Genomic DNA, 222588 nt, shown 5'->3' with positions numbered 1-222588 from the left:
GGCGCCTCCAGCAGCCAGTCTTCCCCAAGGGGGAGCTGGGCCAGGCCCCCATCACCCCGCCGTTTCCAGAGCTCACGGCAGGGGGTGAGCAGGTAGATCTCCACATCCAGAACCCCCGAGAGGGCCTGCAGCAGCTCCACCTGAACGGGCGCCATGCTGCTCAGCCCGAACAGCCGCAGGGGCCTGTCGGGTCTCAGGGTCGTTGGCAGAGCTCCATCGGGCCACGGCTCGCCAGGCAACCGGTCGGCAGACCACTCCCGTAACCGTTCGATCGCCTGGCCCACCCGCAGACCGAACGGCGGCACCGACAGATGCTCGGCCAGCTCCGCCAGCAAGAGGGGCTGCCACCGCTGTGCCGCACTCAGTTCCCGGCCGCGGCCGTCCACCGCCCGGCCCTCGATCCAGGCCCCCACCATCGCCGGCCGGTAGAGGGTGTAGTCGTCGAAGGCGTCGGCGATGCTGCGGCCCAGCTGCCAGAGCGACCGGTCGAGGGTCTCTGGCCGGCCGCTGCCATGACCTCGTTCGTCCAGCCAGCGGCGCAGGGGCAGGGCCTCCGGCCGCTCGATCAGGGCCGGAAGCCGCTCCAGCAGCGGCCAGACCAGCTGGCTGGCACGCCAGGGATCGGCTGCGACCGGCGCTGGGGCGGCCTGGTCAGAAGGGGTGTAGACGCTGGTGTGGTCATCGGCGTTCAACAGGCTCTCCACCAGCTGGCGCAGATGGCTGCCGGGAAAGGGAAAGCGCAGGTTGGCGGCGATGCCCCCCAGCCCAATCGCGAGCTGTTCCCCCAGCCAGCGGCTGGTGGGCCAGGTGTTCACCAGGATCTCGACACGCTCGAACGGTCCGGGCGGATGCGCCAGCAGCTGGGCGGCCAGCAGCTGGGCCAGTACCTCGGCCCGGTTGCTGCGATAGAGCGTCAGCACGGTGGTCTGCCCTTAGAAGCGGCCGCCCGCCAGTGCTTCCGGGTAGGGCATGCCGGGCGGCAGTGGGCAGAGATCCAGACCGCTTCTGAGACCCGGCACCGCCCTGTGGCGACCGGTTTCGGGGCAGTAGGCGGTGAGTTCGCCGCCGTAGCAGGCGGCCGTGTCGATCATCACGATGCCGTTGAGGCGCCGCAGCTCTGGCCCTGGGGTGTGGCCCACCACCACCTCGCCGAAGCGGCCGTCGTAGGCCTGCCAGAAGGGCAGGCGGATGCGCAGGTCGGGCGTCCAGTCCACCGGATCGAAGCCGGCGTGGGTGGCGGCCCAGCCCTGCCCCCAATACACCAGCGGCAGGCTGGCCAGGCGATCACGCCAGATGCGGCAGAGGCCATCGCCCAGCTGGCGGTAGGTGTCGCAACCGGCCAGGGCCTGCTGGCCGAACCAGTGGCCCTGGTCGAGGGCCTCGAGCAGCGCCTGCTCGTGGTTGCCACGCAGCCAGACGGCCCGGCCGCTCAGCACCAGCTGCCACACCATCCGCATGGTGCGCTCGATCTGGGGGCCGCGGTTGATCACGTCGCCACAGAACACCAGCCGATCGTCAGGCGGCAGCGCTCCGATCAGCCTCTGCAGGGCATCAGCACAGCCATGGACGTCCCCGATGACCCAATGGCGTGGGGGACGTGAAAAGGGCGTCATCAATCGGATGCGTTAGTCAGAGTCTTGCCCCGGGCCGGTCGGATTGTCATCTTTTCTCTCCTGGCCATGCAGCGCAGAGGGCGCCATCGTTCGCTGAGATCGCTGATACGGTGCGGCCTGGAGCTGCGATGGGATGGATCCAAAAACTCTGCCACCGAGTCAGCGGGTGAAGCTTCTCGTCTCGGCCCTGAATGGTGCCAAGCGCACCAACGAGGCCCTGGCCCGCTGCAGCGATGGCGAGGCCATGCTCGATGTGCTGCTGGATGCCTCCGCGAAGCTCGGCCTTGGCCTCAGCCGCGACGACCTGATGAACACCCCGCCGATCCGCGACTGGATCTGGTGGAAGAACAAGGAAGCGCCGCTCACGATCGGCGACAGCAAGCCCCGCTACCAGCAGGATGGTGGCCAGGGGCGACTCGCCTCCGGATCGGAGGGGGAACCGGAACGCAAGCGCTTCCTGGGGTTGTTCTGAAGCCCCTCAGGCCAGGCTGGCCAGGGCATCGGGGATGGACGCGCTCGGGGCCTCGAACGATCCCTGGGCGACGAATTCCAGGCGCAGTTTCATGAAGGTGATGAACTTCTCATCGGTGGAGACCACCGCCGCGGCCGGGCGAGGCACGGTGGCGGCGATGGCCGCCAGTTCGGGCGCCTCGAGGAAGGCCGGCCGCTTCACCAGCCAGAAATCGATGGCGCGTCCCTTCTCGCCGTAGTTGCTCACCCGCTCGCGCAGCACTTCCTCAAGCGGCTCCTCGACGGTGAGGAAGGCTTCACTGGCGGCGACGAAGTGGTACGTGCTCATGGGTGGTGGCTGCCGAACAGGGGGTCGCGGCGGGGATTCTGAATCAGCGCCTTCATCTGCCGCACCGCCGTCTCCAGGCCCACCGCCAGGGCGCGGGCCACGATCGTGTGGCCGATGTTGAGTTCCTCCATGCCCTCGATCGCTGCCACCGGTTCGACGTTGCGGTAAGTGAGGCCGTGGCCGGCATTGACCCGCAGCCCCAGCTGGCGGGCGTGGGTGGTGGCCTCGATCAGGCGGGCCAGCTCCAGCGGTTGCTGCTCCCAGGGGGCTTCGGCGTAGGCGCCGGTGTGGAGCTCCACCCAGCGGGCGCCGCTGGCGACGCAGGCCTGCAGCTGGGCCCCGTCCGGATCAACGAACAGGCTCACGCCGATGCCGTTGTCCTGCAGATGGCCCACCAGGGCGCGCAGCGGATCGATCTGGCCGGCCACGTCCAGCCCCCCTTCGGTGGTCACCTCCTGGCGCCGTTCCGGCACAAGGGTGACCATGTCCGGCCGCAGGCGCAGGGCGATCGCCTCCATCTCGGCGGTGGCCGCCATCTCCAGGTTGAGGCGGCTGCGCACGGTGGCGCGCAGCAGTTCCACGTCCCGGTCCTGGATGTGGCGCCGGTCTTCCCTCAGGTGCACGGTGATGCCATCGGCCCCGCCCAGCTCCGCCAGCAGGGCGTGGGTGACCGGATCGGGCTCGACCGTGCGACGGGCCTGGCGCACCTGGGCGATGTGATCGATGTTGACGCCGAGGCTGGCCATGAACAGGGAATGGGGGCGGGGGGCCGAGTTTATGAAGGGCCGCAGGCGTAACTGCCCGTGGCGCTGCCCGTGGCCGCGGCGGGCTTCTTAAGTTGAGTGCAGGCGACGTTTCGCGGTGATCGGCGGTTCGGTGTTGGCGCAGACCGAGAAGCCGTGCAGCGGCCATCCCTTCCATGCAGTGGAGTCCCACGGCTCGGACTGTTCATCAGAGCCGGCACCCTCTTCAAGCCTGGCTCTGCGCGGCGAGGGTGGCTCCCTGCGCGAGCGCGGCCTCTGCAACGGCATCAATCCCTGGCTGGCCCCGCTGGCCATGGTTCTTACCCAGGACGTGGCCCTGAAGGGTTTCTTCTCCCGACTGATCGTGCAGGGGGCCGAGCATTTGCCCCATCTGGGGCCGGTTTTGCTGGCTCCCACCCACCGGGCCCGCTGGGATGCGCTGATGCTGCCCTTTGCCGCCGGTCGACGCGTCACAGGCCGCGATTGCCGCTTCATGGTGACCATCGATGAAATGCGCGGGCTGCAGGGCTGGTTTCTGCACAGGCTCGGCTGCTTCCCGGTGAACCAGAGCCACCCCACCCTGGCCAGCTTGCGCTACCCCCTCGATCTGCTGGCCAACGGGGAGCAGCTGGTGGTGTTCCCCGAGGGGCGGATCCGTCGGGAGGACGGCCCGATCCGCCTGCACCAGGGGCTGGCCCGCCTGGCGCTGATGGCTGCCGGTCAGGGAGTGGATCCGGCGGTGGTACCGGTGGGCATCGCCTATGGGCACGCCGCGCCGCAACTCGGCGATCCGGCTGCCCTCCAGTTCGGCGAGCCGCTTCGGGTGGAGGGGCAGGGCCGCGCCGCTGCCCTCTCGCTCACCCACCGCCTGGCCGACGCGATGCAAACAGCTGAGGAAGCGGCTCGTGCAGCGGTGGGGCGACCACTGCGGGTCTCATAAAGTCCCACCCAGTCATTGGCCGTCCCGTGCGCAGGCTCTTCGCTGCCCAACGCCTCATCCGAGCTGGGCGCCATGCCGGTGCTCTGGCCGGTTCCGTTGCCCTGGCCGCTGTGCTCGGTGCCCCTGTGCTGGTGGCTCCGGCCCAGGCCCAGCAGGAGGAGCCCCAGAAGGCCCTCGAAGCCTCCGGCAGCGCCTTCAATCTCGAGTCGGTGCGGGCGGTGATCGCCCGCGGTGATGCGGCCGCCGCTGCCGGCAACCTCACCCAGGCCCGCAAGGATTACGACCAGGCCCGGGATGCCACCCGCCGCCTGCTTGGTTTCTACCGCGATCTGAGCGGTTCCTTCCGCGGCCTCGATGCCCGGATCCCGCGCGAGATGGATCGGAAGGGCCGCGAAGCCCTCGAAACCCTCGCCCAGGTGAACCTGCGCCTGGCGGCCCTGTTCCGGCGCCAGAACCAGCCCGAGGTGGCCGTGCCCCTGCTGGTTGAAGTGGTGAAGGTGATGACCCCTACCAACGAGGAGGGCCGCAAGGCCTATCAGAGCCTGGTGGAACTGGGCTTCGTGACCACCCCCTACGGGGCTCCCTCCACCCCGGCCCCCTGAGGCCCGCCTCGCCTGATCCAACCCGGAGGGGGGACTTTCTCGTCGGCTGAGAGAGCGAGTCCCTAGATTCCGCTCCGCACAGTGCTCGTTCACCGCCCCCATGGTTCATCCGGATCAGGTCAAGGAGGCGATCAGCCGGGTTCTGCCCGATGCCAGCGTGTCGGTGGAGGATCTGACCGGCGGTGGTGATCATCTGCAGGTGTCGGTGGTCTCGGCTGCCTTCGCCGGACTGCCGCGGGTGCGCCAGCACCAACTCGTCTACGGAGCCCTCAAGCAGGAACTGGCCAGCGAGGCCATCCACGCCTTGGCCCTGCAGACCTCGGTTCCCGCCTGAGATCGGATTTTCCGCTCTTTGTGAGCATGCCTGTGTCTGACCGGCTGTCTGGTCAGGTCGGGCCTTTGATTCCGGCGACCCGTTTCGCCATGTCCTTCACCGTTCCCCCCTCACCCCATGGACGCCAGTCTTCAGCAGCGCATCGAGACCCTGGTCGGCAGCAGCCCGGTCTTCGTGTTCATGAAGGGCAGCAAGCTGATGCCCCAGTGCGGCTTCTCCAACAATGTGGTGCAGATCCTCAACGCAATGGCGGTGCCGTTCGAAACCTTTGATGTCCTCTCGGACATGGAGATCCGCCAGGGCATCAAGGAATTCTCCGACTGGCCCACGATCCCGCAGATCTATGTGAACGGAACCTTTCTGGGGGGTTCCGACATCCTGATCGAGATGTACAACTCCGGCGAGTTGCGCGAAACCCTGGCGGTGGCCCTGGCCTCCTGAAGGCCTCGAATCCCGGCGCGACGATCCCGAAGCCCAGAAGCGATGACCCCGAATTGACTCAGTGCCGCTCCATCTCGTAGAGGGAGCGGGGGTCACCATCGGGGCCGATGAAGCTGGAGGGATCAAGGATCCAGCGATCGATCAGTTCCTCGAGGCGGCGCTGGGCCAGGGGGTCGAGCACGGCCGTGCGCCGCAGGGCGTGCAGGTAGCCATCGGCATACAGACGCAGCTCCGCCGGCCCGTGGTAACGGCTGGCCAGCTCCTGGCAGGCATCGCAGAGCGACTGGAAATGGCGGATGGCGTCGGGGTGCTGGAGGGCGGTCATGGGGGGCAAGAAACCCGGGGCCGGGACACCGGCGCACAGACGGGCTGAGGCGTTCGCTGCGGAGGGAGAGGCAGGGGACAGAACGAAAGGCATCAGGCGATACCCGTTTTCCCCTTACCCTGCCAGTAGCGTATCGGCAACAGGGGGGCAGGGGTGGACCTGAAGACCCAACAGAATCAGGCTCCAGCCATCAGCCAACCGAAACGGGTCTTGGTGGTGGACCCCCATGCCACCTTGCGCACGGTTCTGGCCCAGCGGCTCCGGCAGGATGGTCATCTGGCTGCCGCCGTGTCCACGGCGCGCGAGGCTCTGGATGTCTGTCAGGAGCAGGCTCCTGACCTACTGGTGAGTGCGGAGCTGCTGGAGGAAAGTTCAGCTCTGCGATTGGGGGCCATGCTGCGTTGCCCAGTGATGGTGCTCACCGCCCGTTCGGGCTCTGAGCCAGTGGTGGCCCTGCTCGATGGTGGCGCCGACGACGTGTTGCGTAAACCGTTCGGTCTGGAGGAACTGGCGGCCCGCTGCCGCACCCTGCTGCGCCGCAGTGGCAGTGGCCTGCAGGAGCGGGTCTGTGTGGGGCCTCTGGAAGTGCATCTGCTGCTGCGGCAGGTGACCCTGCGGGATCAGCCCGTGGAACTCAGTCCTCGGGAATTTGCCCTGCTCTGTGCCCTGTTGATGCCCCCCGGGGTGGTGCGCAGCCGCCAGGAACTGCTTCGCATGGCCTGGCCGCCGTTCAGTGGCGGTCCCCGCTCGGTGGATACCCAGGTGCTCACCCTGCGCCGCAAGCTCGAGCAGGCCGGTCTTGGCGAGGGCGGCGGCATCGAAACGATGCGGCAGCAGGGCTATCGCTTCAGCCTCGACACCCTTCCCGATCCTGTACCGGACGCTGCATCCGACCAGCTTCAGCTTCACCAGCCCCACCAGCTCGGTCGGCTGAACTGACCCTCAGGATGGAATGCTCAGGCAATCGGCCTGACAGCCAAGGCCATGATTTCGCCGATCAACAGTGCAACGACCAGCGCCGCCAGGAGCTGGTAGGTCCAGGGTGGGCTGATCCGGCCGATGGAGCTGGTGTCGAGCCCTGTTTGTTGGCTGAAGCGGCCCAGAAAGTCTTCGAAGGCGGCAACCCGCTGTGGCAGCAGGGTGGCCGCTCCTTTCGTATTTCGCACGTAGTAGACGCGCCCCCCCTGGCTGGTGGCCACGGGCGTGAGGCCGCGCACCTGGCTCCACTGCAAACTCCAGCCGCGGCGCAGCAACCAGCGGCACCAGGCGGGATGGCCCACCCGCAGCCCCTGCGCGTCCAGCTCGACCCGCTCGCTGGTGACCGCCAGCACCAGCAGCAGACCCAGCGCCACGAGCACGGCCATGGCCAGACGCAGCCCCTCAGGGGCGAGGGGCGGCAGGGGCAGCACCAGAGCCAGGTAAAGCCCCAGCAGGGTCAGCCGGATCAGCGGCGCCATCGGATGGATGGCCGGATCCTGGGCCTGCTCCGGGGTCATCGGTCGTCGGCGGAGCCGGGCAGCGGTTCGATCACGGCGCTCGGTTGGTAGCGGCCGCCGAACACCTCCGCTTCACGGCCCTTCCAGAAGGCACCCAGGCGCATCAGGTCGGCATGGGCGTCCTGGAGGCTGGTCAGGTAGGCCTCCGGCTCCATCTCGTCCTTGGCCTCCTTGAGCTTGGTGAGGCGCAGCAGGTGCCACATCCAGGGTTTGCCCATCTCGCCGCGGGCTTCGAGGTAGCGGGCCAGGTCTTCGGAGCTGGGGGTGGGGACGGAACTCATCGGCTGGAAGCCGTCGCCCGAGGGCGCGCGACGGCAGGAACGATGGTCACGCTATGGAGACATCCCCGCAGCTGCGAGAGCAGCACGGGCGGTTTTCCGCTGGTTCTGAGCTGACCAGTTCTGTGCGGATCAGCTGGACAGCCAGCTCCCTTCAGGCGGGCAGCGCCCAGGGGTTGAGGCCCAGATCGGCGCCGATGCGGTGGGCACAGGCGAAGCCGCTGAAAGCCACGGCATTCAGCCCCTGGCCGGGGAAGCAGGAATCCCCCACGCAGTAGAGGCCGCCGATGCCGGTGCGGTTGAAGGGCATCGGCAGGAGGCCCGGCAGGGGCAGGGCTGGAATCGGCCCGTAGCTGCCGCCCATGCGCCCGAGAAAACGGCGGTGGGTGCGGGGCGTGCCGATCTCCTGCAGGCGGATGGCTCCGGCCAGGCCGGGCAGGATCGCCTCCAGGCGCTGCACCAGCCGCGCCGCGTCCGCCTCCTTCTTGGCGCGATAGGCGGCGGGGCTGAGCTGGCGCCAGTGCTCGATGGCGCTGGGGGTGAAGGTGTGCACGATGTGGCGGCCCTCCGGCGCCAGGGAGGGATCCAGCAGGGTGGGGATCGACACGAAGATCACCCCCTGTTCCTCCTCCATCTGCGACCAGTCTTCGAGCAGCAGGTGGTGGCAGTGCAGGCCCGCGGGGATCAGCGAGGCCTCCACGCCCAGGTGCAGCGACAGGAAGGAGGCGGAGGGTCTGTAGCGGCGACGCCAGGTGGCTTCGGCCCTGGGGGTATGGGCGGCATCCACCAGCGGCTGGTTGACGGATCCTTCAGCGTCGGGCGCGCCGGCGAAGGTGTCCCAGCGGGTGGCATTGCTCACCACCCGCCGCGCCTGGATCGTTTCGCCGCTGGCCAGCTTCACGCCCACCGCCCGGGCGTTGGGCCGATCGCCTTCGAGCAGCACCTCGGTGACGCGGGCCTTGTAGCGGATCGCGCCGCCGTGCCGCTCCAGCCCAGCCACCAGCTTCTCGGCGATCATCCCCACGCCGCCCCTGGGGTAGTTGATGCCGCCGGCGTGGCGGTCGGAGAACACCATGCCGGCGTTGATCATTGGCGTGCGATCCGCCGGCATCACGCTCCAGCAGAAGCACTCCATGTCGATGAACTTCAGCAGGGCCGGATCCTGGATGTGCCGGCGGGCCACGTCGCCCACGTTCACCGGCAGCCAGCGGGCCAGGCCGAGGCAGGCCAGCGGTGCACGGAAGAACACCTTGGCCAGGTAGGCCGGATCCTCGAGCGAGAGCAGCGGCATCGCATCGAGGCAGCGGAACACCTGCCAGCAGGTGTCGTAGAAGGCGCGGATGCCGCGGGCTTCGTGGGGGAAGAGGGCGGTGAGATCGGCGAGGAAGGTATCGTAGTTGCGGTCGACCGCCACCTCCAGGCCGTCGGGCAGGTGGTAAGCGAGCTGGGCTGGATCCGGCACCGTGGCGCAGCGTTCGCCCACATCCGCCAGGGCGCGGGTGAGCAGGTTGGTGTGGCCCTTCTCGCCGAAGCCGAAGATCATTGAGGCGCCCACGTCGAAGGTGAAGCCCTGCCGCCGGAAACTGCCCCCCGAGCCTCCCGGGATCAGGTAGCGCTCCAGCACCAGCACCCGGGCGCCCTTGGCGGCCAGCTGGGAGGCGGTGACCAGCCCGCCGATGCCCGAGCCGATCACGATCACGTCCCAGTCAGGCCTGTCCACCGGTGCTGCGAGGGAATCGCTCACGTCTTGCCAGCATCGCCGCCGCAGACCCTAGGTGCCGGCCTGGCTAGAACCGGGCGGTAGCCGCAGCCCCCCTCGATGCAGATCACCGTGTGGCAGGCCGACAGCGTCGGGGCTGCGCTGCAGCGCAGCTCGGCGCAGCTGCTGGAGCCAGGCCCCGATGAAGCGCTGCTGGAGGTGCTGCACGGCGGCCTCTGCCACAGCGATCTGTCGATGATCGACAACAGCTGGGGCATCAGTTCCTATCCCCTGGTGCCTGGCCACGAGGTGGTGGGCCGGGTGGTGCAGGTGGGCGAGGGGGTGGATCCCTCCCTGGTGGGCCAGCTGCGGGGTCTGGGCTGGATCGCCGGCTCCTGCCGCCATTGCAGCTGGTGCCTGGGGGGCGAGGCGAACCTCTGCGCCGATCTTGAGGCCACCGTGGTGGGCCGCAGCGGTGGCTTCGCCAGCCATGTGAAGGGCCATCAGGACTGGCTGATTCCGATTCCTGAGGGGCTCTCGCCGGCCGATGCCGGTCCACTGTTCTGCGGTGGCATCACCGTGTTCGCCCCCCTGCTTGATGAGGCCGTGTCGCCCACGGCCCGCGTGGCCGTGATCGGCATCGGTGGGTTGGGCCACATGGCCCTGCAGTTCGCCAAGGCCTGGGGTTGTGAGGTCACCGCCATCACCACCCATCCGCAGGGCAAGGCCGCTGAGGCCGCGGCTTTCGGAGCCCATGGTGTGCTGGCGCTCTCGGCCCTGACAGACCATCGCGGCCGCTTCGATCTGATCGTCAACACCAGCAATCACAGCCTCGACTGGGATGCCGTGGTGGGGGCCCTGGCACCGCGGGGGCGGCTGCATCAGCTCGGGGTGGTGACCGAGCCGATCCCCCTGCAGGCGTTTCCCTTCATCGCCGGCCGCCTCCAGTTCACCGGCAGTCCCACCTCCTCCCCCGCCAGCCTGCGGCGGATGGTCGACTTCTGCGCCCGCCATGGCATCAAGCCCCAGGTGGAGCACCTGCCGATGGCCGAGATCAACACCGCGATCGAGCGGCTGCGCCAAGGGGATGTGCGCTACCGCTTTGTTTTGGACGGTCCTGTTTAAGCGGTGGTTGCCTGAAGGGCAGTGGCCTGAAGACCGGCTGCCTCAAGGCTGGCTGGCTGGAGACCGGCCATCTGAAGACTGCCCGCCTGATAGGGCTCCAGATCAGACAGGGCCCGGTCGCGGTAGGCGCCGTAGCGGCGGCGCTTGTCGCGGATGCGTTCGGCCAGCTCGGGCAGCAGGCCGAAGGTTGGCGGCATCGGCTGGAAGCCGCCGCGCTTGCCTGAGCCGCCGCAGGGAGCCTCGGCGATGAAGTGGGTGAGGGCGCCGATCATGGTGGTGGCGGGCAGCTGGATCGGCTGCTCACCCCGGGCCAGCCGGGCGGCGTTGGTGCCGGCCAGCCAGCCGCCGGCCACGGCCGCCGCATAGCCCTCGGTGCCGGTGATCTGGCCGGCGGCCAGCAGGGTGGACCGGCTGCGGAACTGCAGGGTGGGATCGAGCAGCTGGGGCGACTCCAGGAAGGTGTTGCGATGCATCACGCCGAAGCGCACGAATTCAGCGTTCTCCAGCCCCGGGATCAGGCGCAGCACCCGCTTCTGCTCGCCCCATTTGAGGTTGGTCTGGAAGCCCACCAGATTCCAGAGGCGGCCGTCTTTGTCTTCCTGGCGGAGCTGCACCACGGCATAGGCACGGTTGGCGCGGCGCACGTCGCGGTCGTTGACATCGCCCCAGCGGGGATCCCAGAGACCGATCGGCTTGAGCGGCCCATAGCGCATGGTGTCTTCACCGCGGCGGGCCAGCTCCTCGATCGGCAGGCAGCCCTCGAAGAAGCTGGCGCTCTCCTGCTCGAAATCCTTGAGCTCGGCCTGCTCAGCGGCCAGCAGCGCCTCTCGGAAAGCGAGGAACTGCTCCTTGTTCATCGGGCAATTGATGTAGTCGGCATCGCCCTTGTCGTAGCGGGAGGCGCGGAAGGCGCGGCCCAGATCGATGCTCTCGCCCTCCACGATCGGACTGGCGGCATCGAAGAAGTGGCAATCGGCCCGGCCGGTGAAGGCGCGCAACTGCTCCGCAAGCGATTCGCTGGTGAGCGGTCCGGTGGCCAGCACGGTGATCTGATCGGCCGGCGGCAGGTCCACCTGCTCGCGCCGCTCGATCGTGACCAACGGATGGGCTTCCAGGGCGGCGGTGAGGGCAGCGCTGTAGCGGCCGCGATCCACAGCCAGGGCACCTCCGGCGGGCACCGCGTGGGCATCGGCGGTGCGGATCACCAGGGAACCCAGCCGACGCAATTCCTCCTGAAGCAGGCCAGCAGCCCGATCACTGGAGAGCGCACCAAAGCTGTTGCTGCACACCAGCTCAGCGAAGTCAGCGCTGTGGTGAGCCGGGGAGCGCCGCAGCGGCCGCATTTCCACCAGCACAACAGAAAGTCCGGCCTGGGCGATCTGCCAGGCCGCTTCAGTGCCGGCGAGTCCGGCACCGATCACCAGAACCATGAAGGGATCAGGCGCGGGCGCGCTTGATCATCAGCTGCAGCTGACCCACGGCGGCGCGGCCGATATGGAACACGGCCCAGGCCGCAGCCAGAACGATCGGAGTGGCAACCAGCAGCAGCCGCAGGTCCATGGCTTGAAAAGGGGAATTTGGAGGGATCTTAAGGCCAGGCTGGCATTCAGAAGCCCCGCTCGCTGCTGCGGCCGGCATGGGCCTGCGCCAGCTGGCGATAGCGGTGGGCATGCTCTCTCTGCTCAGCGATCGCCTCCGGGCTGAGCTGGCGTTTCACCTGGGCCGGTGCCCCCATCACCAGGGCGCCGGCCGGCACGTCGCGCGTCACCACCGAGCCGGCCGCCACCAGGGCGCCAGCCCCCACGGTGACGCCATTGAGCACGATGGCGCCGATGCCGATCAGGCAGCCGTCTTCGAGGGTGGCGCCATGCACCACGGCCCGGTGGCCGATGGTCACGTCGGCGCCGATGGTCACGGGCTGGCCGGGATCGCCATGCAGCACGGCGCCATCCTGCACGTTGCTGTTGGCGCCGATCACGATCGGGCAGACATCACCGCGGGCCACCGCCGTGGGCCAGAGGCTCGCCCCGGTGGCGAGATCCACCTCACCGATCACCACCGCCGAATCGGCCACCCAGGCCTCCGGGTGGATCCGCGGCTCGGGCCAGGGGAAGGGGGCCATGGAGCGCGGCTGGCAAGGAAATTCCATTCTCGGTCGGCTCGCGATCGGCCTGCGATCGGCTGACGATTCTCCGCCCGCTTGGACGGGACCCCCGCCGGGTGATACGTTCGCTTGGAGCCCGAAAGGGCTGCCATGGGTTTCGCCCACTGGCGGGTCGCTAGCTCAGCGGTAGAGCACTCGGCTTTTAACCGATTGGTCCTGAGTTCGAATCTCAGGCGACCCATGATTCATGTCCCGCCATACTGTTGGACTGCAGTGCAGTTGATCTCGACCAAGTTCACGGCTTGCGCTCGTCTCGCCTGAAGGCCATAAGGGCACCTCGATAAATCAACAAGCCAATGCAATATGCCTAATCTGAGCTAATATTAGATTGATGACATTCTAATTCTGCAGTGGGTCAGAGAGGCTTCTGGGACGTATCCGTTCAGGGGGCGTGACAGCTCGCGGCGAACATCGGCCCTGCTGAACCCTTGACGACAGCTTGATTTCCGGTTGCATCTCAGGTAGAGACCCGCCTGTGATGACCGCACATCCGGCTGGAATTCCAGAAGCCGACTGGCTGGAAACTCCCGCCAGCGTCAGAGCGCTGATCAACGCCCAGCAGCAGGAGATCGAGCTGTTGCGCGGCCAACTCACCTCCTTGGCCACCGAGTTGGCAAACCTGCGTGAGCGGATCGGACGCAGCTCTCGCAACTCATCCAAACCTCCCTCCAGTGATGGTCTGGGTTTTAAGCCGCCAGAACGGCGCAAGGGCAGTGGCCGCAAGCGGGGCGGCCAGCAGGGCCATCCCGGATCCGGACCAGAGCTGCTGTCGATCGAGCGGGTGGATCAGGTGGTGGATCACCACCCTGATGCCTGCCGCCGCTGTGGCACCTTGCTCCAGGGAGAGGATCTCGATCCCCTGCGCCATCAGGTGATCGAGATCCCGCCGATTACCCCGCTGGTGATCGAGCACCGGCTGCATCGCCTGGTCTGCCCCTGCTGTTCCACCAGCACCTGCGCCTCGTTGCCGGCGGATGTGGAGGCCAGTCACTACGGCCCAAGGCTCAGTGCACTGGTGGGCCTGCTGGGCAGTGCCTTTCCGTTGAGTTTCAGCAAGACCCAGGCCCTGCTCCAGCAGCTGGTAGGAGTGGAGATGAGCCGCGGCGCGATTGCACGGGTCCGCCAGCGCTTGAGTGCAGCACTGGAGCAGCCCATGCAGGAGGCCCTTGCTTTTGCCCGCGTGCAGCCGGTGGCCTACGTAGATGAAACTGGCGCCCCCACCGGCAATGCCGACGGCAACAATCCCACTGGAAAGCGGGGCTGGCAGTGGGTCATGGTCACCGCCGTGGTGACGGTATTTGTGCAAGGGCTGAGTCGATCGACGACCGCTGCCATCGAGCTGCTGGGGAACGCCTTTGGCGGGATTGTGGTGAGCGATCGCTTCTCGGCCTACAACCACCTGCCCACCAAGCAGCGCCAGCTGTGCTGGGCGCACCTGATCCGCGACCTGACGGCCATCGCCGAACGCCCGGGCGCCAGCGCTGAATTCGGAGCCCAGCTGCTGGGCCTGCAGCAGCAGCTGTTTGGCCACTGGCACCGCTACAAGGAGGGAAAGATTGACTGGCCCGCCTTGCAGCAAAGCTGCCGGCCGATCCGCCAGACCTTTGAGACCACGCTGCAGCGGGTAGTAGAGCTCGGCTACCAGCGCGGCGAGCGAACGCCTTGGGCCAGCACAGTGCGCACGTGCCAGCAGCTCCAGAAGGTGACAGGTGGGTTGTGGACCTTCCTGGAGAACGAGGGAATAGAGCCCACCAACAACGCCGCAGAACGTGCCCTGCGCCAATCGGTGATTCAGCGCAAGATCAGTCAAGGAGTCCAATCCCGCCAAGGTGCGATCTGCCGGAGCCGCCTGCTCACGGTCACCACTACCCTCAGGCAACAGGGGCGGGATGTCTGGGAGTTCCTGGAGCAGGCCTGGATCGCCCATCACCGCGATGGGGTGATGCCGTCACTGCTGAGCGATCCCTGAAGGCAGAAGAAAGGACAAGGAAGAGTCTCTGATCGCTCAGCGGTGAGCGATCAGGCTTGCATTCGTGCGGTGGGGCGTCCCGACCCCTGAACGCATACTCTGGGACGAACAGCAAAGAGTCGCAAAGCTCAAGGAGAAGAAGCCGGTTCTTCAGCGACTTTCTGAATCGATCCCTTGGGATTCATTCCGCCCACTGCTTGACAAGGGCTATGTCCATGAGCGCAAGACTAATGCAGGGCGCAAGAGGATTGATCCGCTGATCCTTTTCAAGATGCTCGTTCTCCAGCAGCTTTTCAACCTCAGCGATGAAGAGCTTGAATTTCAGGTGAATGACAGGCGCTCCTTTGAGGAGTTTGTCGGGCTTGGTGTGATGAACAGCATTCCTGATGCCACCACAGTCGCCTTCTTCAGAGAGCGACTGCGCAAGGCGGAAGTTATCGAGGAGCTCTTCGAGATGTTTGAGGCATACCTCCGCTCCCAGGGCCTCCAAGCCCGCGGTGGCCAGATCATCGATGCAACTCTTGTTCCGGTTCCCAAGCAACGCAATACCCGCGAGGAGAACAAAGAAATCAAAGCCGGGAGGCTGCCGGAGGGCTGGGATGAAAACCCAGATCGCTTGCAGCAGAAGGATTTAGATGCTCGCTGGACAAAAAAGAACGGCATCAGTTACTACGGTTACAAGAACAGCATCTGTATCGATGTTGACCATGGATTCATCCGCCGATATGCTGTCACTCCTGCCAACATTCACGACAGCCAGTTGCTCCCACGCTTGCTGGATCCAGAAAACGAACATGACTTTGTTTGGGCAGACTCAGCGTATTCAGGTGAATGCTTTGAGGATCTTCTGAGTCTAGGTGGCTTCGAAAGCCTGATCCATGAAAAAGGTGCTCGCAATCATCCTCTCAGCGACAAAGCCAAGGAACTGAATCGTGTCAAGTCGTCAATCAGAGCTTGTGTGGAGCATGTCTTCGGCTGCATGACTATGTCCATGGGTGGAAAACTGACAAGAAAAATTGGGCTAGAAAGGAATGATGCTTGGTGGGTCCTCAAGAACCTGACCTTCAACTTCCTTCGTTATCTCCAGCGCTCTTCCCATATAGCAACTGTTGCATGAATCTCCCAGAGAAGCTCCCATGGTTCAGGAGATCTCGTCAATAGACGATATAAGGCTCTCATGCTCTGCCGCCTCTTCGGCGGCTTTTTCGTGTCCACAGAGACCTTGCGAATAGCTGATTATTCGAGGTGGCCATAAAAGATCGCCGGCCGCAATGAAGCGCATTCACAACCCGGGCTTTGACACTGTCCCACTTTGGGTGCTGACCCAACCATGAACGTCGTGTCGTACCAGTGCACGCCCGGCCTTGCCAATCACCCCAGACCTACAGTCATGCCGATCTGAATACCTTGCTGCTGGTCCATCAGATCAGCCTGCCGGTGGTGAGGGAGGACCCCCTTTCTACGGATGTTTGTTGCCGAACCCTGCACCGCGATGCCCGTGTCGATCCGCTCGATGGGTGGGGTACTGGACTGTACTGCCAGAGGCTGAGTACAGACCAGTACCCCTGCGAACGAGGCTTGGTGGCGGCGGTGGAATCGACCACGGCGCTCCCGATCAGCTGAAGCAGTTCGGATAGATCATCCAGGCCGACAATCTGGATTTTGCCTGTCCTGTCCAAGCTCTGAATGGCGCGACCGACGCCGATGCCGCCGCCGGCATCGGACACAACCCAACCCCAGAGCGCCAAGGCTCGGATCGGCGGTGAAGTTCAGCGTTGAAGTTCAGCGGTGAAATCTGACTGTGTTCAGCACCCGCCCTGCGAATCGAGGCACTGGGAAAAGAGGATGTGCGTCTTGCAGAGGTGCAGACGGCTTCATCTCTGGGCATCGGATCGACGGGCGGTGGCCGACCCGTCCTTCAAAGGAGCTTCAGCGATGTTATGCAGGGCATTCGTGCTCGAGAATCGCGCCGGCCTGAATGGATTCCTGCACGGGCGTGCTCAAGGGAATGAAGCAGGGCCTCCTGAGAAAGGAAGAACCAGCCCCAGGTCAGCAAGGTGGGGAGGCCCTGCTTTCAGAGTCTGATCTTGGCCTCTGGCCCCTGGGCCAGTTCGGGTCGGTTGCCGAAGTCAACGCTGCCATCGCCCCACAGCCCGTGAAGCTCGAGCCCTCGCGCTGCTGGGAGGTGTGGTGTCTCCCTTCGATGACGTGGTGAACGACGACAACAGCGCTTCCATTGTCATCGAGTTTCACAGGGGCAAGTTGTCGCTCTACGACAATCCAGTGATGGTGATGACCAATGCACCACGGTTTGATTGGCATTTAACCAATCTCGATAACTCTACGGTCCTGAGCAAGATCGATTGACCGACAGTTCACTTCGGCGACTCCATGGCGGTTCAACCGGATTCCGGAGTTGCGACCCCGGGCCTGCCTGCATCCAACACCTCGGTGGGGCACTTCGTACGCGCGGCGTTCTACGCCCAGTACACGGAGAAAGCCAGCACGCCGGACAGGGCTATGACGACGCTGGCCCATGGAATGAACAATGTCGATCGGCCATGCGGAGGCACAATCGATCGTCCTGAGAGATTGCCATGATTTGGATCATACTAGGTTTGAACTTTCAGCCCTTGCCGGTGCAAGCAGTCCGCTGATCGTGCCCTTGCAGCAGACTGGCAGCAAGGCGGTAGATGGCACAGCGGCTCTGATGACGGCTTGAACGCCATGACAGCCGGCTTCATGGGCTCGGGACACGGAGCCAGCACTGTTGGAGCCACCAGTGGGCGGAAGGATCGCAGTCGAGACGAGGCAGCCCCATGCGGGCCTGCTTGCGGCTCTGAGACAGCGGTGGCACTCATTCAGTGCAGCCGCTCGCTTCCCTTGGCCACCCGCGCCGTTTATACCTTCGCCCGCTTCCCGGATGCTCCAGTGCGCCATCTCACCCTTCATCACGACGGCTATCCCACCGGCGCCGCCTGGAGGTTTGCCGCGGCCCTGCGCCAGGGCGGCAACGCCTCGACGTTCCTCGCCGCTTTCGTGAGCTCCCAGCCAGGGGCGGCCCCTCTGGCTGGAGCCGACCAGGCCGCCGATGCCGACTACCGCTATCTGTTGACGCTGGTGGGCCGCCACGTTCCCCGTCTGCAGGTGGAATGCTGGCGCCGGCTGCCGGGGGCGACCAGCTGGCAGCGCCGCTGCGGCCCGATGCTCCTGGCCACCTTCATCCAGCGCTTCCTGCCCGGTGATCCGCTCCCCATGGGCAGTCAGCCCTTGCCGGCAGCGTGCATAATGCGTACAGAGACATAACCCTTCCGCCGTGGGTGTTGCCGGGTCCATGCCCAGTCCTCAGCTCCTTGAGGAGTACAGCCAGTTCTTCCGGCTCCTGAGTGAGCCGGCCCGGTTGCAGCTGCTCTGTCACCTGCAGAAGGGGCCGATGGATGTGGCCTCCTTGATCGAGGCCACCGGTTTCTCCCAGTCGCACATCAGCCGTCAGCTGGGCCAGCTGCAGCGTGCCGGGCTGGTGAGCTGTGAGCGCGATGGGGTGCGGATGATCTACCTCGCTGATGATCCCTTGGTGCAAGACCTCTGCACCCTGGTCCAGACCCGGCTGAAGCAGCGGCTCGAACAGCAGCTGCAGCAGCTCAGGGCTGCCTGAGCTCTCGGCTCAGCAGGTTCCGGCCGGGCCGGCTCCCGATTCGGCCTCGCTGCTGTCCGGTTCGCGATAGTCCAGCCGCAACAGGTGCACCAGCGGTGCAAAGGGTTTGAGGTAGCGGCTTTCGTGGGGCTTCCCGGGCAGCATCCGGTTCCAGTAAAGCCACGGCAGCAGGCGGGTCTTCATCAGCCACATGCTCCAGCGCGGCTTGGTGGGGTCCACCAGGAAGGAGCTCACCGGCTTCTGGCTGTAGTCGAACTCCGCCATCACCACGTTGCCGTAGCCGGTGATCAGGGGGCACACGGTGTAGCCGTCGTACTGAGCGTCCAGGGGCTTGCCATCCAGGAAAGCCAGCAGATTGGCCGACACCACCGGGGCTTCTCCTCGAACGGCACCGGCTGTCTTGGAGGTGGGCAGGCCGGCCACATCGCCCAGGCAGAACACATTCGGCCAGCTGGGATGCTGCAGGGTGAACGGATCTGCCGCCGCCCAACCGCCAGGTCCATCGCCCGCCAGCGGGCTGCCAGATACCACCTCCGGTGCTGTCATCGGTGGCACGGCGTGGAGCATCGCGAAGGACAGTTCCTCGATGCGGCTGCCGCCGCCGGCCTCCTGCACTTCAAACACCGCCACCTGCTCCTCGGCCCGCACCTGCTTGAGGTTCCAGCCGAAATGCACTTCGATGCCGCGGTTCCGTACCACCTTCTCCAAGGTGCGTGCATAGGCCGGCACGGAAAACAGAGACGTGAGGGCAGAGCAGAAGATCACCCGTGTGTTCACCCCCACGCCGCTTCTGGCCTTGAAGTGATCGTCGGCCAGATACATCACCTTCTGCGGTGCTCCTCCGCATTTGATCGGTGTTTCGGGCACGGTGAAGATCGCGGTGCCGCCCTGGAACTGTTTGATCGTTTCCCAGGTGTAGGGGGCATAGCGGTGTGAGTAGTTGCTGCACACCCCATGGCTTCCCAGGGCCTCCGGAAGACCCGCGATGCGCTCCCAGCGCGATTGCAGACCCAGGGCCATCACCAGGGTGTCGTAGGTGAGGATCTCACCGCTGCTGGTGGACACGGTGTTGGCCCCAGGATCGAAGCCCGTCGCGGCAGCCTGGATCCAGGTCACCTCGGTGGGGATCAGCGAGGCTTCGTTGCGGCGGGTCTGCTTGAGAGCCATGATCCCTCCCCCTACCAGGGTCCAGCCCGGTTGGTAGTCATGAACAGTCGATGGCTCAAGGATCGCGATCTCAATTCCGAGACGCTGCTGCAGAAGCAGGTTGGCCACCGTGATGCCGGCGCAGCCCCCTCCGACGATCAGGATCTGATGATGACGGGAAGAGGACGCCATCAGAGCCAACACCGATCAACAGGTTCCAGGTATCAAAACTAACAAGCCATCACCAGCGGCAAGGGGCTGGGCTGGGGCAGCAGCTCAAGCCCACCAGGGTTTGCTGCCATCTCAGAAGTCGGTTTCTGTCCAGGTCACTGGAGCGAAGGTGAGCAGGTTGAGAGCTCTGGGTGTCGCTCGTGGATCTGTTCATGGCAGGCACGCCTGAACGAACCACGGGCCTGGAGTGATCCCGGCCCGTGCGAGGGAGCGTCTTAGGAGTTTGCTGAAAAACCCCGCCGCCTCTGCGAAAATAGGGCAACTGCCCCAGGTTTGATGCGAGGTCAGCAGGAGCGCAGCGGCTCCTTGTTCTCCTACGTCTCGATCGAGGAGCGGATCCCGACCAGCCATCCACTCAGGCGGATTCGCAAGCTGGCGGATCAGGCCCTCGATCGACTCAATCCCACCTTCTGCAGGTTGTATGCCTCAGAAGGGAGACCATCGGTGCCGCCAGAGCAGCTGCTGCTGGCCTCGTTGTTGCAGGCGTTCTACGGCATCCGCTCCGAGAGGCTGCTGCTGGAGCAGGTCCACTACAACCTGCTGTTCCGCTGGTTTGTGGGCTTGAGCCCTGACGATGCGATCTGGCATCCGACCACATTCACCAAGAATCGTGATCGGCTCCTCACTGACGACGTCATGGGGCTGTTCCTGGAGAAGCTGATGGGAGCACCCGAGGTCAAACCGCTGCTCAGTGACGAGCACTTTTCGGTGGACGGCACGTTGCTCCAGGCCTGGGCGTCACACGCTTCCTTGGAGCGGATCGATGGCCAGGAGGATCCTCCGCCTCCGCCCACAGGTCCTGGCGAAGGATTCGGTGCTCCCAAAGAGGGAAAGAAGCGCGCCAAAGGGGACTTTCGCGGCATCAAGCTCAGCAACGAGACCCACCGCTCCAGCACCGATCCTGAGGCACGGCTGGCCCGGAAATCGAATGCCCATCCAGCGCAGCTGAGCTATCGGGGCCATGTCCTCATGGACAACCGCCACGACCTGATCGTCGATTGCCGCGTCACCCAGGCCACGGGCACCGGTGAGCGGGATGCCGCCAAAGAGATGGCAGCAGACCTCACCGGTGCCCACCAGAAGACCGTCGGCGCCGACAAGAACTACGACACCAAAGGGTTTGTCGCTGAGATGCGGCGGATCGGTGTCACGCCCCACGTGGCCCAGAACACGGCCCGCAGCGGTGGCTCAGCCATTGATGGCCGCACCACCCGTCACGTGGGCTACTCCAAATCGATCAACGCCCGCCGGGGGATCGAAAAGGTGTTTGGTTGGATCAAGGCGTTCGGAGGGCTGCGCCAGTTCAAACTGCGCGGTACCGAGAAGGTCGGCGCCGTGTTTGGCCTGCATGTGATCGCCTACAACCTGATCCGCCTGGGCAACCTGCTCAAGCCCGCGATGGAGGCGGCATGAACAGCCCGTTGTCCAGAGGTGTGCCCAATAGGCCTCAACCAATGCCTTGCAGAGAGGCCAACGATGCCGAAATCGGGCTGTTTGCGGCTCTGATAGCCGCCGATCCGTCTTTTTGAGCCGGAAATCCACTGATGCCTGTGGAAAACTGGCTCGTGGGTTGGTTTTTCAGCAAACTCTTAGTGACGCAGCTGGCTCCACGGAGCAGCCAGCGGCACCGGCTCAGTGATGGATCGACTGGGCGAGATTCAAAGTCTCACTAACCGATCGCTGGTGCACTCAGGGCAACGGGCTGGCTTTCCACTGCGGCAAGATCGAGCGGGAAGTTATGGGTATTGCGTTCGTGGATGGCCTCGATACCAAGACCGCCGCGGTTGAGGATATCGGCCCAGGTGTTGATCACATGGCCTTGATGGTCGAGCACTGAATGGTTGAAGTTGAAGCCGTTGACATTGAACGAGAAGCTGATCACGGCCAGGGTGGCAAACCAGATCCCCACCACAGGCCAGGCTGCCAGGAAGAAGTGGAGGCTGCGGCTGTTATTGAAGGAGGCGTACTGGAAGATCAGGCGGCCGAAGTAGCCATGGGCGGCCACGATGTTATAGGTCTCTTCTTCCTGACCGAACTTGTAGCCACGGTTCTGAGACTCGCTCTCGGTGGTTTCCCGCACCAGGGAACTGGTCACCAGGGAGCCATGCATGGCAGAGAACAGGCTGCCACCAAAGATGCCGGCCACGCCCAGCATGTGAAACGGATGCATGAGCACATTGTGCTCGGCTTGCAGCACCATCATGAAGTTGAAGGTGCCACTGATCCCCAGGGGCATGGGGTCTGAGAAGGAGCCTTGCCCGATGGCATACACCAGCAGCACGGCGGTGGCGGCACCCACGGGGGCGCTGTAGGCCACGGCAATCCAGGGGCGCATGCCCAGGCGGTAGCTCAGTTCCCACTCGCGGCCGAGATAGGCATAGATGCCGATCAGGAAGTGGAAAATGATCAATTGATAGGGGCCGCCGTTGTACAGCCACTCATCGAGGCTGCTGGCTTCCCAGATGGGGTAAAAGTGCAGACCGATCGCATTGGAGCTGGGCACCACCGCGGCCGTGATGATGTTGTTGCCGTAAAGCAGGCTGCCGGTCACGGGTTCGCGGATGCCGTCGATGTCGACGGGCGGAGCGGCGATGAAGGCAACGATGAAGCAGATGGCTGCCGCCAGCAGGGTGGGGATCATCAGCACACCGAACCAGCCGATATAGAGGCGGTTGCTGGTGCTGGTGATCCAGTCCTTGAAGGACTCCCACGGGCGGCTCCGGGATGGAGCGACTGAGGCAGACGTCATCGACACAGGAGCAAAGGGAGAATGGAAAGCGGAGGGGCCGGCCCTGCCGGGAGGGCGAGCCAGCCAGCATCCGTCTCTTCCTCATACAACACTAACGTTGAAAGCGCTTTAACGGAGCAAAGGAGAATAAGTAGTTGTGCCTGAGTTTTTGGCGTGCTGCTGCGGCCCCGCTCTCCCCTTTGGGCTCTGTCTTTCTCAGCTGTCCACGCTCCATCCGAGTGGGGCCATGTCCCTCGACCAGGGGGCTGCCTTGTCGAGCAGACTGGACAATGGCGGTGACTTCCGTCGGGTTCACGTCCCGCCTGGGGCTGGCTGGTCTCAACTCCTTCGACCCGGTGCGTGCCAGGCATGAAACATTCCGAAGCTGCAGAGGCCTCTGCCCAGGGCGGGGCCCAACGTCGGCGCTTTGGTTCGGCTGGCGGATGCCATGGGCCGTCAACCAAGCCTCCAGGCTCCGCCTCCGTCACGGTGGCGTTGCTGGGCCTGCCCAACACCGGCAAGTCGACGCTCTACAGCCGGCTGACTGGTCGCCATGCCCATATCGCCAACTGGCCCGGGCTCACCGTTGATCTGCTCTGTGGCGATCTGCCGCCGGCCGCCGATGGTCGTCGGTTCGAGCTGGTCGACCTACCAGGTATCCACGACCTCAGTGGCTCCAGTGAAGACGAAGCAATCGTCCAGAGTTACCTGCAAACAACCCCGCCGGATCTGGCGCTGGTGGTGATCAACGCCAGTCAGATCAGCACCCAGATCGCCCTGGCCCTGCAGGTGCGAAGCCTGGGCGTTGCCACCGTGCTGGCGCTCAACATGAGTGATGAAGCCAGACGTTATGGCATCCGCATTGACCACGCTGCCCTGAGTCGGCGGCTGGAGATGCCGGTGCTGGCGATCAACGCCAAGAGTCGTGAGGGCCTGGAGGCGCTGCTCCACACTCTCCATACCGTCCAGGCAGACCCTTGCCCCACCATTGCGGCCGCTTCACCTGTCGATGAGGCGCTGGATCGGCAGGTGGCGGAGCTGCTTGCAGGTGTCGTGGTGATGCCGCCGGACAGGCGTGTGACGAGAAGCCGCGGCCTCGATCGGATTCTGCTCAATCCCGTGGTGGGCCCGCTGGTGTTCCTGGCGATTGTGCTGATCATGTTCCAGGGGCTCTACATCGTTGGTGGCAGCCTTCAGGAGGTTCTGGGGGTGATCTTCGATGCGATTGAGAGCCACCTGATTGTTCCTCCCCTTGCGAACCTCGGCACCCCGGAGTTGCTGCAGGGCTTTCTGGTGGACGGCGTCTGGATGGGTGTCACCACCGTCGTCAGTTTCACGCCGCTGATCTTTGTCTTCTATCTGGTGATGGCTGTGGTGGAAGACTCGGGCTATCTTCCACGGGCCGCCTTTCTGATGGATGGCTTCATGCACTGGCTCGGCCTGGATGGTCGCGCCTTCGTGCTGCAGGTGATGGGTTGCGGCTGCAATGTGCCGGCAATTCTAGGCACCCGCGTGATCCGCGATCGCGCCATGCGGTTGCTCACCATGCTGGTGATTCCGTTTGCCCTCTGCCAGGCGAGGCTCACCGTCTTCATCTTTCTGGCTGGAATCTTTTTCCCTAAACCCTGGTGGGCTCCTGGGCTTGTGGTCTTCGCCTTTTATCTGCTCAGTTTCCTGGCGGCGATCATCACAGGACTCCTGTTCAAGCGAGCTTACCGCAGTGATGAGGCTTTCGTGCTGGAACTGCCGCCTTATCGCCAGCCGAGCCTGGGCACGATTCTGCAACGGGCCTGGATGGAGATGCTCAACTTCGTCACCAGCACGCGCCTGTTCATCGTGATCGGTGCTGCGGCGGTGTGGTTGCTGACCAACCTTCCCCCGGCGGCGGCCTTCGGCAGTGGCGCCAGTCTGGCGAGTGCCATCGGTGGGCTCTTTCAACCGTTGCTGGGCCCGATCGGTATGACCCCGGATCTCACGGTGTCGTTGTTCTTCGGTTTCATCGCCAAGGAAATCCTGCTGGGGGCCATGGCTGTGATCTACCGCACCAGCGAGAGCGGCCTGGGAACAGCGATCCAGAGCGCGATCACACCCTTGCAAGCGCTCAGTTTCATGACCTTCACCCTGCTCTACACCCCCTGCCTGTCAACAGTGGCGATTCAGCTGAAGGAATCGAAAAGCAGGATGTTTGCGCTCATGTCCGTGGGTTGGTCGCTGTCGCTGGCCTGGTTGATGGCTCTGCTGGTGTATCAGGCCGGCGGCTGGCTGCTGGCCTGAGCGGCTTCATCGGCGCAGACCTCCATCTGCCTGGCATGCTCCTGGCGCAGCATGAACTCGAACATGCCATGGGCGAGATGGAGAATCCCGCCAGGTCTGCCACGCCGGATCACTTCGAGGCGAACACCCGGTTTGATGCCCATCGCCTTCAACCGCTGGCAAAGCGCTGGATGGCCTGGCAGGGTCTGCAGGGTGACGTGGTCGCCGGCAGAGGCCTGGCTGAGGATCATGGCTGCGCGACTGCTCCGGGCGCTGAACAACTCTAGGTCCCGCATGGTGGATTCCTGGGCGAGCCTGCTCGGTTCAGCTGACTGGATGGTCGGCTGCCTCTGCAGGAGCCCGGGGCAGTGTGCTGATGGCGGCGATCATGTCGGGGATCAGCACCAGCTCCCGATCGGCCCCACCCTGCATCGGCACCAACAGCCTCAGGGGCAGGGCGGAACTGGGCCGTGGCATCAGCTCCGCCAGATCGAACTGAGCCGATCCATCGGGAATGGCCGTCTCCCCGGCGGGCACCATTTCCTGGCTTCGGTTGGGCAGCTCCCAGTGATTGCCCATGGTGTCCTCGATGGCGACAGAGCGGCCATGATCCGGATGCTGATCCGGGCCCAGGTCATTGAGCCGCAGTCGCCAGCCGGCCTCGAAATCCGGATCAGGCTGCTCGAACAGGCTGACCAGCCAGCGATCGCCGCTGGTGTCGCCCTGCGACCAGCGCTGAATATCGGCTGCAGCCTGAGCCGGTGGGGCAATCCCCAGCCCCAGGATCAGAAGGAAGGCAACAAGGCGGACCATCAGCAGGGCCTGCCAGCACCGGCGCCAGGATCGCCGCACTCCCAGATCTGGCCCGCAGGCGACCAGGACAGAGATTCTCATGACGGCAATTCCGCATCACGACTTCATCACGCTAGCGTTTTGAATGAATCCGGAGCTGATCGTGCGTCGCACCTGATCTTCGGAGTCGTGGTGGTCACAGCCCATCCCAGCTTCGTTCTGGCGGCTGAGCCAGGTTCTGCGCCTGTGGATTCAATCGCCCCTTTCAAAAGGGGAACGGCGGGCAGGTTCGCCAGACCTCCTGAGATTTCAGGGCTCGGCGATCTGCACGACCTCGACAATCTTTGCGGCATGGTCGCTGCCCATTGACCGGAGGGGAGTGCCGTTCTTCATTCATCTGGAGCATCAGAGGAAGGTGACAGCAATGCAGGACCACGTCGGTCCATTCCGTCTCCATAATTCTGTAGATCGGCTTGGTCTGGACGGTATTGCGGAGTGTGATGGGCTGTCGCCATCGGGATGATCCTGAGGGAACGATCGATTTCAGGGTCGATGTCGGCCAAGGGGATGATCAGGTTCGTTTCGCTGATGGCCTGACCGTGCCGGTGCAGACCTCCCGCGATCAGATCACGTTTGAGGAGAAGGAAACCAACAGTTTCCATCTCTCCGACAACGATACTGATGATGTTGCTGTTGGAGTTCCCAGTCCAGATGCTCGGGCCCTAGGAATCCCCTTTCGGGTTGCTCCCGTGGTGATTCATCTCGACCATCGCCACGACCTGAAGCACCGCACCACGATCGCCCGCCGTACCCTCAGTTTCGAGGACCATGAGCTGGTCAAGCCAGACGTCCTGGGAGCCCGATGGATGGATGGGCGTTGTCATGAAGTCCCGCCCCGCTGATCCGCAGCCGCAGCCGCAGCCGCAGCCGCAGCCGCAGCAGGCATTGTTGAGCAGCGTGGCGGAACTGGAGGATGTTCCTAGGTTGAGGCGGTGACTGATCCCGCTCCCGACCCTGCGTCTCAGACCCGGGCTCTGTCGCTGCTGGCGGAGATGAGCCTGGCGGAGAAGCTGCATCTGCTCGATGGCGACACCCCGTTCTGGGCCGGCATGGTCGACATCGCCACCCGGGATGCCTCCCATCGCCATCCCTGGCCCACCGGTTGCCTGCCGAGGCTGGGCCTCAAGGGGCTGCAGTTTGTCGATGGTCCCCGCGGTGTGGTGCTCGAAGGGGGTGCCACCACCTTTCCGGTACCGATCGCCCGCGGTGCCACCTGGGATCCCGAGCTGGAGGAGAGGATCGGCGAGGCGATCGCCCGCGAGGCCCGCAGCTTCGGGGCCGACTGGGTGGCCGGCGTGTGCGTCAACCTGCTGCGCCATCCCGGTTGGGGCCGGGCCCAGGAGACCTATGGCGAAGACCCGGTGCATCTGGGTGCCATGGGAGCAGCGATGACCCGCGGTCTGCAGCGCCACACCATCGCCTGCGTCAAGCACTTTGCGCTCAACTCGATCGACAGCTCCCGCTTCCTGGTGGACGTTCGTGCCTCGCAGCGGGTGCTGCATGAGCTCTACCTCCCCCACTTCCGCGACTGCGTCAAGGCCGGCGCCGGCTCGGTGATGAGTGCCTACAACCGGGTCAACGGCGAATGGTGCGGACAGCATCCCCAGCTGCTGAAGGACATCCTCAAGACCCGGTGGGACTTTGGGGGATTTGTCGTCACCGATTTCATCTTCGGTGTGCGGGAGGGGGTGCGGGCTCTGCTGGCGGGCCAGGACCTGGAGATGCCGTTCCGGATGATCTTCGAGGGCAGCCTCAGCGAGGCGGTGGCGGATGGGCGCCTGCCGATCCAGCGCATTGACGAGGCAGTGCTGCGGCTTTTGCAGGCCCAGCTCACGGTTCCTCCAGGCTCCTATCCGATGTCCCTGCGCCACTGCGCCGACCATCGGCAACTGACCCGGGAGGCGGCCACCAAGTCGATCGTGCTGCTGAAGAACGAAGGATCGGTGCTGCCCCTGCGGGGTCTGCGCTCCCTGGCCGTGATCGGTCCCTATCTGGCGGTGGTGAACCTGGGCGATCGGGGTTCCTCGGATACTCGGCCTGAGCCGGGATCGGTGGTCACACCCCTGGCGGGCCTGGAGGCCGCCGCCCCGGAGCTGCGGTTGGAGGTTGCCGATGGCGCCGACCCCGAGGCGGCCGCGGCCCTGGCTGCCGAGTGCGACGCGGCCCTCCTGGTGCTGGGGCTGGACTGGCGCCTGGAGGGAGAGCACATCCATCCCGGTGACATTGCCCCGATCCTGCAGCAGATCCCCCCGCCGGATGGCCTGCTGCGCCTGGGGCGGAGCCGGGTGTTGCCGCTCTGGCGACCCGTGGCCCGCCTGATCGCCTGGATCACCAGCTACGGCTCGGCCAGGCGGGGCGGCGACTTCGCTGCGGGAGATCGCACCGGGCTGGATCTGCCGCCTGAGCAGGTGGCGCTGATCGAGGCGGTGGCCGCCGCCAATCCCCGCACCGTGGTGGTGCTGATGGGTGGTGGCGCCATCCTCACCGAGGGGTGGCACGATCGGGTACCCGGCCTGCTGCTGCTCTGGTACCCGGGGCAGCAGGGCGGCGAGGCTCTGGCTGACGTGCTGCTGGGCCGGGTCTCCCCATCCGGGCGCCTCCCCTTCACCGTGCCCACCGATGCGGCGCATCTGCCGCCCTTCGAGCCCCGCGCCCAGCAGGTCACCTACGACCTGTGGCATGGCTACCGCCGCCTGCGGCGCGAGGGCCATCGCGCCGCCTATCCCTTTGGCTACGGACTCTCCTACAGCCGTTTCGAGCTGGCAGACCTCACAGCTGCGATCGAGCCGCAGGCCGGGGAGGAGGGCGAGCTGGTGGTGGAGGTCACGGTGCGCAATGGGGGCGCGATGGAGGCCGATGAGGTGGTTCAGGTCTACCTGGAGCCGCCCGGCCGGCAGGTGGAACGCCCCGCTCGGGTGCTGGTGGGCTTCCAGCGGGCCAGCCTGGCGATGGCAGAGCAGAGGCGCCTCGTGCTGCGGATCCCGCTGCGGCGGCTCGCCTACTTCGAGGAATCCAGCGATGGCTTCGTGCTCGAACCGGGGCTGCACCGGCTGGTGGTGGCGCGCCATGTCGAAGACGCTGGACTTGCCCTGGAGTTGCAGGTCGAAGGTCGCTTCCTGGGCCGCTGACGCCAGCAGCCTCAGGCTGTTCTGGCTCGGTCGCGGGTGCTGAAGGTGCGGCCCTTCCAGCTGACGCGACCGCGCTCGAGGTTGAGAATCGCCAGCACGAAGACGCCGATGAAGAACAGAACGGGGATCGGGAACACGAGGTTGATCCAGCCGAAACGACCCACCCGGCGGGTGATCAGCAGCAGCTGCAGCGCGTAGGCCCCGTACACAACGGCATTGGGCAGCAGGGCCGGATCGCCCACCATCGGCCAGCCCAGCAGGGAGGCCGGCAGGCACCAGGCGGCCCAGAACAGCCCCGACAGCCACAACAGCACCGCCAGCATCCAGGGCCAGCGCACCTCGCCAGCGGCGGTGGCGAAGTTCTTGCCGAAGCCCGTCACTATGTCGCGCAGACCACCGGGATACATGCGGTAGTCGATCGCGCCGAGGCCGAGGAAGGCGCTCACCGGCAGGCCCGCCTGTTCATAGCAGTGGCCTAGAAACCAGTCTTCCACCACCTTCCCCGCCACGGCGGCATGGCCGCCGCTGCGGTCGTAGTCGATGCGGCTGGTCACCAGCGCCGGACCGAAGGCGACGCCACTGCCCTGGCCCAGGGGCACGGCCATCAGCCCCACCAGATTGAACAGCACCGAGAGCTGTTCATAGGGCTTCTCCGTGCGGTGGTAGGGCTGCACGGACACCAGCCCACCCAGTGTCTGGTGCTTCGCCAGCAGCCGTTCGAGGAAGCTCGGCAGGGGCTCGGTGTCGGCATCCAGGAACACGAGCACCTCGCCGTGGCTGGCTCGTACGCCGTTGTGCAAGGCCCAGGTCTTGCCGCACCAACCCTGCGGCAGCGGCGGCGGTTGCATGACGGTGATCGGCAGCTCCTGGGCACACTCCATGGCGATCGAGGCGGTGCGATCGGTGGAGTGGTCGTCGATCACGATCACCTCCAGCGGCCGTACGCTCTGCCGGTTCAGGGCGGCCAGCAGGTTGGGCAGGGTGGTCTCCTCATTGCGGGCCGGGATCAGCACCGAGACCCGCGGCACCTGACTGAGGGAGGCCTCCGGCAGCAGGGGCATGCGCAGGGAGAGGAACCAGCCCAGCAGCCAGCGCACCAACAACGAGATACCGAGCAAGTCGATCAAAGGCCTGCCTGCCGGATCACCCCAACGCTATGCGGCTTCCCCTGGGGGGCCAGTAGGGATCCCCGTTCAGGGCCGCAGCAGCTCCTGGGCCAGGGGCCGGATCGAGGCGGGGTCACGCAGGATCTGGGGATGGGTCCAGACCGGCAGCATGGTGCGCTCTCCCACCGGCAGCACGGCACGCCATCCCGGCAGCACGGCCAGATCGATGGCGGAGTAGAAGCTGTGGCAATCGATCCCGCGCAGGGCGTCCTGATCGCTGTTGAGCTGCTGTAACAGGGGGCTGCCCATCTTCAGATCGGCGATGCCGGCCACCAGCTGGCGGGGCCACAGTTCGGCCGTGAGCGTGCCCTGCTGCGGACTGCCGACGCTGATGAACCGCCGGGTGCGCCGATAGCCCCCCAGCAGCTGGATCCAGGTGCGTGCGATCACACCACCGATCGAGAACCCCAGCAGATCGATGGGCTGATCCAACCCGAAGGCCGCCTCAATGTGGCTGCCGAGCAGAACGGCTGCCTCTTCGATCGGTGTGCGGCCCAAGCGCAACGGCAGATCGGGGATCAGCAGCGGATGGCGGCGGTCCCCCAGCTCCCGTTTCAACCGATCAAAGACCTGCGGGCTGTCCAGCAGCCCATGCACCAGCACCAGGGGAGGGGCCGACGGCGCCGGAGCATCGGACGCGAGCGGTGTGGCGGCGACGGCGGGTGCAGGAGAGGGAGGAGAAATCGTGGGTGCCCCGCAGGCGTCTGGAAAAAATTCAACGGCATTCCTCCGATTTGCAGAAGAGCCGACCGGGAGTGGAAACCGGCACGGCGTCGCGTGATCCCCGCTCGATCCAGGGCCTTGAGCAAGGACTGCTCCTGCAGAGGCAGCTAGAGCAGTGCCCGTCCCAGCCGCCATGCTTGTGGTACCCGGGTCTGGCTTGTGATGCCAGCGTTTGCCAGTGAAGGACTGGCGGGTGCAGGTTGCGTGCGAAAAACTGGGGAGAATCCGGTCGTCTGCCCCATGGCGCCACTGCGTTGCCACCTGCTGATCGGTCCACCCGCCAGTGGCAAGACCACCCTGGCGCGAGCCCTGGCTCCCCTGCTCAGTGGCCCCGGCCAGCCACCTGCGGTAGTGCTTTCCACGGATGCGATCCGCGCCGAGGTGTTCGGCGATGCGGCCGTTCAGGGGCCCTGGGGCGACATCCAGCAACGCCTGCACCAGCGCCTGCAGGAGGCGGTGGCCAACGGCAGCCCGGTGATCGTGGATGCCACCCATGCCAGGCGGGCCTGGCGGCTGGCGATCACCCAGGCCCTGTCGCTGCCGGTGGCCGTGGAGTGGATCGGCTGGTGGCTCCATACGCCCCTGCCCACCTGCCTGGAGTGGAACCAGCGACGCGAGCGCCCCGTGCCGGTGCCGGTGATTCAGGAGATGGCCGCCGCCCTGGCCGATTCCCATGCCGGCCCAGAGCGCAGCGAGGGCTTTGCGGCGATCTGCGCCCTGGTGCCCTGCCACCATGACGATCTGGTGCCGGTGCTGCAGAGCGAACTGGCCGGTCTCGACAAGCGGATTCGATCGTCCCGCAATCGCGAGAATCGGCTGCAGCGACACGGGTACTCGCGCCTGCTCGATCTGGAGCGGCTGCTTCACCTGATTCGCCTGCTGGTCTCCTTCCCCGATCTCGATGCCTCCGATCCAGGGACGCGGGAGGAACTGGAAGCCTGGGTGTCACCACCGCCGCAAGGGGACCTGGCCGATCGGGCCGCAGCCTATCTGCGCCGTCTGCATGGCGACTGCTACGCCGATGCCGCAGCCCTCCGCCGTGACCTGCTCTGGCTCGAGCAGAACGGCTTCACCAGTGCTGTGGCGGTCGATGCACCGATCCAGCTGCTGGAGCCGGGACCGGCGGATCAGCCGCTGCGGCGCCCGGCTGTGCCGGCCAGTGGGGGTGTGCACGGTGGCTCGCCGCCCATGGCCGATGGCCCGGTGTTCCTGCGGGTGATGACCCTGCTGCGCCACATGTTGCAAGCCCCCTTCGATCGGGCGGGGGAGAAGGGGAGCAATCTGCACCAGCACCTGATCGCCCAGATCGAAGCGATTCCCGGCGCCTATCTCCGCGGCGAAAGCGCCACCCTGCGCAAGGACATCGAAAAGATCCTCACCCCCTACGGCTTCCGCTCCCGCAACGACAACGTCCGCCATGGCTACTGCCTCGGCACCGCCATCCTCTCGGCGGCGCGGCTGCGGGAGGTGCACGACGTGGTGCGCCAGGCCGCCGGGCGACTCGCTGATCCCTCGGCCCAGGAGCTGCTGACCGAACTGGATGAACGGCTGGGCTGGGCGGGACTCGACATCAGCGAAGCCCTGCCGGTGCGCAGCTATGCCCGCCACTCCATCCTCGAAGCCGCCCTTGTTCGCAGGGAGTCGCTCGCTGCGCCCCGGCAGGCCGAGCGGATCGAGACGGCGATCGTGGAACACCGGCGGGTGTGCCTGGAGCGGTTCGCCTCCGCCGGCAGTTTTTCAGAAAGCCCTCAAGGGATTCTGAGGGTGTGGCCGCTCCAGTTGATCTTCCACAACATCGGTTGGTATCTCCTCTACGAGGACGACCAGGTGGGGCAGGCGGAGGGATTGATCCGCAGCGAGCGGCTCGATCGACTGGCTCTGACCCGCAGCGAGGGGCGGTTGCGCCGCAGTCCTGAGGAGCATCGCCGCTCCCTGCAACGGGTCGAGCGCCTGCTGCACCATTGCGGCGGCATCGACTTCGGCGAGGAGCTGGCGCCGCAGCTCGCCATCGCCAGCAGCTCAGCGCGGCTGCGCGACACGGCCCTGGAGACCCTGCGCTTCTCCTGTACCGCTTCGGCTTTCGCCTTCATTCGCGAGGGGGTGGCGCGCTACCCGATCGAGCACACCCGCTTCTCCCTCCCCCAGGCGGGTGATCGCTGGTGGCGCCACCCCAAGGCGCCCCATGTGCTGAGGCCGAATGCAAAAGACGACAGCCATCCCTATCCGGTGGAGCTGGACCTGCCCAGCTGGACGGTGGCCCGTGATGTGGACCTGCGCAACTGGCTGTTCGGCTTCGGACGCGAGCTTCGCATCGAGGCACCCGATGGGATGCGTCAGGAGTTGCTGCGGCATGTTCGAGCTGCCCTTGCGGTCTATGGGGAGACGGACGCCGCGCCGCCGCGCAGGGCCGCTGGGGCCGCCGAGCCCAGCAGGCGGCAACCGGAAGCACCGCAGTTTTTCTTCTCCAATCGATGCCTCAGGGACTGAAGCCAGGTGCGGATCGTGAGTCTCTGCCCTGGCCCCACGACAGACCGATCGTCGCGCGCCACGTCAGCGTTGCGTCGATCGCGTGGTTCTGCATGGCGCGCGGTTCAGGCCTGCTGCGCTGCAGTCGGTGCCATCAGCTGTCGCCTCCGTGCAGGCGATCAACATGAACGCTCTGCGTTTCTGGGTGTACAGCAGGCCCAAACTGATTGTAAATCGCCACATCGGCGGCATCGCGGCCATAGCCGATCACCACATAGCCACCACGAAGCTCGGTCTGCGTGGCATCAAAGGTATACCAACGCCCTGCAATGTAGGCTTCAAACCAGGCGTGCAGGTCCATGGGCCTGAGCCCATAAAGATATCCAGCCACCAATCGTGCTGGGATGCTCAGGCTGCGGCAAAGAGCAATGCCAAGGTGAGCTAGATCGCGACAGACTCCCGATCCTTTTGCATGGACTTCCGTGGCTGATAGGGGAATGTAATTGATGCCTGGTTCATAACGAATCGTGCTGCGCAACCAGCATTCAATTGCCTTGACCTGGTCGTAGCCGAGTCGTTGTCCGGCTACAATATCTGCGGCCATGAGGCCGAATCGGTCGGATTCGCAATAGCGACTTGGCAACAGGTAGCTGAGCACGTTTTCGGGAAGATTCTCGATGGTGACAATGGGCGCCCCCGGCGCCTGGTCAACGTGGTCAGCGGTCAGTACTTCGGATGTGGTGTGAATGGCAAGCGGGCCCGGGAGGGCAACCAGTCGCTGGCAGAGATTGCCGTAACCATCCGTGTACTCGAATACGGGGATATAGGGATTTAATCTGTATTCTTCCCGAGCGATCCATTGCTGAGCGCCACTGCGCAATCGCAGCATCAGAATGAAGGGGGTTGGCGCTGTGATAGTGAAGGTTAAACTACAGCCTGTGCGCAGCCACATGTGGCAGGCTAACCAGCGAAATCCTCTCTCAATCTAGCGGCTCAGATCCTGCTGCAAAGCCGTGCAGCTCTGTCTGCAGGCCTGTGTGCGCGTCTGCTGTCGATGCGGTACGGCATTTGATTCAGATCGGCAGCCTGTGTCAGAAATGTGCCGGCAGCGTCAGTATCCCCAGCGCGGCGGAACCTGAAATCCGCCATCAGTCTTGCAATCATCAGCCCTTCAGCCGCAATCCCTTCACCAGGGGTGCCGCCAGCATCAGCATCAGGCTGCGGCTTTCCAGCGGAGCCCCGGACGGGCTCCACCGCTCCGGACGGGCAGGCAGATCCAGGCCCGCAGGCAGGGCCGTATCGATCACCCGCATCCAGCCGGCGGGGCAGGGGGGCAGGTCGAAATGCATGGCCTTGCCATAGGCATTCATGCCGCACCACAGCAGCGGTCCGTGGTGGGGATCGTGCAGGCTCCAGGCCAGGGTGTGGGACCAGCTGGCCCAGTCGGGCTTGCGCAGCTCAACCCCGTGCCACTCCCGCCACAGATGGGAGGGTTCCGAACCGGGCGCTTCTTCCACCAGGCCATCGAGAAAGGGCGCTTCCGGGTTGAGCAGGGCCGCCAGATGGCGACGCAGGGTGAGCAGTCGTATCACATAGGTGCGCAGGGCCAGGTCTTCGGCATCGGGCTGCCAGTGCATCCATCCGAGCGGATTGTCCTGGCACCAGGTGTTGTTATTGCCCCCCTGGCTGCGGCGCACCTCGTCGCCCATCAGCAGCATCGGCACCCCTGGCGCCAATAACAGCGAGGCCAGCAGATTCCTGATCTGGCGATCCCGCAGGACGCTGATGGCGTTGTCGGTGCTGGGCCCCTCCACCCCGTGATTCCAGCTGTTGTTGTGGTTATCGCCGTCGCGGTTGTCCTCGCCGTTGGCGAGGTTGTGCTTGCCGTTGAAACTGACCAGATCAGCCAGGGTGAAGCCGTCGTGGGCGGTGAGGAAGGTGATGCACTGGCCCGGATGCACCGGCACAGCGGTGAACAGATCGGGGCTGCCGCTGAGCCGCTGCCCCACCGGCCAGCAGGTGCGATCGTCTCCCTTCCAGAAGCGGCGCAGGTCATCGCGAAAGCGGCCGTTCCAGGTGGCCACTCGCCGGGCGGGGAAGTCGGCCAGGCGATAGAGGCCGCCACAATCCCAGGGTTCGCTGATCATCTTCAGATCACTCAGCTCCGGATCGGCCTCCATGGCCTCGAACAGGGGCGGATCATTGAGGGGGGCCAGCTGCTCGCCGCGGCTCAGGGCGATGCCCAGATCGAAGCGGAAGCCGTCGATGCCCAGCTCCACCGCCCAGCAACGCAGGGATTCGAGGATCAGGCGCCGAACCAGGGGCCGGTTGGCAGCGATCGTGTTGCCGCAGCCACTGACGTCGAGATAGTCGCCGCGCTCGTTCTGCTGGTAATACAGGCGATCGCCAAAGCCCCGCCAGCTGAGGGTGGGGCCGGCCTGGTTCCCCTCGGTGGTGTGGTTGTACACCACATCCAGGAGCACCTCCAGACCCGCCTGATGACAGGCCATCACCAGCTGCCGCATCTGCTCACGGGCCTGCAGCGGGTCGTCCCCCTGCAGGTAGGCGGGATGGGGCGCCATCCAGCTCAGGGGGCTGTAGCCCCAGTGGTTCAGGCGACCGGGTGGCGCATCCTGGGGATCGAAGGCCATCACGGGCAGCAGTTCGATCGTGGTCACCCCCAGCTCCCGCAGATAGGGGATGGTGTCGATCAGCCCCAGCAGGGTGCCCTGGCGTTCGGCCGCCACCGGAACGCCGCCCCCCTGGGTGAAGCCGCCCACATGCAGCTCGTAGATCACAGTGGACTGCCAGCTGTGGCGAGGACGCGGAGCGGCGACGAAATCGAAGCGATCCCGCTCCGTCACCACGCCCTTGAGACAGCAGGCGGTGTTGGGCACGCTGCCCACGGCCGTACCGCGCCGATAGCTCTGCCAGCCGGCGATCGCCCGCGCGCAGGGATCGAGCAGCACCTTGGAGGGGTTGAAGCCGTGGCCGCCCGGCTGGATCGGTCCGAAGACCCGGTAGGCGTAACAGCAGCCGATCCCGACACCCTCCACCTCCACATGCCAGTGGTCGCCGGAGCGATGGCGGTGGTCGAGCTCAATCACCCGATCCGGCTCGCTGGCCTCTCCATGGGGGAACAGGAGCAGCTCAAGCCGCGTGGCCGCGGGGGCGGCCACAGAAAAATTCACGCCATGGCTGGTGGTCGCGGCTCCCAGGGGCCAGGGATGACCGATCCGGATTGAAGACAACGACCCGGCCTTGGGCGTGATCAGGCTAAGGCAGACCCTGCCACACGCCACGGGCACCGCCACTGCAGCACCGGCGGCAGGACCGGATTCAATGGAGAGCCCATTGCCATGGCCATCCTGTCCGCACCTCCGATCGATCCGGGCCGTCCTCCCCTGGCTGTGCTCCCCGGACTCTGGTGCTTTGCGCCCAATCGCGACTGCCAGGGAGGCACCGCCTGGCTGCTCGCCCTGGCGGATGGCGATCTGCTGGTGGACTGCCCCGCCCTCAGCGAGGCCAATCTCACCTTTCTGGAGGCACGGCCGGCCCAGGGCCGGATCGTGCTCACCAGCCGCGAGGGCCATGGCCGGGTGCGGCGGCTGAAGGAACGGCTGGGCTGGCCCGTGCTGGTGCAGGAGCAGGAGTCTTACCTCCTGCCCAACCTGCAGGACCGGGTCGACTGGGGGGAGGAGGCCGAGCCGGCCCCGGGGCTGCGACTGCTCTGGACCCCCGGCCCCACCCCAGGCTCCTGCGTGATTCACGTCCAGGCGCCAGCGGCGGCGGGGCTCGACATCCTGTTCTGCGGCAGGCTGCTGGGGCCCACGGCACCGGGGCGACTGGTACCGCTGCGCACTCCCCGCACCTTCCACTGGCCGCGGCAGCAGCGCAGTCTGGTGCGGCTTCGCCAGTGGCTGCCGCCGGCCTCACCCCAGTGGATCGCCTGCGGCGGCGGGCTTGGTGCCCTGCGGGGCGACAAGCTGTTGGCCGGCGGCAGTTCCCTGATCAGCGAACTTGCCGAACAGGTCGCTACAGCGGCTTGACGGGGGTATCCCCACTCTCCAGACTGGCCGAGATCCCTTGCGGCAAGCCGTCTGTCGAGTTGCCGACCGGGATCAGTGCCCATACCATTGGCGCGCCCCACCCAAAAACGGCGGTCGGAACCCGCGCCGATCAGCCAGCCCTCCACCGCCGACCTGAGATTTTTCACCGTCCGATGAACAAAGCAGACCTCGTCAACCTCGTGGCAGCCCGCACGGAGCAGACCAAGACCGATGTGGCCCAGGTGGTCGACGCCCTGATCGACACCATCATCGATTCGGTGGTGGAAGACAAGAAGGTGTCGATCCTTGGATTCGGCTCCTTCGAAGCCCGCAAGCGCTCGGAACGGCAGGGACTCAACCCCAAGACCGGCGAGAAGATCAAGATCCCGGCCAAGAAGGTTCCTGCCTTCACGGCCGGCAAGATGTTCAAGGACCGCGTTCAGGGCTGAGTCCCCGATTCATCCCCCTGGATCAGGTGCGGTCCTGCAGGGCCGCTTTTTTTCTCGCTGAAGCCCACGTTTCTCCGTGCCCTCCCTTGCGTTGCCCCGCCATCTGCAGGCGCAGCTCGAGCAGGGGATGGAGCTGCGTTCGCGCAGCCGCTACCGCGGTCGTTACGCCCCCTCGCCCACCGGCCCACTGCACCGGGGCAATCTGCGCACGGCTCTGCTGAGCTGGCTCGATGCCCGCCTGGCCGGCGGGGAATGGTTGCTGCGACTCGACGATCTCGACACGCCGCGCAACCGAGCCGGAGCTGAAGACGGGATCCTGGCTGATCTTCGCTGGCTGGAGCTGGACTGGGACGGGCCGGTGATTCGCCAGAGCGAACGCCGCGGCCTCTACGCCAGCGTGCTCTCAGCCCTGCGCCGGGCCGGGCGTCTCTACCCCTGCCGCTGCAGCCGCCGTCTGCTGGCGGACATCTCCGCGCCCCATGGCCAGCCGGCGGTGTATCCGGGGTACTGCAGGGAGCGGCTGCCCCAATGGGGCTTCCTCCAGGAGCGGCTGCCCAGCTGGCGGTTGCGGCTGGCGGAGGGGGCGCTGCTGTGGCCGGAGCGCCGTGGGGCTCCCGGCCGGCTGGATGCTGCCACCGAGGTGGGGGATGTGGTGCTGCGGCGCTCCGATGGTTTCGTGGCCTATCACCTCGCCACGGCCGTGGATGAGCTGCTGTTCGGCGTCACCGATGTGGTGCGGGGCGAGGACCTTCGCTGGGCCAGTGGTGCCCAGGTGGCGGTGATGGCTGAACTGGGGGCCACGCCACCCCGCTACTGCCATCTGCCGCTCTGGCGCGACGGGCAGGGCCGGCGGCTGAGCAAACGGGAGGGAGCCGAGGGAGCGGCGGGCCTGCGTCAGCAGGGTCTTGATGGGCCGGCGGCGATCGGGCTCCTGGCCGCGAGCCTGGGGCTGGTACCGGATGGCAGCCGGATCAGCAGCGCCGAGTTGCTCAGTGAGCTGTTGCGTCAGCTGAGCAGGCAGGAGCCGCGTGCCGATGACCTGGCCTCAGACCTTAAGAGTTTGCTGAAAAACCCCGCCGCCTCTGCGAAAATAGGGCAACTGCCCCAGGTTTGATGCGAGGTCAGCAGGAGCGCAGCGGCTCCTTGTTCTCCTACGTCTCGATCGAGGAGCGGATCCCGACCAGCCATCCACTCAGGCGGATTCGCAAGCTGGCGGATCAGGCCCTCGATCGACTCAATCCCACCTTCTGCAGGTTGTATGCCTCAGAAGGGAGACCATCGGTGCCGCCAGAGCAGCTGCTGCTGGCCTCGTTGTTGCAGGCGTTCTACGGCATCCGCTCCGAGAGGCTGCTGCTGGAGCAGGTCCACTACAACCTGCTGTTCCGCTGGTTTGTGGGCTTGAGCCCTGACGATGCGATCTGGCATCCGACCACATTCACCAAGAATCGTGATCGGCTCCTCACTGACGACGTCATGGGGCTGTTCCTGGAGAAGCTGATGGGAGCACCCGAGGTCAAACCGCTGCTCAGTGACGAGCACTTTTCGGTGGACGGCACGTTGCTCCAGGCCTGGGCGTCACACGCTTCCTTGGAGCGGATCGATGGCCAGGAGGATCCTCCGCCTCCGCCCACAGGTCCTGGCGAAGGATTCGGTGCTCCCAAAGAGGGAAAGAAGCGCGCCAAAGGGGACTTTCGCGGCATCAAGCTCAGCAACGAGACCCACCGCTCCAGCACCGATCCTGAGGCACGGCTGGCCCGGAAATCGAATGCCCATCCAGCGCAGCTGAGCTATCGGGGCCATGTCCTCATGGACAACCGCCACGACCTGATCGTCGATTGCCGCGTCACCCAGGCCACGGGCACCGGTGAGCGGGATGCCGCCAAAGAGATGGCAGCAGACCTCACCGGTGCCCACCAGAAGACCGTCGGCGCCGACAAGAACTACGACACCAAAGGGTTTGTCGCTGAGATGCGGCGGATCGGTGTCACGCCCCACGTGGCCCAGAACACGGCCCGCAGCGGTGGCTCAGCCATTGATGGCCGCACCACCCGTCACGTGGGCTACTCCAAATCGATCAACGCCCGCCGGGGGATCGAAAAGGTGTTTGGTTGGATCAAGGCGTTCGGAGGGCTGCGCCAGTTCAAACTGCGCGGTACCGAGAAGGTCGGCGCCGTGTTTGGCCTGCATGTGATCGCCTACAACCTGATCCGCCTGGGCAACCTGCTCAAGCCCGCGATGGAGGCGGCATGAACAGCCCGTTGTCCAGAGGTGTGCCCAATAGGCCTCAACCAATGCCTTGCAGAGAGGCCAACGATGCCGAAATCGGGCTGTTTGCGGCTCTGATAGCCGCCGATCCGTCTTTTTGAGCCGGAAATCCACTGATGCCTGTGGAAAACTGGCTCGTGGGTTGGTTTTTCAGCAAACTCTTAAGGAAGGTTTCGGGATCAGAACAACCAAAATCGCCCACAGTTGAAGCATCTCGGCGGCTGGCTCTGCAGCTCTGCTCCGCCGCCACCGAATCGACGAGGACCGGAGATGCAAAGCCCAAGACCCCATGCAGCCATCGGAGCCGATGCCGAAGCCAGCACGGCTGTGATGGCCAGTGGCAAGGGCTACAGCAGCATGTCAACCCAATGCCGCCAATGCGGCGGCAGCGGCATCCTGCGCCACGGCGATCAACAGTTCCGCACCTGTCTCGACTGCCTCGGGCAGGGCCAGCTCAGGACCACAGAACAGGGCAACACGCTGCGGAGGCTGATCGAAGGGTCCTGGAGCGGCCCGCTGTCACGGGGGCTTTCGGACCACATCACCGTTGTGACGAACGCTTCTGCTTCCAGATGAAGAAGCCGGCCGTGCCCACCACGATCGCCAGAGGAGCTGCGGTGAGCAGCAGCAGGGCCACGGCTGTCCAGTCGGTGTACATGTCCGGTGGGATCAACGCCTGGCCATCATCCCAGCCGGTCTGCGCCATTCCACACTGATGACATCCGTCCCGTTCGAGCTTCCGATGGACAGGCTGTCCCTGCGCGTTCTCTCTTTGGGTGAACAGCCTCTGCGAGCTCTGTCTCTGCGGGTACTGATCCGGGGGCTTGCCCCTGCCGCCGCCCTCGCCCTGATCGGCGCGGGTGCGGGCCAGGCCGGCGTGGTGTTCCAGAACTGTGTGCAGGATGCCGATGGCGGCATCACCTGCGACACCCGGCCCACCGGCAACACCCTGATGGACGACGAAGCCGCTCGCTTCGGCCTGTTCGACGAAGCCAGCCCGGGATGGAACGAGTTCGATCCCTACCAGGGGTACGACGACATGTTCGGCGGCAACGAAACCTGAGAGCGGCTCGCTGACAGCGGCGGCTGACCTGGCTAAAGCAGACGCAGGGATCAGCCGCCTGCCCGTCGTGCCCGAACGTTCCAGCGGCGATGCCCAGCGGGGGGAACGCCATGAGCCGTGAGCCCGTCGTGCTGCGCTGCTGCAGTGCCAGCAGCTGCCGCAGCGCCGGCAGTGAACGGCTGCGCAGGGCCTTGCTTGCGGCCCGCGCCAACGGCGAAGCCGGTGAGGCCGCCGTGCTGATCCGAGCGGTGGGCTGCCTGAGACTCTGCGGCCGCGGGCCGCTGGTGGCCCGCGACGGGCCTCGCGGAACGGAGCTCTTCGGCGGCCTCGGCACCGAGCAGGCCGCCGATCTGCTCGCGGGTTGTCAGGCCCGCCTGGAGCCCCATCGCATCGATCTGGATCAACTCACTTTCCAGCTGCAGGAGCCCGATGTTGACGGGCAGAATTCGGCTGTGATGGACGGCGGGGAACCTGCTGTCGGCTGGATGACAGAGCCGCACCATCGCGAGCGCCTGCCATGACCGACCCAGTGGGCCGCCCCCCCGGCCATGGCCAGGGCAGAAGCACCGACCCCACCTACGACATCCTGCGCAGCGAGAGGCAGCCGCTCGGGGCCCTGTTCAGGCCCGGCTGCGTGGCGGTGATCGGTGCCAGCGAGCGGCCCGGCAGCGTGGGCCGCACCCTGCTCTGGAACCTGATCCGCTCGCCCTTCGGCGGCACGGTCTATCCGGTCAATCCGCGGCGCCACAGCGTGCTGGGAGTGCGCTGCAGCGCCAGCGTGGCGGAGATCCCCGAGCCGGTGGATCTGGCCCTGATCGCCACGCCGGCCGCCACCGTGCCCCAGCGGCTGGCGGAGTGCGCCGCCGCCGGGGTGAAGGCGGTGATTGTGATCTCCGCGGGCTTCCGGGAGGTGGGGCCCGCAGGGCTGGCGCTGGAGAACCAGCTGCGCGAGACGCTGCGCGGCTCCGGGTTGCGGCTGCTCGGCCCCAACTGCCTGGGGCTGATGAACCCCCGCCTGGGGCTCAATGCCACCTTCGCCTCCGGCATGGCGGCGCCAGGCCATGTGGGCTTCCTGAGCCAGTCCGGGGCGATCTGCACCGCGGTGCTCGACTGGAGCCATCAGCAGGGGGTGGGCTTCAGCGCCTTCGTGTCGATGGGCTCGATGCTGGATGTGGGCTGGGGCGATCTGATCACCTATCTGGGTGACGATCCCGCCACGCGCAGCATCGTGATCTACATGGAGGCGATCGGCGATGCCCGCGCCTTCCTCTCGGCTGCGCGCGAGGTGGCGCTGACCAAACCGATCGTGCTGATCAAGGGCGGGCGCAGTGCCGAGGCGGCGCGGGCGGCGGCCTCCCACACCGGGGCCCTGGCGGGCAGCGACGTGGTGCTGGAGGCAGCGCTGCGGCGCTGCGGCGTGCTGCGGGTGGATCGCCTCTCGGACCTGTTCGACCTGGCCGGTGTGCTGGCCAAACAGCCCCGACGCCCCAGCGGCCGGCGCCTGGCGATCGTCACCAATGCCGGCGGCCCGGGGGTGCTCGCCACCGATGCCCTGGTGCTCAGCGGCGGCCAGCTGGCCCAGCTCTCGAACGAGAGCCTCACTGCCCTCGATGCGGTGTTGCCGGCCCAATGGAGCCATGGCAACCCCATTGACATCCTCGGCGATGCCGATCCGGAGCGCTACGCCCGCACCATCGAGATCGCCCTGGCCGATCCCGGCAGCGATGGCCTGCTGGTGATCCTCACACCCCAGGCGATGACCGATCCCACCACCACGGCCCAGCGCCTGCGGCAGCTGGCCGAGGCCAGCAGCAAGCCCCTGCTGGCCAGCTGGATGGGGGGCGACGAGGTGGCCCGTGGGGTGGCGATTCTCAATGCCGCCGGGATCGCCACCAACTCCTACCCCGACGCCGCGGCCCGTCTGTTCATCGCCCTCTGGACCTTCAGCTACAACCTGCGCGGTCTGTACGAGACCCCCGCCCTGCTGCCTGAGGCCGATGAGGGTGCCGGCGCAAGAGCGCCGGACGACCATGCCGCCGGTCGCCGCGTGCTGGAGCGAGCCCTGGATGAGGGCCGTGAGCTGCTGAGCGAGACGGAGGCCAAGCAGGTGCTGGCGGGCTACGGCATTCCGGTGCTGGACACCCGCCTGGCCCGCAGCGCCAGCGAGGCCCGCGCCGCCGCCGAGGCCATCGGCTTCCCCGTGGTGCTGAAGCTCAACAGCCGCACCATCACCCACAAGAGCGATGTGGGTGGTGTGTGGCTGGATCTCGCCAGCGGCGAGGCGGTGGAGGCGGCCTTCACCGCCATGGCCAGCCGGATCCCGGAACAGTGCGGGCCGGAAGCTTTCGATGGGGTGTCGGTGCAGCCGATGCTGCAGCGGCAGGGGGGCCTGGAGCTGATCGTGGGCAGCAGTCTCGATCCCCAGTTCGGGCCGGTGATCCTGTTCGGCAGCGGCGGAACCCTGGTGGAGGTGTACCGCGACAGCGCCGTGGCTCTGCCGCCTTTGAACACCACCCTGGCGCGGCGGTTGATGGAGCAGACCCGCGTCTACCGCGCCCTGCAGGGGGTGCGCGGCGGCCCGCAAGCCGATCTGGAGGAGCTGGAGCGGCTGTTGGTGCGGCTCAGCCAACTGGTACTGGAGCAGCCCGCCATCCGCGAGATCGACATCAATCCGCTGCTGGTGCGGCCCGGCGACCCGGTGCGGCCCCTGGTGGCTGTTGATGCGCGCATTCTGATCCAGCCAGTGGCGGGCGCCACCTGTCCCCTGCCCCGACCGGCCATTCGCCCGTACCCCAGCCAGTACGTGCACCACTGGCGTCTGCAGGACGGCAGTCCGGTGACCATCCGCCCGATCCGGCCCGAGGACGAACCCCTGCTGGTGGCCTTCCACCGCACCCTTTCGGAAGAGAGCGTCTACTACCGCTACTTCCACATGATGTCGCTGAGCCACCGCATCACCCACGAGCGGCTGCTGCGCATCTGCTTCACCGACTACGACCGGGAGCTGGCCCTGGTGGTGGACCGGCGCGACCCCGATTCCGGCGAGCACCGGGTTCTGGCGGTGGGGCGGCTCAGCCGGATGCATGGCTCCAATGACGCCGAGTTCTCGATGCTGATCAGCGACCCGTATCAGAGGCAGGGTCTGGGAACCGAGCTGCTGGCCCAGCTGCTGCGCAGCGGCCGCGATGAAGGTGTCGACCGGGTGACGGCCGAGATCCTGCACGAGAACGGCGCCATGCAACGGGTGTGCAGCAAGCTCGGGTTCAGCCTGCGCTCCACCCCCGAGGTGATGGAGGCCTGGATCGATCTGGCCACTGCATCGCTTCCCGGTGATGCGGTGCCGGTTGATCTGGTCGACGCTGATCAGGCTGGCCCTGATCCGGTCGGCGCTGATCCGCTCGCCAGCAGGGTCTCAACGTGAGCGGCGGCGCCGCCCGCCAGGCCCTGCAGCGCGTAGCCCCCCTCCAGCACGGACACCAGCCGGCCATCGGCGTGTTCGCTGGCGATGTCCAGGCAGAGCTGGGTGAGGGCGCCATAGTCGCTGTCCTCGAGCCGGAAGCTGCCCAGGGGATCGTCCCGGTGGCTGTCGAAGCCGGCCGACACCAGCACCAACTGGGGCCGGAACCGCTCGGCGGCGGGCCGCAGCACGGCGGTCAGGGCCGTGAGCACCGCCGGGCCGTCACTGCCGCCGGGCAGGGGGCAGTTGAGGGTGAAGCCCAGGCCCGGACCCTCCCCCCGTTCCGTGGCGGCGCCGCTGCCGGGGTAGTTGCCCCATTCATGCACGCTGGCGAAGAGCACGCTGGAATCGCGCCAGAAGATCGCCTGGGTGCCGTTGCCGTGGTGCAGGTCCCAGTCGATGATCAGCACCCGCTCCAGGCCATGCACCACCTGGGCATGGCGGGCGCCCAGGGCCACGTTGTTGAAGATGCAGAACCCCATGCCCCGATCGGCCTCGGCATGGTGACCAGGGGGGCGCACCAGGGCGAAGGCGTGGTTCACCTGGCCGCTGAGCACCGCCTCCACCGCTGCCAGGGTGCCGCCGGCCGCCAGCCTGGCCACATCTTCCGACGCGTCACAGATGGTGGTGTCGCCGGTGGAGAGTTGCCTGGCGTCGTAAGCCACATCGCGGCGCACCGTCTCCAGATAGCGGACCGTGTGGCAACGCTGAAGCTCCAGGTCCGTGGCGGGCCGGGCCCGGATCAGCTGGCAGCGCTGCCGCAGGCCGCGGCGCTGCAGTTCGGTTTCGATCGCCTCCAGCCGCCGCGGGCTCTCGGGGTGGCCGCTGCCCGTCTCGTGCAGCCGGAAGGCCGGATCGATCACCAGTCCCGTGGCGCCCATCGCTGACGGCCTCCAGGCCAGACTTCCACCACATTCGCTGACAGCCGTGCCGGCGCTGGCTAGGCCGGTGGCAAGACCGCGCCTGTCGCGTCAGCCCATGACCGCGCCGCTCTCCGCGCCACCATCAGCGCTCCGCCGGGCGGATCTGCTCCCCAAGGCGGTTCTCCCTGCCGAGGCGGTGGAGCGCACCTCGCGGCTGATTCGTCAGCACCGTGGCCGCTCCGATGCCCTGATCGAGGTGCTGCACCAGGTGCAGGAGCTCTACGGCTATCTGCCGCCGGGGGCCCTGGCCCAGGTGGCGCGGGAGCTGAAGCTGCCCCTGGCCCGGGTGTTCGGGGTGGCGAGCTTCTACCACCTGTTCCGGCTCGAGGCCCCCACCGCACACCGCTGCGCCGTGTGCCTGGGCACCGCCTGCTTCGTCAAGGGAGGTGGGGAGCTGGCGGCACGGCTGGAGCGGCGGCTGGGGCTTCGGCTCGATGATGCTGCCGGCAACGGCACCTGGGCCCTGGAACACGTCAGCTGCCTGGGGGCTTGCGGCCAGGCGCCCGTGCTGGTGGTGGATGGCCACCTGGAGGCCCGCCTGCCGGTGGACGATCCGGCGGCCCTGGATGCACGCCTGGGCGCCCTGGGGCTCTCGGCAGACGACGTTTCCGGCGCCGATGCCAGGGCAGACGGCAGGGCAGACGGCAGTGGAACCGGGGCACGCTGATGGCTTCCTCTCCCCGGATGCAACTGCGCTGCTGCGGCGCCAGCGGCTGCCGGTCCGCCGGTGCCGAGGCCGTGCGGGCGGCCCTGCTTTCCGCCCGCGACCAGCTCGGCGGCGCCGCCGAGGCGGTGTCGATCAAGCCGGTGGGCTGCCTGCGGCTCTGCGGCCGCGGCCCCCTGGTGGCCCTGGACCGTCCCGAGCCGAGCGGCGCGGAACCGGCCTGCCGCACCGAGCTCTATGCCGAGCTCAGGCCCGAGCAGGCCTTCGACCTGCTGGCCCGGGCCACCGGCAGGGGTGATGCCCTGGCAGCCCAGCGCCTCGACTCCGACCATCCCTTCTTCGCCCTGCAGAAGTCGGTGGTGCTGGAGGGCTGCGGTGTGGTCGATCCCGAATCGATCGACGATGCCCTCAACCACGGCACCTACGCCCAGCTGCGACGGGTGCTGCTGGACTTCAGCCCCGAGCAGGTGCGCGAGCAGGTGAAGCGCAGCGGTCTGCGCGGCCGCGGCGGTGCCGGCTATCCCACCGGCCTGAAGTGGGACACCGTGGCCCTGCAGCCGCCTGGCCCCCGCTATGTGGTGTGCAACGCCGATGAGGGCGACCCCGGCGCCTTCATGGATCGCAGCGTGCTGGAGAGCGATCCCCATCGGCTGATCGAGGGGCTGGCGATCGCCGCCTACGCCGTGGGCGCCGAGCAGGGCTATGTGTATGTGCGAGCTGAATATCCGCTGGCGGTCGAGCGCCTGCGCCTGGCCCTCAGGCAGGCCCGCGCCAAGGGGCTGCTGGGGGCTGGCATCGCTGGCAGCGGCTTCCATCTGCGGCTGGAGGTACGGGTCGGTGCCGGCGCCTACGTGTGCGGGGAGGAAACGGCACTGCTGGCCTCGATCCAGGGTCAGCGCGGCACGCCCCGGCCGCGCCCCCCCTTCCCCGCCCAGTCGGGCCTGTGGGGTGCCCCGACCCTGATCAACAACGTGGAGACCCTGGCCTCGATTCCGGTGATCCTGCGGGAGGGGGGCGACTGGTACGCGGCCATCGGCACCGAGGGGAGCAAGGGCACGAAGGTGTTCGCCCTCTCCGGTGCCGTGCAGCGCACAGGCCTGGTGGAAGTGCCGATGGGCACCACGCTGCGCACGGTGGTGCAGACCATCGGCGGCGGCGTGCCCGGTGGGGAAGGTCCAGACAAGGGGGTCAAAGCGGTGCAGACCGGCGGTCCTTCCGGTGGCTGCATTCCTGCCCACCTCCTCGACACGCCGGTGGATTACGAGAGCCTGCGGGCCCTCGGCTCGATGATGGGCTCGGGCGGCCTGGTGGTGATGGGCGAAAGCACCTCGATGCCGGAGGTGGCCCGCCACTTCATGCGCTTCAGCGTCAACGAGAGCTGCGGCAAGTGCGTGCCCTGCCGTGCCGGCACCGTGCAGCTGGCCCAGATGCTGGATCTCTTCGTGGAGCGGCGGGCGTCCCTGGTCGACCTGGAGCGCCTCGAGGAGCTCTGCAGGATGGTGGGCGCCACCAGCCTCTGCGGTCTCGGCCAGGCGGCGCCCAACCCGGTGCTCAGCACCCTGCGCTACTTCCGCCAGGAGTATCAGGCGGCCTGCCGGGATCCGGACCAGTGCGAACCCTTCGATGCCTGCCTGCTCAAGGAGGGGACCCGATGAGCGTGCACACCCTCACGGTGGATGGCGAAGAGGTGGCCGTACCCGATGGGGCCACGCTGCTCGATGCGGTGCGCGCCGCTGGCGCCGAGCTCCCAACCCTCTGCCATCTCGATGGCCTCACCCCGGTGGGCGCCTGCCGCCTCTGCCTGGTGGAGCTTGAGGGCAGCGGCAAGCTGCAGCCGGCCTGTGCCACCGCCGCCGGCGAAGGCATGGCGGTGCTCACCCAGACGCCCCAGCTGCAGGCCTACCGGCGCATGGCGGTGGAGCTGTTCTTCGCCGAGGGCAACCACGTTTGCGCCTTCTGCGTGGCCAACGGCAACTGCGAGCTGCAGGACGTGGCGGTGGCCGTGGGCATGGATCACTCCCGCTTCCCGTATCAATACCCCCAGCGCCGGGTGGACGCCTCCCACCCCCACTTCGCGATCGACCACCACCGCTGCATCCTCTGCACCCGCTGCATGCGGGTGTGCGATGAGATCGAGGGCGCCCACGTGTGGGACGTGGCCAACCGGGGCCGCGAGTGCACGATCATCGCCGGCCTGGATGAGCCCTGGGGTGAGGTGCAGGCCTGCACCTCCTGCGGCAAGTGCGTGGATGCCTGTCCCACCGGCGCCATCTTCCGGAAGGACGACACCACCGCCGAGAAGCAGACGCACCGGGAGCGGCCCCAGCTGCTGCGCGATGCCAGGGAGAAGCGCCAGTGGCAGAACCAGTGACCGCCCCCAAGTTGCGATTCGCCACCGTGTGGCTGGCCGGCTGCAGCGGCTGCCACATGTCGTTTCTCGATCTTGACGAGTGGCTGTTCGAACTCGCCAGGCACGTGGACATCGTGTTCTCGCCGGTGGCCAGCGACATCAAGACCTATCCCGAGCAGGTGGATGTCTGTCTGGTGGAGGGGGCCGTGGCCAATGCCGACAATCTCGAGCTGGCCCTGCAGCTGCGCCAGCGCACCCGCCTGGTGATCTCCTTCGGCGACTGCGCGGTGACCGGCAACGTGCCGGCGTTGCGCAACCTCTGGGCCGAGGTGGATGGCGGCAGCCGCCAGAGCGTGCTGGATCGCGGCTACCTGGAGCTGGCCGACCGGGGAGCCCAGCATCCCCATGCCCCCGGCATCGTGCCGGAGCTGCTGGAGCGGGTGTTGCCGCTGCACGAGGTGATCCCGGTGGATGTCTTTCTGCCCGGCTGCCCGCCCTCCGCCGAGCGGATCCGCGCCTGTCTCGAGCCGCTGCTGCGGGGGGAACGCCCAGAGCTGGCGGGGCCCGACCTGCTGCGGTTCGGTTAGGGACAGGCCCTGATCAGCCTGCCTCAGAGGCCGGTCTCCAGTTCCAGGGCAGCCCGGCTCAGATTCCGCCGGTAGATGGCGGTCGCCTCGGCGGAGCGGGCCAGCTGCAGGTTCCGCTGCGCGATCAACACCTCCGTGATCGGGGCCAGACCGGCCCGGTAGCGCAGCAGTGCATCATCCACGGACCGCTGGCCAGCGGTGATCGCTGCTCGGGCCGCAACGGACTGGGCACCTGCGGCCTGGTGGGTGGCGTACCAGGTTTCCACGCTCTGGATGATCGCCTGCTGGGCCTGCTCGATGGCGATCTCGGCCTGGGCGAGCTGGCGGCGGGCCAGGGAGATCGTGTCGCGGCTCTGGCCGCCGTCGTAGAGGGGCTGGCGCACGGTGATGGCGGCGCCCCAGTCGGTGAAGCTGCCCGAGGCGCTGCCGCTGGTGGTGGCGGTCGGCAGGTTGACCCCAAGGCCACGGCCATTGCTACGGCTACTGCCACGGCCACTGTTGAGGCTGGAGGTGGCGCTCGCGCCGGGGATGTCCAGCCAATCTCCGCTGATGCCTCCACCCAGAAGCAGTCCCACGGTCGGTAATCGGCCGGCCCGGGCCAGCTCCACCTTGGCCTCCTGCGCCTGACGCCGGTGTTGCAGGCTTTCCAGGGCCGGCCGCTGGGCCAGGGCTTGCCGCAGGCTCTCGTCCAGGGTGGGTTGCCAGGCTGGGTCGGGCTGCAGCGGGTCGCTGGGCTGAATCCGGGTTGCGGCCGGCAGATTCAGAAGCCGGGCCAGGGCGCTCAGGGCAATCGTGTGCTGGGCCTGGGCTTCCGCAAGCCCCTGCAGGTCGGACTGGATCAGGGCTTCGGCCTGAAACGTGTCGATGCGGGGCGCCAGACCTTCGCGCCGGATCGCGTTCACGTCGCGCAGCAACCTCTGGGACACGGTCAGGGAGCTTTCCCACACGGGAATCTGGGCAGCGGTTACCTGGGCCGAGAGGTAGCGGCTGAGGATCTCGAAGCGAGCGACACGTTGCTGTTCCGCCTGCTCGGACCGGGCGGCCTCCAGATCGGCCCTGGCGGCCTGCTGGATCGGGCTGCGGCTGAAATCGAGCAGGGGCACCCGCAGGATCAGCCCCAGATTCACAAATGTGTTGTTGATCAGCGCTGAACTGTCGGTGCCGAGGTTGAGATTCAGATCACCGATGGTGGGCAGGTTGGAAATGAAGCCGATGTTGGTGTTGACCTGGGCAAAGGTCCCGAGGGCGACCAGGTCGAGCTTGGGCAGAAAACGGGAGCGGGCCAGCCCAACCAGGGCCTGATTTTCCTCCACCGTGATCACCTGACTGCGCAGGCTCAACGACCGTCCCAGCCCCAGCTCCAGGGCCTGCTGCCGGCTGAGGGTCAGGAGGGAATCCGTTGCAGACGTGTCGATCGGGGCGGCAGCCCAGCAGGGAAGAAGACCGGAGGCAAGGCCCTGGGTCAGGATCGCGAACGTGCCCAACCAACCGAACCGGTGACCCAAACCCTGAACCAAGGAAATTTGGCAGAGCCTAAAGTAGATAAGGTTGATCGATTGCAGTAACGCCAGGCGTGATGGCCAGCTTGGATTGGGCCCCACGTCTGTTGCCGATGGCCCTGGTAACCGGAATGGCGGGTGCTTGGGCGCTGTCACCGGCTGTAGCGGTGAAGGTCGAGGGCAGTGCCGTGCTGCTCCAACCCGAAAGCCGATCGGGATTTTATGCACGGTCACCGGGCCAGGTGCAGCAACTGCATCGGCGCATCGGTGATGTGGTGCAGCGGGGTGATCTGCTGGCCAGTCTGAGTCGGTTGGACCAGGCGGCGGCGGGTGCGGGTGCGGTAGGACCCAATCCCAATGCCCTGGTCCGCCAGGGAGAGGCGCTCACCCGCCAGCAGGAGGCGATTCGTGCTCAGATCGCGGCCCTTCGCACGTCGAATCAGCCGGTGCTGAAGCAACTGCAGGCCCTGGAGAACCTGCGCCGCGAGGAGGTCATCCCCCGCTACAGCCCCCTGTGGGTGGGAGCGCAGGACCTCTATCTCCGCAACCAGAGCCAGATCAAGGCCCTGGAGGCACAACTGGCCCAGATCGATGCCAGTCGCGCCGAACTGGAGGCCCAGCGGGAGGGCCAGGATGTGCTGGCACCCCGCTCCGGCCGGCTGCTGAGTCTGGCGGTGAGTCCGGGCCAGGCGGTTCTGCCGGGACAGCGGCTGGGCACCCTCGGGCCCGGCCCCCGGGAGGAAAGCCGGCCTCGCCTGGCCACAGCCCTGTTCAGTGATGCCGATGCCGTGAGGCTGCGCCCGGGAGCGGCAATTCAGCTCGATCCCCTCCTGCAGACGCGGGATCGTTACGGGGGAACCTCCCAGCGCTTCGGCTCACTGGAGGGGCGCATCCTGGCCATTTCACCCGCCACGGCCGACCTGGCGGAGGTGAGCCGGGCCGTGGGTGATCCCGAGCTGGCCGAGAGCCTGATCGCCCGCAGCCGTCAGGCCGCCGTCGGCGAAGGTGGCGATCCCCTGGCCACCGCAACCGACAAGATCACCGCTCCGGTGCAACTGGTCACCGTGGCGCTGGAAGCCGCCGCCACCCCCAGTGGCCTGCGCTGGAGCAGCGGTCAGGGCCCCGATCTGCCCCTGGAGAACGGCACGCCCGCCAAGGCCAAGGTGGAGGTGGAGCGCCGTTCTCTGGTGAGTTTCGTGTTGCCGTTCCTCCGCTGGCTGGGGGGTGCGGAGCGATGAGAGGGGTCTACCGATGAAGCGTGCCAACCGATGAACCACCGTGATCGATGGTTGGCGCCCTGGCGCCAACCCGCCCCCTGGATTGCCCTGGTGCTGCTGGTGATTGCCATCATCAGCTCGCCACCGCGGTTGTGGTTCTGGGTGGCCCTGCTGCTGGTGGTGCTGCTGGTGGGCTGGGCGCAGGCCCTGCGTCCACCCCCCTCCTGAATGACCCAGCTGCGCGCAGCCCTGGTGATCGGCCTGGCGGCCGCCTTTGCCGGTGCCGTCTGCGGCGGGATCGGCCTGAGCGGCGATGCCATCGCCTATGGCTCGGTGATCGCGGCCCTGGTGGTGCGACCTGATTTCAGCCGCTGGCCCCTGGCGATCTATCCGGTGCTGCTGGTGTTGGTCGGGGTCTGCATGGCGATCGGGGTGAGCGTGGGTCTGGCCCTGGCCTCCGTGCCGCAGGTGTTCGTGTTCGGACTGGTGGCGGCGTTGATGCAGGTCCTCACCTTGATGCTGCCGGCAAAACTGCGGCTGCTGTCCGGGGTGATAGCCGTGGCGGGGGTGCTGCCCCTGCTGAGCAGCTCGCCCAGCTGGAGTGCCTGGGGTCAGGAGTTGATCGCCATCACCCTCGGCCTGGTCACCGGCACCGTGATACAGGTCGCCTTTGCACCGGCAGTGACGCCCCAACCCGTCGCGGCGGCCCCGGAGAAACAGATGGATCCTCCCCTGGCCCAGAGCATGCGCCAGGGTCTGGCATCGCCGTTCTTCTGGCGAAAGCTGGTGTTCGCCAGCCTCGCCCTGGCCATCGGCGAGGGTGTGGGCGCGGTGACGCCGAAATACCTCTACTTCGGGGTGGTGCTGCTGCTGAACGACAGCATCGGCGACACTCTCGCCCGGGTTCGGGACCGCATGGTGGGGGTCAGCCTCGGCATCCTCATGCCCCTGCTGGTGTTCAACACCCTGGGGATGGGGAGCCTGCAGACGGGACTGGTGATGGGCGGGACGGCGGCCTTGCTGATCGCGCTCAACGGCACCGCTTACCTGCGCACCGCGCTGATCTCCAGCGGTGTGGCCTTCATCGGCTATGGCCCCCTGGTGGCCTGGTACATCCCGAATCGATGGATCGATTACCTGATGGGTTGCGGCCTGGCCCTGGCTGTTGGCCTGTTGCTCTTCCCAAACTCCGCCCTGCGCCGTTACAACCAGCTCAGGGGCGACCCGAGTGCCTGTCCCCAGGAGCTGGAGCGTTGCTTGCCCGCTGCTCGAGAGGAGGCCAGCTGGCTCGGGTTGCCGATGCCGGAGCTGCCCAGTCCGGCGCCCACCCGATGACGCTCATGTCCCCCTGTCTCGGTCAGACCAGGCTCAGGCCTGCCGTGGTCCTTGGTTTCTTCGCAGCAGCGCTCCCAGCCGTTGCCCAGGCCCGCCCCCTTGAGACATCCAACCGCTGCATGGGCCTGGCGGGTCAGTTGGGCCTTGGCTTGGGGATGCTGATCGTCACCGCCATGGTTCACGCCCTGGTCACCGTGATTCAGGCAGAACTCACCCACCGGCCACGACTGAACGCCTGGTGCGCCCGCCGCAGCTGGCGCCGGCTGCTGGTGATTCTGGTGATGGCCTTGCTCACGGCCCTGGCCCTGTTGGTGGAAATCCTGCTTTGGGCCCTGGTGTATCGGGGTCTGGGGTTATTCCCTGGCCTGGGAGGAAGCCTCTATTTCTCGGGGATCACCTACACCACGTTGGGTTATGGCGATGTGACCCTGCCGGCCTGCTGGCGTCTGCTCAGCGTGGCGGAAGCCGTCAACGGTGTGCTGATGGCCGGCTGGAGCACTGCCCAGCTGGTGTACGTGGTGCAGCGCACCATGTCGTTGCGCCTCGAGGCCGAAGGCCGACTCACAAGCCACCCCATCGCCCGGAACGGCGATCCCGGCTGAGGCCAGCCAGGCAGCTGGATTCGGGCCATGCTGAAGGTGGTGGCTGGGCTTCGGCTGAGGAGATCGCATGACCCGCACGATCACGATCGATCCCGTCACCCGCATCGAGGGTCACGCCAAGATCACCCTCCACCTCGACGACGACGGGCGCATCGCCGATGCCCGCTTCCACGTGGTGGAATACCGCGGCTTCGAGACCTTCTGCGAGGGACGGCCCTTCACCGAGATGGCCGGCATCACGGCGCGGATCTGCGGCATCTGCCCGGTGAGCCACCTGCTGGCCGCTGCGAAGACCGGCGACAAGCTGCTGGCGGTGCAGCCACCGCCGGCGGCGCGCAAGCTGCGGCGGATGCTCAACCTCGCCCAGATCTGTCAGAGCCACGCCCTCTCCTTCTTCCACCTCAGCAGTCCTGATTTCCTGCTGGGCTGGGAGAGCGATCCGGCCCACCGCAATGTGTTCGGCCTGATGGCGGCCGATCCCGACCTGGCGCGTGCCGGGATCCGCCTGCGTCAGTTCGGCCAGCAGGTGCTGGAGCTGCTGGGCGGCCGCAAGATTCACTCGGCCTGGGCTGTGCCCGGCGGCGTGCGCACCCCCCTGAGCGCCGAGGCGCGGCAGTGGATCCTGGAGCGGCTGCCGGAGGCCAGGGCCACGGTGGCCCTGGCCCTGGAGATGTACAAAACGCTGCTGGATGGGCCGTTGCAGCACGAGCAGCGCTGCTTCGGCGACTTTCCCTCCCTGTTCATGGGCCTGGTGGGGCCAGGCGGCCGTTGGGAGTGCATCGACGGCCTGATCCGCTTCATCGACAGCGACGGCCGGATCGTGGCCGACGACCTCTCGGAAGACGACTACGTCTCGTTTCTGGGCGAGGCGGTGGAGAGCTGGAGCTACCTGAAATTCCCCTACTACAAGCCGCGGGGCTACCCCGATGGCCTCTACCGGGTGGGTCCCCTGGCACGGCTGAACGTGTGTGAGGCGATCGGTACCCCCTGGGCCGATGCCGAGCTGATCGAGTTCCGCCAGCGCAGCGGCACGGCGGCCAGCGGCGGTCGCGTTGTCACCTCCTCCTTCGCGTATCACCACGCCCGGCTGGTGGAGATCGTCGCCTGCCTGGAGGGGATCGAGCAGCTGGTGGCCGATGACAGCCTCATGGAGGGCCGCATCCGCGCCCGTGCCTCCCTGAACGCCCAGGAGGCGGTGGGGGTGAGCGAGGCCCCGCGCGGCACCCTGTTTCACCACTACCGGGTCAACGATGACGGCCTGATCACCCGGGTGAATCTGATCATCGCCACCGGCCAGAACAACCTGGCCATGAACCGCACCGTGGTCCAGATCGCCCGGGAGTTCATCGCCGAGCCGGTGGCAGCCGAGGCCGAGATCCCCGAGCCCCTGCTCAACCGGGTCGAAGCCGGCATTCGCTGTTTTGATCCCTGCCTGTCCTGCTCCACCCACGCGGCAGGCCAGATGCCCCTGCGGATCGAGCTGCGCGCTGCCGATGGAGCGCTGCTGGCGGCGCGGCAACGGCAGTGATGGCGGCTCGCCGGCGGTACTGATGGCAGCGGAGCCGACGGTTCTGGTGATCGGCATCGGCAACCCCCTCCGCCAGGACGACGGGGTGGGCCGGTGGCTGGTGGAGGACCTGGAGCAGGACAGCCGGGCGCAGGAGTTCCTTGTGCAGCTTGAGCTGCGTCCTTGCCACCAGTTGTTGCCGGAACTGGCCGCGGATCTGGCCCGCAGCGAGCGGGTGCTGTTCGTGGATGCCTGGCTCGCTGACGCCGGCGATCGAGGAGCTAATCAGCCGCGTCTGGAGCGGTTGGCATCCGTGTCTTGCCAAGGGGAGCGCTGCCCTGAGGGCGACGCGGATGACAGCGTGGAGGGCGGTCTGGGTGCGCATCGCTGCGGGGCCGAGCAGTTGCTCCAGCTCTGTGCCCGGGTCTACGGCCATAGACCGGCGGCCTGGGTGCTGCTGGTGCCGGGCGAGTCTTTCGGCCATGGCACCCACTGGTCGCCACGCCTGCAACGCCAGGTGCCCGAGGCCCGTGCCCTGCTATGGCGCTGGCTGGCCGGGCCGGAGGACGCATGCACGAACTGAGCCTGCTGGAGCAGCTGCGGGATCTGGCGGTGGAGCAGGCCCTGGCCCACGGCGGCGGTCGGATCGTGGCGATCACCCTGCGGATCGGCAGCCTGGCCGGCGTGGAGGCCGAGGCCCTCCACTTCGCCCATGCCGTGGTGATGGAAGGCAGCCTGGCGGAGGGCTCCACCCTGCGGATCGAGCCCGTGGCCGCCAGCTGGTTCTGTCAGGTCTGCGCCTTGGAGTTCAGCGGCGCCGGTGGCGACCCCACCTGCCCCGGTTGCGGCGCCATCAGCCGGCAGCTGCGGCATGGACGGGAGCTGGAGCTGATCTCTCTGGAACTGGAGGTTCCAGAGCAAGCTGTTTCAGACATTGAGTCTCTGGATTCGGCGGCGGATTCCTTTCGGGATCCGTGACGCCGCTCACAGTTGGACCTCAGAGCCACTGCATGCCGGGAGTCTCCAGCAGCTCCTGCGACGGCCAGGCCCCCAGCCACTCAAAGCGGCTCGCCAGGATGCCCCGCAGGCCGGAGTGCTGACGCAGCTCCTGCTCCGCCGCCCACTCGCATTCCTGCACCTTGGCTTCGCCCAGCCCCAGGGCCTCCACCAGCCGCCGGTACGCCACCCGCTCCATCGGATTGATGCTGGAGGCGTCGCCAGGGCTGGTGCTGACACGAATCATCATGAACGCCAGTTTCAGGGCCAGCTGGCGATCCGCTTCGGTCTGCAGGCGTTGCACCAGCTCCTCGATCCCCTCCATCTGCATGGCCTCATCGGCCAGGGCCTCGGCAGTATCAGCAGCGCTGAGCGGATCCACCTCGGGCAGGAAGTAGGTCGCCACCAGCCGCTGCAGCAGTTGCTTCTCCTCGGCAGCGAAATCCCCATCCGACCAGGCCACGCAGCAGAGGATCCGCAGCAGATCGCGGTCGGCTTCCGGCAGGAGTTGCGAGGGAGTCGGCATGACCGTCGCGGCAGGATCGGATGGCGGCATTCTGATCCTGGCCCCATCCTTGGGATCGGGGCTGCTACTCCGGATCGGGGTCTGCCGATTCCTGTCCGAGCTTGATGGCGCCGAATTCCATGGCCAGCTCGTCATCGAACTGATCGGCGGCGCTGGCCACGTTGAGCAGCATCTGCAGAAAGACCGGTGGATCCAGACCAGGCAGGCGGCGTTCCTCGGCCACCACGAGCACGTCCTGATCGACACCGATCGAGCAGCCCACCACGATCCGGTTCAGCTCAAGGCAGCGGCGGTACAGGGCCAGCAGATTGCCGCAGGGAAGTTTCAGCATCGGCGAGCGGACCTCCAGAGTCAGCTCGCCCAGCACAGGGTTGGGATGGATCGCCACCTCGATCGGGGCGCTGCCCACCTGAAAGCTCCAGTCGAATCCCTCCTCGCCATCCTGCCGCTGACCGCTCACTCCCAGGCTCTCGAGCACCTCGTCCACCAGATCCACCGCTTCTTCCACCGGGCTGACCGGTTGTGGCGGCAGCGACAATCTCGCCACCAGCTCCGCCAGGAATCGCGGCAGTGTTGCCAAGGGGACACAGGCAGGGAATCGATCCCGTCAGGGGAGCCGGCCGCTACAGCGTGGCACCGCAGACCGCACAGTACCGCTGCTGCGGCTGGCAGAAGCTCCCGCAGACCGGACAGGCGCTGCTCGCCACTGGATCGGCAACGGGATCGGCAGCTGGATCGATACCCGGATCCACGACACCATCTGCTTCCAGCCCTGAGGGCTGCGGGGCTGCAGGCTCCTCTGCCGACTCCTCCTCAGCAGGCTCCACGCTGGGATCAATCCGGGCCAGCAGGGCGCCGCAGTGATCGCAGTAGTCAAGGTCGCGGCTGGCCGCTCCGCAGACGCTGCAGTACTGCAGGACACCCTGCTGGCGTTCCTGCCGGTACAGATTGAACAGCTGGTAGAGCCGAACGGCCGGAACAGCGAAGTTGAGCCCCTCCGATTCCAGCCGCGTGCAGGCAATGATGCCCACCAGCTCGGCATGGACGTCGTAGAGGGGGCCGCCGCTGTTGCCTGGGTTGATCGCCGCATCGATCTGGAGAAAGCGGCGCCCCTCGATCTCCCGGTCCACGCCGCTCACGATTCCCTGGGTGAGCGTGTAGTCGAGTCCGAGCGGATGGCCGATCGCATAGACCGTTTCCCCGATGGCAGGCAGCCGCCCCGCTGGGGCGCGATCAGCGATCAGGGCCCCATGAATCCCCCGGCAGGTGTCCGCGGCGGTGGCGGCATCCAGCTGCAGGAAGGCCAGGTCGCAGTCGCGGAAGGAGCGCACGATCGGCGCCGCACTGCAACGCCCATCCCGGCAGCGGACCTTCGCATGGCTCCAGCCTTCGATCAGGTGGTGACTGGTGGCGATCAACCCGGATCGACTCAGCACCACACCGGCGCCCATCCCGTCGGCCACCTCGACGGCCACGACGGCATCGGCCCTGCGGAGGAAGACCTGCCGGGCACTCAGGACCTGAGCGTGTCTGCTCATCCGAGGGCCCGCAGCCGGCTGGGCCGCAGCAGGATCAGCGCCAGCGGCCGCTGGCGTAACGGGCCAGGATCAGACTGCTCCAATCCGTTGTTCGTTCCTCGTGTTTGCGATCGTCTCCATTCTGATGGGAGGTCTTCTGGGAGGTCTGCTCGGCTTCGGCCTCGGTCGTGGCGTGCCTGCCCTGGTCCAGGGCGGTGGCCGGCTGGCCCGCCGCCAGAACCAACTCGGCATGGGCCTGTTGCTGATGGTGCCGTGGCTGGTGGGGGCGCTGCTGCTGCTGAAGGCGCTCACCGCCCCGGGCTTGCTGGTGCTGGCAGGGGGCTACTGGCTTGGCATGGTCGTGGGTCGTCGGCAGCTGGGGCTCTGAATTGGCGACAGATCCGACCAATCAGATCCGCAGCAGAAAACCCTCGCGGCGATGGAAATCGGCTTCGGGGCCAGGGTGGTCCAGGGCCCAGGTGCTGAGGGCGCCGCCGCGGTGCTCGATCACGGCGCTGATGCCGACCTGCACGGAAGCGGCTGCCGCCAGAGGTGGCGGCAGGTGGCAGTGAAACGCGAGTTCCAGCTGCTGGGGGCTTTGCTGGCTGAGAAAGGGCAGCGCCCTGACGCTGGCTTCGGGGGTGAGGCCGAGGCGATAGCCCTCGAGGCGATAGACGTTCCAATCGCCCGAAGGCGAGAGATTGATCTCCCAGTAGCGATCGTCCCCTTCCACCGCCAGGAAGGCCTCCAGGCAGGTGTGCATCCAGAGGCCATCACAGCGCTGCGGCTGTTGTGCCGGTGGAGGCACCAGCAACTCGGCAAGAGGGGCCCGCAGGCAGTAGTGGATCCGCAGCTCCGGGCCCAGGCGCTGGATGAAGCCCGTCAGGGAGAGTCCCGGCAGACATGGGTCGGCGGTGGGATGGTCGGGTGTGGCGGGGGCGCTGCGGAACGGCACCAGGGTGAAGCTCTGGGCCTCCGGCTGCAGCTGGGGTTCCATCTCAGGCTCCGACTGGACTCCCATCTCAGGCTCCCCCCAGCCGCTTCAGCAGCGCCCGAATCGGTCCTTCCTGCGCTTCGATGCTTTCGACAAGCCGGAACTGCACCTGGGCGCGCCGGAGGTTCTGGAGGGGATCGCTGGTCTTGAAATACACGTTGCCAGCCAGATGATCGCTGAAGAAGCGCAGACCCAGTTCAAAAGCGATCAGCCGGATCGCCGCATAGAGATACTGGTGATCGGCGGTGGTGAGGAACTGCCGGGCCACGGACAGATAACCCTCCAGCAGCGCTTCGCATAGCCCCAGATCGAACTGCACCGCCTCAGGATTACGGCTTTCCTCACCGAGGGTGTTGCAGCAGGAACGCAGGCAATCGCCGATGTCGTAATGAACCAATCCCGGTTTGACGGTATCGAGATCTATCAGGGCGATGGCCTCGCCGCTGGCGGCATCCAGCATCACGTTATTGATCTTCGGATCGCCGTGAATCGGGCGCAGCTGCAGCTCACCGCGGGCCTTGGCCTCCTCCAGCACCGGCGCCAGCGACTGGCGGCTCTCGATGAACTGCTGACACCAGTGCTCCTGCGCCGAGGGCGGCGCTGAACAACGACCCAGCAGCTGGTGGTACTGGGCCAGGTAGGTGGGGGTGATGTGAAATCCCTCCAGCGTGTCTGCCAGCTGATCGACCGGGAGATCACTGATCAGGTGATGAAACATGCCAAGGCCATAGCCCACTTCACGCGCCTGCGCCGGATCCCGGGCCATCTCCAGGCTGCGGGCGGCCGGTACATAAGTCATGGCCCGCCAGATCTGGCCATCGCGCTCCACCCAGGGATCGGCAGAATCGGTTGGGGTAAGGATGTGCGGCATCTCCCAGGAGCGCCTGCAGGCGCCGCTGTGGTCGGGATCATCCGGAAGGTCCTGCAGACGGGCGGCGACATGCCGGGTCACGATCTGCATGTTGCGCATCACCAGCTTCGGCTGGCGGAAGACCTCCCTGTTAAGGCGTTGCAACACGAGGGGTGGTTGGGTCTGTCCAGCCAGCGACACCAGAAAGGTGTCGTTGACATTGCCCTGCCCCAGGGGCTCAATGGCGATGATGCCCGCGCCGGGATGAAACTGGGCGGCGATCTCACGGAGCTCGTGCCCATGGGCGACCGAAGCCTGGATCATGGGTCTCGGCCGCAAACCGGGCCGCAGCCTGACACGCTTCCGCCAGCCTGGGTTCAGCCGTGGTGACAGCGCGCCGACAGACTGCCATGGGTGAACGAAACCTTTACGGCCAACTCCGGCAAGCGCCTCACGACGGCTGTCTCTGATCCAGGGGCGGCGACGATTCCGCAGGGCTTGGTGTCTCCAGCAGCTGAATCTGAAACAGCACATCCTCCAGCGCATCGGCCGCGCTGATGCCGGCATGGCGCGGTGGGTTCTCCGTTGTGCAGCAACTGGGCAGGGGCGCCAGGACCGTCCAGGGGCGGGCGTGGCAGAACTGCACCACACTGAGCCGCTGCTCGCTGCTGCCTGGAGGTGCCACCACCCGGTGCCAGCCGGCTGGGATCAGGCCATTGCTGAGCCGCTCCAGCATCAGGCCGCTGTTGAGGATCACCCGCCCAGACGGCGGCAGGGCATCCCGCCACTGGCCCTGCACCTTCACCTGCAGGCCCGGCCCCGTGGCCCGCGGCAGGGCCGTGATCAGGTTGATGTCGCCGTGGGCAGCCGCCCACAGGTGCGATCTGCTGGGGGCCTGCGCCATTGGTGGGTAGCGGATCGCGCGGGTGAGGGTGGGGGCGTCCTGCACCATCTCCTCAAACAGCGTCTCGGCGCAGCCGAGCCCCAGAGCGATCACCCGCAGAACGCGCCGTTGCAGATCAGCCACGGCAGCATGAAAGTGGCCCAGTACGGCCGTGATGCCGGGCACCACCTGCTCGGGTAGCACCGGTTCGGGATAGAGATGGGGATAGCGCCGCCGCAGGGGATGAGCCGCCGCCAGCGGAGCGGCCCAGTTGAGCATTTCCTTCCAGTCCGCCTGCTCGCTGCCGGCGGCCGTTTCCACCAGAAGCCCCGTGTAGCCGGTCTGGCCATGGCTGCCGGGTGCCCGGAAGCGCTGCTTGACCTCTGGCTCCAGGGCGAAGAACCGCGCCAGCATTCCGTAGGCGGTATCGAGCAGGTCCTCGGGCAGATCGCTGCTGGTGTAGACGAAGCCCGTGGCCAGGCTGCGGCGCACCCCATCCACCACCGCCCGCCGGGCAGCTCCATCGCCGCGTTCGAACCGGAGCAGATCGACATCGAGAATCTCTGGCTCCTGGACCATGGCGGGGTTCCCCGGACTGGCTAGAGCGGAAGTATCCCGCCCCTGCCCGCCATGGACTTCACCCAGAACTTCGCCCATCCCCGCCTGGCCTGACCCCAGCGCTGGAAGGCTCTCAGGCGGCCGGCAGCAGGTCTTCCGGCCGTAGATCCGGCCGGCGCCGCAGGGCGAAGAGGGTGCCGGCGTTGCCGCGACAGAGGCGCAGCTCCTGGTCGAGCACGGTGATGTCGAGCCAGGCCGGCGTGGCCTGCCGCACCCGGGCCAGCAGCTCGGGGCGCCAGGCCCCCAGGGTGGGGCCGATCCAGCCGCCCCGCTCGAAGCGCACGCTCACACGCTGGCGGCCTTCGACGGCGATGGCCGCCACCACGCTGATCGCCGCCACTCCCCCCAGGGGTCCCCGCAGCCGCAGCAGATTCATGGCCCGGCCGGCCTCCGGATCGAGCACCTGCAGATTCTCCAGCCAGGGGGCCTCCCGCAGCCAGGGCTGGGAGCTGCTGCTCCAGAACAGCTCCCAGACCCCGCGCAGCAGGGCCCGGTCCCGTTCCAGATCCGCCGGCTGCAGCCGCTCCAGCTGCTCCACCACGGGCCGCAGATCCCGGCGCTGCGGCGGTGGATGGGCCTGGGCCTCGAGCAGGGCCCGGCGGCAGGCTTCGGCGGTGTCGGGTGGTGCGGTCATGAGCGGGGCGAGGTTCAGCGGTCGAGCAGCGGCAGCACCAGGCTCACCAGCGAATACACCACCGCCGGGGTGAACAAGTAACTGTCGATCCGATCCAGAATGCCGCCGTGGCCGGGGATGGCATCACCGGAATCTTTCAGACCGGCATCCCGCTTCATCATCGATTCGGTGAGATCGCCCACCAGGGCGAACAGAGCGACGACCCCGCCGAGCACGCCCCCCACCAGCCAGCCCCAGCGCCAGCCCAGCAGCACGCCTCCGAGCACACCCACCAGCACGGCACAGCCCACTCCGCCCAGGGCTCCCTCCACCGTCTTGCCGGGGGAAATCGGCGAGAGGGGGTGCCGGCCCAGGCGGCGACCGATCATGTAAGAGCCGATGTCCGTGGCCACGATCAGCAGGCAGGCCAGCAGCATCAGCGCCATGCCGGGGGTGAACAGCGGCGGGGCTGAGGCCAGATTCGGGGCCAGCATCGGATCGGCGAGCTCGCGCAGCTTGATCCAGTAGCTCGGCAGAAAGCCCAGATAAAAGAGCCCGAAGATCGAGGCGGCGATGTCGGCGATCGTGCCGGTGACCGGCTGCAACAGCAACCAGCCGCAGATCACCGCCCCCGACACCGGCAGCACCGCCGCTGACAGGTCGACCGCCAGCCAGCCGCCGCCATCAGTGGCGGCCATGGTGGTGAACAGCAGGATCTGACAGGCCACCAGGGTGGTTTTGGTGGCAGGCCGGATCCCCTTGAACTGGGCCATGCGGAAGAACTCCAGCAGCCCCAGATGCACGATCACGCCCAGGGCCACGGTGAACCACCAGCCGCCCAGCAGCACCACCACCAGCCCGAACCCCCCCGCCGCCCAACCGCTCAGCAGCCGGGACAGGGAGGTGGCAGTGCGGGGGGACGGCAGCAAGACGGGGGAATGGCAGGGACAGGCAGGAGGGCGGCGGCCGATTGTCGGGGCCGACCTTCAGCGCTCGGCCGCGATCAGAAACAGCGGCTCGGCCGCGGCCAGCTTCGCCTGGCTGCCGCGCCGCTGCATGCGGTGCACGGTGGCCTGCACCACATGCACGTCGCGGGCCTGCAGCTGGGTGAGGGTGTCGGTGGCATCCACCAGACCCTCGAGGCTGGTGGTGCTGATCACCAGCCGGCCGCTGGGGGTGAGTGATGGCCACACCGCCTGCAGCACCTCACCGAGGGGACGCCCCACCTCCAGCACCACCCGATCAGGACGGGGCGGCAGGGTGTGGAGATCGGCGGGGGCCTGGCCGGGGTGGATGTGGAGGTTGGGGATCCCGAAGCGGCGACGGTTGCGCTCCAGCAGGGCGATCGCCTCCGGATCCCGCTCCAGGGTGTGCACTTCGCCGGCGGGCATCAGCCGGGCGATCTCCAGGGCCAGGGCACCGGTGCCGCCGCCGATGTCCCAGACCAGCGAATCGGCGCGCGGCCGCAGGTGTGCCAGCAGCATCACCCGCAGTTCCAGGGGGGTGGGGCTGAAGCCCGGGGCATCTTCAAAGGCGTTGTCCGGCAGCCCCGGGGTCACGAAATCCCAGAGGTAGCGGCTGCCGTCCTGGTCAGCGTGCGAGCCCGGAGAATCGTGGCCGGGTTCCGCCATCTGCCGTCTCATCCGGCCACAACCGCCACCGTATCAGCGATCTGGCCGGGCCAGAGCCGCCGCTGCCTCTGCAACCAGCTGGCGCGGCTGGCGTCGATCCGTTCTCCGGGGATCAGCAGTGGAATGCCGGGTGGATAGGGGCAGAGCGGCTCGGCGGCGATGCGTCCGCAGGCCCGCTCCAGCGGCACGAACTCGCGGGGGGATCTCCAGGCCGCGGCCAGGGGAAGCTCCAGGCAGGCCAGAGGCGGCAGCGGCGGTGGCTCGAAGGGTGGGGCAGGATCGGCGCCGAGCGCCGTGCGCAGGGCGGCCAGGTGCTGCGGCAGCCGGCGCAGGCCAGCCGGCGGGCAGGTGCCGAGGCAGAAGGTGAGCGTGCCGGGTTCCGGCAGTTCGGCCACCACGCCGCGCTCCATCAGCCAGTCATCGGCCTCGAGACCGTTGATCCCCAGGGCGGCGGTGTTGAGCACGAGTCGCAGGGGATCCTCCGTCTCCACCAGCGGCAGTTGCCTCTGCCGCAGGGCCTGCTGCAGCCGTGCGGCCAGCGCCAGAGCCCGCTGATGCTGACGCTGGCCCGCCCGGCTGCTCCGGTGGCCCAGCGCTGCGGCCGCGGAGGTGAGCAGCAGGGCACTGGGGCTGGAGGTCTGCAGCCAGAGCAGGGCCCGCTCGATCGCCGCCACCGCGACCCGCTCGCCCCGGCTCAGCAGCGCAGCGCTCTGGGCAAGGCCCCCGCCGCTCTTCTGCAGGGAGAGCACCTCCAGATCGGCCCCGGCAGCCAGGGCCTCACCCCAGCCATGGGCGCCATCCACCAGCACCGGCAGCCCCGCGGCGTGGGCCTGGGCCAGCAGCGGCGGCAGATCGGCCCGAAACCCGTGATAGGTGGGGCTGACCAGCACCAGTGCCGCGATCCGGCTACCTGGCAGCCGGGCCTGGGTTCCCGGCAAGCCCGGAGCAGAGGCGGCCTGCAGCAGCCGCTCCAGCAGCTCCGGTGTTGGTGGATGCCACAGGCCGGTGGCCGGATCGAAGGGCACCTCGTAGAGCAGGGGTTCGAGTCCGCCCAGCACGCAGCCATGCAGCAGGCTGCGGTGCAGGTTGCGGGGCAGCAGCACCCGATCGCCGGGCTGGCCGAGGGCCAGCAGGGCCGCCTGCAGCAGGCCGCTGGCCCCGTTGACCCCGAACCAGCAGCGCTGCGCCCCGAGCAGCTCAGCGGCGAGGGCCTGCGCCTCAGCCACCGCCCCTGTGGCCTCCAGTGGTCCGCCGAAGCGGGGCAATTCGGGCAGATCCCAGCAGCCGGGCGGCTGGCGCAGCAACTGGCGCAGCTCCGGAGCCAGGCCCCGGCCGCGGCCATGGGCCGGCAGATGCAAGGCCAGTTCGCCGCGACCCGCCCGCAGGGCCGCCAGCAGCGGTGCCGCCGGACTGGACTGCGGTCGGAACCAGGGCAGGTCGGGAAGCAGGGTCACTGGATCGCAGGTCCCTGGGCAGACATTCCTAGAGTTTCCTCTTCCCAAGGGCCAAGACCCAGGAGCCACCGCCATCACTGCGTCCTTTGCCCAGACCCAGGCTCCCGTCGAGGAGCTGGTGCCCTCTTACGACGCCAGCGCTGACCGCCGCTGGCTGCTGCGTCGCCCCTGGCTGCTGATCGCCCGGCTGGTGGTGGTGCTGAGCCAGCTGGGCGGCCTGGCCCTGGTGCTGGTCGTGCAGGGCAACAGCCGCGATCGGGCTGTGCAGCAGCGTCTGGCCCGGCGCATTCTCACCACCCTCACCAACCTGGGCCCCTGCTTCATCAAGGTGGGCCAGGCGCTCTCCACCCGTCCCGACCTGGTGCGGCGCGACTGGCTGGAGCAGCTCACCCAGCTGCAGGACAACCTTCCCCCCTTCGATCACGAGACCGCCCTGGCGCTGATCGAGGCCGAGCTGGGCGCTCCGTTGGAACAGCTGTTCGAGGAGTTCCCCCATTACCCCATGGCCGCGGCCAGCCTCGGCCAGGTGTACAGGGCCCGGCTGGCCGATGGCCACTGGGTGGCTGTGAAGGTGCAGCGACCCAACCTTCCTTACATCCTGCGCCGCGATCTGGCGATCATCCGACTGCTTGGCGTGGCGGCAGCCCCGATCCTGCCGCTCAACCTCGGTTTCGGATTGGCTGAGATCATCGATGAATTCGGCCGCACCCTGTTTGAAGAGATCGACTACCACTGCGAGGCTGATAATGCCGAGCGATTCGCTGCTCTGTTCGCTGACCACCCGGAGGTGATCGTTCCGCGGGTGTACCGGCAGCTCTCCAGCCGTCATGTGCTCACGACCCAGTGGATCAATGGGGTGAAGCTTCAGAACCGGCAGGAGCTGGAGGCGCGCCATCTCGATCCCGCCGCCCTGATCCGCACCGGCGTGATTTCCGGCCTGCAGCAACTGCTCGAGTTCGGCTATTTCCACGCCGATCCCCATCCGGGCAATCTGTTTGCGCTGCCTGGCAAGACCGGAGCCATGGGCCATATGGCCTATGTGGATTTCGGCATGATGGACTCGATCAGTAATGCCGATCGCCTCACCCTCACCGGTGCGGTGGTGCACCTGATCAACCGTGACTTCGCCGCCCTGGCCCAGGACTTCATCGATCTCGGCTTCCTCAATCCCAATGCCGACCTGACCCCGATCCTGCCGGCACTGGAGGAGGTGCTGGGCGGGGCGCTTGGCGAAAATGTGGGCAGCTTCAACTTCAAGGCGATCACGGATCGCTTCTCGGAGCTGATGTTCGACTACCCCTTCCGCGTGCCGGCCCGCTTCGCCCTGATCATCCGTGCCGTGGTGAGCCAGGAAGGGCTGGCGCTGCGGCTGGATCCCAGCTTCAAGATCATCCGGGTCGCCTATCCCTATGTTGCTCGGCGCCTGCTGGCGGGGGACACCGCCGAGATGCGCGAGAAGCTGCTGGAGGTGATCTTCGACCGCGATGGCCGCCTGCGCATCGAGCGGCTCGAAAATCTGCTGCAGGTGGTGGAAGGCGACCAGACCAGTCCGGATCTGCTGCCGGTGGCCACCGATGGCCTGCGGCTCCTGCTTGGCCCTGGCGGCAGCAGCCTGCGTCAGCGTCTGCTGCTCACCCTGGTGCGGAACGACCGGCTCCACACCGAAGATCTGCGGGCCCTGCTGGGTCTGATGCGCCGCACCTTCTCAGCCCGCAAGCTGGCCAGCGGGGTGCTCGCCCGGCTCAATCCCCTGGCCGCCGCAGCCTGATCAGACCCAGTTCTAGGGTCGCGGCACCGTCCGACCGATTCCGTGAGCTTCCTCGCCAGCGGCCCATCCTCTCTCTGTTCTGCCGTTGCGGTGCTGGGCGGCAGCTTCGGTTCGCCGAGTGGCGCCCCCGATCCGGCCCCGGTGAATCTGTCGGAAGCGGCTCTGGATGCCGCCAGTGGCCTGTTCGGCGACCTCGATGCCGATGACATCTTTCTGGAGTACGCCACCCTGGTGCAGCCTCCGTACCTGCTGGCCGGTGCCGGTCTGGCGATCGCGGTGCTGTGCGGGCTCACCTTCGCCCGGCTGGTGCAGAATCGCCTCGATGGCTGGAAGCAGGACCGCCTCAAACTCCTGCCGCTGGGCCAATGGGAAACCACCCTGCCCTATACCGGCCTGGTGATCGGCGTGACCCTGTTCATCGGCGGCAGCCTGCAGGTGTTCGGATTCTCCGCCGGTGCCGCCCTGTTGGTGTCGTTCGTGCTGTCGATGCTGACAGCGGGAGCCCTGTGGGTGCAGTTGGAGCGCCTGATGGAACAGGTGGAGAATGGCAGCTTCAAAGCCGTGGACTTCGACAACTTCGACCAGTTTTTCTGAGGCGGGATTGTTCTCCATTCACTTTTCTGAAGTCCAGTTCTTCGAAGATCTGTTCTTCGAAGTCCAGTGCTTCGGCATCCAGCTGTTCTGAGGAATCGATCAGGCCACCAGGTATCCCTGCAGCAGCTCGGAGCGGGAACGGATTCCCTCCAAAGCTCGCCGCTCGATGTTGCGGGTTTTGTCGCGGCTCATGCCGAGGGTCTTGGCGATCAGGGTGAGGCTCATCGGCTCGTTACCGTCGATGCCGAACCGCATCTTCAACACCCGTCCCTGCAGTTCCGGCAACTGCTCCAGCAGGGAGCTCAGATCGCCCCGCAGGCACTCGCCATCGACCAGCTCCTCGGGCAGCACGCCATCGCCGGCCAGCAGGTCGAGCAGTTCGGTGTCCTCACTGTCGCCCACCTTGGTTTCCAGGCTGACCGGCTGGCGGGCCCGGCAGAGCAGCTCCTTGACCTCGTCTTCCGGCAGTTCGACAAACACCGCCAGCTCGGTGACGGTGGGGGTGCGGCCCAGCTCCTGGCTGAGCTCCCGTTGCCCCTTCTTGAGCTTGTTGAGGGTCTCGGTGATGTGGATCGGCAGGCGGATCGTGCGGCTCTTTTCGGCGATCGCCCGGGTGATCCCCTGGCGGATCCACCAGTAGGCGTAGGTGGAGAACTTGTAGCCGCGGGTGGGATCGAATTTCTCCACGCCCCGCACCAGCCCGATCGTGCCCTCCTGGATCAGATCCAGCAGTTCCATGTTCCGCTTGGTGTACTTCTTCGCCACACTCACCACCAGCCGCAGGTTGGCGGCCACCATCCGCTCCTTGGCGCGGCGGCCGTTGGCGAGCCGGCGCTTGAGCAGGGCCACCGTGAGACTGGCTTCAACGGCCAGCTGCTCCTCACTGGGCGGCTGGCCGCCGCAACGCAGAGTGAGTTCCTCGCGGAGTTCTTCGAGGGCCATCAGCTCCTGGACCTGACGGCCGAGGGTGATCTCCTGCTCGTGGGTGAGCAGTGGTACCCGGCCGATGTCGCGCAGGTAGGAGCGCACCAGATCGCCGTGGGGCCCCGTGGCGGAGCCGGCGGTGGCAACCAGGGAGAGGGAAGGCATGGGGTGGCGGAGTTAGGAAACTTGCCTGTTTCGTAAACCTACCATCAAATTCCGGAATCGTTCCGCCTTGCGCGCAGGACAATGGGCGCAGGGCCGCTCACCCCTTGCCATGGCCGCCGAACGGTTGCAGAAACTGATCGCCGCCGCTGGTCTGGGGTCGCGCCGCCGGGCCGAAGACTGGCTGCGCCAGGGGCGGGTGCGGGTCAATGGCGTCGTGGCGGAGCTGGGCGAGCGGGCTGACCCGCAGCTGGACCGGGTCGAGCTGGATGGCCATCGTCTTGGCGAGCGGCTGCCGGCGCGGGTTCTGCTGCTCAACAAACCCGTGGGGGTGCTCTGCAGTTGTCACGATCCCCACGGGCGCACCACCGTGATGGACCTGCTGCCCCTGGCCTGGCGTCAAGGCGATGGCCTGCATCCGGTGGGCCGTCTCGATGCCGACAGCCGCGGCGCCCTGCTGCTCAGCAACGACGGCAGCTTCACCCTGCGGCTCACCCACCCCCGTTATGGCCACCGCAAGACCTATCGGGTGCGGGTGGCCGGACGCCCGGATGCCGCGACCCTGCGCCGCTGGCAGGCCGGGGTTCAGCTCGACGGACGGCCCAGCGCGCCGGTTGGGCTGCGGGTGCTGCGCCAGGGCCGCGAGAGCTGCCTTCTGGAGCTCGAGATGCGTGAGGGGCGCAACCGCCAGATCCGCCGGACTGGCGAACGCCTCGGCCATCCCGTGCTGGATCTCCAACGCACGGCGATCGGTGATCTCACACTCGGTGATCTGGCGGAAGGCCAGTGGCGCGAGCTCGACCCACAAGAATGGGAGGCTCTGGTCGCGTCTGCGTGAACCTCCGCCCCGGTAAGCCCTCGACGCGCTCCGTGCCGCGGCGCCTGTTGGGCTGGCTCCGGCGTTCCCGGCCCGAATCCCCGACCGGCGGTCCCAGCGGGGTCGAACAGGATCCGCTGCTGCTGGCCGGACGGCAGCTGCGGGAGCAGCGCGAGGCCCGCGGCCTCAACCTGCGGGAACTCGCCCAGGAAACCCGCATCAGCACCCCTGTGCTGGAGGCGCTCGAGCGCGGCTGGCGTGACCGCCTGCCGGAGGTGACCTACCTACGCACCATGCTGCCGCTGATTGAGCGATACCTGGCACTCCCCCCCGGGAGTCTCGATGCGGCCCTGCCTGCGCCGGTGAACGAGGCCCGGCCTTCCAGTCGCCGGATGCTGCTGCAGCGCTTCACCCCCGGCTCGATCGATGTCTTCACCACCTGGCAGGGCACGGTGCTCTACGGCCTGCTCACCCTGGGCCTGGTGTACGCGGTGAACCTGCAGCAGCAGCGCCTCGCCGCCGAGGGGTTGCTGAGCTCGCGGCCGATTTCCCCCCTGCCCCGTTCCGAACAGGTGCGGACCCAGGATCCAGCCGCGCAGCTGCTGGCGATTCATCCGGAGTTGCGTCCCCTGACGCTCACGGCCAGAGGTCAGGGGCTCCCCCAGCTGCGGCGGGAGCTGGCCAAGGGAAGCCCGGAGACGCTCGGGGTGCTGAGCCTGGAGCTGGCCGCCCCCAGCCAGGTGGAGATCACCCCCTCCCAGGGAGGAAACACGCGTCTGGAGGGCGTGAACGGCACGCTCAGCCTGCCGATCCTGCCGCCGTTCGAGCTGCGGATCGAACCGGCCGCGGCGGCACGGGCGGTGCGCTGGAACGGGGCGCCGCTGCCCCCCCTGGCTGGCAATCCCGCTGGCCGCTTCCGCTACCCGGCCGTGATCGCCGCCCCCCCGGCCCCAAAACGACCGGAGACTCCCGTCGCTCAGCCCGCTCCTCCCAGACCCACCGGCGAGGAGCGTCCGTAGCGATCCGCCAGCCGGCCGAAACCGAGCAGCGGACCTTTCAGGTCACTGATCGATCGATTCAGGCGCCAGCACCAGTTCCCACCGGTGGTTCCAGGGGTGTTGAAGCGGGCCCGGTCGTCCAGTTCCAGCAGGTCCTGCAAGGGCACCACCACCAGTTCGGCCTCGGTGGCCAGGGCTGCCTCCAGCAGTTGCCAGCCCGGCGCCGTCACGTCAGCGCCGACAACCGCGCGGACCCGGTCGCGGCCGCCCTGATCGAGCCCATCCCACCAGCTGCGGCTGGTGGCGTTGTCGTGGGTGCCGGTGTACACCACCCAGCGGTTGCCGCGGTAGTTGGCCGGCAGGTAGGGATTGTCCGCGTTGCCATCGAAGGCGAACTGGAGGATCTTCATGCCGGGCAGGGCGAAGCTGTCGCGCAGCGCCTCCACCGCTGGCGTGATCACCCCCAGGTCCTCGGCGATCAGGGGCAGCCGGCCATCGGGGAGCAACCCGCCGCGCCGCCAGCAGTCGAGCCAGAGCAGCGCCAGCAGGGGCCAGCCTGGGGAGGGCTGCCAGGTGCCGTTCTGGGCGGTGGTGTCGCTGCCGGGGATGCTCCAGTAGGCCTGCAGGGCCCGGAAGTGATCCAGCCTCAGCCGGTCGAACAGCTGAAGCTGGCGACCCAGGCGCCGCAGCCACCAGCGGAACCCCCCCAGCCAGTGGGCGCTCCAGCGGTACACCGGGGTGCCCCAGAGCTGGCCGGTGGCGGAGAAGTAGTCGGGCGGAACACCGCTCTGCTGGGCGAGGCTGCCGTCGAACTGGAGGGAGAACAGGGAGCGGTGACGCCAGACATCGGCGCTGTCGTGGGCCACATAGAAGGGCAGATCACCGATCAGCTGCACGCCGCGGCGGTGGGCATGGCGCTGCAGCCCATCCCACTGACGCTGCAGATGCCACTGCAGCAACCCCTCTTCCAGCAGGGCTGGGCCGTGTTGTTGATCGAGGGTCCGCAGGGCACGGCTGTGGCGGCGGGCCAGGGGGCCGGGCCAGTTCCACCAGGGCTGGCCCTCCTGCAGCCGCCGCAGCACCATGAAACGGCAGTGGTCCCGCAGCCAGGAACGCTGCTGCCGGCGCCAGCGGCCAAAGCGCTGTTTCTGGTCCAGCGGCTGGCTGGCCCAGCGCTGGACCAGCAGACGACCCAGGGCCGCCGCCCGGGCTGGGGCCAGGCTCAGGTCGAGCGGTGCCGGCCCGGGAGCTCCAGCGGAGCTCTCAGCCATCGGCTCGGAGCCATCGCTCGGCAGGGCCTCCAGATCGCCAGGCTCGAGAAAGCCCTGGGTCACCAGATCGTCTGCATCCAGCAGCCAGGGATTGAGGGCCGACCCGCTGGGGGAGCTGTAGGGGGAGCCGGTGCCGTCGGTGGGGGCCAGGGGCAGCAGTTGCCAGGCAGCGATGCCCTGATCGGCCAGGAGGTCGATCAGGGCATGGGCGTGCGAACCGAAGGTGCCGCACACCGGCGTGCCCGGCAGGGCGGTGGGATGCAGCAGCACCCCGCAGAGGCGGTCACTCATGGAGAGGGGATGCGGTAGCGCTCAACGATCCGACGGGCGAAGGCGGGGATATGACGCTCCGCCATCTCCGGGTGATGGCGCCGCAGCCACAGGGCATTGCGGGTGAAGTGGGAATCAATCGAGAAGCGGCCGTACTCCAGACCCTGCGGGCCCACCCGCTGCACCAGGAAACCGACCAGTTCGGCCAGCCAACGGGGCAGTTTCAGGGCCTTGTCGTAGGCGTCGATGCCCTGCTGCACGGCGGCACGCCGATCACCGCGGCTGGTGACGGGAGCGGTATCCAGCTCGGGCTCCACCAGATCCAGCAGCACCTGCCCCCTGGGGTTGCGCACCGTGATCCACTGGCGGCCGAAGCTGGCCCCCATGTACCCCACCACCAGATCGGCACCGGCATTGGTGTAGTCGAAGCAACTCAGGCAGCTGGGGGCGAAGACATCCTTGAGCTTCGGGGTGTCCAGCCCGAAGAACGGAACGGTCTCCTCGCTGCCGTCGCTGTGGCGGAAGTGGATGCGGAAGTCCTGCATGAACTCGTAGTGCACCACCGTCGCGGGAGAGCGGCTGGCGCTTTCGAGGAAGGTCTGCAGGCCTTCGCGGCTGACGTTGTCGACGCAGGGCAGCCCCAGCACGTAGAGCTCGTCGAGAGGCAAGGTCGTCTGCACGGCCCGCAGGGCCTGGATCTGACAGCCCACGCCGATGGCCAGCAACCTCTGGATGCCGCTGCCGGGCAGCTGCTCCAGCACTTCAAGGTTGGGCGAGAGGGTGGGCTTGTTGACCCGGGCCGCCAGCACCTGCTCGGCGGTGCGGGCCAGTACCGGCACGGGGGTGAAGCGATCGTCAGGGCTCTGGCCCACGCAGAGCACGGCATCGACAAGACCGGTCTCCAGGGCTCGCACGCCGATCCGGCTGACGATGCCGGTCCACTGGGCTCCGGCGATCGGCTGCTGCAGCCGGGCCGAAAGCATCCGCTGCTGCACGCCGAAGTAGAGCTCGTCCTCGTCATCGAGCCGGCGGCTGCGACCGTGGGCGGACGCCTCCATGGTCTCGAAGTTCTGGCTCAGAAAGGCGCAGGCGCGGCGCACGTAGGCCACCCAGCGGGTGTCGCAGAGGCCGCACTGACTGCAGAGGTCCTTGGCTGGATAGACGCTGCCCTTGGCCAGGGGGCGGGACCGCTCGTGCGGTGGCGTGGCGGAGCCCGCGGTGGCGCCGGACGGCGTGCTGGAGGCTGCGGTCAAGGAAGGGGGGTGGGCTGACTCCACGGCCCACAACCTATCGGCCACCCGGCCCAGCGGGGCAAATCCCCGGGCTGAGCCAGAGTGGGGGCCACCAGCCCTGCGGGCACCATGCCCCCCATGCGGGACACCGACCCTTCCACCTCCAGCTCCTCAGCGGAACATTCCGCCGCGCCGCGGGTCCGCCCCGTCGGCAAGGGCCATCGCTGGCGAGCCCTGGGCCGTGTCGTCATCGCCCTCGCCGGCGCTGGTCTCGGCATCTCCGTGCTGGGCTGGATCTGGCCCGTTCAGGACTCCCGCAGCCCCGACGACCGCCCCAGCACAGCAAGCGATCTGGCCGAGCCACCACGCCGGCCGATCACGTTGCTGGTGGTGGGGCTGGATTCCGATCGCCTGCCTGGCTCACCCCAGACCCCGCCAGCCACCAGCGCGTCGCCCGCTCAGGACACCGCCGCGAAGGACAACGCCACCGCCGCCAAGCCTGCCCCGAGCCCCAACAGCGACGCGCTGCTGCTGGTGCGGGTCGATCCGGAAGGTCCTCTGCAGGTGCTCGGCCTGCCCACTGAACTGGCCGTGAATCTGCCTGGTCAGAAACGTCCCCAGGCTCTGGGCAGCCTCTACCGCACGGGCGGGGTCGCCCTGACCGGCGATGCGGTGCGCGAACTGCTGAAGCTGGAGCCCGGCGAGCCGGACCGCTATCTGGTGCTCTCCCGCGCCGGACTGCGCAGCCTGGTGGATGCCCTGGGCCGGCTGGAGGTCAATCCACCCCGCAAGATGCTCTACGAAGACAAGGCGCAGGGCTACCGCATTGATCTGCAGAGCGGTCTGCAGCAACTCGACGGTGCCCAGGTGGAGCAGTTGCTGCGCTACCGCGATCCCAGCCTCGGCGAGCTCAGTCGCCGCCAGCAGCAGGAGCTGGTGGTGCTCGCCCTGATTGAGAGCCTGGCTCAGCCGGCCCGCTTGGCCAATCTGCCGGACCTGGTGCAGAAGCTGCGCAGCGAGGTGGACACGAACCTCGAGCCCAGCGAGACCCTCAGCCTGCTGGCCGCTGGTCTGGCCCGCCCTGGGGAGGTGCGCTTCCTGTCGCTGCCGCTGGGGCCGGCCAAAGCGACATACGGCGGCCTGCGGCAGCTCGAGACCAAAGCCCCCCTGCCGCCCTGGAAGACGAAGACCTGAGCGGTCCATGCTCAGTCCAGCTCAGCCTGTAGCTGCAGCCAGCGAGCCTCCAGGCTGAGCCGCATGGCGTCCATGCCCTGTTCGGTCCACTCCTGCTCGACGGCCTCCGACAAGACCGCTTCAGGCCGCCCAGCCTCCGGTAGCCAGCCGATCCAGGGCAGTCCGTCACTCCGGCGCCGGGCTGGCTCCCAGGGGCCACCGCCCTGGATCAGGCCGAGCAGGGGCACCTGCCACTGCCGCAGCAGGGCTGTGGTGGCCGCGGGAGCGCCCGTGGCGAGGCTGTCGGCCGGCAGCAGCAGCAGGCTGGGTTGGCGCCAGCCCCCCAGCGCCTCGGCCCAGTGATGCGTTGCAGCGCTGGCCGGATCCTCCAGCAGCAGGCCCGGATCGCAGGGGAGCGCGGCCAGCCAGGGGCCGACGATGGCCTCCAGCTGATGCAGGGCCTGGTGGGGGCAAGCGGCCGGCGTCAGGGTGTGCAGCGGCAGGCCCAGGGCCGCCGCCAGCCGTGGAGCCTGGTCGCTCAGGAGGGCCGCCACCTGGTCGGCTCGGCCGCTTGAGGCCAGCACCACTCTCAGGGGCGTGGCCAGGCCGGAAAACTTCACGCTTGTTCGCACTGGCTGGGACGGGTCGCTTCTACCATCGAAACTCCGCCGTCGCGCTTGCGTCCGCCGTGACCAGTTTCTTGACCGCTGATCGGGTGGAGCAGCAGTCCAGTCCCACCCAGTCAGCCCAGGACACGCGGCGGCTGCGGCTGTTCAGCGGCTCCTCCAACCCCCATCTGGCCCGCGAGATCGCCGCCTACCTGGGGGTTCCGGATGGCCCGTGCGTGATCAAGCGCTTCGCCGACGGCGAGCTGTACATCCAGATTCAGGAGTCGATCCGCGGCTGCGATGTTTTCCTGATCCAGCCCACCTGCGCTCCGGTGAATGATCACCTGATGGAGCTGCTGATCATGGTGGATGCCTGCCGCCGCGCCTCGGCCCGGCAGATCACCGCGGTGATCCCTTATTACGGCTACGCCCGCGCCGACCGCAAGACCGCCGGCCGCGAATCGATCACGGCCAAACTGGTGGCCAATCTGCTGGTCAAGTCCGGTGTGGATCGGGTGCTGGCGATGGACCTGCATTCCTCCCAGATCCAGGGGTATTTCGATATCCCCTGCGATCACATCTACGGCTCACCGGTGCTGGTCGACTATCTCCGCACCCGCAACCTCGGGGAGGTGGTCGTGGTGTCGCCGGATGTGGGTGGGGTGGCCCGGGCCCGCGCCTTCGCCAAGCAGATGAACGATGCCCCCCTGGCGATCATCGACAAACGGCGCAGTGGTCACAACGTGGCCGAGAGCCTCACCGTGATCGGGGATGTGGCCGACAAAACCGCCGTGTTGATCGACGACATGATCGACACCGGCGGCACCATCTACCAGGGCGCCAAGCTGCTGCGGGAACGGGGTGCTGCCCGGGTGCTCGCCTGCGCCACCCATGCCGTGTTCTCGCCGCCGGCGGTGGAGCGCCTCTCCACCCCTGGCCTGTTCGAAGAAGTGGTGGTGACCAACAGCATCCCGTTGGTCCCGGAGCGCTCGTTCCCGCAGCTCCAGGTTCTCTCGGTGGCCAACATGCTTGGAGAAGCGATCTGGCGTATTCATGAAGAGAGCTCTGTCAGCTCGATGTTCCGCTGAGTCGCAGCATCCCCTCTACAGGCTGCTGAGACTGGGCGGCGCCCTTGCGCTGGCAGCAGCCTTCGTCTCCGGCCCTGCGGCCGTCCCAACCGGTGCGGTGGAGCGCGATCGGCGAGCTCCGGCCCCCAATCGCTCCGCGCCGCAGTCCCAACCCCGCCCGCGCCTGCAGGATCTGCTGCAGGCCAGTGGTGGCCGGCGTGTCGGGGTGTGGCTCACGAACAGTCCGAGCCCGCTGTACTACGACGCCGGCAGGATCGAGCGGGCGGTTCAGGAGCTCGCCGATGCCGGCTTCAACACCCTCTACCCCAACGTCTGGAGCCGAGGCACCACTTTCCACCGCAGCCGCTGGGCGCCCATGGAGCCGGCCCTGCTGCGGGCCGGTGCCGACCTCGATCCGATCTGCCGGCTCACCCAAGCCGCCCAGCGCCGCGGCCTGCAGGTGATTCCCTGGTTTGAATACGGCCTGATGGAGCCGGCCGATGCGGAGGTGGTACGCCGCCATCCAGAGTGGCTGCTCCAGCGGCGCGATGGCAGCAGCCTCTATGCGATGCATGGCGCCGATCTGCGCACATCGCCGCTGAAGGACCTGCGGGTGTGGCTCAATCCGGCCCATCCGGGAGTGCGCAGCCGCTTCATCGGTCTGGTCAGCGAGATCGTGCAGCGCTGCGGAGTGGACGGCATCCAGCTCGACGACCACTTCGCCTGGCCCGTGGATCTGGGCTACGACCCCTACACCCGGGCGCTCTACCGCGCCGAGACCGGCCGCGAACCACCCGACAACGCCACCGACCGGGACTGGATGCGCTGGCGGCGGCAGCAACTCACCGGACTGCTGCGGGATCTGCGCAGCTCCCTCGGCAAGCTGGATCGGGATCGGCGCACGGTGGTGAGCCTCTCGCCCGGCCCGTTCCGTTTCGCCTACAACCACTGGCTGCAGGACTGGGAGCTGTGGGCGCTGGGGGAACTGATCGACGACCTGGTGGTGCAGAACTACGCCTATTCCGTGGCCGGTTTCGCCAAGGATCTCAATCAGCCGGCCCTGGTGAAGGCGCGGCAGTGGGGCATGCCGGTGGAGATCGGCATCCTGGCCGGCTTCGGGGGCCGCACGCCGCCGATGAGCCAGCTGGAGGAGAAGGCGCGCCTGGCGGCCCAGCGGGGCCACGGCGTCATTTACTTCTACTGGGAAGGGCTCTGGGGCCAGCACGCCGGACCGGAGGGGGGCGCCCAGAGGAAGGCCGCTTTCCGCCGACTGCATGGGCAGATCTTTCGCTGAAGGCTGTTTCGCTGAGCCGCGGCTCGCCTCGGCCATCGTGCTGTGCCCGCTGAAGCGCCCTCAGCCCAGGCACTGCTCCACCACCTCGCGGGTGTTGGAGGACAACGGTGCGGCCGCCAACAGGTTCAGGGCCTCGGCCATTCGCTCGCGCCGCTCGGGGCCATAACTCCGCCAGCGGCTGAACACCTTCGCCAGGCGTGAGGCCGTGATCGGGTTGCGGCCGTCGAGGGCGGCGATCTGCTCCGCCAGGAAGCGGTAGCCACGGCCATCGGCGGCATGAAAGACCACCGCGTTGCCTGCCAGGCCGCCCAGCACCGCCCGGACGGAATTGGGGGCCATGGGATCGAAGCGCGGGTGCTCCAGCAGACGCGCCACCCGTTCCAGGCCATCGGCGAAGGGCGCCCCGGCCTCCAGGGCGAACCAGGCATCGAGGATCACGGGCCGGTCCTGCCAGCGCTCAAAGAAGGCCGCCATCGCCTCCTGCCGCTCCGGGATGGCATGGGCCTGCAGCGCCTGCAGTCCGCAACGGGACAGGGTCATCGATGGCCCGTGCACCGCATCCCGGGCCATTGCTGCCATCGCCCCGTCGCCGGCGGCGATCCGCCAGGCCCAGATCCGGCCGGTGAGCATGCGGGCGCCGCTGCCCTGCGGCCATTCCATCCCCCAATAGGCCCGGCAGCGTTCCAGGGTGTGGGCCAGCAGCTCGGCATGGGCCTCACCGAAGCGGCGCTGGAGGGCCAGCCCGGCAGCGACCAGGGCCGGAGGATCAGGTTCCACCATGGCCTCCTCCAGCTCCGCCATCCCAGGAGCGACCAACAGGATGCTGCGGCTCGCCTCCGCGAGGGAGGGATCGCTGAGGATGCGGCCGAAGGCATCGATCAGCTCCTCCTCCAGCTGGTCATGGGGCTGCCCGCTGGCTCGGGCGACCAGGGCCTTGCGCAGCAACACCTGGCTCGCATCCCAGCGAGCGAAAGGGTCGCTGTCGCTGGCCAGCAGATGCACCAGCTCGGCGGTGGAACGACCGATCTCCAGCCGAACCGGAGCCGAGAAACCCCGCAGCAACGACAGGGCCGGCGGATGGCCCTCCGGCGGCAAGCCCTCGAAGCGCAGCTGCTGTTCCGCCTGATCGATCACCAGCAGGCGGCTCTCCTTGCCCCAGGCGCCCTGAAGCTCGGCGGCGGCCGCCTGCGAGGGCGACTCCCCGGCCAGGCGCAGGGGCAGGGGCTGGCCCGCCCGATCCACCAGGCCCAGCACCAGCGGAATCACCAGGGGCTGCTTGTCGGGCTGGCCCGGCGTGGGCGGGGTGTGCTGCCGCAGGGTGAGCTCCAGCACCCCCGCCGCACCATCCCAGCGGCGGTTCACCTGCAGCACCGGCGTGCCGGCCTGGTGGTACCAACGCCGGAACTGGGCGAAATCGAAGCTGGCAGAGCCGGCCGCTGCGTCTTCCATCGCCTGCACGAAGTCCTGGCAGGTGGCCGCGGTGCCGTCATGGCGCTCCACATAGAGGGCCATGCCGCGCTGGAAGGTCTCGGCACCAAGCAGCGTGTGCAGAGCGCGAATCAGTTCCGATCCCTTTTCGTAGATCGTGGTGGTGTAGAAGTTATCGATCGCCTGGTAGTGATCCGGCTGCACCGGATGGGCCGTGGGGCCGGCATCTTCGCGGAACTGGGTATTGCGCAGCAGCGAGACATTCTCGATTCGCTTCAGGGCCGCTCCATGCAGGTCCGCGCTGAAGCACTGATCGCGAAAGACGGTCAGCCCCTCCTTGAGCGAAAGCTGGAACCAGTCGCGACAGGTGATGCGATTGCCGGTCCAATTATGAAAGTATTCGTGTGCGATCACACTCTCGATCCGCTCCAGTTCCGCATCGGTGGCGGTTTCGGCATCGGCCAGCACCAGCTTGGAATTGAAGATATTCAGGCTCTTGTTTTCCATCGCGCCCATGTTGAAGTGGCGCACCGCGACGATGTTGAACTCATCGAGGTCGTACTCCAGGCCGTACACCTGTTCATCCCAGGCCATCGCCCGTTTGAGTGAAGCCATGGCATGGCCGGTGTAGGGGCTGTCGCCCGGTTCCACGTGGATCCGCAGCAGCACGGAACGACCCGAGGCTGTGGTGAACTGATCGCGCACCTCCTCAAGGCGTCCGGCCACCAGGGCGAACAGATAGGAGGGTTTGGGGAAGGGATCGTCCCAGATGGCGTAGTGGCGTTCGGCTTCGCTGCCCGCTTCGGCCTCGAGACTTCCGGTTTCGACACAGTTGCCATTGGAGAGCAGCACCGGGCAGGCGGAGCGATTTGCTTCGATCCGCACCCGGAAGCGGCTGAGCAGATCCGGGCGGTCGGGGTGGAAGGTGATGCGCCGGAACCCCTCGGCTTCGCACTGGGTGGTGTAGAGCCCGCCACTCACGTACAGGCCTTCCAGGGTTGTGTTGGTCTCGGGGTGCAGGCGAACGCGGCTGTGCAACAGGAACGGCCGCGCTGGTGGCTCCAGGATCCGCAACTGCCCTTGCATGTGCTGGATCGCCGCCGCGGCGACGGGCTCGCCATCGAGGCTGAGATCGAGCAGCTCAAGATCGAGCCCCTGCAGCAGCAGGGACTCGGGATGGCCGTCTTCCGTCGGCACGGCCGCCGGATTGGGCCGGAACGCCAGCGCTGCCTCCACCTCCGTGTGGTCAGGGAACAGCCGCACCGTCAGGTCGACGCGATCCAGAAGGAAGGGCGCGGGACGGTAGTCCGCGAGGCGCACAACGGCCATGGAGTTGGCAGAGCGGGGGGAATCGGCCTGGATGGCCAGCGAAAGAACAGAAACCGCGCGGGGCTGAGCCTTGCGACGGTTGAGACAACTCGACCTATGGGGCCGTGGGCCCCGGGGCGGCCGCGCCCCGAGGCGCTGGAGCTGCCTCGCTCTGCTTGAGAGCCTCCTGCACCTTTTTCATCACCTCGGGTGGCACATCCTTGGGGCACACCTCGGAAGCCCCAAGCACGGCCGAATTGATCGAACCGCGCCGCAGCTCCTCGATCGAGAGGGGCTTGCTGCCGACCTGCTGGATGGCGCCATCGTGCTGGCCCTGGATCAGCTGGGCGATGGTCTCACCAGCGATGCTCACGGCCTTGTCGAATTCCACCCCGGCTGAGCGGGCGATGCAGACATTCACCGCCGCGATGCTGGTGTAGAGCGACATCTCCTCCTCGGTGGCAGGAGCCGCCAGGGCGGCCAAAGGATCCAGCACCAGGGGGAGTGTCAGAAGAGGGGCGGCCAGAAGAGGAGTAACCAGCAGGGAAAAACGACGGCTTAGCAGGGAGGTCAAGACTCTGGCCATGGTGAGCCTCCATGCTGCTGCATCGTTCCTGGGCCGTCAGTCGGACGGGACAGCCGCAAGCGTGTCGCTTGGCAGACGGGAATCGTGATGGGTCTCCACCAGGTGGAGGCTGCCGTCCAACCAGGCATAGATCGAGCGGGCCCGGAAACGATCCTGATCCACCAGGCGGATGTGATCGAGGATCTGCCAGCCCTCGTCGATGGATTTCAGGATGAGTTCATGCTCGTCCACCTGGCGGAGCTGGGATTCAGTGGGAGACCTGAACGGGTAGCCGCAGGACCCTTGCAACTGGTGCCCACAGAGGTGGGCGGTGATTGAGCCCGCACGCTGGTAGCCAGGCTTGCGCTCGATCAGGCCCTCGGCGTGCTCCGACCACCAGGTGAAGCGGTAGGCGGTCTCGCCCTCGATCGAGGGGCTGATCTCCTCGATGCGCAGCTGGATATCGAGCTGCAGGATCTCGTCGTCGGGAAAGTAGAGCGTGCGCCGCGACCGCCACAGCCCCAGGTTGCGGTGGAACCAGCGCCGCAGGCTGCTGTCGAGCTGGATGCGGCTGCGGTGAATCGGTGCGGGCATGCCCCCCTCCGAGACGGGAATCCTTCTGCCGATCAGAGGATGCATGAATGGAGCTCGGTTTGGAGGTCTGGATCGGGCCTGCCCTCCCCTCGCCACGGTCTAGACGGGTTCTGCCAGATTGGCCACCCGGCATAGGGTGGACTCTGCTGCCTGGGAGGCGCGGCTGTGGCGGCGGAACCTGTGCTGAATGCCCCCGTAAGCGGCGAACGCTTGCGCGACACTGCTGACCATGCCGGTTCGCCACCCCACCAGTGGCCACCCTCCGCTGCGGAAGATCACGGCCCCGAAGCGCCTGTCAGGGGGCTGAGACTCCTGCTGGTGGCCACGCGTCAGCACCTGGCCGGACCCGATCTGCGCAGCCTGATGCGCTATCTCAAAAGCGAGGACTGCACCGCGGACCTGCGATTGGAGGTCGTGGATCCGGTGCTGCATCCGGAGCTGCTGGAGCTGCACCGTCTGGTGGCCACACCCGCCCTGGTGAAACTTGAGCCTGCTCCGAAGCAGGTGTTTGCTGGCAACACCCTCACCCAGCAGCTGCGCAACTGGGTGCCGCGCTGGCAACAGGCTGAGGTCGCGGCCACCCTGGCCGTCGGGCTTGAGACCCCCCTGGTCGACAGTGGCCGTACACCGCGCGAGCAGCTTCTGGAAGATCAGCTCCTGGTGATGAGGCAGGAGAACGAGACCCTGATTGAACGCCTGGAAGGCCAGGAAAAGCTGCTGCGGATGGTGGCCCACGAGCTGCGAACCCCGCTCACGGTGGCCAAACTGGCGCTGCAGAGCCACTGCCTCGGCCAGATCGATGAGATCCGCTTTCGGGACGTCTTGCGTCGACGTTTCGACGACATGGAGTCTCTCTCCAAGGAATTGCTCGAGGTGGGCACCACCCGCTGGGAAGCCCTGTTCAATCCCCAGCGCCTCGCCCTGGGTCATGTGGCAGCGGAGGCCATCCTTGAACTCGAGAAGCTCTGGGTGGGCCGGGAAGTGGAACTGGTCACCGACATCCCCGGTGACTTGCCGGATGTGTTTGCCGATCCACGCCGCATGCGCCAGGTGTTCCTCAACCTGCTGGAGAACGCCTTCAAGTACACACCCGGTGGAGGCCGCGTCAGTTTTCGCCTCTGGCACCGCACCAGCCAGTGGGTGGAGGTGATCGTCTGCGACAGCGGCCCTGGCATCCCCGACGACGAGCAGGAACGGATCTTCCAGGACAGGGTGCGCCTACCCCAGACCTCCGGCAGCACATCCGGCTATGGGGTTGGGCTGGCGGTGTGCCGCCGCATCGCTGAAGTGCATGGTGGCCGCATCTGGGTGGTCTCGGAGCCCGAGCGTGGAGCCTGTTTCCATGTCACCGTTCCTGTCTGGAATGGCCAGGTGCGTTCGCCTAACCCTTCCAGCTAGACACCCTCGGCAAAGGGATTGCGGCCCGGCGTTTCAGCTTGACGAAGGGTCCGTCCGAACCGTAGGTTCTCTCCATCGGCGAGGCGGCATCTAACCGTTCCCACCGAGTCCATGCCCCCATCGTCTAGAGGCCTAGGACACCTCCCTTTCACGGAGGCGACAGGGGTTCGAATCCCCTTGGGGGTATGCAAGATCAGCGGCATAAAAGCCGCTTTTTTTGTGCTCAGACGTTCTGCATTCCAATCTGGCATCTTCCTTCTGAGCCAGATTTGGTTTGCCACGTTGCAGGCTTTCTGCAGTGGCGCGGATTCAGGGGCAGAACCGTTGACTCAGGCCTGCAGGGCTGCTCGCCTGAGGGCCTCCTGCTGGACTCCACGCAGATTGGCGGCGAGATCGTCGCGCAGACGCTGCTCGATCAGGCCGATCGGCATGCCGGGTTTGCCTTGCACCAGCAATTCGTACAGCAGGGAGGTGCCGGAGGAATCCCGGTCCACGATCCATGCCCCCTCGAAGCGACGGAAATCGCCACGCACCATTCGAAAATCCAGACGCCCCTCAGGCTGACGCTCCTGAAGCTCCAGCTCCACCGCCGCGCTGAAACGCAGACCGCAGAACTGCTGGGTCCCGATCTGCTCCAGACCCACAGTGCAGCCTCGGCGCCAGAGCAGCCGCGAGACGGCCAGGTTGGGGATGAAGCGGCAGAGCCCTTCGTAATCGGTGAGAACGGTCCAGAGCCAGCCAGGATCCAGATCAAGACGCAACTGGACCGCGAGCCGCCTGGTCCCTTGGGGAAGACGCTCCATCTCCTGCTGGATGGTGTCGAGTCTGCAACTGGGTTCGCTGGAGGGGAGTTGCAGGGCGCGGGAGAGGGAGACGGGAACGGAAACGGTGGCCAAGGGCTGCACCAGAACGGTTCGTGGGGAGGGTTGGCGCCAGCCGAGCACTCTGGAGTGGGATCGGCCTGGAAGCTGCAACCCTAACCGCGATTGGGAGTGGCAGGCACAGATTCTCTATGATCAAACCGATTTTTGAGAGGACTGAGCTCGAATGCGTGTCTCCACCAGCGCTGCCACTCAGTCCGATGGGCGGATGTTCACCGTTGTGGTCCAAGGCTTTGGGGTGGGCCGGCAGCGCCAGGGGGAGCGTCGTTTCACCGTCCCCTACAACCGGATGCAGGCCCTGGTCCAGACCATCGCCCAGCAGGGTGGACGCATCACGGCCGTTGTTCCCGCCGACCAGGGAGCCACCCAGGCTGAGCCGGCTCCGGCTGCCGCTCCTGCCCCCGAGGCCCCATCCCCAGCACCCAAATCCGTGAAAGCAGCTCCGAGCCACGCCGCCGTGCCGGTCAACCTCTACAAGCCGAAATCCCCTTTCGTCGGCACTGTCACCGAGAACTACAGCCTCCTGGCGGAAGGCGCCATCGGCCGAGTGAACCACATCACGTTTGATCTGGCCGGCGGTGATCCCCAGCTCCACTACGTGGAAGGCCAGAGCATCGGCATCATTCCCGACGGCAGCGACGCCAACGGCAAGCCCCACAAGCTGCGCCTCTATTCGATCGCCAGCACCCGCCATGGCGACAACATGGCGGGCCACACCGTGTCGCTGTGCGTGCGTCAGCTGCAGTACGAAAAGGACGGTGAGACCATCAACGGCGTCTGCTCCACCTTCCTCTGCGATATCGAACCGGGCGCCAAGGTGAAGATCACCGGCCCGGTGGGTAAGGAGATGCTTCTTCCCCAGGATGAAGAGGCGAACGTGATCATGTTGGCCACCGGAACCGGCATCGCTCCGATGCGGGCCTATCTGCGTCGCATGTTCGAACCGACCGAGCGCGAGAAGAACGGCTGGAACTTCCGGGGCAAGGCCTGGTTGTTCATGGGAGTCCCCAAGACCCCCAACCTGCTGTATGACGCCGACTTCGAGCACTATCTGAGCCAGTATCCCGACAACTTCCGCTACACCAAGGCGATCAGCCGTGAGCAGCAGAATGCCAAGGGCGGCCGGATGTACATCCAGGATCGGGTGCTCGAGCATGCCGATGAGATCTTCACCATGATCGAAGATCCCAAGACGCACGTCTACATGTGCGGTCTGCGCGGCATGGAACCCGGCATCGACGAGGCCATGACCGCCGCTGCCTCGGCCAAGGGAATCAACTGGTCTGAGCTGCGTCCCCAGCTCAAGAAGGCCGAGCGCTGGCACGTCGAGACCTACTGAACGAGACCGGATTGATCCGCAGATCTGCTTCGAACGTCAAGAATCGTTTGACCCAAATCAATCAGGCCTTCAGAACTGACAAGTCCGCCTTTGGCGGACTTTTTTTATGGCCAGCATTTTATCTCTGTTTGAGGCCATTCTTTGTGGTTGTTGTTTGCGGCCCATGCGTGTTGTGAGCACGGGTCATGCCTGAGCGGCCGGAACCTGCGCGGATTGTGAAGCGACAGGCGCGGCCATGATCAGGGATTCCCGACAGAAGCCGCCGAAAACCGATGCGCTCCAGCGATGGAGCCCCGCCCTCGTTAAACAGGAGGGAACAGGCGCCTGGATCCCACGCGATGACCGTCACCCTCACCAATCCGCTCCGGGTCGGGCTCCGTCAGGAGCGGGTGATCCCGCCGCAATGTCTGGTGATCTTCGGGGCGAGCGGGGATCTCACCCACCGCAAGCTGATCCCGGCTCTGTTCGAGCTGTTCCGCCAGCGCCGCCTGCCCAGCGAATTTGCCGTGCTGGGTTGTGCCCGCCGTCCCTGGAGCGACGAGGAATTTCGCAGCCGCATGGCGGAGGCCCTGGCCGAGGATGTGGAACAGCACCAGCAGGCCTGGGCCCAGTTCGCCTCCGGCCTGTTCTACGAGCCTGTGGATCTGGAGCAGCCCGCCGACGTGGTGCGCCTTGGCCAGCGTCTCGATCAGATCGATCGGCAACGGGCCACCCGTGGCAACCGCACCTTCTACCTCTCGGTCTCGCCTGCCCACTACGGCAGTGGCTGCCGTGCCCTGGCGGCGGCTGGCCTGCTCGAGGATCCGCAGCGCAGCCGGGTGGTGATCGAGAAGCCCTTCGGCCGTGATTACGGCAGCGCCCAGGAGCTCAACCGCATCGTGCAGGCCTGTGCCAAGGAGCGCCAGGTCTTCCGGATCGACCACTACCTCGGTAAGGAAACGGTCCAGAACATCCTTGTTCTGCGCTTCGCCAACACGATCTTCGAGCCGATCTGGAACCGCAACTACATCGACAACGTCCAGATCACCGCCGCCGAAACCGTGGGCGTGGAAGAACGGGCCGGTTACTACGAAACCTCGGGTGCCCTGCGGGACATGGTGCAGAACCACCTCACCCAGATGCTGGCGCTCACCACCATGGAGCCGCCGGGTCGCTTCGATCCCGAGGCGATGCGCAACGAGAAAGCCAAGGTGCTTCAGGCCGCCCAGCTGGCCAATGAGGCAGAACCCTGGAAGTGTTGCGTCCGCGGCCAGTACGCCGCTGGTGGCAGCGCCACCAGGCCCCTGAGCGGCTATCGCCAGGAACCGGGAGTGAATCCGAACAGCACCACCGAGACCTATGTGGCCATGAAGCTGTTCATCAACAACTGGCGCTGGCAGGGGGTCCCTTTTTACCTCCGCACCGGCAAACGGCTGCCCAAACGCCTCTCGGAAGTGGTGCTCACCTTCCGCCAGGCACCGGTTCACCTCTTCGATGCGGCTGGGGGTGCCCCCACCCCCAACCAGCTGATCCTGCGCATTCAGCCCGATGAGGGGGCCGAGTTCCGCTTCGAGGTGAAGGCACCGGGCTCAGGCATGCGCAGCCGTCCGGTGGATATGGGCTTCTCTTACGACGAGTCATTCGGAGAACCCTCCGACGAGGGCTATGTGCGCCTGCTGGCCGACGCCATGCTGGGCGACGCCACCCTGTTCACCCGCAGCGACGAGGTGGAGGCCGCCTGGCGCCTCTACACACCCCTGCTGGAGCTGATCGAAGAAGCCCCCTGGCAGTTGCCGGTGCATCCCTACGAAGCCCGCACCTGGGGACCCGCCGCAGCCGACAGCCTGCTGGCCGACGACGAGCTGGCCTGGCGCCGTCCCTGAAGTCTCCAGACCAACCCCCAACGCTTCAGATCCCGCGCCCTCCGTCTGTTCACCATGTCCACCCAGCTCACCCTTCAGGCGCCCCTGGAACTACCTCCCTCCGAGGTGACTCCTTACCTGGAACGCCTCTGGACCCACAACCTCGAGGGCTCCAGCGGCGCCGCCACCTTCACCCTGCTGGTCTGGGATCCGGCCTGGCTGGAGCAGCACCTGATCCGCACCGGCCGCCTCGATGGCCCGATCACCGGCCTGCTCAGTGACGACCTGGTGCGTGAGGCCGTCGCCGCCGTACCCGACTGCGGCCTGCCGCCCAGCACGGCCCCGCTGGCGCCGGATCTGGCCTGGTCCCTCGGCCAGCAGCCCGGCGATCGCAAGGCCAACGATCTGCGCGGCCGCCATGTGGATGGGGCGATCAGCGCCCACATGCCCCGTCGACTGATCACCCTGGCTCCCACCCTGGAGCCGGCCGAAGCCCTGGAGACCCTGGTGGCGGCCTACTGCCCCTTGCCTGAAGATGGCGGCACCCGACCGGCCTGCGGCGATGTGGTGGTGTTGCGCGGTGGCATGGCCGCCCTGCAGCAGGGCCTGGATCTGGTCAACCCGCTGGTGGGAAGTGATCTGCCCTGCTGGGTGTGGTGGAACGGCTACCTCGACGAAGCCCCCGAGATGCTCGAATCCCTGGCACCGGTGGCACGGCGGCTGATCGTGGACAGCTCAATGGGGCGGCCGCGGCGCTGCCTCGATGTGTTGGAGGAGCGGATCGAGGCCGGCCAGGCACTCAATGATCTCAACTGGCTGCGGCTGCGCAGCTGGCGCGAATCGCTGGCAATGGTGTTCGATCCCCCCAGTCGCCGGGATGCGCTCAACCATGTGGTGCAGCTCGACATCGACGTGGAAGGAACCCATCCGGTGAAGGGGTTGCTGCTAGCCGCCTGGATCGCCGATCGACTCGGCTGGCACCTCGAAAGCAGCTACCGGGTGGGAGGCGATGACCTCGGCGAGGGGATCGGCGCTGACTTTGTGCGCACCGATGGGGTGGCGGTGCGCTTCCGCCAGATGCCCGTACCGGTGGGCGTGCCCAAGACCCACCCGGGCAGCCTGGTGGGTCTGCGCCTGATCTGCGAACCGATCGGCCGACCACCTCTGTGCGTGATTCTCTGCTCGGAATCCGGTGGCTGCATGCGGCTCGAGGCCGGCGGTGTGGCCAGCATGGAGCTGGCTGAGGAGGTGGTGCCGGTGCCCTCGGAAAGCGAGGAGATGGAGGTGGCCCGCCTGCTGTCCGGCGGTCACGACAGCACCAACCCCCTGCTGGCCGCTGCCGCCCCTCTGGCTGCCAAGCTGCTGCCCGACTGAGCAACCGGCCCGGGGCCGGACATCCCAACCCCATGGCCTGCCTGATCGCCGCCCCCTCCAGCGGCAGCGGCAAGACCCTGCTCAGCCTCTCCCTGGCAGCACTGGCCCGGCGGCGGGGCCTGCGGATTCAGCCCTTCAAGGTGGGGCCTGACTACCTCGACCCGCAGTTGCTGACTCGTGTCAGCGGCCAGCCCTGCCGCAACCTCGACACCCTGCTGTGTGGCCCCGAGTGGGTGCGCCGCAGTTTCCACTGGCATGGCAGCCGGGCCGACCTCTGCCTGGTGGAAGGGGTCATGGGCCTGTTCGATGGCCGCGGCCCCACCAGTGCGGGCAGTTCAGCCGAGGTGGCCGACCTGCTGGATCTGCCGGTGGTGCTGGTGGTGGAAGCCTCGCGGCAGGCTGGTTCGATCGCAGCTCTGGTGCGGGGCTTCCGGGATCACGGGCCACCGCCGGTGCGGCTGGCCGGGGTGGTGCTGAACCGCGTCGCCAGCGACCGGCATCGTGCCCTGCTGCGGGAGGCCCTCGATGCCGTCGCCGTGCCCCTGCTGGGGATTCTGCCGGTGTCGCCCGCCCTGGAGCTTCCCTCCCGTCATCTGGGATTGCTGCCACCGCAGGAAGTCAACGACCTGGACGCGCGGGAAGCGGCCTGGGCCGCGCTGGCGGAGCACCATCTCGACCTGGAGCGGCTCTGGCCGCTGCTTTCACCGCCGGCTGCCCTGCCCCAGCAGCAGGATCCTATCCGCTGGTGCCTCACGCCGGTGGCCACTGACTCTGCAGGGGACGCTCTCAAGGGCGCCCCCCTGCCGCTGGCGATCGCCAGCGATGCCGCCTTCCATTTCCGCTATCCGGAAGCCACCGAACTGCTGGGGGCCCTCGGCCTGGAGGCTCGGGCCTGGAGCCCGTTGGCGGATGAGCCCCTGCCAGCCGGCTGCCGCGCTGTGGTGCTGCCCGGTGGCTATCCGGAGCTGCACGCCCCGGCGCTGGCGGCCGCTCACCGCAGCCTCGGCGCCTTGAGGCAGGCCGCGGCCGCCGGTGTGCCCCTTGTGGCGGAGTGCGGCGGACTGTTGCTGCTGGGCCGCTCTCTGGAAGACCAGCAGGGTCGCCGCCATGGGATGGCGGGGCTGCTGCCCTTCTCGGCCCGTCGCGGCAGCCTCAGCCTCGGCTATCGGGAGGCCGTGGGGGAACGGGACGGGCTGCTGGTGCGCCGCGGAGAGCGGCTGGTGGGCCATGAATTCCATCGCTGGCAGCTCACAGATGATCCCGAAATGTCGCGCGACGTAGCCAGCTGCGACCGGCTGTGGCAGCTTGAAGGCTGGGGAAATCCGCGGAGGGCGGAGGGATGGACGAGCGGCACGATGCACGCTTCCTGGCTGCATCTCCACTGGGCTGGTTGCCCGAAGATACCGAGACGCCTGGCCGCCGCAGCCGTCCGCGCCGCGCCCCTGACACTTCGTCCAGTTTCGTGAGCCGCCGGGAGCCGCCCACGGCCTCACCCCTGATGCGCTGGCGCCTGATTGCCCAGGGTGTGGTGCAGGGGGTCGGCTACCGCGAGGCCTGTCGCCGCGCTGCGGTGGGCCTGGGTCTGGCTGGCTGGGTGCGGAACCGACCCGATGGCACGGTGGAGATTGAAGCGGAAGGCCAGCTCAGCCAGCTCAATGACTTCAGACTCTGGTGTGACAAGGGCCCGCTCCATGCCCGCGTCAACCGGGTGGTGACCAGCCAGATCCCGGTCACCGGCGAAGACTGGTTTGAGGTGCGCTCCTGATCGACTCCACCAAGGCGACATCCACAGGCTCCTCCTTGCCCGCTGCTGCGCCTCTGGAACTGTGGTTGCTGCGTCATGGCGCCACCGCCTGGGCTCGCAGCGGCCGCCACACCGGCCGAACCGATCTGCCCCTGCTGCCGGAAGGGGAGGAGGAAGCCCGTGCCCTGGAACCGCTTCTGGCTCGCTATCGCTTCACGGCGGTGCTGGTGAGCCCCTTGCAACGGGCCTTGCGCACCTGCGAGCTGGCCGGTCTGGCCGGACAGGCCAGCCCCTGCGACGACCTTCAGGAGTGGGATTACGGCGCCTATGAGGGGATCACCACCGCCGAGATCCGCCGTTCCGTTCCGGGCTGGACGGTCTGGAGCCATCCCTGCCCTGAGGGGGAAACCCTGGAGGCCGTGGAGCAGCGTTGCCGGCGGGTGATCGCCCAGGCCGTTGCTCTGGCGGCAGCGCCGATCTCCGCTGGAGCGAACCCCGGGCCTGCCGCTGCCCCCACGCGGGTGGCCCTCTTCGCCCACGGCCATCTCCTGCGCAGCCTTGCCGGCACCTGGCTGGGGCTGGGCGCGGCCGGCGGTTCCGTGCTGGCGCTGGACACGGCCTGTATCGGTGTGCTCGGTCAGGAACGGGAGCAACGGGTGATCCTGCGCTGGAATGCCCCGGTGCAGTGGCCCTGAAGGCAGCGACCGACCCATGTCCATCCTTGCTAACGCCGCATCGTCCGTTTCGTTGCCCGCCGCCCTGCTGGGCGAGCTCGGCGCCTTCGCACTGGCGGTGGGGTTCTCTCCGGTCCATCTCGGGCTGCTGTTCCTGCTGCTGCTCGGTCCACACCCCCTGCGGCGGGGCGGCTGGTTCGTGGCGGGCTGGCTGTTCACCTCCGTGCTCACCGTGACTCTGCTGGTGACCATCGGGCACGGCCTGCTGCTGGGCATGGAGAAGGGCTCGGTCCATCGAACCGGCCTCGATCTGCTCGGAGCCGGAGCCCTGCTGGCCCTGGGCCTGCGCGAACTGCTGGGCCGCAGCGCCGCCGGTGATCAGCCCCCCAGCTGGACCAGCCAGCTGGACCGTTTCTGCGCCATGCCTCTGCCGCTGTTGCTGGGACTGAGTGGCGTGCTGCAGGTGATCAGCCCCGAAGACCTGTTCCTCTATGCAAAGACGGCCGGCAGCCTGCTGGCTTCTGGCCTGGGCCGGGGCCAGGAAGCGCTGATCACCGTGCTGTTCAGCCTTGCCAGCACCGTGCTGCTGCTGGTGCCCTTTGCCGCCGTGCTGCTGCTGGGCAGTGATCGTGTGCTGCCGCTGCTGAAGCGGGCCAAGACCTGGCTGTTTGAACGGGGCGAACTGATCGTGGCGGGGGTCAGCCTTCTGTTGGCTGGCTATCTCGGTTGGCAGGGCATTGACGGCCTGCTGCTGCCGATGAGCTGAGCAACATCTGCAGGTTGCAACCCCTCCAGGTTGCGACGTCTGCAGGAGACGTCATCCCCCCTCGAGCCAGCGTCGCCACTGCTCCTGCTCGGCGGGGTTGCCTGGACCCGCAGCCAGGGAGACCGACTCAGCGGCCCGACTCACCGCGACATAAATGAGCTGACGCCGCAGCCGTTCATCCTGGGGCCAGAAGACATCCCCATCGACGAACACCTCGCCGAAGGTGCTGCCCTGGCTGCGATGGACCGTGAGCACGGCCGCCGGCCCCAGGGAGGCAAAGGCATCGCGCAACAGAAAGAACCGCCGCCAGAGCGCCTTGCCGCCCTTGCGGCCGGCCTCGCGCGCCTCCTGGCGCAGCTTGGTCAGCACCGCCTCGAGGGCCCCACGGCCGGAGGAGCCGATCGGCGGCAGCAGGCGCAGCTGCAGCTGGGTTTCACCCGCTTCCACCGCAGCCGTCAGGGTGTCGATCAAGGGTGCCTCCTCGACGCCGAAGTCGCGCAGATCGCAGCGCTCGGGCTGCACGTCCTGCACCACCAGCTCGCGGTTGGAGCCCAGCACCATGTCGGGCTCCTCTGCCGCCTCCGCCCCCTCGCGGCAGGCCGGTGCCATCACGGCGGTGCGACTGATCAGCACCTCACCGGGGAGCACCGGCAGCTGATCGGCCATGCTTCCGTGCAGGGCTCGGCGGGCGATCGGCACCAGTTGCTCCAGCCGCCGGTTGGTGTAGCAGAGGATCCGGACCTGATCGGGGTCGGCCGTTGCGGCGGAGCCTTGCAGCGCCGCCTGGGCGGCCGTGAGCCAGGCGCGCCGGTCCAGCAACGCCACCTGTCCCTGGGGGCTGCACAGGGGCCGCAGGGGTGGCGGCTGGCGACAGGGCAGGGCTCCGAGCCGCACCCCCTCGGCCAGGCGCAGCACCGGTCCCTGATGGCGCACCACCTGCTGCAGGGCCGCTCCCTGGGCCCGCCCGATCGCGAACACCGGACTGCTCGGCTCCCCCACCGGCGGCAGCTGGGCCGGATCGCCCACGAACACCAACCGGGTGCGGAACGGATGGGCACAGCGCAGGGTGATCTCCAGCAAGGTGCCATCCACCATCGAGGCCTCGTCGACCAGCACCAGCCCCAGCGATTCAAGGGCGGCGGCGGTCTGCTCCGTTTCCTCGCAGCGTTCCAGATCCCGCTCCCGCCGCAGTTTCAGGCGCAGCAACCGGTGGATCGTGGAGGGATACCAGGTGGGCTGCAGGCCCTGCCGCTGCAGATGGTGACGCAGCACCCCCACGGCCTTGTGGGTCGGCGCCACCACGGTCCAGCAGAGGCAGGCGGCCTCCGCCAGCGCCAGAAACCGCATCGACAGGAAGGTCTTGCCGGTACCGGCGAAGCCCTGCAGCACGAAGGGGGTGCCGTCGGCGGGGGCCTCCAGCCAGGTGGCGAAGGCGGTCAGGGCCTGGTGCTGATCGGCGGTGAGCCCCTCGCCGTTGTCTGCGGGTGCTGCTGCGGCCGAGCTGCGGGAGGCTCTGCTCAACCCAGGCTGGCGGCGCCGCTCAGGGCATCAGCGATCCACGCCGCAAGATCGAGCGGAGAGCCCACCAGGCTGAGGCCGGGCAGGGCCACGGCCGGACCCATGACGCTGCCGGCCAGCACCTCGAGTCGGGTATGGCCGAGGTTTTCCTTGAGCGGCTTGATGGCAACATTGACATCAACGCCCCCCCCATCCCGCTCCAGCCAGAGGTGATCGGGCAGCCCATTGACCCGGCTGGCGATCTGCCCGGCGGCGCGGCGCACGCCGCTGGCGTCGTAGAGCACCACGAAGCAGAGGGCAGACGCCAGGGCAAAGAGGGGATCGGCAAAGCCGAGCTGCCAACCGATGGCGGCGGTGGTGCCGGTCATCAGCGCCGAATGGCTGGAGGGCATTCCACCGGTCTCCACCAGTACGGCGGGCCGCCAGCGGCGGTGGACCACCAGTTCGATCACCAGCTTCGAGAGCTGGGCGGTGCCGCAGGCAGCCAGTCCCCAGGCCAGCACACCGTTGGAGAAGAAGGCCGTCGCCACGTTCGGATCGTGGGCTGCACTCATCGATCGCGACTGGTGATGTAGTCGGCCAGGGCCAGCAGTGGCGCCGCCTTGTCACGCCAGGGCTCGAGGGCGGCCTTGGCCTCGCTGACCAGGGCATCGGCCCGCTTGCGGGATTCCTCCAGCCCCAGCAGCTTGGGGTAGGTGGTCTTGTCGGCGGTGAGATCCTTGCCGGCGGTCTTGCCGAGCACCTCGCTGCTGGCCGTCACATCCAGGATGTCGTCGATGATCTGGAAGGCCAGTCCGATGCCGCGGGCGTAGGTGCGCAGGGCCTCCAGCAACGGTTCCGGAGCGCCAGCGATCAGGGCGCCGGTCAGGACGCAGGCACGCAGCAGGGCCCCGGTCTTGTGGAGATGGATGTACTCGAGCGTGTCGAGATCCACCTGCTTGCCTTCGCATTCCAGGTCCACCACCTGGCCGCCCACCAGGCCCGGGGCCCCGGCCGCCAGGCTCAGCTCGCCCACCACCGCCAGCAACTGGGCGGCAGGAACACCGGGGCTGCGCAGGGCCACCATCTCGAAGGCCCGGGTGAGCAGGGCATCACCGGCGAGGATGGCATTGGCCTCGCCATAGACCTTGTGATTGGTGGGGCGGCCCCGCCGCAGGTCGTCGTTGTCCATGGCGGGGAGATCGTCATGGATCAGCGACATGGTGTGGATCATCTCCAGCGCCACCGCCGTGGGCAGGGCCAGATCACTCGTACCGCCGGCCAGATCGCAGGCCGCCAGGCAGAGGATCGGCCGGAGCCGTTTGCCACCGGCCAGCAGCGAATACCGCATCGCATCCCGCAGGCTCTCTGGATGCTCCGGCCCCAGCGACCCATCCAGGGCCGCCTCGACCCTGTGGCGAGCTGCCTCCAGATAGGCGGCGAAATCAAACTCCGTGCTCACCGCCACGGCCATGGGTTGCTGCGCACTGGCGGCGATTCTCTCAGGCCACAGCCCTGTCGCCACGTCTGGGCTCCTGCAGCGCGTGTGATCGCAACAGTGCGCAGTCCTCGCCTCAGGGCAGCAGGTCGGCCAGGGGCTGATCGAGGCCGCAGCGCTGGCACCAGCTGGTCACGGTGTTGACCAGCAACAGGGTCACGGTCATCGGGCCCACACCGCCGGGTACCGGCGTGATCGCGCTGGCGATCGGCTCCACCTCTTCGAAGCGCACGTCTCCGCAGAGCTTGGAACGGGCCTGAGGACCAGCCGACGGATCGGGATCGAGGCGATGGATACCGACATCCACCACCACCGCCCCGGGCTTGACGTGCTCCGCCCCGATCATCCGCGGCCGGCCTGCCGCCACCACCAGCACATCCGCCTGGCGGGTCAGGGCCGCCAGGTCGCTGGTGCGGGAGTGGGCCACGCTCACGGTGGCATCTGCCGCCTGGAGCATCAGCGCCATCGGTTGACCCACCAGGATGCTGCGGCCCACCACCACCGCCCGCTTGCCGCGCAGCTCCACCTGAGACCGAGCCAGCAGGGCCATCACGCCGGCGGGGGTGCAGCTGCGCGGACCAGGCTCGCCCTTGAGAAGCCGGCCGAGATTGAGCGTGTGCAGGCCGTCGGCGTCCTTCTCGGGATCGATCGCTGCCAGAAGGGGCCCCTCGCTCATGTCGGCCGGCAGGGGCAACTGCAGCAGGATCCCGTCCACGCAGGAATCGGCGTTGAGCTGCCGAATCGCGGCCAGCACTTCCGCAGCGGGGGTGCCGGCCGCCAGGTGGGTCAGGAAGCTGCGGATGCCCACACGGCCGCAGGCCTTCTCCTTGTTAGCCACATAGACGCCGCTGGCGGGATCGTCGCCCACCCGCAACACCGCCAGCCCCGGCGGCCTGCCGGCCCGCTCCAGCCGCTCGGCGATCACGTCGGCCAGGCGCTGCTCGATCTCCTGGGCCAGAAGGCGTCCGTCCAGACGGGTGGCCATGCACATCCGAGGCATCTCGCCATCCAGCTTGCCTGGGTTGTTCCGCCTCAGCAGTGCCCTCGCTAGCGTGTTGTCCATGGGGATTCGACAGCGTCGTGCCAGGACTCTGTGGCGACGATTCGTGCGCCTGGAATGCCCTCGACAGCCTCTGGCCACCTGGAGCCTGCAGGCCACAGCGGGTGTCCTGCTGATGTGCGTTCTGGTGGCGCTGATCACCAGCTGGCCCTGGCTCACCCAACCCAGTCTTCAGCCTGGATTTCCGGCCCCGTTCACGGCCCAGGCTCCCCGAGATGCCACCGTGGTCGACAGCGAGGAGCTGGAGCTGCGCCGCAGTCAGCTGGTGCCCCGCAGCCATGTGCAGGTGGTGGATGATCGGGCGACTCGTGAACTGAAAGACCGCCTGGAGCAGGAGCTGCGTCGCCTTCAGATCTCGATCACCTCTCCGCAACAGCGCCTTGGCGCCCAGACCCTCAGTCCAGACGAGCAGGCGTGGCTCGAATCGCTCACCCCGACCCAATGGACTGACTGGATCAAGCAGGTGCGCCAGGTGCAGGCCCGCATGCTGAGCCAGGGCCTGGTTGCGAGCGTGGCCGATAGCCAGCTCGCCAGTGCTGCTGGCCTTCACTTCGAGGGTTTGCCGAGTACGGGCCGCCGGCTGGCTGCGCGGCTGGTCTCGGAATCTGTGGCTGGTTACAGCAATCTTCGCACCGATGCGGCTCTCACCCAGCGCCGCATTGAAGATCTGGTGACCCAGCAAGGTGTTCCCACGATCGCCGTGAAGCGTGGTGATCTGATCATCCGTCAGGGAGAGGCGATCAGCTCGCAGGCTTACGACGTGCTCGATTACTTCGGGTTGGTGAGCCGCCAACCGAGGCCGTTGGCCTGGTTGCAGCACGTGACCGAGGCCATGGCCACCTGTGGGGTCATCCTCCTTGTTCTGCGGCGTTGGCGGGCCCGGGCCGAACCGCGTCATGCGCTGCTGGTGCTGGGGATGCTGCTGGGGGTTCAGGCCTTCAAGCTGTGGCTGGGTCCGGCCGCCAGCCCGATGGCCCTGCTGGTGCCGCCCACCCTGCTGCTGGCCGAGGGCTTAGGCACTGTGGCGGGGCTGGCATGGCTTGCGGGGGCCTCCCTGCTCTGGCCGCTTCCACTTGATGCGTTGTTGAACGTGCGGGTCTTGCTGGCGGCGGCGATCGCGGCGGCGGCGGCGATCGTGGCCAGCCGCCAGCGCAACCGTGCGCAGCTGCTGCAGCTGGCGGTGTTGCTTCCCACCGCCGCCCTGGTGCTGCAATGGCTGCTGGTGCAGCTGGCCGGGCTGACGGGAGTCACGGATGGCCGGTTGCCAGACGCCGCCCAGCTGCTGAGTGAAGCATTGCTGATGGGTGGCCTGGTGATGGCTGGCGTGCTCCTGGCTCCGCTGGTGGAGAGCTCCTTCGGGTTGCTGACTCGGGCGCGACTGCTGGAACTGGCCGATCTGGAGCGGCCCCTGCTGCGTCGTCTCTCCTGTGAGGCACCCGGCACCTTCGAACACACCCTGATGATTGCCGGCCTGGCAGAGGAGGGTGCTCGGGCCATCCGGGCGGATGTGGACCTGATCCGCACAGGTGCTCTGTATCACGATGTGGGCAAACTGCATGCTCCGCAGTGGTTCATCGAGAATCAGGGAGACGGGGAGAATCCCCACGACGGCCTCAATGACCCCTTCCGCAGTGCTGAGATCCTTCAGGCCCATGTGGATGAAGGTCTGAAGCTTGCCCGCCGCTATCGCCTGCCCAGCCCCCTGGCGGACTTCATTCCCGAGCACCAGGGCACCTTAAAGATGGGATATTTTTTCTACCAGGCGCGAGAGCGGGATCCATCTGTTCCGGAATCCGCCTTCCGCTACCGGGGGCCGGCTCCGCGCAGCCCTGAAACCGCCATTCTCATGCTCGCTGATGGATGCGAGGCGGCGTTGCGATCTCTTCCCCCTGGCACCTCGGAGCAGGAGGCGGGCGCAATGGTGAGGCGGATCATCGAAGCGCGCCGCCACGACGGGCAGCTGGCCCGCAGCGGACTGGGACAGGCCGATCTGGAGCTGCTGGTGCGCGCCTTTGTACGGGTCTGGAAACGGATGCGACACCGTCGCATCCCCTACCCGATCCCCGCCCGCAAGGTGTACAGCGCCTGATCAGCAAACGCCGACGGTCACACTTTCGGAATCTGGTCTGGGCTGTCTTCCTCGAATCGTTCCCAGGCCTCCAGCAGCGTGTAGGCCGCCAGCCGGCGATACCAGAGCTCAGGATCACCTCCCTGATCAGGGTGCCACTCCTGCAGCTTGCGGCGCCAGGTGGCCCGGATCAAGGGCCAGGAGCTGCCTGGAAGGACACCAAGTTCGGCGCAGGCTCGTCGGTAACGATCATGGCCCGGCTGGGCGCGCTGGGGATCGGCTTCAGCATGGAGGGAGGATGTCGGAGGGCCGGAGGAAGGCGGGGGCTCGGACTGGGACCGATGGCGCGGCCGACGTTGCAACAGCGCACTCGAGAGACCCAGCAGGCCGCGGCTGATCAGCCCCGCGCCGGCCAGCAGGAAGATGGCCGGGGAGAACAGCATCACGGTGCTGTCGAAGGCCTGCTCGAGATTGCCGCTACGGCGAGCCTGCTCAGCCATCGCCAGGATGAACCGCGCCAGGACAGTCCCGATCACCATGCTGGTGAGCCCGATCAAGAGGGAGTCCCACCAGCGGGGCGGCGGGCGATGGTGGGCTCTGCTCAAGCGGCCATCCCATCCGGCTCGATCCCCGCAGGCTACCCATGACGATTCGGAGGGTTGGCGCCGCGGCCTCGGCTCAGCAGCATGGGGACAGTCCGGCGGCCAGCCATGGCGCTCAGCTTCGCGGAGCTCCAGGCCCAGTTGCGGCAGGGCTGGGGTGGGCACTGGGGCGATCACGGCGATCGGGCCGACGCCCGGTTCGATCAATTGGTGGTGCCGTCGCTCACCATGGAGGAGCACCAGATCCAGCTGGTGACCGGCGTCCACCACTACGAAGAACGCCAGCTCTTCAATCTGATCCGGCTGCGCCATCCAGGCGTGCGGGTGGTGTATGTAACCAGCACGCTGCTGCCGGAGCTGGTGGTGGATGCGGTGCTGGAGCTGTTGCCCGGCATGCCGGCCTCCCATGCCCGCCGCCGGTTGCACCTGTTCGACACCAACGACGCTTCGCCGCGGCCGCTCACCGCCAAGCTTCTGGAGCGGCCGGCCCTGTTGGCCCGCATCCGCGAGCAGCTGCGGCCAGGGCGCAGCTTTCTGAGCTGCTACACGGTGACTGATCTGGAGCGGAGCCTCTCCGAGCGGCTGCAGGTTCCGCTGCTGGGTTGCGATCCCGCCCTGGCCCACTGGGGCACCAAGGCCGGCAGCCGTGAGTTGTTTGCCCGCTGTGGTGTGCCCCATCCTCCGGGCAGTGGCGTGGTGTTCACCCTGGAGGATCTGGCGGCAGCGGCCGTGGATCTCTGGGATCACAACCCTGGGCTGCGGCGGTTGGTGGTGAAGCTCAACGAGGGCTTCAGCGGCGAGGGCAATGCCAGGCTCGATCTCAAGCCTCTCGATCTGCCCGGCCACAGCGCCGGCCAGCGTCTGGCCGTGATGCGGCAGGCCCTGGAGCGATTGCCGATGCCGAGCCAGCACTGGCAGGAGCTGCTGGCCCGGCAGGGGGCCCTGGTGGAGGCCTGGCTGGAGGGAGGCGAGCAGCAGAGCTCCCCCAGCGTGCAGGGCATGATCCATCCCGATGGCTTCGTGGAGGTGCTCTCCACCCATGAGCAGCGGCTGGGCGGCAGCTCCGGCCAGACCTTCGAAGGCTGTTCCTTCCCTGCCCATGCCGCCTACCGCCAGCCGTTGATGGAGATGGGCCGGCTTGTCGGGGAGGCCCTCGCCGCCGAAGGGGCGCTGGAGCGCTACGCCGTCGACGTGGTGGCCCGGAGGTTTTCAGGCCATTGGGATCTTCAGGCCATCGAGGTGAATCTGCGCCAGGGGGGGACCACCCATCCCTTCATGGCCCTGCGCCACACCACTAGCGGCCGGCTCGATCCCGCCACTGGCGCCTTCCTCTCCCCCTCAGGCCAGGCCCTTTACTACGAAGCCACAGACAATCTCTGCGATCCCCGCCTGCGGGGGCTGCTGCCGGAGGATCTGATCGATCTGGTGGCCGAGGCGGGGCTGCATTTCGATCCAGCCCATCTGCGCGGCAGCCTCTTCCATCTGCTCGGTTGCCTGTCGCAATACGGCAAGCTCGGCATGACCTGCATCGGCCGCAGCCCCGAGGAAGCCGCTGCGGTGTATCAGGGCACCCAGGAGGCCCTGCTGCGGGGGGCGGGGCGATTGCAGGGCTGAGTCTGGGCTGGGCCGAGCCATTGCAGAGCTCAGCCATGGGTGGCCAGGGGAGAGGCGACCGGCCAGGATCGAACCAGACACGCCGTTTCGCCGCGATGGCACCCGCCTCCAGCAGTCGAAGCCCCTCCCTGCCCGAGGCACCCCTGTGGGTTCCCTGGCTTCTGGTGGGCATCTCCACGATGCTCGTGGTGCTGTTCGTGGTGATCCTCGGCAAGTACCGCGAGCAGAGCCGCAGCCTGCGCCAGCTGCGCGATCGGGTCGAAGGGCTGGAGCACTCCCGTGCCCTGGAGCGCACCACGATTCTGGAACAGCAGCTGCGCAGCACCTCCGAGCGGCTGCGCAAGCTTGAGTCCCTGGAGGGTTCGATCGCCAATCTGCAGGGACAACAGGATCGCCTGCGCGTCGAAGTCCGCCAGATCAGCCGGCGCCAGGTGGCTCCCGAACTGGAGATCCCTCCGGCTGTGGAGGCACCGGCCCCATCGAGCCCAGCCCCAGCTCCGTCGGCCTCATCGACGAGCCGGCCAGCCAATCCGGGTGCCAATCCCTGAAGCGGTCAGCCCTTGACCGCGTCGCCGCTGGCGTTGGGAAGGATGTAGCGCTGCAGGCCGATGAACAGCACCAGGACCGGCAGAATCGACACCACCGAGCCTGCAGCCACCAGGCGCCAGTCGAGGGAGAAGCTGCTGGCCAGTTGTTGCAGCCCCAGCGGCAAGGTGTAGAGCTGAGGGTCGTCGAGAATCACCAGGGGCCAGAGAAAATCGCTCCAGGTGCCGATGAACACGAACATCGCCAGGGTGATCAGATCGGCGCGGGCCGCCGGGATCATCACGTTCCACCATTCGCCCAGGGGGGTGCAGCCGTCGATCCGGGCTGCCTCTTCAAGCTCCACGGGCACCCCCAGGAAACTCTGACGCAACAGGAAGATGCCGAAGGCGGTGGCCGCCTGCGGCAGGATCAGGGCCCAGAGGGTGTTGCGCAGGCCGATCTGCACCATCAGCAGATACAGCGGAATCATCACCACCTGGAAGGGAATCAGGATCGTGGCCACCACCAGGGCCAGCACGAGGCCGCGACCGGCGAAACGCAGCCGGGCCAGGGGATAGGCCGCCAGGGAGCAGAACAGCAGATTGGCCAGCACCGCCAGGGCACTGACGATGGCGCTGTTGCGCAGGTAGAGACCGAGCGGATTCTCGGTGAACAGCCGCCCATAGGCCTGCAGGCTCGGCTGGGCCGGCAGCAGGGCCGGAGGGCTGGTGAAGATGTCCTCGGCGGGTCCCTTGAGCGACGTGCTCACCAGCCACAGCAGGGGCAGCAGCATCAACAGGGCCACCAGCAACAGCACCGCCAGCTGCACGCCATGGGTGAGGGAGGGACGGGACCGACCGCTGGCGGAACGGGACATGGCGCGGCGGATCGGGGGTCCCTGAAGCGGCTGAAGGCTAGCTGGGTCCACACCGCCTCAACGCTGCGCTGCCACCTCCCTGGCCTCAAGCAGCAGGTCGCCCAGCGCCACAGCTCAGAGCAGCAGGCGCAGCCCGCATTAGCTCCAGCGTTGCAGCAGCGGCAGGGAGCGGCCCATCGATCTAGAGCCTCGGAATCTCGGCCACCGGCAGGGGCGCTTTCTGGGGATGCAGAGGGGCTCGCTGGGCTCCGGCCACGAGGCGGTTGAGCGCGTTCACGAAGGCCTGGGCAGCTGCCACCACGATGTCGGTGTCGGCGGAATGGCCGGAGTAGAGCACCCCGGCGGCCCGCAGGCGAATCGTCACCTCGCCCATGGCATCGATGCCCTCGGTGACCGATTTGACGCTGAATTCCACCAGCTCATTGGGCACCCCGGCCAGCCGGTTCAGGGCCTGACAGACCGCATCCACAGGACCCGTGCCGATGGTCGCCTCGGTGCATTCGGCGCCATCGGCCGTCTGCAGGGTGACGGTGGCCGTGGGCTGCAGCCCCGTGCCGCAACTCACCTGGACCCGCTTGAGGGTGAAACGCGCCTCATCCTGCAGCTGCACCTGCTCGCTGACGATCGCCTCAAGGTCGCGGTCGCTGATCTCGCGCTTGCGGTCGGCCAGCTCCTTGAAGCGGGCGAAGGCGTCGTCGAGATCCTCGCGCTCAAGGGTGTAGCCGAGTTCCTCCAGTCTCGCGCGAAAAGCACTGCGGCCGGAGAGCTTGCCCAGCGAGATGCGGTTGTCGCTGAGCCCCACGGTGCGGGCGTCGATGATCTCGTAGGTGAGGCGATTTTTGAGCACACCGTCCTGATGGATGCCCGATTCGTGGGCGAAGGCATTGGCCCCCACAATCGCCTTGTTGGGTTGTACCGCCATACCGGTGAGATTGCTCACCAAGCGCGAGGTCTTGGTGATCTCCTCCGTGCGGACGCCCGTGAGCGGTTCAGTGCTGTCTGCCGGACGGCCCAGGAAGGGGTTGAAGTAGCTGCGCCGCACGTGCAGGGCCATCACCAGCTCCTCAAGGGAGGCATTGCCGGCCCGCTCGCCGATGCCATTGATCGTGCATTCCAGCTGGCGGGCGCCGTGCTTGACGGCCTCGAGGAAGTTGGCCACGGCCAGGCCGAGGTCGTTGTGGCCGTGCACCGAGATCACGGCCTGGTCGATGTTGGGCACGTGGGCATTGATGCCCGCGATCAGCTCACCGAATTCCGACGGCGTGGCATAACCCACCGTGTCGGGGATGTTGATCGTGGTGGCCCCGGCCCGGATCGCCACCTCGATCACCTGGTACATGAAGTCCGGATCGGAGCGGCCGGCGTCCTCGCAGGAGAACTCGACGTCGTCGACCAGCGAGCGGGCGTAAGCAACCATCTCAGCGGTGATCGCCAGCACCTCGGTGCGGGATTTGCGCAGCTTGTGCTCCAGGTGGATGTCGCTGGTGGCGATGAAGGTGTGGATGCGGCGGCGGGCCGCCGGGGCCACGGCGTCGGCACAGGCCTTGATGTCGCCCTGGGCCGCGCGGGCAAGGCCGCAGATCACGGGTCCCTCGGGGGTGCCGACGCTGGCGGCGATGCGCTGCACGGCGTTGAAGTCGCCGCTGCTGGCGAAGGGAAAGCCGGCCTCAATGATGTCCACACCGAGCCGGGCCAGCTGCTGGGCGATGGCCAGCTTCTCCTCGAGGTTGAGGCTGGCACCGGGCGACTGCTCGCCGTCGCGCAGGGTGGTGTCGAAGATCAGCACCCGGCCGGGATCGCGGGCCATGGCAGTTAAGTCGGAATGAGTATGAGTTGAGTGGAGTCTAGGGGGTCGCCTGGGCCGCTCCCTGGCGCTGGAACACGGGCGCCTGCAGGGCCTCAGCCTTTTCGAGGCGCTCCCGCAGGCTGGCCAGGTCCACGAAGCGATCGGCGGCGTTGCGCAGTTCCCGGGCCACCATCCCCTCGGTGCTCATCACCACGATGCGCAGGCCCCGGGCCCGCAGCACCTCCACCAGCCGCTCCAGGTCACGACTGCCGCTCAGCAGCCAGACCTCGTCGGTGCGGCCGGCCACCGCCATCAGATCGATGGCGATCTCCACCTCGAGATTGGCCCGTCCGTAGTGACGGGTCTCGGCGTCGCCTCCGCCGAACTCCCGCAGGGGCCTGGTGCGCACGGTGAATCCCAGGCTGGTGAGGGCGTCCCGGAAGGGGCGCTGATCGGTGTGATCCTTGAGACCCGCGTACCAGAAGGCGCTGGCTGGTTCCCCACCCGCCTGCTCGCGGGCCAGCTCCAGCAGGCGGCGGGGATCGAAGAACCAACCCAGCTTCTGCTGGGCATAAAACATGCCGTGACCGTCAACCGCCAGGACCAGCTGCATGGGGTGGAGGGCGACAACGTTCAGCCTAGGGGCGAGGCCTACACTGCCCGCATCGCCGCAAGCCCATGGCCGCAGGGAATCTGGCCCTGGTGCTCCACGCCCATCTCCCCTACGTGCGCTCGGGGGATCCGGGATCCCTGGAGGAAGACTGGTACTTTCAGGCGCTGCAGGAGTGTTACCTGCCGCTGCTGGCCATGCTGGAGGCGGCCGCGGCTGACCCGCAGCAGCAGCCGCGCCTCACCCTGGGGCTCTCCCCCACCCTGCTGTCGCTGCTCTGCGACGCCGATCTGAACGCCCGCTTCCCGGCCTGGCTGGAGCAACGTCAGCAGCTCCTGGCTCTGGCGCCATCCACGCACCGGGACGCGGTTCTGGATCTGGACATGCGCCTCCAGGCCGCAGCAGACCAGTTCCGGGCCAGCGGCGGCACCCTGTTGCCCCGATTTCGGGCCCTGCAGCAACGGGGGGTGCTGGATCTGATCACCTGCGCCGCCACCCACGGCTATCTGCCGCTGCTGCGCCACACCCCTGAGGCGGTCCGGGCCCAGCTGCTCACCGCCATCCGCGAGCACCAGCGCCTGCTGGGGGAGCGTCCCCTCGGCATCTGGCTGCCGGAATGCGCTTACTACGAAGGTCTCGATCAGGTGATGGTCAGCGCCGGCCTGCGCTACTCCCTGCTCGACGGCCACGGTCTGCTGCATGCGCTGCCCAGACCCCGGTACGGCGTCTATGCGCCGATCTGCTCGCCGGCGGGTGTGGCTTTCTTCGCACGCGACAGTGCCTCCACCCTGCCGGTCTGGAGTGCGAGCGAGGGGTATCCCGGTGATCCGGTGTACCGCGAATTCCACCGCGATCTCGGCTGGGATCTGAGCGATGAGGTGCTGGACGAGGCCGGCATCACCAGTCGCCGGCCGCTCGGTCTGAAGCTGCACTGTGTGAGTGGCCGCGACTGTCCTCTCGATCGCAAGCGTCCCTATGACCCCGCCGCGGCCCAGACTCGCCTGGCGGAGCATGCCGCCGCCTATCTGGCCGGCCGCACGGATCAGCTGCAGGCCCTGGGCTCGGCCATGGACCGGCCGCCATTGCTGGTGGCACCGTTTGACGCGGAACTGTTCGGCCACTGGTGGTTCGAGGGGCCGGGGTTCCTGGCGGAGCTGTTCCGGCAGGCGCCTGGCAGCGGTGTGCGCTTCTGCCACCTGCGCGAGGTGCTGACCGGTGGGGATCAACTGCAGGTCTGCCGCCCCTCTCCCTCCAGCTGGGGCCAGGGGGGGTATCACGACTACTGGCTGAACGACACCAACGCCTGGGTGGTTCCCCAGTGGCATCGCGCCTCCCAGGCGATGGTGCGGCGGGTGAACCGCGGCGTGGGCAGCGAACATCAGCGCGATCTGCTCACCCAGGCCGGCCGGGAGCTGCTGCTGGCCCAGAGCTCCGACTGGAGCTTCATCCTGCGGGCCGGCACCACCACTGATCTGGCCCGTGAGCGCATCCACCGCCACCTCGATCGCTTCTGGCGGTTGATGGAGGCGATCGATCAGGGCAACGAGCTGAGTGGCAGCTGGCTGGCGGCGGTGGAACGGGAAGATGGCCTTTTCCCTCTGCTCAATGCCGCCGACTGGTCCAGCATCCCCTGATCTATTGCAGGAACCGTGAGGCTCAGAGCGTAAGCACCCGGGTGAGCAGATCCGCCTCGCGTCCGCGGGGCTCCATCAGGCCCCAGCGCACGTCCCAGGGGGCAGATCCGTACAGCTTCAGCATGGCCCCCACCAGCTCCGGCAGCGGCAGGGTGTTGGTGAGGAAGCCATACCACTGCCGATTCGGCAGGTGGAAGAAGGTCTCGAAGAAGTGGCAGATCTGCTCCTCGGGAAACCGCATCAGCTTCTCGAGGCCGAACTGATACAGGGCATGCTTGCGGCGCAGCTCCTGCGGCCAGAGGGCTCGCCAGGAGCGCCGGGCCAGCTCCGCCGTGGGGCACTGCGCATCCGCCAGAGCTTCGGCCATCGCCTCGGCCAGCACCGGCGCCCGGCGCAACAGCGCGCCCACCATGTAGCCCGAGGCGGGATGGACCATGCTGGCGGCCCCGCCAAAGCCCACCACGGGTTGATCCAGGTCAGGCAGCGGCAGATTCATCGGGAACAGGCAGAACTCCTCGTGATGGATCTCCTGCACCGCCACGCCGCGATGGCTGAGGCGGCGTTGCAGGCGCTGTTTCAGCACGGCAAAGGGAACGGCCGGAGCCAGCGCGAGGGAGGTCTCCTCCACGAAGAACACGCCATCGCCCAGATCCATCGCGTAGAGAAAGGTGGGCGGTTGCTGCCGCTCCTCCGGCGCGAGGTGGTCGGCGCGGAAATCCATCAGCACGAACTGGCTCGGATCCACCGGTGGCGCCGAAAACCGCCCCACGATTCCGTAGGCGGCCTGGCCGGCCACGGGCCCCCGATCGGGCCGCCGGACGAACACCGGCTGATGGCCGCTGGCATCCAGCACCAGTCGAGCCCGCAGCTGGCTGCCATCGGCCAGGCTCACCGTGGATTGGTGGGAGCCGTGCTCGATCCGGGTCGCCTGGCCGCACTGCCACAGCACGCCGGTGGCGCGACCCTGCTCCAGCCAGTGCTGCTGCAGCCTGTGGCGATCGAACAGGCCATAGTCCCGCTCGTGGCTGAGGGGTTCGGGCCCGAACCAGCTCACCGTGTTGCTCCAGCGGTGGGCCAGCAGATGGCTCAGCCCCAGGCTGTCCACCTCCTCGCCCCAGACCCCGTAGGTGTTCTCCCAGGGGGTCTCAGGGGGCTGAGGCGCCAGGGCGATCACGTTGACGCCGCACCTGCCGAGGGCGGCCGTGATCGCCAGCGCCGCCGGTCCGCTGCCGATCACCAGGACATCGACCATGACGGACCTCAGACCTCGGGATCGGGAACGGGCGGGAGTTCCTCCTCCTCCTCCCCCTCAGGCGCCGGCGGTACCAGCACCACCTCGCTGAGGCGGTCGCCGGAATCCAGCTTCTGAAGTCGCACCCCTGTGGCGGCGCGCGATTGCTGCGGCACCGCATCGGCCTGCATCCGCACGATCACGCCGCGCTCGCTCACCAGCAGCAATTCCTCGCCGCTGCCCACGACCTTGAGGCCCACCAGCACGTCGCCATCGCGGCGGAACTTCATGGTGCGCAGGCCCATGCCGGCCCGTTTCTGGAGCCGAAACTGATCGACCGGCACCCGCTTGCCCAGCCCACTGGCTGACGCAACCAGCACCCAGGGCCCTTCGGACGGGGCGAGTTCTTGGCCATCGGCTTCGCTATCACAATCGTCCTCGCTGATGGCACTGCGGGCGACCCGATCGGCCAGCTCCACGGGCAGCACATCCATGCTCACCAACCGATCACCGGCGCGCAGATTCATGGCCCGCACACCCCTGGCCGTGCGTCCCAGCGGCCGCAGTTCCTCATCGAGGAGACGGAAGTGGATGGTCATGCCCTGGCGTGAGCCGATCAGCACACTGTCGCCGGGCAGGGCGAGCCGCACCCAGGTGAGGGCATCGCCATCTTCCAGGGAGATGGCGATCAGACCATTGGAGCGGATATTGGCGAAGGCCGACAGATTGGTGCGCTTGATGTAGCCGCCGCTGGTCAACATCAGCAGCTGCATGCTGTCGTCGAAGTCGCTGACGGCCAGCAGGGAGGTGAGGGCCTCCTCACGCGGAATCGGCAGCAACTGCACCACCGGTGTTCCCTTGGCGGCACGGCTGCAGAGCGGCACGCGGTAGGCGGGGATGGAATACACCACACCGCGATCGCTGAACAGCAGCAAGGCATCGTGATCGTTGCAGCTGATGAACAGCTTCACTGCCTCTTCGCCCTGGCTCTTGGTGCCCGCCTTGCCGCGGGTGCCGCGGCTGGTGGCCTCGAACTCACTCACCGGCATCCGCTTGAGGTAGCCGTTCTCGGTGAGCAACACCACGGAGCGCTCGTTGGCGATCAGGTCGATGTCTTCGAGGCCGCCTTCGAGATCGAGGATCTCGGTGCGGCGGGGCGAGCCGTAACGGGTGCGGATCGCCTGCAGTTCCTCCTCGATCAGGCCCAGGACCCGCTCCCGCCTGGCCAGGATGTCCTTGTAGTCGGTGATCTTGGCGAGCAGATCCTCGTGCTCCAGCCTGATCTTGTCGGCCTCCAGGGCGGTGAGGCGCCGCAGCTGCATCTGCAGGATCGCGTCGGCCTGGATCTCGGTCAGGCCGAACTGCTCGGTCAGCGCGATGCGGGCGGTGGCGGTGTCGGCCGCGCTGCGGATCAGGGCGATGATCGCGTCGAGATTGTCAAGCGCGATCAGCAGGCCGAGCAGGATGTGATCGCGCTCCTCGGCCTTGCGCAGCAGGTAGCGCGTGCGTCGCTCGATCGTCTCGATGCGGAACTCAAGAAACACCTGCAGCATCTTGCGCAGGGTGAGCAGCACCGGTTCGCCCTTGACTAGCGCCAGCATATAGGCGCTGAAATTATTCTGGAGCGGTGTGAGCTTGAACAGATTATTCAGCACCACCTGAGGATAAGCATCCCGCCGCAGTTCAATCACGATCCGCATACCATCGCGATCCGATTCGTCGCGGATGTCGGCGATGCCCTCCAGCTTCTTGTCGTTCACCATTTCGGCGATCCGCTCGATCAGCGCCGCCTTGTTGGTCTGATACGGAAGCTCGGTGATGATCACCGCATCGCGGTCCGGACGGCCCTTGGCCTCCACGGTCTCGATCATCGCCACACCGCGCATCGTCACCGAGCCGCGGCCGGTGGTGTACATCTCGCGGATGCCCCGGCGGCCGAGGATCTGGCCGCCGGTGGGGAAGTCAGGCCCGGGAACCAGGGCCAGCAGCTGACGATCGTCGAGCTCGGGATCGGCGATCAGGGCCAGCAGGCCATCAATCAGTTCGGTGAGGTTGTGGGGCGGGATGTTGGTGGCCATCCCCACGGCGATGCCGGTGGAGCCATTCAGCAGCAGCTGGGGGATGCGCGCCGGCATCACCGTCGGTTCCTGCTGACTGCCGTCGAAGTTGTCGACGAAATCGACCGTTTCGCTCTCGATGTCTTCGAGCAGGCTGTCGGTGGTGAGGGCCTGGAGGCGCGATTCGGTGTAGCGCATCGCCGCCGGCGGATCGTTGTCCACCGACCCGAAGTTGCCATGCCCATCGATCAGGGGCATGCGCATCGAGAAGTCCTGGGCCATCCGCACCAGGGCGTCGTAGACCGCTGTGTCGCCGTGGGGGTGGTACTTACCCAGCACCTCGCCCACCACCCGGGCGCATTTGCGGTAGGGCCGGTCGCTGGTGAGACCCAGCTCGTACATCGCGTAGAGGATGCGGCGATGCACCGGCTTCAGGCCATCGCGGGCATCGGGCAGGGCCCGGCCCACGATCACGCTCATCGCATACTCCAGATAGGAGCGCGACATCTCGTTGCGAAGGTCGGCCTGGATGATCCGCCCGTCGGATTCCCCGGGGCCTGTGGGTCCGGGCCCGCTTGGATCCGCCATGCACGACCGTCTCTAGAAGACGGCAGTTTATCGAAGCCCCATGAGCCGAGCGGTTCGCACTGAGGTCGATCTGCAGCGGCGGCAGCGGCAGGGCACGTTGCGGGTCTGCACGGCCGCCGTTTTCCGGCAGCGGGTGGCGGAGCTGGGGCTGGAGCAGGCCTACGCCGCAACCGATGTGGTGGTGGCCGCCGACGCCAGCTTCATCGATCAGGGGTGCCTGTTGCTCGGCCTGGGCCCCACCGATCCCCCGATCCGGATCCGGGAGGCGCAGGTGGATGGGGTGGCGGCCCTGGCCGGAGCCGGGCCGGGCGAGCTGCTGCTGCCGATCGCCGCTGGGGGCGCCCAGGTGCTGGCGAACCTGCTGGCCGGTCAGCGGGTGAGTCTGGCGGCCACCGGCGAGGCCACGCCTCTGCAGCCCCGTCCGGAACTGCATACCAGCCTTGACCTTGATCGCATCGGCGTGGCCCGCCTCAGCCTGCATCGCGCCATCAGCGAGAACGGCGTGGTGGCCGTGAGCAGCGCCGAAGGGCTGATCCGCTCCCCCTACGGCCCCCTGCTGGGTCCCTTCGGCAACGCGTTGTTCAGCTGCGGCGGTGCCGGCAGCATCGGCCTGACGATGCCGGGCCTGGCCGGATTGGGGCCGGGGTCACCGGTGCTGGTGGCTGGTGGGTTGGGCGTGGTGGTGGGGGCGGGCAGCGGCCATCAGCCCCGGCCACGACGCCAGGCCAGCGGCCATGCCCGCACGCCCGGCGCCGTGGCGGCGGTGAGCGTGGACCTGGCCGATCTTGATCTGCGCTGGCTGCGGGCCAGCCATTTCGAGGGGCAGGGCAGTGCCCTGCTGGTGGCGCTGGCGGCACCGGTCCCCCTGCTCAGCGAGGCCGTCGCCCGCCGCGCCGCCGCGCCCCATGAACAGTTGGAGGCACCGGTGCTGGACCTGTCGATCCCGCGGCGGATCAAGCCCAGCTTCGGCGGGGTGCCCTATGCCCAGCTGCTGGCGGGTCGGGTGCAGGTCAGTGGCCGATCGCTGCGCTGCGCTCCGGCCCACAGCATCCGCCTGGCGGCCGAGATCGCCGAGGAGCTGGTGCAACGCCTGCAGGAGGGACGTTTCCCCCTGAGACTGCCCCTGCAGCCCCTGACGGAGAGAGCAGCCCTGCTTCCCCTTGATCCCTGAAGGGTGTCCCATGACGCCGGGAGACCACGCCTGCCTCAAGCCAGAGGACCGCTGAAGCCTGTGGCCTGAAGGCCCTCGTGGAACGCCTGAGAGTTCATCTCCAGGGATCTCCATCTCAAGGCCTCCCGCCTGGAACGCATGGAAAGGTCGCCGTAAGCTCCGCTCCAGCCCTGCCTGGACCCATGGTCGACAGTTCCAGCCCGATGCCGTCCGCCGAGGATGCCGGCCTGCCCACCCCCCCGGCTCCTGCCGTGGAGGCTGCGCAGGCCCCGGAAGTCACCACACCGGCAACGGACAGTGACTCGCCGCTGGCCGCCACCTTGACGGTGCCTCCTCTGGAGGGTGATGCCGGGGAGGGTGGCGAATGGCAGTTGCTGGTTTCGAAGCTGCAGGACTGGTTCGCCAGTGGCGCCGTGCAGGAGCTCTGGCAGCAGCTGCGCTCCCCGCTGATCGCCCTGGCGGTGCTGATCGGAGTGGTGATGCTCCTGAAGGTTTACGCCGGCGTGATCGGGGCGATGCAGAGCCTTCCCCTGCTGCCCGGGCTGCTGGAGCTGGTGGGGGTGATCTGGCTCAGCCGCTTCGCTGTGACCAAGTTGGTTTACAGCAAGGATCGTGAGGCCCTGCTGCAGGACTGGAGCAGCCGCTGGGAATCCTTTCGCGGCAGGGGCTGAGTCGGCGCCGTGATGTGACGGCTTGTTGATAGTTTGTCTCGATTGCGTCAGTCTCCGGTGAACATCCAGCTCGGTCGATCCCGCACCGTCCGCCGTGCCTACGGCATCGATGAGATCGCCCTGGTGCCCGGTGGCCGCACTGTCGATCCGGCGGTGACCGACAGCAGCTGGACCCTGGGTGGCATCGATCGGGAGATCCCGATCATCGCCAGCGCCATGGATGGGGTGGTGGACGTGGATATGGCCGTGGAGCTCACCAGGCAAGGGGCCCTGGGGGTGCTGAACCTGGAGGGGGTGCAGTGCCGCTACGACGACCCCAACCCCGTGCTGGATCGCATCGCCGCCGTGGGCAAGGACGACTTCGTGCCGCTGATGCAGGAGCTCTACAGCCAGCCGGTCCGGGAGGATCTGATTCGCCAGCGGATCGCTGAGATCAAGGCCAAGGGTGGCATTGCCGCGGTGAGCGCCACCCCCGTGGCTGCCCTGAAGTTCGGCAAGGCGATCGCCGAGGCCGGTGCGGACCTGTTTTTCGTCCAGGCCACGGTGGTGAGCACCGAGCACATCGGCCCTGAAGGCCAGGAAACCCTGGATCTGGCCACCCTCTGCCGCGACTTCGGCGTGCCGGTGGTGATCGGCAACTGCGTCACCTACGAGGTGGCCCTGCAGCTGATGCGTGCCGGCGCCGCCGGCGTGATGGTGGGAATCGGCCCCGGTGCCGCCTGCACCTCGCGCGGCGTGCTGGGTATCGGCATCCCCCAGGCCACCGCAGTGGCCGACTGCGCAGCCGCCCGCGACGACTATCAGAAAGAGAGCGGCCGTTACGTACCGATCGTGGCGGATGGTGGCATCGTCACCGGCGGCGACATCTGCAAGTGCCTGGCCTGCGGCGCCGACGCCGTGATGATCGGCTCGCCGATCGCCCGTGCCGCCGAAGCCCCGGGCCGCGGCTTCCACTGGGGTATGGCCACCCCCAGCCCCGTGCTGCCCAGGGGCACCCGCATCAAGGTGGGCACCACCGGCAGCCTCGAGAAGATCCTGCGTGGCCCCGCTGGCCTCGATGACGGCACCCAGAATCTGCTGGGCTGCATCCGCACCTCCATGGGCACCCTGGGAGCCCGCACCATCCAGGACATGCAGCAGGTGGAGGTGGTGGTCGCTCCGTCGCTGCTCACCGAAGGGAAGGTGTATCAGAAGGCCCAGCAGTTGGGCATGGGCAAGTGATTCCGGGCCTGTCGCAAGCTGAGATTCAGTTCGGGCGCCGGCGAGACGGGCGTTAATCTCAAGGCGTGGGGGCTACGGCTCGCACACTCCTCACACCCCCCGGCCCGGCGCGTCCGGGCTTTTTGTCTTCCTGGCCCCTGGGTCGTGTCCCATCAAGCCGTGCAACGCTTCGACGGGAGCTGTCTGGAGGATTCAGGGGCCGTTGCTAGATTCGAATCACCCTGATCCCAGTAAAGGATGTCCAGCGCTGCAGCCGTCACCGACGCCTCCTTTGAGCAAGACGTGCTCAAGAGCGACGTGCCTGTGCTGGTGGATTTCTGGGCTCCCTGGTGCGGCCCCTGCCGGATGGTGGCGCCGATCGTCGATGAAATTGCCAAGGAATTCGAGGGCAAGATCAAGGTGTTCAAGCTCAACACTGACGAGAACCCCAATGTCGCCAGTCAGTACGGCATCCGTTCCATCCCTACCCTGATGGTGTTCAAGGGCGGCAACAAGGTTGACACCGTCGTTGGAGCCGTTCCCAAGACCACCCTTTCCGGAACGATTTCCAAGTACCTCTGACTCCCTCTCTTTCCGCCCTCGACGGCTTTGGTCAGAGCCCCCTGCAGGTGCTGGGCAACCTGCTCCAGGGGCATCCACAACGCCGTCAGATCGAACGCACCATCGTCACGCTGCTGGAGATCGCCCGCAGCAGTGACGACACCAGTGAATGGCGCCTGATCAACGGCGCCATGGCGGATATCCGTGATGGACTCGCGGTGTTCCAGCCCCACCGCCAGACCCGCAAGGTGACGGTGTTCGGCTCGGCCCGCACGTCCCCCGAGGATCCCTCATACCAGCTGGCCATGGAGCTGGCTGCGGCAGCGGTGGCCCAGGGCTTCGAGGTGATGACCGGAGCCGGTGGCGGCGTCATGGAGGCGGCCAACCAGGGAGCCGGTTGTGAGAACAGCATCGGCCTCAACGTGGATCTGCCGTTTGAACAGCACGCCAACCGCTATGTGAGTGGCTGCGACGGGCGGCTGCTTCACTTTCGCTACTTTTTCACCCGCAAACTGTTCTTCCTGCGGGAAAGTGATGCCTTGGTGGTGATGCCGGGCGGGTTCGGCACCTTCGATGAGCTGTTCGAGTCCCTGACCCTGATTCAGACCGGTCGCACTCCGCCGATCCCTCTGGTTCTGCTGGCGCCGGACGGGGACCGCTTCTGGGAGGTGTGGCAGGACGACATCCGCCGCAGCCTGGTGGATCGTGGCCTCATCTCACCGGAAGACACCTCGCTGCTGCGGGAAGCGCGCACGGCCCACGAGGCGATCGCCCAGATCTGCCGGTTTTACCGCGTTTATCACGGCACCAATCTGGGCGAAGACCGCCTCGAACTGCTGATGCACGTTCCCGTCCCGATCGCGCTGCTGGCCGAGCTCAACCGCGAGTTCGAGCAGCTGGTGAAGGAGGGCACCATCAGTGCCGGTGAAAGCTGCGATGAGAACGGCATCCTGCGGCCCTGCCTCCGCTTCCAGCTCGACAAGCGCCGCATCGGCCAGCTGTATCAGCTGATCGACCGGCTCAACGGGCTCGATCTGGCCCCCTGCCCTGCCCTGGAGCAGCCCGGTGTGCGTCTGGTGGAGGCGACCCTGTGATCCAGCTCGGCCTGCTCGACTACGGCATGGGCAACCTCCACTCGGTGCAGCGGGCCTTCGAGCGTCTCGGCGCTGCGGTGGTGCCGATCCACACCGCCGCTCAGATCGAGGGTGTGCAGGCCCTGGTGCTGCCGGGAGTGGGGGCGTTTGATCCAGCCATGGACCGCCTGGAGCAGTCGGGCTTGATCCCGGCGATTGCCGCATGGTGTGGAGCTGGTCGGCCCCTGCTCGGCATCTGCCTGGGGCTGCAGCTTCTCTTCGAGGCCAGCGACGAAGGCCAACGCCCCGGGCTGGGATTGCTGGCCGGGCGTGTCAGCGCTCTGCCTCGGCTGCCGGGTCATCCGATCCCGCACATGGGATGGGCACCGTTGCTGCCAGCCCAGGCCAGTGCGCTGCTCCCCGATGGGCTACCGCCGCAGTGGGTCTATTTCGTGCACTCCTACGCCGCCGAACCGCTGGACCCGGCCTGCATCACCGCCCAGGTGGATTTCGGTGGAGTGCCGCTCACCGCGGCGGTCTGGCAGGAGCGGATCGCGGCCTGTCAGTTCCATCCAGAAAAATCGGGCCCGGTGGGCGAGGCGATGCTGCGCCGCTGGCTGGAGTGGCTCGCCCAGCTGCCAGCCTGAGAGGAGCCTCGTGAGCCTGCGTCTCAGCGGTGGCCGCACCTTGCTCAGCCCGCCGGGCCATGGGGCCCGCCCCACCCCGGCCCGGGTGCGCGAAGCGGTCATGAACATGCTGTGCCGCGATCTGCCGGATGCGACCTGGCTGGATCTGTTCAGCGGCAGCGGTGCCATGGGCTGTGAAGCCCTGCAGCGTGGAGCCGCCGTGGTGGTGGCAGTGGACAAGGATCGCCGCCATGCCGCCATCAGCCGCAGCAACCTCGAAGCTGTGGCCGGTGTGACGGCTGCCACCCGCTGGACCCCCGAACGGACCACGGTTTCAGATCCCTGCCTGACGGAGTCTCCGTTGACGAGCCCTTCGTTGACAGTGCCGAAGCTGACGGTGATTTGCCAGGAGGTGATCGGCTGGCTCAAGCGAGAGCAGGCCGGTACTGGTTTTGATCTGATCTACGCCGATCCTCCCTACCAGGCTGGGCTTTACCCGGCGATTGCGGCGGCTCTGCTGGACGGAACGTGGCTCGCACCGGGTGGAACGCTGATCTGGGAGTGCGCCAGCAACGCCCGGCCCGAGCTGCCAGCGGGATGGCGCTGCCGCGACGAGCGGCGCTATGGCAGCACCACGATTCAGCTGCTGGAGGTCAACAGACCGGTTTCAGCCGCCGAGGGCACTGCCGCGGCGGTACTGGTTCCAGGCAGCCACGAACAGCCCCACCAGGGTCACGGGGATCAGACCCAGCACGATGCCGCAGAGCAGGGGTTCGATCATGGGGAAACGCCGTGACGGGAAGCACGGCACAATTCTTCCATGCGCCGGTCGGCACTGCGTGCCTTTTCTCCATCCGTGACAGCTCCTCCCTCCCCCGCGCTGAGCAGCCCAGACGGTCTCTCCGGGATCGCGCCGCCCGGACATGACGAGAGTTCAGGAGGACGGAGACGTGGCCTGGTCGCGGCCCTGGTGGCGGTGGCTGCCGTCGCCTGCATCCTGCTGGTGCTGGTGGTGCTGCCGGTGGCACGGATGGATCCCTACACCCGCCAGACGATCGACCTCACCGGCTCGGCCGGTAACGGCGGGCGACTGTTTCGACTCAACTGTGCTGGCTGCCACGGCCTGGCGGCCCAGGGACTGGTGGGCCCGAATCTGCATGGCGTCGATCGCCGCAAGAGCGATCGCCAGCTGATCGAGCAGGTGGTGAGTGGCCGTACCCCGCCGATGCCGCGCTTCCAGCCCGATCCCCAGGCCATGGCTGATCTGCTCGCGTTCCTCCACACCCTGCCTTGATCCCTTGAGCCCCGACCGGCCGCCAATCGTCGTGGTGCTGGTGGAGCCGGCAGGCCCTCTCAACGTCGGCAGCGTCGCCCGCCTGTGCGCCAACTTCGGGGTGGACCGCTTGCGCTTGGTGGCTCCCCGCTGCGACCCCCTCGGCGAGAAAGCGGTGCGGATGGCGGTGCATGGCCGCTCCCTGCTGGAGGGGGCCAGCCGCTACAGCTGTTTGGCCGAGGCCCTGGCCGACTGCCGGCGGGTGGTGGCCACCAGCGGCCGGCTCGACGCGCCACCCCTGCCGCTGTTGCCTCCAGGCGAGGCCCTGCGCTGGCTGCTGGGGGGCTCAGCAGCGTCGGGGCCGACCGCACCCTCCTCGGCCCAGGCGGCGATGGCGGCACCCCTGGCCCTGGTCTTCGGTCGTGAGGATCGGGGCCTCAGCAACGACGAGTTGCTGCAGGCCGGCCGGCTGCTGCAGATCGGCACGGGCGCCGCCTACGCCTCGCTCAACCTGTCCCATGCCGTGGCGGTGGTGTTGCACGAGCTGCACGGCCTGCGCAGCGCGGGGGGACCAACGTCCTCTCCTCCCGGCACCGTCGGGGCGGAGGATCCCGGTGATCCCGCCACCCGGGCGGCCCTGGAGGCCAGCCTGGAGGATGCCGAGGAGCTGCTCCTGGAGGTGGGGTTTCTCTATCCGCACACCGCCCATGCCCGCATGGCCAAAGTGCGGGCCCTGCTGCAGCGCGCCCAGATCGACGAGGGCGAGGTGGCCCTGCTGCGCGGCATGGTGCGACAGCTGCGCTGGGCGAGTCGGCGGGGAAGCCCTTAGCGTCAGCCCAGCCATTGCTGTTCTCCGTGAGTGCCGGCCGTCCGCCTCGATCCAGCACCAACCGCTGGGGGCAACCCCTGAAGCTGGTTCTGCGGCTGCTGGTGCTGGGGGTGGGCCTGGGGGTGATCACCGGCACCACCTTGAAACTGCTGGCCCCCCGCCTGGCCGATGGCGCCATCCAGAAGCCTCTGGCCGATGCGAAGGTGGCCGAGAACGGCATCAAGAGCCTGCCGCTCGGCAGCTTCGAACCGCGCCAGGAGCTCACCGCCCTCAGCCAGAAATGGAGCCAGCAGGCTGCTGCCCACAAGGACCTCAAGGTCAGCGGTTTTCTGTTGGTGCTTGACGACGGCCGCTTCGCCCAACTTCAGCCTGACCTGCCCTTGCCGGCGGCCAGCTCGATCAAGACCCCGATCCTGTTGGTGGGACTCGAGGATTACGACCACGGCAAATTCCGCTGGAACGACCCACTGCCCCTCACCAAGGAGGTGGTGGGCGGCGGAGCCGGCTGGATGGCAAGCCGGCCCGTGGGTACCCGCTTCCCTTTCTACGAGGCGGCCACCGAAATGATCCGTGTGAGCGACAACAGCGCCACCAATCTGCTGATCAAGCGGGTGGGTGGCAAAACGGTGCTCAATGCCCGCTTCCAGCAACTGGGGCTGCCGGCCACGGTGGTGAACAACTGGCTGCCGGATCTGAACGGCACCAACACCACCAGTGCCCGGGATCTGGCCAAGTCGATCGCCCTGGTGGACACAGGCCAGAAGCTGAGCCAGCGTGCCCGCGACCTCTTCCGGGAGGTGATGGGAACGTCTCGCACCAACACCCTGATCCCTCTCGGACTGCTCCAGGGGCTGGGCAAGGATGCCGCCGATCCCGACAGCGAGCTGCTGAGCTTTGGGATCACCGTCTACAACAAGACCGGCGACATCGGCATCGCCTATGCGGATGCGGCCCTGATCCAGTTGCCCACCGGACAGCGGGCGGTGGCGGCCTTCATGGTGAAAGGTCCGTTCAATGATCCCCGCTCCACTGATCTGATCCGTGCCATGGCCGGTGCTGTGGCCCAGACCCTCGTCGGTCGCCGATGAGTGGTTCCCCTCCTCCCCAGAACGCGCCCTTGGGCGCCCTGTCTTTGCTCCGACTGCCGATGCTGCGCCCGCCGATGACGCGTCCTTCCCTTGCCCGCCCGCAACCTGATTGCCATCCGCCGACCCGCCAAAAGCCGGCCTTCCTCAAGCCTGTTGCCCAGTGCCTTCGCGTCCTGAGAGCGCCTCTGCTGGGACTGCTGGTGCTGAGCGGGAGCGCAGCCCTGCCCCTGGCGGCGCAGCCCAAGGCGGAGTCCAGTGCCGATGCCAAGCCGGCGGAGCCGCCGCCGCCCCAACTACGGCGCCAGAGCGTGCGGCCCCTCCCCGGCGGGCTCGATGCCGTGCCGATGATCAACGACAACAACCCCGAACTGATCCGTGGACCGGGGATCCTGCTGTCCACCTTCGCGCCGGCAGGACGGGGCGTACCGCAGGCCCACCTCAACCTGCCCCTGAACGGCCGCTTCGACCTGTTCAGCCACCACGTCTATGCCGGCAAGCCGGAGAGCCTCGATTCCACCCTGTGGCTGGCCGTGGTGGCCGCACCCCGCGGCAATCACCCGGTGACCCTGCGGCTGCTCAGTGGCTCCACGGCCCTGTCCCAGTCGCTTGATCCGGCCCAGCCCTCCGCCCCCTTCCTGCCCCTGCCGGAGTTGTTGCAACAGGGCTCAACGCCGGTCTTCTCCGGCCCAGGCAGCCGGGTGGCCACCGAGCTTCTGCAGCGTTACAGCAGTCCCCTGTTCCCGGAGCGCTGGACCCTGGCGCCCGGCAGCCTCACCACCTTGATGGTGCTGGAGATCCCCGTGCGTGGCCTCGACCCGCTGCTGAACGGCCGCAACCTGCAGTTGCGCCTTCAGAGCGATGGACCGGTGGATGTGGCCACCCTGGCCACCTTCGGCGATCTCGACACCCCGCCAGGCAGCGAAAGCTGGCAGGCCCTGCTCGAGGGCCCACTCAGCCCTCGCGAGCACACCCCTACCCCCCGCGGCCATAAGGGCGGAATCATCTATTCGCGCGTCAGCGGCGTACAGACCGGCAGCACCTGGCGTGGCCAGATCAGTGATCCCGGCAGTCCTTATCTCTCAGTGCGTCAGGCGCCGATCTCCTGGCCAATTGCCTCCCTGGAGCGGGGCAGCCTCGGCACGGGCCAGGTGCAGACGGCGGAACTGGCGGGCTTCTACCCCGGCACCGCCTGGGCGGCCCATGGGAACTACGGGGTTGAATACGACCTCAGCCTGCCGTTACGAAACGACACGGCCAAGCCGGTCCAGTTGCAACTGGCCCTGGAATCGCCGATCAAGGCGGACCAGGCCCAGGGTGGCCTCCGCTTCAATTCAGTGCTTCCGAGGGCCGTGATGTTCCGCGGCACGGTGGAGGTGCGGGGCCTGGACGATGCGGCCGGCAAGCCCGCCGGTCGGCGAAGCTTTCATCTGGTGCAGCGGGCCGGCCAGGCCGGCCCGGCTCTCGGGCGCATCAGCCTGGCGCCTGGCCAGGTGCGGCAGCTCCAGGTGCGGCTGATCTACCCCGCCGATGCCACGCCGCCGCAGGTGCTCAGCCTGCTGCCGGTCGAGCCTGACCCCCAGAGCCTGTGAAACAATCCGCTCCAATCGGCCCTTGCGGGCCCCGTCCCTCCACCGTGCAGGCAATCTCGTGAGTCAAGTCCGGAAGCGCCGGGTCTTCCCCTTCACCGCCATCGTGGGGCAGGAGGAGATGAAGTTGTCCCTGCTGCTCAACGTGATCGATCCCCGCATCGGCGGGGTGATGATCATGGGCGACCGGGGTACGGGGAAGAGCACCACGATCCGGGCCCTGGCCGACCTGCTGCCCGAAATCGACGTGGTGGCGGGCGACCCCTACAACAGCTCTCCCTTCGACCCCGACCTGCAGAGCGCCGAAGTGCGTCAGCGGGCTGAGCAGGGCGAAACCCTCCCCACCGAAGCCCGCCAGGTGCCGATGGTGGACCTGCCCCTGGGCGCCACCGAAGACCGTCTCTGCGGCACGATCGACATCGAGAAGGCCCTCAGCGAGGGGGTGCGCGCCTTTGAGCCGGGGCTGCTGGCCAAGGCCAACCGCGGTCTGCTCTACGTGGATGAGGTGAACCTGCTCGACGACCATCTGGTCGACGTGTTGCTGGATTCGGCCGCTTCGGGCTGGAACACCGTGGAGCGGGAGGGGGTGAGCGTGCGCCACCCGGCCCGTTTCGTGCTGATCGGTTCGGGGAACCCCGAGGAGGGCGAACTGCGGCCCCAGCTGCTGGATCGCTTCGGCATGAGCGTGGAGGTGCGCACCGTGCGTGATCCCGAGCTGCGGGTGCAGGTGGTGGATCAGCGCACCGCCTTTGATGACGACCCCGATGGCTTCAACACCGCTGTGCAGACCACCCAGGAGGCCCTGCAGGCGAGGGTGGTGGAGGCCCAGCAGCGCCTCGGATCGGTGGTGATCGACGATGACCTGCGCATCCGGATTTCGGGAGTGTGCGGCGAGCTCGACGTCGACGGTCTGCGCGGCGACATCGTCACCAACCGGGCGGCCCGGGCCCTGGCCGCCTTCGAGGGGCGCACCGAGGTGAGCGAAGACGATGTGGCCAGGGTGGTGGCCTGCTGCCTACGCCACCGCCTGCGCAAGGACCCGCTGGAGCAGATCGATTCCGGTGATCGGGTGGTGAAGGTGTTCTGCAAGGTGTTTGAACGGCCTGTGAGCACCGATCGGCGCGACTTCGAGCTGGCGCTGGCCGGCTGACGGCCTGCCGGCATGCGCATCCTTGGTATCGACCCCGGCCTGGCCCGTGTGGGCTACGGCGTGATCGACACCAGTGGAGGCCTGCAGCGCATGCTCGACTGCGGCATCATCCGCACCGATCCGGGCCGCAGCGAGGGGGATCGGATGGTGGAGATCGCCCGGGATCTCAGGCTGCTGATCCGCACCTGGCGGCCCCAGCTGGCGGCGGTGGAGAAGTTCTTCTTCTACCGCTCCAGCACCACGATCTCGGTGGTGCAGGCGCGCGGTGTGCTGATGATGACCCTGGCCCGCTTCAAGGTGCCGGTCGTGGAATTCCCTCCCATGCAGATCAAGCTCGCCCTGGCTGGCTCGGGCCATGCCGAGAAGCAGGAGGTGCTGGAGGCGGTGATGCGGGAATTGCAGCTGGAGATCCCGCCGCGGCCGGACGACGCCGCCGATGCCCTGGCTGTTGCCCTGACGGGCTGGTTCCAACGCTGAGATGGCGGACCCGCTAGATGCCTGCCCCAGCACCAAGGTGCAGCTGCGCACCCACTGGCGGACCCGACGGCGCGCCCTGCTGCCAGCTGCCGCAGCCGGCCTGGCTGCCATGGCCCGGCGCCACCTGCCGGCCCTGGTGCCGCCGCAACGGAGCGTCGGCCTCTACTGGCCCCTGGCTGGCGAGGCGGATCTGCGCGGGCTGGCCGACCTTTGGCCCGGTCGCATCGCCCTGCCCTGGGCCCCGGCGGCGACGGCCTCCGAGCGGCAAGTCCTTGATTACCGCGCCTGGCAGCCTGGGGAGCCGCTGCGGCCTGACGGCTGCGGCATCCCGGCGCCCTCGGATCCGCAGGCAACGCTGGATCCAGCGGAGCTGGCGCTGCTGCTGGTGCCGGCCCTGGCGGTGGATCGCCGCGGCCTTCGCCTCGGCTATGGCGGTGGATGGTACGACCGCCTGCGGATCCTGCCCGCCTGGGGGGATGTGCCGGCGCTGGTGGTGCTGCCCCAGGGTTGTGTGGTGGAGGCGCTGCCGGCCGATCCCTGGGACGTGCCCTTCCAGGGCTGGCTGAGCGAAACCGGGCTGGTGCTGGTGCCCAAGCCCTGACCCTCAGGGTTCACCCCTCAGCCCCCACAATCATTGCAACCTTGTAACTCCTGGGCGCCAGGCCGCTGAGGACGCCGTGAATTTGGCAGGATCAGAACCTCGAAGTTCTGGTCGAGCCCGTTCTGATGCGTTCTCCCGCCCTCTCCGCCCTGACCGATTCCGCCCCCGAGCGTGTGCTCGCCTCAGAGCTCCAGGCCCGCGGACAGGCTGGTGGGTCATCCAGCGATGCCCTCTCGCTGATGGTGAGTTCGATGGTGAGGATGGTGCAGGCCGGAAAAAGCAGCGATAGTCGCTGGAAAGCGTCCTGAGGTTCCCCATGCGTCTCCGTGCCGTCGCGGTTCTGGTTCCGGCAGTGGCCGGAATCCTGCTCAACCCCTGTGCCGCCAGGGCCCATGCCGTGGAGAGCAGTCTGGAGCGCCTCAGCAGCCTCAACGACGACATGATGTTGCAGAGCCACTTTTCCAGTGGAGCGCCCGTCGCCGAAGCCCTGGTGCGGCTGATGCCACCCGGTGGCGGTGATCCGATTCTGGTGGGCCGTACCGACACCCAGGGCAAGCTGCGTTTCCAGCTGCCCGCGTCGATGGCCAACGCCGAAGACTGGGAAGTGCAGGTGGATGGGGGATCCGGCCATCGCGACTACATCGAACTGCCTGCCAAGGGCGACAACCAGGTTCGTCAGGTCACCAGCCCCCTCGGGATCGACGCCGCCTGGCAGCAGGAGCTCCGTTCTCCCGGCGTGCCACTGATCACCATTGGCCTCGCCTCGCTTGGAGGCCTCCTCTCGGCCGGGACCCTGGTGCGCCTTGCCCGGCTGGGCAGCCGCCGCCAGGGCTGAGCCGATGGCCAGCGGAAGTCCCTCCCTCGACCGCATCGTCGAGAAGCTCGGCAGCACCGCCGAGCCCAGACGCCGTTACGAATACGTGCTCTGGCTGGCCAAGAAGCTGGCGCCGTTGCCCGATCAGTTCCGGCAGGACGCCTACAAGGTGAAGGGCTGTGTGTCTCAGGTGTTCGTGGTGGGGGAGCTGGTCGATGGAACGCTGCACTGGCAGGGTGATTCCGACGCCCAGATCACCAAGGGCCTGCTGGCCCTGTTGATCGAGGGTCTTGAAGGGCTGACGCCGGCGGAGGCCGCTGCGGTGGATCCCGCCTTCATCGCCGCCACCGGGCTGCAGGCGAGCCTGACCCCATCTCGGGCCAACGGGTTTCTCAACATCCTGCGGATGATGCAGTCCCAGGCCGTGAGGCTGGGCCAGCCTGCTGCACAAGACGAGGCCGGTGCTCAGGGCGAAGATCCGGCGCTGGGCAACGCTCCGGCCCTGGGCAACGGTTGAATTCAGAGCGGATTTCTAGGATCAGTGGTTTGAGGGGCGTCAGCGACATGACCATCGGCATCGGCTTGCTCGGTCTGGGGACGGTGGGAGCCGGTGTCGCCGCGATTCTCAGCAGCCCCGAAGGCCGCCATCCCCTCGTGGGCCAGCTGGCCCTGCGTCGTGTGGCGGTGCGGGATCTGAGCCGGCCTCGCCCCGTGGACCTGGCCCCGGAGGTACTCACCACAAGCCCGGAAGCGGTGGTGGACGATCCGGCGGTGGACATCGTGGTTGAGGTGATGGGAGGGCTGGAGCCCGCCCGCTCCCTGATCCTGCGGGCCATCGCTGCCGGTAAGTCTGTGGTGACCGCCAACAAGGCCGTGATCGCCCGCTATGGCGAGGAGATCGCCGCTGCCGCCGCCGCACGGGGCGTCTACGTACTGATCGAGGCGGCTGTCGGAGGCGGCATTCCGATCATCGAGCCGCTGAAGCAGTCGCTGGGCGGCAACCGCCTGCAACGGGTCAGCGGCATCATCAACGGCACCACCAACTACATCCTGTCCAGGATGGCTGAGGAGGGGGCCGCCTATGACGCCGTGCTCTCCGATGCCCAGCGCCTGGGCTATGCCGAAGCCGATCCCGCCGCCGATGTGCAAGGCGGCGACGCGGCCGACAAGATCGCCATCCTCACCGGGCTCGCCTACGGCGGCAGCGTGCCCAGGGCCTCGATCCCCACGGAGGGGATTGACCGGCTCGACTCCCGCGACGTGGCCTACGCCGCTCAGCTGGGCTTCGTGGTGAAGCTGCTGGCCGTCGCCCAGCACCTCGGCACCGCAGACGATGGCACCGAGCTGCTGGACGTGCGGGTCCATCCCACCCTGCTGCCCAGACAGCACCCTCTTGCAGGCGTGCATGGCGTCAACAACGCCATTCTGGTGGAAGGCGATCCGGTGGGCCAGGTGATGTTCTATGGCCCAGGCGCCGGTGCCGGGCCCACCGCCTCGGCCGTGGTGGCCGACATCCTCAACATCGCCGGCATTCGCCAGGTAGGTGGTGCGCCGGGCCAGCTCGATCCCCTGCTGGCAGCCGGCAGCTGGCGCCGCTGCGGGTTGGTGGACGGATCCCGCACGCGGCATCGCAACTATGTGAGACTCCAGACCCGCGATCAGGCCGGTGTGATCGGCAGGATCGGCACCTGCTTCGGCGATGCGGGGGTCTCGCTGCAGTCGATCGTGCAATTCGAAGGGCAGAACGACGCCGCTGAAATCGTGGCGATCACCCACGAAGTGCTGGAGCAGCATTTCCGTACTGCCCTCGATGCGATCGAAGCGCTGGCCGAAGTGGAGGCGGTGGCTGCCTGCCTGCGCACCCTCTGACCCCCCTGGCGAAGCACCCCGTCGATGCGGCAGAGTGACGGCCAAACACTGAAGCAATCCTGAAGAAAAGAGGCACCACCCAGCCTCAGGCAACGCCCCTCAGCCCCCGAGTCCAGGTCGCCATCCCCTCACCGACCGGCTACCCAGTAGCCGAGCGCACAACCCCGCCCCGCCGCCATCGGAAGGGTGGGGGAACCGCCGGACATCCGGGAGCGTTGTTTCTTTCCTCCCCCGACCATGACCTTCACGTCCACCCCCCCGCATCAGGGCGATTGCATCCGGATCTGCGGCGATGATCAGCAGCTGTATCAGGTGATCGGCGTTGATCAGGCCGGGAACCGCTGCTGGCTGCGCCGCTGGCCCCTTGCCCGCCATGGCTGCCCGGTTTTTGAGTTGCCTCTTCAGCAGCTCCAGCCCGGCTGCGTCACGCCAGCCCCTCATCGTCCCCAGCCTTTCGCGTCCCGTTCCTGAGACCCGCCCTGCCGGATTGTCTCTCTGCAGATGGTCAAGCCATCGTTGAAGGCGACAGAGTCCTGCCCATCACAGGCGGTCCGTTGGCCTTGAATGGCCCCACTCGAGCGGTGACCTTGTCCCCAGCTCTGTCTGATTCCGTCTTCGCCTCTGCTCTGTCGGCACCGGACCTCCCCATTTCCAGAGTCCTGGCCCCTGTCCGCTGCCTCCGCTCACACCCGGGATCTCTGCTGCCGCTGCTGGCCCTGGCGCTGCTGTTGCCCCTGTTGGCGGCCTGCCAGCCGCAGCGTTCGCCCACCCGTCTGGTGGTGGCGACCAAGAGCCGCATCGATTCCGTTGATCCTGCCAAGGCCTCCCGGATCGGGGCGATGCAGGTGCTCAGTGCCCTGGGGGACCCCCTCTACGCCGTCACCACCGATGGCCGCCTCGAACCCCGGCTGGCCACGGCCCTGCCCACGATCAGCAGCGATGGCCTGAGGGCCCGCATCCCGTTGCGCCGGGGCGTGCTGTTCCACGACGGAACCCCGTTCGATGCCGCCGCGCTGGTGTTTTCGCTGAAGCGCTTCATGGCGATCGGCACCCTCGGCTATCAGCTGAGTGATCGGGTCAAGGAGGTGAGGACCAGCGGCAGCCACGAGATTGAACTGGAACTGCATCAACCCTTCAGCCCCCTGCCGCGGTTGCTGTCGGCCATTGTTCTGACGCCGATCTCCCCCACCGCCTATCGCAACCATCTGGACAAGCCGCTGAACGAGCGCTTCGTCGGTACGGGGCCGTACAAGCTCACTTTCTTCGGCGGCCAGCAGGTGCGGCTCACCCCCTGGAGGCGCTACTGGGGCCCAAAACCTGCCAATGACGGCATGGATCTGGTCACCCTGAGCAATTCCACCGCCCTGTTCGGGGCGCTGCGCAGCGGCGAAGTCGACGTTCTGCTCTCCAGCGGCCTGGAGATCGACCACGAACAGGCCCTGCGGCGCGATGCCCTGGCCGGTCGGCTGCATGAGGCCCGCGGCCCGGCACTCTCGATCGGCTTCCTCTCGCTGCTCACCGACCAGCCGCCCCTGGACAATCCCACCCTGCGCCAGGCCATCGCCCACAGCCTGGACCGGCAGACGATCAGCCGCCGGGTGAGCCTGGGGATGCGTCCGCCGCTGCGACAGTTGGTGCCCCCCAGCCTGCCGGGTTCCGATCCCAGTGCCTGGCCCGCCTACGACCCCGCCGAGGCGCGTCGCCTGTATCGCGCGGCTGGATACTGCGACGGCAAACGCTTCAGCCTGCCGCTCACCTTCCGCTCCGACATCCCCAGTGACCGACTGTTCGCCCTCACCTGGCAGGCCCAGATGCGGCGCGACCTGGGCGATTGCGTGACCCTGGAGGTGAGCGGCATGGAATCCACCACCGCCTACGACCAGCTCGCCAATGGAGCCCTGGTGCTGTTCTTCTACGACTGGATCGGCGATTATCCCGACGCCGAGAATTTTCTCGCCCCCCTGCTGAGCTGTCAGGAGCCCCAGGGCAACCGCTGCGCCAAGGGCAACAGTGCCCTGAGCGGCTCCTTCTGGACCGCCCCTGGCCTGGATCGGGAACTGGTGCTCAGCAGCCAGGTGGAAGGCCCTGAGCGGATTGGCCTGTTGCGCGCCATCCAGCGGCGCACAGCCGCCGCAGTGCCCTATCTGCCGGTGTGGCTGATGGAGGAGGGCGCCTGGAGCGGCGCCCAGGTGAGCCCACCCCTCTTTGATGGATCCGGGCGGGTGCGGCTGGAGGCGCTGCATCGACTGGGTCCCGGAACGGCATCCGGTTCTGGAGGGGAGGCCGGCCGATGAGTCGCCGCAACGAGCTGCTGCGTTATCTGGGGGCCCGCCTGGCCCTGGCGCCCCTGATGCTCTGGCTGATCGCCAGCCTGGTGTTTCTGTTGCTGCGGGTGGCGCCCGGTGATCCGATCGATGCCCTGCTGGGCCCCAAAGCACCCGCCGCGGTTCGAGAGGCCCTGCGCCAGCAGCTGGGCCTCGATCAGCCTCTGACGGTGCAATACGGCCATTTCATCGCCAATCTCCTGCACGGTGACCTGGGGGTCTCCCAGGCAAGCCAGGAGCCGGTGGCGGCGATCATTCGTCAGAGCCTGCCGGCCAGCCTTGAGCTGGGGGTCACGGCCCTGCTGCTGGCGGCGATGGTGGGTCTGGCCGTGGGCTTCAGCGGCATCGCCCGGCCGGAGGGAAAACTCGACCTGGCCGGACGCCTCTATGGCATCGGCACCTACGCCCTGCCGCCGTTCTGGGCGGCGATGCTGGTGCAACTGGTGTTTGCCGTCTGGCTGGGCTGGTTGCCGGTGGGCGGCCGTTTCCCTCCGTCCCTGCTGCCCCCCACCGGCACCGGCTTCTACCTGTTCGACAGCTTCAGGGCGGGCAACTGGAGCCAGCTGCAGGGCACGGTGCGCCATCTGGCGTTGCCTGCCGCCACCCTCGGCCTGCTGCTCAGCGGCATCTTCGACAACGCCCTGCGCCTCAACCTCCGCCGCGCCCTCGACTCCGACTACGTGGAGGCGGCCCGCAGCCGCGGCCTGGGGGAGGCGCGGGTGGTGCTGCGCCATGCCCTGCCCAATGCCCTGCTGCCGGTGCTCACCATCACCGGCATCACGGTGGCTTCCCTGATCGGCGGGGCCCTGCTGATCGAGGTCACCTTCTCCTGGCCCGGCATCGCCTTCCGGCTTCAGGAGGCGATCAGCCAGCGGGACTATCCCGTGGTTCAGGGGATCGTGGTGGTGGTGGCGGCGCTGGTGGTGATGGTCACGGTGCTGGTGGATCTGCTGGTGGCCCTGCTGGATCCCCGCATCCGCTTCTGATCCGCCATCAGCGGCTCAGATCCTTCTGCCAGCGGCGGGCCGCTGCGGCGTCGAGCACATAGGCGCCGACGCCCTCCTGCAGTCGGTGCTGGGGCGGAAGCAGGTCAGGACCCGTCAGGCCCTGGAGGAACTCGACGCTGACCCGCAGGATCAGGTTCTGCACCCGCTGCGGCTCCACCCCCACCAGCTCCTCGCCCAGCTGGAAGAGGACCTCCCCACGGCGTGAGACCCGCACAGGAGAGAAATGGCTACCCCCATCCACCACCACGAGGCGGCTGCGGGGCTGGCTGGAGGGCAGAAACAGCTCAAGCTGCTCACTCACCGGCGGCGTGATCAGGTCGAGGCTGCCGCCCACCATCAGCAGCGGCACGCTGAGGCGATCAAGTCCACGCCGAGGCCAGAGCAGGCTGCCGAAACCATTGAGCACCACCACCCCCCGCAGTGTTCCCTCCTGAAGAGAGGGCGGCGGGCGCAGCTCCAACGAGAGATCCGCCATCTGGCACTGGAGCAGCCTTGAGAGGTTGGTGATCGGCAGGCGGCGCAGGGCCTCGCGGCAGCGGCGCTCCAGCCCGGGCTCCGGCGCAGGTGCGCTGGCCAGAAGGGCGGTCATGGCGCCAAGGGAATGGCCCATCAGCACCACACCATCTCCCATCGGCGGCAGCACACCATGGGCCTCTGCCGCCAGCACGGCCTCCAGATCGGCCAGCCGATCCGGCAGGGTTTCGGCCCCGGGCGGAGGCTTTGCTCCGGCCAGCAGGGCCCGCATGGCCCCGGCATCACTGCCAGGGTGCTGCAGCACCACGGCAGGCCATCCCCGATCCGCCAGGGCAGCTGCCAGCCAGCCCAGCTGCTCGGAGTTGCCGCCCAGACCTGGCATCAGCAGAACCCAGGGGCCTGGCGCCTCCGTGCTGCGGCCACGCCAGAGTTCCAGCGGCAGGGGAGCGTCACGGTGATCCACCGGAAGCAGCAGGCGCTGCATCTGCACCTCCGGAGCCTCGCTGAAGGCCAGGGGACGCTCCTGGCGATCCGGCAGTTCCATCCGGCGCAGCCGTCGCAGGGCCCGCTGCTGCAGACGCAGCTGGTCGCGCCACTGTTCCGCCTGGGCCAGCAGGGTGTCGAGCTGCAGGTGCAGATCGTCGGCGGGCATGGCACTCAGCAGATCCAGCACGGTGACCTCGCCCCGCTCCTCCAACAGACGCCGCAGGGTGTCCTGCAGCAGGGCGGTGGAATCGCGACCATCGGCGTCGGTGAGAAGACTGCCCACCTCCACGAGGATCCGCTGGCCGGCCCAGCTGGTGAGCAGCTGCTCGCCGAAGGTTCGGGAACGCAGCAGTGGACCCCGCAGCAGGCGGCTCAGATTGTTGCGACTGCGCCCATCCATCAGCTCCAGCCAGACCGCCAGCTCACCTTTGCTGAAGTCATCGCCAGGTCCGAGCTGGCTGTCCTGAAGTCGGGTCCGGCGGCGGCTCCAGGCCTCCAGCTGCTCCAGGTCGATCGGAATCTCCAGACCGTCGAGGTGCACGTGCAGGCGCTCTGCCGCTGCCACGGGCTCGGCCGGCAGCCCGATCAGGCCCAGCAGCAGACTGGCCAGCGCAGACCAGAGACAGCGTGCGCGGTTTGACGGAGGAAACAGCGGAGTCAGAGACGGTTGCAGAAGAGGTGGCCCGAGCGGGCTCCTGGTTTCACCAGTTTCCCGCGCCTCTGCGTGAACTGGTCCTGATCCGGCTGATCGGGTCTCTGGGGGCTGGCGGTGTGGTCTATCTCACTCCGATGGTGTTCCACCAGGCCGACTTCAGCGCCAGCAGCGTCACCCAGGGACTGGCACTGGCGGCCCTGGCCGGCACCGGTGGGCGCCTGCTCTGTGGCCTCCTGCTGGATCGGGGCCTCAACTGCACGGTCCCCGTCCTGATGGCAGTGCTGCTTTCCCTGGCGGGTGACAGCCTGCTGGCGGGAGCCTGGGGCTGGTCAGGCTTCCTGCAGGGCCAGCTGCTGCTGGGGGCGTCCATGGGGCTCTACTGGCCGGCGATCGAGCTGGCGGTGCCCTTGAGCTGCGAGCCGGTTTCTTCGGCACGGGGCTATGCCCTGGCACGCAGCGCTGATGCGGCCGGGATCGCAGCGGGGGCGCTGCTCGGGGCCCTGCTGGCCTGGGGCGGCCGGTTGCGGGGCATCTATCTGGTGGACATTGCCTGCCTGGTTGTGATGGCCCTGCTGCTGCTGCTGCGTCCTCTGCCCGATCCGAGGCCCCGATCCCTTTCCAGGACTGGTGACACCTGGCGCAGCTGGCTGCCTCCGCTGCTGCCGTTGCTGGCACTGACGGTGCTGGCCACAGCGATGCCGGCGCTGATGCAGAGCGCCCTTCCGCTCGACTTAGTGCGCGGCGGGCTGCAGCGGCCACCCCTTCCGGATAGCCAGGGCGCCCTGATGATCGGATTGCAGCTGGCATTGCTGCTGCTGCTGCAGTGGCCCGTGGGGCAGGCCCTGGCCCGTCGACCGGTGGGCACGGGCCTCGGGCTCAGCCTGGTGTGCTTCGCCTGCGGCAGCCTGCTGCTGGCAGTCTCGGCCCTCCACGTGGGTGGAGCCTGGTTGATCATGCTGGCCCAGTTACCCCTGGCGCTGGGTCAGGCTGCCTTCCTGCCGATCGCCAGCGAGGCGGTAGTGGAACTCACACCCCTGAAACACCAGGGGCTTGCCCTGGCACTGTTCTCCCAGTGCTTCGCCGTGAGCGCCCTGACCGCACCCCTTCTGGCCGGCCAACTGCTGGATCGCCAGGGTCATGGCGCCGGCCTTTGGCTGACCATGACTTTGCTGTACCTGGTGGGGTTGCGTCTGGTGCGCCTCCTACACCCCCGTGCCGCCGGCCCCAGGATCTGAGTCCGGCACAGCCGGGGCGCCACGCTCACGCGCGGCGATCCAGGCCTCATGGGGCAAGGGTTCCGTGCCGTATTCCCAGTCGTCGTAGTCGGGATCGTTACGAATCTGTTGATGCACCTCCTTCTGCGCCTCAAAGTTGTGGGGATGCTCCGGGCTGGCGAAATTCTTCGCCGACTCGATCGGTTGGCTCGACGGGGATGGCTGGGATGACGGCATTGCATGCCTCCGCTGTTGACCTGGATTCTTGCCCAGCCGCCACCGATCCGACCACAGGCTGAGATGTGTGTGGCCGGCGCGGGGGAAGCATCGAAATTCCGGCAATCTTGCATAGAGTGAAGCAGATCAGCTTCAACGGGCCGTGCAGGAGGCTTGATGACACGGCACGAGGAGCATTCTCCGCAAGACCGTCCCGACCCCGATTCTGATCGGGTGAGTGAGGAGGCACTTGGTCAGTCCTCTGCCGACATCTTGGATCCCGCCCCCCCCCGCCACCTGGATGGGCACCAGTCTGACAAGCCCCATCGGCATCTCTACCTACCCCGGAAGCCCATCCGACCATCCCCCCGGCCCTTTCTGGAGGTGCTTGAGGAAGGTGGGGTCGAGGCGTCCGGTTCACGGGTGGATGCATGGCTACCCGATCTGCACGACCTGATCGAACACGAGCGACTGGATATCCACTTTCAGCCGATCCTGTCGCTGCGTCAGAAGACCGTGGTGGGGGTCGAAGCGCTGGCGAGGCCGCACCGCATGCGCGTGGGTGAAATGTTTGCCAAGGCGGCCGCCGCTGGTCGGCTCCTGGAGCTGGATCGCCTCTGTCGCCGCAAAGCGCTGGAGGCCTACAGGCACTTGCCCACGATTGGCCGGACAAGGCCTCTGCTTTTCGTCAATATTGAGGCTTCGGTGATCGACCGAGCGGTGGTTCACTCGGGATCCATGCTGAGCACGGTGGAGTCCTACGGGATCAATCCCAACGATATCGTGATCGAGGTGAATGAGAGCAAGGTACTCGACCCCGACTCATTAAGGAAGTTTGTGGATGCGCATCGCGATCTCGGCTTCCTTATCGCCATCGACGATCTTGGCGCCGGTGACAGCAACCTCCCCCGCATTGCCCAGCTGCGGCCCCACATCATCAAGCTTGACCGCAACTTGATCGCCGGAGTGGATCATGACTTCTTCAAACAGCAAACGATCAAGTCGCTGGTCAATCTCTGCCGCAGCATTGGGAGTCTCGTCCTGGCGGAAGGCGTCGAGACCCTGGAGGAGGTGGATGCCTGCGCCTCTCTCGGCGCTGAGTTATTCCAGGGTTTTCACTTCGATCGCCCCAAGGCTCCTGTCCACCTCGACCTTCCTGCCTTGTTGCCAGCCTTGGTCTCTGCTTCGCAACGGCAGAGGGACAATGCCGTGGATACCCTCCACGCCCGGAAACAAGTTGGCAGCGTCCTACATCGACTCGCCGGAATCGCTTGCGAACGATTGCAGGACTGCACTCCCGAAAATTTTGATTTAGTTCTGAAAGAACTGGTGCAGAACAACCCTGAGATCGAGGCCATTTACCTGTTGGACAGCCAAGGGATTCAGGTGAGCCAAACCCACATGTCCCATCCAGTGATTGGCCTCAAAAGCCGGCTATTCGGTCCAGCTCCCCGCGGCACGGACCACTCTTACAAGGAGTATTTTTTCAGTCTCATCCATGCTGGGCTGCAGCGTTACACCACGGACAGCTATATCAGTCTTGCTACTGGGCGACCTTGTCGCACCGTAACCGTGGTGTTCGAGCATGATTCAGATCAGGCTTTCGTGCTTTGCATCGATTTCAAGGTTTCAACCTGACCCAGGCTTCCATCGCGTGACCCGCAGAACTGCAGGGATCTCTCCCGCCGGCAAGCCTCCTGAGAGGCTGAACCCGATCAGCAAGAACAGAACCAAAGCGGAGTGAAAGCTTGCAACCGTGTTGGCGAATACAAAGCCTTTCACAGCCATGCTCTTACTATAATTTCTCAGGACGCTCGTTGCGAAGCGAGGGTCTGACGTGCTTACTCCTTTCCCAAGGATGGAAGATCCAGCCCCGCGGACTCGAAGGGAGACTACGGCCACCCCACAGGCGCAGATTTCACTCGATACCAGCTTGTCTGAAGAGATTCCACAACAGGATGACCAGACCAGTTGCGATGCCTTGGCTGAGCTGCTGACCAATCAGGATTTAGATATTGAATTCCAGCCGATTCTTTCGCTCCGCCATCAATCTGTTGTTGGAATCGAGGCCTTGGCCAGGCCGCGCACCATGGGCCTGGTGCAGATGTTCCTGGAAGCGGAAACCACCGGTCGCATGCTGGAACTGGATCGGCTCTGCCGTTTGAAGGCCCTGGAGAGCTACAGCCGTCTACGGTTCGCCGAAGGCTGCCGTCCGCTGCTGTTTCTCAACTTCGAGTCTTCAGTGATCGATCGTGGGGTCCTGGGCTCCGGCTGGCTGCTGGAGAGGGTCAAGGCCTCGGGTCTTGAACCCAGCGACGTCGTGATCGAAGTCAATGAAAGCCGGGTACATGATCTCGAGTCCCTACGAGACTTCGTTGATACTTATCGCCGGCATGGCTTTCTCATTGCACTTGACGATCTTGGAGCAGGTGACAGTAATTTGCCCCGCATCGCCCAGCTGCGTCCCCACATCATCAAACTCGATCGCCATTTGGTGGCCCATGTGGATCGCGACTTCTTTAAGCAAGAAACAATAAAATCCCTGGTTAATCTTAGTCGTAGTATCGGCTGCATGGTCTTGGCCGAAGGGGTTGAAACCCATGCCGAAGTTGACACCTGTGCCTCGTTGGGAGCGGAGCTTTTGCAGGGTTTCTTCTTTGCAAGGGCCAGGAAAGCTGAACAGCTTGATCTTCCTAGCCTGCTGGAGCCCCTTGCTCAGGCAACACGTCAACAGCGCACCCATGCCACTGATTCACTCAAGGCCCGCCGCCAGCAGAGTTTAGACCTGCAGCGACTTGCCCAACAAGGGTGCGCAGGCCTGCAGAAGGCGAAGCGGCAGGACTTTGATGCGGCCCTTTGGGAATTGGTGGCCAACAATACCGGCATAGAAGCCGCCTACCTTCTTGATGACCAGGGAATTCAGGTAAGCGAAACTCACATGGCCTCCGATGTCACAGTGCTGCCTAGTGTCCCGTCCTGGAAATAACAGCTAAAATCAGGGGTGTCACCCGAGGTGCCCTGTGGCGCTTGGTCGTCCGATGCCTCCGCTGGTCCTCAGCGAGGACGAAGCTCAGCAGTTGCGGGCCCTTGCGAATTCCCGGTCGCTGCCGCATTCGATCGTGCAGCGAGCCCAGATCGTCCTGGCCTGCGGAGCAGGCGAAACCAATACGGCGATCGCCAAACGAATGGGACTGACGGGGATGACCGTTGGCAAATGGCGCAAGCGGTACCGGGACCTTGGACTGGAAGGGCTCCATGACGAGCTGCGGCCCGGCCGGCCCCGCACCTATGAAGACGACAAGGTGGCTGAGGTGATCAACCGGGCCCTGCAGACCAAACCCACCGACGGCAGTACCCAGTGGTCCGCGCGCTCACTCGCGGCTGCCACAGGTATCTCCAAAACAACCGTTCACCGCTGGCTGCAGACCTTCTCCGTCCAGCCGCACCGCCAGAAGACGTTCAAGTTGTCGACGGATCCTTTCTTTGTCGAGAAGGTCAGAGACATCGTCGGCCTCTATCTGAATCCACCTGACAAGGCGATGGTGCTCTGCGTCGACGAGAAGACACAGATCCAGGCTCTGGACAGGACGCAGCCGCTGCTGCCCATGGGCCTCGGTTACGTCGAGGGCGTCACCCATGACTACATCCGCCACGGCACCACCACCCTGTTCGCTGCTCTGGATGTGGCAACAGGCGAGGTGATCAGCCAATGCAAGCCACGCCATAGGCATCAGGAGTTCCTGGGGTTCCTGCGCCAGATCGAGAGGTCCGTCCCCGAGGAGCTTGATGTCCACTTGATCGTCGACAACTACTGCACGCATAAGCACGCCAAGGTGAGGGCCTGGCTGGCGCAGCGGCCTCGCTTCCACGTGCACTACACACCCACCTACGCCTCCTGGCTGAACCAGGTGGAGCGTTGGTTTGGGATCATCACCCAGCGGGCGATCCGGCGCGGCAGCTTCTCCAGCGTCAAGGAGTTGATCGCCAAGATCGAGCAGTTCGTGGCGGCCTACAACAAGACCAAGGCGCCGTTCAACTGGACCGCGACGGCGGACTCAATACTTGAAAAGCTCCAGCGACTTTGCTCACAAATCTCCGGGACGGCACACTAGCCGCCTCTTTGAGCCGGCCCGCCGCGGGTCGGATCACTCCTTCAAAGAGTATTTCTTCAGCCTCATTGATACGGGCCTTTCCCGATTCACCACAAATAGCTATATCAGCCTCGCAACGGGCAACCCCTGCCGCACCGTCGCGGTACTCCTAAGGCATATGCAAACCGCATCCAATTATGGGCACCTCGAAAAATAAGCTATATCTCCAGTGTTCTGCAGGCATGAAAAAGCCGCCATAGGGCGGCAGGCGATAGCAGTTTGCATTGGCAAGTGAACGTTTTACAGCTTTATCGGTGCCTCCTACGAGGATTCATGCCACCACTGCTGCATGGCTGATGCGCTGAAGATAGCGAAGGAAGTTGAAGGTCAAATTCTTCAGCCCCCACCATGCCTCGTTCCTTGCCAGCCCAATCTTTCGCGTCAGCTTCCCACCCATTGACATTGTCATGCAGCCGAAGACATGCTCCACACAAGCTCTAATGGCTGACTTGACGCGATTAAGAGTTTGCTGAAAAACCAACCCACGAGCCAGTTTTCCACAGGCATCAGTGGATTTCCGGCTCAAAAAGACGGATCGGCGGCTATCAGAGCCGCAAACAGCCCGATTTCGGCATCGTTGGCCTCTCTGCAAGGCATTGGTTGAGGCCTATTGGGCACACCTCTGGACAACGGGCTGTTCATGCCGCCTCCATCGCGGGCTTGAGCAGGTTGCCCAGGCGGATCAGGTTGTAGGCGATCACATGCAGGCCAAACACGGCGCCGACCTTCTCGGTACCGCGCAGTTTGAACTGGCGCAGCCCTCCGAACGCCTTGATCCAACCAAACACCTTTTCGATCCCCCGGCGGGCGTTGATCGATTTGGAGTAGCCCACGTGACGGGTGGTGCGGCCATCAATGGCTGAGCCACCGCTGCGGGCCGTGTTCTGGGCCACGTGGGGCGTGACACCGATCCGCCGCATCTCAGCGACAAACCCTTTGGTGTCGTAGTTCTTGTCGGCGCCGACGGTCTTCTGGTGGGCACCGGTGAGGTCTGCTGCCATCTCTTTGGCGGCATCCCGCTCACCGGTGCCCGTGGCCTGGGTGACGCGGCAATCGACGATCAGGTCGTGGCGGTTGTCCATGAGGACATGGCCCCGATAGCTCAGCTGCGCTGGATGGGCATTCGATTTCCGGGCCAGCCGTGCCTCAGGATCGGTGCTGGAGCGGTGGGTCTCGTTGCTGAGCTTGATGCCGCGAAAGTCCCCTTTGGCGCGCTTCTTTCCCTCTTTGGGAGCACCGAATCCTTCGCCAGGACCTGTGGGCGGAGGCGGAGGATCCTCCTGGCCATCGATCCGCTCCAAGGAAGCGTGTGACGCCCAGGCCTGGAGCAACGTGCCGTCCACCGAAAAGTGCTCGTCACTGAGCAGCGGTTTGACCTCGGGTGCTCCCATCAGCTTCTCCAGGAACAGCCCCATGACGTCGTCAGTGAGGAGCCGATCACGATTCTTGGTGAATGTGGTCGGATGCCAGATCGCATCGTCAGGGCTCAAGCCCACAAACCAGCGGAACAGCAGGTTGTAGTGGACCTGCTCCAGCAGCAGCCTCTCGGAGCGGATGCCGTAGAACGCCTGCAACAACGAGGCCAGCAGCAGCTGCTCTGGCGGCACCGATGGTCTCCCTTCTGAGGCATACAACCTGCAGAAGGTGGGATTGAGTCGATCGAGGGCCTGATCCGCCAGCTTGCGAATCCGCCTGAGTGGATGGCTGGTCGGGATCCGCTCCTCGATCGAGACGTAGGAGAACAAGGAGCCGCTGCGCTCCTGCTGACCTCGCATCAAACCTGGGGCAGTTGCCCTATTTTCGCAGAGGCGGCGGGGTTTTTCAGCAAACTCTTAAGGAGGCTCTGGAAAACCGAAGCGATTCACGGGACAATGACCCTGTGATCGCGGGCCAGGACTGGAGTGGTGGGCGGCAAGCAGCTCGACTTTTCGGACTATGAGCTGACTACTGCCAAAAAGCAGACCAAGCGGGAGAAGTTTCTTTCCGAGATGGAGGCGGTGGTGCCGTGGCAGGCGTTGATGGCGTTGATTGAGCCTCACTACCCCAAAGCGAGCAAGAAAGGCGGCCGTCCTCCATACCCACTGGCCACGATGCTGCGGATCCATCTGTTGCAGCAGTGGTATTCGCACAGCGATCCGGCCATGGAGGAAGCCCTGATCGAGGTGCCCACCATGCGCCGCTTTGCCGGCATCGAGCTGATCAGTGACCGAATCCCAGATGAAACAACAATCCTCACTTTCCGCCACCTGTTGGAGAAGCACGGGCTGGGCGAGCAGATTTTTGAGACCGTCAAGGCGATCCTGGCGGATCGGGGCGTGACGATGCGCCAAGGCACGATTGTGGATGCCACCTTGATCGCGGCGCCCAGCTCCACCAAGAACAAGGAGGGGAAGAGGGATCCGGAGATGCACCAGACCAAGAAGGGCAATCAGTGGTTTTTCGGGATGAAGGTCCATGCCGGCGTGGACAAGGACTCAGGCCTGATCCACTCGGTCGTGGTCACCGCAGCCAACGTGCACGACCTGACACCGGCAGCCGACCTCCTGCATGGTGATGAGGAGGTGGTCTACGCCGATGCCGGCTACCAGGGCATCGCCAAAAGGCCTGAGATGGCAGGCAAGACCACGGAATTCAGAGTGGCCATGCGACCCGGTAAACGCAGGGCGCTACCGGAGACGCTAGAGGGAAGGCTGCAAGATCTGATCGAAACGGCCAAGGCCCACATCCGCTCCAAAGGTGAGCATCCTGTCCCGTGTCAATCAGGTTGATGGCTTGTGCCAATCAGGTTGACCGGTGAGCCGGTTGAATTTTGCTGCGGCACCAGGCCTGAAATCCTGATGGGGCCTCGATCGTGCCCATGGCTGTCGTGGCGCGTCAATCAAGTTGTGGTTCTGGCCTCAATCTCATGGCGAGAGGGCCAGTTTTCGTGTCGCCGCCTTGGTTTTGCCGGGCTGGGCCGGTGTTGCCGTTGATCGTGGCGGCCATGACGTCCGCGTCAATTACGTTGGCGGGTTGCTGGAATCCTTGGAAACCCTTGCGGCAGCTGCCTTCTGCCGGTAGCTCTCGCCCTTGATCCCGATGATGTGGCAGTGGTGCACCAACCAGGGCCTATTAGAAGTCTGTCCCTGTAGGCCTGGACCGGTAGCCCCGGCTACGGTGTCGTGCGCGGGAACCGCCCTGCAGCCTTGCCGTCACTCCCTGCTGAGCCCGCCGCCGCTGGCGATCTGATCAGCTTTCTCAAGGCGCTGCCTGATTGCCGCATGCGCCGCGGCGTTCGTTTCCCTCAGTGGTGGATGCTGCTGGTGGCGATCCTGGCGATTCTGAGCAACGAGGGTTCTCTGGTCGGCATCGAGCGGTTTGCCCGACGTCACCGCGAGGTCCTCAACGAGCTGCTGGGCACCGATTTCGGCAAGGAGCCCTCGGATTCCACCTTCCGCCTGCTGCTCTCGCAACTGGACGTGGCTGGCTTTGAAACCCTGTTGCGCCAATGGATGTCGGCCCAGCCCGGCGTCGCTGATGACTTCGACACACTTGTGTGTGACGGCAAGACGCTGCGGGGCTCGATCGCTGAAACCGACTCTGGCGCAGCGACATTCATTGCTCAGGTCAGCCTCTACTCCCAGAGTCTGGGCGTTGCGATCGCCCAGACCACCTACGCCACTGATGCCGGCAGCGAAACCCAGGCATTGCGGCAGCTGCTGGAGGCGATCGAGCTGGAGGGCGTGCTGGTTCAGGCGGACGCGTTGCATGCCAACCGCCCTTTTTCCTGTTCCTCGCCCAGCGCGGTGCCGACTTCTTGATTGCGGTCAAACACGGACGCCGCAAAGGGTTTCGGCTGATCCGTGATCGCCTGACCTACAGCCGCAAGGTGCCCTGGGAAACCAGCCACCATGAAGCTGGCCATGGCCGCGACATCGTCTGGACGCTGCGGGCGATGCCAGCACCAGACTGGGTGATCGAGCAATGGACCGGCAGCGCCACGATCATTGCCGTGTGCAGCCAGGGCATTCGCGATGGCCGGCCCGTCGACGAGACGCGTTACTACGTCACCAGCCTGCGGACCAGCGCAAAAGCACTGCTACGCCTCGTGAGAAACCGCTGGAGCATTGAAAATTCCTGGCACTGGGTGCGTGACGTCGCGCTGCGGGAAGACGCCCACCGCTACCGGGAAACCAACGGCGTTCAGATCGTCGCCATGCTCCGCACCATGGCGATCAACAGCCTGCGGTTGAACGGGATCTGGTCGGTGACCGAGGGCATTGCCGCCTTGGCTCACGACATCAAGGGACTGCTGCGTCTGCTGGGGTGGCGTGCACCAGCAGAGCCGAGCCCTTCTGGATGACTTCTAAGAGTTTGCTGAAAAACCCCGCCGCCTCTGCGAAAATAGGGCAACTGCCCCAGGTTTGATGCGAGGTCAGCAGGAGCGCAGCGGCTCCTTGTTCTCCTACGTCTCGATCGAGGAGCGGATCCCGACCAGCCATCCACTCAGGCGGATTCGCAAGCTGGCGGATCAGGCCCTCGATCGACTCAATCCCACCTTCTGCAGGTTGTATGCCTCAGAAGGGAGACCATCGGTGCCGCCAGAGCAGCTGCTGCTGGCCTCGTTGTTGCAGGCGTTCTACGGCATCCGCTCCGAGAGGCTGCTGCTGGAGCAGGTCCACTACAACCTGCTGTTCCGCTGGTTTGTGGGCTTGAGCCCTGACGATGCGATCTGGCATCCGACCACATTCACCAAGAATCGTGATCGGCTCCTCACTGACGACGTCATGGGGCTGTTCCTGGAGAAGCTGATGGGAGCACCCGAGGTCAAACCGCTGCTCAGTGACGAGCACTTTTCGGTGGACGGCACGTTGCTCCAGGCCTGGGCGTCACACGCTTCCTTGGAGCGGATCGATGGCCAGGAGGATCCTCCGCCTCCGCCCACAGGTCCTGGCGAAGGATTCGGTGCTCCCAAAGAGGGAAAGAAGCGCGCCAAAGGGGACTTTCGCGGCATCAAGCTCAGCAACGAGACCCACCGCTCCAGCACCGATCCTGAGGCACGGCTGGCCCGGAAATCGAATGCCCATCCAGCGCAGCTGAGCTATCGGGGCCATGTCCTCATGGACAACCGCCACGACCTGATCGTCGATTGCCGCGTCACCCAGGCCACGGGCACCGGTGAGCGGGATGCCGCCAAAGAGATGGCAGCAGACCTCACCGGTGCCCACCAGAAGACCGTCGGCGCCGACAAGAACTACGACACCAAAGGGTTTGTCGCTGAGATGCGGCGGATCGGTGTCACGCCCCACGTGGCCCAGAACACGGCCCGCAGCGGTGGCTCAGCCATTGATGGCCGCACCACCCGTCACGTGGGCTACTCCAAATCGATCAACGCCCGCCGGGGGATCGAAAAGGTGTTTGGTTGGATCAAGGCGTTCGGAGGGCTGCGCCAGTTCAAACTGCGCGGTACCGAGAAGGTCGGCGCCGTGTTTGGCCTGCATGTGATCGCCTACAACCTGATCCGCCTGGGCAACCTGCTCAAGCCCGCGATGGAGGCGGCATGAACAGCCCGTTGTCCAGAGGTGTGCCCAATAGGCCTCAACCAATGCCTTGCAGAGAGGCCAACGATGCCGAAATCGGGCTGTTTGCGGCTCTGATAGCCGCCGATCCGTCTTTTTGAGCCGGAAATCCACTGATGCCTGTGGAAAACTGGCTCGTGGGTTGGTTTTTCAGCAAACTCTTAAGGTCCTTGGCGGCGGCGCTGAGCGGGTGATTGCGAGCGCCCTTATCGTGGATCAAGCTTTCGAAGCGCCCCAAGCTCAGCAGATCTTCAAAGCACTCACCTGAATAAGCTGAGTCTGCCCAGACATAATCATGCTCATTCTCCGGATCCAGCAGCCGTGGAAGCATCTGACTGTCATGAATATTGGCAGGTGTAATAGCATATCGGCGGATAAAGCCATGGTCGACGTCAATGCAGATGCTGTTCTTGTAACCGAAGTAGTTGATGCCGTTCTTTTTAACCCAGCGAGCGTCTAGATCCTTCTGCCGCAGGCGATCTGGGTTTTCTTCCCAGCCTTCCGGCAGCCTACCAGCTTTGATTTCCTTGTTCTCGTCACGGGTGTTGCGCTGTTTGGGAACAGGTACGAGAGTCGCATCAATAATCTGACCACCACGGGCTTGGAGTCCCTGTGAGCGGAGGTATGCCTCGAACATCTCGAAGAGCTCCTCAATCACTCCTGCTTTGCGCAGCCTCTCCCTGAACAAGGCGACTGTGGTTGCGTCAGGAATGTTGTTCATCACACCCAGTCCCACAAACTCCTCAAAGGAACGCCTGTCATTCACCTGGAACTCAAGCTCGTCATCGCTGAGGTTAAATAGCTGCTGGAGAACAAGCATCTTGAAAAGGATCAGCGGATCAATCCGCTTACGCCCTGCATTGCTCTTGCGATCCTGCGCGTATCCTTGGTCAAGTATCGGCTGGAATTTATCCCATGGGATCGAATCAGACAGCCGCTTGAGAACCGGCTTCTTCTCCTGGAGCTTTGCGACCCTTTGCTGTTCGTCCCAAAAACCTCTTTGGCCCACCGCTGGCATACAGTCTGACTTCCTGATTCTATCGCTATTTAATCGTAATCAACCAGCTTGCTGATTTTTCGAGGTGCCCTTATGTGCTTTGCATAGATTTTCGCATGCCCGCATCTTTTTCGTCGCATTTTTAACTTCGATATCGTCAGACATTGAACAAGAATTCCATGACATCACCTTCGGCGACTTCGTACTCCTTGCCTTCGCTGCGAAGCCAGCCACGATTGCGCGCCTCCACCAGGGAACCTGCCTCCAGAAGCTGGCTGTAGCCGATCGTCTGGGCGCGGATGAAGCCCCGCTCAAAATCGGTGTGGATCACTCCCGCGGCCTGTGGCGCCGTCATGCCGGCCGTGATCGTCCAGGCGCGGGTCTCCTTTTCACCCGTGGTGAAGTACGTGCGCAATCCGAGCAAGGAATAGGTGGCGCGGATCAGGCTTTGCAGCCCACCTTCCTCCGCCCCAAGACCGGCCAGGAACTCAGCTCGCTCCTCCTCAGGCAGCTCGATCAGCTCGGCCTCCACCTGGGCGGAAATGCGCACGGTCTCGGCGCCCTCCTGAGCAGCAACGGCCTTCACTTCGTCGACGAAGGCATTGCCGGAGGCGAGGTCGTCCTCGCTCACATTGGTGGCGTAGATGATCGGCTTGGCGGTGAGCAGGCCCAGGGGCTTGATCAGCAGGGCCTCCTCTTCGCTGATCTCCACCGTGCGGGCCGCTCCGCCCTGCTCCAGCACGGCCTGGATGCGGGCAAGAGCTCCGTCCTCGAGCTGCGCTTCCTTGTTGGTACGGGTCTGCTTCTTGAGCCGCTCGCGCCGCTTCTCCACCTGGGCCAGATCGGCCAGCCCCAGCTCGAGGTTGATCACCTCGGCATCACGGGCAGGGCCTACCGAACCGGAGACGTGAATCACATCGTCGTTCTCGAAGCAGCGCACCACGTGGACGATCGCATCGACTTCGCGGATGTTGGCCAGGAATTTGTTGCCCAGTCCCTCCCCCTGGCTGGCCCCCTTGACCAGGCCGGCGATGTCGACGAACTCAACACGGGTCGGGATGATCTCCTTACTGCCGCTCACCGCTGACAGCTGCTCCAGTCGAGGATCCGGCACCGCAACCACGCCCGAATTGGGTTCGATCGTGCAGAAGGGGTAGTTGGCGGCCTCGGCCTTGGCGTTGGCCACGAGGGCGTTGAAGAGGGTTGACTTGCCCACGTTGGGCAGTCCCACAATTCCGGCTTTGAGCATGGTCCGAATCTAATCGCTGCCAGCCAGGCGCCAGTCGGATCCAGAGCTGCGGGGGAGATCCGTCCCGGTGAACAACCCCAATCACGCCGCGGACCCGAAAGACTGGGGCACAGTCGGAACCAGGCCCATTCCCGTCCTCGCCCCCCTGCGGCCGCGTCGCCGGCCCGAACCCGCCCCCACCGGACATCCCAACATCGACGGGCTCACCGGGAGCCCGTCAGTCAAGCCCCTCTGGCGACGGCGACGTCTCTGGGCCGGCACCCTGGCAGTGCTGGTCGGTCTGAGCGGCACGGCGGTCTGGTTGCGTCAGTCGGGCCAGAAGGGCCGCAATCTCGATCCATACACCGTGCTGGCCCGCCAGGGCTCCCTTCCCAGTGTGGTGAGCGCCAGCGGCGAACTGGATGCGGTCAGGCGGGTGAACGTGAGCCCGAAGCGGCAGGGGCTGCTGCAGGAGCTCTACGTCGAGGAGGGCGACCGGGTGCGGCAAGGCCAGGCTCTCGCCCTGATGGACTCGGGTGATCTCAATGAACGCCTGAAGGAACTGCAGGCCAATCTGAGCTCGGCCGAGGCCCAGCTGGCCCGCACCCGCAGTGAATGGGAGCGCCGCCGCCAGCTGTTCGCCAGCCAGGCGATCAGCGCTGACGACTATCAGCGGGCCCTGGGGGCCTTTCACGTGGATGAGGCCAACGTGGCGGCGGCTCGTCAGCGGCTGGAGCAGCGTCAGGTGGAACGGGATGAGCTGATCGTGCGGGCCCCCTTCGATGGGGTGATCACCCAGCGGTTCGCTGACCCTGGCGCCTTCGTGACACCCACCACCACAGCGTCGGCCACGGCCGGTGCCACCAGTTCCTCGGTGGTGGAGCTGGCCCAGGGGCTGGAGGTGCTGGCCAAGGTGCCCGAGAATGACATCGGTCGGCTACGGGTGGGCCAGATGGCCAGCGTGCGGGTGGATGCCTTCCCCGATCAGCGCTTTGCGGCCCGGGTGCGGCGCATCGCGCCGCGTGCGATCAAACTCAACAATGTCACCTCCTTTGAGGTGAAACTGCAGCTGATCGATCCGCCGCCGGAGCTGCGCATCGGCATGACCGCCGACATTGATTTTCAGGCCGGTCAGCTGCGCTCCGAGACCCTGGTGCCCACCGTGGCGGTGGTGACCGAAGCAGGCAAACCTGGTGTGCTCAGGGTCGGCCCCGAGCGCGAGCCCACCTTCCAGGCCGTGGAGCTCGGATCCAGCAGCGGCAAGGACACCCAGATCATCACAGGCCTCAAGCCTGGTGAACGGGTGTTCATCGATCTTCCTCCCTGGGCCAGCAAGCGTCCGCAGACGGACTGAGTGAGGGTGGACGGACGGACAGCAGGCCAACTAGGGACAGGCCGACTGAGCGTCCCCGCCATTGAGAAAACTGCGAGCGGCCTCCAGGATGCGTCCGCTGGCCTGCCCATCGCCGAAGGGGTTGTGGGCCTGGGCCATGACCGCGTAGGCCGCGGGATCCTCCAGCAGGCGACTGGCCTCCCGCAGGATGTCGCCCCTGTTGGTGCCGATCAGACGGGCCGTGCCGGCCTCCACCGCTTCGGGACGCTCGGTGGTGCGGCGCAGCACCAGCACCGGCTTGCCGAGGGCTGGAGCCTCCTCCTGGAGGCCGCCCGAATCGGTCAGCAGCAGCGCGCAGCCCCGCATCGCCGCCACCAACCTGTCGTAGTCGAGCGGTTCGGTGAGGAAGGCGCGGGGATGGTCGCCCAGCAGGGCCTGCAGGGGCTCCCGCACGGTGGGGTTGCGATGCAGCGGCAGCAGCAGGGCTGTGTCGGGAAAACGCTCCAGAAGATCGAGAAAACCCTGGCCGATCTGCTGCAGCCGTTCGCCCCAGTTCTCGCGACGGTGCACCGTGGCCAGGAGCACCCGCTGCCTGCTCCAGTCGAGGCCGGGCAGATCCCAGTCCGGGGCCGTCTCCGCCATCAGCAGCAGAGCATCGATCACCGTGTTGCCGGTGGTGAGAATGTCGCCCACCACGCCGGAGGCGCGCAGATTGCTGGCCGATTGCGCCGTCGGCGCGAAGTGAAGCTGGGCGAGCTGGGAGATCAGCCGGCGATTGGCCTCCTCAGGGAAGGGGTCAAGCAGGTTGTCGGTGCGCAGGCCTGCTTCCACATGCCCAACGGGGATCTGGCCATAGAAGGCCGCCAGGGCTGAGGAGAAGGCCGTGGTGGTGTCGCCCTGGACCAGCACCAGATCAGGGCGGTGCTCGGTGAATTCCTGTTCCAGGCCCTGGAGGGCGGCGCAGGTCACGTGGGTGAGGGTCTGCTTGGGAGCCATCAGTGCCAGATCGTGATCGGCCTGCAGGCCGAACAGCTCCATCACCTGGCTCACCATCTCGCGGTGCTGTCCGGTGAGCACCACGCGGGTGGTCAGGTCCGGGGCCTGCTGAAAGGCACGGATCACCGGGGCCAGTTTGATCGCCTCCGGCCTGGTGCCCAGCACGATCGTGACCAGTGGCATCCCGCCCCCCAGCAGCAATGCCCGGATCCTAGGGATGGTGGCCTCCCGGCCCGATAGGGGCGAAGCTGGTTGTACCCGACCCGTTCCGCTCCGGCATGGCCCAGGCCGACTCTCCTTTTCCGCCTTCGCCCTTCCCCCCGACCGGAACCTCGGCTCTGCCCTCCCCTTTTCCCGGTCCCGCCCAGCCACCACCCCCTGCTTCGCCTGGTCCGGGGCTGCAACCACCGCCGCCGCCACCATTCGCCCAGCCTGTCTCCACCCCTGTTGCATCGGTTGGACAGGAGGCTGGTGGGTACGGAAGCCAACCGGCCACCCTCGAGGACATCGTGCGCCTGGCCCACGAGCGGAACCATTCAGATGTCCACCTGGGCGTCGGCGAAGAACCGCGCTATCGGGCCCGCGGAGAGATGGCGCGCACCGGTTGGCCGGTCACCGACGCCGCGACGTTCCAACGATGGCTGCGCGAGATGCTGACGCCGGCTGAGATCGATTCCTTTCAGCGGGACAAGGAATTCGATGGAAGTTTTGCTTTCCCCTTTGCGCGAGTCCGCATCAACGTGCTCGATTCGTTGCGGGGGCCGGGGATGGTGTTGCGGTTGATTCCTCAGAAGATCGCGACCCTGGAGGACCTACACCTGCCCCCTGTACTCAAGAAGCTTTCTGCCCTTCCCAAGGGCATGATCCTGGTGACCGGTCCGACTGGCTCCGGTAAGAGCACCACTCTGGCGGCGATGATCGACTGGATCAACCGCAACATGACCCGCCACATCATCACGATTGAAGATCCGGTTGAATTCGTGCATGAAAGTCGAGAGTCCCTAATCCGCCACAGGGAAGTTGGCCAACACACCAAGCACTTTCACAATGCCCTGCGTGCCGCTATGCGGGAAGATCCGGACGTGATCCTGATCGGTGAAATCCGTGACCAGGAAACCCTGGCCACGGCGATCGAAGCGTCCCAGACGGGTCACCTGGTGTTTGGAACTCTGCATACCAACTCTGCTGTGAAGACCGTGGAGCGGGTGCTGGGGATGTATCCCCCTCAGGAGCAGGATGCGGTGCGGCGGGCGGTGTCCGAAACCTTGCTGGGGGTGATCGCCCAGGGCCTGATCAAGACCACGGACGGCAAGAGGGTTGCGTTTCACGATATTTTAATCAACACAGATGCTTGCAAGGATTACATTCAGCGAGGCGAACTCGGCGAGATTGAAGACATCATGAATCGCAGCAGTTTCGAGGGCATGGTAACCGCCAATCAAAGCCTGATCAAGCTGGTAGAAGATGGTCGCGTGGAGGGCGTTGATGCATTGGCCGTCAGCCTCAGGCCAAACGAGCTTGCTCAGGCCCTGCGTGGAAGGACATGATGCGCTGAAGGGATCAATCCGCCTGCCTGAATCGGTGGAAATTCAGTCAAAGTCCTGACAGGATCAGGCTCAGTTCGTTGTAAGGAAAGGCACCGATCAATGCCCAGCCGCCAGGCGTGCGATCAGAAGAACCGAGAGCCCAACGGATAGTCCCAGCATCGCCAGTCGGCCGTTCCAGATTTCCGCCTGGGGCGTAAAGCCTCGTCGCCAAGCGTTGAGCTCCTCCGGTCCAACCGGCTCAATCACGGTCTCAGACTCAACCCCGCCCGGAAGGGAAGCCTCCATCGGCGTCACAGCAACCTGACCTGAATCGCCCTCCACTGAACCTGCGGGCACCTGATCCGCCTGAACAGGATCGGTCGTGCCCACAACCTGGCCCTCCTCAACCGGCGCCATGACGACCAGTCCTCAGCGAATCATTCCACCCTAGGGCGATCAGAAACAAGCTGTTGCCTCATACAGGCGCTCCGCCTGCACCAGCGGCAACCGCGGCGCCACCCCCAGATCCATGGGGCTGCGGCAGCCCTGCGAGAATCTCTGGGCCGCCGCCACCCCCACCATGGCGGCATTGTCGGTGCAGAATGCCAGCGGCGCCAGACGCCATTGCAGATCGGCCTCGGCGCAGCTCTGCTCCATCCGTTGCCGCAGGCGGCGGTTCGCCGCCACACCGCCTACCAGCACGATCGTGGCCAGGCCCTGATCGCGGGCACAGCGGCAGCTGCGGTCCACCAGCACGTCCGCCACCACCTGCTCAAAGCTCGCCGCCAGATCTGCCACGGGCAGCGGCTCACCCGAGGCCTCGAGCGACCTCACGAGGCGCAGCATGGCTGTCTTCAGGCCGCTGAAGCTGAAGTCATAGGGGTAGAAGCCTCCCTCCGGCCTCGACACCCGCCCTTTGGGCAGGGCAAAACGATGGGGATCGCCCGCTTCGGCAGCGGCCTGAATGGCGGGTCCTCCGGGGTAGGCCAATCCGAGCAGGCGAGCCACCTTGTCGAAGGCCTCGCCGGCGGCGTCGTCATGGCTGCGGCCCAGGGGTTGATAGCGCCCGGGACCCTCGACCCGGATCAGTTCGGTGTGGCCACCACTCACCAGCAGCACCAGATGGGGCCCCGGCGTCAGCGGAGATCCGAGCTGCACCGAGCAGAGGTGCGCCTCAAGGTGATGCATGCCCAGAAACGGCAATCCATGCAGGCGGGCCAGGGTGCGGCCCGTGACCGATCCCACCAGTAGGGCTCCCACCAGGCCCGGCGCCACCGTGGCGGCGACCGCATCCAGCTGAGGGAGCGCCACACTGCTCTCGGACAGCACGGTGGCGATCAGCTGGGGCAGCGCCTCCACATGCCGTCGCGAGGCGATTTCAGGCACCACGCCGCCGAAGCGCGCATGTTCCTCAACCTGAGAAGCCACGGCATGGGCCAGAACGGTGCGATCCCGCACAATCGCCGCTGCCGACTCGTCACAACTTGTTTCGAGGGCAAGAATCGTGGCCATGGACTCTGGGGGCCGCTCCTACTGTCCGGTCGTGACATCCTGCCCTGCGGCCGAACTCCCTATGCGCCGTCTATTCGCCGTCGTTCTTTCCGCCTTTCTCATCTTTGGCTTCGCTCCGTCCGCCAGGGCTGATGTAGCCGGTTTGACCCCCTGTGCCGAGAGCCCGCGGTTCCAGCAGCGGGCCGGCGCCGCCCAGACCGAGCAGGCCAAAGCTCGCTTTGCGATGTACAGCAAGGCCGTCTGCGGCACCGATGGTCTGCCCCACCTGATTGTGGATGGCCGCTGGAGCCACGCCGGAGACTTCATGATCCCTGGAATCGCCTTCCTGTATATCGCCGGTTGCATCGGCTGGGCTGGGCGCTCCTACCTGCAGGCCATCCGTGGCACCAAGGACGCCACCACCAAGGAAATCCAGATTGATCTCTCCCTGGCCCTGAAGAGCACCCTGGCAGCCGCCAGCTGGCCGATTGCCGCTTTTGGTGAATTCACCAGCGGCAAACTGCTCGAGTCCGACAACAAGGTCACCGTGTCGCCCCGCTGAAGGCAACGGGCTGTTGATTGTCACAGCCTTTCCATCGCGGCAGGCTGATGTCCTGCTCCCTAACCGCTTCACCCTTCTCTGACATGAAGAAATTCCTGACCACCGCTCCGGTGTTCGCGGCCATCTGGTTCACGATCACCGCCGGCATCATGATTGAGTTCAATCGCTTCTTCCCTGATCTGCTGTTCCACCCCCTCTGAAAACAGATTGATTTCAGAGGTTCAGGGAAGCTGTTCCTTCAGGGCTTCATCGATATCCCTTGAACCGCCATCACTGATTCTTTGCTCAGACTTGTCTAGTCTTGGCGGCCCCTTTTGGGGCCGCTTTTTTGCTGTCATGCACGGCATTCTTGCCCCGGAGCCTGCTGGGCTGGCGAGGTTCTTTGCCTGCAGCTTGTGATACTGCCTGGCTGCCATCAGGTCCGGATAATGGGAGCAACGCTCTTATCAATGGCATGGTTTCGGCTGAGTCGATTCAGTGTTGATGCTGGGATCACCATGCTTTTTTACCCAGGGAGATCGATCAGGCAGACCGGATCAATCCGACAGATCGGGCATCGGGCCGATCAGCTCACGCCTCAGTACACGTCAGCTCTTGCTGGTGCCCAGATCCATGAGCTGTTCCAATTCCGCCAGCGCCACCTCAAGATCACCGTTCACCAGGCAGGCATCGAACTCGGCGGCGGCGGCCAGTTCCACCCTGGCGCGCTCCAGGCGCTTCGCGATGGCGGATTCGCTGTCGGTCCCGCGTCCGCGAATCCGCCGCTCCAGCTCTTCAAAAGAGGGAGGCTTGATCAACAGCTGCTGGCCGGCCGGGAAGGAGTGACGCACTTGCCGGGCCCCTTCCAGTTCGATCTCCAGCAGGACCGGCCGTCCTTCGGCGATATGCTGCTCCACCGGCTGCCGCGGGGTGCCATAAAGGTTGCCGGCGAACTCGGCCCATTCGAGGAAGCCGCCACCGGCCACCTGCGCCTCGAAGGCCTCACGGCTGAGAAAGAAGTAGTGCACGCCGTCGACCTCACCGGCCCGGGGCTGGCGTGTGGTGGCCGAGATCGACAGCCAGATGCGTGGCTGGCGCTGCAGCAGGCGGCTCACCAGTGTGCCCTTGCCCACGCCGCTGGGACCGGTGATCACGGTGAGCCGGGCGGACGACGCGGCGCGGGCCATGGAAGTGACACTGCTGCGCAGCAGAGTAAGCAGCCTCGGCTGTGAACCTCTGCCAGCGGTGATGGTGTCAACCCAACCCCTCCAGCCTCTGGATGTGACCAGCCTGCGGGCGGTGCTGGGGGAGCTGCGGGCTGCTGTGGTGCCGAGCCGCTTTGAAAAGGCGCAGCAGAGCGCCTCCCACACGGTGCAACTGGGGCTGCGCAGCCTCGACGGCATGCGCTGGCTGGAGATCAGCTGGATGGCGGAAGCCCCTCGGCTGCTGGCGATCCCGGCACCGCGCCGTCAGGGTGATGGCAGCACCCTGGCTCAGCAGCTGCAGCATGGCCTGAAGGGGCTGGCCCTGGTGGAGCTGGCACAGGACGGCTGGGAGCGCGTCGTGCACCTGCGTTTCGCGGCCCGTCCGGGCGAGCCTCCCCAACGGCAGCTGGTGGTGGAACTGATGGGGCGCCACAGCAACATCTTTCTGCTCGACGCTGAGGAGCGGGTGATGGCCCTGGGCCATCAGGTGCGGCAGGGACAGTCGCGACTGCGGCCGATCGGCAACGGCGATCCCTACCAGCCGCCGCCGCCCCTGGGCGGCGATCGCCCCGATCCGGCCGAACCGTTCGAGAGCTGGCAGCGGCGCCTGAGTCTGCTGCCCCTGCCCCTGGAACGGGCGCTGCGGGAGAGCTATCAGGGCATCAGCCCGGCCCTGGCCCGTCAGCTGGCAGGGGAGTCCGCGGAGCAGAGCGCCGCCTGGTTGGCACGGTCTGTAGACACCCTGGATGCGGCCGGTTGGTCACGGTTGTGGCAGCGGTGGTGCGCCTGGCTGAGGGCGGTGAAGGATCAGCGCTTCTGTTTCGATACAGCTGGCCCCACGGCCTACCGCTGCTGGCGGGTTGATCCGGCTGCGGCAGATCCTGCTGGGCAGGAACCGTCCGGAGAGAATCCCGCTCTGGCGGAGCCTGGGGATGGCCCGGCGCAGGCCGGCGACAGCCTCCCCATCAACACGGCCCTGGCTGGCTACTACGGCACCCTGCTGGCGGCGCGGGAGCTGCAGCGTCGGCAGCACCAGCTCGCCCAGCAGCTGCAGGCCGCAACCGAGCGTGAACAGCGGCAGCTGCACCAGCAGGAGGCGTTGGTGGAGGCGGCTGGCGGTAGTGAAGCCCTGCAGAGCCAGGCGGACGCCTTGCTCAGTCAGTTCGCCCTGTCCCGCGAGCAGATCGACGAGGCCCAGGCGCTCTACCGGCGGGCCCGCAAGCTGCGGCGCTCGCTGGCGGCAATCACACCGCGGCTGGAGCGGCACCGCCAGCGGCTTGCCTGGCTGGAGCACAGCCGCACCTTCCTCGATCAGGCCGATGGCGTCGAGCAGCTGGAGGCCCTGGCCGAGGAGCTGCGGGAAGGCCCAGGAGGACCGGAGGGAACGGACAGTCCCAGGGGCGCAGCCCTGGCGCCGCAGCCCCAGCGGCGCGCCCATCGCCGGGCGATGGCCAGGGCCATGGCCCCAGAGCCCCTGCAGGGCGCCACGGCGGCCGGCCTGATCGTGCAGGTGGGCCGCAACCATCGCCAGAACGAATGGATCAGCCTGCGCCAGGCGCGTCGCGGTGATCTCTGGTTCCACGCCCAGGAATGTCCCGGCAGCCACGTGGTTCTGAAGGCATCCCAGGCGGTCGCCGGCGACGACGACCTCCAGGCGGCGGCGGATCTGGCGGCCCATTTCAGCCGCGCCCGCGGCAACCGCCGCGTGCCGGTGGTGATGGTGCCCACCGAGGAGCTGCAGCGCATCCCCGGGGCTGGACCGGGGACGGTGCGCCATCGCGGCGGCGCACTGCTCTGGGGCGAGCCCGCCCGGGCGGCCGCCTGGCTCGCGCAGCGGGCAGCGGACAGCGACGCCCCAGAGGGCGAGCCCACGGCCGATCCCCCTAGCCTGGCTCGGGAGCCTGGACCATGAGCGACACCGACACCCCCACCACGGCACCGGAAACACCCTCCGGTTCACCCGTTGGTACAGGACCACCAGCGCCGATTCGCATCCCTGCAGCGTCGAGCGCCCTCTCCGATCAGGGGATGGCCGACAGCGGTGCTGAGACCGGGTCTGTTGACGGGGCTGATGCCTTTCCAGGGGAAGTGGAGATGACCCTGATGGAGCATCTCGACGAGCTGCGCAACCGCGTTCTGCGCAGCCTGCTGGCGGTGGCGATTGCGGCGGCGGGCTGCCTGGTGGTGGTGCGTCCGTTGGTCAGGTTGCTGGAGGTTCCGGCGCAGGGCATCCGCTTCCTGCAGCTGGCGCCGGGAGAGTTTCTGTTCGTCTCCCTGAAGGTGGCGGGCTACGCCGGCCTCAGCCTGGCCCTTCCCTATGTGCTCTACGAGATTCTCGGGTTCGTGCTGCCTGGCCTGACCCGGCGGGAACGGCAACTGGTGGCCCCGGCGGTGGCGGGATCGGCGGTCTTGTTCGTCGCCGGTCTCGCCTTTGCCTGGTGGGCCCTGGTGCCAGCCGCACTGCGCTTCCTGGTGAACTACGGCGCGGATGTGGTCGAGCCGCTCTGGTCGATCGAGCGCTATCTGGACTTTGTCCTGTTGCTGATGGTGGCCACAGCCCTGGCCTTCCAGTTGCCGGTGCTGCAGCTGCTGCTGGGCGCCCTCGGCCTGATCCGGGCCAAGGTGATGCTGGCGGGCTGGCGCTGGGTGCTGCTGGTCGCGGCCATTGCCGGAGCCGTGCTGACGCCGTCCACGGATCCGTTCACAATGCTGCTGCTCAGCGGCGCGATCACAGCCCTCTACCTGGTCGGTGTGGCCCTGGTGGCCCTGGCTGAGCGGGTGCGGCCTGCCGCTCCGGCTGCAACTGGCTGAGGCCACGGGCCAGTGCCTCTGGATCGATTCCTCTGACTGCTGCCACGTGCCGCTGCCGCTGCAGCAACGGCTCATCGCTCAGAGCAGGAATTCGCTGGCCCGTGCGGGCGGGAGTTCCAGGGCCAGATGCATCGCCTTGCCGAGGCGGGGGCGATCGCCGGTGCTGCTGAGCCAGCTGCGAACCTGCTCGGCCACTCCCATGCCGTTCAGGGCGCCCACCAGCTCCTCGATCCGATCGGCATACTCCTCGGCGCTGAGCGGAAACGACTGCTGCTCGAGATAGGCCCACATCACCTGCAGGTAGAGACGGCCGCGTCGCTGCACCAGTTGGAGGTCGTAGGAGGCTTGCCAGCGGCGCCGCAGAATCCCCACCACTTCCTCAACGGAGAGGGGGCCTTGGCGGCCGGCGGCGCCGGATTCGGACACAGGTGCAGCGCGAACTCCACGACAGCATGTTGCAGCCAGCCTGGCCTGGCCCCCCCGGTGGCGGACGTGCCGGGCTGGGCAAGGTTCATAATGGGCGCCACGTTGCCTCGGTCCCGACGACCGTCAGCCCCGCATGACCCAGATGCCTGCGAGCGATGTGCCCGGAATGGGTCGTCGGCAGTTCATGAACCTGCTCACCTTCGGTTCGCTCACCGGGGTGGCTCTCGGGGCTCTCTATCCGGTGGTGAACTATTTCATCCCTCCCCGGGCCGCTGGCAGTGGTGGCGGCACCACGGCCAAGGATGAGCTCGGCAACACCGTGACGGCCACGGGCTGGCTGGACACCCACAAGGAGGGAGATCGAAGCCTGGTGCAAGGCCTCAAGGGCGATCCCACCTATCTGATCGTTGAAGGTGCCGACGCGATCGGCAGCTACGGCATCAACGCGATCTGCACCCACCTCGGCTGCGTGGTGCCCTGGAACAGCGGCGCCAATAAGTTCATGTGCCCCTGCCACGGCAGCCAGTACGACGCCACCGGCAAGGTGGTGCGCGGTCCGGCGCCCCTGTCCCTGGCCCTGGCGAACGTGTCGGTCGAGAACGACACCGTGTTCCTCAGCCAGTGGACCGACACCGATTTCCGCACGGGTGAGAAGCCCTGGTGGGTCTGAGCCGCATCCCTTTCCTCTCCGCCCGTCCAGCCGCCCTCTCTCCCATGCGCCGCCTCGTTTCTCTTCTGCTCGGCTCTGTCCTGGCCTGCGGTGTGCTCGTCAGCGCCGCAGCCCCCAGCTGGGCCTATCCCTTCTGGGCCCAGCAGAACTACGCCAGCCCCCGCGAAGCCACGGGCAAGCTGGTCTGTGCCAACTGCCATCTCGCCAAGAAGGCCACCCGGATTGAGGTGCCTCAGGCGGTGATGCCGGACACCGTCTTCAAGGCGGTGGTCGAGATCCCGTACGACACTGCAGTGCAGCAGGTCTCCGGTGATGGCAGCCCCGCCGGGCTCAACGTGGGTGCCGTGGTGATGCTGCCGGATGGTTTCACTCTGGCGCCTCAGGATCGTCTGACCGAGGAACTGAAGGAAGAAACGGCCGGCATTTACTACACCCAGTACAGCGACGACCAGCCCAACATCCTGCTGGTGGGTCCATTGCCTGGTGATCAGCATCAGGAGATCGTCTTCCCGATCCTCTCGCCCGATCCTGCTGCTGACAGCAGCATTCACTTCGGCAAGTATTCGATCCACGTGGGTGGCAATCGCGGTCGCGGCCAGGTCTATCCCACCGGTGAGAAGTCGAACAACACGGTCTATACGGCCTCCGTGGCTGGCCAGGTGAGCGCCATCACCCCGGCCGATGGTGGCGGCACTGTGGTGGAGATCACCACCGCCGATGGCACCACCGTGAGCGACACCGTGCCCGCCGGCCCCAGCCTGATCGTGGCGGTGGGTGATGCGGTCGAAGCTGGTGCCCCGATCTCCAACGACCCGAATGTGGGCGGCTTCGGTCAGATCGATACCGAGATCGTGCTGCAGGATCCCGTGCGCATCTATGGCCTGCTCGCCTTCTTCGCCTCAGTGGCCCTGGCCCAGATCATGCTGGTGCTGAAGAAGCGCCAGATTGAGAAGGTGCAGGCCGCCGAAGGCGTCTGATGCCCTTTGCCCTGTTCACGTCTCCTGGGCCCCTGGTCTTCCAGCTGGGCCCTTTTGCGCTGCGCTGGTATGGCCTGCTGATCGCCCTGGCGGTGCTGGTGGGCCTGCTGCTCTCCAGCCGGCTGGCCCGCAGACGCGGCATTGATCCCAGCCTCGTGGCCGACCTGCTGCCCCTGCTCGTGCTCGGGGCGGTGCTGGGGGCCCGCCTCTATTACGTGAGCCTGGAGTGGCGCCAGTTTCAGGACAACCCCCTGGAAGCCCTGGCGATCTGGCGTGGCGGCATCGCCATCCACGGTGCCCTGATCGGCGGTGTTCTCACCACGATCCTCTTCTGCCGCTGGCGAGCGCTGCCTTTCTGGAGCCTGCTCGATGTGCTGGTGCCTTCGGTGGCCCTGGGCCAGGCGATCGGACGCTGGGGCAACTTCTTCAATTCCGAAGCCTTCGGCCTGCCCACCGACCTTCCCTGGAAGCTCTACATCCCCCTGGCCCATCGTCCGGTGGAATTTCTGGAGCGCACCGGCTTTCATCCCACCTTTCTCTATGAATCCATCTGGAATCTGGGGGTCTGTGCGCTGCTGCTCCTGCTCTTCCGCAGCGGCAGCCGCGGTCGCATCGCCCTCCCGGCTGGCGCCCTGAGCTGCATCTACCTGATGGCCTACAGCAGCGGCCGCATCTGGATCGAAGGGCTGCGCCTCGATCCGCTCTGCCTGTTCTCTCAGCCCCCCTTCTGCAGCGGTGGTCTGCGCATGGCCCAGCTGATGAGCCTGCTGCTGATCGCTCTGGGCGGCCTCGGCCTCTGGTGGCTCTACGGTCGCCACAGATCCCTGCCCGATCCTTCCGGCGTGTCGTCCCAGCCATGAGTGAACATCCGGTGTGGATCGTCGGTGCCGGACCCGGTGCCCCTGATCTGCTCACCCTGCGGGCGGCCCGGCTGCTCGAGCAGGCCGACGTGCTGGTCTGGACCGATTCCCTGGTCAATCCCCAGATCGCGGCCCTGGCCCCCGCGACCTGCGAACGGATCCGGACCAGCACCCTCACGCTTGAAGAGGTGATGGAGGTGGTGCTCGATCGAGCCCGCCAGGGCCGACGGGTGGTTCGCCTCCACGATGGTGATCCCTGCCTCTATGGGGCCCTGGCCGAACAGATCTGTCGCCTCGCCGACGCCGACATCGGTGTGGAGGTGGTGCCTGGCCTCAGTGCCTACCAGGCCACTGCTTCGGCTCTTCAGAGCGAACTCACGATTCCGGGCCTGGTTCAGACGATCGTGCTCAGCCGCGCCGGTGGGCGCACGGGGGTGCCGGAGCGCGAGAGCCTGGAACGGCTCGCAGCACTGCGGGCCTCCCTCTGCCTTTATCTGAGTGCTCGCCATGTGGAGGAGGTGCAGGCGGAGCTGTTGCGCCACTATCCGGCCGACACCCCCGTGGCGATCGGCTATCGGGTGAGCTGGCCGGATCAGTGGCTCACGGTGGTGCCCCTGGAGCGCATGGCGGCCGTGAGCCGGGAGAAGGAGCTGATCCGCACCACCCTCTATGTGGTGAGTCCGGCCCTCAAGGCACCGGCCGAAGCGCGTTCGAAGCTCTATTCCGCCAGCCACAACCACCTGTTCCGCGGCGGCGCCTGAATCGTCAGCTGGCGATCGGCTGCTGGGGGGCGAGCTCGGCAACTCCTGCGGTGGCCTCGCCATACAACTCCTGGGCCAGTTGGTTGCGGACACAGCCGCAACCCAGCCGCGCCACGATCGCTTCGAGGTCGATGGCGGCATTGCCGAGGCAGCAGGTGCCACCCGGTGAGGGCGTCACGTTGAACACAAGCCCGGGGATCGGTTCGAGCCGCGCCTCACCGAGCATCAGGCGGCGCTCCTGCTTGTTGATCAGCTGGGGTCTGACGCCGCCATAGCCCTCGGCGAAGCTGAGATCCTGCAGCTGCATGCCCGGCACGATCTTGCGGGCATCGGCCAGGAACAGGCGCCGCCGCAGCCAGGGCACTTCGAAGAGCAGGTTCTTGAGGATGTAGTTGCGGATATCGGTGATCTTCAGCAGCTGCCAGAACACGGCCAGCACCGCCCAGTCGAGCCGCAGCACCTGCAGGAACTCCCAGAAGGAGGCGGGCTTGTAGCGCTCCAGCAGGGGCAGCAGCAGGGCCGTGGGGCCGAACCGGGTCTTGCCGGGTGCCCGCACGTCCGGGTCGCCGTGGATGGCGGCGAAGGGCAGTTTGTCGTTCTGCACGGTGTAGACCTTGCCGCGCAACAGATCCGGCGTGAAGTAAAAGCTGCCGGCCACCGGCAGACAGGAGTACTCGAGCCCGTAGCCCATGCGTTGCGCCATCAGCAGGCTGTGGGCCCCGGCATTCACCACCACATGCCGGGCCACGATCTCCTGCACCACCTCTGGATCCGCCACCTGGCGTGCCGATGCTGAGGCTGCTCCGGCCCCAGGCGTGACCCGCAGCCGAACCCGGAAGCCCTCCCCCTCCGGCTCGATCGCCTCCACCGTGGTGCCCAGGCGGAGATCGAGGCGGCGGTCGCTGCCGCTGACCGCCTGCTGAGCCTGCTGCACAAACGACTCGGAGAGCGCCTCGTAATCCACCGCCGTGTAGGTGCGGCGAATGCCGATCGCCCCCAGGGGCTCAGGCCTGAGCTGGCCGTTCACCCGGGCCACCTGGGGCTCCCATTCAGCGATCTGCTCCTTCTCCAGCCATTCCATGGCCGGGAAATGGGGCGCAAAACGCTCGAACCGCTCCCTCAGAAAAGAGCATTCCTGCTCCCCCACGCCAAGCACCATCTTCGGGGTGCGGAAGACGCAGCGCTCGCGCGTGGCCGGATCCAGCAGGTCGGCGTAGTGAACGATCATCTCGGCCGTGCGCTTCACCCGCACAGCCTTCTCGAGGGTGTAGTTGGTCTCGATGTCACCGCAGTGGATGGTCTGGCTGTTGTTGGTGGCGCGCGAATTCACCTGGGCCAGGCGGCCATAGCGTTCCACCAGGGTCACGTGGTTGAGATCGGTGTAGCGGGCCAGCTCGAACAGCAGCGCCGTGCCGCACACACCACCGCCCACGATCAGCACATCCGTGTGCGCTGCCCCCTGCTGACCCGTTCCCACCATTGCTGCCGGTTGTTCGATCAGTGCCTGGCCTCCATGGTCGCCGATCACCACGCAGGGGTGGGGCTTGCCCGGAACCGAAGCCTGGACGGGTTGTTCGGCCGCCGTGGCAGGACGGGTGATGGTTTAAGCTCCGTTCAAGGCAGCGGTTTCCGCAGCCGCCGGGATGATGGACCATCATTCGGTTGGCCTGAGTTCAGACTCAGAACCAGACAAAAAGGGCGATTAGCACAGCGGTAGCGCACTTCCTTCACACGGAAGGGGTCACTGGTTCGAATCCAGTATCGCCCATTTTATGGATTCACTCAGCATCCCTTGGCTGGTTGATTTCAGAATCAGCTGGCAGGTTTTCATGTCATTGGGCGACACTTTTTCAGTCCATTGTGCGGCACTTTCTCCGGCCGGGCGATCAGCAGATTCTGGGTAGCAGTTCTCCGCTCAGCGGTCTGAGCACGCGGCTGCTGCCGTAGGCGGTACGCAGCAGCACGGGGGCCTCCCCCCGCTCGGGCAGTACCGAGCCGATCCAGCCGCCGCCCCAGGTCTCCAGCAGGGGGGCCACCCGATCCATGCTCTCCGCAGGCACCACGGCCAGGAAGCGTCCCTCATTGGCCAGGTGCAGGGGCTCGAAGCCCAGCAGGTCGCAGCAGCGGGCCACCGGCTCGATCACCGGGAGCTGCTCCTCCTCGATCTGCAGCGTCAGCCCGGCCGCCAGCGCCAGCTCCTGCAGGGCGCTGGCCAGACCACCGCGAGTGAGATCCCGCAGGCAGTGGATCCCCACACCCCGCTGCAGCAGCTGCTGCACCAACGGCCAGAGGGGAGCGCAGTCGCTCAGCACCGGAGGATCGAGCTGCAGCCCATGGCGGGCGGCGAGGATCGCCACCCCGTGCCGGCCCAGATCCCCACTGACCAGCAGCTGATCCCCGGCGGCAATCCGGGAGGGATGGATTGCCTGCGGCGCCTCCACCACGCCGATGCCGCTGGTGTTGATGAACAGGCCGTCCGCCTTACCCCGCTCCACCACCTTGGTGTCGCCGGTCACGATCGTGAGGCCGCAGGCACGGGAGGCGGCCACCATCGAGCCCACGACACGCCGCAACAGGCTGAGTGGCAGCCCCTCTTCGAGAATCAATGCCACGCTCAGGTGCAGCGGACGGGCCCCGGCCATGGCGAGGTCGTTGGCGGTGCCGGTGATCGCCAGGGAGCCGATGTCGCCGCCGGGAAACTCCAGCGGCTGCACCACGTAGCTGTCGGTGGTGAAGGCGAGCTGCCCCGGGGGAAGGGTCAGGCTGGCGGCGTCGTGCAGCAGCTGCTGCGGATCGGCGTAGAGGCGCCGCAGCTCCTGGTCGATCAGCTGCTGCATCAGGGTGCCGCCACCCCCATGGGCCAGCCGGATCCGGGCGTTCTCCTCCATCCGGCTCAGTTGGGGCGGTAGCGGTGGTAGGCGGCGCAGGCCCCTTCACTCGACACCATCGGGGCACCCAGGGGATGTTCCGGGGTGCAGCTGCTGCCGAAGGCGGGGCAGTCGCAGGGGCGCCGCACCCCGCGCAGGATCTGGCCGGCGATGCAGACCGACGGGTGCTGCGGCTCCTGAGACTCCTTCGGCTGCTGCGCCGCCGCAGGCTGGGGCTGCTCGAGCAACTGCGGCCGGTGAAGCCCCACCTCCAGGGCGGCATAGGCCGGGCGCAGGGCCAGGCCGCCGGCCGGGATCACCCCCAGGCCGCGCCAGGGCTGATCCACCACCTCAAACACCGCCTCGATCAGCTGCTGGGCCTCGGGATTGCCCCCTTCCTGCACCACTCGCCCGTAGGCGTTGGCCACGGCGCTCTCGCCGGCCTCCAGCAGCTGGACGCAGCGCAGGATGCCGGCCATCAGCTCCACGGGTTCGAAGCCGCTGATCACCACCGGCACCCCCTGCCGCTGCACCAGCCCCTGCAGCTCCGCCGTGCCCATCACCGCCCCCACGTGGCCCGCCGCCAGAAAGCCCTGCACCTGGTTGTCGGGTCCGCTCAGGATCGCCTCCATGGCCGGAACCACCCGCACATGGGCCGGCAGCAGGGCCAGATTGGCCAGCTTCAGGGCCGTGGCCTGGCGCGCCAGCAGGGCCGTGGCCGGGGCGGTGGTCTCGAACCCCACCGCCAGGAACACCACCAGCCGATCGGGATGGGCCTGGGCCAGGGCGATGGCCTGCAGGGGGCTGGTGAGCAGGCGCACGTCACCGCCGGCGGCCCGCACACCCAGCAGATCATCACCACTGCGGCTGCCGGGAACGCGCAGCATGTCTCCATAGGAGCAGAGGATCACCTCCGGCTGGCGCGCCAGATCCAGGGCCGCATCCAGGGTGGCCGCGGGGGTGACACAGACCGGGCAGCCCGGACCGTGGATCAGGCGGATCCCTTCGGGCAGCAACTGATCCAGGCCCCAGCGCACGATGGCGTGGGTCTGGCCGCCGCACACTTCCATCAGGGTCCAGGGCCGGGTCGCGGTGGCCGCCAGTTGCGCGGCCAGGCGCTCCACTGCAGCCGCAGAGCGGGCGTACCGCCTGTCGGCTGCCGGAACGGTCGTGCTCACCAGGGCCCCGGTGCCGCAGCGGCCGCGGCCGGGCGGAAGGTCTGCACCGCCAGCATGTAGTGAGCTCGCTCGAATTCGCTGGGGTTGGGGCAACGGCTCTGGCTCATGCAACCGATCAGCTCGCGCACGGAGCCATGGTCGTGCTCCGCCAGCCACTGGCGCAGCTCCTCCTCCAACCCGGACAGGCGCTGGGGGCCATGGCGCAGCAGCGCCCCCACCACCTGGGTGACGCAGGCGCCCGCCATCAGCAGGCGCACCGCATCGGTGCCGCGGTGTACCCCGCCGCTGCCGGCCAGATCGAGCGGTTCATGGCCGTGCAGCAGGGCGATCCAGCGCATCGGCAGGCGGAGATCGTGGGGGGTGGAGAGCAGCAGGTTGGGGCGCACCTCCAGGGTCTCGATGTCGATGTCGGGCTGATAGAAGCGGTTGAACAGCACCAGGCCATCGGCGCCGGCCTCGCGCAGGCGCCGCACCATCGCGACCAGATTGGTGAAGAAGGGGCTCAGCTTCACGGCCAGCGGCAGGCCCACCTCGGCGCGCACTTCCCGCACGATTTCCTCCACTTCGGCTTCGATGGCGGCGCTGGAGAGGAGCGGATCGGTGGGCAGGGCATAGATGTTCAGCTCGATCGCCGCCGCCCCCGCCGCCTCCATCCGCCGGGCGGTCTCCACCCAGCGGCCGGGGTGGGTGCCATTGAGGCTGGCGATCACCGGAATCGACAGATGCTGACGGGCCCAGTCGAGATGACGCAGATAGAGAGCATCACCGTCATGGCTGATCGCCGCTTCCGGCACATAGCTCAGTGCTTCGCCGTAGCTGTCGCTGCCCAGCAGCAGGTGGCGGTGCAGATCGAGCTGCTGCTGTTCGATCTCCTCCTGGAAGAGGGAGTGCAACACGATCGCGCCGGCTCCGGCCCGTTCCAGGGCCAGCAACACGTCCGGATCTTCGCTGAGGGGGCGGGCCGCCCCCACCACCAGGGGGCTGCGCAGCTCCAGGCCGAGATAGGTGGTGGACAGGTCGGGGCTCATGGCTGCACCTCCGGCTCAGTTGTGGCCACGCCGGCCAGGCTTCGATAGAGCTCCCAGCGCTGATCGACATGGGCCTGGGCCTGCCGTGCCAGTTGCCGTGCCCGCTCCGGCTGGCTGTAGCTGAGCATGCGGAAGCGGTTTTCAGAGGCCATCACCTCAGCCAGGGGCCGCCGGGGGCTGGGGCTGTCGAGCTGAAGGGGCGTCTCACCCCGCTCGCTGCGGCGGGGGTCGTAGCGGTAAAGCAGCCAGCGCCCCGCCTCCACCAAGGCCCGCTGGTGGGCCATGCCCTGGGCCATGTCGATGCCGTGGGCGATGCAGTGGGAATAGGCGATCAGCAGTGAGGGACCGGGATAGCTCTCGGCCTCGAGGAAGGCCCGGATCGTGTGCTCATCGCGGGCCCCCATCGCCACGCTGGCCACGTAGACGTTGCCGTAGGTCATCGCCATCAGGCCCAGATCCTTCTTGGGGGAGGCCTTGCCACCGGCGGCGAACTTGGCCACCGCACCGGTGGGGGTGGCCTTCGACATCTGCCCACCGGTGTTGGAGTACACCTCCGTGTCCAGCACGAGCACGTTCACATCCCGGCCGCTGGCCAGCACGTGATCCAGACCGCCGAAGCCGATGTCGTAGGCCCAGCCGTCGCCCCCCACCAGCCAGACGCTGCGCTTCACCAGGGCATCGGCCAGATCGAGCAGGCGACGGGCGCGCTCTTCATCGGGGAGGCGCTCGAGGCGGTGCTGCAGATGCCGCCGCAACTCCTGTACCCGTTGGCGCTGGGCCTCGATGCCGGCCTCATCGCTCTGGTCGGCCTCGCGCAGGGATTCGGCCAGCGCTGGTGGCACCTGCCCCTCCAGGAGGTCCAGGGCCATGCGGCGTTGCTGGTCGATCGCCACCCGTATGCCGAAGCCGAATTCGGCGTTGTCTTCGAACAGGGAGTTGCTCCAGGCCGGACCACGCCCGGCGGCATTGGCGCTCCAGGGGGTCGTGGGCAGGTTGCCGCCATAGATCGAGGAGCAGCCCGTGGCGTTGGCCACCACCATGCGATCGCCGAACAGCTGGGTGGCGAGCTTGAGGTAGGGGGTCTCGCCGCAGCCGGCGCAGGCCCCGGAGAATTCGAACAGGGGCTGCTGCAGCTGCTGCTGGCCGATCTTGTGGAGGTTGAGCCCCTGCCGCGGCACCTCGGGCAGGGAGAGGAAGAAGTCCCAGTGCTGGCGCGCCTGCTGCCGCAGGGGCCGCTGCGGCGCCATGTTGATCGCCTTGCGCCTGGGCTCGCTGCGGTCGCGAGCCGGGCACACCGCCACGCAGAGGGCGCAGCCGGTGCAGTCTTCCGCGCCCACCTGGATCGTGAAGGCCTGCTCAGCGAAGGCATGGTCGCGGGCCGGGGCCTGGCGGAAGCCTGCCGGAGCCGCGGCCAGGGCCTCGGGCACCACCACCTTGGCGCGGATCACCGCATGGGGACACACCATCACGCACTTGCCGCACTGCACACAGAGATCGCTCTCCCAGACCGGCACCTCGGCGGCGATGTTGCGCTTCTCCCAGCGGGCCGTGCCCACGGGCCAGGTGCCGTCGCAGGGGAGGGCGCTCACGGGCAGGGTGTCCCCCTGGCGCTCCAGCATCGGCGCGATCACCTGCCGCACGAATTCGGGAGCTGCAGCGAGGCGCTCCACCAGGGACGGGGTGTCCGCCATGGCCTGGCCCGACGCCCCGACGGCTAGAGCGGCGTCAGGTTGCGCATCACTGGCTTCGGCGTCAAAGCCTTGCCAGTCGAGCGGCAGCAGGTGATCGAGCGCCGCGTCCAGGGCGCGCAGGTTCATCGCCACCACCGCCTCCCCCTTGCGGCCATAGGACTTGTGGATGGCGGCGCGGATCCGTTCGATCGCGGCCTCCCTGGGCAGCACTCCGCTCAGGGCGAAGAAGCAGGCCTGCATCACGGTGTTGATGTGGCCGCCCATGCCCGCCTCCTGCGCCACCCGATCGGCCGCGATCACCCAGACCCGCAACCCCTGCCGCCGGATCGGCCGCCGCAGGGAGTCCGGCAGGCGCCGCCAGGTCTCCTGCGGATCGAATGGACTGTTCAGCAGGACGGTGCCGCCGGCCTCGATGCCCTCCAGCAGGGCGAAGCGACCGACGAAATCCCACTGGTGACAGGCCACCAGGGTGGGGCGCTGGATCAGGTAGGTGGAGCGGATCGGCCGCGGCCCGAAGCGCAGGTGCGAGACCGTGACGGAGCCGGATTTCTTGGAGTCGTAGACGAAATAGCCCTGGGCGAAGAGATCGGTGCTCTCGCCGATGATCTTGATCGTGCTCTTGTTGGCGCCCACCGTTCCATCGGAGCCGAGGCCATAGAACACGGCCCGCACCTCCCGGCTCGCTGTGCTGCGATCAGCTGTCTCGCTGCTGGCCCTGTCGCTGGTGCCTTCGCAGACGAACTCCGGATCGATCGGCAGGGAGCGGTGAGTCACGTCATCGGTGATGCCCACCGTGAAATGGTTCAGGACAGCTGCGGTTCGATCAACGGTGGTTGGATCAACGGGCGGCGCAGCCGCTCCCCCGGCCGCAGAGACGCCTGGAGTGGTCGCCAGCCCTGTGCCTCCTGGCAGCAACCTGGCCAGATGGTCGACCACGGCCTTCACCATCGCTGGGGTGAACTCCTTGGAGGAGAGCCCGTAGCGGCCGCCCAGCACCCGTGGCGGTGGCCGATCGGGATGGAGCAGCGGCCAGGCTTCGGCCAGGGCGGCCAGTACATCGAGGTAGAGCGGCTCGCCGCTGGCGCCGGGATCCTTGCAGCGATCCAGCACCGCCACGGCCTTCGCCGTGGCCGGCAGCGCGGCCACGAAGGTGTCCGCCGCGAAGGGTCGGAACAGGCGCACCTTGACCAGCCCCACCCCGCCGGGCGCAGGGTCTGAGCGGTTGAGCCACTCCAGCGTTTCGTGGGCCGTTTCGCAGCCCGATCCCATCAGCACCAGGACGCGCTTCGCATCGGCAGGCCCCACATACTCAAAGGGCGCGTAGCGGCGCCCACTGAGGGCCGCGAACCGGTCCATCGCCTCGGTCACCAGCTGCGGGGCGTCGTCGTAGAAGCGGTTCACCGATTCGCGTGCCTGGAAATACACGTCCGGGTTCTGGCTGGTGCCGCGGAGCACCGGATGGTCTGGGCTGAGAGCCCGGGCCCGGTGCTCGGCGATGGCGTCGTCGGGAATCAGCTGCCGCAGCAGGGCATCGTCGATCGGGGCGATCTTCTGAATCTCATGGGAGGTGCGGAAGCCGTCGAACACATGCAGGAACGGCAGGCGGCTGCGCAGGCTGGCGCGGGCGGCGATGGCGGCGAAGTCGCCGGCTTCCTGCACCGAGGCGGAGCAGAGGATGGCGCAGCCGCTGCCGCGGGTGGCCATCACATCGCTGTGGTCGCCGAAGATCGACAGGCCCTGGGCGGCCAGGGAGCGGGCGGCCACGTGCAGCACCACCGGCGTCAGCTCCCCCGCCAGCTTGTAGAGGTTGGGGATCATCAGCAACAGCCCCTGCGACGCCGTGAACGTGGTGGTGAGCGCGCCGGCCTGCAGGGCCCCATGCACCGCCCCGGCCGCTCCCGCCTCGCTCTGCAGTTCCACCACCGTGGGCACCGCACCCCAGAGGTTGGGACGCTTCTCATTCGCCCAGGTGTCGGCCCATTCGCCCATCGGTGAGGCCGGCGTGATCGGATAAATGGCGATCACCTCGTTGAGCCGGTAGGCCACCCGTGCCACCGCCTCGTTGCCATCCACGGTGATCCTGGTGGCGACTGGGGTCTGGGTCATGGCTCCTCGTCCTCCGCAACGATGCTCAGGGCCAGCCCCACATGCACCAGCACCTGATCGCCGACCCGGGCCTGGGGCAGGCAGGCCAGGCTCACGGCCTGACGCACCCCGCCGAAATCCACCTCCGCCACCCGCCAGAGCGGATCGCCGCCGCGGGAGAGATCAGGGGGCGCCGCCGGCTCCACCGCAGGCGGCTGGTGGGTGATCGAGAGGATGCGACCAGGCAGGGCCAGGCACATGGGCGTTCTGCACGCGGTGGGGCGGCTTCGATTCCGTTGTAGCCATGGCGCAGGAAAGGGCCCAGAGCTGACCCAGAGCCAGGCCACCGTCGTTGCTGGGCAGGAGTTCTGCGCTGAAGGGCTCCAGGCCTGCGGCCCGCAGGCCGGTGCGGCACCCCTCCAGCAGCAGGCGGTTCTGGAAGCATCCACCCGCCAGCACGACCCGCTGGCAGCCCCAGCCGGGTGCGGCCGCCTCCGCCATCGCCACCAACCCCGCGATCACGGCCCGATGGAATCGGGCGGCCTGGACGGCGCCTGCCCCAGGGCAGGCCTGGAGCGGCAGCTCCTTCAGCAGGGCCTCGAGCAGCGGCTGCCAGTCGAGCCAGCCGAGCGGCAGGCCCGCCGCCTGCGGGGCCGGTCGCAGCGGCAGGGGATAGGCCGGCTGTACGGCGCCGGGGTCTTCCTCCCGTAGTTCCGAGGCCCGGCCCTGCAGCTGCAGGCCGCCCTGCCCCTCGTAGCTGAGCACCTGGCAGAGGTCGAGCAGGGAGGCCACCGCATCGAAGAGGCGGCCGAGGCTGGAGCAGCGCGGGCTGTTGCAGCCGCCGGCGATCGCCTGCACCAACAGGTGCCAGTCCGCCGCCGTGAAGGCCGCCCGGCAGGCCGCGCCGCCGCTGTGCGCCAACGCGGCCGGACCCGCTGCGGCCAGCAGGCCAAGTGCCGCCCGGCGCGGCTCGGCGCTGGCCCGATCTCCACCGGGCAGGGGGAACGGCCGCAGGCTGGCCAGTCGCCGCCAGCGCAGCAGCGGTTCCGCTGGATTCCGGGCCGGTTTCCCTGCAGGATGCAGCCCAGGCTTTGCGGCCGGATCGATCGCAGGTCCACCGGCTTCGAGCAGCAGCAGTTCGCAGCCCCAGAGGGGCGCTGCAGGCGCACTGCCGGATGCGGGCTCGGAGCCTGATCCAACCCCGAGGCCGAGGCCGTCGCAGACCAGCAGCAGCAGCGGCGCCTGCTCCAGGCAGGCCGCCAGGCCGTGTTCGGCCACCACCGCCAGGCCATGGGCCAGATGGTGCGGCACCGGGCACAGCCGCACGCTCTCTGCCAAGCCCTGGCCCGGTGAGGCCGTAGCCACCAGATCAGCGGCGATCTGGTGGCTGCGGTAATCCGGATGGCTGTCGCAGAGGAGCGTGAGCGGCGGCACCTTCGACGCCGGCCGGACGCTCACCATCTCCGCCGCCGCCTGCCGCAGACGCCGGCTCTGGCGAGGATTGTCGAGATCGCCCAGATGGGGTGCCAGCCACACCTGCCCGTCCCTGGCGAGGGCCGGCGCACATTTGAGATCGCCGCCCAGGGCCAACCGCACCTCCCCTATGGCCATGGGTGGCGTTGCCGTGATCGGCAGGGCTTCGGGGGCGTAGCCACGGCCGCGACGCAGCAGCACCGGTCGGCCCTCGATCAGCTGCAGCACCGAATCGTCCAGGGGCCGGACGATCGGCCGGTTGTGCACCAGGAAGGCATCGGCGATGCCGGCCAGCCGGTCCACCGCCTCAGGAGGCGCGATACAGAGTGGCTCGCCACTGCGGTTGCCGCTGGTGGCCACCAAGGGTTTACCGAAGGCCGCGGCAAGCAGGTGGTGCAGCGGTGAAGCCGGCAGCATCACCCCCAGGCACGGACTGCCCGGCGCCACCGCCTCGGGCAGCGCTGGTTCCTGGCGGCCACTGGCGTGGGCCCGGCGGCCCCCGTGGCGCCGCAGCAAGACGATCGGGGCCGCCGCACTCTCCAGCACCGCCCGCTCCGCTGGTGTCAGCTGAACCAGGGGCTCGATCCAGCTGGCGGAGTCCACCAGCAGGGCAAAGGGCTTATGGGGCCGCTGTTTGCGTTGCCGCAGCCGCTGCAGCGCCGCTGGATCAGTGGCGTCCACCAGCAACTGGAAGCCCCCCACCCCTTGCAGGGCCAGGATGCCGCCGCGGCGCAGCACCGCCACGGCAGCGGCGATCGCACCGCTGGTTCCCTGACATCCACGACCTGAATCCTCCGTGGGTTGGCTGCCATCGGCAGGCCAGAAGGCCAGCCGGGGCCCGCAGGTCGGGCAGCCGGTCGTTTCGGCATGGAAGCGGCGGTCGCTGGGGTCGTCAAACTCCCGCTGGCACGCCTGGCAGAGCGGAAAGCCGGCCAGGGTGGTGTGGGCACGGGCGTAGGGCTCGGCGGTGGCGATGCTGTAGCGCGGCCCGCAGGCGCTGCAGCTGATGAAGGGATAGCCGTGGCGGCGGTTGGCGGGTTCGTTCAGCTCCGCCAGGCAGGCGCGACAGGGGGCCTGGTCGGCGGCCAGGGCCGGCGCGAACAGGCTCTCCTTCAGCCAGTGCGGCGGCTGATGCCCGAGCCGGATTCCCCTGGGGTCGCAGCCTGGTGCGGGGGGCGGGCCCCAGTGGGGTTGAAGCGACTCCAGGCGAGCCGGCGCGGGTAACTCCCTGGGCAAGATTTCCAGAAAGCGCTCCAGCGCCGAGCGACAGCCACTGAGCTGCACCACCACCGCGCCGCTGTGGTTGTCCACCACGCCACAGAGATCCAGGGCGGTGGCGAGGCGGTGCACGCAGGGCCGGAAGCCCACCCCCTGCACCACCCCGTGGCAATGGAGGGTGAGCGTGGCCTCAGGGGCGGGCGCCATGGAGCCGGGCTGGGGCCGTGCCGGCAGACAGGTCAGCGCCCCATGGCACAGAAGAACCGCGCAGGGCGGCCAGCAGAGCGTCGACTCCGGCGCCCGTCCGCGCCGAGACCTCGAGCACGGTTGCCGCCGGTGCCACCTGGCGGATGTGGCGATGCAGCAACGGCAGGTTCACCCCCACTGCTTCCGCCAGATCGATCTTGCTGATCAGCACCAGATCGGCAGCCACGAAGGTGGCGGGGTACTTGAGCGGCTTGTCCTCCCCCTCGGTCACCGAGACCAGCACCACCCTTAGCTGCTCGCCCAGGTCGTAGGCGGCGGGGCAGACCAGATTGCCGACATTCTCGATCAGCAGCAGCTCAAGCGTCTCCAGCGCCAGGCCATGGAGGGCGCGGTGCACCATAGAGGCGTCGAGATGACAGGCCTGCCCGGTGGTGATCTGCACGGCGTCGAGGCCGACGGCACGGAGGCGCGTGGCGTCGTTGTCGGTAGCGAGATCGCCCACCACCACGGCCATGGGCACGGCGCTGCCCCAGTCACGACCGAGCCGCTCGAGCAGGGCCGTCTTGCCGGCGCCAGGGGAAGACAGCAGGTTCACCGCCCGCACACCGGCTTGAGCGAACCATTTGCGGTTGGCAGAGGCCTGGGCATCGTTACGGCCCAGCAGCCGAGCAGTTAGCGGCAGGGTGACCACCGAAGGAGCAATCAGCGCCTGGGTGCCGGTGCCGATCTGGTTGCAATGACAGTCAAGGCACATGACTCAAGACTCCGCACTCCATCACCGGAAGCTAGGCAGGATGGAAGGGAACGACAGCCCATCTCATCGTGGAGGGAGGCGTCTCGGCGACAGCTTCGACACCATTGACCAGCCGCGACCAGCTGGATGTTGGCAGTCAGCGAGGGCGACGGTTGCGGTTGGGTTCCAGTGGGCTGAAGTCAATTTCATCGACTGCCGTCGCCATGGCATTGGCCTCAAGACACGCCGGCAGGAACATATACCAAGAGAGCAGAGAGGTGCACTGCTCACTCCCCTCGCACCGCAACTCGGCGCAGACATTCTGAACACCGTCGTAACCACCAAGCCGGGCGAGCCGGAAGTCCGTGGGGAGAGTGGCCAGGATTCCAGCGGCAGAGATCTCGCCATCAGCGGCATCAGCGAGAATCGCGGAACGCAGGGCTTCAACGCGATGTTCGCTCAGGCTGGCGTAAGGGATGTAGCTACGAGTCTGATTCTTGAGAAAGATCACACCGGGCTCGGAGTTGAGGAACCGGGCAAGGCCTGCGACATCGACCGAATAGAGACGAAGGAAACCGGCACGAACCTCGTCCGCCGTCCATCCAGACTTGCGCACAAGGGAGGCAATGCCGCGATCCGAAGTCCGGCCATCCTTGAGAAAAGTCTCAAAGTCTTCGCGGTCACTGCTCCATACCCCAGAGCCAGTACTCAGGCGAACAGGCACGCCAGAAAGGGCCGGACTTGCAGGAAAGTAACTGGCAACGACGAGTAGAGTTGCAATCCAGAATCGCGAGCCGATCACAGAGGAGAGTCAAGAGCGCTGGTCTACCTTTGCACAAAATTAGCCAAGGGCAACCCCGTCCCTGGAGCGCCGCAGCGATTCTTGTGACTTGGCAAGCCCGAGATCTGGGCCGTCGCGAACGGGTCGGTCAACGATCTGAATCGTTGTTGAATATGGGCATTGACTCAGAGGATTCAATGCTCTTCACGGAGCCTGATTGATTCGCCCTTTTGATCATCGGAACAAATCTGGCTGGAATCTGACTCTTCTGCTCTCTCGATGTTGCCATACTGATGCTGTGGTCTCCGGCACAGCGGCCTGCTTCGTCTGTATCAGTGGGCATGTTTATCGTTGCCAACATGTGACTTCCTCTCAAGGCACGGCTGTGTTCAGAGAACGTCCGCGTCCGCGAAATCGCTGGCTGGCAGTAACGTCTAGGTTGATGATCTATCCCTTGGCGCCATGGTGCTCAACCCCTCCCGATTGCGGGTGATCGCCGTGGGCAAGATCCGTAAGCCCTGGATTCGCGAAGGATTAGAGACCTATCGCAAACGGCTGCCCGGATTGGTGATCCATGAAGTGAAGGATTCGATCCCCGCCCGTGAGCGGGATCAGATCCTCGCGATCCTGCAACCGGAGGAAATCATGGTGGCTCTCAGTGAAGAGGGCAGCGCGCTGGATTCCATCGCCTGGGCCCATGGTCTCGATGCCATGGCCTCGGGCCGGATCGCTTTCGTGATCGGCGGAGCCTTTGGACTGGATGCTGACCTGAAGGCAAGGGCGCACAGGATTCTCAGCCTCTCGCCGATGACGTTTCCCCACGAGCTGGCACGACTTATTCTGATCGAGCAGATTTATCGTGCCCAGAGCATTCTCCAGGGCAGTCCATATCACAAGGCCTAGCGTCCAAGCTTCTGGACGTTGACCTTCACGACAGCCGGAAGTCATCCACTGCGAAAGCCTGGGGGTCGATCCCCGCCCGTCCCATCACCCTCAGGCCTGGCCGACCCAGAGGGAGTCGAAGAAGAGTGGACGACATTCCGGCCATCAAGGACGTGGGGGTGGGGGTGCTGCTGCCGATAGGGTCGCCATGGTGCAATCGCCCCATCCTCCATGCGGCAGCCTCTGCGTCGGTTCCTGTTTCTGTTGCTGGGCGGACTGGCGTTGCTCGGTGGTGTTCAGCTCCAGCGACGGTTGCCTCACCACCTGGCGGCCATGGTTCCCGAACCAATGACGGACGTGACAACAGAGGATGCCCCCCCGGCTGTTGCACTGCCGATCGATCCTGCCCTGCCCCGGGCGGCGGATGGCCGCCACTACCCCCTGGTTCCGGAGACCCCCCAGGCGCTGGCCGACCTGTTGATGGCAGTGGAGGTGGCCCTTCGTTCGGACCACACCGATGCCTCTGATCTCCCGGCACTGGGCCATCAACAACAGGTCATCTACCGCACCCTGTCTCACCAGCCGCAACGGGCCGAGGCGGTGCGGAATCGACTCAGCGCCGATTGGCGAGGTGTGTTCGATCACCACCTGGCGGCGCGGCGCGAGTTTCTGGCCATGCACAGCGGGGGCCGCGGCTCGGCCACCTTGCCGGCCTGGCGGATCATTGCTCCGGAGCCGGCGGAGGCGCTGTTGCGCTACTACCGCGAGGCGGAAGCCGCCACGGGCATTGAGTGGGAGGTGCTGGCGGCTGTGAACCTGGTGGAAACGGGAATGGGCCGGATCGATGGGATCTCCGTGGCCGACGCGCGGGGCCCGATGCAGTTCCTGCCCACCACCTGGGCCGAACCCGGGATCGGCAAGGGTGACATCCGCAATCCCCACGATGCCATCGGAGCGGCGGCCCGCTATCTGGTGCGCCGCGGTGGCCTCAAGGACATTCGTCGGGGGCTTTGGGGGTACAACAACAGCGACAACTACGGGCGCGCCGTTCTCCACTACGCCGCCCTGCTGCGCGACGATCCGCGCGCCTTCACCGGTCTGTATCACTGGGAGATCCACTTCAATTCCGCGCTTGGAGATCTGTGGCTTCCCGTGGGCTACAACCAGACCCAACGGCTGCCGGTGGCCGCCTATCTGCGCCAGATGCCAGCCAGTGCCCCGCCCTTGGGCAGTCAAACCCATGGGCAGGGAGTTCCCCCAGCAGCGAGGCAGCCGTGTTGCGGACAACCGTGATCCATCCTGCCGAGCCGATCAGCCGAGCTCCAGACAGGCCAGCCCGAAGACTTCCTCAAGCGGGAGCTGCGGACTTGGTCCGCGATACATGCGCAGGGTCTGTCCCACCCTGTCGAAACCGAGTCCCGCCAACAACTGCGCTGCAGCGGCATTGACCTGGGGGGCATCGATCAGCACCTGCCCCGGGTGTTCCAGGAGCAAGCCACGGAGCAACCCCTCTGCCAGTGCGGGCGTGTCCGCGATCAACGGACCCACGCGCCAGCCTTCTGAGGTGGGCAACAGGCAGGGCCTGATCCGCCCGAAGCCATGGCAGCAGCCCTGCCCATCGATGAGGGCCCGCACTGTTCCGGCTGGATGGTGCAGCCAGTCGCGCAGGAAGTGAGGGCGGGGGCTGGGGGCGTGGCGCGCGTCGTAGGCCACCACGGCTGCGTCGTGAACAGCGTCAGCGCCCACCAGCGCAAGCGCCGCCCCAGTCCCTTGCCGCCACCGTGCGGAAGGTTTCGGTTGTCCTGCCGACAGGAGGCTCCAGCGACTGGTCGGAGAGGCGGCATGGAACCCCCAGCCGGCGTAATCAGCAATGCGATCGGTGGCGGCCTCCAGGCCGATGCAGGGCACGTCGGCCAGATGGTGCATGGCATGGCGCCAGAGCTGCAGTCCATAGCCCTGGCCACGCCAGGCTGGTCGGACCAGGAACAGACCGATGAATCCGTAGGCGCAGTTGTAGCGCACCCCCGCGATGCAGCCGATCGGCTCTTCTCCCAGCCAACCCAGCCACAATCCCTGCCGGTCGGTGTGGCGGTAGATCGCCACATCTCCCTGACCAGGCGCAAAGCCTTCGGCGCGAGCCCAGGCCGTCACATGGGCGATGTCGACCGGCCGCAAAGGGCGGATATCCAATCGCTGCTTCATCCACCTACCCTCCTCTTGACCGGACGGCCATGCTGCATCTCTGTCATTTCCTTGACGTTCTTCCGGCCCAGCGCCTGAACATCGACTCCCCCAACCTCTGAACACCGTTGTGACCGCAACCGCCAGCGCGCCAAGCGCGATTCTCGAGAGCCGCCAGGCCAGCACGGAAGACGCTCTGAACTGGTTCGATTCTCTGGCGCCGGTCGACGCTGCCGCCCTGATCGGCCTCTGGCGCGGAGCCGAGATTCGCACGGGTCATCCGATGGACGGCTGGCTCGAGGCCTCCGGTTGGTATGGCAAGGAGTTCGTGGATGCGGAAACGGTGCATCCGCTGCTGTTCCGGGGCGCTCGCGGTGGCATCGTGCGGGTAGTGCCCAACCCTTTGGCGATGCGAAGCCTTCGCCGGATGCCCTTTCTCAAGGCACCATTCTGGAGGCCGGCCCTGCAGATGACCACAGCCCTGCTGGCCACTCAGCACAGCTGTGCACGGCTGCGGATGGTGGAGTGCCGTGGGCAGGTGAGTGCCGCCATGGACTACGACTCCCTCCCAATCATTGACTGCTTCCGCCGCATCGACAACGACCGCATCCTTGGGATCATGGACGAAAAGGGTGTGGCTCAGCCCTATGTGTTTTTGCTCGAACGCGACGTCTGTCCGTCCCGGTATCCGCAGCAACCCAGGCCCTAGAGACCGATCCGACCTGTAGGCATCTGATGTGATGTGCGACCCGCTAAACAGTCCGCAGCTGCCACCGCGGATTCTGATCGTCGACGATGAGCGGTTCAATCGTCAGCTTCTGACAACGGTGCTCCAGGACGAAGGCATCATCAGCACGGCTGGAGGCAGCGCTGAGGCGTTGGAGGCTGTCCGGATGAATCCACCCGATCTGATCCTTCTGGATGTCCGTCTGCCGGATATGGACGGCTTTGAGGTATGCCGCCGGCTGAAGAGCAATCAGGCCACCCAGGACATTCCAGTGATCTTCATCACGGCGATGAACAATCCGGAAGAGGAGGCCCGCGGCCTGCATCTTGGCGCTGTGGATTACATTACGAAACCCTTTAATCATACCGTAGTGAAAGCTCGGGTACGCACCCAGCTTCGACTGAAGCAGCAGGCCAACCTCCTATCACGCTATGCCTTCCACGATGCCCTCACTGGCCTGGCGAATCGACGAGCCTTCGACAGACTTGGGGAGCACGAATGGAACAGCTGCCAACGTCAATCCTTTCCCCTGGCACTGATCCTGCTGGATGTTGATCACTTTAAAAACTACAACGACCATTACGGCCACGGGGCCGGAGACGATTGTCTGATCGCGATCGCTCGGTCCATGGCCTCGGCGGTGAATCGCTCCAGCGATCTGATTGCCCGTTATGGCGGCGAGGAATTTGCCATCGTGCTGCCGGAAACCGCACTTGCGCCCGCTTGCGCACTGGCGGAACGGATTCGCCATAGCGTGGAGGAGCAACATCTGCCCCATGCGGCGTCCCCCACGGCCCCCCATGTGACCGTGAGCCTTGGCGTGGCCAGTCTGGTGCCCTCCGGCGGCAGCCGAATTCGAGACCTGATCCTCCAGGCTGACGATTGCCTGTACCGGGCCAAGCGGCAGGGCCGTAATCGTGTCTGCTCCAGGGCCGGTGGTTCCAACTCAGAAGCCACAGCCGATGCCAAGGCCGAGAGCCTCCCAGCGATCGACACTCAGCCATGAGTTCAGAGCTGGCTGATCGGTTCGGGGCTTGGGGGTTCCCCGCCCTGGTCATCCTTCGGCGAAACCGGTCAGATTGGAACCATCCAGAAGCTCCATCGCCAAAGACGTCAGATGCCCTCCGCCATCCGGAACCCCATTCCCGGTCCGCTGCGTGGACTACGCCGCCGCCTTGGCCGGGTGCTGCTCGCCTGGGGAGAAGCCCTCGATCCGCCTCCACCCCCGACGGGTCCGGCGTCGTTGCCAGTGGGCTCCCTGACCAAGGCCATCTCGCCTGCCGCCGCCCAATGCCCTGCCCTGCGGGAACCGCTTTCGGTGGAGAACGCCGTTCTCAACAGGGAAATGACCGTACTCAAAAGGGAAGTGAGCGATGCCCTGGCCGCCCTCGCCGCAGCCCATGCGCTGGTCACATCGGCGCGCTTGGCTCAGGTGCAGGCCATGCGGGCTGAAGTCGACGATGGGGCTGCCTCAGCGGATGCTCTGATGGCCCTTGCCGCTGACTACCAGGGCTGGCAGAGCGACCAGGTCCGACTGTTTGATGCGCTGGGATTGGTGCTGCGCATGAAGGTGCCACCGGGCAATGTGCTTGATCAGGTGGATCCACGCCTGCACGAGCAGGCCCGTTCCCATCTCGAGGGCCTGTCTCTGGAATATCAGCGAGGCCTGTTGATGCAGCAGTTTCATCCGCCGGGTTGAGCCAGCGTGGGTTAGGCATCAGCCTGCCGGTTGTCGGTGCGTGGATGGGCCAGTCGTGTGGAACCGCTCAGGGTGAGACCTGCGCCCGGCCGTGGAGCTGCACCATGCCCCCCTCGAGGTTGGCGCGCTCGATCGTGATGTTGGGGTCCATCGGCAGGCGTGCCCGGATGCCACTGTCCACGGCACGGATCTCCACGGTGCCCCCTACAGCCTGCAGGTCAGTCTCCAGCTCGAGCAGCCCGGACTGACCCACCGCCTGGGCGGCCAGCACCAGCCGGTCCTGCTGGATCCGCAGCCGCACCAGCGGCACCAGGCCGAGCAGCTGCTCGCTAAGCCAGTCGCCGAGGGAGCGCCACTGGGGCCGGCTGAGGGAACGGGAGAGCCCTTCAGCGGTGAAGGCCACCTGGCCACGAATTCCGAACGGATCCTCCAGCTGGACTGATTGCCCCTTCAGCACATTGCCGACGGCCACCCGGATCGGGTCGGCACGAAGCTCCACCAGTTCGATTTCGAGATCCTGGTAGCGCACCCGCCGCGCCATCAGCCGCACACCGCTGAGGCGGCCGCGCAGCAGCTGCAGGGCCGAGCCCTCCAGTTGAAGATCGAGGCTCTCGATCGACTCGCACTGCTGCCGGATCCAGAGCTGCAGACCGGTGGCGATCAGTTGCATGACAGGACCGGACTCCTTCTCGGTTGGAGCGTTGGCCGCCCCTGCGGAAGGGGGAGCAGGAGTAGGGGGATCCTGGGGGGATTCGGGCAGGGGAGACGTGCTGCTCATCAAGGGTCACCCACGGGCTGCTTTTCTGAACTGGATTGCATGGGCTGCTCTGGATCCCTGCGCAGCGATGGGGTCTCGACCATGGACCACCAGGTGTCCGCCACCTGCAGGGGTTGATCGATGTGGGGAAGATGGCCACAGGCCTCCAGCTCCACAATCCGATCGCCAAGAAGAGCCAGGGCAGCCCGTTTCTGCGGTGACCTCAGGATGCGGTCGTCGGCGCCCCAGAGCACCCGGATGGGCTGATGCGGCAGGGGTTGGCCGCAGCCGGCGAAGCCGCCGGAGCGCGCGAAGCGACGCAGCGACTCTGCCCAGCCAGGAGTGCGCAGATGCAGGGAGGCGATTTCCAGCTCCGGTTCTCCCACATCTCGGTCCGGCTGGGCGAATGCACTGCGGCAGAGCCCACGGCGCACCTCTGGGAGGGAAAGAAAGCGCACCCCCAGGCCATCGAGCAGGGGCGGCAGGGGCATCGGTCTTCCCGTCAGCCCGGCTGGAGCCAGAAGCAGCAGGCGATCGATCCGAGCCGGGTGGCGCCGCGCCAGCTCCACCGCCACCGATCCACCCATGGAGGCCCCGATCAGGCTGATCGACGCATCAGAACCTGCTGCACTGGATGAAGCGATGCGCTCCAGCAGCGCCTCAAGATGGAGAAGCACACCGCGGGGGGAATAATCCCCCTTGGATGGGCGGGGGCTGAAACCGAAGCCGAACAGATCGGGGATATAGAGACGGTGCCGCCTGGCCAGCAACGGCGCCAATCGCCGGAACTCCAGAAAGGAGCTGTCGAAGCCGTGGAGAGCAAGCAGGGGCGGCCCCTGCCCCAGCACCGCCACGGGCCAGGCCATGCCGTCATCCCCCAGACCAGGCAGCGACCACCACTGCACTGAAGAGGCCAGGGAACGCCCCTCGGGATCCAGAAGGTTGAGCGCCGCCTGCTGCAGCAGCGCTTCCCCCCCGACGGCACCAGCCGCTGGCTTCAGCAGCTGGGTCACATTGACGGCCGCTCAGCTGACAGCCGATCTGTTGCCAGCGCCCGGCACACCGTGGTGCTCACCAAGGCTGCGAGGAGTTCCTCCTCGCCAACGGGGAAGGGCAGATGGTGCAGATCCGAACCCTCCTGGCAGGCGAAGGCGCAGACCGACTGCAGATCGACCAGGCTGGCTCCGGCCAGGCCCAGATCCTCCAGGGTCACCGGCAGGCCGAGGGCGCGGAAGAACGGCAGCAACTGGCGGCGCGCCTGGGCGGCGAGCTGGCTGCCGCCCACCACCTCCTCAAGCCGCAGCTGCACCAGAATCCCGAACCCAACCTTCTCGCCATGGAGGGCGCCGTGGCTGGCCCGGAGCTGGGTGAGTCCGTTGTGAACGGCATGGGCCACCACTGTCCGGCAGCGGGCACCGCCGATGCCACCGATCAGGCCAGCGGTGAGGCCGCAGGCCTCGGCGACACGGTCCCAGGCGGCACCGCCCGGCTGGGCCAGGGCCTCCACACCCTCCAGCAGCAGCTGATCACGCAGTACCCGCGCCATCTGCACGGCCTGCTGGGTCACACCGTCCTGGCTGGCACCGCTGCTCACCGAAGCCTCGTACCACTTGGCCACCGCATCGGCGATGCCGCTGGCGAGGGTACGCAGCGGCGCCTGCCGCACCAGCCGATGGTCGAACACCAGCAGATCGGGGCAACGCTGCAGCGCTACGTCACCCTGGAAGGCTCCAGTGGGGGAGTAGAGATTGGCCAGGGCTGTCCAGCCCGCGCAGGTGGCGGCGCTGGTGGGAACGGTGACGCAGCTCAGACCGAGACGATCGGCCAGCAACTTGCCGGCGTCGAGAACCTTGCCGCCTCCAGCGGCGATGACGCCGTCACAGCGGGCGGCCTGGGCCTGGAGCGCAATCGTTTCGAGATCCTCTTCGCAGCAGTCGTGCTGCAGCTCCGCAGAGGTGGGGGCACAACCATGACCCTGAAGATCCACCAGCAGGGAGGCGCGTAGGGACTGGGTGGCGTTGCTGCGGCCCAGCAGCAGGGGCCGGCGCGTCAGGGTCGCCACAGCGTCGAGGGAGTCCAGCCACGCCCCTGGACCGCGCAGAACCCTTGCCGGTGCGATGACGTGGGCAATGGAGCAGGGCCTGCCCCCCTCGGGTTCTGCCTGGGCCACGGGTTCGATCGACTGCTCCATCGGCTGCTGGATCTTGAGGGTTGTCCTCGTGGTCGGGACTGCCCGGCCGAAGACTTTGCACAATCCATAATCTAGAAGCGGCTCTGGGTGCATGAGAGCTGCTGATGGAATCGAGGAGCGACGCCCTTCAGAATCGCCGCACTGCATGGCCCCATGGCCGCGGCTGCTATGCCCTTCCTGATCAGTTCCCTGCAGATCGTCGGCGGCATCCTTCTGCTCTTCGGCGGCGGTGAATTGTTTGTGGCTGGTTCGGTGGCAGTGGCCCTGCTCCTGGGCATTCCCCAGCTGGTGATTGGCCTCACCGTGGTGTCGCTCGGCACCAGCGCCCCGGAGCTGTTCGTGAGTTTGCTCTCGACCCTGCAGGGAGGTGCCGGCGGTGATGCCCTGGCCGTGAGCAACGTGGTGGGCAGCAACATCTTCAACGTGCTGGTGGTGCTCGGCTGCAGTGCCCTGGTGATGCCACTGCGCGTCCAGAGTCGGCTGGTGCGCCGCGATGTGCCTCTGCTGCTGGGGGTGTCGATGGCCGTGTGGGGGATGGCCTCCGGCGGTCGCCTCACCTGGCAGGCCGGCGTCGCCCTGCTGGTGGGCACCGTGATCAATCTGGTCTGGGAAAGTCGCACGGCCAGCGAACACCCGGAGGAGTCGGCCGATGGGATGGAGGAGAACGAGGCCAGCTCCACACCTGTGGCCATCGCCCGGCTCGCTGCGGGACTGCTGCTGCTGGTGGGGGGATCCAAGCTGCTGGTGGATGGAGCCACCGCCGCCGCTGTGGGCCTCGGGGTGAGCAATACCGTGATCGGCCTGACGATCGTGTCGGCGGGCACCTCGATGCCGGAGCTGGTCACCTCGGTGGTGGCGGCTTACCGCGGCAAGACCGATCTGGCCATCGGCAATGTGGTGGGCAGCAACCTGCTCAACCAGTTCCTGATCCTCGGGATCTGCGCCACGGTGTCCGGCGGCCGCGGCCTGGGGGTGGATCCGGTGATGATCAGCCGCGATCTGCCGATCATGGTGCTCACCACCCTGGCCTGCCTGCCGATCTTCTGGACCCAGGGGGTGATCACGCGGCTGGAGGGCGGCATCCTTGTGCTGCTCTACGGCCTCTACCTCACTGAACAGATCCTCAGCAACAGCGCCCCCGCCATGGCGGATCCGTTCCGCTTCGTGGTGGTGGCAGCCGTGCTGCCGTTGGTGCTGGTCTTTCTCGTCTGGCAGATGCTGCGCTGGCGAGAGCAACGCAGCGGCTGAACCTGCTGTAGGGGGAATGCGTGAGAAGATCCGGAGAGTTTCCGGCCCCTGATGCGCTCCATCACCGTTGCCAAGGCGGTCCGACCCCTGTTTGGGAAGGCTCCCGGCCTGGTCTCTAGGCGCCTGGGTCTGGCCGTGACGGCCCTGCTGGCGGGCCTTCCTCTGCTCACGGCCTGCGCTCCGGAGGGCGCCACCGGTCTGGAAAGCCCGAAGATGTCTCAGATCAAGGCGCGCGGGCGGCTGATCTGCGGGGTCGAGGGCAAGCTGCCCGGCTTCAGCTTCGTCGAGTCCAGCGGTGCCTACAGCGGCCTCGATGTGGACGTCTGCAAGGCGGTGGCAGCCTCCCTGCTGGGTGATCCCTCCAAGGTGGAATACCGCGATCTCAATTCCACCGAACGCTTTGCGGCCCTGGCAAGCGGTGAGGTGGATCTGCTGTCGCGCAACACCACCATGACCCTGAGTCGCGACTCGGCTGGTGGCAATGGGCTCAGCTTCGGCCCCACCACCTTCTATGACGGCCAGGGGGTGATGGCGCCGACGGGCAGTGGCATCAACAGTCTCAAAGATCTGGCTGGCAAGCCGATCTGCGTGGAGAGCGGCACCACCACCGAGCTCAACCTGGCCGACCGGATGCGCGAGCTGAAGGTGCCCTACACGCCGCTCAAGTTCCAGACCAGTGACCAGACCTACGCCGCCTATCTGGGTAAGCGCTGCGTGGCGGTGACCTCCGATCGCTCGCAGCTGGCGGGCAAGCGCACCAGCTTCCCCGATCCCAGCGCCCATACCCTGCTGCCGGAGGTGCTGAGCAAGGAGCCCCTCACCCCCGCCACCACCAATGGCGATCCGGTCTGGGCCGATGCCGTGCGCTGGACGGTCTACGGCCTGATGCAGGCGGAGGAACTGGGGATCACCCAGGCCAACGTGGACGCCAAGCTCGCCGAGGCCAAGGCCAGTGCGAACCTGGCGGACCTGCGCCGCTTCCTGGGTGTGGAAGGGGATTTCGGCCGCCAGCTGGGTCTGCCGGCTGATTTCGTGGTGAAGTCGATCAAGGCGAGCGGCAACTACGGCGAGATCTTTGATCGCAATGTCGGTCCTGGCTCCAGGCTGAAGCTGGATCGCGGCCTCAATCGCCAGTGGAAGGATGGCGGCCTGATCTACTCGCCCCCCTTCCGCTGATGCCGGCGGCCGAGCCCCCACCGCGCCAGCCGGTGACGATCGCCTGGTGGCGCAACCGCCGGGTGTTGCCCTGGGTGATCCAGATCTTGGTCGCCCTGCTGGTGTTGCTGCTGATCGCCTTTCTGCTGGGCAATCTGATCCGCAACCTCACGGCGGCGGGGATGCTGCTGAGCTGGCGCTGGCTCGGGCAGCCCGCCAGCTTTGACATTGCCGAATCGCTGCTGCCCTTTGATGCGGCCATGCCCTACTGGCGGGGCCTGCTGGCAGGGCTGGTGAACACCCTGCGCGCCGTGCTCACCGGCCTGGTGGGGGCCACCCTGCTGGGGACAGCGGCGGGGATGGCGGCCTTCAGCAGTAACGGCCTCTTGCGGGCCCTGGTGCGGACCTACGTGGAAGTGGTGCGCAACATCCCGCTGCTGCTGCAGCTGGTGTTCTGGTATTTCGTGGTGTTCCTGACCCTGCCGAACGGCACGGCTGCCCTGCAGATTCCGGGTGTGGTGCTGGCCAAGTCGGGGCTCTATGTGGCCGGTTTCGCTGAGGGTCTGCGCTGGGCCGGGCCCCAGCTGGTCAATGGCGTCTGGCAGGCCCCCCTGCGGCTGTCGGTGGAGTTCTCCGCCCTGATCACGGGTCTGGTGATCTATTCGGGGGCCTTCATTGCCGAGGTGGTGCGCGGTGGCATCGCCGCCGTGCCCAGGGGTCAGTGGGAGGCGGCGGCCTCCCTGGGGCTGCGCTGGTTCACCACCCTGCGCCGCATCGTGCTGCCCCAGGCGCTGCGGGTGATCATTCCCGGCCTCAACACCCAGTACATCTCCCTGGCCAAGAATTCGTCGCTGGCGGTGGCCGTGGGCTACGCCGATCTCTATTCCGTGGCCGAAACGACCCTCAACCAGACGGGTCGTGCCGTGGAGGTGGTGGTGCTGCTGATGGGGGCGTATCTGATCCTGGATCTGCTGATTTCGGCGCTGATGAACGGGCTCAATCACCTCGTTCAGATCAAGGAGCGCTGATGACTCACTCCCCCGCCCATCCGGCGCGCTCCGCCGCCAATCCGTCCCGCTCCGCATTGCTGTGGCTGCGGCGCGAGCTGTTTTCCAGCCCCGCCGACGGAGCCCTCAGCATCGGCCTGATCACCCTGCTGCTGCTGGCAGGGGCGGGCTTCCTGCGTTGGGCCTTCAGCCAGGCCGAGTGGGCGGTGATCCGGCTGAACAGCACCCTGTTCGCCGTGGGGCGCTACCCGGAGGCCGAGCAGTGGCGGCTCTGGCTGATCACGACCCTGTTCTCGGCCGCCGCCGGCCTCAGCTGGGGGCTGCTGCGCGCCTACCCCCGCGCCGATCGAAGGGGCGAGCTCTGGCCCCGTAACGACCGCATTGCCGCAGCCTTGCTGACCTTCCTGGCCCTTTGGACACCCTGGTTCCTGGAGCTGTCGGCGTCGATCGCCGGCCGTTGGTGGGGCCTGGCAGCCCTGTTGCTGGCCCTGCGTTGGCTGGCGGGCCGCTGGGGACGGCGACTGCCTCCACCGGTGCTGCGCCTGGTGCCCTTGCTCTGGCCCGTGCTCTATCTGGTGGGGCTTGGCCTGATCAACGGCGGCATCGGCCTGATCGATGTGCATCCCACCGCCTGGGGTGGCCTGCTGCTCACCCTGGTGGAAGCCAGCCTGGCGATCCTGCTCTGTTTCCCCCTGGGGGTGCTCCTGGCCCTGGGGCGCCGCAGCGAGCTGCCGCTGTTGCGCTGGGGATCGGTGCTCTACATCGAGTTCATCCGCGGGGCGCCACTGATCACCCTGCTGTTCCTGGGCCAGAACATCCTCGGATTCCTGCTCCCCGGGGGGCTCACTGCCGATCGGGTCTGGCGGGCCGCCTGGGTGCTCACCCTCTTTGCCGCGGCCTACCTGGCGGAAGCTGTGCGGGCCGGTCTGGCAGCGGTGCCTGGCGGACAGCTTGAGGCGGCCCGCAGCCTGGGGCTCTCCTACTGGCTGGCGATGCAGCGGGTTGTGCTGCCGCAGGCCCTGCGGGTGGCCCTGCCGGCAATGGTTGGGCAGTTCATCTCTCTGTTGCAGGACACCACACTGCTTTCGCTGATCGGCCTGATGGAACTGCTCGGCATCGCCCGCACGGTGATGGCCAACCCCGCCTTCCTGGGCCGCAACGGTGAGGTCTATCTCACGCTGGCGGTGCTGTTCTGGATCTGCTGCGCAGCTCTGGGCCTGGGCAGCCGGGCCTTGGAACGTCGCCTGGATCCCCACATCACCGGCAGCTCCCGCTGACGCATTTCCAGCATTCGCTGATGCACCCTGAGCCAGCAGCCCAGATCAGCCTCTCGGCTCTCCCCCCATCCTTCACCGCTTCGGTGCCTTTCCGATGACTCCACCGCTGCCGCAATCTCTGGACACCCCGAATCCTCAGGGCGACGGCCGGTCCATGCCCCTGATGATCGAGGCCAGGGGAGTGCAGAAGTGGTACCCGAATGGCTTTCACGCCCTGCGCGGCGTTGATCTCTCAGTGCGGCGGGGGGAGGTGGTGGTGATCATGGGGCCATCGGGGTCGGGCAAGAGCACCTTTCTGCGCACCTTCAACGCCCTGGAAACCTTCCAGAAGGGCACGATCGAGGTGGATGGCATCGCCCTCACGGACGATCTGCAGCAGATCGATACGGTCCGGCGTGAGGTGGGCATGGTGTTTCAGCAATTCAATCTCTTTCCCCATCTCACGGTGCTCGACAATCTGATGCTGGCGCCGGTGCTGGTGCGCCGTCGTTCCCGCGAACAGGTGCGTCGTCAGGCCCTGCAACTCCTGGAGCGGGTCGGTATCGCCGAACAGGCCCAGAAGTATCCCGGTCAACTTTCGGGCGGCCAGCAGCAACGGGTGGCAATCGCCCGCTCCCTCTGCATGGAACCGCGGATCATGCTGTTCGATGAACCCACCAGTTCCCTTGATCCCGAGATGGTGCGGGAGGTGCTGGATGTGATGCAGAACCTTGCCAGCGAAGGGATGACCATGGTGGTGGTGACCCACGAGGTGCGCTTCGCCCGGCAGGTGGCCAGTCGGGTGGTGCTGATGGCGGAAGGGAGGGTGGTGGAGGAAGCCGAGCCTGAAGACTTCTTCACAGCCCCCAGCCATGAGCGCTCGCGCCGCTTCCTCGACCAGATCCTCTGAGCCGGGGATCATGGAGCCTTGAACCTTTGCAGCGCTGGGTTCAGACCCTGACGCCCTCCTCAGAGCGACCGAGATAGCGGAGCACAGCCTGGGTGCGGTTTGTCACCCCAAGCTTCTGAAAGATCGTCTGCAGATAGATGCGCACCGTTCCAGATGTGATCCCCAGATGGGCAGCGATCTCATTGTTGGTGAGGCCATCAGCGAGGCAGACGAGCACATCCCCCTCCCGGCGGGTGAGCGGCGGCAAGGCTGTGACGTTGGCTTTCAGCTGCTGCAGACCCTGATTGCGTTCGCGCAGGGCGCTTGTGGCGGTGGTATCCCACCAGCTTGCGCCTTGGCTGAGGCTGCGTAGGGCCACCTCCAGATGGTCCAGGGCCACGGCCTTATGGAGATAGCCCGAAGCCCCCATCTCCCACAGCCGCCCCACCCAGCTGACATCGTCCTGGCTGGTGAGAATCAGCACCGGCAGCCCGAAACCTGACACGATCCGCCGACAGACCTCCATGCCACCCAGGCCCGGAAGGCCGATATCCAGGATCACCACATCCACGGGCGCTTCGGCCAGCAGCTCCAGAGCCCGTTCTCCATCGGCCGTGGTGCGCACGTCCTCCACAAAGGCCTGGCGATGCAGGAATGTCTCGATCCCGAGGCTGTAGGCCTGGTCGTCTTCAATCAGCAGGAGCTTCAAGAGACTTGGTGTCAACCTCACGCCACGATGGCACCTCTGCCGGCAGAACGACCTCGAACAGGGCTCCACCTTCGGGGCGATTGGTGGCGGTGATCCGGCCATGGTGAGCCTCCACGATCTGGCGGCACAGGTAGAGACCCAGGCCACTGCCGCGTCGATCGGGATCAGCGCGGTAGAAACGATCAAATAGTTGGGCCAAGGACTCTGCAGGAAACCCGGGACCACGATCCAGCACCTGAAGGCGTAGTTCACTGTCCACAGCGACGAGAACCAGGGCAATCACATCGCGGCGGAGGGAGTGGCCGATCGCATTGAGAAGAAGGTTTTCCATTAACCGACGCACCATGGCGGCATCGCACAGCCAGGTCAGGGTGTCCTGCCCAGCCGGGAGGCGCAGCTCCAGCACAATCGACCGTTCCTCTGCCAGGGGGCGTACGGCTTCGATGGCGTCCTGTGCCAGGCCGATCACGTTCAGGGGCTCTCGATGGAGAGGCAGGCCGTCGATATCGGCGCGGAAGATCTGCAGCAGGTCCTCGATCAGCCGAAGGCAGCGCTCCTGGCTGCTCAGGATCGCGACAAGGCCGCGCAGCTGCAGGTCGTTCAGCCCATCAGGATCAAGCTCCTGGCGCATCAGTCGGGCGGTGGCCAGAGTTCCGAGCACCGGGGTCTTGAGATCGTGGGCCAGGGTGTCGATCAGATCGTGCCGAAGATCGGCCTGGGCCAGACGCACCTCCATGGCCAGCTGGCGGGTGTGCAGGCGTCGATTACGGAGACATAATTCCGTGGTGACCCCCAGTGCCAGGCAGGCCAGAAGGCGGGAGGCCAGCGGCCGCCAGGCCAGGGACGCCGGCCAGGCTGCGGTGTGCAGCCCCAGCTTCAGAGGGATCAGCGTCAGCAGGCAACAGAGCAGGAAATAGCGCATCGCTTCGGCCCGTCCGCGACGCTCCGCTCCCAGCAGAAGGGGAACGACAAAGAGATAACCCACTACCACCTGCGTCGAAGAAAGCCAGTCGGCCAGCTGAATCAGCAGGGTGAGAAAGATGATGAAGCCGCGGGACTGCAGAACCCGCACACCACCTGCCCCAGGCCTCCGGGCCGATGATCGCGCCTCCAGGGACGTGGGAGGGCGGGAGTCTGCGGTCATGCGGAGGTTGTGAAGAGCTGAATTCTGGGATCGCTCCTCAGCGCTGGGGCGCCAAACTCCAGGCACGGGGCATTGGCTCCCGAACCCAAGGCTCCTCCCCGGGAACACGCCGTGCAGGCTCTGATCGAAACGCTCCCGGATCTGATCAGCGCAGCGGTGGAGGCCAACCAGCTCTGGGGCTATCTGGTGATCGGCATGCTGATGTTCTTTGAGAACGTCGTTCCACCGATTCCGTCCGAACTGATCATGCCGCTCGCCGGTTTTCTCGTAGCCCAGGGGAAGCTGGCGCTGCTGCCGGTGGTGGTGGCCGGCCTGAGCGGCACCCTGCTCGGCGCCTGGCTCTGGTACGGGGTCGGTCGCCTGATCAGTGAAGAGCGGCTGGCACGCCTGCTGGCTCGCCATGGGCGCTGGATCGGCCTCCATCCGAACGATCTGGCCCGCAGTCGCCGCTGGTTTCAGCGCCACGGCCATGCGGTGGTGTTCTGGGGCCGGATCCTGCCGGGGGTGCGCACTCTGGTATCGGTTCCAGCCGGTCTGGAGCTGATGCCTCAGCTGCCCTTCCTGCTCTGGAGCGGGGCCGGCAGTCTGATCTGGATCCTCTTTCTCAGCCTGGCCGGCATGACCCTGGGCGAGCACTACGAGCAGGCCGCGGCCCGGATCGCCCCCTTCGCCCACGTGATCCAGGTTGTGCTGGTGCTGGCCGTGCTCGTCGTGGTGGCCCGGGTGGCTTTGGTGCTGCTGAGAACCTGGCGGGATCGCCGTGGTCGAGGCCTCGATTAGCGGAACGCGGGTTCCTCGGTGGTGGGCTGTCCCATCCCCGCGGGATCCAGGCGTTCGAGCGTGGTGATCAAGGTGATCGATACCACGACCACCACAACCGCGAATGCCGCCATGAGGCCATCGTTCCACCGCAAACCCCGGGGCGGTCTCTCCCCCATCCCTTCAAGCGGCCGACCGCAATCGGCACAGATCAGGCTGTCCCGGCCACCACCCACCCCCTGTCTGGAGCGGGCCGCCACACGACAACCGCAGGAAGGGCAAGGCAAGGGTGGAGCGCGGAACCAACCCCTATCGTCCCACCGCTCAGCGCAGGCGGTGATCAGGACACCTGATCACAAATCTTCTGATCACGAATCCTTGATGCAGACATAGGATTTTCTCGCTGCCAATCCACCCATGATCAAGCGGCACCCCTTTAGTATCAGCGGCCAATCATTGCCGTTGTCCAACCGATGCCAAAGGCCTGAACAAGCTGTCTCCCTTTTTCCTCGCCTGGCCCCGATCACCTTGCTGGGGTGAAGTGTTGTCGATAACTCCCGCATGGCACCTCATTCAGGCTTGAATGTGTCATCCACCCGATCACTCCAGGCGGCTTCCAGAGTGGCCAGGGCCTTGGCCAATGTCTGACCACTTCTGGATGTCCATGGCTGCCTTGCTTTTCCTTCCCCCTACTCCCCTGCGATGAGCGTCTTCCTGGCTCAGACGGCCTGGCTCATTCCTCTCTACCCCCTTCTCGCCGCCCTGGCCTCGCTGGCCTGGTCGTCGGGCGGGATCGCCCGAACCGGGCCAAGGCCGTGCGGTTACCTCAACCTGTTGATGGTGAGCGTGTCGTTCGTCCACAGCGTGCTCGCCCTGATCGCCCTGCATTCCAATGCCGCGGCTGGCGCCGCCGCCCTCTATCGACCTCTGACGATCAGCTGGACCTGGCTGTCGACCGCCGGACTGCGTATCGGCTTTGATGGGATCATCAGCGAACCGTCGCTGATTGCGATGACGGTGATCACAGGCCTGCATGTTCTCGTGCAGATCTACACGATTGCCTATCTGGAAATGGACTGGGGCTGGCCCCGCTTTTTCGGTTGTCTGAGTTTCTTCGAGGCCGGCCTCTGCGGGCTTGCTCTCACCGATTCGCTGTTCTTCAGCTATGTGATCCTTGAATTGCTCACCCTCGGTACCTATCTGATTGTTGGTACCTGGTACAACCAATCTCTGGTGGTGAAGGGAGCCCGCGATGCCTTCCTCACCAAGCGGGTGGGGGACCTGATCCTGCTGGCCGGGGTGATCGCGCTGCTACCGATGACCGGCACCTGGAATTTCCATGGCCTCCAGGCCTGGGCGGCGGCCCAGGCCGCCTCTGGTGATGGCTTGCCGGCGGCCTTCACCCTGATCCTTCTGGCCCTGATTGCAGGCCCGATGGGAAAGTGTGCTCAGATCCCGCTCCATCTCTGGCTGGATGAGGCGATGGAGAGTCCGATTCCCTCCACCGTGCTGCGCAATTCGGTGGTCGTGGTCGGTGGTGCCTGGGTGTTGCTGCGCCTGGAACCACTGATCGAACTCAGCCCGCTCGTCCAGGCCGTGCTGGTGGTCGTCGGGGGAACCACCGCTTTGGTGGCCTCCCTGATCGCCCTGGCCCAGGTGGATGTGAAGCGCGCCCTGTCGTTCCTGGTGAGCAGTTGGCTGGGTTTGCTGTTTGTGGCTGTGGGACTGAGTGGCATCACTGTTGCCGACCATCTTCTGCTGGTCTATCCCCTGCCGATGGCCCTGATGCTGATGTCGATCGGCACCATCGTGATCAGCAACGTCACCCAGGACCTCACCCAGCTGGGTGGGCTGTGGAGCCGCAGGCCCCTGATGGGCATCGCTTTCCTCGTTGGTGCCTTCGGCCTGATCGGTCTGCCTCCGTTCGGCGGCTTTGCCGCGCTGCGGGAATTGTTGGCCCTCACGGCCGCCAGTACCCATCCCCTGCTGCTCAGCGGCCTGGTGCTACTCACCAATGCATTGATCAGCGCGGGGCTGATCAGGGTCTTCGGCCAGATCTGGGGAGGCCGCACCACCCCCTTCACAGTCCGCTCTCCGGAAGGGCTCTGGTTGATGGTGCTGCCCACGCTGTTCCTCACCGGTCTGGTGCTGCACATGCCCCAGTTGCTGGTGCGGAACGGCATCTTTGCCCTCACGCCCCTGCCTGGCTGGGGTCCGTTGGCGGTTCCCTTGCTGCTCTCCACCCTGCTGGGGGGTGGACTCTCGGCCCTCTTCTATCTGCGGCCCCATCCCCTGGCCCATCTGCCGGCAGCCCTTGGGGGCCTGCAGGACTGGCTCGCCCACGACATGCAGACCGAGCGCTTCTATCACCGCACCGTGGTGGGGCTGGTGCTGACCCTGGCCCGCCTCAGCGCCTGGTCGGATCAGCGTCTGGTGGATGGGTTCAGCGAGGGTACCGGTGAAGCCACCCTCGAAGGCGCCCGGCGCCTCAGTCTCACCACCTCCGGCCGGTCCCAGGCCTATGCCCTGTCGCTGCTGCTGGGGGTTCTGTTGATGTCCGCCTGGTTGCTGGCCAGCCAGCCCCTCGTGCCCTTCGTTTCTCTCCGCTGATGGCACCCTCCGTTCTCCTGCTGCTGCTGGCTTTCCCCCTGGCCGCCGGCCTGCTGCTGCCGCTGCTTCCCGAGGGGCAGCCCGTACGGGTGCGCAGCCTTGCGGCTGCGGCCACGGCCGCCCAGCTGCTGGTGGGTCTGCTGTGCTGGCGCCTGCCCCCTGCTGATCTCCATCAAGACTGGGTGCCCCAGCTGGGTCTTCAGCTCGATCTCGGGCTGGATGGTCTGTCGTTGCCGCTGATCCTGCTCACCAGCCTGCTCTCCACGGCCGCCATCCTCTCGGCACCGGCTGATCAGCTGCGGCCCCGGCTGTTCTTTCCGTTGTTGCTGGCCACCAACCTGGGGGTCATGGGCGCCTTCCTGGCCCGCAACGCCCTGCTGTTCGTGCTCGCCTTCGAGCTGGTGCTGATCCCCACCACGCTGCTGGTGGCGATCTGGGGAGGTGAGCGGCGCGCCGGCGCTGCGATCCGTTTCCTCCTCTATGGCGCCGTTTCCGGCCTCGCCCTCCTGGCGGGCGTGCTCGCCTTCGGCTGGTTCAACGCCAACGGTTTCAGCTTCGGCTACGACGACCTCAGCAACGCTGATCTCTCCCCCACCGCCCAGCGCTGGATCCTGGCCCTGCTGCTGCTCGGTTTCGGCCTGAAACTGCCGGTGGTGCCGCTGCACGGCTGGCAGCCGCTCACCTACAGCCAGGCCCCCACTCCGGTTGTGATGGTGGTGGGCGGTGCGGTTTCGAAGCTGGGCGCCTACGGGCTACTCCGTTTCGCGGTGGGTGATCTGCCCGATCTCTGGGTGAGCTGGTCGCCCTGGATCGCCGCTGCGGGCGCCATCAGTGCCGTGTATGGCGCCCTCAACGCCATCGCCCAGAGCGACATGCGCCGCCTGATGGCCTACAGCTCGCTTGGCCACATGGGTCTGCTGGTCCTGGCCCTGGCGGCGGCAACGCCCCTCAGCCTGCAGGGAGCCGTGGCCCAGATCCTGGCGCACGGTCTGATTCTGGCTCTGTTGTTTGCCTGTGTGGGGCTGATCGAGCGCAAGACCGGCACCTCCTCCATACCCGAACTTTCCGGTCTGCTCAATCCCCTGCGGGGCCTGCCGTTCACCCTGGGGATGTTGCTGGTTGCCCTGATGGCAGCCGCCGGCATTCCGGGTCTGGCCAGTTTCCCTGCCGAGCTGCTGGTGTTCGAAGGCAGTTGGACCGCCTTCCCCCGCGCCACCCTGGTGTGTCTGGTGGCCTCAGGCTTCACGGCCGTCTATGCCGTGCGTCTGTTCAACCGGGTGGGCTTCGGCCGTCTGGATAACGAGCGCGCCGACTGGCAGTCGACCTGCTGGAGCGAAAGGGCCCCTGCCCTGGCGCTCACCCTGCTGGTGATCGCTGTCGGGATCTGGCCTACGGCCCTGGTGGGCTGGAGCGAGGCCGATACCGCCGCCCTGGCGGTCCGCCCCCTGATCATCCCGAACTCAATCGCCCCCGCCTCGCTGGCCATGGTGCCCTCCGGCCTCGTCTCAGCGGCCGCCCCCTCCGCTACCCCCTCGGTCGTTCTGCCGTCATGAGCACGTCTCCCGTTCAGGCCGGCGCCCCGGCCACCACCCCCCTGATCCCCCCTTCCAACCATCCCTACGCGGAGGTGATTCACCGGCTTGAGGCCGGCGGCTCAATGCTGCCGGACACGCCGGAGAACCTGATGCAGATCATCGGCATCTACAAGGCCTATGCCGTGCCGATGGATTTTTACTGGCGCGATCTGCTCTACATCGCTGAGCAGGTGTTCCTCCAGCCCCTGCCCGCCTTCAAATACCTGATCTCACAGGAGTATCTGGATCGACCCAATTCCTATGCGGGTGATCAGTCGTCTCTGAGGATCTGGCGAGGTGGAGAGAAGGCGCATCCGGAACTGCTGGCCTTCATGGAGAAGGGCGAAACCTTCCGCATGCCCAAGCTGCTCCATCACCTCTGGCACGACCGGGTGAATATGGAGTTCGCCGAGGCCTGCATGCGGGCCATGCTCTGGCACCAGGGTATGGGGGGGCGTTTCAACGACTATCTCGAATCGGAGGCCTACCGTGCCAATGCTGACCGAGCAATCCGTGCTTACTTCAAGCGCAACCCCGTGATGCTGGGCTTGTACAAGTTGTTCCCAGAGATGTTTCTGGAGCAATGCAAGCAGGCCAGCTACACCGCCAATCTCGGCCTGTTCTGGGAGGTGATGGCGCCGGTCTTCTTCGAAATGAGCGACATCTACGATGAAGGTGGCTTCCAGGGCGTTCCCGATGCCATGGACTTTTTGGTGAATGGCATCTTTGCGGTGGCAGGAAGGCCGATCTACCACCACGTCTATGTGGATGGGGAGTGCATTGAAGTCATCCCCAAAAGCGAAGGATTCACCTGGCTCTACGAAGCTGCTCTCCCGTATGTGGAAGCAGTGTTCTACCGCACATCACCCTTCCGAGGCACCAAGAGCTACAACGCCCAGGCTGGACAGGTGCCGAGCGATCAGGCTGATTTCCACTACGGAATTCTCTATGCTGACGTGTTTCCGGTGGGTTCGGCGGGCATCCCCCCCACCCTGCTGATGCAGGACATGCTGCATTTCCTGCCCCCCTACCTGCAGGAGCTCTACCGCAAGCACCGCCGCAGTGAAGAAGACCAGTTGGTTCAGCTGGGCATCACCTTTCAGCGCTCGATGTACAACGTCACCTCGGCGGTGATCCAGGCCTTGCGCTGTGCCCTGCTCTATCCGCTCGACGACACCAATCCGGAGCACCTGCTGGCCAACCGACGCTTCTTCGAGGCGCAGATGGACCGTTTCCTCAGGCCGGAGGCGCGCCTGCCCCAGGTCCAGACCCAGGACTATCGCTGAATCCGTTACCTCCTCTTACACCTATGGCCTCCATCATCGAGACTGCGCGCAGCGCGGGCTGCTTCGCCACTCTCCTCACCGCGGTGGAGGTGGCTGGCCTCACCGCTGCGTTGGAGAGTCCGGGGCCCTTCACGGTGTTCGCACCGGTGGACGATGCCTTCGCAGCCCTCCCGCCCGGCTGCGTGCAGACGCTGGTGGACAATCCGCCCCAGCTGGCCCGCATCCTGAAATACCACGTGCTGGGCGGCAACTTTTGCCGTGCCGATCTGGTCGATCAACCGGAGTGGCAGAGCCTCGAAGGGGCCCCGGTACCAATTCGCAGCGTCGAACCCTTTGAAGTGAAGAACGCCACGGTCGTCTCGGCGGACATCGTCTGCGATAACGGCATCGTGCACGTGATCGACCGCGTCATCCTGCCGGGCTGATCAGCTGCGACAGGCAGCTCGCCAGGGTCGGGCGATCCCCAGGTGATGGTGATCCATGACTGGGATCGTCAAGGCTGATGCTCCCCACCTGTACTCATGGAAGCTGGATCCCTGATTGGGGTCGCGTCACTACCAGATTCAGACAAGGGTGGCCGATCCAGATCGGGTGCTTGTGGCTCAAGAGCCAGGATTGACTGGATTGATTGTCTGACCTTATCAATGGCATCCGCAATCCTGCGGAACACAACCACCCAGTGGTCGTCCCCGGGTATTAACGTCTCCCGACCGCCGCAACGGTGACCCATGCTTGATTCCTAAGGGAGCCTGATTCGGGCTTTGGATGTCCTCATCCACCCGTCAATCCGATAGCAACACCGAGGCCTGGCCTGGCAGTGGCTGGCTCGTCTTGCTCGACAACCTACACATTCCGCAGTCCTAGTCGTCAACACATCAAGAGGATTAAATTGGCCGAATTTCTTACACTCTTCATCAAGCAGCTTCAGTCTCCAACACTTGGCTTCTTGATTGGTGGCATGGTCGTCGCCTCATTCGGCAGCCAGCTGGCCATTCCAGATTCGATCTACAGGTTCATCACCTTCTTCCTGCTGCTGAAGATCGGATTGAGCGGAGGCATCGCCATTCGCAATTCCAACCCCACCGAGATCTTCCTCCCGGCACTCGCTGCTGTGGCGCTTGGTATCGTGATCGTGTTCATCGGTCGTTACACCTTGGGGAAAATGCCAGGCATCAAGGTGCCTGACGCCGTGGCCACCGGTGGCCTGTTCGGCGCGGTCAGTGGCTCCACTCTTGCGGCGGTGCTGCCCCAGTTGGATTCCGCCAAGATCCCCTATGAAGCATGGACGGCGGCCCTCTATCCCTTCATGGACATCCCGGCCCTGGTGACGGCGATCGTGGTGGCCAGCGTTTACCTCAGCAAGAAGACCGGCAACGCTTCCGAGAAAGTAGAGATCTGGCCGATCATCAAGGAAAGCGTGCAGAGTTCTGCCGTCACATCGCTGCTTCTGGGTGTGGCCCTTGGCATTCTCACCAAGCCTGAGCCCGTTTATGAGAGCTTCTTCAACCCTCTGTTCCGCGGCTTCCTTGCGATCCTGATGATCATCATGGGGATGGAGGCCGCCCAGCGCATGAATGAGCTGCGCAAGGTTGCCCAGTGGTTTGCCATCTACGCTTTCATCGCACCCATCCTGCACGGTTTTCTGGCCTTCGGTCTTGGTCTTGTCATTCACAAGATCACGGGCTTCAGCATCGGTGGCGCTGTTGTGCTGGCGGTGATCGCCGCGTCGAGCTCGGATATCTCGGGCCCGCCAACGCTGCGCGCTGGCATTCCCTCGGCGAACCCCTCCGCCTACATCGGCGCCTCCACGGCCATCGGCACGCCGGTGGCGATCGCCATCTGCATCCCACTCTTCATTGGGATTGCCGAGATGATGCTCGGTCTTTAAGATAGTTCTCAGTCTTAAACCCTTCACAACTACAACCGCTCGGAGGTCAAAGTCATGAGTCAACAAGTCTGGAAGCTGGTGATCGTTGCGGAGGAAATCCTCTCCAAGAAACTCATCAAGCTCATCAAGGCGGCAGGTTCCACCGGCTATACCGTAAATTCAGCTGGTGGGGAAGGTAGTCGCAATGTGCGCTCCACGGGAGATCCAGTCGTCTCGCACACTCTCTCCAATGTAAAAATCGAGGTGCTCACTGGCACCCGCGAGCTGGCCGACAAGATCACCCATGAGATCGAAGCCAAGTTTTACGCTGACTACTCGATCATCACCTATATCTACCAGGTGGAAGCCCTGCGCGATCACAAGTTCTGATCTGATCTGATCTGGTCCGTTTTCTATCCCGGCTGTGTACCTGCACATGGCCGGGATTCCGACGTATCAGATCGTCCTGACGGCGGCGCGGGTTCCACGCACGCAGCGGGGACGTTCCGCGGTGTGGGAGTAGCTGACACAGCCGAATCGCTCGGCGCGGGCCAGGGAGGTGGGCCATCCGCACCAGCCGCAGGGAAGTCCCTGGTTCATCTCCAGCCGCTCCCAGATCTCCAGATCGTGGTCCTGATCCAGGAACACCATCAGCTTCAGGCCGGCCCCAGGATGGGCAGAGCCGGGTGTGAGCTGAAGCTGCCCTCGCTGGCGAGGCCCAGCGGCAGGCCGAGGATGTCCATGCCCAACTGGGCCTTGCGGCGGCAGGCGTCCTCCGCTCCCCCTGGCCGTGGCCGCCGCCCATCGAAGCTGCCGAGCTGATCGGTGTCGAGCCCCACGGGCCGCTCCAGATCCAGCTGCAGCAGGGTGCGAAACGGGCGGGCGATCGCCCGCGCCGGTTGCGGCAACTCCAACCTGCTGAACATGGCCTCGGGCTTCTCCACTCCCAGTGATGGCCAGGTGGTGCTGCACGGCAACCGGATCACCAGGTCCGGCCCCGATCGAATGGTGGTGTTCCAGGGCTATGCGTTGCTGCCCTGGTTCACCGCCTACGAGAACGTCTACCTGGCGATCGATTCGGTCAAGCCAGATCTGTCGGCGCGTGAGAAGAAGGAGATCAACCGGGAGCACCTCGCCATGGTGGGGCTTACCGAAGCGGCCGAGACAAAGATCCCGCAGCTCTCCGGTGGGATGAAGCAACGGGTGGCGATCGCCCGGGCCCTGGCGATCCGGCCGGAGGTGCTGATGATCACCCATGACATCGACGAGGCGCTGTTCCTGGCTGATCGGATGGGGGTGATGACCAACGGCCCCTCGGCGAAGATCGGTGAGATTCTTGAGATCACCTTCCCGCGGCCCAGGAACCGCGAGGAATCATGGAGGATCGGATCGATTACGGCCTGCGCAACCAGGCACTCGATTTCCTCGACAGCCGCTTCGCCCACGACGACAGCGCAGCCTGAGGGGCCTCAGGGCGCCGCCACCGTGAGCTTCGATTCCAGGTCCTGGGTGCGGCCCTCCGCCAGATCGAAGGCCTGGCGCAGGGTGAGCTCCAGGCCGCCACGGCCATCGAGGCGCGCGGTGAACCCCGCACCGTCCCGGGGCAGCCCATCGATCACCACGCGGCTCTGGGCATCACCGCTGCTGAGTTCGCCGTATAACCCGAAGGCGGGACCGCATCGCATCAGCACCCGGCCGCGCCAGATCGCACTCGGCGCGGCCCCGACGGAATAGGTGATCCGGCCCTGGGCCGCCTGCAGCTGCAGAACCGCCGTGCGGCCGGCCAGTCCGCAGGTGGCGGTGGCGTCGCCGGGCCCTGCTTCTGCAGCGGTGGACTGCCGCACGTCGTGGCGCACCAGTTCGAGGGAGCGCCACTGCGACTGGCGCTCCCGGAGATGACGGCCAAAGCGCTGGCTGTTGCGCCCTTCAGCCAGCAGACCCTGCACGATCACGCCACACAGGAGCAGGCCCAGGCTGAGCGCCAGCAGCAGCTCCAGCAGGGTGAAGGCGGTGGCTGGAGATGGCTGGCATCGGAGGCGTTGCATGGTGGTCACAGGGTGGGATCCGGTCGGCACTGGTCGCTGATCGGCGTGGCTCCGGGATCGCCGCCGTAGCGGCCGAGGCGCACGACCCCCAGAGGCAGCGCCATCACCAGGCAGCGGCGTAGCTCCGTGCCATCGGCGGAGAGCACCACGGTGCCGCCGTCGAGCACCAGGCCATTGCTGCTGAATCGCACCAGCTCCGGCAGGTTGTCGACCAGGCGGATGGCCCCGCCATCGATGGCCTCGGTCAGATCGATGCGCCCCTCCCGGCAGGCCGGCAGGCTGCCCGCCGCAGGCTCCTGCCAGCCATCGGCCGTGAGGCTCAGGGCGCAGGGTTCACCACGTCGCTCAGCGCCGGCGCGCCCTTCACTGAGCCCGAGCAGCACCCGCCGCGCCGCGCTCTCCACCCGCAAGGTGGCCAGCGAGCCCTGGGCCCCTCCGATCGCCATAGCTGCGAGCAGCAACAGCACCACCACCGTGACCAGCAGCTCCGCGAGGCTGAAGCCTGCTGCCGGAGCGCGCCAATCCGGTTCTGGCCAGAAGCGGCGCCTAGGGAGTGCCATCGTTCCCTCCCGCTGTCGTCTGACTCAAGGCGACGGTGCCCCTGGCCAGGTCGGTGCTCGAGGTGGCGCTCAAGTCGGTGCCAGATCCTGCTGAGCCTGGATCCTTGGCGGCTGCATCAGGCGCTGATGGATTGCTGGTCGCTGGATCGGTGGACGCTGGGTCTGTGGGTGTTGGATCTGTCACTGCTGGATCTGTGGTGGCTGGATCGACATCCACCGGTGGGTCCAAGGGAGGGTCCGGCGGGGGGGCCGGCAAGGCTTGCCGTGGCTGGCTCCTGCAAAGCCCCAGGGCGATCGGATGGAGCAGTCGCTGACGCTTCAGGGGCGGCTCGGTGCTGCTCAGCTGCAGCAGCAGAGCTACGCCTCGCTGTTGCACGGTCCGCTGCACCCCCTCCTCCGTCACCGGGGTCTGGGTCAGCAGAGCCAGGGCCCGCTCCGCAGCCTCCGGGCAAGGGAGTGCGGGATCCATCTGCCCGGCAGCGTTGTGGAGCCGGGCCAGGCTGGCAACCAGTTCGCTCTCCAGACGGGTGGAACCCAGGCGCTGCTGATCTATCCGCTGGCTCCAGGTGGTACCCAGGCCCCAGAGGTGCAGGGAGCAGCTCGCGGCGCCGGACACAATCACGGCGGCCACGGTGGTCTCGAGCAGGCTCATCGCTGCGTCCCCCGCAGGCCCAGCTCGTGCAGTCGCTGCACCCGCCAGGCTTCAGTGGCGGTGTCCTGAGCCAGCATCACCACGAACTGGGCCCTTGGGGAGGTCCCGCCGGCTCCGGTTCCGGCCAGCTCCAGCTCCAGGGTCTGGACCAGCTGCCTTTCGCCCGACCCTGGCGCTTCGGCTGCCAGGTCAGCGCTGGGCTGCCAGTGCAGCAGGCGATAGCCCATGGCCGGCTGATCCGGAAGATCGATGGTCGCGGCGATCAAGTGCTCCCGACTGGCCGGATCCGTGCAGCTGAGCCCGCTCTCGGACCAGTCCGCCAGGGACAGAGGCAGCAGGCAGGGATGCTGCTGCACCAGGGTGGCCACCAGCTGCTCCGCCGCCGAGGCCAGGTCATCCTCCGCCTGCCGCGATCGGCTGGCCGCCACCAGGACGGCCTGCCCCTGCAGGGCAGTGGTCTGGATCGACAGTCCACTCAGCAGCAGCACCAGGGCTGTGCCCATGGCCAGGGGCAGGGCAAAGCCACCGGATGGCTCGATTCCGGCACGTCTTCGCACTCCCCATGGTGTCCTCCACGGTGCCTGCTGTTCCATCCCGATGCATCAGCAACGACGCCATCAGGGTTCCCCACCGCGGACAGGGGATTGCCAACAGGGGGCGATCCGGTGGGAGCGCAGTCCTACTGGTTGAGTTTGAGTACGGCCATGAAGGCTTCCTGAGGAACATCAACCTTGCCCATCGCCTTCATCCGTTTCTTGCCCTTGGCCTGCTTCTGCAGCAGCTTCTTCTTGCGGGAAATGTCACCGCCGTAGCACTTGGCGAGCACGTCCTTGCGGATGGCACTGATGCTTTCCGAGGCAATGATGCGGCTTCCGATCGAGGCCTGGATCGGGATCTTGAACTGCTGGCGCGGGATCAACTCCTTCAGTTTTTCCACCAGTCCCTTCCCTACATTGTAGGCCTTGTCGCGGTGCACAATCGTTGTGAGCGGATCGGCCTTTTCGGAATTGATTAACACATCAAGGCGTACCAGCTCATTTTTGCGATAGCCAATCAACTGGTACTCCATCGAGGCGTAGCCCTTGGTGCGACTCTTCATCTGATCAAAGAAATCAGTCACCACTTCTGCCAGCGGCATCTCGTAGTGGAGGGTCACACGGTCGGTGGTGATGTACTTCATGTCAATGAACTCGCCACGGCGCTCCTGGCAGAGTTCCATCAGGGTGCCGTTGTAGGTGTTGGGGGTGTAGATCTCCAGCTTCACATAGGGCTCTTCGATAGACTCACGCTTCTGAGGATCGGGCAGGGTGGCTGGATTGTCCACCATCATCATCGAGCCATCCAGCATGTTCACCCGGTAGATCACCGATGGCGCGGTGACGATCAAATCCAGGTTGTACTCCCGCTCCAGCCGCTCCTGCACGATTTCCATGTGCAGCAGGCCGAGGAAGCCGCAGCGGAAGCCGAAGCCCATGGCGCTGCTGGTTTCCGGCTCATATTTCAGGGCGGCGTCGGAGAGCTGCAGCTTGTCCAATGCCTCGCGCAGATCTGGGTACTGATCCGCGTCGGTGGGGAACAGGCCGCAGAACACCATCGGCTTGGCCTCGGTATAACCGGGCAGGGGCTCGCTGGCCGGGTTGTTCACCAGAGTGATGGTGTCGCCGACGCGGGCATCAGCCACGGCCTTGATCGAAGCGGCGAGATAGCCCACCTCCCCGGCATGCAGGCTATCCACCTGGCGCTGATCGGGGGCCATCACGCCCACTTCATCCAGCTCATAGGTTTTCTTCGACGCCATCAGCAAGACCTTGTCTTTTTTGCTGAGGGAACCGGAGATGACGCGGAAATAGACGATCACACCCCGGTAGGGGTCGTAATACGAATCGAAGATCAGGGCCCGCAGTGGATCATCCACACGATCCTCGGGCGGCGGGACCCGGTCGACCACGGCCTGCAGGATGTCTGGCACCCCGAGGCCGGTCTTGGCCGAGCAATGGATGGCGTTGGAGGTATCCAACCCGATGATTGCCTCGATCTCTTCGCTGATGCGCTGAGGATCGGCACCGGGAAGATCGATCTTGTTGAGAACGGGAATGATCTCGAGATTGTTCTCCAGCGCCAGATAGACGTTGGCCAGGGTCTGGGCCTCCACGCCCTGGCTGGCATCCACCACCAGCAGGGCTCCCTCGCAGGCCTGCAGGGAGCGGCTCACCTCATAGGAGAAATCAACGTGGCCGGGGGTATCGATCAGGTTGAGGATGTAATGCTCACCATCGGCTGCTTTGTACTCCATCCGCGCGGCCTGGAGCTTGATCGTGATGCCCCGCTCCCGCTCCAGCTCCATGTTGTCAAGAAACTGCTCCTGCATGTCGCGGGCCGCGACAGTGCCGGTTTCCTGCAGCAGTCGGTCGGCCAGGGTGGATTTTCCGTGGTCGATGTGGGCGATGATGCAGAAATTGCGGATCCGCTTAACGGGAACATCGGTCATCGCGCGGGCAGATCCCTTCGGGGCACCGGAAGAGTCTCGATCCTAGAAGGGCTGTTGTGCCCGGCTGGAGGCCCCACCCTGGCCAAGGGAAGTGGAGCTGCCTAACCTCCTGCCCATGTGCAGCTTCAGCTGGAGGCCTGAAGGATCTGCCAGCGGGGTTCTCCAGGCTCTGCACGGTTCTTCCGCTGCCTAGCCCCGGGGCACCACCGGGCCTGCCCTGACTGGTCTGGGCTTCTTCGTTCGCCTGCCATTCCGAAGCGATCCATGACACAGCGCGTCGGCCATGAGGCAGCCCTGTTCGCAGCCGCCCAGGACGTGGCCCGTCGCCGCGGCAAAGTCGATCCCGGACGGCAGGCCTCCCTGGAACGATCCCGGCACACGCAGATCGGCTACGCCCTCAGCGATGCGGATGGCGAATTGATTGCCAGGCTGCCGATGTGGGCCGTGCAGCGTGCGGTCAGTCAGCGGGCCCGGTTGCTTTCGAAACTTGCGGAAGGCCGAACGCGCTGGAGCGGCATGGCTCTGGGCGACCAGAAGGTGCAGTTCCGTACCAAACCCTTCGAGATCCGAGCCCTTGCCTGGGCACTCTCCACCGGACGGCGTGTTCCTCCCGGCCAGTTCGACCGGACCACGGTCCTCTACGCCGTCGTGCTGCTGCTGCTGGCCGTGCTTGCTGGACTCATCTCCCCGCCACTGCTGCTGCTTGGGCTCCCCTCCTTTGCGGCCTATCTGGTGGTGAGCCTGCGACGGCACGCCGATTACCGAAAAAATATTCAGGCCCTTGTGATCCGCTGGAAGGCAGCAGGGAAACAGGATCCCAGCGACAGTCTCTTCTCCGAGCTGGATCACTCCTGAGCGAACAGCTCCGCGGCAACCAGCCCGGCGGCGGTCTTTCTAAGGTGAATCTGACGACCGACGCATGGAAGCCATGAGCACCGACACCCCCACCTCCGAATCCAGCGCGCTGACCGCCGATCCACGCGCGCTCACCATCGAGAATGTGGAGAGGGTGCTCGATGAGCTGCGTCCCTACCTGATGGCGGACGGCGGCAACGTGGAAGTGGTGGAGATCGATGGCCCGATCGTCAAAGTGCGTCTGCAGGGGGCCTGCGGTTCCTGCCCCAGCAGCACCATGACCCTCAAGATGGGCATCGAGCGCAAGCTGCGTGAATCGATTCCTGAAGTGAGCGAAGTGGTGCAGGTGCTCTGAAGCCGGCCTGGCAGAACAGGGCCGGAAGTCCTGATCCCCGGCCCTTAGGCTGCCGGCAACTGCCCCTCTGACTGTGCTGGATCAGCGCCTGCTGCGCGATAACCCCGAGTGGATCAGCCAGCAACTCGGGCGGCGCGGCATGGTGCTCGATCTTGGCGATCTGCAGCAGACCGCCCAGCAACAACGCGATCTGGAAGAACAGCGCAGCGACCTGCAGGCCGAGGGAAACCGGGTTGGCAAGGAGGTCGGCCAGCGCATCAAGGCAGGCGCAGACCCCCGCGGCGAGGCTGTCCAGGAGCTGCGCGACGCCGGCAACCGTCTCAAAGGGCAGGTGGCGGAGCTGGATGAACGGGAGAAGCAGCTCTCGGCCCAGCTGCGTGACCGGCTGCTCACCCTTCCCAACCTGCCGGCGGCTGAAACGCCGGATGGTCGCAGCGAAGCTGACAACGTGGAGGTGAAGCGCTGGGGAACCCCGCGCGAAGCCTCCGGCCTCCAGGAGCACTGGCAGATCGCCGAGCGGTTGGGGCTGTTCGAGACCGAGAGGAGCGTGCGCATCGCCCAGAGCCGTTTTGTGACCTTGCTGGGCCAGGGCGCACGGCTGGAGCGGGCCCTGATCAACTTCATGATCGATCTCCACGCCAGCAAGGGGTACCGCGAGGTGCTGCCGCCGATCCTGGTGAACAGCGCCAGCCTCACCGGCTCGGGCCAGCTGCCCAAGTTCGCCGAGGAAAGCTTCCGCTGCGCCGACGACGACCTCTGGCTCACCCCCACCGCCGAGGTGCCGGTCACCTCACTGCATCGCGATGAGGTCATTCCGGCCGACCAGTTGCCGCTCCGCTACGTGGCCTTCACCCCCTGTTTCCGCCGCGAGGCCGGCTCCTACGGGCGCGACACCCGGGGGCTGATCCGGTTGCACCAGTTCCACAAGGTCGAGTTGTACTGGTTCTGCCACCCCGATCACTCCGAGGCGGCCCATGCCCAGCTCACGGCCGATGCGGAGGCCGTGCTCGAGGCCCTGGATCTCCCCTACCGCACGATCGAGCTCTGCACCGGCGATCTGGGCTTCTCGGCGGCCCGCACCTATGACCTGGAGGTCTGGCTGCCGGGCGCCGGTGCCTATCGCGAGATCTCGAGCTGCAGCACCTGCGGCGACTTCCAGGCCCGCCGCTCCGCGATTCGCATGAAGGAAGGCAAGGGCACCCGCTTGGTCCACACCCTCAACGGCAGTGGTCTGGCGGTGGGGCGCACCATGGCCGCCCTGCTCGAGAACGGGCAACAGAGCGATGGCAGTGTGCGGCTGCCGGCGGCGCTGGTCCCCTACTTCGGCAGCGACCACATCGCCAGCACCTCACCCACCACAATGGGTTGAACTGCGTGGACTTAGCCTGCATGGGTGTTCTCACCGCACTGGCGATCCTGGCTGGTCTGATCGTGGTGCACGAAGCGGGTCATTTCTTTGCCGCCACCTGGCAGGGCATCCGGGTCAGCAGCTTCTCGATCGGTTTCGGCCCGGTGCTGCTGGAACGCCGCCGCCGGGGCGTGCAGTTCGCCCTGCGGGCCATCCCCCTGGGGGGCTTCGTCGCATTCCCCGACGATGAGGACGACTGCGCCTTTCCCGCCGATGATCCGGATCTGCTGCGCAATCGGCCGCTGCCCCAGCGGGCCCTGGTGATTGCCGCCGGCGTGATGGCCAACCTGCTCCTGGCCTGGCTGGTGCTGGTGGCCCAGGGCGTGGTGGTGGGCATTCCAGCCGGCTTCAGTGCCACTCCCGGGGTGCTGGTGGCGGCGGTCCAGCCCGGTCAGCCTGCTGCTGCCGCGGGCCTGCTGCCGGGGGATCGGATCGTGCGGTTGGAGGGCGTGGAACTCCAGGGAGGCCAGCAGGCCGTGGCCGATCTGGTGGACGAGATCAAGGCGGCGCCGCAACGGAGCCTGCGCCTCGAGGCGGCGCGCGGTGACGGCCGGGTCACTCTGGAGCTCACCCCTGACGATCAGGGCGGCATCGGCCGCATCGGCGCCCAGCTCCAACCCAACGGCAGCGAGGTGTTCCGGGCCCCCACAGGCCCGCTCGAACCGATGCTCCAGGCCAATCGCCAGTTTGCGGTGCTGACCCGCCGCACGGTCGACGGGTTTGTCACCCTGGCCACCCACTTCGGTGAAACCGCCGGCCAGGTGTCCGGTCCGGTCAAGATTGTCGAGATGGGTGCCTCCCTGGCGAAGCAGGGCGGCGACAGCCTGTTTCTGTTCACAGCGCTGATCTCGATCAACCTGGCGGTGCTCAACGCCCTGCCGCTCCCCCTGTTGGACGGTGGTCAGTTCGTGCTGCTGCTGCTGGAAGGTCTGCGGGGGCGACCCCTGCCGGACCGCCTCCAGATGGCGTTCCTCCAATCCGGTTTCGTGTTCCTGGTGGGGCTGAGCGTGGTGCTGATCGTCAAGGACACCAGCCAGTTGCCCGCCATCCAGCAGCTGATGAGCCGCTGAGGGATGCGCTGCTGAGTCCTGGCCCCCGCTGGGGCCGAAGCCAATCCTCCGAGCCAACCAGTCACTTCAGAGCGCCGCGTCGATGAGTACGCCACTGGTCATTCCCCACGATGCGACCAGCGATCCACCGGGCAGCCCCCATCGTTCCCCGGGACCTGAACTTCAGGAGCACACCTCCGCAGCCACCGCGCCAACCACCTCTGCGGGGCTTGCCGCTGCCGGCCGTCGGTCCCGTTTCCCCACACCACGGCAGCGGGCACCGTTGCTTCTGGAGCGACTGGGGCAGCTCTATCCCCACGCCACCTGCTCGCTTGACTGGCGGACGCCCTACGAACTCCTGGTGGCCACGATGCTCTCGGCGCAGTGCACCGATGAGCGCGTCAACCAGGTGACCCCGGCCCTGTTCGCGCGCTTCCCCGATGCCGCCGCCGCCGCCGCCGTGGAGGGCGAGGACGTCGAGCCCTACGTGCACGCGACGGGGTTCTTCCGGAACAAGGCACGCAACATCGTCTCCAGTTCACGGTTGCTGATCGAACGCCACGCTGGTGAGGTTCCCCAGACGATGGAGGAGCTGCTTGAGCTGCCGGGCGTGGCCCGCAAGACAGCCACGGTGGTGCTGGCCCATGCCTTCGGCATCAACGCCGGTGTCACGGTGGACACCCACGTGCGCCGGCTCAGCCAGCGGCTGGGGCTGAGCAAGCAGCGGGAGCCGCAGCGGATCGAGCCCGATCTGATGAAGCTGGTGCCGCAGCCCGACTGGCAGAACCTCTCGATTCGGCTGATCTTTCACGGCCGGGCGGTGTGCACGGCCCGCAATCCCCTCTGCCAGACCTGTCCGATCGCCGATCTCTGCCCCAGCCATCCCGAACGGCGCCTGGGCCGCCGATGAGGGGGCGTCCAGCTGATGGCTGTCCAGCTGACCAGTAAGCTGATCCATTACCCGTTCCGTACCAGCTCAGAGCGCATGGCGAAGAAGTCGATGATTGCGCGCGATGTGAAGCGCAAGAAGATGGTGGAACGCTTCGCCGCCAAGCGCGCTGCGCTCAAAGCTGCTTTCGAGGCTGCTGCCGATCCGATGGAGCGCCTGGAGATCCATCGCAAGATCCAGGATCTGCCCCGCAACAGCGCTCCCTCCCGCATGCGGAACCGCTGCTGGGCCACCGGCAAGCCCCGCGGCGTGTATCGCGATTTCGGACTATGCCGCAACCAGCTGCGTGCCCGTGCCCACAAAGGTGAACTGCCCGGAGTGGTGAAGTCGAGCTGGTGATTCGCTTCAGCCCCTGAGGCCCGTTGGCAGCTGTTCAACCCGGCGCCCCAGCAGGGGCGCTTTTTGTTGGCTGGACTGGGCTGGCCAATAAAATCCATCAGCATCGCCGGGGTCCGTCAGGTCCGGATGCGAGAATGGACATTGACAAAAAGGACATAAGCGCAAGTGCAAGGACAAACTCAGTCGATCTCCTTCGATGGTCGGGAGATCCGGCTGACCACCGGTCGGTTCGCTCCCCAGGCGGGGGGTTCGGTGATGGTCGAGTGCGGCGATACGGCGGTTCTGGTCACCGCCACCCGCTCCGGTGGACGTGAAGGCATCGATTTTCTGCCCCTGATCTGCGACTACGAGGAACGGCTCTACGCCGCCGGTCGCATCCCGGGCAGCTTCATGCGGCGCGAGAGCCGTCCCCCCGAGCGGGCCACCCTGATCGCACGGCTGATCGATCGGCCGATGCGGCCGCTCTTCCCCAGCTGGATGCGCGACGATCTGCAGATCGTTGCCACCTGCATGTCGCTCGATGAACGGGTTCCGCCCGATGTGCTGGCGGTGACCGGCGCTTCGATGGCCACCCTGCTGGCCAAGATTCCCTTCCATGGCCCGATGGCGGCGGTACGCGTGGGCCTGCTGGGCGACGACTTCGTGCTCAACCCCAGCTATCGCGAAATCGAACGCAGCGAACTCGATCTCGTGGTGGCAGGAACCCCTGCCGGCGTGGTGATGGTGGAGGCGGGCGCCAACCAGCTGCCCGAGCAGGATGTGATCGAAGCCATCGACTTCGGCTACGAAGCCGTGAGCGAACTGATCAAGGCCCAGCTGACCCTGCTCAAGGATCTCGGCATCGAGCAGGTGCTGCCTGAACCCCGCAAGGACGACATCACCCTGCCGGCGTTTCTGGAAAAGGAATGCGCCAAGGCCATCGGTGAAGTGCTCAAGCAGTTCTCCCAGACCAAGGCCGAGCGCGACGAAAAACTTGATGCGATCAAGACGGAAGTGACTGAAAAGATCGCTTGCCTGAATGACGATGATGCCGTGAAGGTGGCGGTGAGCAGCAATGGCAAGGCGCTGGGAAATACCTACAAGAGCCTCACGAAGAAGCTGATGCGCGCTCAGATCCTCACCGAGGGCAAGCGTGTCGATGGCCGCAACCTCGATGAAGTGCGCCCGATCAGCGCCGCCGCGGGCGTACTGCCCAAGCGCGTGCATGGCTCGGGCCTGTTTCAGCGCGGCCTGACCCAGGTGCTCTCCTGCGCCACCCTCGGCACACCGAGCGATGCGCAGGAGATGGACGATCTCAATCCGTCCAATGAAAAGACCTACCTGCACCACTACAACTTCCCCCCCTATTCGGTGGGTGAAACCAGGCCGATGCGGTCGCCCGGTCGCCGCGAGATCGGTCATGGTGCCCTGGCTGAGCGGGCCCTGATCCCCGTGCTGCCCAGCAAGGAGAGCTTCCCCTACGTGCTGCGGGTGGTGTCGGAGTGCCTCAGCTCCAACGGCTCCACCTCGATGGGATCGGTCTGCGGCAGCACCCTGGCCCTGATGGATGCCGGCGTGCCTCTCAAGGCCCCCGTGAGCGGCGCCGCCATGGGTCTGATCAAGGAAGGCGATGAAGTCCGTATCCTCACGGACATCCAGGGGATCGAGGATTTCCTCGGAGACATGGACTTCAAGGTGGCTGGCACTGAGAAGGGCATCACCGCCCTGCAGATGGACATGAAGATCACCGGCCTGGCCGTCACCTGCGTGGCCGAGGCGATCAACCAGGCCCGTCCAGCCCGCCTCCACATCCTCGAGAAGATGCTCGAGGCCATCGACAAGCCGCGTGACATCCTCAGCCCCCACGCGCCGCGCCTGCTCAGCTTCCGCATTGATCCCGAGCTGATCGGCACCGTGATCGGCCCCGGCGGCCGCACGATCAAGGGCATCACTGAGCGCACCAACACCAAGATCGACATCGAGGATGGCGGCATCGTCACGATCGCCAGCCACGATGGGGCTGCCGCTGAGGAAGCGCAGCGCATCATCGAAGGCCTCACCCGCCGCGTCAGCGAGGGCGAAGTGTTCAGCGGTGGCGTCACCCGGGTGATCCCGATCGGTGCCTTCGTGGAAATCCTGCCTGGCAAGGAAGGCATGATCCACATTTCTCAGCTCTCGGAAGCACGGGTCGAGAAGGTGGAAGATGTGGTGAAGGTGGGTGATCAGGTCACCGTTCGCGTCCGCGAGATCGACAACCGCGGCCGGATCAACCTGACGCTGCGGGGCGTTCCCCAGCAGGAGCCTGTCGGCGTCTGATCAGGTCGGCTCTGCCACCTGGGCCGGCCCTGAGGGGCCGGCTTTTTGATGCTTTTTTGCCTTCACGCCCTGTTGAGCTCACGCGTCCACTCGATGGCCAGGCTTGTCGCGCGATCAGGACTCAGACCGCGAATCCAGGGTCGATCACGGCCATCGCTGCTGAGGCCCGCTCGCAGAGCGCCGCATGGCTGGGGCCATGGCTGGCGATCAGGCAGCCAGCCTGGCGCACGTCGCCATCGTTGTAGGAGAGGGGACGGCCATCGGCATGGGTGAAGGCCCCACCCGCGGCCATCAGCACCGCTTCAGGAGCCGCCATGTCCCAGTCCTTGGGGGCACTCTTGCCAGACAGTGAGATGTAGAGATCGGTTTCGCCGCGCAGAATCGTGGCGACCTTGCCGCCGACGCTGCCGATTGCCTTGGTGTCGCCCAGGGCCAGGGCCTCCAGAAGATGCTCCAGTCGCTGGTCTCGGTGATTGCGGCTGGCCACCAACACCAGGTCGCCGAGGTCGCAGCGGTTGCTGAGGGCTGCTGGAAACTGCTCGCTGGCCCGGTTCTCACGCCAGGCTCGTCCCCCGCCATCGGCCCCGACCCAGCCGAACCAGAGCTCCTCCATCTCCGGGAGCAGCACCACCCCCAGCACGGGGCGATGGTCTTTCACCAGGGCCAGATGCACGGCGTACTCACCGGTGCCCTGGAGGAAGTCCTTGGTGCCATCCAGTGGGTCAAGGATCCAGAGCCACTCGGCGGCCAGGGACTCGCCGTCCCGCAGCTGCTCGCGAGCGGTCTCTTCGCTCAACAGGGTCCAGCCGGCCTTGGGGTAGGCGGCGGCAAGACCGTCGAGCAACCAGCTATTCACAGCCAGATCAGCTGCAGAGACAGGCCCTTCGCCGCCTTCGTCCACACTCAGGGCTCTGGGGAAGCCGTAGGGGGGCTGCTCGCCCCGGGCATAGGCCCGCAGAATGTCTGCCGCACCCCAGCTCAGCCGACGCAACTCCTGGAACAGCTGCTCGGGTTCAACGCCGGATGGCAGGGGTAGGGAAGCCGGCATCATGGACAGACGGAAAGGGGCACCGGGACGACCGAGCGCCCCGCGAGGTGCATTGTGCAGGAACCTGAACCCGCTGCCGGCGTGCTCTATCTGGTGGGAACTCCCATCGGAAATCTCGGTGATCTTTCCCCCCGGGCCCGCCAGGTGCTCTCGGGCGTCGACCGTATCGCCTGCGAGGACACGCGCCGCAGCGGCCTGCTGCTGCAGACCCTGGGCCAGAAGAAACGCCTGGTGAGCTTTCACCAGCACAACCAGGCGACACGGATTCCCGAACTGGTGGCGGCATTGCAGGCCGGCGAACGACTGGCTGTGGTCAGCGACGCCGGTCTGCCGGGCATTTCCGATCCTGGTGAAGAACTGGTGGCGGCAGCGCGGCAGGCGGGGCTGGAGGTGATCTGCGTGCCAGGTCCGAGCGCGGTGACCACGGCCCTGGTGAGCAGCGGCCTTCCCAGCGGCCGCTTCTGCTTCGAAGGGTTTCTGCCCACTCGGCCCAGCCAGCGGCGGGCCCGTCTGGAGCAGCTGAAGAAAGAGGAACGGACCCTGGTGTTCTACGAGGCTCCCCACCGGCTGGTGGATCTGCTGGAGGATCTGCTCGCCGTCTGCGGCGATCGAGCTCTGCGGGTGGCCAGGGAGCTGACCAAGCGGCATGAGCAACAGGTGGGCCCCACGGTGAGCGCCGCCCTCGCCCACTTCCGCCAGGTGCCCCCCCAGGGGGAGTGCACCCTGGTGCTGGGCGGAGCCGTCCCAGCGCAGCCACGCCTCTGGAGCGAAGTGGAGTTGAGGAGCCAGCTACAGGAGCTGGTGGCCGATGGGCGCAGCAGCAAGGAGGCCGCTCGTGAGGTGGCTGAGCGCAGCGGCCACAACCGCCGCGATCTCTATGCCTTGCTGCACCGCCGCGAACCGGAGCTGGACGCCCCGCATGATTCAGACTGCCCCTCACCACCTGGCGGGTCCTGATCCCGATGCTGCTGCGCCTGCGCCTGCTGTGCTCCACGGTGATCGGCAGCGGCCTGTTGCTGTTGGTGCTCTGCCTGGGGGCCCAGAACCTAGAGGATCGACCCAGCCTGCAGCTGGGCTTTGGTCGCACGGCACCGCTGCCGAGCGGTTTTCTGGTGGGCATGGCTCTGGTGCTGGGCATGGTCAGTGGCGGCACCAGCGCGGCGATCCTGCTCCCCCGCCGCCCTTGAGGCTTCCCAGAGGGGCAGCGTGATCTCAGCCGGCGCGGCCGGGACCCGCTTCGTGAAGAAGCTCCGTTTTTCCTGCCTTGGGCCAGTCCATCAGGTGCACTCTGGAGAGGTGGTTGGTTCCGCTTCTTCCCATGCAGACCCTCCTGCGCGTGGTTCCCTCAGCGACGATCCAGGCGCACGTCGGGCAAGATCCCGGTCTTTCGGCCCTGCTCGAGTCTCTGGAGCCAAGCACAGAAGACTTCGAACCCGATCTGGATCTGGACTGGGATCTGGATCTGGATCTGGATCTGGACTGGGAGGAGTCGCCACCGCCTCGCAATCCTTTCCTTGTGGCCCTGGAGGTGCGGGCAGCCATGCTGCGGGAAGCTCTGCTTCAGCAGGCTTGCCTGCCTCGGGGCCAGGTCACGTCGCCAGAGATTGTTTCCATGGACGATGTTCGCGAGGAACTGAGCAGCATCGGAGTGCTTCTCGCGCATTTCCAGACCATGGATCCGGCCTGATTGCGCGGATCAGACCGCACGGACCTGACAGGGTTCCGGTTGCTGGGCTGGCTTATGGGTTGATTGCGCCAGAGACCCTTGCTGGAGTCGCCTGCGAGCTTTGATGGCTTGTCGTCTTGGCAACACTGCCTTCACCAAGTCTGCGGCATCCTCCGATTGAACGGATCCAGGATCGCCAGAGACCCAGACCCATGACCAGTAATCGGGCAGACCATCCACCCTCCCCTTCACGACATGCCAGCGTTGCCAACCCTGGCCGGGTCCTCTGGCCCCTGGCCCTGGAAGATCTGATCAGTGCCCAGGCTCGGCGCGCCCATGATCCCAGCGAAGGCGGGCTCTCCCTTCAGGAGCCTGGCAGGGCATAGAGGGCACCTTCGACCACCAGACGCGTGATGCCCTGCTTCAACAGGTAGGGAGCCGTGAGCTGAAACACCGCCACATCCGGTACTTTGATCACCCGTTGAGTGCGGCCGCACTGGCGTTTTGCGTGGCGTGGATTGGCGAACACGTGCAGGGCCTGGCGATCCTGCTCCTCGTCAGCGAGGGGTTGCAGATCGCTGAACTCCCGCAGCGGTCGGGCCTGTAGCTCCACCGTCTTGTCAACCAGCATGTAGACGCTGCTGGGCAACGTCGCTTCTTCCAGTGGCTGGGCTTCGATCGACGGGCGTGTGTCATCGACGACGGTGGTCGTCAGTGGAATCACCAGGAACACATCGGCGTCGTCGTCCTCCCCACCATCCATGCTGTCCTCGTCATCGCTGGTATCCCCGTCGTCCCCGAAGTCATCGGCATCGTCGATGGCAAGGCCGGTGGCGGCTTCGTCGTCCTCGCTGCTCTCGCCGCCATCGTCGCTCTCGCTTTCGATGGTGCTGTTGGCTTCCTGGGGCGCCACGGGCACTGCAGCGTCGAGGACCTGTGCGCTGGGGATGGGGAGGTCTGGTCCAGGCTCCTCTGGGATCAACGTCGGCACCGCGACATCCGCAGTGGCCTCCGCGGCGACCGCACTGCCGCGGCGACCTCGCCTCTGCTTGAGCCCCTCGTATTCGGCTGGATCGAGAGACGCCTTCACCACCCGGCTCACGGTGATGGCACTGCAGCCATAGATCCCCGCCAGCTCCTGGCTGGTGTCTCCGTTACGAAAACGGGCCACCAGCTCTGTTTTCTGCGCTTCGCTGAGCCGGGTCGCCGCCATGGCGCGAAAATCGCAGGGTTGACCAATCTACGTCCCACCAGCACGGGCACCTGCCCACAAGGCATCATTGGAAGACCTGGCCCAGGCCAGCGAGCTCCCTTAGCTCAGCCGGATAGAGCAGCTGCCTTCTAAGCAGCCGGTCGATGGTTCGAATCCATCAGGGGGCGTTGGGGCGAGACTCCTGTCACCTGCTTCTTGAGCCTGGGTCGAGAAGCGGTTGCCGAGGCCAGCCCCGTGCCCTGACAAGAGTTCAGTCACGCTCCAGAGCTGTGCTGAGCCACTCCAGGCGACGGGCGTTGACCCCGAGATCGGAATCCCCGAGCCGCGATACGGAGCGGGCCTGCACCTGCTGGTGGACAGGATCCGCCAGGAGCTCGAGATCGTCCACGAAGCCGAATAGGCTGCTGGTGGCGGTGGCATGCAGGTAGTTGGACTGACGCTCCACGATGCGGATCGCTTCGGTGGCCTCAAGCCGGGATGCCAGGAACTCCACGGCAGCATCGGGATCGGCAACCGACCAGTTCTGACGCGCGCAGTGCGCTGAGCTGGCACAGGGTGACAGCGAGCCTCCGTGGATGCCGAGATCAGCCGGCAACGGTCCTTCCAGGTGAAACATCGAGGCCAGGGCCGCGGACGGTGCGCCCCAGCCCACCAGGAGCACAATCAACAGGGGCAGAAGCAGGCGCAGAAGCATGGTCAGGAGCGGCGGCGCGATGGGAATTCTGCCCATACTTGCGGCAGCAACGCGCGACACCCCATGGCCCTCGGAGATGAGACCTGCGTTCCCTGCCGGGACGGGGCGCCCACCCTCACCCCAGAGGAATGCGATGCCGTGCTGCAGGAACTGCCGGGCTGGGAGGTGGTGGACGCCCACCACCTGCGCAAGGCCTGGACCTTCCCGGACTTTGTCTCCGCCCTGGCGTGGGTGAATCAGGCTGGTGAGATCTGTGAACGCCAGGGCCATCACGCCGAGTTTCAGCTCGGTTGGGGCCATGTCGAGGCCGAGATCTTCACACATAAAGTGGATGGCCTCACCAGAGCTGATGCCGTTCTGGCGGCACATTTCGACGCGGCCAAAGAGGCTGCCGACGCCAGCATGCCGCAGGCATAGATCTGCAGCTGAAGGATCGCTACTTCGAGTATCCCGTCAACACGCTCCTGGCTGGACCCAGACCTTTTAGTGGTTCGTTTTGCTCTGATGATGTCATCTCGTTTGATTGGAACGGCTTGATTTCGATCAGCCTCTTTGGGGCTGTCTTGCCAGCGGCTCAACTCAGGACTGACGCACCAGAAGATGACGGCGGAAGCCATCGAGCATCCGCAGCCGTGCCGGAGAGGAGGTGCAGCGCCGCGACGTGAGCAGATCCGAGGTGGTGGCAGCGATTTCGGCCACGGGCATGCAGCGCGACAGCTCCCGTTCAAGACGCTCGAACACCCCGTTGGTCTCGGCCTCATTGCCCTGGTCTGCCGCCTGGAGGGTGGACCCGTGGGCGGGCGTGGCGGCGTTGCTGGCCATCAGCCCGTCCAGGGTGGATAGCAGGACGGTCCGCCGCCAGGTGAGGTAAGACGTCATCAGCTGTGGATCGATTCAGCGCAACACCAGTGTGATCACCTCGCCGGAAGCTGCGCCAATCTGACGTGATCTTTCTTGATGCCCAGTGCTGATCACGATGGCATCGTGATCAGGTTTTCAACACGTCAAATCGGCATGAACATGCCCTCTCGCGTGTGTCTTTAAGCACATCTCTGTCCGATGATGGCTAATCCGCTGGTTCACGCATGAGCCCCGTGAGGTCGCTGCCACGGGCTCGGCCGCTTCCCCTGGTGCTGTGGAGCGCGGTCGTACGGCTGTCTGGCGATGCGTCTGGGGTGGTCCCGGCCGGGTTCAACGGGATCGCGACCGGATGCCTTGGTCAGCGGACACCCATCCAATGCCGCTCTGGCTGATCAGCGAACCAGCACCGGTCACGCCTCTGCCAGGCAGCGACCAAGCCTCTGCCAGGCATCACTCAATCCGACGACGAGGGCGTTGCGGTGAGCCGCTCGTAGAGCCACCAGCCCAATCCTCCCCACACCACTGTCCAGCCCACGAAGGTGGCGAGGGTGCCCAGCTGACCGGTCTCGAGCGAGTAGACACCGACGTGGAGCAGTGCGGCGTCGATCAGGGAGCCGCCGATGCCCCAGCCCAGCACCCAGGTGAACAGAAAGCCGATGGCGGCGAGGTTGCCGGTCATGCCTTGCCCAGTTCCAGAGATGGAAGAGGGACAATCTGCCGTGGTCTTGTCCGCGGTGTTGGATGTCTTGGCCTGGAGGTGCGACCTGCCTCGGGCTCACAGGAGCCCTCAGGGCAGCACTTCAAGTTCGCTCACCCCGTGCTGCTGCAGCAACGCCGTCAGCGTCAGCAGATCATCTGCATGGATCATGCCGATGCAGCCATCGGTGCCGCTCTCGCTGCCATGCCCCGCGCTTGGATCGAGATGGATGCCGAGGGCACGGCGATCGGTGGGGAACTGCGGCTCCAGGCCGATCCAGCTGATGCGGCCCAGCTCAACCGGCAGATCATCGGACCCTGCCAGGGAGACGATCTCGGAGACGCGGTAGTGCCCGGGGGGCAGGGGTGAGCGGCTGCCGAGGCGATGGCGATCTGCCTGCTGCCGATCCGCCCGTCCCGCAAGGGCCGCATAGGACCGCAGGGGTTCTCCCGGCAGCTCCAGCTGCAGTGCCCAGACAGGATCGCCACTGCCCGGCAGGACGCGATCCGTGCGCCGCAGCCGCATCAGGCCTGCCGCCTCCGCCGCTGGGGCCAGGGCTGCCAGGCCCAGACAGGCCAGCCCAAGGGCCACCCGAACCGCGGTGATGCCAGGAAGTAACGGGCGCGTCGTCGACACCATGACGGCCAGGGAAGGGGAGCCGGTCGTAGCGCCGCCCTGACGGCCCCACCAGGGGGTGTGGGGTCAGCACTGGAACTGCCCGTGCGCTGGTCATCGCCTTGGATGGAGGTCATCGTGTGGCTACCGATCAGCAGCAACCTGCCTGTTCCAGCGTGAGCCTCCTTCTCAACATCCTCTGGTTTGTCCTCGGCGGCTTTGTGATGGGGGTGGGATGGTGGCTGGCAGGCCTCGTCGCCGCCCTCACGATCGTGGGGATTCCCTGGGCGCGCGCCTGCTTCGTGATCGGCAACTTCGCGTTCTGGCCGTTCGGCTATGAGGCCGTCAGTCGTCGGGAGCTCACCGGCCAGGGCGACTTCGGAACGGGGCCGCTGGGGTTGGTGGGGAACCTGATCTGGTTCCTGCTGGCCGGCTGGTGGCTGGCGATCGGCCACCTCAGCTCCGCCTTGGCCTGCTTTGTGACCATCGTGGGAATTCCCTTCGGCATCCAGCACATCAAGCTGGCTTTGATCGCCCTGGCACCGATCGGGATGAAGGTGGTGCCGGTCACAACCCCAGCAGGGGCCGGGCGTTATCCGTGAGTTGCCAGGCCACAGATGGTCAACGAAGTCAGGCTTGAGGGCACCCAGAGAGGCCCCATAAAAATTCTCCAATGAACTGGAGAGAGAGCCGAGTACGAAAAATGGAATTAAAATATAAAGTTGAAACCAAATTCAACCAAATATCTTGTTGAAACAAGCCCAAACAAAAACAGTGATTAATGGAGCCAAGCGGATTCGAACCGCTGACCCCCTGCATGCCATGCAGGTGCTCTACCAGCTGAGCTATGGCCCCATGCTTGCAAGAAACGAACGAAGTTCTGGTGACTTCGCTTGGCCCGGAGAGCCCCGTCGCTCGCCAGGAGACTTTACACCGCGGCCTGTCCTGGCTGGATGGGTTCCGTCGAGCTGTTGTGCAGACTCAAAGCTGGCGCCACACGGCCACGAGGCGACCCTGGATCAGCACCTGGTCGGCGGGCAGCACGATCGGTTCGTAGGCGGGATTGGCGGCCTCCAAGCGGATCTGGGTTCCATCGGGATGGAAGTGCTTGAGTGTGGTCCCGCTGCCGGGCACCTGGGCGCTGACGATGGTGCCGGGCCGAATTCGGCTGGCATCGCTGACCGGTTCCATCAGCACCATGTCACCGTCAGCGATGTGGGCGCCCACCATCGAGTCTCCATTCACGGTGAGGGCAAACAGGCCACGACTTTCCAGCAGCGGCGCGATGTCGAGCCGGTCCTGGACATCGTCGAAGGTTTCCACCAGGCCTCCGGCCGCTACAGCACCAAGCACCGGAATTCCCTCGGAGCGCTCGCCCAGCAGCTGCAGAGTGCGGGCCTGGCCCTCCTGCCAGGTGATCCAGCCCTTCTGCTGCAGATGCCTCAGCCGGCTCTGGATCGGGGCCGGCGAACGCAGGCCCATCGCCTGCATCATCTGCCGGATCGAAGGACTGTGGCGATGGGCGGCGATATACCCCTCCAGCCAGTCGTACAACTCGCGCTGGGCCGATGTGAGCGTTTCCAGGGTGGAAGCGGCAGGAGGAGGGAGTACCGGCACAGATCATCGAGCACCTGATACATCTGTATCGCTCTGGGGCCACTTTTGTCCAGAGATCGGCCGGCCGGATTGGAACCCGGAGCCACTCAGAACGCCCCCAGCACCGCCGCCAGCAGGGCCTGCTGCACATGCAAGCGGTTCTCCGCCTGATCAAACACCCGGCTGGCGTCACCCTCAATCACGCCGGCACTGATCTCTTCGCCGCGGTGGGCCGGCAGGCAATGCAGCACGATCGCCCGACTGTCCGCTTCGGAAAGGAGCGCTTCATCCAGACACCAGCCCGCAAAGGCCCGCTCGCGTTCCGTCTGCTCCTGCTCCTGGCCCATTGAGGCCCACACATCGGTATAGAGCGCCTGGGCGCCGCGCACGGTTGCCACCGGATCGTGCAGCACCTCCAGGCGGCAGCGATCTCCGGCCAGGCTTCGGGCCTGCTCCACCACGGCCGGATCGGGCAGAAACCCCTCCGGACAGCCCACCCGCACGTTCACCCCCAGCAAGGCGCCGGCGATCAGGAGGGAATGGGCCACGTTGTTGCCGTCGCCGACGTAGGCCAGGGTCAGGCCCTCGATCTCCCCGAAGGAGTCCTGCAGGGTGAGGTAATCGGCCAGGGCCTGGCAGGGATGTTCCAGGTCGGTGAGGGCATTGATCACCGGGATGGAGGCCCAGTGCGCGTACTCGGCCAGCTCCTGCTGGGCGAAGGTGCGGATCGCCAGGGCATCCACGTAACGGCTCAGCACCCGGGCCGTATCCGCCACCGGCTCTCCGCGCCCCACCTGGGTGACCGAGGGGTGGAGATCAACCGTCTGCCCCCCAAGGCGCGCCATCGCCACCGTGAAGCTCACCCGGGTGCGGGTTGAGGCCTTGGTGAAGATCAGGCCCAGCGTCTTGCCGCCCAGGTCGATGCGGCGTTGTCCACTCTTGAGTTCGGCGGCCAGCTGCAGCAGGGCCAGGGTCTGATCGCCGCTCAGATCAGCGGAGGAGAGGAGATCCGATCCGCGCAGGCCGCTCAGCAGCGAGGCGAGGCTGGAGAGCTGGGAGGTCATCGCCCCATCTCAAAGAACCCTTATCCGGGATTGGGGGCCCCGCCGTCAAGGGCGGAGACCCGGAAGCATCCGGGGCGGGACGCTTCCCTGTCTGGGACTCAGGCTGGGCTGAGCTGATCTGCACAGCTGACAGCCTCTTCCCCCTGGGGCATGGTGCTGGAAGCGAGCAGATCCTTGAGATCGTCGCCTTCGATCACCTCCTTCTCGAGGATCTTCTCGGAGATCGAATCGAGCAACCCACGGTTGTGGTTCAGGATCGACAGGGCCCGTTCATGGGCCCGATCCACCAGGGTGCGCACCTCCTTATCGATCGCCTGGGCGGTGGCGTCACTGACGACACGGCGGGGGTTGCTGGGCCCACCGAGGAAGCGGCTGCCGCCCTGCTTGTCGTAGGCGAGGGGCCCAAGGGTCTCGCTCATACCGTAGGTGCCCACCATCTGCTCGGCGATGTCGGTGGCGCGCTGCAGATCATTGGCGGCGCCGGTGGTCACGGCACCGAAGACGATCTCTTCAGCGCTGCGGCCCCCGAGCAATGTGGCGATCTGCCCCTCGAGATCGCCCTTGGAGTTGAGAAAGCGTTCCTCCGTCGGCAGCTGCAACGTGTACCCCAGGGCTGCCATGCCGCGCGGCACGATCGAGATCTTCGCCACCTTGCTGCCGCCTGGCATCAGGTGACCCACGATGGCGTGGCCCACTTCGTGATAAGCCACCACTTTCTTCTCATCGGGCTGGAGCACTCGGCTCTTCTTCTCCAGGCCGGCCACCACCCGTTCGATCGCTTCGTTGAGGTCGCCCTGCTCCACACTGGTGCGGTAGGCGCGGGCCGCCAGCAGGGCGGCCTCGTTGACCAGATTGGCCAGATCGGCGCCGGCGAAGCCACTGGTGGCCTGGGCGATCTTGTCGAGATCAACGCTGCCCGACAACTTCACCTTCTTGGCATAGATGTCGAGAATCATCTTGCGGCCTGAGAGATCAGGCCGATCCACCAGGACCTGGCGATCGAATCGGCCGGGCCTCAGCAGGGCGGCATCGAGCGTTTCGGGCTGGTTGGTGGCCGCCAGCACGATCACCGGCTTGTCCTGAGCGGCGAAGCCGTCCATCTCGGTGAGCAGCTGGTTGAGGGTCTGCTCCCGTTCATCATTGCCGCCGACCACACCCATCGACCCGGAGCGGCTCTTGCCGATGGCATCGAGTTCGTCGATGAAGATGATGCAGGGCGCTTTCTTCTTGGCTTCCTCGAACAGATCCCGCACCCTGGCGGCACCGGCACCGACGAACAGCTCGACGAACTCGGAGCCCGAGATGATGAAGAAGGGCACACCGGCCTCACCGGCCACTGCTTTGGACAACAGGGTCTTGCCGGTGCCGGGAGGACCCACCAGCAGCACGCCCTTGGGAATGCGGGCGCCGATGGCGGCGTAGCGCTCCGGGGTCTTGAGAAAATCGACGATCTCGGTGAGCTCCTGCTTGGCCTCATCGACGCCAGCCACATCGGCGAAGGTGACGCGCGATTCCTCATCGGGCACGTAGACCTTGGCCTTGCTCTTGGTGAAGCTGAGGGCTCCCTGGGCGCCGCCGCCCATGCCACTTCTCCTGGCGAAGAACTGAAGCACCAGAATGAAGATCAGCGGAGGCACCACCCAGCTCAGCAGCGTGGTGAAAAAGTTTGGTTTTTTGGGAGGAGCAGCGGCGAATTCAACCCCATGCTGCTCCAGGCGCTGGGGTAGCTCCATGTCAAAGATCGGGGTCGTGGCCAGCACCGAGGGCGCGCCTTCTTCCTCAGGGCTCTTGAGTTCGTAGCGGATCTGGTCCTGGGTGATGTACGCACGTTTGACGTTGTCGTCGTTCACCTGATCGATGAACAGCGAATAGGGCACCCGCGGCACCTGCTGCATTCCCTGCGACGGCAGGAAGTTGCTGAACAGCAACAGCACACCGAAGCCGATCAACACCAGATTGATCACTCCGAAGCGCCGGTTCGGACCTTTGTCGTCCTGGCGGATGGCCATCGTCAGTCGTCCGTAGTCTGACCAAACTAAGGGTCCTTGCTGCAGGGGAGCCCCGAGGGCGGGGTGGGAGAACCGAACGGCGGCCCCACAATGCAGGCAACCGAGGCGGCTGCATGCATCTGCTGAGTCCAACTGATCTCAGTCCGGATCGACGGCGATCTCGCCGACATCGCTTTTACCGCAACCTGCTGCTGCTCGACCTGTTCATCCTGGGCTGCCTGAGCCTGCCGGCTCCGTTCAACCGGCTGGCCCATCTTGTTTACGGACTCCTGCTGCTGATTCTCAGCCTGCAGCTGCGCGAGACGCTGCGGCCCGGCGGCCGCCGCAGCAACGATCTGGCCTTCCGCCTGGTGGGGCTGGCCTGCTTGCTGTCGATGGTGTTCTGGTCGTTCACGCCGCTGGAGGTGCGCAACAGCGGCCTTCCCCTGCTGCTGCTGATCACCGGCTTCATCGCCTGGAGCCTGCAGCGGCTGATCCTGTTCCTGTCGGAGGAAAAGCTGATCAACCAGAAGGTGTTGATGGGGGCCGTGGCCGGCTACCTGCTGCTGGGCCTCACGGCCGGCATGGTGGTGACGGTGCTGGAGACCCTCCAGCCGGGCAGCTTCATCAGCGCCAGCGATCAAAAGCCACTCATCCTGCCAGGGCCGACCAGTTCATTGGAAGTGCCGTGGAACCTCGACTTTGTGCGTCTCACCTACTACGCCTTTGTCTGTATCAGCACCGTGGGTTTCGGCGACATCCTGCCCCAGACGCCAGCTGCGCAGATGTTCACGGTGCTGTTCACCGTGGTGGGGCCGCTGTACATCGCGGTTGTGATGGGGATCCTGATCAGCCGCCTCACGGTGCAGGAAAGCGAAGTCCAGAAGAGCCACCCGCCGCTGCGGGACGACCCCTGAGCACCTGGCACGCTGTGGGCTTAGGACTGAGACACCCATCGGACCTGATTCATGAGCCTTGATCAACTCGATGCCTTTCTCGCCCGCGCCCGCGCCGATGCCGACCTGCAGCAGCGGCTGAATCAGCCCCTGGAGTTGGCCGCTTTTCTGGCCCTGGCGGCGGAACAGGGCTACCAGCTCAGCGAGAGCGACGTGATCGCGGCCCAGCAGCGTCAGGAGAGTGAGCTCAGCGATGAGGAACTGCAGCACCGCACAGCCAGCGAGGCCTGCCGCCTGCGTCACTTCATTCCCAGCTGATCTGGTCCAGCACAGCCACTCCATCGACTGATCCGCCGCCGCGAGCCTGGTAGCCCCTTACCCTTCGGCCCCCGCTGAGCTCTCCTGCGGATCCTCGTTCTGAGGCTTGGTCTGGAGCACCAGCCTGGTCGGGAAGGGCATCGCGGCGCCCTGGCTGGCCACGACCCGGCCGATCCGCTGAAGGATCTCCTGCTGCAGCTCGTAATAGGCATCGGAGCTGCCGCCCCCGAAGCACTCCAGACGGAGATCGAGGCTGGATTCCCCGTATCCCACAAAATGCACCCGCCTGGGCAGGGATGGCTCCACCCCCGGGCATTGGGTCAGTTCCTCGCGCAAGGCGGAAAGGATCGGCTCCAGCAGGGGCTGATCGTCGTAGCGGATGCCGAACGTCACCAGCACCTGACGGTGATCGCGGCGCGCACCGTTGAGGATCGCCGAGCTGGCGAAGGTGGCATTGGGCAGATAGAGAGGCTGCTGATCCGGTGTGATCAATTGGGTGTAATACAGCCCGATCACCTTCACCGTCCCCTGCAGGGACTGGCTCGGCACCTGGATGAAGTCGCCGATCACAAAGGGGCGGTTCACATACAGCATCACCCCGGCCAGCAGGTTTTCCACCAGGGTGCGGGCGCCAAACCCGAGGGCGGCCGCACCGAAGCCACTGGCGGTGAGCAAGAGCGTGGGCGACACCCCCATCAGGCGCAGCACCTCGAGTGTCGCCAGCAGCAGCAACGTTCCCGTGATCAGCTTGTTGAGCAGGTCCTGAAGAAAGTTGCGGTCTGCCTGGCTGCGTTGCTGCAACCACTCCAGGTTTTCTCCGGCATGGGCCAGCAGGGCGCTTTTGCAGCGCAGCACTGTCCAGACCAGTCCGAGGATCAGCACCACCTGCCGCACCTCGCTGCCGTTGCGGCTCAGATCCCAGCCCAGGCGCTCGAACCCCCACCAGATCAGGGTGCCCAGCCCGATCGTGAGGCTGACACTGAGGCGCGCCCGCAGCAGCAGGCGCCGCGCCAGACCGCTCGGCCGTGCCAGCCGGGCCAGTTGGTCCATCCCGATCCAGACGACCACGGCCAGCAGCAGGCCGCTCAACAGAAGACCAAGGTCAAAGGGCAGGATGATCACGAGGCAGGGGCCTCCAGGCGCCAGAGCAGGTCGCCATCCAACACGGATGGCGGTCTTGCAGTCCATGCGGCCACCTGGTCCATGGCCGTGAAGCCGAGATCATCCAGGGGTGTGAAGGCGGCCAGACCACCCATTGGTTTTGGTGCGATCACGGCCACGATCTCCTGCACGGCCCCGACCCGCAGGGCCGCCGCCGCCAGAGCAGGGCCGCATTCCCACAGCACCTGGTTGCAGCCGCGCCGGGCCAGGGCCTCGAGCAGCTCCGTGGGTTCGCAACGGCTCAGCACCAGCCGTTCCACACCGCGTCGATCCAGCTGGAAGCGCCGCCGCGGCTGGGCTTCGTACCCGTGGGCCACCAGGGTTGCGGCGTCAGCCTGGTCCCAGAGACGGGCCTGCTCCGGCAGGGCCAGGCTGCGGCTCAGCACCACCCGCAGCGGCTCCGGCGAGCGTCGCCCCCGGCTGGTGAGCAGCGGGTCATCGGCTCGGACCGTGCCGCCGCCGACGATCACCGCATCGCAGCTGGCCCGTAAGTGGTGCACCCAGTCCCGTGACGCACTGCCGCTGATCCACTGGCTGGCGCCATTCGGGAGCGCCGTGCGGCCATCCACGCCCATGGCCCACTTGAGGATGGCCAGGGGGCGACCGGTCTGGACCCGATGCAGAAAGGCGCGGTTGAGGCGTAGGGCTGCAGCTTCCGCCACGCCCACGATCACCTCCAGGCCCGCCGAGCGCAGCTGGGCAATGCCACGGCCGGCCACCCGGGGATCGGGATCGGCCATGGCCACCACCACCCGCGCCAGGCCCGCGCGGATCACCGCCTGGCTGCAGGGGGGCGTGCGGCCCTGATGGCAGCACGGCTCCAGGGTCACGATCAGGGTGCCGCCGCGGGCCCGCTCACCGGCCTGCACCAGCGCGCCCACTTCGGCATGGGGTTCGCCGGCCGCGGCATGGAAGCCTTCGCCCACGAGCTGGCCGCTTCGATCCAGTACCAGGGCCCCCACCATCGGATTGGGACTGGTCCGGCCGGCTCCGAGGGCGGCGAGCTGCAGGGCCCGTTCCATCCAGCCGTGCCACTGGCTGGAGGACGAGCAGTAACCGATGCCCGCCCGTGGGCTCGGCAGAGGCGAGGTCGGCAGGCTCACACTGGCTCCGCGGCGTCGTTGAGGCTGCGCCACTCCGCCACCACGTAAGGGGGCACCGGCAGGTCGGTGAACACTCCCCTCAGCTGCAGCCGCAGCGGCCGGTTCTGCTGCAGATCGGCCAGCAAGGGCGCCAGATCAAACTCAGCGGCCGCGGCCCGACCATCGCCGGCCAGGGCGGTGCTGGCCAGGGTCACATCGGCCAGTTGCCAGCTGAGGCGGCCGCTGACCACCTGCAGGTTGGTGGGGTGGTCGAGCCTCACCTTGCCGGGGTAGCCCACCAGGCGCAGGATCAAGGGGCCGCCGACCGGACCCTGGCGGTAGGCCACCACCTGCCAGCTCTGACCGTCGAGGTCCCGCAGGCTCTCGAGGCTGCGGACTACCGGGATGCTGTTCTGATCCGGATGGGCATGCAGCTGGGCCATCGCCAGCGCTGGCCAGCCCAGCCAGCAGAGCAGACCCAGGATCAGGGCCAGGCCAGGCTGGAGTGGGTGGGCCCAGCGCCGCTTCAGGGGAGGCACGTTCAAGCTGGCTGCTCCCTGTGCAACGGCCAGGGGGCCGGCTGTTCCGCGCCGGGAATCGCCTGCCAGTCCGTATGGGTGGCCCACAGGGCCCAGATCGCCATGGCCCGCAGGTAGTGGCAGGCGCGGAAGGTGTTCACCGCCGTGATCGCCTCGGGGGTGCGGAACTGCAGGCCGCCCCCATAGACCTGCTGCACCACGGCGCCGGTGATCGCGAAGGCGGTGCTGCTGTCGCCCATCAGCCGGTAGTAGGCGGCCAGGCCGAAGTTGATGCCGGTCCACACCTCCAGCGGGTGGGTGCCGTTGGGATCGAGGGGCGTGCCGTCGCGACGCAGGCCATTGGCCACACCGAGGCTGCCACCCCTGAACCCCTCGAAACAGGCTTCCTTGACGGCGTTGAGGGCGGAATGGGCCCGATCGTCGGCCACCACGGCGGGCAGACCGAGCAGGCGGGCGTAGAAATCGCCGCAGAGCTGGTCGGCCATCACCACGGGGGTGCCGCTACAGGCATCTATGGCGTAGTACTCGCCGTTCCAGAGCAACCGGTCGAAATTGGCGCGTGACTGCTCCAGCCAGCCGCTGAACTGCCGTTGCTCCTCTGAGGTATCAAGGCCCAGCTCCAGCTGGAGGCGCTGGCCCATCGCCAGGGCCGCCTCCAGGGCCGCGATCCAGAGCGCACCGCAATAGGCGCTCACGCCCTGCAGCGGCCAGTCGTCGAAGGTCTGGTCCGGGGCGCCGCCGTTGTCGGGCAGGCCGTCGTCGTTGGCGTCAAAGGTCTTGAGGTAGCGCAGCGCGTCCACGGCGGCCGGCCAGCACTCCGCCAGGAAGCGCAGGTCTTCTCCGGTCGGTGCGAGCCGGAACGTGCGCCAGACCTGCAGCACGAAGTCGCTGGCCAGATCCTTCCAGAGATTGCAGTCTTGATAAGCGGTGTAGTTGGTGGCATCCCAGGGCCGCTCGTTGGGGGCCCCGAGGTCGTGGGGTGTGGCACCAGCCACCTTGCGGGCGGCCTCGACGCGGCCCCGCCCCTGGGTGAAATACCAGCCGATCGGCCGCGGTGTGGGGTCGGCGGCGGGGATGGCGCGGGCGAAGCTGCGCAGCACGCTCTTGTCCAGCTCCGGCCAGAGCTGCAGCAGAGCGAAGGAGCCGTAGAGCCGCACATCAAGGCTCTCGTACCAGGCGTAGTCGAGGCACTCCAGCACCCCGAAGCGGCCCACCGGATCGGCGGGACTGGCAGCGGTCCAGAGGCTGCCGCCGCTGGCCAGGTCATAGAGCTCGTTGAACAGGGCCATGCGCAGCGGCTCCGGCAGGTCGGTGCGCTCCAGCACGGGCTGCTGCCAGGCGTCGATCCGCTCCAGCCAGCCGCGCCAGTCCCGCAGGGCTTCGGCGGCGATGGCG

General features: G+C 66.5%; 218 protein-coding genes, 5 tRNA genes and 5 pseudogenes (2 of these 228 cut by a window edge). 129 read left to right on the top strand and 99 right to left on the bottom strand.

From position 1 onward, the window contains the following. On the bottom strand, positions 1-920 hold the 5' portion of the coding sequence (locus H8F26_RS11395) for an exodeoxyribonuclease V subunit gamma (RefSeq protein WP_197154023.1). It extends 2500 nt beyond the left edge of the window; only the first 920 of its 3420 coding nucleotides appear in the window; it begins with the start codon at positions 918-920; the stop codon falls past the left edge of the window. Positions 921-932: 12 nt separating this feature from the next. Beyond that, positions 933-1613, bottom strand: coding sequence for a metallophosphoesterase (locus tag H8F26_RS11390; RefSeq protein ID WP_197154022.1), 681 nt, complete (start codon positions 1611-1613; stop codon positions 933-935). Positions 1614-1746: 133 nt separating this feature from the next. Between H8F26_RS11390 and H8F26_RS11385 the strand changes: the two genes are divergently transcribed. Beyond that, positions 1747-2085, top strand: a complete 339-nt coding sequence (locus H8F26_RS11385) for a hypothetical protein (protein ID WP_197154021.1) — start codon at positions 1747-1749, stop codon at positions 2083-2085. A 6-nt stretch (positions 2086-2091) separates the two neighbouring features. Here the strand turns inward: H8F26_RS11385 and H8F26_RS11380 are convergent, their stop codons facing one another. Beyond that, positions 2092-2412, bottom strand: coding sequence for an MgPME-cyclase complex family protein (locus tag H8F26_RS11380; RefSeq protein WP_197154020.1), 321 nt, complete (start codon positions 2410-2412; stop codon positions 2092-2094). Continuing rightward, positions 2409-3158 (bottom strand): pyridoxine 5'-phosphate synthase, encoded by a 750-nt coding sequence (locus H8F26_RS11375; protein WP_197154019.1) that lies wholly within the window; start codon positions 3156-3158, stop codon positions 2409-2411. Before H8F26_RS11375 ends, H8F26_RS11380 begins: the two co-directional genes overlap by 4 nt. 229 nt (positions 3159-3387) lie before the next feature. Between H8F26_RS11375 and H8F26_RS11370 the strand changes: the two genes are divergently transcribed. From H8F26_RS11370 to grxD, 4 genes are all read left to right on the top strand, one after another. Beyond that, the gene (locus H8F26_RS11370) at positions 3388-4095 is read left to right on the top strand and encodes a 1-acyl-sn-glycerol-3-phosphate acyltransferase (RefSeq protein ID WP_231598282.1); all 708 of its coding nucleotides are present in this window, start codon (positions 3388-3390) and stop codon (positions 4093-4095) included. A 56-nt stretch (positions 4096-4151) separates the two neighbouring features. Beyond that, positions 4152-4697, top strand: a complete 546-nt coding sequence (locus H8F26_RS11365) for a hypothetical protein (RefSeq protein ID WP_197159163.1) — start codon at positions 4152-4154, stop codon at positions 4695-4697. Between the two features lie 100 nt (positions 4698-4797). Further along, entirely contained in the window at positions 4798-5031 is a 234-nt protein-coding gene (locus H8F26_RS11360; protein WP_197154018.1) for a BolA family protein, read from the top strand. A 117-nt stretch (positions 5032-5148) separates the two neighbouring features. Next, a complete protein-coding gene (grxD, locus tag H8F26_RS11355; protein WP_197154017.1) occupies positions 5149-5472 on the top strand; it encodes a Grx4 family monothiol glutaredoxin in 324 nt (107 codons plus the stop codon). Positions 5473-5530: 58 nt separating this feature from the next. Here the strand turns inward: grxD and H8F26_RS11350 are convergent, their stop codons facing one another. Then, positions 5531-5797: a DUF6761 family protein gene (locus H8F26_RS11350; RefSeq protein ID WP_197154016.1), complete on the bottom strand. Its 267-nt coding sequence runs from the start codon at positions 5795-5797 to the stop codon at positions 5531-5533. A gap of 159 nt (positions 5798-5956) precedes the next feature. Here H8F26_RS11350 and H8F26_RS11345 point away from each other — a divergent pair, with 159 nt between their 5' ends. Then, positions 5957-6736 carry a response regulator transcription factor gene (locus H8F26_RS11345; RefSeq protein ID WP_231598280.1) on the top strand — a complete coding sequence of 260 codons (780 nt, stop codon included), beginning with the start codon at positions 5957-5959 and terminating at the stop codon, positions 6734-6736. 17 nt (positions 6737-6753) lie between these two features. Here H8F26_RS11345 and H8F26_RS11340 read toward each other — a convergent pair whose 3' ends face one another. From H8F26_RS11340 to crtH, 3 genes are all read right to left on the bottom strand, one after another. Next, positions 6754-7293, bottom strand: a complete 540-nt coding sequence (locus H8F26_RS11340) for a hypothetical protein (protein ID WP_231597780.1) — start codon at positions 7291-7293, stop codon at positions 6754-6756. After that, positions 7290-7574, bottom strand: coding sequence for a hypothetical protein (locus H8F26_RS11335; RefSeq protein ID WP_197154015.1), 285 nt, complete (start codon positions 7572-7574; stop codon positions 7290-7292). Before H8F26_RS11335 ends, H8F26_RS11340 begins: the two co-directional genes overlap by 4 nt. Positions 7575-7725: 151 nt before the next feature. Continuing rightward, positions 7726-9291, bottom strand: a complete 1566-nt coding sequence (gene crtH, locus H8F26_RS11330) for a carotenoid isomerase (RefSeq protein ID WP_197159161.1) — start codon at positions 9289-9291, stop codon at positions 7726-7728. Between the two features lie 99 nt (positions 9292-9390). Here crtH and H8F26_RS11325 point away from each other — a divergent pair, with 99 nt between their 5' ends. Continuing rightward, positions 9391-10395, top strand: coding sequence for an NAD(P)-dependent alcohol dehydrogenase (locus H8F26_RS11325; protein WP_197154014.1), 1005 nt, complete (start codon positions 9391-9393; stop codon positions 10393-10395). Here the strand turns inward: H8F26_RS11325 and trmFO are convergent. Genes trmFO through H8F26_RS11310 form a run of 3 tightly spaced genes read right to left on the bottom strand, consistent with a single transcriptional unit; the run spans position 10392 to position 12517 of the window. Continuing rightward, a complete protein-coding gene (trmFO, locus tag H8F26_RS11320; protein WP_231605151.1) occupies positions 10392-11825 on the bottom strand; it encodes an FADH(2)-oxidizing methylenetetrahydrofolate--tRNA-(uracil(54)-C(5))-methyltransferase TrmFO in 1434 nt (477 codons plus the stop codon). The genes H8F26_RS11325 and trmFO overlap by 4 nt on opposite strands. 7 nt (positions 11826-11832) lie before the next feature. Beyond that, complete coding sequence (locus tag H8F26_RS11315) at positions 11833-11955, bottom strand: photosystem II protein Y (protein ID WP_197154013.1); 123 nt, start codon at positions 11953-11955, stop codon at positions 11833-11835. A gap of 46 nt (positions 11956-12001) precedes the next feature. Then, positions 12002-12517 carry a gamma carbonic anhydrase family protein gene (locus H8F26_RS11310; RefSeq protein ID WP_197154012.1) on the bottom strand — a complete coding sequence of 172 codons (516 nt, stop codon included), beginning with the start codon at positions 12515-12517 and terminating at the stop codon, positions 12002-12004. 151 nt (positions 12518-12668) lie between these two features. Here H8F26_RS11310 and H8F26_RS11305 point away from each other — a divergent pair. From H8F26_RS11305 to H8F26_RS11295, 3 genes are all read left to right on the top strand, one after another. Then, positions 12669-12740: transfer RNA gene (locus H8F26_RS11305), tRNA-Lys, on the top strand. Between the two features lie 297 nt (positions 12741-13037). Next, a complete protein-coding gene (locus H8F26_RS11300) occupies positions 13038-14528 on the top strand; it encodes an IS66 family transposase (RefSeq protein ID WP_197153750.1) in 1491 nt (496 codons plus the stop codon). Between the two features lie 64 nt (positions 14529-14592). Further along, positions 14593-15645, top strand: a complete 1053-nt coding sequence (locus tag H8F26_RS11295) for an IS5 family transposase (protein ID WP_231605150.1) — start codon at positions 14593-14595, stop codon at positions 15643-15645. A gap of 304 nt (positions 15646-15949) precedes the next feature. Here H8F26_RS11295 and H8F26_RS20155 read toward each other — a convergent pair whose 3' ends face one another. After that, the gene (locus H8F26_RS20155; protein ID WP_370594617.1) at positions 15950-16255 is read right to left on the bottom strand and encodes a hypothetical protein; all 306 of its coding nucleotides are present in this window, start codon (positions 16253-16255) and stop codon (positions 15950-15952) included. A gap of 460 nt (positions 16256-16715) precedes the next feature. Between H8F26_RS20155 and H8F26_RS19410 the strand changes: the two are divergent. The 3 genes and pseudogenes from H8F26_RS19410 to H8F26_RS11275 all read left to right on the top strand — a co-directional run bounded on the left by H8F26_RS19410 (position 16716) and on the right by H8F26_RS11275 (position 18183). Beyond that, positions 16716-17129: pseudogene (locus H8F26_RS19410) on the top strand (linear amide C-N hydrolase). Between the two features lie 249 nt (positions 17130-17378). Further along, positions 17379-17834, top strand: a complete 456-nt coding sequence (locus H8F26_RS11280) for a hypothetical protein (RefSeq protein WP_231605149.1) — start codon at positions 17379-17381, stop codon at positions 17832-17834. Between the two features lie 28 nt (positions 17835-17862). Beyond that, complete coding sequence (locus H8F26_RS11275) at positions 17863-18183, top strand: helix-turn-helix transcriptional regulator (RefSeq protein WP_197154009.1); 321 nt, start codon at positions 17863-17865, stop codon at positions 18181-18183. Positions 18184-18192: 9 nt separating this feature from the next. On the opposite strand, the gene H8F26_RS11270 is transcribed toward H8F26_RS11275, so the two are convergent. Next, positions 18193-19521, bottom strand: coding sequence for an FAD/NAD(P)-binding oxidoreductase (locus tag H8F26_RS11270; protein WP_197154008.1), 1329 nt, complete (start codon positions 19519-19521; stop codon positions 18193-18195). A gap of 315 nt (positions 19522-19836) precedes the next feature. On the opposite strand from H8F26_RS11270, the gene H8F26_RS11265 reads away from it, so the two are divergent. Continuing rightward, positions 19837-20973, top strand: a complete 1137-nt coding sequence (locus H8F26_RS11265; protein WP_197153730.1) for an IS5 family transposase — start codon at positions 19837-19839, stop codon at positions 20971-20973. Positions 20974-21229: 256 nt separating this feature from the next. On the opposite strand, the gene psbA is transcribed toward H8F26_RS11265, so the two are convergent. After that, entirely contained in the window at positions 21230-22309 is a 1080-nt protein-coding gene (gene psbA / locus H8F26_RS11260; RefSeq protein ID WP_197154007.1) for a photosystem II q(b) protein, read from the bottom strand. A 348-nt stretch (positions 22310-22657) separates the two neighbouring features. On the opposite strand from psbA, the gene feoB reads away from it, so the two are divergent. Further along, complete coding sequence (gene feoB, locus H8F26_RS11255) at positions 22658-24562, top strand: ferrous iron transport protein B (protein WP_197154006.1); 1905 nt, start codon at positions 22658-22660, stop codon at positions 24560-24562. On the opposite strand, the gene H8F26_RS11250 is transcribed toward feoB, so the two are convergent. Continuing rightward, positions 24535-24792, bottom strand: coding sequence for a FeoA family protein (locus tag H8F26_RS11250; protein ID WP_197154005.1), 258 nt, complete (start codon positions 24790-24792; stop codon positions 24535-24537). The two genes, feoB and H8F26_RS11250, sit on opposite strands and share 28 nt — an antisense overlap. A gap of 73 nt (positions 24793-24865) precedes the next feature. Next, a complete protein-coding gene (locus H8F26_RS11245; protein ID WP_197154004.1) occupies positions 24866-25354 on the bottom strand; it encodes a DUF3122 domain-containing protein in 489 nt (162 codons plus the stop codon). Between the two features lie 479 nt (positions 25355-25833). On the opposite strand from H8F26_RS11245, the gene H8F26_RS11240 reads away from it, so the two are divergent. Continuing rightward, on the top strand, positions 25834-26235 hold the full coding sequence (locus tag H8F26_RS11240; protein ID WP_197154003.1) for a hypothetical protein: 402 nt from the start codon (positions 25834-25836) through the stop codon (positions 26233-26235). A 90-nt stretch (positions 26236-26325) separates the two neighbouring features. After that, on the top strand, positions 26326-28521 hold the full coding sequence (locus tag H8F26_RS11235; RefSeq protein ID WP_231605148.1) for a beta-glucosidase: 2196 nt from the start codon (positions 26326-26328) through the stop codon (positions 28519-28521). 11 nt (positions 28522-28532) lie between these two features. Here the strand turns inward: H8F26_RS11235 and H8F26_RS11230 are convergent, their stop codons facing one another. Then, a complete protein-coding gene (locus H8F26_RS11230; protein WP_231605147.1) occupies positions 28533-29648 on the bottom strand; it encodes a glycosyltransferase family 2 protein in 1116 nt (371 codons plus the stop codon). A gap of 66 nt (positions 29649-29714) precedes the next feature. Beyond that, positions 29715-30284, bottom strand: coding sequence for a triacylglycerol lipase (locus tag H8F26_RS11225; RefSeq protein WP_231598279.1), 570 nt, complete (start codon positions 30282-30284; stop codon positions 29715-29717). A gap of 366 nt (positions 30285-30650) precedes the next feature. Here H8F26_RS11225 and H8F26_RS11220 point away from each other — a divergent pair, with 366 nt between their 5' ends. Further along, positions 30651-32897 carry an AAA family ATPase gene (locus H8F26_RS11220; RefSeq protein WP_197154001.1) on the top strand — a complete coding sequence of 749 codons (2247 nt, stop codon included), beginning with the start codon at positions 30651-30653 and terminating at the stop codon, positions 32895-32897. Positions 32898-33030: 133 nt separating this feature from the next. Here H8F26_RS11220 and H8F26_RS11215 read toward each other — a convergent pair whose 3' ends face one another. Together H8F26_RS11215 and H8F26_RS11210 are read right to left on the bottom strand one after the other, a co-directional pair. Further along, positions 33031-33828, bottom strand: coding sequence for a transglutaminase family protein (locus H8F26_RS11215; RefSeq protein WP_197154000.1), 798 nt, complete (start codon positions 33826-33828; stop codon positions 33031-33033). 211 nt (positions 33829-34039) lie between these two features. Continuing rightward, positions 34040-36127, bottom strand: coding sequence for a glycogen-debranching protein (locus H8F26_RS11210; RefSeq protein ID WP_197153999.1), 2088 nt, complete (start codon positions 36125-36127; stop codon positions 34040-34042). 108 nt (positions 36128-36235) lie between these two features. On the opposite strand from H8F26_RS11210, the gene H8F26_RS11205 reads away from it, so the two are divergent. The 4 genes from H8F26_RS11205 to H8F26_RS11190 all read left to right on the top strand — a co-directional run bounded on the left by H8F26_RS11205 (position 36236) and on the right by H8F26_RS11190 (position 39624). After that, on the top strand, positions 36236-36925 hold the full coding sequence (locus H8F26_RS11205) for an MBL fold metallo-hydrolase (protein ID WP_197153998.1): 690 nt from the start codon (positions 36236-36238) through the stop codon (positions 36923-36925). A gap of 173 nt (positions 36926-37098) precedes the next feature. Beyond that, on the top strand, positions 37099-37374 hold the full coding sequence (locus tag H8F26_RS11200) for an HU family DNA-binding protein (RefSeq protein WP_197153997.1): 276 nt from the start codon (positions 37099-37101) through the stop codon (positions 37372-37374). Positions 37375-37501: 127 nt separating this feature from the next. After that, the gene (gluQRS, locus tag H8F26_RS11195) at positions 37502-38488 is read left to right on the top strand and encodes a tRNA glutamyl-Q(34) synthetase GluQRS (protein WP_197159156.1); all 987 of its coding nucleotides are present in this window, start codon (positions 37502-37504) and stop codon (positions 38486-38488) included. Further along, positions 38488-39624 (top strand): IS5 family transposase, encoded by a 1137-nt coding sequence (locus H8F26_RS11190; RefSeq protein WP_197153730.1) that lies wholly within the window; start codon positions 38488-38490, stop codon positions 39622-39624. Before gluQRS ends, H8F26_RS11190 begins: the two co-directional genes overlap by 1 nt. Before the next feature lie 556 nt (positions 39625-40180). Here H8F26_RS11190 and H8F26_RS11185 read toward each other — a convergent pair. Then, on the bottom strand, positions 40181-40345 hold the full coding sequence (locus H8F26_RS11185) for a hypothetical protein (protein WP_197159363.1): 165 nt from the start codon (positions 40343-40345) through the stop codon (positions 40181-40183). 36 nt (positions 40346-40381) lie between these two features. On the opposite strand from H8F26_RS11185, the gene H8F26_RS11180 reads away from it, so the two are divergent. The 3 genes from H8F26_RS11180 to H8F26_RS11170 all read left to right on the top strand — a co-directional run bounded on the left by H8F26_RS11180 (position 40382) and on the right by H8F26_RS11170 (position 44123). Then, complete coding sequence (locus H8F26_RS11180; RefSeq protein ID WP_231597771.1) at positions 40382-40702, top strand: lactate dehydrogenase; 321 nt, start codon at positions 40382-40384, stop codon at positions 40700-40702. A gap of 110 nt (positions 40703-40812) precedes the next feature. After that, a complete protein-coding gene (locus H8F26_RS11175) occupies positions 40813-41223 on the top strand; it encodes a hypothetical protein (RefSeq protein WP_197153996.1) in 411 nt (136 codons plus the stop codon). Beyond that, complete coding sequence (locus H8F26_RS11170; protein ID WP_197153995.1) at positions 41220-44123, top strand: GNAT family N-acetyltransferase; 2904 nt, start codon at positions 41220-41222, stop codon at positions 44121-44123. The genes H8F26_RS11175 and H8F26_RS11170 overlap by 4 nt, the downstream gene beginning before the upstream one ends. On the opposite strand, the gene H8F26_RS11165 is transcribed toward H8F26_RS11170, so the two are convergent. After that, positions 44066-45040 carry a histone deacetylase gene (locus tag H8F26_RS11165; protein WP_197153994.1) on the bottom strand — a complete coding sequence of 325 codons (975 nt, stop codon included), beginning with the start codon at positions 45038-45040 and terminating at the stop codon, positions 44066-44068. The two genes, H8F26_RS11170 and H8F26_RS11165, sit on opposite strands and share 58 nt — an antisense overlap. 97 nt (positions 45041-45137) lie before the next feature. Between H8F26_RS11165 and H8F26_RS11160 the strand changes: the two genes are divergently transcribed. From H8F26_RS11160 to H8F26_RS11145, 4 genes are read left to right on the top strand one after another with little or no spacing between them, the layout of a single operon-like run. Beyond that, positions 45138-45749, top strand: coding sequence for an NAD(P)H-dependent oxidoreductase subunit E (locus tag H8F26_RS11160; protein ID WP_197159154.1), 612 nt, complete (start codon positions 45138-45140; stop codon positions 45747-45749). Then, complete coding sequence (locus H8F26_RS11155) at positions 45749-47401, top strand: NuoF family protein (protein WP_197153993.1); 1653 nt, start codon at positions 45749-45751, stop codon at positions 47399-47401. The genes H8F26_RS11160 and H8F26_RS11155 overlap by 1 nt, the downstream gene beginning before the upstream one ends. Then, positions 47398-48117: a bidirectional hydrogenase complex protein HoxU gene (gene hoxU, locus H8F26_RS11150; RefSeq protein WP_197153992.1), complete on the top strand. Its 720-nt coding sequence runs from the start codon at positions 47398-47400 to the stop codon at positions 48115-48117. Before H8F26_RS11155 ends, hoxU begins: the two co-directional genes overlap by 4 nt. A 56-nt stretch (positions 48118-48173) precedes the next feature. After that, positions 48174-48683 carry an oxidoreductase gene (locus H8F26_RS11145; protein WP_197159153.1) on the top strand — a complete coding sequence of 170 codons (510 nt, stop codon included), beginning with the start codon at positions 48174-48176 and terminating at the stop codon, positions 48681-48683. Positions 48684-48706: 23 nt separating this feature from the next. Here H8F26_RS11145 and H8F26_RS11140 read toward each other — a convergent pair whose 3' ends face one another. Then, positions 48707-50167 (bottom strand): TolC family protein, encoded by a 1461-nt coding sequence (locus tag H8F26_RS11140; RefSeq protein WP_231605146.1) that lies wholly within the window; start codon positions 50165-50167, stop codon positions 48707-48709. Positions 50168-50259: 92 nt separating this feature from the next. Between H8F26_RS11140 and H8F26_RS11135 the strand changes: the two genes are divergently transcribed. From H8F26_RS11135 to H8F26_RS11105, 7 genes are all read left to right on the top strand, one after another. Further along, entirely contained in the window at positions 50260-51420 is a 1161-nt protein-coding gene (locus tag H8F26_RS11135) for a hypothetical protein (RefSeq protein WP_197153990.1), read from the top strand. A 30-nt stretch (positions 51421-51450) separates the two neighbouring features. Continuing rightward, entirely contained in the window at positions 51451-51627 is a 177-nt protein-coding gene (locus tag H8F26_RS11130) for a hypothetical protein (protein ID WP_197153989.1), read from the top strand. Next, the gene (locus tag H8F26_RS11125; protein ID WP_197153988.1) at positions 51628-52734 is read left to right on the top strand and encodes an FUSC family protein; all 1107 of its coding nucleotides are present in this window, start codon (positions 51628-51630) and stop codon (positions 52732-52734) included. Between the two features lie 5 nt (positions 52735-52739). Beyond that, complete coding sequence (locus H8F26_RS11120) at positions 52740-53336, top strand: potassium channel family protein (RefSeq protein WP_197153987.1); 597 nt, start codon at positions 52740-52742, stop codon at positions 53334-53336. A gap of 67 nt (positions 53337-53403) precedes the next feature. Next, positions 53404-54864 (top strand): Ni/Fe hydrogenase subunit alpha, encoded by a 1461-nt coding sequence (locus H8F26_RS11115; protein ID WP_197153986.1) that lies wholly within the window; start codon positions 53404-53406, stop codon positions 54862-54864. After that, positions 54830-55426 carry a hydrogenase maturation protease gene (locus H8F26_RS11110; RefSeq protein ID WP_197153985.1) on the top strand — a complete coding sequence of 199 codons (597 nt, stop codon included), beginning with the start codon at positions 54830-54832 and terminating at the stop codon, positions 55424-55426. The genes H8F26_RS11115 and H8F26_RS11110 overlap by 35 nt, the downstream gene beginning before the upstream one ends. Continuing rightward, positions 55414-55821, top strand: a complete 408-nt coding sequence (locus H8F26_RS11105) for a hydrogenase maturation nickel metallochaperone HypA (RefSeq protein WP_197153984.1) — start codon at positions 55414-55416, stop codon at positions 55819-55821. Before H8F26_RS11110 ends, H8F26_RS11105 begins: the two co-directional genes overlap by 13 nt. A 19-nt stretch (positions 55822-55840) precedes the next feature. On the opposite strand, the gene H8F26_RS11100 is transcribed toward H8F26_RS11105, so the two are convergent. From H8F26_RS11100 to H8F26_RS11090, 3 genes are all read right to left on the bottom strand, one after another. Beyond that, positions 55841-56365 carry a TerB family tellurite resistance protein gene (locus tag H8F26_RS11100; protein ID WP_197153983.1) on the bottom strand — a complete coding sequence of 175 codons (525 nt, stop codon included), beginning with the start codon at positions 56363-56365 and terminating at the stop codon, positions 55841-55843. A gap of 64 nt (positions 56366-56429) precedes the next feature. Further along, on the bottom strand, positions 56430-56945 hold the full coding sequence (locus H8F26_RS11095) for a YbjN domain-containing protein (RefSeq protein ID WP_197153982.1): 516 nt from the start codon (positions 56943-56945) through the stop codon (positions 56430-56432). Positions 56946-56988: 43 nt separating this feature from the next. Next, positions 56989-57903 (bottom strand): S1C family serine protease, encoded by a 915-nt coding sequence (locus H8F26_RS11090; protein WP_197153981.1) that lies wholly within the window; start codon positions 57901-57903, stop codon positions 56989-56991. A 124-nt stretch (positions 57904-58027) separates the two neighbouring features. Here H8F26_RS11090 and H8F26_RS11085 point away from each other — a divergent pair, with 124 nt between their 5' ends. Beyond that, positions 58028-58270 carry a hypothetical protein gene (locus tag H8F26_RS11085; protein WP_197153980.1) on the top strand — a complete coding sequence of 81 codons (243 nt, stop codon included), beginning with the start codon at positions 58028-58030 and terminating at the stop codon, positions 58268-58270. Positions 58271-58291: 21 nt separating this feature from the next. Here H8F26_RS11085 and H8F26_RS11080 read toward each other — a convergent pair whose 3' ends face one another. From H8F26_RS11080 to H8F26_RS11050, 7 genes are all read right to left on the bottom strand, one after another. Further along, a complete protein-coding gene (locus tag H8F26_RS11080; protein ID WP_197169713.1) occupies positions 58292-58879 on the bottom strand; it encodes a DOMON-like domain-containing protein in 588 nt (195 codons plus the stop codon). 25 nt (positions 58880-58904) lie between these two features. Beyond that, entirely contained in the window at positions 58905-60050 is a 1146-nt protein-coding gene (locus H8F26_RS11075) for a phosphotransferase enzyme family protein (protein ID WP_197153978.1), read from the bottom strand. Positions 60051-60177: 127 nt separating this feature from the next. Continuing rightward, positions 60178-61188, bottom strand: coding sequence for an isopenicillin N synthase family oxygenase (locus tag H8F26_RS11070; RefSeq protein ID WP_197153977.1), 1011 nt, complete (start codon positions 61186-61188; stop codon positions 60178-60180). Positions 61189-61300: 112 nt separating this feature from the next. Beyond that, the gene (locus tag H8F26_RS11065) at positions 61301-61861 is read right to left on the bottom strand and encodes a PAP/fibrillin family protein (protein WP_197153976.1); all 561 of its coding nucleotides are present in this window, start codon (positions 61859-61861) and stop codon (positions 61301-61303) included. A 14-nt stretch (positions 61862-61875) separates the two neighbouring features. Next, on the bottom strand, positions 61876-62769 hold the full coding sequence (locus H8F26_RS11060; protein ID WP_197153975.1) for a phosphatidate cytidylyltransferase: 894 nt from the start codon (positions 62767-62769) through the stop codon (positions 61876-61878). Positions 62770-62826: 57 nt separating this feature from the next. After that, positions 62827-63471, bottom strand: coding sequence for a precorrin-6Y C5,15-methyltransferase subunit CbiT (gene cbiT / locus H8F26_RS11055; protein WP_197153974.1), 645 nt, complete (start codon positions 63469-63471; stop codon positions 62827-62829). A gap of 8 nt (positions 63472-63479) precedes the next feature. Beyond that, the gene (locus H8F26_RS11050; protein WP_322757440.1) at positions 63480-64925 is read right to left on the bottom strand and encodes a lysine decarboxylase; all 1446 of its coding nucleotides are present in this window, start codon (positions 64923-64925) and stop codon (positions 63480-63482) included. A gap of 118 nt (positions 64926-65043) precedes the next feature. Here H8F26_RS11050 and H8F26_RS11045 point away from each other — a divergent pair, with 118 nt between their 5' ends. Beyond that, a complete protein-coding gene (locus H8F26_RS11045; RefSeq protein ID WP_197153972.1) occupies positions 65044-66693 on the top strand; it encodes an AarF/ABC1/UbiB kinase family protein in 1650 nt (549 codons plus the stop codon). A gap of 93 nt (positions 66694-66786) precedes the next feature. After that, positions 66787-67287 carry a hypothetical protein gene (locus tag H8F26_RS11040; protein ID WP_197159152.1) on the top strand — a complete coding sequence of 167 codons (501 nt, stop codon included), beginning with the start codon at positions 66787-66789 and terminating at the stop codon, positions 67285-67287. A 99-nt stretch (positions 67288-67386) separates the two neighbouring features. On the opposite strand, the gene H8F26_RS11035 is transcribed toward H8F26_RS11040, so the two are convergent. Then, the gene (locus H8F26_RS11035) at positions 67387-68376 is read right to left on the bottom strand and encodes an RpoD/SigA family RNA polymerase sigma factor (protein WP_197153971.1); all 990 of its coding nucleotides are present in this window, start codon (positions 68374-68376) and stop codon (positions 67387-67389) included. 109 nt (positions 68377-68485) lie between these two features. On the opposite strand from H8F26_RS11035, the gene H8F26_RS11030 reads away from it, so the two are divergent. Together H8F26_RS11030 and H8F26_RS11025 are read left to right on the top strand one after the other, a co-directional pair. Continuing rightward, positions 68486-69211, top strand: a complete 726-nt coding sequence (locus tag H8F26_RS11030; RefSeq protein WP_197153970.1) for a pseudouridine synthase — start codon at positions 68486-68488, stop codon at positions 69209-69211. Continuing rightward, a complete protein-coding gene (locus H8F26_RS11025) occupies positions 69208-70209 on the top strand; it encodes a helix-turn-helix domain-containing protein (RefSeq protein ID WP_231597768.1) in 1002 nt (333 codons plus the stop codon). Before H8F26_RS11030 ends, H8F26_RS11025 begins: the two co-directional genes overlap by 4 nt. Here H8F26_RS11025 and malQ read toward each other — a convergent pair. Together malQ and H8F26_RS11015 are read right to left on the bottom strand one after the other, a co-directional pair. Beyond that, positions 70167-71750, bottom strand: coding sequence for a 4-alpha-glucanotransferase (gene malQ / locus H8F26_RS11020; RefSeq protein ID WP_197153968.1), 1584 nt, complete (start codon positions 71748-71750; stop codon positions 70167-70169). The two genes, H8F26_RS11025 and malQ, sit on opposite strands and share 43 nt — an antisense overlap. Then, positions 71747-72982, bottom strand: a complete 1236-nt coding sequence (locus tag H8F26_RS11015; RefSeq protein ID WP_197153967.1) for a Coenzyme F420 hydrogenase/dehydrogenase, beta subunit C-terminal domain — start codon at positions 72980-72982, stop codon at positions 71747-71749. The genes malQ and H8F26_RS11015 overlap by 4 nt, the downstream gene beginning before the upstream one ends. Before the next feature lie 108 nt (positions 72983-73090). Here H8F26_RS11015 and H8F26_RS11010 point away from each other — a divergent pair, with 108 nt between their 5' ends. Next, positions 73091-74155 (top strand): LCP family protein, encoded by a 1065-nt coding sequence (locus tag H8F26_RS11010; RefSeq protein WP_231605144.1) that lies wholly within the window; start codon positions 73091-73093, stop codon positions 74153-74155. An 11-nt stretch (positions 74156-74166) separates the two neighbouring features. On the opposite strand, the gene H8F26_RS11005 is transcribed toward H8F26_RS11010, so the two are convergent. Continuing rightward, positions 74167-74754 (bottom strand): hypothetical protein, encoded by a 588-nt coding sequence (locus tag H8F26_RS11005; protein ID WP_197153965.1) that lies wholly within the window; start codon positions 74752-74754, stop codon positions 74167-74169. 68 nt (positions 74755-74822) lie between these two features. Between H8F26_RS11005 and H8F26_RS11000 the strand changes: the two genes are divergently transcribed. Together H8F26_RS11000 and H8F26_RS10995 are read left to right on the top strand one after the other, a co-directional pair. Next, the gene (locus H8F26_RS11000) at positions 74823-75830 is read left to right on the top strand and encodes a ribose-phosphate pyrophosphokinase (protein ID WP_197153964.1); all 1008 of its coding nucleotides are present in this window, start codon (positions 74823-74825) and stop codon (positions 75828-75830) included. Beyond that, the gene (locus tag H8F26_RS10995; RefSeq protein ID WP_231597767.1) at positions 75796-77103 is read left to right on the top strand and encodes a glycoside hydrolase family 10 protein; all 1308 of its coding nucleotides are present in this window, start codon (positions 75796-75798) and stop codon (positions 77101-77103) included. Before H8F26_RS11000 ends, H8F26_RS10995 begins: the two co-directional genes overlap by 35 nt. A gap of 60 nt (positions 77104-77163) precedes the next feature. On the opposite strand, the gene pepN is transcribed toward H8F26_RS10995, so the two are convergent. The 3 genes from pepN to H8F26_RS10980 form a co-directional block, all read right to left on the bottom strand. Then, complete coding sequence (gene pepN / locus H8F26_RS10990; protein WP_197153963.1) at positions 77164-79860, bottom strand: aminopeptidase N; 2697 nt, start codon at positions 79858-79860, stop codon at positions 77164-77166. A gap of 94 nt (positions 79861-79954) precedes the next feature. After that, positions 79955-80413, bottom strand: a complete 459-nt coding sequence (locus H8F26_RS10985) for a cAMP phosphodiesterase (protein WP_231605142.1) — start codon at positions 80411-80413, stop codon at positions 79955-79957. Positions 80414-80461: 48 nt separating this feature from the next. Continuing rightward, the gene (locus H8F26_RS10980) at positions 80462-80998 is read right to left on the bottom strand and encodes a hypothetical protein (protein ID WP_197153962.1); all 537 of its coding nucleotides are present in this window, start codon (positions 80996-80998) and stop codon (positions 80462-80464) included. A 303-nt stretch (positions 80999-81301) separates the two neighbouring features. On the opposite strand from H8F26_RS10980, the gene H8F26_RS10975 reads away from it, so the two are divergent. Continuing rightward, positions 81302-82396: a histidine kinase gene (locus tag H8F26_RS10975; protein WP_231598277.1), complete on the top strand. Its 1095-nt coding sequence runs from the start codon at positions 81302-81304 to the stop codon at positions 82394-82396. A gap of 113 nt (positions 82397-82509) precedes the next feature. Continuing rightward, a tRNA-Glu gene (locus H8F26_RS10970) sits at positions 82510-82582 on the top strand. A 143-nt stretch (positions 82583-82725) separates the two neighbouring features. Here the strand turns inward: H8F26_RS10970 and H8F26_RS10965 are convergent. Beyond that, positions 82726-83199, bottom strand: coding sequence for an SRPBCC family protein (locus H8F26_RS10965; RefSeq protein ID WP_197159149.1), 474 nt, complete (start codon positions 83197-83199; stop codon positions 82726-82728). A 244-nt stretch (positions 83200-83443) separates the two neighbouring features. On the opposite strand from H8F26_RS10965, the gene H8F26_RS10960 reads away from it, so the two are divergent. The 7 genes from H8F26_RS10960 to H8F26_RS10930 all read left to right on the top strand — a co-directional run bounded on the left by H8F26_RS10960 (position 83444) and on the right by H8F26_RS10930 (position 91015). Further along, positions 83444-84616: a phycobilisome linker polypeptide gene (locus H8F26_RS10960; protein WP_197153960.1), complete on the top strand. Its 1173-nt coding sequence runs from the start codon at positions 83444-83446 to the stop codon at positions 84614-84616. Positions 84617-84954: 338 nt separating this feature from the next. Continuing rightward, positions 84955-86478 carry a glucose-6-phosphate dehydrogenase gene (zwf, locus tag H8F26_RS10955; RefSeq protein ID WP_197153959.1) on the top strand — a complete coding sequence of 508 codons (1524 nt, stop codon included), beginning with the start codon at positions 84955-84957 and terminating at the stop codon, positions 86476-86478. A gap of 54 nt (positions 86479-86532) precedes the next feature. Then, positions 86533-87831 carry a glucose-6-phosphate dehydrogenase assembly protein OpcA gene (locus tag H8F26_RS10950; protein ID WP_197153958.1) on the top strand — a complete coding sequence of 433 codons (1299 nt, stop codon included), beginning with the start codon at positions 86533-86535 and terminating at the stop codon, positions 87829-87831. A 32-nt stretch (positions 87832-87863) separates the two neighbouring features. Beyond that, entirely contained in the window at positions 87864-89297 is a 1434-nt protein-coding gene (locus H8F26_RS10945) for a cobyrinate a,c-diamide synthase (RefSeq protein WP_197153957.1), read from the top strand. Beyond that, entirely contained in the window at positions 89294-89596 is a 303-nt protein-coding gene (locus H8F26_RS10940; RefSeq protein WP_231597765.1) for an acylphosphatase, read from the top strand. Before H8F26_RS10945 ends, H8F26_RS10940 begins: the two co-directional genes overlap by 4 nt. A gap of 35 nt (positions 89597-89631) precedes the next feature. Then, a complete protein-coding gene (locus H8F26_RS10935; RefSeq protein ID WP_231605140.1) occupies positions 89632-90270 on the top strand; it encodes a histidine phosphatase family protein in 639 nt (212 codons plus the stop codon). Positions 90271-90286: 16 nt separating this feature from the next. Then, on the top strand, positions 90287-91015 hold the full coding sequence (locus H8F26_RS10930; RefSeq protein WP_197153956.1) for a GAP family protein: 729 nt from the start codon (positions 90287-90289) through the stop codon (positions 91013-91015). Between the two features lie 51 nt (positions 91016-91066). Here the strand turns inward: H8F26_RS10930 and H8F26_RS10925 are convergent, their stop codons facing one another. The 4 genes from H8F26_RS10925 to folD form a co-directional block, all read right to left on the bottom strand. Beyond that, positions 91067-92536: an AAA family ATPase gene (locus H8F26_RS10925; RefSeq protein ID WP_197153955.1), complete on the bottom strand. Its 1470-nt coding sequence runs from the start codon at positions 92534-92536 to the stop codon at positions 91067-91069. Beyond that, positions 92533-93087: a divergent PAP2 family protein gene (locus H8F26_RS10920; RefSeq protein ID WP_197153954.1), complete on the bottom strand. Its 555-nt coding sequence runs from the start codon at positions 93085-93087 to the stop codon at positions 92533-92535. The genes H8F26_RS10925 and H8F26_RS10920 overlap by 4 nt, the downstream gene beginning before the upstream one ends. Next, positions 93084-93986, bottom strand: a complete 903-nt coding sequence (gene crtE / locus H8F26_RS10915) for a geranylgeranyl diphosphate synthase CrtE (RefSeq protein WP_197159146.1) — start codon at positions 93984-93986, stop codon at positions 93084-93086. Before crtE ends, H8F26_RS10920 begins: the two co-directional genes overlap by 4 nt. 100 nt (positions 93987-94086) lie before the next feature. Further along, positions 94087-94995 carry a bifunctional methylenetetrahydrofolate dehydrogenase/methenyltetrahydrofolate cyclohydrolase FolD gene (folD, locus tag H8F26_RS10910; RefSeq protein ID WP_197153953.1) on the bottom strand — a complete coding sequence of 303 codons (909 nt, stop codon included), beginning with the start codon at positions 94993-94995 and terminating at the stop codon, positions 94087-94089. Positions 94996-95071: 76 nt separating this feature from the next. On the opposite strand from folD, the gene H8F26_RS10905 reads away from it, so the two are divergent. Beyond that, complete coding sequence (locus H8F26_RS10905) at positions 95072-97159, top strand: HDIG domain-containing metalloprotein (RefSeq protein WP_197153952.1); 2088 nt, start codon at positions 95072-95074, stop codon at positions 97157-97159. 17 nt (positions 97160-97176) lie between these two features. On the opposite strand, the gene H8F26_RS10900 is transcribed toward H8F26_RS10905, so the two are convergent. Beyond that, entirely contained in the window at positions 97177-97743 is a 567-nt protein-coding gene (locus tag H8F26_RS10900; RefSeq protein ID WP_197153951.1) for a hypothetical protein, read from the bottom strand. A 105-nt stretch (positions 97744-97848) separates the two neighbouring features. Here H8F26_RS10900 and H8F26_RS10895 point away from each other — a divergent pair, with 105 nt between their 5' ends. Both H8F26_RS10895 and H8F26_RS10890 read left to right on the top strand, forming a co-directional pair. Beyond that, the gene (locus H8F26_RS10895; RefSeq protein ID WP_197153950.1) at positions 97849-99354 is read left to right on the top strand and encodes a peptide ligase PGM1-related protein; all 1506 of its coding nucleotides are present in this window, start codon (positions 97849-97851) and stop codon (positions 99352-99354) included. A 95-nt stretch (positions 99355-99449) separates the two neighbouring features. After that, positions 99450-99902, top strand: coding sequence for a hypothetical protein (locus H8F26_RS10890; RefSeq protein ID WP_197153949.1), 453 nt, complete (start codon positions 99450-99452; stop codon positions 99900-99902). A gap of 5 nt (positions 99903-99907) precedes the next feature. Here the strand turns inward: H8F26_RS10890 and H8F26_RS10885 are convergent, their stop codons facing one another. The 3 genes from H8F26_RS10885 to H8F26_RS10875 all read right to left on the bottom strand — a co-directional run bounded on the left by H8F26_RS10885 (position 99908) and on the right by H8F26_RS10875 (position 103155). Then, the gene (locus H8F26_RS10885; protein ID WP_197153948.1) at positions 99908-100756 is read right to left on the bottom strand and encodes a carbohydrate ABC transporter permease; all 849 of its coding nucleotides are present in this window, start codon (positions 100754-100756) and stop codon (positions 99908-99910) included. Positions 100757-100937: 181 nt separating this feature from the next. Then, entirely contained in the window at positions 100938-102563 is a 1626-nt protein-coding gene (locus tag H8F26_RS10880) for a 2-isopropylmalate synthase (RefSeq protein ID WP_197153947.1), read from the bottom strand. Between the two features lie 37 nt (positions 102564-102600). Then, the gene (locus H8F26_RS10875) at positions 102601-103155 is read right to left on the bottom strand and encodes an NYN domain-containing protein (RefSeq protein WP_197153946.1); all 555 of its coding nucleotides are present in this window, start codon (positions 103153-103155) and stop codon (positions 102601-102603) included. Positions 103156-103220: 65 nt separating this feature from the next. Between H8F26_RS10875 and H8F26_RS10870 the strand changes: the two genes are divergently transcribed. After that, a complete protein-coding gene (locus H8F26_RS10870; protein WP_197153945.1) occupies positions 103221-104786 on the top strand; it encodes a glycoside hydrolase family 57 protein in 1566 nt (521 codons plus the stop codon). 22 nt (positions 104787-104808) lie between these two features. Here the strand turns inward: H8F26_RS10870 and crtL are convergent, their stop codons facing one another. Both crtL and gyrA read right to left on the bottom strand, forming a co-directional pair. After that, the gene (crtL, locus tag H8F26_RS10865; RefSeq protein WP_197153944.1) at positions 104809-106038 is read right to left on the bottom strand and encodes a lycopene beta cyclase; all 1230 of its coding nucleotides are present in this window, start codon (positions 106036-106038) and stop codon (positions 104809-104811) included. Positions 106039-106046: 8 nt separating this feature from the next. After that, positions 106047-108662 (bottom strand): DNA gyrase subunit A, encoded by a 2616-nt coding sequence (gene gyrA, locus H8F26_RS10860; protein ID WP_197153943.1) that lies wholly within the window; start codon positions 108660-108662, stop codon positions 106047-106049. 40 nt (positions 108663-108702) lie between these two features. Between gyrA and H8F26_RS10855 the strand changes: the two genes are divergently transcribed. The 7 genes and pseudogenes from H8F26_RS10855 to H8F26_RS10825 all read left to right on the top strand — a co-directional run. Next, positions 108703-109833 carry a homocysteine biosynthesis protein gene (locus H8F26_RS10855; protein ID WP_197153942.1) on the top strand — a complete coding sequence of 377 codons (1131 nt, stop codon included), beginning with the start codon at positions 108703-108705 and terminating at the stop codon, positions 109831-109833. 203 nt (positions 109834-110036) lie between these two features. Beyond that, entirely contained in the window at positions 110037-110504 is a 468-nt protein-coding gene (locus H8F26_RS10850) for a CAAD domain-containing protein (protein ID WP_197153941.1), read from the top strand. Between the two features lie 57 nt (positions 110505-110561). Next, positions 110562-111725, top strand: coding sequence for a GuaB3 family IMP dehydrogenase-related protein (locus H8F26_RS10845; protein WP_197159145.1), 1164 nt, complete (start codon positions 110562-110564; stop codon positions 111723-111725). Positions 111726-111962: 237 nt separating this feature from the next. Beyond that, positions 111963-112286: a thioredoxin gene (gene trxA / locus H8F26_RS10840; protein ID WP_197153940.1), complete on the top strand. Its 324-nt coding sequence runs from the start codon at positions 111963-111965 to the stop codon at positions 112284-112286. Between the two features lie 47 nt (positions 112287-112333). Then, entirely contained in the window at positions 112334-113359 is a 1026-nt protein-coding gene (locus tag H8F26_RS10835; protein ID WP_231597763.1) for a TIGR00730 family Rossman fold protein, read from the top strand. A gap of 26 nt (positions 113360-113385) precedes the next feature. After that, positions 113386-113985 carry an imidazole glycerol phosphate synthase subunit HisH gene (gene hisH, locus H8F26_RS10830; RefSeq protein WP_370594704.1) on the top strand — a complete coding sequence of 200 codons (600 nt, stop codon included), beginning with the start codon at positions 113386-113388 and terminating at the stop codon, positions 113983-113985. 10 nt (positions 113986-113995) lie between these two features. Next, positions 113996-114550: pseudogene (locus H8F26_RS10825) on the top strand (RsmD family RNA methyltransferase); the annotation flags it as partial. An 81-nt stretch (positions 114551-114631) separates the two neighbouring features. On the opposite strand, the gene petG reads toward H8F26_RS10825, so the two are convergent. After that, positions 114632-114745, bottom strand: a complete 114-nt coding sequence (gene petG / locus H8F26_RS10820; protein WP_015110794.1) for a cytochrome b6-f complex subunit V — start codon at positions 114743-114745, stop codon at positions 114632-114634. Between the two features lie 189 nt (positions 114746-114934). On the opposite strand from petG, the gene H8F26_RS10815 reads away from it, so the two are divergent. The 14 genes from H8F26_RS10815 (at position 114935) to H8F26_RS10750 (ending at position 126961) form a co-directional block, all read left to right on the top strand. Beyond that, positions 114935-115258: a cytochrome c gene (locus H8F26_RS10815; RefSeq protein ID WP_322757458.1), complete on the top strand. Its 324-nt coding sequence runs from the start codon at positions 114935-114937 to the stop codon at positions 115256-115258. A gap of 4 nt (positions 115259-115262) precedes the next feature. After that, the gene (locus tag H8F26_RS10810; protein WP_231605139.1) at positions 115263-116066 is read left to right on the top strand and encodes an RNA methyltransferase; all 804 of its coding nucleotides are present in this window, start codon (positions 115263-115265) and stop codon (positions 116064-116066) included. 26 nt (positions 116067-116092) lie between these two features. Next, complete coding sequence (locus tag H8F26_RS10805) at positions 116093-117154, top strand: serine hydrolase (protein WP_231605138.1); 1062 nt, start codon at positions 116093-116095, stop codon at positions 117152-117154. A gap of 74 nt (positions 117155-117228) precedes the next feature. Further along, the gene (locus tag H8F26_RS10800; protein WP_197153937.1) at positions 117229-118743 is read left to right on the top strand and encodes a DUF3370 domain-containing protein; all 1515 of its coding nucleotides are present in this window, start codon (positions 117229-117231) and stop codon (positions 118741-118743) included. 58 nt (positions 118744-118801) lie between these two features. Then, a complete protein-coding gene (gene bchI / locus H8F26_RS10795) occupies positions 118802-119890 on the top strand; it encodes a magnesium chelatase ATPase subunit I (protein WP_197153936.1) in 1089 nt (362 codons plus the stop codon). A gap of 12 nt (positions 119891-119902) precedes the next feature. After that, positions 119903-120367 (top strand): crossover junction endodeoxyribonuclease RuvC, encoded by a 465-nt coding sequence (gene ruvC, locus H8F26_RS10790; RefSeq protein ID WP_197153935.1) that lies wholly within the window; start codon positions 119903-119905, stop codon positions 120365-120367. A 1-nt stretch (position 120368) separates the two neighbouring features. Further along, a complete protein-coding gene (locus tag H8F26_RS10785) occupies positions 120369-120968 on the top strand; it encodes a 5-formyltetrahydrofolate cyclo-ligase (protein ID WP_197153934.1) in 600 nt (199 codons plus the stop codon). Between the two features lie 125 nt (positions 120969-121093). After that, positions 121094-121276, top strand: coding sequence for a hypothetical protein (locus tag H8F26_RS10780; protein WP_197153933.1), 183 nt, complete (start codon positions 121094-121096; stop codon positions 121274-121276). An 8-nt stretch (positions 121277-121284) separates the two neighbouring features. Beyond that, on the top strand, positions 121285-121803 hold the full coding sequence (locus H8F26_RS10775) for a hypothetical protein (protein WP_197153932.1): 519 nt from the start codon (positions 121285-121287) through the stop codon (positions 121801-121803). 4 nt (positions 121804-121807) lie between these two features. After that, complete coding sequence (locus H8F26_RS10770) at positions 121808-122299, top strand: SufE family protein (protein ID WP_197153931.1); 492 nt, start codon at positions 121808-121810, stop codon at positions 122297-122299. Between the two features lie 47 nt (positions 122300-122346). Further along, positions 122347-123651 (top strand): homoserine dehydrogenase, encoded by a 1305-nt coding sequence (locus H8F26_RS10765; RefSeq protein WP_197153930.1) that lies wholly within the window; start codon positions 122347-122349, stop codon positions 123649-123651. Positions 123652-123888: 237 nt separating this feature from the next. Continuing rightward, positions 123889-124122 carry a hypothetical protein gene (locus tag H8F26_RS10760; RefSeq protein WP_197153929.1) on the top strand — a complete coding sequence of 78 codons (234 nt, stop codon included), beginning with the start codon at positions 123889-123891 and terminating at the stop codon, positions 124120-124122. Between the two features lie 116 nt (positions 124123-124238). After that, the gene (locus H8F26_RS10755) at positions 124239-125945 is read left to right on the top strand and encodes an ABC transporter substrate-binding protein (RefSeq protein ID WP_370594616.1); all 1707 of its coding nucleotides are present in this window, start codon (positions 124239-124241) and stop codon (positions 125943-125945) included. Continuing rightward, positions 125942-126961 carry an ABC transporter permease gene (locus H8F26_RS10750; protein WP_197153928.1) on the top strand — a complete coding sequence of 340 codons (1020 nt, stop codon included), beginning with the start codon at positions 125942-125944 and terminating at the stop codon, positions 126959-126961. Before H8F26_RS10755 ends, H8F26_RS10750 begins: the two co-directional genes overlap by 4 nt. Before the next feature lie 7 nt (positions 126962-126968). On the opposite strand, the gene H8F26_RS10745 is transcribed toward H8F26_RS10750, so the two are convergent. Next, positions 126969-128483 (bottom strand): alpha/beta fold hydrolase, encoded by a 1515-nt coding sequence (locus H8F26_RS10745; protein ID WP_231597759.1) that lies wholly within the window; start codon positions 128481-128483, stop codon positions 126969-126971. A gap of 137 nt (positions 128484-128620) precedes the next feature. Between H8F26_RS10745 and H8F26_RS10740 the strand changes: the two genes are divergently transcribed. Beyond that, positions 128621-129832, top strand: coding sequence for an MFS transporter (locus tag H8F26_RS10740; RefSeq protein ID WP_231605137.1), 1212 nt, complete (start codon positions 128621-128623; stop codon positions 129830-129832). Here the strand turns inward: H8F26_RS10740 and H8F26_RS10735 are convergent. Further along, entirely contained in the window at positions 129800-130048 is a 249-nt protein-coding gene (locus H8F26_RS10735; protein ID WP_197153927.1) for a hypothetical protein, read from the bottom strand. The two genes, H8F26_RS10740 and H8F26_RS10735, sit on opposite strands and share 33 nt — an antisense overlap. Before the next feature lie 363 nt (positions 130049-130411). Here H8F26_RS10735 and H8F26_RS10730 point away from each other — a divergent pair, with 363 nt between their 5' ends. From H8F26_RS10730 to H8F26_RS10720, 3 genes are all read left to right on the top strand, one after another. Then, positions 130412-131665, top strand: a complete 1254-nt coding sequence (locus H8F26_RS10730; RefSeq protein WP_197153926.1) for an EAL domain-containing protein — start codon at positions 130412-130414, stop codon at positions 131663-131665. Positions 131666-131960: 295 nt separating this feature from the next. Further along, on the top strand, positions 131961-133013 hold the full coding sequence (locus H8F26_RS10725; protein ID WP_197153925.1) for an EAL domain-containing protein: 1053 nt from the start codon (positions 131961-131963) through the stop codon (positions 133011-133013). 52 nt (positions 133014-133065) lie between these two features. Beyond that, entirely contained in the window at positions 133066-134139 is a 1074-nt protein-coding gene (locus H8F26_RS10720) for an IS630 family transposase (protein ID WP_370594615.1), read from the top strand. Positions 134140-134816: 677 nt separating this feature from the next. On the opposite strand, the gene H8F26_RS10710 is transcribed toward H8F26_RS10720, so the two are convergent. Continuing rightward, positions 134817-135953 carry an IS5 family transposase gene (locus H8F26_RS10710; RefSeq protein WP_197153730.1) on the bottom strand — a complete coding sequence of 379 codons (1137 nt, stop codon included), beginning with the start codon at positions 135951-135953 and terminating at the stop codon, positions 134817-134819. Between the two features lie 129 nt (positions 135954-136082). Between H8F26_RS10710 and H8F26_RS10705 the strand changes: the two are divergent. The 3 genes and pseudogenes from H8F26_RS10705 to H8F26_RS10690 all read left to right on the top strand — a co-directional run. Next, positions 136083-136925, top strand: a pseudogene (locus tag H8F26_RS10705) (IS5 family transposase); the annotation flags it as partial. 513 nt (positions 136926-137438) lie between these two features. Continuing rightward, a pseudogene (locus H8F26_RS20150) lies at positions 137439-138520 on the top strand (ISAs1 family transposase). Positions 138521-138584: 64 nt separating this feature from the next. Beyond that, entirely contained in the window at positions 138585-139721 is a 1137-nt protein-coding gene (locus H8F26_RS10690; RefSeq protein ID WP_197153730.1) for an IS5 family transposase, read from the top strand. Between the two features lie 34 nt (positions 139722-139755). Here H8F26_RS10690 and H8F26_RS10685 read toward each other — a convergent pair whose 3' ends face one another. Both H8F26_RS10685 and ychF read right to left on the bottom strand, forming a co-directional pair. Continuing rightward, on the bottom strand, positions 139756-140745 hold the full coding sequence (locus H8F26_RS10685) for an IS5 family transposase (RefSeq protein ID WP_231605135.1): 990 nt from the start codon (positions 140743-140745) through the stop codon (positions 139756-139758). 145 nt (positions 140746-140890) lie between these two features. Continuing rightward, positions 140891-141982 carry a redox-regulated ATPase YchF gene (gene ychF / locus H8F26_RS10680; RefSeq protein WP_197153922.1) on the bottom strand — a complete coding sequence of 364 codons (1092 nt, stop codon included), beginning with the start codon at positions 141980-141982 and terminating at the stop codon, positions 140891-140893. A gap of 193 nt (positions 141983-142175) precedes the next feature. Between ychF and H8F26_RS10675 the strand changes: the two genes are divergently transcribed. Further along, positions 142176-143315, top strand: a complete 1140-nt coding sequence (locus H8F26_RS10675; RefSeq protein ID WP_197159138.1) for an efflux RND transporter periplasmic adaptor subunit — start codon at positions 142176-142178, stop codon at positions 143313-143315. Between the two features lie 30 nt (positions 143316-143345). On the opposite strand, the gene wecB is transcribed toward H8F26_RS10675, so the two are convergent. Further along, on the bottom strand, positions 143346-144473 hold the full coding sequence (gene wecB / locus H8F26_RS10670) for a non-hydrolyzing UDP-N-acetylglucosamine 2-epimerase (RefSeq protein ID WP_197153921.1): 1128 nt from the start codon (positions 144471-144473) through the stop codon (positions 143346-143348). 95 nt (positions 144474-144568) lie between these two features. Between wecB and H8F26_RS10665 the strand changes: the two genes are divergently transcribed. Continuing rightward, positions 144569-145837 carry a type IV pilus twitching motility protein PilT gene (locus H8F26_RS10665; RefSeq protein WP_231597755.1) on the top strand — a complete coding sequence of 423 codons (1269 nt, stop codon included), beginning with the start codon at positions 144569-144571 and terminating at the stop codon, positions 145835-145837. A gap of 96 nt (positions 145838-145933) precedes the next feature. Here H8F26_RS10665 and H8F26_RS10660 read toward each other — a convergent pair whose 3' ends face one another. Together H8F26_RS10660 and tsaD are read right to left on the bottom strand one after the other, a co-directional pair. Next, positions 145934-146122: a chlorophyll a/b-binding protein gene (locus H8F26_RS10660; RefSeq protein ID WP_197159136.1), complete on the bottom strand. Its 189-nt coding sequence runs from the start codon at positions 146120-146122 to the stop codon at positions 145934-145936. A 150-nt stretch (positions 146123-146272) separates the two neighbouring features. Then, the gene (gene tsaD / locus H8F26_RS10655; protein WP_197153920.1) at positions 146273-147328 is read right to left on the bottom strand and encodes a tRNA (adenosine(37)-N6)-threonylcarbamoyltransferase complex transferase subunit TsaD; all 1056 of its coding nucleotides are present in this window, start codon (positions 147326-147328) and stop codon (positions 146273-146275) included. Between the two features lie 61 nt (positions 147329-147389). Between tsaD and H8F26_RS10650 the strand changes: the two genes are divergently transcribed. Both H8F26_RS10650 and psaJ read left to right on the top strand, forming a co-directional pair. Further along, a complete protein-coding gene (locus H8F26_RS10650) occupies positions 147390-147869 on the top strand; it encodes a Photosystem I reaction center subunit III (protein ID WP_197153919.1) in 480 nt (159 codons plus the stop codon). An 83-nt stretch (positions 147870-147952) separates the two neighbouring features. Continuing rightward, positions 147953-148069 carry a photosystem I reaction center subunit IX gene (gene psaJ / locus H8F26_RS10645; RefSeq protein ID WP_185465876.1) on the top strand — a complete coding sequence of 39 codons (117 nt, stop codon included), beginning with the start codon at positions 147953-147955 and terminating at the stop codon, positions 148067-148069. Between the two features lie 387 nt (positions 148070-148456). On the opposite strand, the gene gmk is transcribed toward psaJ, so the two are convergent. Continuing rightward, positions 148457-149035, bottom strand: coding sequence for a guanylate kinase (gene gmk, locus H8F26_RS10640; protein WP_197153918.1), 579 nt, complete (start codon positions 149033-149035; stop codon positions 148457-148459). A gap of 61 nt (positions 149036-149096) precedes the next feature. Here gmk and H8F26_RS10635 point away from each other — a divergent pair, with 61 nt between their 5' ends. Beyond that, positions 149097-150965, top strand: coding sequence for an NFACT family protein (locus tag H8F26_RS10635; protein WP_197153917.1), 1869 nt, complete (start codon positions 149097-149099; stop codon positions 150963-150965). A 116-nt stretch (positions 150966-151081) separates the two neighbouring features. Beyond that, entirely contained in the window at positions 151082-151864 is a 783-nt protein-coding gene (gene tatC / locus H8F26_RS10630) for a twin-arginine translocase subunit TatC (RefSeq protein WP_231598273.1), read from the top strand. 78 nt (positions 151865-151942) lie between these two features. Here the strand turns inward: tatC and H8F26_RS10625 are convergent, their stop codons facing one another. Continuing rightward, on the bottom strand, positions 151943-152290 hold the full coding sequence (locus tag H8F26_RS10625) for a DUF3067 family protein (RefSeq protein WP_231597754.1): 348 nt from the start codon (positions 152288-152290) through the stop codon (positions 151943-151945). A 133-nt stretch (positions 152291-152423) separates the two neighbouring features. Between H8F26_RS10625 and petC the strand changes: the two genes are divergently transcribed. Genes petC through cobM form a run of 4 tightly spaced genes read left to right on the top strand, consistent with a single transcriptional unit; the run spans position 152424 to position 155558 of the window. Then, the gene (gene petC / locus H8F26_RS10620; protein ID WP_197153915.1) at positions 152424-152960 is read left to right on the top strand and encodes a cytochrome b6-f complex iron-sulfur subunit; all 537 of its coding nucleotides are present in this window, start codon (positions 152424-152426) and stop codon (positions 152958-152960) included. A gap of 44 nt (positions 152961-153004) precedes the next feature. Next, complete coding sequence (gene petA, locus H8F26_RS10615; RefSeq protein ID WP_197153914.1) at positions 153005-153937, top strand: cytochrome f; 933 nt, start codon at positions 153005-153007, stop codon at positions 153935-153937. An 11-nt stretch (positions 153938-153948) separates the two neighbouring features. Then, positions 153949-154797, top strand: a complete 849-nt coding sequence (gene lgt, locus H8F26_RS10610) for a prolipoprotein diacylglyceryl transferase (RefSeq protein ID WP_197159134.1) — start codon at positions 153949-153951, stop codon at positions 154795-154797. Then, the gene (gene cobM / locus H8F26_RS10605; protein ID WP_197153913.1) at positions 154794-155558 is read left to right on the top strand and encodes a precorrin-4 C(11)-methyltransferase; all 765 of its coding nucleotides are present in this window, start codon (positions 154794-154796) and stop codon (positions 155556-155558) included. Before lgt ends, cobM begins: the two co-directional genes overlap by 4 nt. A 4-nt stretch (positions 155559-155562) precedes the next feature. Here the strand turns inward: cobM and H8F26_RS10600 are convergent, their stop codons facing one another. Beyond that, positions 155563-157089 carry an FAD-dependent oxidoreductase gene (locus tag H8F26_RS10600; protein ID WP_231597753.1) on the bottom strand — a complete coding sequence of 509 codons (1527 nt, stop codon included), beginning with the start codon at positions 157087-157089 and terminating at the stop codon, positions 155563-155565. A 165-nt stretch (positions 157090-157254) separates the two neighbouring features. Between H8F26_RS10600 and H8F26_RS10595 the strand changes: the two genes are divergently transcribed. After that, positions 157255-157326, top strand: a tRNA-Val gene (locus H8F26_RS10595). Positions 157327-157444: 118 nt separating this feature from the next. On the opposite strand, the gene hypE is transcribed toward H8F26_RS10595, so the two are convergent. The 8 genes from hypE to H8F26_RS10555 all read right to left on the bottom strand — a co-directional run bounded on the left by hypE (position 157445) and on the right by H8F26_RS10555 (position 168840). Beyond that, positions 157445-158446, bottom strand: a complete 1002-nt coding sequence (gene hypE, locus H8F26_RS10590; RefSeq protein WP_197153912.1) for a hydrogenase expression/formation protein HypE — start codon at positions 158444-158446, stop codon at positions 157445-157447. Positions 158447-158451: 5 nt separating this feature from the next. Continuing rightward, entirely contained in the window at positions 158452-159603 is a 1152-nt protein-coding gene (gene hypD, locus H8F26_RS10585) for a hydrogenase formation protein HypD (protein WP_231605134.1), read from the bottom strand. Next, complete coding sequence (locus H8F26_RS10580; RefSeq protein ID WP_197153911.1) at positions 159600-160631, bottom strand: dihydroorotate dehydrogenase-like protein; 1032 nt, start codon at positions 160629-160631, stop codon at positions 159600-159602. Before H8F26_RS10580 ends, hypD begins: the two co-directional genes overlap by 4 nt. After that, positions 160628-164428, bottom strand: a complete 3801-nt coding sequence (gene nifJ, locus H8F26_RS10575; RefSeq protein ID WP_197153910.1) for a pyruvate:ferredoxin (flavodoxin) oxidoreductase — start codon at positions 164426-164428, stop codon at positions 160628-160630. Before nifJ ends, H8F26_RS10580 begins: the two co-directional genes overlap by 4 nt. Next, positions 164425-164667 (bottom strand): HypC/HybG/HupF family hydrogenase formation chaperone, encoded by a 243-nt coding sequence (locus H8F26_RS10570; RefSeq protein ID WP_197153909.1) that lies wholly within the window; start codon positions 164665-164667, stop codon positions 164425-164427. The genes nifJ and H8F26_RS10570 overlap by 4 nt, the downstream gene beginning before the upstream one ends. Further along, positions 164591-167305 (bottom strand): carbamoyltransferase HypF, encoded by a 2715-nt coding sequence (locus H8F26_RS10565; protein WP_197153908.1) that lies wholly within the window; start codon positions 167303-167305, stop codon positions 164591-164593. Before H8F26_RS10565 ends, H8F26_RS10570 begins: the two co-directional genes overlap by 77 nt. Further along, entirely contained in the window at positions 167289-168059 is a 771-nt protein-coding gene (hypB, locus tag H8F26_RS10560) for a hydrogenase nickel incorporation protein HypB (protein WP_197153907.1), read from the bottom strand. The genes H8F26_RS10565 and hypB overlap by 17 nt, the downstream gene beginning before the upstream one ends. Positions 168060-168195: 136 nt before the next feature. Next, the gene (locus H8F26_RS10555) at positions 168196-168840 is read right to left on the bottom strand and encodes an alpha/beta hydrolase (RefSeq protein WP_231597752.1); all 645 of its coding nucleotides are present in this window, start codon (positions 168838-168840) and stop codon (positions 168196-168198) included. Positions 168841-169281: 441 nt separating this feature from the next. Here H8F26_RS10555 and H8F26_RS10550 point away from each other — a divergent pair, with 441 nt between their 5' ends. Together H8F26_RS10550 and H8F26_RS10545 are read left to right on the top strand one after the other, a co-directional pair. Continuing rightward, positions 169282-169722, top strand: a complete 441-nt coding sequence (locus H8F26_RS10550; RefSeq protein WP_197153906.1) for a 23S rRNA (pseudouridine(1915)-N(3))-methyltransferase RlmH — start codon at positions 169282-169284, stop codon at positions 169720-169722. Between the two features lie 210 nt (positions 169723-169932). After that, positions 169933-170994 carry a transglycosylase SLT domain-containing protein gene (locus H8F26_RS10545; RefSeq protein WP_370594614.1) on the top strand — a complete coding sequence of 354 codons (1062 nt, stop codon included), beginning with the start codon at positions 169933-169935 and terminating at the stop codon, positions 170992-170994. Positions 170995-171012: 18 nt separating this feature from the next. On the opposite strand, the gene H8F26_RS10540 is transcribed toward H8F26_RS10545, so the two are convergent. Next, entirely contained in the window at positions 171013-171903 is an 891-nt protein-coding gene (locus tag H8F26_RS10540; protein WP_197153905.1) for a GNAT family N-acetyltransferase, read from the bottom strand. 109 nt (positions 171904-172012) lie between these two features. Here H8F26_RS10540 and H8F26_RS10535 point away from each other — a divergent pair, with 109 nt between their 5' ends. From H8F26_RS10535 to H8F26_RS10525, 3 genes are all read left to right on the top strand, one after another. After that, a complete protein-coding gene (locus tag H8F26_RS10535) occupies positions 172013-172591 on the top strand; it encodes a DUF4334 domain-containing protein (protein ID WP_197153904.1) in 579 nt (192 codons plus the stop codon). A gap of 31 nt (positions 172592-172622) precedes the next feature. Beyond that, complete coding sequence (locus H8F26_RS10530; protein WP_197153903.1) at positions 172623-173615, top strand: diguanylate cyclase domain-containing protein; 993 nt, start codon at positions 172623-172625, stop codon at positions 173613-173615. Between the two features lie 111 nt (positions 173616-173726). Next, positions 173727-174308 carry a hypothetical protein gene (locus H8F26_RS10525; RefSeq protein WP_197153902.1) on the top strand — a complete coding sequence of 194 codons (582 nt, stop codon included), beginning with the start codon at positions 173727-173729 and terminating at the stop codon, positions 174306-174308. A gap of 67 nt (positions 174309-174375) precedes the next feature. On the opposite strand, the gene H8F26_RS10520 is transcribed toward H8F26_RS10525, so the two are convergent. The 3 genes from H8F26_RS10520 to H8F26_RS10510 are packed head-to-tail and all read right to left on the bottom strand — an operon-like array spanning position 174376 to position 177256. After that, a complete protein-coding gene (locus H8F26_RS10520; RefSeq protein WP_197153901.1) occupies positions 174376-175086 on the bottom strand; it encodes a DUF2993 domain-containing protein in 711 nt (236 codons plus the stop codon). Beyond that, positions 175086-176078 (bottom strand): alpha/beta fold hydrolase, encoded by a 993-nt coding sequence (locus H8F26_RS10515; RefSeq protein WP_370594613.1) that lies wholly within the window; start codon positions 176076-176078, stop codon positions 175086-175088. The genes H8F26_RS10520 and H8F26_RS10515 overlap by 1 nt, the downstream gene beginning before the upstream one ends. After that, the gene (locus tag H8F26_RS10510; RefSeq protein ID WP_197153900.1) at positions 176075-177256 is read right to left on the bottom strand and encodes an iron-containing alcohol dehydrogenase family protein; all 1182 of its coding nucleotides are present in this window, start codon (positions 177254-177256) and stop codon (positions 176075-176077) included. The genes H8F26_RS10515 and H8F26_RS10510 overlap by 4 nt, the downstream gene beginning before the upstream one ends. A gap of 168 nt (positions 177257-177424) precedes the next feature. Between H8F26_RS10510 and H8F26_RS10505 the strand changes: the two genes are divergently transcribed. The 5 genes from H8F26_RS10505 (at position 177425) to H8F26_RS10485 (ending at position 182832) form a co-directional block, all read left to right on the top strand. Next, positions 177425-178504 carry a calcium/sodium antiporter gene (locus H8F26_RS10505; protein ID WP_197159128.1) on the top strand — a complete coding sequence of 360 codons (1080 nt, stop codon included), beginning with the start codon at positions 177425-177427 and terminating at the stop codon, positions 178502-178504. 51 nt (positions 178505-178555) lie between these two features. Continuing rightward, positions 178556-179680: an amino acid ABC transporter substrate-binding protein gene (locus tag H8F26_RS10500; protein ID WP_197153899.1), complete on the top strand. Its 1125-nt coding sequence runs from the start codon at positions 178556-178558 to the stop codon at positions 179678-179680. After that, on the top strand, positions 179680-180687 hold the full coding sequence (locus tag H8F26_RS10495) for an ABC transporter permease subunit (RefSeq protein ID WP_197153898.1): 1008 nt from the start codon (positions 179680-179682) through the stop codon (positions 180685-180687). Before H8F26_RS10500 ends, H8F26_RS10495 begins: the two co-directional genes overlap by 1 nt. After that, positions 180687-181943: an amino acid ABC transporter permease gene (locus tag H8F26_RS10490; protein ID WP_197153897.1), complete on the top strand. Its 1257-nt coding sequence runs from the start codon at positions 180687-180689 to the stop codon at positions 181941-181943. The genes H8F26_RS10495 and H8F26_RS10490 overlap by 1 nt, the downstream gene beginning before the upstream one ends. A 154-nt stretch (positions 181944-182097) precedes the next feature. Then, a complete protein-coding gene (locus H8F26_RS10485; protein ID WP_304623193.1) occupies positions 182098-182832 on the top strand; it encodes an amino acid ABC transporter ATP-binding protein in 735 nt (244 codons plus the stop codon). Between the two features lie 40 nt (positions 182833-182872). Here the strand turns inward: H8F26_RS10485 and H8F26_RS10480 are convergent, their stop codons facing one another. Together H8F26_RS10480 and H8F26_RS10475 are read right to left on the bottom strand one after the other, a co-directional pair. Next, positions 182873-183520 carry a response regulator transcription factor gene (locus tag H8F26_RS10480; protein WP_197153896.1) on the bottom strand — a complete coding sequence of 216 codons (648 nt, stop codon included), beginning with the start codon at positions 183518-183520 and terminating at the stop codon, positions 182873-182875. Next, positions 183501-184664: a sensor histidine kinase KdpD gene (locus H8F26_RS10475; RefSeq protein WP_197153895.1), complete on the bottom strand. Its 1164-nt coding sequence runs from the start codon at positions 184662-184664 to the stop codon at positions 183501-183503. Before H8F26_RS10475 ends, H8F26_RS10480 begins: the two co-directional genes overlap by 20 nt. Positions 184665-184736: 72 nt before the next feature. On the opposite strand from H8F26_RS10475, the gene H8F26_RS10470 reads away from it, so the two are divergent. After that, positions 184737-185444 (top strand): DedA family protein, encoded by a 708-nt coding sequence (locus H8F26_RS10470; protein ID WP_231605133.1) that lies wholly within the window; start codon positions 184737-184739, stop codon positions 185442-185444. Here H8F26_RS10470 and H8F26_RS10465 read toward each other — a convergent pair. After that, positions 185441-185683 (bottom strand): hypothetical protein, encoded by a 243-nt coding sequence (locus tag H8F26_RS10465; protein ID WP_197153894.1) that lies wholly within the window; start codon positions 185681-185683, stop codon positions 185441-185443. The two genes, H8F26_RS10470 and H8F26_RS10465, sit on opposite strands and share 4 nt — an antisense overlap. Positions 185684-186125: 442 nt before the next feature. Between H8F26_RS10465 and H8F26_RS10460 the strand changes: the two genes are divergently transcribed. The 6 genes from H8F26_RS10460 to H8F26_RS10435 all read left to right on the top strand — a co-directional run bounded on the left by H8F26_RS10460 (position 186126) and on the right by H8F26_RS10435 (position 193150). Further along, positions 186126-188033 (top strand): NAD(P)H-quinone oxidoreductase subunit F, encoded by a 1908-nt coding sequence (locus H8F26_RS10460; RefSeq protein ID WP_197153893.1) that lies wholly within the window; start codon positions 186126-186128, stop codon positions 188031-188033. Next, positions 188033-189586: an NADH-quinone oxidoreductase subunit M gene (locus H8F26_RS10455; protein WP_197153892.1), complete on the top strand. Its 1554-nt coding sequence runs from the start codon at positions 188033-188035 to the stop codon at positions 189584-189586. The genes H8F26_RS10460 and H8F26_RS10455 overlap by 1 nt, the downstream gene beginning before the upstream one ends. Continuing rightward, positions 189583-190893, top strand: a complete 1311-nt coding sequence (locus H8F26_RS10450) for a CO2 hydration protein (RefSeq protein WP_197153891.1) — start codon at positions 189583-189585, stop codon at positions 190891-190893. Before H8F26_RS10455 ends, H8F26_RS10450 begins: the two co-directional genes overlap by 4 nt. Before the next feature lie 23 nt (positions 190894-190916). Next, positions 190917-191318, top strand: coding sequence for a fasciclin domain-containing protein (locus H8F26_RS10445; protein ID WP_197153890.1), 402 nt, complete (start codon positions 190917-190919; stop codon positions 191316-191318). A 464-nt stretch (positions 191319-191782) separates the two neighbouring features. Beyond that, positions 191783-192781 carry a sodium-dependent bicarbonate transport family permease gene (locus tag H8F26_RS10440; RefSeq protein ID WP_197153889.1) on the top strand — a complete coding sequence of 333 codons (999 nt, stop codon included), beginning with the start codon at positions 191783-191785 and terminating at the stop codon, positions 192779-192781. Between the two features lie 54 nt (positions 192782-192835). After that, on the top strand, positions 192836-193150 hold the full coding sequence (locus H8F26_RS10435; protein WP_197153888.1) for a hypothetical protein: 315 nt from the start codon (positions 192836-192838) through the stop codon (positions 193148-193150). A gap of 66 nt (positions 193151-193216) precedes the next feature. Here the strand turns inward: H8F26_RS10435 and H8F26_RS10430 are convergent, their stop codons facing one another. Continuing rightward, the gene (locus H8F26_RS10430; RefSeq protein ID WP_197153887.1) at positions 193217-193411 is read right to left on the bottom strand and encodes a hypothetical protein; all 195 of its coding nucleotides are present in this window, start codon (positions 193409-193411) and stop codon (positions 193217-193219) included. Between the two features lie 5 nt (positions 193412-193416). Next, on the bottom strand, positions 193417-193704 hold the full coding sequence (locus tag H8F26_RS10425; protein WP_197159362.1) for a hypothetical protein: 288 nt from the start codon (positions 193702-193704) through the stop codon (positions 193417-193419). Between H8F26_RS10425 and H8F26_RS10420 the strand changes: the two are divergent. Then, positions 193646-194223 (top strand): annotated as a pseudogene (locus H8F26_RS10420) (ATP-binding cassette domain-containing protein); the annotation flags it as partial. The gene H8F26_RS10425 and the pseudogene H8F26_RS10420 overlap by 59 nt on opposite strands. Positions 194224-194229: 6 nt before the next feature. On the opposite strand, the gene H8F26_RS10415 reads toward H8F26_RS10420, so the two are convergent. The 5 genes from H8F26_RS10415 to lepA form a co-directional block, all read right to left on the bottom strand. Next, a complete protein-coding gene (locus tag H8F26_RS10415) occupies positions 194230-194805 on the bottom strand; it encodes a prepilin-type cleavage/methylation domain-containing protein (protein WP_197153886.1) in 576 nt (191 codons plus the stop codon). A 5-nt stretch (positions 194806-194810) separates the two neighbouring features. Next, on the bottom strand, positions 194811-195365 hold the full coding sequence (locus H8F26_RS10410) for a GspH/FimT family protein (RefSeq protein WP_197153885.1): 555 nt from the start codon (positions 195363-195365) through the stop codon (positions 194811-194813). After that, entirely contained in the window at positions 195352-196017 is a 666-nt protein-coding gene (locus H8F26_RS10405; protein WP_197153884.1) for a hypothetical protein, read from the bottom strand. Before H8F26_RS10405 ends, H8F26_RS10410 begins: the two co-directional genes overlap by 14 nt. Next, positions 196014-196574 (bottom strand): hypothetical protein, encoded by a 561-nt coding sequence (locus H8F26_RS10400; protein WP_197153883.1) that lies wholly within the window; start codon positions 196572-196574, stop codon positions 196014-196016. The genes H8F26_RS10405 and H8F26_RS10400 overlap by 4 nt, the downstream gene beginning before the upstream one ends. A gap of 122 nt (positions 196575-196696) precedes the next feature. Continuing rightward, entirely contained in the window at positions 196697-198505 is a 1809-nt protein-coding gene (gene lepA, locus H8F26_RS10395; RefSeq protein WP_197153882.1) for a translation elongation factor 4, read from the bottom strand. A 264-nt stretch (positions 198506-198769) separates the two neighbouring features. On the opposite strand from lepA, the gene H8F26_RS10390 reads away from it, so the two are divergent. The 7 genes from H8F26_RS10390 (at position 198770) to H8F26_RS10360 (ending at position 205755) form a co-directional block, all read left to right on the top strand. Continuing rightward, positions 198770-199360 carry a hypothetical protein gene (locus tag H8F26_RS10390; RefSeq protein WP_197153881.1) on the top strand — a complete coding sequence of 197 codons (591 nt, stop codon included), beginning with the start codon at positions 198770-198772 and terminating at the stop codon, positions 199358-199360. A 73-nt stretch (positions 199361-199433) separates the two neighbouring features. Then, positions 199434-199715 carry a NifU family protein gene (locus H8F26_RS10385; RefSeq protein WP_370594612.1) on the top strand — a complete coding sequence of 94 codons (282 nt, stop codon included), beginning with the start codon at positions 199434-199436 and terminating at the stop codon, positions 199713-199715. Between the two features lie 73 nt (positions 199716-199788). Then, positions 199789-201084: a serine--tRNA ligase gene (gene serS, locus H8F26_RS10380; protein ID WP_197153880.1), complete on the top strand. Its 1296-nt coding sequence runs from the start codon at positions 199789-199791 to the stop codon at positions 201082-201084. Positions 201085-201104: 20 nt separating this feature from the next. Then, positions 201105-202193: an RIP metalloprotease RseP gene (gene rseP / locus H8F26_RS10375; protein WP_197153879.1), complete on the top strand. Its 1089-nt coding sequence runs from the start codon at positions 201105-201107 to the stop codon at positions 202191-202193. A gap of 82 nt (positions 202194-202275) precedes the next feature. Then, complete coding sequence (gene nth / locus H8F26_RS10370) at positions 202276-203082, top strand: endonuclease III (protein ID WP_197153878.1); 807 nt, start codon at positions 202276-202278, stop codon at positions 203080-203082. Positions 203083-203157: 75 nt separating this feature from the next. After that, on the top strand, positions 203158-203460 hold the full coding sequence (gene rpsN, locus H8F26_RS10365) for a 30S ribosomal protein S14 (RefSeq protein WP_197153877.1): 303 nt from the start codon (positions 203158-203160) through the stop codon (positions 203458-203460). A gap of 165 nt (positions 203461-203625) precedes the next feature. Then, the gene (locus H8F26_RS10360) at positions 203626-205755 is read left to right on the top strand and encodes a polyribonucleotide nucleotidyltransferase (RefSeq protein ID WP_197153876.1); all 2130 of its coding nucleotides are present in this window, start codon (positions 203626-203628) and stop codon (positions 205753-205755) included. A 121-nt stretch (positions 205756-205876) separates the two neighbouring features. Here H8F26_RS10360 and H8F26_RS10355 read toward each other — a convergent pair whose 3' ends face one another. Continuing rightward, positions 205877-206806, bottom strand: a complete 930-nt coding sequence (locus tag H8F26_RS10355; protein ID WP_197153875.1) for a 3'(2'),5'-bisphosphate nucleotidase CysQ — start codon at positions 206804-206806, stop codon at positions 205877-205879. A 90-nt stretch (positions 206807-206896) separates the two neighbouring features. Here H8F26_RS10355 and rsmI point away from each other — a divergent pair, with 90 nt between their 5' ends. The 3 genes from rsmI to H8F26_RS10340 all read left to right on the top strand — a co-directional run bounded on the left by rsmI (position 206897) and on the right by H8F26_RS10340 (position 208490). Beyond that, positions 206897-207760, top strand: coding sequence for a 16S rRNA (cytidine(1402)-2'-O)-methyltransferase (rsmI, locus tag H8F26_RS10350; RefSeq protein ID WP_231605132.1), 864 nt, complete (start codon positions 206897-206899; stop codon positions 207758-207760). A 5-nt stretch (positions 207761-207765) separates the two neighbouring features. Next, complete coding sequence (locus tag H8F26_RS10345) at positions 207766-207990, top strand: hypothetical protein (protein WP_197153873.1); 225 nt, start codon at positions 207766-207768, stop codon at positions 207988-207990. Between the two features lie 113 nt (positions 207991-208103). Further along, on the top strand, positions 208104-208490 hold the full coding sequence (locus H8F26_RS10340; RefSeq protein WP_197153872.1) for a hypothetical protein: 387 nt from the start codon (positions 208104-208106) through the stop codon (positions 208488-208490). Between the two features lie 343 nt (positions 208491-208833). On the opposite strand, the gene H8F26_RS10335 is transcribed toward H8F26_RS10340, so the two are convergent. Next, positions 208834-209682 (bottom strand): hypothetical protein, encoded by an 849-nt coding sequence (locus tag H8F26_RS10335; protein ID WP_197153871.1) that lies wholly within the window; start codon positions 209680-209682, stop codon positions 208834-208836. A gap of 93 nt (positions 209683-209775) precedes the next feature. On the opposite strand from H8F26_RS10335, the gene H8F26_RS10330 reads away from it, so the two are divergent. After that, positions 209776-209849, top strand: a tRNA-Arg gene (locus tag H8F26_RS10330). A gap of 83 nt (positions 209850-209932) precedes the next feature. On the opposite strand, the gene H8F26_RS10325 is transcribed toward H8F26_RS10330, so the two are convergent. Further along, on the bottom strand, positions 209933-210376 hold the full coding sequence (locus H8F26_RS10325) for a DUF1499 domain-containing protein (protein ID WP_197153870.1): 444 nt from the start codon (positions 210374-210376) through the stop codon (positions 209933-209935). 63 nt (positions 210377-210439) lie between these two features. Here H8F26_RS10325 and H8F26_RS10320 point away from each other — a divergent pair, with 63 nt between their 5' ends. After that, positions 210440-210793: a 4a-hydroxytetrahydrobiopterin dehydratase gene (locus tag H8F26_RS10320; protein WP_197153869.1), complete on the top strand. Its 354-nt coding sequence runs from the start codon at positions 210440-210442 to the stop codon at positions 210791-210793. A 162-nt stretch (positions 210794-210955) separates the two neighbouring features. Here the strand turns inward: H8F26_RS10320 and H8F26_RS10315 are convergent, their stop codons facing one another. The 3 genes from H8F26_RS10315 to H8F26_RS10305 form a co-directional block, all read right to left on the bottom strand. Next, positions 210956-211255: a hypothetical protein gene (locus H8F26_RS10315; protein WP_197153868.1), complete on the bottom strand. Its 300-nt coding sequence runs from the start codon at positions 211253-211255 to the stop codon at positions 210956-210958. Between the two features lie 436 nt (positions 211256-211691). Further along, complete coding sequence (locus H8F26_RS10310) at positions 211692-211916, bottom strand: hypothetical protein (protein ID WP_197153867.1); 225 nt, start codon at positions 211914-211916, stop codon at positions 211692-211694. 108 nt (positions 211917-212024) lie between these two features. Next, positions 212025-212573 carry a L,D-transpeptidase gene (locus H8F26_RS10305; protein WP_231597748.1) on the bottom strand — a complete coding sequence of 183 codons (549 nt, stop codon included), beginning with the start codon at positions 212571-212573 and terminating at the stop codon, positions 212025-212027. Positions 212574-212773: 200 nt separating this feature from the next. On the opposite strand from H8F26_RS10305, the gene H8F26_RS10300 reads away from it, so the two are divergent. Next, positions 212774-213151 (top strand): YccF domain-containing protein, encoded by a 378-nt coding sequence (locus tag H8F26_RS10300; RefSeq protein WP_231598271.1) that lies wholly within the window; start codon positions 212774-212776, stop codon positions 213149-213151. A 180-nt stretch (positions 213152-213331) separates the two neighbouring features. Here the strand turns inward: H8F26_RS10300 and H8F26_RS10295 are convergent. The 4 genes from H8F26_RS10295 to ftsH all read right to left on the bottom strand — a co-directional run bounded on the left by H8F26_RS10295 (position 213332) and on the right by ftsH (position 217218). Next, positions 213332-213404: transfer RNA gene (locus tag H8F26_RS10295), tRNA-Ala, on the bottom strand. A gap of 126 nt (positions 213405-213530) precedes the next feature. Further along, positions 213531-214166, bottom strand: coding sequence for a transcriptional repressor LexA (gene lexA / locus H8F26_RS10290; RefSeq protein ID WP_197153865.1), 636 nt, complete (start codon positions 214164-214166; stop codon positions 213531-213533). Between the two features lie 86 nt (positions 214167-214252). Next, positions 214253-215209, bottom strand: coding sequence for an ornithine carbamoyltransferase (argF, locus tag H8F26_RS10285; RefSeq protein WP_197153864.1), 957 nt, complete (start codon positions 215207-215209; stop codon positions 214253-214255). Positions 215210-215307: 98 nt separating this feature from the next. After that, complete coding sequence (ftsH, locus tag H8F26_RS10280) at positions 215308-217218, bottom strand: ATP-dependent zinc metalloprotease FtsH (protein WP_197153863.1); 1911 nt, start codon at positions 217216-217218, stop codon at positions 215308-215310. Positions 217219-217331: 113 nt separating this feature from the next. On the opposite strand from ftsH, the gene H8F26_RS10275 reads away from it, so the two are divergent. Beyond that, positions 217332-218114, top strand: coding sequence for a potassium channel family protein (locus H8F26_RS10275; protein ID WP_197153862.1), 783 nt, complete (start codon positions 217332-217334; stop codon positions 218112-218114). A 51-nt stretch (positions 218115-218165) separates the two neighbouring features. Continuing rightward, positions 218166-218411: a Nif11-like leader peptide family RiPP precursor gene (locus tag H8F26_RS10270; RefSeq protein ID WP_197153861.1), complete on the top strand. Its 246-nt coding sequence runs from the start codon at positions 218166-218168 to the stop codon at positions 218409-218411. 57 nt (positions 218412-218468) lie between these two features. Here H8F26_RS10270 and H8F26_RS10265 read toward each other — a convergent pair whose 3' ends face one another. From H8F26_RS10265 to H8F26_RS10250, 4 genes are all read right to left on the bottom strand, one after another. Then, positions 218469-219533: a mechanosensitive ion channel family protein gene (locus H8F26_RS10265; protein WP_197153860.1), complete on the bottom strand. Its 1065-nt coding sequence runs from the start codon at positions 219531-219533 to the stop codon at positions 218469-218471. Further along, positions 219530-220594, bottom strand: a complete 1065-nt coding sequence (ribD, locus tag H8F26_RS10260) for a bifunctional diaminohydroxyphosphoribosylaminopyrimidine deaminase/5-amino-6-(5-phosphoribosylamino)uracil reductase RibD (RefSeq protein WP_197159123.1) — start codon at positions 220592-220594, stop codon at positions 219530-219532. The genes H8F26_RS10265 and ribD overlap by 4 nt, the downstream gene beginning before the upstream one ends. Before the next feature lie 77 nt (positions 220595-220671). Beyond that, positions 220672-221199: a DUF3122 domain-containing protein gene (locus tag H8F26_RS10255; RefSeq protein WP_370594611.1), complete on the bottom strand. Its 528-nt coding sequence runs from the start codon at positions 221197-221199 to the stop codon at positions 220672-220674. After that, positions 221196-222588, bottom strand: partial view of a GH116 family glycosyl hydrolase gene (locus H8F26_RS10250; RefSeq protein ID WP_197153859.1) — the 3' portion only. Its footprint extends 1193 nt past the window's final position; only the last 1393 of its 2586 coding nucleotides appear in the window; the start codon falls outside the window, past its right edge; it ends in the stop codon at positions 221196-221198. The genes H8F26_RS10255 and H8F26_RS10250 overlap by 4 nt, the downstream gene beginning before the upstream one ends.

Source organism: Synechococcus sp. CBW1006 (assembly GCF_015840525.1).
Classification (GTDB): domain Bacteria; phylum Cyanobacteriota; class Cyanobacteriia; order PCC-6307; family Cyanobiaceae; genus CBW1002.
This window is presented reverse-complemented; position numbering and strand designations above follow the sequence as displayed.

Coding starts and splice junctions, on each gene's coding strand:
- H8F26_RS10455 (WP_197153892.1), top strand. CDS start 188,033: ATGGCACCCTCCGTTCTCCTGCTGCTGCTGGCTTTCCCCCTGGCCGCC.
- H8F26_RS11275 (WP_197154009.1), top strand. CDS start 17,863: ATGCCCAGTCCTCAGCTCCTTGAGGAGTACAGCCAGTTCTTCCGGCTC.
- H8F26_RS11170 (WP_197153995.1), top strand. CDS start 41,220: ATGACCGACCCAGTGGGCCGCCCCCCCGGCCATGGCCAGGGCAGAAGC.
- H8F26_RS10785 (WP_197153934.1), top strand. CDS start 120,369: ATGGCGGACCCGCTAGATGCCTGCCCCAGCACCAAGGTGCAGCTGCGC.
- H8F26_RS11335 (WP_197154015.1), bottom strand. CDS start 7,574: ATGAGTTCCGTCCCCACCCCCAGCTCCGAAGACCTGGCCCGCTACCTC.
- H8F26_RS11180 (WP_231597771.1), top strand. CDS start 40,382: ATGGACAGGCTGTCCCTGCGCGTTCTCTCTTTGGGTGAACAGCCTCTG.
- hypE (WP_197153912.1), bottom strand. CDS start 158,446: ATGGAGGAGAACGCCCGGATCCGGCTGGCCCATGGGGGTGGCGGCACC.
- H8F26_RS11205 (WP_197153998.1), top strand. CDS start 36,236: ATGGCCATCCTGTCCGCACCTCCGATCGATCCGGGCCGTCCTCCCCTG.
- H8F26_RS10405 (WP_197153884.1), bottom strand. CDS start 196,017: ATGAGCCTGCTCGAGACCACCGTGGCCGCCGTGATTGTGTCCGGCGCC.
- H8F26_RS10855 (WP_197153942.1), top strand. CDS start 108,703: ATGAGCCGAGCGGTTCGCACTGAGGTCGATCTGCAGCGGCGGCAGCGG.
- H8F26_RS10390 (WP_197153881.1), top strand. CDS start 198,770: ATGACACAGCGCGTCGGCCATGAGGCAGCCCTGTTCGCAGCCGCCCAG.
- H8F26_RS11360 (WP_197154018.1), top strand. CDS start 4,798: ATGGTTCATCCGGATCAGGTCAAGGAGGCGATCAGCCGGGTTCTGCCC.
- H8F26_RS10540 (WP_197153905.1), bottom strand. CDS start 171,903: ATGAAGCAGCGATTGGATATCCGCCCTTTGCGGCCGGTCGACATCGCC.
- psaJ (WP_185465876.1), top strand. CDS start 147,953: ATGAAGAAATTCCTGACCACCGCTCCGGTGTTCGCGGCCATCTGGTTC.
- argF (WP_197153864.1), bottom strand. CDS start 215,209: ATGACCTCCCAGCTCTCCAGCCTCGCCTCGCTGCTGAGCGGCCTGCGC.
- cobM (WP_197153913.1), top strand. CDS start 154,794: ATGAGTGAACATCCGGTGTGGATCGTCGGTGCCGGACCCGGTGCCCCT.
- H8F26_RS10270 (WP_197153861.1), top strand. CDS start 218,166: ATGAGCCTTGATCAACTCGATGCCTTTCTCGCCCGCGCCCGCGCCGAT.
- H8F26_RS10800 (WP_197153937.1), top strand. CDS start 117,229: ATGACGCGTCCTTCCCTTGCCCGCCCGCAACCTGATTGCCATCCGCCG.
- H8F26_RS10410 (WP_197153885.1), bottom strand. CDS start 195,365: ATGGCACTCCCTAGGCGCCGCTTCTGGCCAGAACCGGATTGGCGCGCT.
- H8F26_RS11185 (WP_197159363.1), bottom strand. CDS start 40,345: ATGGCGCAGACCGGCTGGGATGATGGCCAGGCGTTGATCCCACCGGAC.
- H8F26_RS11090 (WP_197153981.1), bottom strand. CDS start 57,903: ATGAGCAGACACGCTCAGGTCCTGAGTGCCCGGCAGGTCTTCCTCCGC.
- H8F26_RS10325 (WP_197153870.1), bottom strand. CDS start 210,376: ATGCTTCTGCGCCTGCTTCTGCCCCTGTTGATTGTGCTCCTGGTGGGC.
- H8F26_RS10995 (WP_231597767.1), top strand. CDS start 75,796: ATGAAGAGAGCTCTGTCAGCTCGATGTTCCGCTGAGTCGCAGCATCCC.
- H8F26_RS11390 (WP_197154022.1), bottom strand. CDS start 1,613: ATGACGCCCTTTTCACGTCCCCCACGCCATTGGGTCATCGGGGACGTC.
- hypB (WP_197153907.1), bottom strand. CDS start 168,059: ATGTGCCTTGACTGTCATTGCAACCAGATCGGCACCGGCACCCAGGCG.
- H8F26_RS11250 (WP_197154005.1), bottom strand. CDS start 24,792: ATGATCCTCAGCCAGGCCTCTGCCGGCGACCACGTCACCCTGCAGACC.
- H8F26_RS10895 (WP_197153950.1), top strand. CDS start 97,849: ATGGCGCTCAGCTTCGCGGAGCTCCAGGCCCAGTTGCGGCAGGGCTGG.
- H8F26_RS11215 (WP_197154000.1), bottom strand. CDS start 33,828: ATGTGGCTGCGCACAGGCTGTAGTTTAACCTTCACTATCACAGCGCCA.
- gluQRS (WP_197159156.1), top strand. CDS start 37,502: ATGGAGCTGCGTTCGCGCAGCCGCTACCGCGGTCGTTACGCCCCCTCG.
- tatC (WP_231598273.1), top strand. CDS start 151,082: ATGGCCGACAGCGGTGCTGAGACCGGGTCTGTTGACGGGGCTGATGCC.
- H8F26_RS10850 (WP_197153941.1), top strand. CDS start 110,037: ATGCCGTCCGCCGAGGATGCCGGCCTGCCCACCCCCCCGGCTCCTGCC.
- H8F26_RS10710 (WP_197153730.1), bottom strand. CDS start 135,953: ATGCGAGGTCAGCAGGAGCGCAGCGGCTCCTTGTTCTCCTACGTCTCG.
- H8F26_RS11010 (WP_231605144.1), top strand. CDS start 73,091: ATGCCCCCCATGCGGGACACCGACCCTTCCACCTCCAGCTCCTCAGCG.
- H8F26_RS10300 (WP_231598271.1), top strand. CDS start 212,774: ATGGGGGTGGGATGGTGGCTGGCAGGCCTCGTCGCCGCCCTCACGATC.
- psbA (WP_197154007.1), bottom strand. CDS start 22,309: ATGACGTCTGCCTCAGTCGCTCCATCCCGGAGCCGCCCGTGGGAGTCC.
- H8F26_RS10510 (WP_197153900.1), bottom strand. CDS start 177,256: ATGGAGCAGTCGATCGAACCCGTGGCCCAGGCAGAACCCGAGGGGGGC.
- H8F26_RS11105 (WP_197153984.1), top strand. CDS start 55,414: ATGCACGAACTGAGCCTGCTGGAGCAGCTGCGGGATCTGGCGGTGGAG.
- H8F26_RS11110 (WP_197153985.1), top strand. CDS start 54,830: ATGGAGCGCTGCTGGCGGCGCGGCAACGGCAGTGATGGCGGCTCGCCG.
- H8F26_RS11340 (WP_231597780.1), bottom strand. CDS start 7,293: ATGACCCCGGAGCAGGCCCAGGATCCGGCCATCCATCCGATGGCGCCG.
- trxA (WP_197153940.1), top strand. CDS start 111,963: ATGTCCAGCGCTGCAGCCGTCACCGACGCCTCCTTTGAGCAAGACGTG.
- H8F26_RS11300 (WP_197153750.1), top strand. CDS start 13,038: ATGACCGCACATCCGGCTGGAATTCCAGAAGCCGACTGGCTGGAAACT.
- H8F26_RS10550 (WP_197153906.1), top strand. CDS start 169,282: ATGGTGCTCAACCCCTCCCGATTGCGGGTGATCGCCGTGGGCAAGATC.
- H8F26_RS10505 (WP_197159128.1), top strand. CDS start 177,425: ATGCCCTTCCTGATCAGTTCCCTGCAGATCGTCGGCGGCATCCTTCTG.
- H8F26_RS10775 (WP_197153932.1), top strand. CDS start 121,285: ATGCGTCTCCGTGCCGTCGCGGTTCTGGTTCCGGCAGTGGCCGGAATC.
- H8F26_RS10450 (WP_197153891.1), top strand. CDS start 189,583: ATGAGCACGTCTCCCGTTCAGGCCGGCGCCCCGGCCACCACCCCCCTG.
- H8F26_RS10335 (WP_197153871.1), bottom strand. CDS start 209,682: ATGGCGGCGACCCGGCTCAGCGAAGCGCAGAAAACAGAGCTGGTGGCC.
- folD (WP_197153953.1), bottom strand. CDS start 94,995: ATGGCCACCCGTCTGGACGGACGCCTTCTGGCCCAGGAGATCGAGCAG.
- H8F26_RS11315 (WP_197154013.1), bottom strand. CDS start 11,955: ATGGACCTGCGGCTGCTGCTGGTTGCCACTCCGATCGTTCTGGCTGCG.
- H8F26_RS10945 (WP_197153957.1), top strand. CDS start 87,864: ATGGCCTGCCTGATCGCCGCCCCCTCCAGCGGCAGCGGCAAGACCCTG.
- H8F26_RS10565 (WP_197153908.1), bottom strand. CDS start 167,305: ATGGCGCCCGCCCCTGAGGCCACGCTCACCCTCCATTGCCACGGGGTG.
- H8F26_RS10580 (WP_197153911.1), bottom strand. CDS start 160,631: ATGAGCCCCGACCTGTCCACCACCTATCTCGGCCTGGAGCTGCGCAGC.
- H8F26_RS10930 (WP_197153956.1), top strand. CDS start 90,287: ATGTCCATCCTTGCTAACGCCGCATCGTCCGTTTCGTTGCCCGCCGCC.
- H8F26_RS10445 (WP_197153890.1), top strand. CDS start 190,917: ATGGCCTCCATCATCGAGACTGCGCGCAGCGCGGGCTGCTTCGCCACT.
- H8F26_RS11190 (WP_197153730.1), top strand. CDS start 38,488: ATGCGAGGTCAGCAGGAGCGCAGCGGCTCCTTGTTCTCCTACGTCTCG.
- H8F26_RS11100 (WP_197153983.1), bottom strand. CDS start 56,365: ATGCCGACTCCCTCGCAACTCCTGCCGGAAGCCGACCGCGATCTGCTG.
- malQ (WP_197153968.1), bottom strand. CDS start 71,750: ATGAGTGACCGCCTCTGCGGGGTGCTGCTGCATCCCACCGCCCTGCCG.
- pepN (WP_197153963.1), bottom strand. CDS start 79,860: ATGGCCGTTGTGCGCCTCGCGGACTACCGTCCCGCGCCCTTCCTTCTG.
- H8F26_RS10320 (WP_197153869.1), top strand. CDS start 210,440: ATGGCCCTCGGAGATGAGACCTGCGTTCCCTGCCGGGACGGGGCGCCC.
- H8F26_RS11385 (WP_197154021.1), top strand. CDS start 1,747: ATGGATCCAAAAACTCTGCCACCGAGTCAGCGGGTGAAGCTTCTCGTC.
- ruvC (WP_197153935.1), top strand. CDS start 119,903: ATGCGCATCCTTGGTATCGACCCCGGCCTGGCCCGTGTGGGCTACGGC.
- H8F26_RS10885 (WP_197153948.1), bottom strand. CDS start 100,756: ATGTCCCGTTCCGCCAGCGGTCGGTCCCGTCCCTCCCTCACCCATGGC.
- H8F26_RS10920 (WP_197153954.1), bottom strand. CDS start 93,087: ATGAGTGCAGCCCACGATCCGAACGTGGCGACGGCCTTCTTCTCCAAC.
- H8F26_RS11115 (WP_197153986.1), top strand. CDS start 53,404: ATGACCCGCACGATCACGATCGATCCCGTCACCCGCATCGAGGGTCAC.
- petG (WP_015110794.1), bottom strand. CDS start 114,745: ATGATCGAACCCCTGCTCTGCGGCATCGTGCTGGGTCTGATCCCCGTG.
- H8F26_RS10520 (WP_197153901.1), bottom strand. CDS start 175,086: ATGAGCAGCACGTCTCCCCTGCCCGAATCCCCCCAGGATCCCCCTACT.
- hoxU (WP_197153992.1), top strand. CDS start 47,398: ATGAGCGTGCACACCCTCACGGTGGATGGCGAAGAGGTGGCCGTACCC.
- H8F26_RS10650 (WP_197153919.1), top strand. CDS start 147,390: ATGCGCCGTCTATTCGCCGTCGTTCTTTCCGCCTTTCTCATCTTTGGC.
- zwf (WP_197153959.1), top strand. CDS start 84,955: ATGACCGTCACCCTCACCAATCCGCTCCGGGTCGGGCTCCGTCAGGAG.
- rpsN (WP_197153877.1), top strand. CDS start 203,158: ATGGCGAAGAAGTCGATGATTGCGCGCGATGTGAAGCGCAAGAAGATG.
- H8F26_RS11265 (WP_197153730.1), top strand. CDS start 19,837: ATGCGAGGTCAGCAGGAGCGCAGCGGCTCCTTGTTCTCCTACGTCTCG.
- wecB (WP_197153921.1), bottom strand. CDS start 144,473: ATGCCACTGGTCACGATCGTGCTGGGCACCAGGCCGGAGGCGATCAAA.
- H8F26_RS11220 (WP_197154001.1), top strand. CDS start 30,651: ATGGCGCCACTGCGTTGCCACCTGCTGATCGGTCCACCCGCCAGTGGC.
- H8F26_RS10305 (WP_231597748.1), bottom strand. CDS start 212,573: ATGGTGTCGACGACGCGCCCGTTACTTCCTGGCATCACCGCGGTTCGG.
- H8F26_RS10875 (WP_197153946.1), bottom strand. CDS start 103,155: ATGCAGCTGGTCCTGGCGGTTGACGGTCACGGCATGTTTTATGCCCAG.
- H8F26_RS11155 (WP_197153993.1), top strand. CDS start 45,749: ATGGCTTCCTCTCCCCGGATGCAACTGCGCTGCTGCGGCGCCAGCGGC.
- H8F26_RS11130 (WP_197153989.1), top strand. CDS start 51,451: ATGAACCACCGTGATCGATGGTTGGCGCCCTGGCGCCAACCCGCCCCC.
- petA (WP_197153914.1), top strand. CDS start 153,005: ATGCGCCGCCTCGTTTCTCTTCTGCTCGGCTCTGTCCTGGCCTGCGGT.
- H8F26_RS10870 (WP_197153945.1), top strand. CDS start 103,221: ATGGCCGCAGGGAATCTGGCCCTGGTGCTCCACGCCCATCTCCCCTAC.
- petC (WP_197153915.1), top strand. CDS start 152,424: ATGACCCAGATGCCTGCGAGCGATGTGCCCGGAATGGGTCGTCGGCAG.
- lepA (WP_197153882.1), bottom strand. CDS start 198,505: ATGACCGATGTTCCCGTTAAGCGGATCCGCAATTTCTGCATCATCGCC.
- nth (WP_197153878.1), top strand. CDS start 202,276: ATGAGTACGCCACTGGTCATTCCCCACGATGCGACCAGCGATCCACCG.
- H8F26_RS10735 (WP_197153927.1), bottom strand. CDS start 130,048: ATGCCGTCATCCCAGCCATCCCCGTCGAGCCAACCGATCGAGTCGGCG.
- H8F26_RS10905 (WP_197153952.1), top strand. CDS start 95,072: ATGGGGATTCGACAGCGTCGTGCCAGGACTCTGTGGCGACGATTCGTG.
- H8F26_RS10385 (WP_370594612.1), top strand. CDS start 199,434: ATGAGCACCGACACCCCCACCTCCGAATCCAGCGCGCTGACCGCCGAT.
- H8F26_RS10275 (WP_197153862.1), top strand. CDS start 217,332: ATGCATCTGCTGAGTCCAACTGATCTCAGTCCGGATCGACGGCGATCT.
- H8F26_RS10315 (WP_197153868.1), bottom strand. CDS start 211,255: ATGACGTCTTACCTCACCTGGCGGCGGACCGTCCTGCTATCCACCCTG.
- H8F26_RS10890 (WP_197153949.1), top strand. CDS start 99,450: ATGGCACCCGCCTCCAGCAGTCGAAGCCCCTCCCTGCCCGAGGCACCC.
- H8F26_RS11325 (WP_197154014.1), top strand. CDS start 9,391: ATGCAGATCACCGTGTGGCAGGCCGACAGCGTCGGGGCTGCGCTGCAG.
- H8F26_RS10880 (WP_197153947.1), bottom strand. CDS start 102,563: ATGGCCCGCGATCCCGGCCGGGTGCTGATCTTCGACACCACCCTGCGC.
- H8F26_RS11135 (WP_197153990.1), top strand. CDS start 50,260: ATGGCCAGCTTGGATTGGGCCCCACGTCTGTTGCCGATGGCCCTGGTA.
- H8F26_RS11245 (WP_197154004.1), bottom strand. CDS start 25,354: ATGGTCCGCCTTGTTGCCTTCCTTCTGATCCTGGGGCTGGGGATTGCC.
- crtE (WP_197159146.1), bottom strand. CDS start 93,986: ATGGCCGTGGCGGTGAGCACGGAGTTTGATTTCGCCGCCTATCTGGAG.
- H8F26_RS11160 (WP_197159154.1), top strand. CDS start 45,138: ATGACCGCGCCGCTCTCCGCGCCACCATCAGCGCTCCGCCGGGCGGAT.
- H8F26_RS11120 (WP_197153987.1), top strand. CDS start 52,740: ATGTCCCCCTGTCTCGGTCAGACCAGGCTCAGGCCTGCCGTGGTCCTT.
- H8F26_RS10495 (WP_197153898.1), top strand. CDS start 179,680: ATGCCGGCGGCCGAGCCCCCACCGCGCCAGCCGGTGACGATCGCCTGG.
- gmk (WP_197153918.1), bottom strand. CDS start 149,035: ATGGCCCGCGCCGCGTCGTCCGCCCGGCTCACCGTGATCACCGGTCCC.
- H8F26_RS11070 (WP_197153977.1), bottom strand. CDS start 61,188: ATGGTCCAGGAGCCAGAGATTCTCGATGTCGATCTGCTCCGGTTCGAA.
- H8F26_RS11200 (WP_197153997.1), top strand. CDS start 37,099: ATGAACAAAGCAGACCTCGTCAACCTCGTGGCAGCCCGCACGGAGCAG.
- H8F26_RS10665 (WP_231597755.1), top strand. CDS start 144,569: ATGGCCCAGGCCGACTCTCCTTTTCCGCCTTCGCCCTTCCCCCCGACC.
- H8F26_RS10310 (WP_197153867.1), bottom strand. CDS start 211,916: ATGACCGGCAACCTCGCCGCCATCGGCTTTCTGTTCACCTGGGTGCTG.
- H8F26_RS10570 (WP_197153909.1), bottom strand. CDS start 164,667: ATGTGCCTGGCCCTGCCTGGTCGCATCCTCTCGATCACCCACCAGCCG.
- H8F26_RS10500 (WP_197153899.1), top strand. CDS start 178,556: ATGCGCTCCATCACCGTTGCCAAGGCGGTCCGACCCCTGTTTGGGAAG.
- gyrA (WP_197153943.1), bottom strand. CDS start 108,662: ATGGCGGATCCAAGCGGGCCCGGACCCACAGGCCCCGGGGAATCCGAC.
- H8F26_RS10475 (WP_197153895.1), bottom strand. CDS start 184,664: ATGACCGCAGACTCCCGCCCTCCCACGTCCCTGGAGGCGCGATCATCG.
- H8F26_RS11350 (WP_197154016.1), bottom strand. CDS start 5,797: ATGACCGCCCTCCAGCACCCCGACGCCATCCGCCATTTCCAGTCGCTC.
- H8F26_RS10435 (WP_197153888.1), top strand. CDS start 192,836: ATGAGTCAACAAGTCTGGAAGCTGGTGATCGTTGCGGAGGAAATCCTC.
- H8F26_RS10780 (WP_197153933.1), top strand. CDS start 121,094: ATGCGTTCTCCCGCCCTCTCCGCCCTGACCGATTCCGCCCCCGAGCGT.
- H8F26_RS10770 (WP_197153931.1), top strand. CDS start 121,808: ATGGCCAGCGGAAGTCCCTCCCTCGACCGCATCGTCGAGAAGCTCGGC.
- H8F26_RS11270 (WP_197154008.1), bottom strand. CDS start 19,521: ATGGCGTCCTCTTCCCGTCATCATCAGATCCTGATCGTCGGAGGGGGC.
- H8F26_RS10415 (WP_197153886.1), bottom strand. CDS start 194,805: ATGCAACGCCTCCGATGCCAGCCATCTCCAGCCACCGCCTTCACCCTG.
- H8F26_RS10635 (WP_197153917.1), top strand. CDS start 149,097: ATGGTGTCAACCCAACCCCTCCAGCCTCTGGATGTGACCAGCCTGCGG.
- H8F26_RS11175 (WP_197153996.1), top strand. CDS start 40,813: ATGAGCCGTGAGCCCGTCGTGCTGCGCTGCTGCAGTGCCAGCAGCTGC.
- ribD (WP_197159123.1), bottom strand. CDS start 220,594: ATGGAACGGGCCCTGCAGCTCGCCGCCCTCGGAGCCGGCCGGACCAGT.
- H8F26_RS10530 (WP_197153903.1), top strand. CDS start 172,623: ATGTGCGACCCGCTAAACAGTCCGCAGCTGCCACCGCGGATTCTGATC.
- H8F26_RS11065 (WP_197153976.1), bottom strand. CDS start 61,861: ATGACCGCACCACCCGACACCGCCGAAGCCTGCCGCCGGGCCCTGCTC.
- H8F26_RS11240 (WP_197154003.1), top strand. CDS start 25,834: ATGGGCTGTCGCCATCGGGATGATCCTGAGGGAACGATCGATTTCAGG.
- H8F26_RS10355 (WP_197153875.1), bottom strand. CDS start 206,806: ATGATGCCGGCTTCCCTACCCCTGCCATCCGGCGTTGAACCCGAGCAG.
- H8F26_RS10690 (WP_197153730.1), top strand. CDS start 138,585: ATGCGAGGTCAGCAGGAGCGCAGCGGCTCCTTGTTCTCCTACGTCTCG.
- H8F26_RS11075 (WP_197153978.1), bottom strand. CDS start 60,050: ATGATCCAGGCTTCGGTCGCCCATGGGCACGAGCTCCGTGAGATCGCC.
- cbiT (WP_197153974.1), bottom strand. CDS start 63,471: ATGGCGGAACCCGGCCACGATTCTCCGGGCTCGCACGCTGACCAGGAC.
- grxD (WP_197154017.1), top strand. CDS start 5,149: ATGGACGCCAGTCTTCAGCAGCGCATCGAGACCCTGGTCGGCAGCAGC.
- H8F26_RS11380 (WP_197154020.1), bottom strand. CDS start 2,412: ATGAGCACGTACCACTTCGTCGCCGCCAGTGAAGCCTTCCTCACCGTC.
- H8F26_RS11080 (WP_197169713.1), bottom strand. CDS start 58,879: ATGGAACCCCAGCTGCAGCCGGAGGCCCAGAGCTTCACCCTGGTGCCG.
- ychF (WP_197153922.1), bottom strand. CDS start 141,982: ATGCTCAAAGCCGGAATTGTGGGACTGCCCAACGTGGGCAAGTCAACC.
- feoB (WP_197154006.1), top strand. CDS start 22,658: ATGAAACATTCCGAAGCTGCAGAGGCCTCTGCCCAGGGCGGGGCCCAA.
- rseP (WP_197153879.1), top strand. CDS start 201,105: ATGGGTGTTCTCACCGCACTGGCGATCCTGGCTGGTCTGATCGTGGTG.
- H8F26_RS11030 (WP_197153970.1), top strand. CDS start 68,486: ATGGCCGCCGAACGGTTGCAGAAACTGATCGCCGCCGCTGGTCTGGGG.
- H8F26_RS11035 (WP_197153971.1), bottom strand. CDS start 68,376: ATGCCTTCCCTCTCCCTGGTTGCCACCGCCGGCTCCGCCACGGGGCCC.
- H8F26_RS10525 (WP_197153902.1), top strand. CDS start 173,727: ATGCCCTCCGCCATCCGGAACCCCATTCCCGGTCCGCTGCGTGGACTA.
- H8F26_RS10750 (WP_197153928.1), top strand. CDS start 125,942: ATGAGTCGCCGCAACGAGCTGCTGCGTTATCTGGGGGCCCGCCTGGCC.
- H8F26_RS10760 (WP_197153929.1), top strand. CDS start 123,889: ATGACCTTCACGTCCACCCCCCCGCATCAGGGCGATTGCATCCGGATC.
- H8F26_RS11375 (WP_197154019.1), bottom strand. CDS start 3,158: ATGGCCAGCCTCGGCGTCAACATCGATCACATCGCCCAGGTGCGCCAG.
- crtL (WP_197153944.1), bottom strand. CDS start 106,038: ATGGTCGATGTCCTGGTGATCGGCAGCGGACCGGCGGCGCTGGCGATC.
- nifJ (WP_197153910.1), bottom strand. CDS start 164,428: ATGACCCAGACCCCAGTCGCCACCAGGATCACCGTGGATGGCAACGAG.
- H8F26_RS10660 (WP_197159136.1), bottom strand. CDS start 146,122: ATGGAGGCTTCCCTTCCGGGCGGGGTTGAGTCTGAGACCGTGATTGAG.
- H8F26_RS10460 (WP_197153893.1), top strand. CDS start 186,126: ATGAGCGTCTTCCTGGCTCAGACGGCCTGGCTCATTCCTCTCTACCCC.
- hisH (WP_370594704.1), top strand. CDS start 113,386: ATGGGCAACCTCCACTCGGTGCAGCGGGCCTTCGAGCGTCTCGGCGCT.
- ftsH (WP_197153863.1), bottom strand. CDS start 217,218: ATGGCCATCCGCCAGGACGACAAAGGTCCGAACCGGCGCTTCGGAGTG.
- trmFO (WP_231605151.1), bottom strand. CDS start 11,825: ATGGTTCTGGTGATCGGTGCCGGACTCGCCGGCACTGAAGCGGCCTGG.
- H8F26_RS10765 (WP_197153930.1), top strand. CDS start 122,347: ATGACCATCGGCATCGGCTTGCTCGGTCTGGGGACGGTGGGAGCCGGT.
- H8F26_RS10490 (WP_197153897.1), top strand. CDS start 180,687: ATGACTCACTCCCCCGCCCATCCGGCGCGCTCCGCCGCCAATCCGTCC.
- tsaD (WP_197153920.1), bottom strand. CDS start 147,328: ATGGCCACGATTCTTGCCCTCGAAACAAGTTGTGACGAGTCGGCAGCG.
- H8F26_RS10965 (WP_197159149.1), bottom strand. CDS start 83,199: ATGGAGCGTCTTCCCCAAGGGACCAGGCGGCTCGCGGTCCAGTTGCGT.
- H8F26_RS11165 (WP_197153994.1), bottom strand. CDS start 45,040: ATGGGCGCCACGGGACTGGTGATCGATCCGGCCTTCCGGCTGCACGAG.
- H8F26_RS10720 (WP_370594615.1), top strand. CDS start 133,066: ATGCCTCCGCTGGTCCTCAGCGAGGACGAAGCTCAGCAGTTGCGGGCC.
- H8F26_RS10485 (WP_304623193.1), top strand. CDS start 182,098: ATGCCCCTGATGATCGAGGCCAGGGGAGTGCAGAAGTGGTACCCGAAT.
- H8F26_RS10980 (WP_197153962.1), bottom strand. CDS start 80,998: ATGCCCGCACCGATTCACCGCAGCCGCATCCAGCTCGACAGCAGCCTG.
- H8F26_RS10960 (WP_197153960.1), top strand. CDS start 83,444: ATGCGTGTCTCCACCAGCGCTGCCACTCAGTCCGATGGGCGGATGTTC.
- H8F26_RS11145 (WP_197159153.1), top strand. CDS start 48,174: ATGTCGTTTCTCGATCTTGACGAGTGGCTGTTCGAACTCGCCAGGCAC.
- H8F26_RS10430 (WP_197153887.1), bottom strand. CDS start 193,411: ATGGTGTTCCTGGATCAGGACCACGATCTGGAGATCTGGGAGCGGCTG.
- H8F26_RS10950 (WP_197153958.1), top strand. CDS start 86,533: ATGTCCACCCAGCTCACCCTTCAGGCGCCCCTGGAACTACCTCCCTCC.
- H8F26_RS11125 (WP_197153988.1), top strand. CDS start 51,628: ATGACCCAGCTGCGCGCAGCCCTGGTGATCGGCCTGGCGGCCGCCTTT.
- H8F26_RS10545 (WP_370594614.1), top strand. CDS start 169,933: ATGCGGCAGCCTCTGCGTCGGTTCCTGTTTCTGTTGCTGGGCGGACTG.
- H8F26_RS10345 (WP_197153873.1), top strand. CDS start 207,766: ATGCTGCTGCGCCTGCGCCTGCTGTGCTCCACGGTGATCGGCAGCGGC.
- H8F26_RS11085 (WP_197153980.1), top strand. CDS start 58,028: ATGGGAGGTCTTCTGGGAGGTCTGCTCGGCTTCGGCCTCGGTCGTGGC.
- H8F26_RS11310 (WP_197154012.1), bottom strand. CDS start 12,517: ATGGCCCCCTTCCCCTGGCCCGAGCCGCGGATCCACCCGGAGGCCTGG.